Here is a 186,853-nt window from a genome sequence, read left to right on the forward strand (position 1 = left end):
GTAGCGAGGCTTTGGCATTGCTCTAAGTATGTGAGTGAACTTAGATGATCTGATCTGATCGTAGCTTTAAGCATTAGTTCCCTGATTTAGGAAACAAAGCCGATAAAGCCCCACGCGATTGACACGTGGGGCTCGGTGTTTCAGCTCAGCGTTGAGCGATTAACTCAGATTACCGTCAATATCCAACTGCTTAAGCTGAGCCTTTCTTAATATTGCGGCTTTCTGACTGTACGTTTCGGTACATTTTGGAAAGCTGCTTATTGTTAGCGCGTTGCTCTGCAAGAGAAGCGCCGTTTCTTGCTTGCTCTCTCAGTAGCTTTTGATAGTTAGTAAATCGTCTTTCAGACAGTTCACCACTCTCAATGGCAGCCCTTATCTTGCATCCCGGCTCTGATTCATGATGACAATCAGAGAAGCGGCAGTGCATTGCTAACTCTTCGACGTCTGAAAAAGTTTCACTCACGCCTTCAGCGCAGTCTGCAAGTTGTAGCTCTCGCATTCCTGGAGTGTCGAGAAGCAAGCCACCTGATGCGAGCAAGTGGAGTGATCGTGATGTGGTTGTATGACGACCTTTACTGTCGTCTTCACGAATACCACCAGTTGCCTGCGATGCTTCACCTAGCAATGAGTTAACCAAAGTCGACTTACCCACACCAGAAGAGCCCATTAGCGCGACGGTCTTGCCGATTTTACACCAAGGTGAAAGTACTTGGGTTGAGTCTTGAGCTAGGCTGTTGACCGCTTCGATCATCAGCATTGGGTCTAGGCTTTGTACTTGCTGTACTTTGTCTTGGTAGTCGTCACACAAGTCTTTCTTGGTGAGTACGATAACGGCTTCAACTTGCGCTTCATTAGCGAGAGCGAGATAACGCTCGATGCGGCTTAGGTTAAAGTCGTTATTTAACGACACCACGATAAAAACCGTGTCGATATTGGCTGAAATATATTGTTCAGCTACGCGACTGCCAGCAGCTTTACGGCGGAAGAGCGATTGACGGTCTAGTAAGCGGTCGAATTGCAGATCAGAGTTCAAAATCACCCAGTCGCCAACGGTCATTGCCGGTTGGTTTTGGTGGATGGGTAGAACAATTTCACCTTGCTCTGACGCTAATGTATAGCCACTACGGTGATGTGCGACGATACGAGCAATGACGGAGTGGTCATAGTCTTCGAGTGTCAGTTGTTGTTGGAATACAGGTTGCCATCCAAGTTGTTGAAGTGACATTGGATGAGAAAATGCGTTTTGTGAATTCATGTCTATTTACCCAGACGTGCGAGCTTTCTTTTCTTATGAGAGCATTAACGTCTTGTAAGATCTCAGGTTGTTGATGAGATCGAAAAGCGTTAGTCATATCAAAAAGCGTCGAGACGTCAAAAATGTTTTGTGCTTGGGTCGAATTCAAATAGATAGGACCCCGGATTTAGTCATGCGTTGTTGGGCATGCAGGTATTGATCACTTATGATCAACAGTAAACCGGGTAAAAGTGTGCGGTCGTCAATGGATGACGATAAGTTGGTAGATCGGTGTTTAAGTTTGATTAACCAAACAAATTAACGCGTTACTTTTACTGCCAGTTTTAGTGTGTTCATTACAATCATCTTCTATTCTCCTTGGTTTATTGATGTGTTCAGGCTTTGAATAAAAAGCGCGCTCAGTTTAACAAAAAGCCACGATGGCGAGAAGTCATCGTGGCTTAATTTATTTCATTGATTATGAATCCGATTAGTGATGATCGTGATTCATCTTTTTCATGCCGCTCATTACTTTCTTAACCGGCGCGTCAAAGGTTTGCGTTTCACCGTTAGCGAAAGTCAGAGTCATTTCGATCTGCTCACCTTCTTTTAGACCATCTTTTAGGTCGAACAACATGATGTGTAGGCTACCTGGCTTTAGTACCGCTTCACCATTTGCAGGGATTGTGATTTGTTGAGCTTGGCGCATCTTCATTACGTCGCCGTCAACGATAACATCATGAAGTTCTACCTTTCCTGCTGCTGGCGTTGTCGCAGAAACAATAGCGCGATCTTTATCGCTGTGGTTCATCAGAGTCGTGAATACCGCGCTGTTCACTGCTGAAGGCGGTGTTGCACGAGCGTACGCGTCATGAACCATAATGTCGCTATTAGCGTGAGCAAGGGGAGTGAGCAATAAGCCTGCTAGAGCAAGTGCTTTTAACTTCATGTTGTTGTCCTTAATTTTTATGTTTTGGTCTGGGACCTGACTTTTTTGTTCGAACTTTATTGGTTAAGTTCTTTATTTTTACGTTTTACTGCGTCAATTGGTTGATGGCCTCAACAATCGGCGCTGGCGTTAACGTATGCGGCACTTTGGTAATCAAGGTACCGTCGGGCTTTAAAAAATAAAAATATGAGCTGTGGTCAAGGGTGTATTCCAACTCTGAACCTTCCAGCTTGGTCTTTCTGAAAATAACACCGTAGTTGTGTGCAAGCGTGGTTGTCACATCCAAAGGACCACTTAATCCTTCCATCATTGGGTGGAAGTATTGTGCGTATTCGTATGAGGCCTCTGCTGCATCACGCTCAGGGTCGAGAGAGACAAACATCGGGCGAATCTTGGCTTTTGCTTCATCAGAGACTTGGTTAAGTGCTCCGGCCAACATAGCCAAAGAAGTGGGGCACACATCTGGGCAGCGTGTGAAACCGAAGTAAACGATACGAATTCTGTCATCGGTTTGGTCAAAGATTTCCGTTGGTTGGTTGTCTTTGCCGAAAAGAGTCGTTGCGGAGAACTCTTGTTTTGCAGCGTGTTGTTCTTGAACTTCGTTTTGCCCATCAAGATAGCTTTTGACACCAAAGCCAAGTACAAAAGCGACAACCAATGCTAACGACCAATTTCTACTCATCTTGCCATCCTTATTGCAGGTTTTACGGTTTCAACACCATCGGTGAGCTCACCAAGCCAAGTCATGTGATCCATGGTACACACGGGTAAAATGACATCACCTTCATAGATGTTGTTACCAGTATTTTTTAATTGGAAACGTGCTGAGCCCATTTCCATCTCTAAACCGGTCAGCGATAGCATCAAGGTTTCAGAGGCCGCGCCTTCCCACACCACTTTGATTTTTGTTGGGACTAGAGGTTGAGCTGTTTCATGCTCAAGGGTCATAGCAACGCTGTCTTGCTCACACCATGTTGTTGAAAGCATGCAGTAGTCATCTAAGTTGACGTCAGGAGAGTGGCTCTCTACTACCGATTTAAATTGCTCGACTGCCTGTGGTCCATAAAAGCCAGCGACCAGCGCAATACCGAGCGCAGCAACCTTTAATGCTGGGTGCATGTCGTGTTCTCATTTGATTTTATAAGAACGGCGATGGTATCACACCACTCAATACGTGCTTGTATCAAAAAGCAATTTTGTGCGTATGGTAGAACTAAAAAAGCGAAGCCATTGGCTTCGCTTTTGTCTGTTTAATAGATATGTGAGCTTAGTATTTCTAAGTTCTATCCATTCTGAACATGTTCCAGAAATACGTTGAATGATTAGTCAGCGTTACGCTCTGCGAACTTCTCCAGGCCTAAAACCAATGCAATCGCAGCAAACATCATCACAATCGCCATGACCAACTGAGAAGGCTGAGAGGTTACCGCTTCAAAATCAAACGGTGATAGGTTTTCTTGAATCAGAGGAACTTGTTCACCTTTTGAGTTTGTGCGCCAGCTGATGGTCTCTTTCCAAGGCCAGATCTTAGGCAGCGTACCGATCATCAAACCGGTTAAGAATACCAATGTGAAGTCGCGGAATGAACGCAATAGCCAAGACAGTACATGTGAGAAAGTCAGCAGTCCGATCACACAGCCCGCAAGGAATAGCGCAAGTACATCGACTTGAAATGATTTAACGGCGCCAAGCACGGGGCCATACATGCCAATCAGGAGCAGAATAAAGCTGCCTGAAATACCGGGTAAAATCATCGCGCAGATAGCAATCGCACCCGCAATCAATACGTTGATGCTGGTTGGTTCCATTTGCAGCGGTTTAAGCACGGTAATGCTATAAGCGAAAGCAACGCCAAGCAGCAAAAACACGAATCGAATCATATCGCGCTTCTCTACTTGCTTAAGAATATGGAAAACCGATACTAAGATCAGGCCAAAGAAGAAAGACCACAGTGGAACGGGGTGGGTGACTAATAACCAAGAAATCAGTTTTGCAAATGTCGCAATACTTGTGAATACGCCTGCGAACAGTGAAATCAGGAAGAAACCATTGATGTGGTTAAACGCGGCTTTGAAGCCTTCGCGTTTCCATAAGCCAAGTACGCTAGGGTTAATCCTGCGAATGCTTTCTAGCAGCGTATCGTAGATACCAGTGATGAATGCGATGGTTCCGCCCGACACGCCAGGAACAACGTCTGCTGCGCCCATTGCCATGCCTTTGAAAAAAGTACTTAAGTAGTTCATTGCTTCATAGAGTTGAGGGTGATTTTGTGCAGTATACAAACTTTAGTGTAAAAAAAGTATGAATATGCCATTGGGGAGGGGCTTTTATTGCTCTCTTAATTGTAAGGCAATAAGTTGAAGTGAACATTTGCCTTACATTTAAAATACAACCACTTAGTAATTTGTCATTAAGAACAGAGATGAAACTGATCTCTTATCAATATTGCATCTTGGTTGCATTATGCAAATGCACTTTGCAATTCGCATGACAAATTCATGGTTTTTATGCGATGCAGGGCTTATAAAACGCCGAATTAAAGTTGGCACGCTAACTGCATTATATACATTGACCCTTCTTAAGCCGAGGGTCACCTAGCCAACTGACGTTGTTAGTGAACTTATGATTTGTTCACAAATATATAGAGCCAATCGCGATTATTGCGGTTGGCTATTTTTTTGCCTGTCGTTTGGTGATTGTCTTTTTTCTTTTCCAGTTCCTACATTTTTAAGCTCTAAACTTCAGATGAAAAAAAAGCCAGCCACCATTGGTGACTAGCTTAAGCTTTTCTCGAATCAATCTCGAATCCGTTTTAGTAACCCATCAACTGCAGCAAGTTCTCTGCTGTGCTGATTGCTTCTTTGCGGTTAGCAATGTTCAGCTTTTGATAAAGGTTACGGATGTGAGTTTTGATCGTGGTCCCCGCTACATCGAGCTCTTGAGCTATCTGCTCATTACTGAACCCTGAATAGATAAGACCAAGTACCTGCCATTCACGCTGGGTGAGTGGGCTAGTGCGCACAAGCTCAGGAATATTCGGGTGATTAACCAAGTTCTCAACAAAGTCTTCATCGAAGTGAACCGAGCGGCTGCGTTGAGTGGTTGAGATATCTTTCATGATCTGTTGAGCGCGATGGCGTTCTAAGTCACCTAAGCCTGGCTTGTTGCTCAATTTATCCAAGATATGCCCGATAGTTCCACCGTCGACCAAGAAGTTACCAACCATACCGGTTTGGTTGGTCATATGAAGCGCTTCTTCAAGTAGCACGCGCGCGCTGTCTTCATCGTTAATTTGTGTACGCAACACCGCTTCAACGATCAAGTTTCGGTTGGTGTCTGTAATCAGATGTGAACGCTGCGCTTCACTCTTAAGGAAAGTCAGTGCTTCTTCCGCATCTTCATACTGCTCAAGGATGATGTGAGAACGTACGATGTTTCTCCATTGAAGCTGACAGAAGTGGTTACTCGCCGATTCAGGTCGAACCGCCACGCTTAGCCAATCACGGATTGCCTCTTTATTGCCTTTTACTTGCCAAAAAAGAATCAAAGACAAAGAAGCATTTGCCGTCCAATCCACGTGGTAAGTTGATTGACGTAGCAGGTGTTGAATTTGGTCGATAAACTTCGACGCTTTATCAATCTCGCCGCGGCTCAATGAAATACGAGCCAGCATTGAGTAACTGTGTAGGTGTTTACTTGGTGAGTGGTGACCAAGGATATCTAAGCCCTTGTAGCAACACTCTTCCGCTTCATCTAGTCGGTTCCAGCACCAGAAGATCTGAGCGCGAACACGCAGCAAAAATTCATGTAGAGGCACGTATTGCAGCTGGTGCTCTTCAATTAATTTGAATGCGCTGTCTTGTAGCTCAAACGCAGCTTGAACATAACCTTGAGCAATCAAGATTTCGCTTTGTTGCAGAATCGCCCACAGCGCCTGATGGTAAACTTGATACTGGCGAGCAAGCTTCTCTGTTTGCTGCATCATAGGTAGCGCACGGCTCAGGTTGCCCATCACGTGATTCACTTCACCTACAACAGAGGTTGCGACAATGCGGCTACGATAAACGGTGGTGTTCAGCTGGCTTAACGAAAGCTCAGCCAATTCCAATGCTTTCTCAGGCTCATTGCTGTTAATGGCAACTTGGGCGCGCAAGGCGTTGTATTGGCCTTGCTGCTGAGTATCAAGTTCAATGTTTCGAGCTTGATATTGAGTCTCAGCCTCTTCCAACAAAGTCCCCACTTGATCATACCGGTGCTGACTTTGTGCCAGCCAAGCGCGCAGCATTGATAGCTTCGGCTCACTGTATAGTTGATCCGTAGTCAGTTGCTTGATCGCCATCTCTAGAGATGAAAGTTCGCCTTGGTTGAACATCGGCCAACCGTGCTCCGTCAAAATTTGAATGATCAGCTCTGGATCTTCAGCACGTTGTGCATGTCGCAGTGCTTGATGAGGCGTTTTCTGTTTGATCCACGCTTTCGCGGCACTTCGGTGCAACTCGGCTTCTTGCTGTGGAATTCGAGCTTGGCGCTCGTGGGCAAGAAATTCGCCGAATAGATTGTGGAATCGGTACCAGTTCTTCTCGCCTTCAAGCGGGTAGATGAATAAGCCAAATCGGTTGAGTGATTCGATCATACCTAACGCATCTTCACGCTGTGTAAGTGCACACACAAGCTCATCGTTGAAGTGATCAAGCACAGAACATTGCATCAAGAACTGTCGGGTTTCTTTGTCTAGCAGGTCGAATACTTCTTCAACCAAGTAGTCCCAAAGATGGGCGTGGTTAAAGTGAGAGAATGACTCTGCGGACTGTGCAAGAGTGCGTTTTTGGTGTTGTGCTTGTAGCGCGATAAGTTGTAGTGCAGAAGGCCAACCTTCTACATAACTACAAATGCTATCTGCCGTCGTGTCATCAATGCCGTCGGCTACGCGTTGGTTGAAAAAGCGTGTGGTTTCTTCGGTATCAAACGCCAACGAGTCATTACCTAATTCGATCATTAAGTCACGAACGCGCAGGTTTGCTGTACCAAGTGGTGGCGTACCACGACTGGTGACAACCAACGTTAGGTTATCGGGCATGTGTTTGAGGAAGAAGCGCATGGCTTCGTGGATGTCGTCATTGTTGACCAAGTGATAGTCATCCAACACCAGAAAACACTCGTGATGGAATTCCGACATCTCGGCAAATACTTCACTTAATAAAGAATGCAGCGATGAAAACTGTCGTTTTTCTGCCAGCTTTTGGGCATTCGGACAGGCATTTTGAGTCGCTTTATTAAGTGATTGAAGTAGGTAGTTGATAAAGCGGAAGGCATCGTTGTCGCTATCATCAATGCTGTACCAACCCACATTGGGTTTATCTACCAACCATTGTGCAGCCATGGTGGTTTTGCCGTAGCCCGCTGGAGAGCGGAACAACACAAGCTTATAGCAATCTGCATTGTGAAGCAGATCGAGAACCCTAGGTCGTAGGATTGCATTATGTAAGCGGCCGGGACGAGTCAGTTTCGAAGGGATCCACATATCGAAGTTTTACACCTATTCCGTGGCTATGTTCTGGAATATCCCAATCTATCGTTGAGTGCACTCCAATGACATCAGCCTAATTACTTAAGTCTTTACTCATATTACGTGAAGCCAAACGTTACCGACTACGATCCTCCTCAGAAACCTTGCACTCCTGCATGTTTTTGGGTGTCTACGCCCTTTATTTGAGACTTTGCTCACGTTGCGGGTTGGTTTGTGAATGTGACTTCGTTCATCCCTACACGGGAATCTATGCAAAAGATGAGAGTTGGAAATTATTTTCGTGATCTGAATATCAGATTTGACAATGACTTTAATCTGGTTAAATAAAAGTCACATCAATTGAAGTTAAGTTATCGAACGGGAGCTTGTGATCTTAGTCACTCCAAGTTTTTGTTCTCAGTCAGAACATGAGAGTCAGATCACTAACCCTAAGTCGGTACGCCCCCTACGCCCTCCCATCTACTCCTAGTCAGTTGCATTAGCGGGAGGATGTTTAGTTTATGGTGACCATGCACGATATGTCACAGATGAATTAGAACTATTAAAAGCGAGATTTCTGAAATGAAACCAACTCAGCAAAAAACTTTCGATAAAGTGTCATTCCAAGAGAGTGTTAAGAAACATTTATCTGCAACCTACGCAACAACCGTTGAAACAGCAGACAGCCGTTCATGGTATCTAGCAATGGGTCGTGCTCTTGCAGAGCTAACGACTTTTGACCTGCTAGAAACTGAAAATGATGAAAAAATTAAGAACGCTAAGAGCGTTAACTACCTATCACTAGAGTTTTTGATTGGTCGTCTAACAGGTAACAACCTGATCAGCATGGGTCTTTACGAACAGATCACTCATGCAATGGAAGAGCTAGGTCAAAACCTAACTGACCTTCTAGAAGAAGAACGCGACCCATCACTAGGTAATGGTGGTCTTGGTCGTCTAGCTGCTTGTTTCATGGATTCTTGTGCCGCTCAAGAATACCCAACAGTAGGCTACGGTCTTCACTACGAGTACGGTCTATTCAAACAATCTTTCCAAGACGGTCGTCAACAAGAAGCACCTGACGCATGGCGTGGTGTTGAAGGTTACCCATGGGAAGTAGCTCGTCCAGAACTAGCACAACACATTGGTTTTTACGGTCATGTAGACGTTGAATTCGTTGACGGTAAAGAAGTTCGTACTTGGGTTCCAGGTATGGAAGTAAAAGCAATGCCTTGGGATCTACCTATCGTAGGTTACGAATCAAACACGGTTTACCCGCTGCGTCTTTGGGAATGTCAGGCAATCGCACCATTCTCGCTAGCAAGCTTTAACAACGGTGATTACTTCGAAGCGCAACACTCGCTAATCGATGCAGGTAACATCACTAAAGTTCTTTACCCGAACGACAACCACGAGAAAGGTAAGACTCTGCGTCTAATGCAGCAGTACTTCCATTCAGCAGCATCGGTTCGCGATATTCTACGTCGCCACGAAGCAGCAGGTTTCTCTCTAGAAGATCTGCCTAAGCAAGAAACGATTCAGCTGAACGATACACACCCAACGATCGCGATTCCTGAGCTAATGCGCATCCTGATTGACGAGAAAGGTCTATCTTGGGATCAAGCATGGGAAATCAGTGCTCACACGTTCGCTTACACGAACCACACACTACTTCCAGAAGCGCTAGAGACTTGGTCTGAATCTTTAATCAATCGTCTTCTTCCACGTCACATGGAAATCATCTTTGAAATCAACCACCGCTTCATGCAAGAAGTTCGCAAGATGTGGCCTGGTGATGGTGAGAAGCAAGCGAAGCTTTCTATCATCCAAGAAGGTTTCCACCGTATGGTTCGCATGGCAAACCTATGTGTGATTGGTTCTTACAAAGTAAACGGTGTAGCTGCGCTTCACTCTCAACTGGTTAAGAAAGACTTGTTCCCTGAATTCAACGAAATCTTCCCAGGTAAACTGACTAACGTAACGAACGGCATCACGCCACGTCGTTGGTTGAAGTTCTGTAACCCAGGTCTATCTGCGCTAATCACGGGTAAGATCGGCACTGAATGGCCAGCAAAACTTGAGCAGCTAGAAGGCATCGCTAAGTTTGCAACAGACGCGAAATTCCAAAAAGAATTCATGGCTGTTAAGAAAGAAAACAAACAGCGCCTAGCTGATTGGGTTCAAGAGAACATGGGTATCGAGCTAGATACTAACGCTATCTTTGACGTTCAAATCAAACGTCTTCACGAATACAAACGTCAGCACCTAGATTTGCTACACATTCTATCTCTGTACCACCGTATTCTTAACGAACCTGGTTTCGAGTGTGAGCCACGCGTATGTTTCTTCGCAGCGAAAGCAGCACCGGGTTACCACCTAGCGAAAGAGATCATCTTCGCGGTTAACAAGATTGCAGAGAAGATCAACAACGACCCTCGCATCGGTAACAAACTGAAAGTGGTATTCATTCCTGACTACCGTGTAAGCATGGCTGAAATCATCATCCCTGCAGCAGACGTTTCTCAGCAAATCTCACTAGCGGGTAAAGAAGCATCTGGTACGGGCAACATGAAGATGGCTCTAAACGGCGCGCTAACTATCGGTACGATGGATGGTGCAAACGTTGAGATTCGTGAAGAAGTGGGTGATGAAAACATCTACATCTTCGGCCTAGACGTTGATGGTGTTCAAGCTCTGAAAGCTCAAGGCTACAACCCATACGACTACTACAATGCAGACCCACTACTGAAAGCATCTCTAGACCTACTGACTGGCGATGAGTTCACTCCAGGTCAACCAGGCCTTCTACGTGCAACGTTTGATAGCCTGCTAGACGGTGGTGACCCTTACCTATGTCTTGCTGACTTCGCATCTTACGTGAAAGCGCACGAAGACATGGGCACGCAATACAAAGACCAAGCAGGTTGGGCTAAGAAAGCAATTCTTAACACAGCATTGGTTGGTAAGTTCACATCAGACCGCTCTATCCGCGACTACGTGAACAACATCTGGAAACTTGAAGCGGTTAACCGTTAATACTTCCAAAGTAGCCAAGGCAGTTTCTGCCTTGGCTCAATTAGCTTGTGAGCAAACGAAAGGCTTAAAGGTTTCGTTTATAAACAAGCTGCTTACAAACCGATTGTCACAAGCTAATTGATTAGTAAAAATTAAATTAACAACCCTACAAAATAGAAAGCGTCAGAACGTTTTCGGAGAGAGCGATGAAAGAACAGACCGTATTAAAACAAGTCGCAGAAATGGCAAACATTGCCGACAGTTACGTTAGTGCGTGGGGCGATGAAGCACAAGTATCAGACGAGACGATCACGTCTCTATTGGCTTCGTTGGGCTACGATACAAGCAGCGATGATGCACTGCTTAAGTCAGCAGAAAGAAAACACAAAAAAGATGTACTAGACCCAGTTCTTGTCTTGCGTGACGGTGAGCCAGTAGAAGTGGCGCTTAATCTAGGTGTAAGTGCTCGTGAAAGTGAGTTCAGCTGGCGCTTAGAAACCGAGCAAGGAGAGGTACTTGAAGGCTATCTTCAATCTCAAGTCATTCGTGACGAGCGTGCCGAGGGTGGCCCTTTAGTGTTTGCATTGCCAAGTGATTTGGCATGGGGTTATCACAAGCTCATTGTGAGCCGTAAGCGCCGTAAGAAGCCTTACGAGATGACACTGATTATTACGCCAAAAGCGTGTTTCAAGCAGTCACCAATCGAGCAAGGCAAAAAGCTTTGGGGACCCAGTGTTCAACTTTATACCCTAAGAACTCAGCATAACTGGGGTATTGGTGATTTCGGAGACCTAAAACAGCTTGTTGCGGATATCGCTTCTCGTGGTGGTGACTTCGTTGGTCTAAACCCAATTCACTCATTGTTCCCTGCGAACCCTGAAGGTGCGAGCCCATATAGCCCATCTTCTCGTCGCTGGTTGAACATCTTATACATTGATGTGAGTTCAGTTCCTGAATTTGCACTAAGTGCAGAAGCACAACAAACAGTCGGCAGCGCAGAGTTCCAACAGCGTCTACAAAAAGCGCGTGAAGCACACTGGGTAAACTACACCGAAGTGTCTGAGCTTAAGATGAGCATCTTGCCTCTGCTATTCGCAGAATTTAAGACTCGTCATCTAGACAAAAACAGCGACCGTGCACAAGCGTTCTTAGCCTTCGTAGAAGAGGGTGGCGATAGCCTGATGCATCAAGCGGCGTTTGATGCTCTACATGGTGAACTGCATGCAGAAGATTCTGGCATGTGGGGATGGCCGGTATTCCCTGAGAAGTACCGTACATTCGACAGCCCAGCGACACAGAAATACATCAAAGAGAACTTAGAAAACGTTCATCTGTACATGTACCTGCAATGGCTAGCAGATTGCCAGATCAACGATGCACAGTCTCTTGCAGAAGAGAAGGGCATGGCTGTTGGCCTGTACCGTGACTTAGCGGTAGGTGTTGCAGATTCAGGCAGCGAGACTTGGGCTGACGAAGGCAACCTAGTGATGGATGCGAGCATTGGTGCTCCACCTGATATTCTTGGTCCTTTGGGTCAGAACTGGGGTCTACCTCCGTTAAACCCAGAAGTGCTTCAAGAAACAAGCTACGACGCTTACATCAAGCTACTTCGTGCGAACATGAAGCACTGTGGTGCACTGCGTATCGACCACGTTTTAGGTCTACTGCGCTTGTGGTGGATTCCAAAGGGTGAGAACGCAACTAAGGGCGCGTACATCTACTACCCAGTACAAGATATGCTGTCTATTCTGGCGCTTGAATCTCACCGTTACCAATGTAGCGTTATCGGTGAAGATTTAGGAACGGTACCGGATGAGATTGTCGACATCCTTGCAGATGCTGGCGTGCACTCTTACAAAGTGTTCTTCTTCGAAACATCAGAAGATGACGGTGGTTTCATCTCACCAAAACACTACGCATCACAATCGATGGCGGCACTGTGTACTCACGATATGCCAACGCTTCGTGGCTTCTGGCACTGTGATGACCTGAAAATGGGCCAAGAGATTGGCTTATACCCAGATGCAGAACAATTAGAAACCTTGTTCGATGACCGCCTAGAGTGCAAGCAAGGTATCTTAGATTCAGTAGCATGGCATGGTTTCCTACCAGAAGGTGTGGGCCGCGATGCGAGCCAAGTACCGATGGACTCTTACCTTGCTGAGGCACTTCAACTGCACGTAGCGGCTGGTGGTTCAACACTACTGAGCGTTCAGCTAGAAGATTGGCTAGAGATGGACAAGCCAGTAAACATTCCTGGCACGGTTGATGAATACCCTAACTGGCGTCGTAAACTATCAATGAACTTGGACGAAATATTTGCTCACGAAGGCGTTAATCGTATCGCTTCTAAGCTGACTGACGTTCGAGAAAAAGCCGGTAAGTAATGACGTGAGTGACTTGAAATTAGGTGGTTTTTTGCTTACGCCGTACGAAACTACAACCTCGGTCACTCAATAATGAATGCTCATCTGGTAGAATAAACCGTCGTTATATTGCCCGCACTAATAGCGGGCATTTTTGTATTATGTTTTTTGGATGTTTGGTTAGGGAGAAACGTTTTGGAACTAAGTTCGATTTCAAAGCAAAAACAAATATATACCCAACTATCACAGGCTTGTTTCACAGACCCATTCGCGTTTTTAGGGCCATACCTACCTTCTGAGCAAGGTGCATTACGTGTGTGGATTCCTGGGGCAGATAAAGTCGAGTTGATTGTTGGAAAGGAACCTCGTATTGAGTTAGCGCGAGAGGGTGAAAGTGGTTTCATTCTTAAGCAAGAGAGAGACTTACGTTTTACTCACTATAAGCTTGCGGTTGATTGGGCTGGCGTAGAACAGATCATCGATGATCCTTACCAGTACCACGATCTGTACGCGAGTTATGAAGATCTTCATACACCGAAAGATATGTATCATCACATGGGGGCTCAGTTTATTACGCTAGAGCGTGATGGACAGACGATTTCAGGTACGCGTTTCTTGGTGTACGCACCGCATGCAACTGCGGTAAGCTTGGTGGGTAACTTCAACGCTTGGGATGGTCGCCGCCACCCAATGCAACGCCTAGATTACGGTATGTGGGGCTTATTCATTCCTGAACTGGAAGAAGGCGCTCAATACAAGTTTGAATTAAAAGGACCAAATGGCGAAGGCTTACCACACAAATCTGACCCATGGGGTTTCTACTCTGAGCAATACCCATCGTTCTCATCTGTAACTTACGATCACGCTCGTTACCAGTGGCAAGATACTCAATGGCAAAATCGCCCGGTAACGCAAAAGCGCAAAGAAGCGCTTTCGTTCTATGAATTGCATGCAGGTTCTTGGAAGCGTAACGCTGAAGGTGAATTCTTAAATTATCGCGAGCTTGCGGCAGAGCTGATCCCATATCTAACGGATCTTGGCTACACGCACGTTGAACTAATGCCAGTTTCAGAACATCCATTCTACGGTTCTTGGGGCTATCAGCCTGTAGGTCTATTTGCACCGACTAGCCGTTTTGGCTCTCCAGATGATTTCAAATACTTCGTCGATCAATGTCACCAAGCGGGTCTTGGCGTTGTTCTGGACTGGGTTCCTGCTCACTTCCCAAGTGATGATCACGGCCTAGCAAACTTCGATGGTACGCCATTATTCCATGATCCAGATCCACGTCGTGGTTGGCATCAAGATTGGAACTCGTACATTTACGATTTAGGCAAAGAGCATGTTCGTCGTTTCTTAGTTTCTAATGCACTGTACTGGTTCGAGCAATTCCACATTGATGGCATCCGTGTTGATGCGGTTGCTTCGATGTTGTACCTCGACTATTCGCGTAGCCATGACCAATGGATCCCGAATGCGGATGGCGGCAACGAAAACTACGACGCTATCGCAACCCTTAAGTGGATGAACGAAGAAGTGTATAAACACTTTCCGAATGCGATGACGATTGCTGAAGAATCAACGGCTTTCCCTGGTGTTTCAGCACCGACTTTTATGGGCGGCTTAGGCTTTGGCTTTAAGTGGAACATGGGTTGGATGCACGACAGCTTGTCTTACATTCAAGAAGACCCAATCAACCGTAAATATCACCACGATACGATTACCTTCCCACTGGTTTACGCACACAGTGAGAATTATGTATTGTCTCTGTCTCACGATGAGGTGGTTTACGGTAAAGGTTCTATCCACAACAAGATGCCTGGTGATGAATGGCAGCAAACGGCAAACCTACGTGCTTATATGGGTTACATGTATGCGCAACCAGGTAAGAAGCTGAACTTCATGGGTGCAGAATTTGGTCAGACGGCTGAATGGAACCATGACGACCAGCTGCAATGGTTTTTGCTGGATTACGAGCGTCATCAAGGTGTTCAGCGTTTAACGAAAGACCTGAACAATCTGTACCGCTCTGAAGCTGCAATGCACGATCTTGATTTTGATCCGAAAGGCTTTGAATGGCGTCTACAGGACTCTGCTGAAGCGAGCATTCTTGCGCACGAGCGCATCAGTGAATCTGGTGAGCGAGTATTGATAGTGTCTAACTTTACGCCAGTGCCTCACGAGCATTTCCGCTTAGGTGTTCCTGCAAAAGGTGAATACGCATTGTTGTTGAATACAGACTCTGTCGACTATGCAGGCAGCGGTTTTGAAGTGAAGCAGACTGCTGAGATTGAATCTGTAGAGAGCGAAGGGCTAGACACATCGATTGAGCTGCGTTTGCCGCCGTTATCGACCGTTTTTTACAAGCTAAATTAGGTCTATAAGTTGAGCAGGTCATCGCTGCTCACTTTTCTGAAAGTCTAAAAAAGGGAACCCTAGGGTTCCCTTTTTCTATTTCAGTAAGCTGGTTAGCGTTACTTGAAGTTGGTGAGATAGAACATTGAGCGTCCGACTACCATTTCAAGGATTCGAACTGAGTCGTTGCCTAAACTGTCCAACATCTTTTCACGAAATTCGCCGTTCGAGCTGAGGTTAAATTGCTCAGGGTTCTTTATTTGCGAAGCATGGAAAAACATCAATTTAATCACGTATCGAAACTGCTCATTATCTAGAGCGGCTTGCCAAGATTGGATAAAAAGCGCTTCCGATGAAAAGTCTAGACCGTCTATAACGATCGATAGCATGTGTTCGTGAAGTACTGAACGAATAGCGCGGGTCGACGGATAATAGCCCTGAAGCGTCGTTAAACTAATGCCAATCTCTTGAGCAATCCTTGCATAAGTTAGTGCTTCATGTCCTTCAGCCAGAAAAAGGTTTAGTACGATCTCATCGTAGTTTTTTTGATTTTCTAGTTTTTGTACTTGAGTAATTCGAGCCATTACAAATCTCTACTGATTGTAACATTCTGTAAACGAGTATATTAAGAGCCTATGAATTAAATCTCAAACTCCAAGGGTAAATAACTGGTCAATTTATCGTTAAATATAGTCAGTATTGTGTCATTGGTTCAATTATCAATTAGATTTTGGCATAAACAAAAACACCGCCCTATTGAGCGGTGTGTTATTTAAAGTCTTTGTTTATCAATGCTAATTCAGATGACTAGAACGGATACCAAAATAACTGCGGCTCTAGAATGCGTTTCGCAATGGCTAACACCACGATAAAAGCGATGACACCTAAACAAACAAAGTCGATACGTTTCAAAGGTGCATAGCTATACCAAATGCGAGCTTTGTGTCGGCCAAAACCTCGTAACGTCATTGCGTTAGAGATCTCGTCTGCTCGGTCCAAGCTAGAGAAAATGAGCGGGCCTAGAACCTTAGCCACATTTTTGATTCGAGTAATTAGAGGCGCTTTCTTTGAGAGCTCTACACCACGAGCCTGTTGAGCATGCATGATATTGATGAAGTCTTTCTTAACTTCTGGCAAGTAACGCAGTGTTAAGCTGACCGCATAGGCGATCTTGTAAGGAACACCGATACGGTTGAGGCTAGCTGCAAACTCAGTCGGATGCGTTGTGAAGACAAAAATCAACGCTATCGGGAACATGCTCATGTATTTGAGCGTCACAGTAACCAAGTAAAACAGAGTCTCTTGGCTCAACGAGTAGTTACCCGGCAATGTCAGCAATAAGGTTTTGCTGCCGATGAGCTCAGTACCTTGCTGTGGAGCCAGCAGATACATGAACAAAGCATTTAGGCTCAATACACTCGCCGTACCCAATAACAGAGGCTTATATACGCGTACAGGCACATTGGTCAGCTTTAGCAGGTATAAACCAGTCACAATAAGCAGTGCAATCAATCTTAGGTCGAACGTAGTTAAGACCACGGTTACCCAAGCTAAGAAGAGCGCAAATTTGGTGATGCCGTTAAGTGCATGAAGCGGTGATTTTGTATCAATGTAATTGATGCCGAATTTTACTTTTGATACGTTCATTGAGCGCTTCTCTCGTAGTCGATGAAGTACTGCATAAACGCATTGGTGTCGTCGATTTTCATCATAGTCGCGAGTTCATAAATGCTGGTGGTACAAAGATTTGCGCGTTCTAACAGCGATGGCTGACTGAATACTTCCGTCATCGCGGCATTGGCAATCAGCTTGCTGTCAGCAATGACAATTGAGCGTGTGGTGTACTCTAGAACAAGGTGCATGTCGTGTGAAATGATCACGACGGTGATACCTAACTCGCGGTTAAGCTTTTGGATAAACGCCAGCATTGAGGTGTAGTTGCGGTAATCTTGACCCGCTGTTGGTTCATCCAAGATCAGAAGCTCTGGCTCCAATACTAAGATAGAAGCGATCGTTACGCGTTTTTTCTGACCGTAGCTTAGCGCTTCGATTGGCCAGTGGCGGAACTTGCTCAAGCCACACAGCTCAAGAACGTTTTCCACCTTCTCTTTGATTTCCTGCTCTGCAACCCCACGATTACGCAGACCGAATGCAACTTCATCAAAAATCATATGATGAGAGATCATATGATTTGGGTTCTGCATCACGACACCGACTTTCTGGCTTCTTTCAAAGATAGAAAGCTCAGATAGGTCTTCACCATTTAGATAGGAAGAGCCTGAATCGGCATCGATCACACCCATGATGAGTTTAGTGATGGTAGATTTGCCTGAACCGTTTTTGCCTAAGATTGAAACGAACTCACCCTTACCAATCTTAAAGCTGACATCTTCGAGAGCGTTCTTTTCACCATCGTAAGAGTAAGTCAGGCCGTGGACCTCAAGCAAAGGTTGGTACTGCTTCTCAGCAACTGGAGTCGGGCGCTCTGCAAACCAAGCCTGAACCGCAGGGCGGAATCTTTTGTAATCGAGAGCTTTGAGGTTTGATAGCTTATCTTCACTGGTCAAAGGTGCTTTCGCTGCCTTCAGAGCAGATAAATAAAGTGGTTCACGAATACCGTGTGTTTCAAGCAGTTCAGAAGCTAAGATTTCATCGGGTGTCATGTCCGCGACAATTTCACCGCTCTCCATCAAGATCACTCGATCGATATCGCGATGTAGTACATCTTCAAGGCGATGCTCGATGATGACTATAGTCTTGTTGGTTTCTTTATGAAGTTGGTCGATGATTTCGATAGTCGCTTTACCCGTTTTCGGGTCAAGGCTAGCCAAAGGTTCATCAAACAACAGGATGTCAACGTCATCAACTAAGATGCCCGCTAATGACACGCGTTGTTTCTGGCCGCCGGATAAATCATGTGGCGAGCGATCAAGCATATCTGCTAAGTCGACCATTTTTGCTGTCGACTTAACCAGAGGGTACATATCAATGTTCGACACTAACTGATTTTCCAGTGCGAATGCGATGTCTTCGCCAATACTCAAACCGACAAATTGGCTATCAGTATCTTGTAATACTGTGCCAACCTGCTCGGTATAGTCGTGCATAGAAAAATCAGAAATGTTCTTACCGTTGATCTCTAGAGAGCCAGTCACCTCACCTTTGATAGCATGAGGAATCAGACCGTTAAGGCATTGACCTAGGGTAGATTTACCACTACCGCTTGGTCCAATAATGACGATTTTCTCTCCTTTCTCTATCCTTAGATTGATATTTTTTAGCGTCGGTTTATCCAGCGACTCATATCTAAAAGAGAAGTTCGAAAATGCTATAGTCATTATCGCTTATGCCTCAGTCAGGTTACGGCTTTGTTTGTTGCGTTTAGCGACTGATTTTAGGATCAGTAAGCCAACAACAGCGATCAGAACGGTGTTACCCGCAGCAATGATAGAGAGTTGAGTGAAGACTTTAGTAAACGGTTCTGCATAAAGGATGGTATCTAGGAATGCAGAGCAGCCGTAACCAACCACATTACCGGCAAGGGCAAGTACCACAAACAGCGCGAAGTCCTTCATAGGCAACTCACCTTGCTGAAGGCGGTTCTTGGTCAACATCGGGAATAAGCCGATAACCATGCCTACGATACCTGAGCCTAAAACCCAAGTTAACCACACACCCCAGCCTGCGAACAGATCCGTTACCCAGTGACCGATAAAGCCAACTAAGAAGCCAACAATAGGGCCGAACAAAACAGAAAACAGTGCTAGAACTGCCATTGCTGGTTTCAATGTCGTGTTAGCAAACACTGGGACACCAAACATAGGTAAACCACCAATGCCGTACAGTGCCGCGCCAATGGCGATAACGACCACTGTTTTAGCTGAAAAGTTCATAGATAACCTCGAATTCTGAAAAATAAAGCAAAATAAAGAATAAATATTCGCCATTATTAATATGCGTCTCAATGAGAACGTTTTTTGGGCAAATATAAAAAATAAGGCGCGCATTATACAGTAGAACCCTTCCATAAGGGAAGGTAAGTGTCTAGATGTCTAAAATTCCATCTGAACACCTAAATATCGTGTAAAAAGCGTAATTTTACGGTTAATCCAGCAACAAAAAAGCCAGAGCGAGTCTGACTTTTTCATTCGTCTTAACAATGTGTTAAGCGGGTTCGTCACATATCTACGACCGTTTAGTGGTCTAGGTATAGTTAGTGGTCTAGATATAGATAGTTTTGCCAACTCTTCATGCGAATAAGGACCTTGCGCATGATTGAAACGTGGGTGAAGCTGTCAGAATAAACGGCAACTTCAACCGCGGTACCCATAGGTAAATGGTAGTCAGACAGGTCATCAGTGATGCTCAATTTAACAAACACACGACCACTAGTACGCAACGCATCAGTACCTAGAAGCGCGCCTCTAGCTTGGAATTGGCTCTCACCAATAGCTGGAATCACTTCATCCATACGTCCTTTAAATATTTTTCCTGGCAATGCTCTAAACAGGAACTCAGCTTCGTAACCCGGTTGTAGGCGTTGTAAGGAGTTCTGTCTAAATGCAGCGGTATAGAACTGAGCTTCAGTGTGAACAAACGTCATCACGGGAGCTAAAGGAAGTGGTACTGCCATTACACCTGGGCGCAATGCTAGCTGCGTAACGTATCCGTCAGTGGGAGCTCGAACCACGGTTTGCTCTAAATCAAACTGAGCTTTACGCAATTCAGCCAGTAAGCTTAAAACGGCTGTATTCTCGCCACCAATTTCAGAGTCTAAGGCGATTTTTGCCTGTTCTAGATTAGCATCTGCCACTTTCACGGCGGCTTCTGATGCCTTGTAAGCTTGTCTGCGAGTATCCAATTGCTGCTCGGTAAAAGCGCCACTGTCGTAACCGCGCTTGTAACGAGAAAACTCACGTTGAGCTTTATCTCTTTCCGCGATGGCTTTGATTTTTGCAGCCTCTGCTTCAACCACTTCAGATTCCATTCCAAGCGCACCTTGGCTTGCTTCTTTTACCTTAGCTTCTAACCTTGCGACTTCAGCTTCGAATGGAACTGGGTCGATTTTGAAAAGAATATCCCCTTGCTTCAGTGGTTTGTTTGCTTCTACAGGCACTTCGATAACTTTACCCCTAACGCCTGAAACGACTGGCGTTGTTGAGTAAACTTGGTTACCGATTTGTGTAAATGGATGGTTGTAGTTCATTAGTAGAATTAGGGTACCTACTATGATCACACCTCCAAGTACGGCAGTAGGTACTGTCCATTTATTTAGCGGTATATTGAACACCTTGAAAATGGTGATACAAAGTGCCGCATAGGTCATTATCAGCAGTAAATCCATTACTTAGCCTCCTGATCTTGAACGTTGTTTGTCTCTTTCTCTGGACTGCTTTGTTCAGCACCTGCTTGCTTGAGCTGTGCGATTTCTTCCTGAAGAGTACTCACTTGATCGATGAGAATATCGACGCGATGATGAATATCGTGTTGTTCTTCTTCTAATTTAGCGAAGCCCCAACCACGATCTTTGCGCCATAATGTTGCCCAAATCCAAAGAAATGGCCAAATAGTATGTAAAGTGAATAGGCTAACCCAGCCTGAGACGTGAATAGCATCTTGATGAGGGTGATTGCGTTCTTTCGCAATTTCATAGGGAATATCGTGAATAACGATGATGCCGTAAAAGATTACTAATGCTACGAAAATAAGTAAGCCGAGCGCAAAGTAGTCTAAAAACATAACAGATCCTTGTAATGTTAGATATTAGTTATAAATATACTACGCTATCATCCAAGTAATTGTTATAAAAATGATTTACCGAGTTGAAAATAATGTGTTGTCGCTTCTAATGCGAATAAAAGCATTGATGAATCTTATAAAATCTCATCGCGTTTGAAGAGGCTATTTCGGCTTTCTGGTTGGTATTTCAGCTGAAATGATGACAGCTACGATTCTAAATGACGTGCATAACCACAAGGGATAAATACGGATGTATATAGGTGAATTGGCGGCCATTGGCGCTGCAATTGTGTGGGCATGTGCGACATGGATCTATGGGCAATTTGGACATCGCTTCTCTGCGATGCAATTGAACATTGTTAAGGGTGTAGTGGCGTCAGGGATGATGTTGCTGGTGATGCCTCTTATTCCGATGCCGGAGTTTGAACTGAGTACCAACCATTTTCTGATATTGGCAATTTCAGGTGTGATTGGCATTGCGATTGGAGATAGCGCCTATTTTGCGGCGTTGAAAAGAATCGGTGCCAATAAGACGCTGTTACTGGAATCTTTAGCCCCGCCTCTTTCTGGTGTGCTGGCATTAATGTTCCTGGGCGCTGTATTGACAGTGCAAAGTTGGCTCGGTGTCGTGATTACAACACTAGCGGTGACCTTCGTTGTCTTCCAGCCATCAAAATCGGCGAGCGGTGAATCGAATAACAAAGCGCAGTGGGGTGGCATTGGTTATGGGCTTGTGGCGAGTGTCTGTCAGGCATCTGGTGTGGTGATTTCTCATTACGCGTTAGTGGCGGGTGATATTCCACCATTGTTAGGTGCTTTGATTCGCCTGACGATTGGCGTGTTTGCTGTGATGCTGATTATCCCTTTCGTTGAAAAGAAGCCGTATTCATCGATAAAAAGAGATTTATGGGAAATGACCAAGCTCGATAAACTGTGGTTATTAGGAGCAATCTTTGTCGGGACGTTTCTCGCTCTATGGCTTCAACAAGTGGCGTTGAAGAATGCTAACCCTGCGATTGCACAAACGTTGATAGCGACCAGCCCGGTCTTTATTTTGGTGATTTATGCGCTGAAAGGGGAGAAGGTGTCAAAGCAAAGTATCATAGGCACACTTGCCGCCCTTGCTGGTATTTCTCTGTTCTTTTATCAATAAGCAGTTGGCCTAAGCTACAGAGCTATATCCCACTACTCTGTACACACTTGATTACGGCCGTTGGCTTTAGCTCGGTATAGCGCTTTATCCGCACGGTAGAAGGTGCGTTGAGTATTCTCTCCGTCACGATGCAAAGTGATACCAATACTCACGGTCAAACCGCGCTCCCCAAGTATTTCATGCCATCCAAATTGGAAGATGCGCTCTCGATAATTTTCAGAGTGCATTTCTGCCTTCGGAAGATCAGTGTTCTCTAGAATGACGAGGAACTCTTCTCCACCAAATCTGACACATGACGCGCCTCTAAACTTAAAGTATGAACGTAGCTCTTGAGACACACTAACAATCGCTTTATCGCCCACTAAGTGACTCAGTTCATCATTGATAGACTTGAAGTGGTCAATATCAATAACCATCAGCGCGAAAGAGGTATCGTGCAGCAGCATGTCTTTCAGTTTCACATCTAACCAGCGACGGTTGTGTAACCCTGTCAATGGATCGGTGAATACGTCTTGTTGAAGCTGAGCAACCGCATTCTTGTGTTGTTCCGTTGTCTCTTTCAGCTCTTTGTTTTCTTGTTCAGAGAGAATGAGTTTGAGTTGTAATTCAAAACGGGACAGGCGGCGTAGTTGGCTTGCACCGAGTTCACTGATCGGGATCTGCTTCATCAGATCGGTTTCAATTCGGTAGCCTTTTTTCTCATAGCTTAGCGCTTCTTGAAAACGCCCTTGATTCATACACACATCACTCAGCGAATCGTAGAATCGTTTTGCAAGTACTGGCGATGAGTAGGCTTTCACGCGTTTGTCTGTGCTCGACAAAATCATGCTCGCGTAGTCTTGCTTGCCGGTTGCACTTAGGCAATGTGAGAGCTCTAGACGAGTCATGGTCGCGAGCCAGCTTGCTTGAGTGCTGTTGGCTGGGTATTGAACCTTGGACAGACAGCGTAGCGCTTCATGGTATTTTTTCTTAGCGCGCAGAACTTTCGCTTGGTAAAGCAATATTTGGGCTGTGAGCAACTTGTCACTCACCAAAATACTCAGTTCTTCGCACTCATTCAGTAAATCGCTGGCTGCTGTAATGCGATTGAGTAGAAGTAGGCTTGCTACCATATGCAGCTTGAATTTGAGACGAAGTGAGCGACTGCTTATCGCATGGTCTATGCTGCTGATTTTTTGGTAGTAACGAAGTGCTCTGTTGTGATCGCCATAGGAATCACACAGGTTGCCCATGCCTAAAATAGCTAATACATACTCATCGATATGACCGTGTTCAACCGCGATAGTCGACGAACTGACGAATTCATTGAGTGCTGAGGTGTAATCACCAGTTTCAACTAAGCGGTCACTTAAACTGGTTTTGACTGTCAGAATATCTTCGATATCGGCAGGAAGGTGGAGCAGATCGAGTGCTCGTCTCAACTCTTCGATACTGGTTTGATTTTGTTGTAACTCGGCACGGTATTCAGAGCTAATGATATAGCAGTGCGCTTGCTCTGTTTGCGTTGTCGAAACGTGCTGACGAATGTGGTTCCAGAAGATGATCGCTTCTTCACCTGATACTGATGAAGGGTCTAAACCGGCGTCTGTGATCTTGCTTAATAGAGTTTCCATTATTCTATTACCTCAGCATCGTCTTCTTCGAGTTGTTCAAGCGTGAACGGGAACGTCAAAATATCATTGAGGCTGACGCTTGGTTTCGAACCTTTTAATCCTTTTCTATGCCATGGATAGATATCGAGCATGGTGCTGAGAGTTTGGAAGGTTTGCTCTGCGGCTTCGCCTTTTTCGGAAAGCATAAGGGCCACACGTTCAGAACTTAGTCTTGCAATGAAGTCATTCTGGTTACATAAAGCATGAGCAATCTCGGTGCAAACATCTAAGTAATCAGTATCGACATGATGGAACATAATGATGCTGTGGTTCGAGCGTTTAAGCTCTGTCTTGAACAGCACCAACTTTTCCCACCAAAAGGTTTCAGAGACAACGTAAGAGAGGTGCTTTTCAGGATCGTACTCGTGCTGGCCGCGAATACGGTTAATCAGTTTTCGTGCTCTCTGTTCAAGCTGGCGTTTTGAACTGCGCGCTTTATCTAACCCAACACGTGTCGTTTGCTCTTTGAGCATGCCGATAGAATATTGACGGTACTTTTTAAAGGCGACGAGCGCGGCTTGGAAGTCTTGGTTTTCTTCCGCTACCAAAGATTGTTGGTAACAGATTTGGCTTAGCAACTCCCCATTATCGAACTCGTTTGCGGATTGCTCAGCGAGCCTCAGTAATTCCGCCGCTTGTTCTGGTCTTTTTCTCAGGAGCTCCAATCTAGCTCGGCTGATGTATGAGTGCGCCTTCATCCAAACTAGGTTGTGTTTAACTGCCAGATTGTGCGCTTTGGCCGTGGCGCGCTCCGCGTCATCTAAGCGTTCAAGACCAAGTAGGGCAAGGCCTCGAAAGTCCCATACCTCTGCATGCCAAGTGTTATCTTTATGGTCTTTTAATGCTTCTTCTGCACCGTCCAATACCGACAGCATTTCAACATAGTTGTTGAGCAGGTAGTAATCCCACGCAAGCAGTATTCTGGCTTTACCCTCTAACCAACCAATGCGGCTGTTGTTAGCAACTTTAACGGCAAGCTGGTGGGTAGAACGTGCAAGTTTATATTCGTGGGTCATCCGCCAAATATTGCCAAGGCCAATGAGGCATTCAATTTGAATTTCGACTTCATCAACCAACGCGGACTGCTCTAAAGCATTGATCCAGAACTGTTGGGCGGAATAGTACTTGGCTTGTCCCCAGAACTGGAGCGCGTGTAAATGGAGGATTTCGGGCAGAAAAAGATCGGTATCTAATCGGCTTTGGCGCTTGTAGGCTTCCTTGATGTATTTTAAACCTTTTTGGTAATCCATCAGGTTCCAGCTACATCTTGCCATTAACATTAATGACTGGATGGCACCCTCTTCAAACAGAACTTGCTCTGATCGGACTAGGCACTGTTGGGCAATCTCTAGGATCACCGATGGCTCAGAGTCGACTCGAGTTTTGAGTTTTTCTAATTCTGTTTCAAGAAGGTACTGATTTTTGTCCAAGACTTACATCCATGATTATCGAACATATTGATAACACAATCATTATAAGAGTGTAATTTGAGATAAGCACCAATTATCTTTCGTAGAGCGTCAAAGGAACATCGATCTTTTCTAATTATGGGTGTTACCTCATGTTGTCGCTTTAAAATCAATGAGTTCCCGAATAATTACCTAGAGGCTTTGTTGCTATGAAAGTAGTTGCTTTAGAGTTAATGGCAGCTCCGCTACGCCTAAGCGTTGTGCTGCCGTGAGCCCTTGCTTATCTTGGTAGCACAGATTGTGCCAAGCTCTAAATATGTCGAGCAATGGAAGAATGCCCCCAGGACGAAGCTTACGTCTGGGCTCATTAATAAAGCTATCAAATAACAACTGAAAGCGCTGTTGATAGAACTTAGTTTGTTGAATTGAGGCTGTGTTAAACCACTGTTTTGGTTCTGGATTGTTACCGGTTAGGTAGCAGATACCTTTCTGGTTATCACCCTGATTGGCAATAGCCCAGCGATCTCGCCACCAACTCATGTGAACGATGTCGATCTTTTCAAAACTTTGGTCGTCTTGCCAGCCTGAATCTTCTTCGACATACATGAGGTCAATATTTTGACTCTGAATGCGCGGCAAACATACACTTAAAGCGGCAGATCTTAGTAATGGATCTTGTGGCATATAGATGGCGACATGCTTGTCTTCGTTACACATATCCAACACATGTAAGAAGTGAGCATAAGAGGTATAAGGCGGTCGAATGAGAGCGCCTTTTGAAGGGTAACTAAATGTGGTGAGGTTACCCATAGGGTCCTCAACGTTACCTCTCGCAAGAATCACTTGGTACTGCTGTTCAATGCGCTCTTTTAGTTTGTCAGAGGGCTGAGGCAGTTCGAGATTTGCTTCTGAAGAGTGCTCTTTGGATACAAATCGTGCCACATCATCATAAGGGTTATGGTCGACGTTTCCTGATGGTTCTTCATTTTGAGAGTAGTTAACGTGTTGGCAAAGTATATAGCCAGAATGCGCCTCGCCCGTCGCTATCCACACCACACCGTTGTTACTTTGTGGTTGCAGACGCTGGTAGTGAGATGCGAACTCGTAATCTTTCGCATGGTTAACCCATCGTGCATCGATCATCGCTAATTTACGACGACAACGGCTCGCGATATGGTCAACATGATCATAGAAAGTCTTTGGGTTGATCTCTAATTTTCGGCAGATTTCACGTACGGAATAGCCCATGAACAGTAAGCCCATGAGGTTCTCTTGAAATTGGAGTTTTTTATTGGATCCAGACCATTTATCAACGAAGGTTGTTTGGCAGTCTTTGCATCGATAACGCTGCCTGTCGCCACTGTAGCCGAAGGCATGATAAAGATGTTTATGGGTATGAACCGATAAGCCGAAGTTATCGCAATCATCATTACGACAAGCAGGGAGCCCGTCGCTGTGAAGTTGTCTTAAGCGATGAAGTTCGCTTAACACTTCACGATTGTTAAGTAAGGGGGGGAAAGCTCCACATTCACGACAAACCATCGCTGGACGCTTAGGGTTCGCGTGTTGCAAAACATACCGTTTTGCATCGCTCAAGCCAAAGTTGTCACACGCCAATGTTTTACAAAAGTTGAGTTGCAAACCATCCGCATCTTTTGGCAGCTTGTCGTTAGACACGATCTCCCCCTCGGGATTATTTGAGCAGCCAAGCGAGCCTGGCTGCGGGGTAACGCTTTTCAATGTATCTTTTATCAAATCGTTAGATGTTGATTGCTGTCTCTAGAGCAACTTTCATCATGTCGTTGAAAGACTTTTGACGCTCTTCAGAACTTAGTTTTTCACCACGGATGATGTGGTCAGATACTGTTAGGATAGTTAGTGCTTTAGCACCAAGGTCTGCAGCAACGCCGTAGATACCAGCCGCTTCCATATCAACACCTAGGATGCCTAGCTTTTCCATTTTTTCGAAAAGGTCAGCTTCTGGAGTGTAGAAAAGGTCTGCAGAGAATACGTTACCAACTTTAACTGGAACTTCTTGTGCACGAGCTTGGTTTACTGCTTCTTCTAGAAGACCGAAATCAGCGATAGCAGCGAAGTCGTGGTTGTTGAAACGAATGCGGTTTACTTTTGAGTCAGTAGATGCACCCATGCCGATAACAACGTCCATTAGTTTAACGTCGTCACGTACCGCGCCACAGCTACCTACACGAATAACGTTTTTCACGCCGAACTCAGCGATTAGCTCGTGTACGTAGATGCAGCATGATGGGATACCCATACCGTGGCCCATTACAGAAACTTTCTTACCTTTGTAAGTGCCTGTGTAGCCAAACATGTTGCGAACGTCACAAACTTGCTTCACGTCATCAAGGAATGTTTCTGCAATGTATTTTGCGCGAAGCGGGTCGCCCGGCATAAGTACTGTTTCTGCGAAATCACCAGCTTGAGCATTAATATGAGGTGTAGCCATGGTCGTTCTCCAAAGTTTAAACGGTAATTATAGGAACAGGATTTAATCAATTACCGATTCTGTTGAATTGAATTCGTTTTGTTGAGGCAATATTAGCGAGTTAGAACGTGGATCCATGAGACTTTAGTCACAAAACAGGTCTGCCATTATAGTTTTATTAATATTGATAACTAAATCTGTTGAAAGCGTAAAGGCAATCGATTTTGTATGGGTTAATTGCAAGCGAATGAGAGGAAAAGGCCCACACATAAACTTGTTGTCTATCAGTTTCGAGACAACAATACGTTGTAGAGACGTTTGATCAGAGATAATCTAAACTTTGATAAAAGACAAACCAAGGATTTGTATGTCGCATTGCGCTAACTCGACGCCTTTGCCGTCAATGAAAACACGACTTCACAGGGCGGTGTCGCTTGTTGTAAGAACTACTTTGCTTGCCAGCGGGATAGCTTCATCGTGGGTGTCTGCTGCAACCTTTGAATTGCCACCAACGGAAAGCCGCATTGTGGGCAGAATCCAGCAGCATGAAGTGGCGGCGGGCGAAACCTTGGCCATCATTGCCAAGCAATACGATATTGGTTTTCTCTCTTTAATGGCAGCCAACAAAGGGGTGGATCCTTTTCTTCCCGCGGAAGGCTATGTGTTAAGCATTCCAAGCCGCTTGATTTTGCCTGACACCCCAAGAAAGGGGATTGTCATCAATCTTGCTGAGTTAAGGTTGTATTACTTTGAGCCTGAGAAAAATCAGGTGCATGTTTTCCCTGTCGGCATCGGTCGAGTGGGGCGTGATACTCCCGAGATGATCACCAAGATAAGCCAAAAAAGACCGAATCCAACATGGACGCCACCAAATTCAATCCGCAACGAGTATCTTGAAAAGGGCATTGAATTACCGAGAGTGGTTCCTGCCGGGCCGGAAAATCCATTGGGAGAGTACGCTTTGAGGCTTGCTTATGGCGCTGGCGACTATTTGATCCATGGTACAAACAAAGATTTCGGGATAGGTTTACGAGTTAGCTCTGGTTGTATCCGAATGGAACCTAAAGACATTGAGTGGCTGTTTGAGCAAGTGAACCGTGGTGAACAGGTCACCATTATCAATGAGCCGATTAAGGTGTCATTAGAGCCTGATAGAAGTGTGTTTGTAGAAGCGCACGAGCCATTAACTCGAAGTGATGGTTCAAAGAAATCATTACAGATCCCTGTGGAACTAAAATGGTGGCTTGAAGACGCAGAACTGCCAAATTCAAAGGCGAAAGCGGTTATCTTTGCTCAAAACGGCGTACCTGTAGAGATAGCACCACCTGTGATTGAGTTTTAATTCGATTGCCTCTTCTGCAACAAGGGGCGGTTTTATCTTGTTTACTCGCATTAGTGTCACCCAAAAAAAGCACCACATCCGATAAGAAGTGGTGCTGTCTATATACTGCTTTTTGCGACTTATTTAATCTACAGCTTAATCGCGATTAGATCTCAAACTACTTAGTGTAAGACTCAGCGATGTTGTCGATACGGTCGTTAGCACGGTCCGCTTCTTCTTTCGCTGCCATTGCGGCTGCTTCTGCTTCTTGAGCCTTCATTTCTGCGGCTGCTTTGTCACTCTTAAGTGCTTCAACTTCGCTTGTTAGTTGAGCGACTTGGTTAGTTAGTTGATCCATTTCTGACACTGCAGCTTCTTCTGGCTCTGAAGAACAACCGGCTAAAATGAAAACTGATGCTGCAGCTGCGATTAACGTCTTATTCATAAGAACTCCTTGCTTATTTATCATCAAAAGATGCGCTATACATTCTTTATCATATAGTCGCTTCATTAATGATTGTAGCGACTAATTTTTTAACTGCAAAAACAATAACTAAAGAAATTGCTAAATTTTTGAGTTAATTAGCTAAGTATCACGTTGTGTCTCATTTATGAGATGAAGGATTTAGAGACGACTTGAAGGTGTTTTTGGAGAGCTATCCCTTTGCTAGCAATGCATACGTTGTTCTAGCTAAAGATAGATAAAGGGATAAATTTACTGTGATCTCTATCCTTATAAAGTACTTTCGCGGTATCATGTCACGTTAAATTAATTTTATTCAATACCATCATGACTGGAGAGTCCTTTGCACTTTAAAGATTTAGGCTTAGATAACCGCTTACTGAAGAACTTAAAACATTACGACTTCAAGAAGGCGACAGAGATCCAATCAAAAGCGATCCCTGTTGCTATTGCTGGTAAGGATCTATTGGCTTCATCAAAAACGGGATCAGGAAAAACATTGGCGTTTGTGTTGCCAATGATACATAAAGCATTAAAAACAAAAGCGTTTTCTGCTAAAGATCCTCGTGGTGTAATTTTGGCTCCTACTCGTGAGCTAGCGAAGCAAGTTTACGGCGAACTGCGTAGCATGCTTGGTGGTCTGTCTTATGAAGCGGCGCTTATCTTAGGTGGTGAGAACTTTAACGACCAAGTTAAAGCACTGCGTAAGTACCCTCGTTTTATCGTTGCGACTCCAGGCCGTCTTGCTGACCACCTAGAACATCGTTCATTGTTCCTAGATGGTGTTGAAACGCTAATCCTTGATGAAGCGGACCGTATGCTTGATCTGGGTTTCGCTCCAGAACTTCGTCGCATTGCCAATGCAGCTAAACACCGTCGTCGTCAAACGTTGATGTTCTCTGCAACGTTAGATCACGCTGAAGTAAATGGCATTGCAAATGAAATGCTAGACGCACCTAAGCGTATCTCTGTTGGTGTTTCTAACGAGCAACACTTAGATATCACACAGAAATTCTACTTATGTGATCACCTAGATCACAAAGAAGCGATTTTAGACCGTGTACTGGAAGAAGCTGAATACCGTCAGGTAATGATCTTCACAGCAACACGCGCTGATACTGACCGTTTAACAGATAAGTTGAACGAGAAGAAGCTTAAAGCGGTAGCACTGAGTGGTAACCTAAACCAAACGCAACGTAATGCTATTATGAGCCAGTTCGAGCGTGCGGTTTACAAGATCTTGGTAACTACCGATGTTGCTTCACGTGGTATTGATATTCCAAACGTGAGCCACGTTATCAACTTTGATATGCCTAAGCATACGGAAGAGTACGTGCACCGTGTAGGTCGTACTGGCCGTGCGGGTAACAAAGGCGATGCGATTTCTTTGGTTGGTCCAAAAGACTGGGACAGCTTCAAGCGTGTTGAGCTTTACCTTCAACAAGATCTTACTTTCTCTGTGCTTGAAGGCCTAAAAGGTAAGTTCAAAGGTATTAAACCTCGTAAACCTGCGTTTGCTAAAGGCGGTCCTGCTAAGAAGAAGACCAACACTCAAGCGAAGAAAACGCCGAAGAAACCAGTTAAGCGCGATAAGAGCTTCCACCAAAATGTGGCAGTGGGTGATACCGTGTTTATCCCTAAGAAGAAAGTCGCACCAAAAGTGGACGACGAGTAATCACCAGCCAGTTTTAAAGCGTTTGCTAGTAAAACTGACATAAATAAAAACCGCCAATATTAGGCGGTTTTTTTGTATCTCGACCTTGGCTCAGCCATTACTTTTCGATATTTAGTTAGAAATTGAACGTCGAGAACGAATACGCCAAGATGTGGTCGGCAATGTATTTATGAGTAGCTGTAGTTGGGTGTGTCACGCCCCAAAATACATAACTGTCTGAACCATAGGTGGCACAGTCATTGGTTAAGCTGTGGCTTCGCAAGTAGTCCGCGGCTGAGCTTCGATTGATATTAAGACAAGCATCACTCGCGTTTCGAAAGCCATGTTGTTCTGGGTTATCGGTAATGCTGGCGAACAACGCACTTGCATCGAACAACACCACGTTTTTCCCCATACCTTGGTAATACTCGGCTTGAGCTTTGATGAACTGGTTGAATTCTAAGATCTTGCCACGAACTTTTATTATCTCTTGTTCGGTAGAGTATTTGAATTGAGGGGCTTTGGTTGCATCGGGTAAGGTGAACAGCAGGATATTGTTCGCACCAGATTCTGTTAAGCGGATCAGCGCGCTGCTAAAGTCAGCCTTTACATCGGCGACTTCTCGGTTGTAATTCATGAAGTCATTGAGGCCAAACTCTAAAGTAAACAGTGAGTTTTCCGGACGATAGTTTTTGGCGACTTTCATGTAGGTCAGATAAGAGGTGACTTGATCATAAACACCAGTCAATGCCACGTATTGGTTGGTACCTGCGGCGCCACCCACAGCCCAGTTATACAGAGGGACATCTTTCGCTTTTGCTAAATACTCCGTCCAGACTAAACCATTCGAAAAGTGCCCTAAAAACCACGAATCTGCGTTCGGAAAAACCCATTGTGAGCCATTAAATAGATTACCAGTGTCGGACAGGCTATCACCAAAGGTGACAATACGATTGATGCTACTGGCTTGAAAAGCGTTGTCGTTGGTCCAGATTGAGTGGTTGTAAGAGAAGCGATTATCTGCGGCAAAGTAGGTGATGTCAGCGGCGTCATGTTGGATGTCGAGCGTCTGTTCGCAACGCTGTTTGATTTCAGATTGAGGCGCATCACTGTAGAACATGTTTTTGAAAGAAACAGAAGACCACCAATATCCGTTGATCGTGTAGTAATCACCACTCTCTTTCTTTGCCCACTTCCAGTCGGTGGCTGGGGAATCATGAGAGGCATCGGTTCGATACCAACATCTAACATATGAATAGGTCTCTGAGCCTTGTGCACTGAGTACTTGTGCAGATGTAATCGATTCAGGTGTTGGTATTGAGTCTTCAGCGGCATAAGCGCCAAAAGGCAGGGCTAACGTGAGTATTAAAGCCGTATTTTTCATCACTGTATTCTCTTTTATATTTAGATGAGCCAAACAGAAACGCTGTTGCTTGATAAGTGGATAAGTGGATAAGTAAATAACTGGTACGACCTATATCTAAAATCAATAATTAGCGTCAATACATTCAGGGTTGTGGTGTGTCGTTAATGGAATAAGCATCAAGTTATCAACGAGTTTTGGTTGAAAAATACCTGTTTCCAAACGGTTATTTGTCGAATAATTTTGGTTTATTGAGAATGTTGAATTGATATTTGAGTCGGGATATTGAAAGAACAATCTCATCAACCTTAGTTAAATGTTAATTTAATCAATTGCTTATGTTTTTTTCTCCTGATTCTGTTTGCCTGATGTTCATCGCACCTGTTTAATTCAAGTTCGCCATCACAAATATGAAGTCGTTACTTTCTGTTTTATAAAATCATCATCTACGGTTCTTTTACTCATCAGAGGTCTAATCTGTTTAAGGAAAGAGCATTGAAAAAGATATTAATTTGGACGATAGCCTGCCTATCCAGTTTTGGTGTATATGCCGGAACGAGCGCATCAGCATTAGAAGCCAGCGGATACACTGAAACGAAATACCCCATTATGTTGGTACATGGTCTGTTTGGTTTCGATACATTAGCGGGCGTTGACTATTTCTATGGCGTACCTGAATCCCTAACCAAAGATGGCGCGAACGTATATGTCGCTCAGGTCTCTGCAACCAACAGTTCAGAGGTCCGTGGTGAACAGTTACTCAGCCAAGTTGAAACGCTGTTAGCTGCAACAGGAGCAAGTAAGGTGAATCTGGTTGGTCATAGCCACGGTGGGCCTACGGCTCGTTATGTTGCGTCAGTTCGACCTGATCTTGTTGCTTCAGTGACCAGTATTGGCGGTGTGCATAAAGGTTCTAAGGTCGCTGATCTCGTTCGAGGGAACGTATCTGAAGGCTCTGTCACAGAAGGTATCGCGGTTAAATTAGCAGGTGGATTAACGACACTGATTAACCTTTTATCTGGTGGAACGGATCTCGACCAAGACGGCCTCGCTTCTCTTGAAGCATTGACCACAGAAGGCTCGCTAGCCTTCAACCAGTTTTACCCTGAGGGCGTTCCGACGTCTGAGTGTGGCGATGGTGAGTGGCAAGCAAGTAACGGCGTTTATTACTATTCATGGACAGGGTCTTCCACTTTTACCAACCTTCTTGATCCTACCGACGGAGCGATGACAATCCTAGGCTTAGCCTTCAACGAACCTAATGATGGCTTAGTAGGAGCATGCAGCGCGCATTTGGGCAAAGTGATTGGTGATGATTACAAAATGAACCACCTAGATGAGATTAATGGGTTATTGGGAATTCACCACTTGTTTGAGACAGATCCTGTAACACTATATCGTCAGCATGCCAATCGATTGAAGTTGGCTGGCTTGTAGTCTGCAAAGCCGTTTAATAAGAAAACAAGGGAAGTATGATGAAAAAGACCGCCATTTTGTCGATAACCACGATAGCCCTGATGAGCACAGCGGCGGTCTTTTTATATCTAAATAATCAAGATACACATACTGACGACGAACAACGCGTCTCCTCATTGAAAGTCACCTCTCAGCAAGATACCGACATCGATAACGCATCAGCAAAAGACATGATGGAATATTTCGTGTCAGGTAATACAGAATTAACCCTTGAAGGTATTCGAGACAACGTGGCGAAACACCACGAACAATCATCAACAACCGTGGTTGATGAAGCACTGTTTGCCAAATATCTTGAGTATAAGTCGGCACTGACATCGTTGGACGTGCAGTTCGGTACCACATCCATTTCCGCTGATGATCTACGTGCACTCAATCAAGCGCTCCTTGACCTCCAAGCTCAGTTTTTCAGTGAGAGCGAGATAAGTATTCTGTTTACGCACGACAACAGAATGAGAGAAATCGCCTTAGAAAAGTTACTTCTGAAACAGGAGGGATTAGAGGATGAAGAATACCAACAAAGACTCGAATCCTATCTATCTGAGCAACCTGATTATGTTCAGTCGAGTCACCAGAATCAGGTGTTACTCCAACAGCTCTCTAGCTCTGAAGGTCTCGATGAACAGGGTAAATACTTAAAGAGAAGCGAACTTGTCGGTGAAGAAGCAACCCAGAGACTTGAAGCACTTGATAAACAAAGAGCGGCCTTTGAAGACTCGTTAGAGGTCTACTTCGCAGAACGAAATGATGTCTTGAAAGATTCATTCCTATCAAAAACCGAACAACAAGAGAAGATTGCGCAACTTAGGACTGAACATTTCCTACCAGAACAGCTTAGAAGGGTAGAAGCGATTGAAAGAATTCGAGCGGCTGAATCTCGTCAGTAGTGTCTAAAAGCGAAAAACCAGCCATGATGGCTGGCTTTTTGTTTATCGGCGAGTTCTAAAGAGCATACAGCCTGAATCTGTTTGCCTTGAACTTCGTACCTTGAAGCCTATACCTTAAAGTAATCCAACTGCTGCTTCTGTTGTTCTGCTAGGTTAGAAAGCTCGTGGCTTGCTGCAGCGGCTTGAGTAATGCCGGTAACGTTTTGGCTTACTAGGCTGTAGATGTTTGAGATGTTACGGTTGATGTCTGAGGTTACTTGGCTTTGCTCTTCGGCGGCAGAGGCAACCTGAGTGTTAATCTCAGTCATGTCCGTTACCGAGTTAGCAATGCCTGAAAGCGCCGCGCTTACTTCACCTGCAAGAGTTTGGTTGTGTTCCAGCATAGATAATGAGCTGCTCATGCTTTCATTCGCGTTACCGGATTGAACCTGCAAACCTTCTATGATGGTTTGGATCTCTTTGGTTGAATCTTGTGTACGTGCCGCTAGCATTCGAACTTCATCAGCAACCACTGCGAAACCACGACCGCTTTCACCTGCACGAGCGGCTTCGATTGCTGCGTTAAGCGCCAGCAGGTTAGTTTGTTCAGAGATACTTTGAATCACCTCAATCACTTTACCAATCTGTTCAGAGTGCTCTTTTAGCGTGCCCACAACATTTGCAGCTTCGCTTAGCTGAATCGCCATCTGTTCGTTAGCTTTGTTGCTTTCATTAAACAAGCTCATGCTGTGTGTCGCCATTTCGTCAGCTTGCTTAGACGCTGAGTCGGCTTGTACTGCGTTCTCATTAACGTGTGCTGCTGTGCTTTCTAATTGGTTTACAGCAGAAGCAACTTGTTCTACTTCTTGCTTTTCTTGGTCTGAATTAACGCTCGATTGTGTCATTACTGCTGCTAGCTCTGTCGACGCAGAAGCCACTTCGATACTGATTCGAGACAGCGAGCTTACCGTGTCACGCAGCTGTTCAACAGACTGGTTTACGTCTTGCGCTAGGCGTGAGATTTCGTTGTCGCCATACTCTTCTGCTTTAACTAACAAGTTACCTTTTGCCACTTCGCGCATGGTTGCTTGAATATTGCTGATCGGCTTAACAATGATGCCAGCCAGCGTCCAACTGATAATTAGAGCTACAGATAGGATCACTAGAAGCGCAATGGTTGCGGTATCGAGTGTGCTGGTGTGTTGCTGACCATTGATGTCGACTTCTTGAGTCGCAAGCAGATTCAACTTTTTAGAAAGCGTGTTGATCGCTTGCACCATGTCATTACCCGCGTGTCGGTATTGGTCGATTGCGATCTGGTAGCGGTTTTCAAAATCTGAAGAGAGTGATGTATCGCCGTGTTTCGCTCTTAATAGAGGAAGCATGGTGGTGCGAGAAAAGTCGACATAGTGATTCATCGCTTTGTTCATCGCGGCCACTTCATCTTGCATGCCTGGCACTGTGTCTAATGAATTCAGTAGGCGAGTATTTTGGTCGCGTTTTTGGTTTAGTGTTTCAACCAGTGTTTTTACGTCATCAGCATTGAATAGACTGTAAATCGCTTTGATGCGCATGCCATAGCTGTTGTCGACGATTTCGCTTAGTTCTTCTTTATGTAAGATTAATTGGTCGGTCGCTACTGATACATCTTTGAATGCACTTTCTAGCTTTTCACTACCGATAATGACACCGGCTAAAAGTAAAACGACGGAAAATAGTACGGGTATAAGAATTTGTATTTTGATTGATAAGCCACTGAGAAGTTGGCGCATGTAATGTCCTTCTTGAATAAAACAAATAGATGAGAATTATTATTATTATTAGAATTAGTTGGCGATTCTAACTAATGAGACTGACAATTCAATCAGTAAAGGCTTTGATTTCGTTATATGCGATAGGTATTTGATATAGATGGTTGTTTATTGTTCTAAATGGCGATAAAGGTGGATCTTTTTATCCATCGTGTTAGGGCTAATTGATTGATAAATAGAGAAATATATTGGTTAGTATTCGATATAAATAGGGAAGGAAATCTAGCTTTTTGGTGCTCAAACGATGGTGAGACCTGCATTCACTAACTGCATCTGATGGGGACGCGACTATCAATTCATCGAGTAGGAGAGAAATTAGCCATTAATTTGTAGTTGTCATATAGGCTTCAATTAAGTGAAACACAACTGTCACATTCGGATTCTAAAGTAGGCCTCGTTCAAGCAAAACATTACGGCAATAACGCCACTAAAGGAAATTTGTGATGAAAAAGACAGTTATCGGTGCAATCGCACTACTAGGCGCTCTAACAGTGAATACAGCTTCAGCTAAAGAAACTATCTCTGTAGTTGGCTCTAACAGTGCTTCTCCACTGGTTGAAGTTTTTGCAGAAACCTACATGAATAAAGGCGAACCAGTGTTCATCGAAATTCAAGCACCAGGTTCTTCTGCAGGCATCAAAGCAGCAAAAAATGGAAGTGCTGACCTTGGTATCTCTTCTCGTGACCTAAAAGAAGAAGAGAAAACAGCTGACCTGAAAGAGCTAGTTATCGCTCGTGACGGTATCGCAGTTGTTGTTAACCCGAACAACGAAGTATCTGCTCTTACTGCTGAGCAAATCACTTCAATCTACAAAGGCGACATCACTAACTGGAAAGATGTTGGCGGCGCTGATAAACCAATCGTAGCAATCACTCGTGATACTGCATCAGGTACACGTGGTGCATTCGAAGACATCATGAAGCTTAAGAAGAAGATTGGCGATAAGAAAGTATCGGCTATCTCTCAACGTGCACAAGTTGCAAACGGTAACGGCGCACTTAAAGTTTCTGTAGCAAGCAACCCATACGCTATCGGCTTTATCTCTCTAGGTACAGTTGACGAATCTGTTCAAGCTCTAACTATCGACGGCGCTGCTGCGACTGTAGACAACGTTAAGAACGGTTCTTACAAAGTTGCTCGTCCATTCCTAGTTCTTTACAAAGCAGGCGCTCCAACAGCTGAAACTCAACAATTCCTAGATTGGATGGTTGCAGATGAAGCTCAAGCTATCGCTGGTAAGAAAGGCTACATCACAGTTAACTAATCTTAACTGACTCAATCTTAATTATTGCTCAGCCTGCTTTAGGCTGAGCCTTTTCTTTCAACTTTGTTTATTTCGAGCTCTTATTGAGCCACAAAGTTTGAGATTTTATATATGACCATCGCAAATAGTGAAAAGCTTATGAATACTGAAGCGACTCAAATCAACAAGCCAAGTCTACGTGCTAAGAAGCGCATCGACTGGAGAGAAAGAATCTTCCACGGCTTGTTCTTATCGAGTGCTGTAATCGGCATCGTATCACTAGCCGTTATCGCTTACTTTATCGTTGCAGAGAGTATCCCTGCATTCCAAGAGGCCGGTGTTTCTGGCATCGTTCTGGGTGTTGACTGGTTACCTCCAGCTCTATTCGGTGTTGCAACCATGATTGTTGCATCGATTGTTTCGACACTTGGAGCTGTAGTTGTTGGTGTGCCAGTTGGTGTATTAACCGCTATTTTTATTGCTGAGATTGCTCCAAAGCGTCTTGCAGATATTATTCGACCAGCAGTTGAGCTTCTAGCGGGTATCCCGTCGGTAGTTTACGGCTTCTTCGGTCTAGTAATTATCGTTCCAATGATTCAAAACGTTTTCCAAGTACCAGCGGGTAACACTATCCTGGCGGGTATCATTGTTCTGGGTATCATGATTCTTCCTACCGTTATCACGGTTTCTGAAACTTCGATTCGTGCGGTACCTCGTACATACAAAGAAGGTTCACTTGCACTGGGTGCTTCGAAAATCTACACGATTTTTAAGCTACTCGTTCCTGCTGCACGTTCAGGCATTATGACTGGTGTGATTTTGGGTATCGGCCGCGCACTTGGCGAAACGATGGCAATCATCATGGTTATGGGTAACGCGCCAGCAATGCCAGAAGGCATTTTGGACTCTGCTCGTACGCTAACAGCAAACATTGCAATTGAAATGTCTTACGCAAGTGGCGTTCACGCTAACGCACTGTACGCAACAGGTGTTGTACTTCTAGTGTTCATCATGATGTTAAATGGTGCTCTACTTTATCTTAACCGTGAAAAAGCGAAGTAGGCGAGGATAAGTAATATGGATCGCGTAAAACTAAAACAAGCACGTCAAATCAAAGATAACATCCTAAAAGGTTTTATCTGGGCAGCTGCAGCTGTAACCGTTGGTTTCTTATTCTGGATTATTTGGTACATCCTATCGAACGGTCTGCAATACGTAGATTGGAACTTCATCACTGACGATTACACTCGTACTGGTGAAGAACGTGGTATTTTCCCAATGATCATTGCCACGATCTACATGGTAATCGCATCGATTGCGGTAGCCGCGCCACTGGGCATCATGACGGCGATATACTTAACTGAATATGCGAAAGTAGGTAGCCGATTGGTGAAAGTGATTCGATTCTGTACTGAGTCGTTAGCTGGTATCCCATCGATCATCTTTGGTCTGTTCGGTATGACCTTCTTTGTTTCGATTCTTGGTCTTGGCTTCTCGATTCTGTCGGGTGCACTAACGCTAAGTATCCTGATTCTTCCTGTAATCATTCGTACTACAGAAGAAGCATTGATGGCAGTGCCACAAACTTACCGCGAAGGCTCATACGGCCTTGGCGCTTCAAAAATCTACACTATCTGGCGTTTGATCTTACCAAGCGCAATGCCAGGTATCTTAACTTCGGTCATTCTTAGTATTGGTCGTGTAATTGGCGAATCAGCACCTGTATTTTTAACAGCAGGTATGGTGGCACGTGTTCCTGAGTCGGTATTCGATTCTGGCCGTACACTAACGGTTCACCTATATAAGCTGACAACAGAGCTATTTACTATCGATGAATGGAACCAAGCCTACGGCACGGCGACAGTCCTAATCGTACTGGTTCTCTTGATCAACATGGTTACAAAACTGATTGCGAGACGCTTCAACACGGCAACTTACTAAGCTCATTAGCTGGCTCATAAATAAAGCGAGCCCCCGTGATAAAGAAAGCACCAAGTTAGACACGAATTTAAGAATTTAGAGATTACGAACATGAATAAATTTGATATTGAGAACCTAGATCTGTTTTACGGCGACAACCAAGCGCTTAAATCTATCAACCTGCCAATTCCAACTCGCCAGGTTACTGCTCTGATTGGCCCGTCTGGCTGTGGTAAATCAACACTATTGCGTTGTTTGAACCGCATGAATGACCTAATTGAAGGCGTTACGATTAAGGGTAAGCTGGATATGGATGGCACTGACATCTACGGTAATATCGATGTCGCTGACCTACGTATCCGCGTAGGCATGGTATTCCAAAAGCCAAACCCGTTCCCAATGAGCATCTACGAGAACGTGGCATACGGCCTACGTGCTCAAGGTATCAAAGACAAAAAACACATCGATGAAGTGGTTGAGCGCTCGCTACGCAGTGCTGCACTGTGGGATGAAGTAAAAGACCGTCTTAAAGCGCATGCATTTGGTCTGTCTGGTGGTCAACAACAGCGTCTATGTATCGCACGTACCATTGCAATGGAACCAGATGTAATCCTGATGGATGAACCAACATCGGCTCTAGACCCAATCGCGACACACAAGATTGAAGAATTGATGGAAGATCTGAAGAAAGACTTCACTATCGTTATCGTAACGCACTCAATGCAGCAAGCGCGTCGTATCTCAGACCGCACGGCTTTCTTCCTAATGGGAGAGCTTGTAGAGCATAACGAAACCAGCGTTATCTTCAGTGAACCAAAAGATGATCGTACTAAAGGTTACGTAAACGGTGACTTCGGTTAATCGACGATTTACGTGTGGTATTTAAGCGATTAGATACCTTTACACACTAACTGAAACGCAGGTTAGATAATCGAATAGAACAACAGAATTATCACTATAACTATAAGCGATGGAAGTTTTGCCCCACTATAGGTGGGGCTTTTTTATGTGTCTAAAAAATCCCCAATGTCGATGTGATTTTGGGCAGAGAATCCCATTTTTGTCGTCCTTCTCATGCTTGTGATAATGTTAAAGGTGAAACTGTGACCCGCTTAACATCTCATTTTTACTTACATTGATTGCATATCAAGCCTTCTGTATTTTTGCTTTATTCTTAATCGCCAATGGAAGGAAGCTGTGCCTGTTAAAGCCTTTGCAAAACAAATATCTGCGACACGCGACCATCGTCTGTTGGCTGAGTCTCTTTTTGACTATCTGGTTAAGGTACTTACTCCAAAAGGGATAGGAATATTTGCTGAACCGACGCCGGAGAGCGACGCATTACCGCTTTTTTCTTATGGCGACCTAACCTCATTGGCGAGCTACCCCTCTACATTTTGGCCGTGGGTCTCACAGTTTGATACCGCAGACGGGGTTTTGCCAATGGCTATCAACACCTGCAAGTGGGAACACATGAAAGTGCTTGGTGGGGAGTCGTTTATCATGATGCTCGACAACGCACCTGCCTCCAGAACTTATTTAATTGTTCAAAATTGCAATGCTGAGAAGGTTAATCAAACCTTTGACCAAGATCTTGATGTGTTACAGCTCGCGGCTGCCCGTTGGCAATGTATTCGTGCCGAAAAGAACGCGGCGCTAGAAATCAAACACAGAGACACACGTGAAGCTCAATACTTAGATGAGATAAAGTTACGTGAGCTGTTTGTAGAGAACATGAAGCTGGTTCATCAGGTCGCGCTTGAGCTTTCTAACCCTGAGTCACTCGATGCTTTGTATAAAGCATCGGTTGAGGCTGTGCGAGACAGGTTAGGGTTTGATCGTGCGATCTTCATGTTGCTTGATATGAAAAAGCGTTGTTTCAGCGGCACTTATGGCACTGACGAAGCGGGTAAAACCAACAGTGAACACCACACTCAATACGATTTGCACCAACTTGAAGCGGAATACATTGAAGCGCTGTCTGATAACCATACTAATCTAGTCATCATCGATAATGCGCCCCTGTATACAGAAGGTAAGGTGGTCGGGCAGGGGTGGAATGGCATGCTTATCTTGCGTGAAGGCGACAAACCTGTCGGCTGGATCGCCATGGATAACTACATTCATCGCTCACCGATTACTAACTATCAAAAGCAGATGCTTGAGTCTTTTGGCTCTTTGCTTTCTCAAATCTATATTCGCAAGCGCCAAGAGCAGAACATACGTATGTTGCACTCGAGTATGGTTGAGCTGTCTCGATGCGATAGCGTCAGTGAAGTCTGTAAGTCCGCGGTTAGTTTTGCGATTCAACATCTAGGTATCGATCGACTGGCTGTTTTCCTAACAGACAAAAAGTGCAGTTACATGCAAGGTACTTGGGGCACTGACATCAAAGGCGATATTGTCGATGAGTCCTATTATCGCTCTGAGCTGGTGGAACGTGACATTGTAGCCGCAGCTCGTGCTTGCCCTAATCAAGTTGCCTTTGAAGAATCAGTTCCTATCTATCACGATTTCAATATTGTGGGAGTCGGTTGGACGGCAATGACCATGCTCACCACCAATACGGGTGAGCCGATTGCGTTTATCGCTGCTGATAACCTATTAACTCGCAGTCCTTTAACCTCACAGCTTCGTGAGGTAATACGTATCTTTGCTTCGAGCCTTGCTGAGGTGCTGCAAAGAACCATGGCTCAAGAAGAACTGAAAAAGCTCAATGAAACATTGGAGCAAGAAGTCAGTAAGCGTACCCAAGAGCTAGAGTTGGCGAATGAGCAATTGGATATCATTTCTAAGCTAGATCCTCTTACGCGCCTTGGAAACCGCCGTATGTTGTCGCAGGTTCTAGAAGACTTGAACGGTGACGATCAAGGTGCCTTTGCCTTACAGAATGAAATTACATTTGGCTTGATTCTTGTCGACCTCGACCACTTTGGTTTGTACAACAGTGTCTATGGTCATACTGAAGGGGATGCGGCTCTGAGGACGGTAGGTGAGATACTGAATGCCCATGTTCACAATGATAAAGAAACCTTCTGCCGGATTGGCGGAGAGGAGTTTATGTTGTTGATGATTGGCACGAATCACTCAGAGACAAAGCAACGTGCAGAGTCGATTAGAAAATGCATTGAAGAGGCAAAAATCCTGCATTGTGAAAGTAGTACCAGCCCATATTTAACGGCATCCGTTGGCTATGCCTCGATAACGTCTGACCAGCATCAGTTCGATTTTGATTTGTTGTATGGCAAGGCAGATAAAGCCTTGTATCAAGCCAAAGACTCGGGGCGAAATCGAATTGTTTCTGCCTTAAAACGTAAAAAAGTCACAGCCTCTCTTTCTTAAAATAAAGGCCGTTGATCTCAAGATGATCAACGGCCTTTGTGTTTTACTGTTCTTGATGAACAGCGTCGACTAAAGATTTTCTAGCGAACTATTATGCTTTTTACTCGCAACTCTCTTGGGCTTCTTCACCGTTTTGATTGCCAGCTCAGGGCTCCATGTTTGGGCTGGTGAACCGGCTTCACCATAAAGGCTTTGGTTTAGCTTGGTGAGTTCGGCTTCAACGGTTTGTAACGTCTCATCACTTAGATCTGTATTTTCGGATTTCCATTGCTCAAATAAGGTTCTGGTCATCACGCCATCTTTCGTTCTTAGAGCTTCAATAAGCGCTTCTGCGGTATCTGATTGACGTTCAACAGTGTGTGTTGGTTTTGTCGTTACACCGCGGCGTGACCAGAAGTAGAATGCCAATGCTGAGCTGATTAGCCACAAAGCTGCAAATAGGGCGGTGAGATAAGGCCAGATCCCTGGGCTATCCACAGTAACAACCGTCGGGCTTACTTGTTGGGCGGGCGTAGCAGTAACTGGTGGAGTGCTTGACGCTGCGCGATCACTTGCTTTTACCGCTAACTCTAGCCCCTGCGCTTTGCTGGTTTGTTCTGATTGCAAATCGGTGTTAAACCAAGCTTGAGACACATCAGGAAGCGAGATGTTTCCTGCCTCTTTCGGAATCAAGACTTGCTTGTAAACAACGACAGAATCACCTGACTGAGTTGTGCCAAATTGCGGCTTCTCTTCATAAACACGTACCGAAATAGGGTAGGTGATATTCAGTTTTGGCAGCTGGTGTTGCGTTAAGTTGCTAGCCGTCATCGTGATGGTACGAGTTAACGAATCACCCGCTTCCATTTCAATGGTTTGGTTGTCGCCTTCTAAACCATTACTATTTCCCAGTTGATTGCCTTGGCTATCTGACCATTGTTGAATCAGTTTGAAGTTTGATGTTGGTAACCACTCACCTTGGTAGCCTTTTGGTACGTCCTTCACAGTTACATCTAAGATTTCAACGGGCGTGTCGAGCTGGAACAGACGCGTTGTACTGGAGTTGTTGGTTGAGTAAACAACGGCTCCATTCAGCTTCGGTCCATTCAGCTTAAACTGTCCGGCCTTTTGTGAAGAGATACGGAAAGACTGTTGAACTACCGTCACCTCTTGTCCATTGAGAACATCTTGAAATTGCTTCGATTCACCAATAGGTTCCACATCTAAGCCCGGCGAGCTCGGTGGCGCAATTTTAGGATCTTGCAGCCTTCTTGGGTCAGCTTTGATGATGAGTTTTACATCAAGCTCAGCCACTTCTTCTGGGTACAGCGAGTTCTTGCTGAGATTAAGCTGGAACTCTGCCATATCATGTTGAGTTGGAGCGGCTTTGTTAATTGCAACATTGATGGTGATAGGCTTGGTTTTTGCCCCTTCAATATCAAAACTCGGGATTTGCAACTTACCCAAACGCAGTGGAGCAAGGCTAATGTTCCATTCACTTGATACCGAACGGCTGCCATTGACGATTCGCATCGAAGACCCAAAGTTTGGTGTGCCAACATAGAAATCCTGCTGGAGCGCTGTTAGATCTAGAGCATCAGAGGAGACCTTTTCATCGGTTGCAACTCTAAGAAGGAACACTTCATCTTTGGTGACACTGTTATGTGAAACGCTCGCCACGGCGTTTGCAGCCAATACTGAGAAGGACGAGAAAGCTCCCAACAACAATGTTAGGAGTACGGATAAAAATGGCTTGTTTAAAAATCGCATGGTTACCACTTTTTGTTCTGGTTGTTAGGAGCACTTTTTTGTCGTGCTTGTAAAATCATTTGCGCTTTAAGCAGTTGGCTCGGGTCACGGGCGCTTTCTACTTGCTCAAGTTTTCGCATGTCAGGGTCGCTCGACAGAGGTTGATCTGAGGTTTGTGCTACAGCTTGCTGACTACTTTGCTCACCATCTTCTTTTGAAGCTTGTTGTGCGCTAGCACTTTGAGGTGTAGCGCCTTCTTGGTCACTCTGTTTCGGCTGATCACTGTTACTTTGTTGCGTGGCTTGCTTGTCGTCTTGTTTAGACTTTTCAGAGTCAGAGTGATTTTCAGGTTGGCCTTGAGATGAGTTTTGGTCTTGGCTACCGCGTTGATCTTGGTTACTGCTTTGATCTTGCGACTTGCCATTGTCAGCGGAGCTTTGTTGTTGATCCTGAGAGCTTTGCGAAGAATCATTTTGCTGACCTTGCTGACCTTGCTGACCTTGCTGACCTTGCTGACCTTGCTGACCTTGCTGATTTTGGTCTTTCTGGTCTTTGGAGTCAGAATCGCCTTGCTGTTGCTGTTGCTGTTGCTGTTGCTGTTGCTGTTGCTGTTGCTGTTGCTTCTGAGCCTGTTCGACAATCTCTAGGTTCTTCTTCGCATAAGCATGTTCAGGGTTGCTTTCAAGAATACGTTGATACTCTTGGATCGCTTGGTCGTACTTACCTTGTTGGGCTTGAGCGTTAGCAAGGTTGTAGCGAGCATCTTCACTAGAAAGCTCTTGCAGCGTCTGCTCTGCGGCTTCGAAATCACCGGCTTTGTATTGAGCAATGCCTTTCCACTCTTGTTGGGTGAACTGTTCAGCAGCTTGTTGGAAGTCCTCGTCCTGATACAGCTGATAGCCTACTTGATCATTGGTTTTCCACGGGTTCGCAAACGCAGTATTTGGTTGGCTAAAAGAGATAACTCCAGCTAAGGCACACCAAATAACCCCTTTCCTGAATAATCCAAGTGCCGGAAGTAATAGCAAAGGCAGTAACCAGAAACCGTTGTTCACTCTGGTGTTGAGTGAGTTCTTGGTCTTGGTTACTTCCGATGTTGTTGCAACGCGGTCGAGGTAGCTCGCGATGTGTTCAACATCTGAGTTATCAAATTGAACTTCAGTGAACGTGCCACCAGAGCTGCGTGTAAGCTCGCGCATGTTCTTCAAGTTGGTTCTTGCCACCACGGTTTGTCCTGAGTCGCTTTGCAGCATCGACCCCGTAGGTAACGAGATTGGCGCACCGTTTTCACTCCCTACAGCTAGAATCGACAATGTCCAATCGTTGCCAGAGAGTAGGGAGTCGATCTGCTTCTGCTCTTGGTCATCGATGTCATCAGCAATCAATACCAAATCACCTTGATAGATCTTCGCGCGAGTCATCATATCAATCGCAAGCTTAACGGCTGATGCGGCATCACCACCTTGATAAGGCATGATATCTGGCGATAGGTTAGGCACTAGGTTTTTGATGGTGTTGATGTCTGACGTTAGCGGGCTAATGGTGTAAGCATCCCCAGCATACGCCACCATGCCTGTTAGCCCTTCTTTCCACAATGAAAGCAGATCCAGAGCCTTGTATCGCGCTTGAGTTAAGCGATTCGGCTTAATGTCGGTGGCATACATAGACATCGACATATCCATGATCACAACTCGTGCCTGCGTTTTTTCAAAGCTCGGCTGTTCGTTTTTCTCGAAGCTTGGTCCAGCTAATGCAATAACGCCGACCAGCCACCAAATTCCGAAGTAAGTACTGCGATTTTTCGATGGCTTACTCGATTCTGGTGCCAAGTATCGCGCGATGTGTGACGCGAGTAATCCTTGCTTAGATTGTGTCTTGCTCAGCCACCAAATAGCGGGCAGCACGACAAGCGCCAAGAACCAATATGGGTAGATAAAAGTAAAGTTAGACATTGTTTCTCCTAATGGCTAACAGCATAAATGCGAAGAACATTGCCGCCGACAGTGGCCATACAAACCACTCTTGTTGCGGTCGCCAGATCTTAGTGGCGTTCGTCACGGGCTCTAACTGGTTAATGGTGTCGTAAATCGTCGCTAACTCTTTGCTGTCACGCGCTCGGAAGTACTGACCGCCGGTGCGTTTGGCAATTTCTATTAGTGTACGTTCATCCAAGTCTTGAGCAGTATTGACTTTGCGCGTCATGAAGAACTCTTTGACCATCATCTCGCCTGCACCGACACCCACGGTGTAAATCGTTGCGTCGTATTTCTTTGCAATATCCGCCGCTTCTAATGGGTCTAATACCCCGGCGGTATTACTGCCGTCGCTGAGTAGAATCATTACACGTTGGGGCGCATCGCTATCGACAAAGGTTTTGGTGGCAAGACCAATACCATCACCAATCGCTGTTTGAGTACCAATCAGCTTTAACACCGCTTGATTGAGCTGTTGTGAAAGCGTATCTCTATCTAGCGTAAGCGGGGTCTGCAAGTAGGCGTGATCAGCAAATAGTACCAATCCGACTCGGTCGCCTTTTCGTCGCTCAATAAAGTCACTCAATACGCGTTTCACCGCCGACAAGCGGTCGATGTATTCGCCATTGAACTGCATGTCTTCTTGGCTCATCGAATAGGAGAGGTCGACAACTAACATTAAATCACGATGCTTCGGCTGAAACTCCACCGGTTCGCCATACCATACAGGGCGTGCGCTCGCCGTAACCAGCAGAAGCCAGATAATCACGGACAACGCCTTTGGTAAGCGACTGCTCGGTGTTTTGGTATTGCTGTCTTCTGGCAGAAATGGAAGCCTTAGGGCATTGCTCGATTCTGACTTTGGTGAGAACAAGTAAACGAGCAACGGCAGTGGCGCGATGAAGAACATCCACCACCAAACGAACTCGATGTTTAGCAAGTCCCTGCTTAGAAACATAGTGCTTAGAAAATCACTCATAACGACCTCGCTTTGGAGGAAGTGCTTTGCGAAGCCAAGTTTCGCAATCATTAACCAATTGCTGTTGAGCCTTTTTCTGTTCGTCGTTCATTAGGGCTACATCTTGATAGAGCGCTTGTTGCCACTGGGATTGTTTTGCTACAAATAACGGCTTCGCCAATTGCGCATCTAAGAACTTCAACCAATCATCACCAGACAAACCTGCAATTTTTTCACGAGGGAAATAGCTCAGTGCTGCTTGACGAAGGATGCGTTGTGCTTTGCTCGGAGACAAACCATCTTGGGACTGACTATTGCTAAAGTAAGACAGTGCTTCTTGCTTCGCCTGTTGATTGTTTTTTCTACGTTTTAGAATGAAAAACACCAAAGCAATCAGGGCAATGGCTGTGATAACCACTGCCCACCAACCCCACGCCAAAGGCCACCAAGTCGGTGCATCTGGCGCAATAACCGGACTTAAATCTAAGGGCTGTTTCATGACTGAGCTCCTGATATCTGGCTCATGAGTGACTGCGCACTCGACAGCGAGCTATAAGGTATCGCGAGAGATAACCCCATCTGTTGCAGCTGCTGTTTCTTAAGCGAAAAAGCATGGTTAAGCTTTTGCTTTTCTTTATTAGAAGAGAAATTAAACCATTGAGTTTTGCTGCCATCGGTGACCTGTTTAGAGCCTTTATAGGTGGTTTCACCTTGCTCTAGCGGGTCGTAGAAATGCACAAGACGTACTCTGTTGTGTCGGCGAATTTGACTGATAAGTGAGTAGTCACTTTCTTGGTAACGCACAAAGTCACTGAGCATAATAATATCGCTTCCTTTAGGGCAAAGCTGGTGCAGAGATTTCAGCCCATGCTCTAAGGTTGTGTCATTATGATTGTCGTGATGAGTCAGCGCTGCATTATTGATTTCTATGACTTTTTGCAAAATACGCAGTGGAGCATGGTTGCTTGCACTTGGCTTAATCTCAATGACCTCTTTGCCAGTATCGATCACCGCGCCAATTCGATCTTTTTGAGCCACAGTAAGCCAGCACAGTTGGCTAGCAAAGTGTGCAAGTTGAACCGATTTCAGCAACAAGGTTGAGCCGAAAATCATACTGCTTGATAGATCCAAGAATAAAATGACAGGCTGTTCTCGTTCTTCAGAGAAAAGTTTGGTATGCGCTTTGCCCGTTCTGGCTGTTACACGCCAATCAATGCTGCGAATGTCATCTCCCGCTTGATATTGACGAACTTCAGAGAAATTCATCCCGCGACCTTTACGGTTGCTCTCGTGTTGGCCGTTAAGCTGTGACCAAAGGCTCTTGGCGGGAGGCAACCAGCGAACAGACTGCGCTTTGTATTGCAGAAGTTCGTCCAGGTTTAACGTGACACCGTCACTATGGTTGGGTAGTTGATTATTCATGCGCGTATCCCTATGCGCTGCCAACCAATGAAATAAGGTGTGCGATCACTTGGTTTGCGGTGACACCTTCAGCTTGTGCGTGGTAGCTGCGCAGTAGACGGTGGCGTAACACAGGGAATGCCATCGCTTGAACGTCTTGTGGCGTGACGTAATCTCGTCCTGCAAGCCAAGCGTGAGCGCGGGCACAACGGTCTAACGCAATGGTTGCACGCGGGCTGACACCCATGTCTAACCATTGATCAAGTTGGTCACTGTATTGCTTAGGTTGGCGAGTCGCCATAACCAGTCTGATGATGTACTGCTCAATGGTGTCTGCCATGTGAATGTTGAGCACTTCTTGGCGCGCTTCAAAGATCGTTTGCTGAGATATCTGTTGTGGCTGAGCTGATTCGTTACCTTGAGCCTCACCACGGTTGAGTCGTAAGATCTCAAGCTCGCTTTCCATATCTGGGTATTCAACCTCTAGGTGAAGCAAGAATCGGTCTAACTGAGCTTCCGGTAGCGGGTAAGTCCCTTCTTGTTCAATTGGGTTCTGTGTTGCCATTACCAAGAACAACTCAGGCAGCGCATAGGTTTTTCGACCGGCAGTTACTTGTTTCTCTGCCATTGCTTCCAGCATTGCCGCTTGAACTTTCGCCGGAGCTCGGTTGATCTCATCCGCTAGAATCAGCGAGTTGAAAATCGGGCCTGATTGGAAAGTGAACTCCCCAGTCTCAGGACGGAAGATGTCGGTACCCGTCAAATCAGCAGGTAACAGATCGGGAGTGAATTGAATGCGGTGGAAGTGACCCTCAACACAATCAGCCAATGATTTTACTGCGCGAGTTTTTGCTAAGCCGGGAGGTCCTTCAACGAGGATATGACCATCCGCTAAAAGGGCGATCATCAGTTGCTTAACGAGCTCTTTTTGACCAATGATTTGAGACTCTAGATAGTTTTGAAGGACTTCGAAATTTGTTTTGTGCATTTTGGACTCTCTGGGTATCCATTTGATTTTTATTTTGAGTATTGGTCACTGATTTCGAGGAAAAAGTTCCAGTACATTTGCGTAATTTATTTTTTCAAAATTGGAAATATTTACAAGTGGTTAGCTAAAAAAATCGTTAGGTTGTGATTATTACTATATCAATTGGTTTTTATATACAAAAGCTCGGCGGTGGGGAGTGGTTTGAGTTCGGTTGGGTCTCAGGGGGTGAGAACTAAAATTGACTCTCGACAATGCGGTATTTGCTTAGTTAATTCATGCTCAAGGTGAATATTTCTAATTGTTACATCATATTTGCAGTTTTTTGAGAAGAAAGTCTCTAGTTTTATTGGTTGTGGCCGATACATCACTCAGATTGTGCATTGCTTGTTGGAGTGCACTAAAAAAGTCCTGTTCAGGGTATACCAATAACGAGCGATTCTTTTTAAAGGTCCAAATATGTTTAAAACTAACTCTCTGAGTATCAAGCAAAAAGTTGTACTTGGAATTACCTTTGCGGTTCTTGCATCGACAGTGATTGTCGGCGCAATGGCACAACAACAAGCAAGAGATGTATTAAGTCATCGATTGATCGATATTGAACTTCCAGGAATGCTAGAGCGAATCAATGGTGAAATTGACCGAGAAGTCTCTCAGCTATTACTAGCGGCGGAGCAAATTGCTTCAAATGAATTTATTTCTGATGCTATCGAATCGACCGAGCGCGATGCCGCGCTAGAGAATAAGCTGGTTAAACAACTGAACAATGTTCGCAACCAATATCAGTTGAACGATGCCTCGGTAGCGAACCGTCAAACAGCTTACTACTGGAATCAAGATGGTTTCTTACGTCAGCTAAACCAACAACAAGATGGTTGGTTCTTTGGCTTTACGCAATCTGGACAGCCGACCATGGTGAGCATGTTCCAAGAAGCGAATGGCGAAGTGAAGATGTTTGCTAACTATCAGCAGCCTTCTGGTTTGGCGATGTCTGGTCTATCAAAATCGATGGATGACATGGTTAACTTACTCAATGGCTTTAAGATTGAAAATACAGGCTTCGTATTCTTAACCGATAGCCAAGGTGATGTTCAAATTCACCGTGAGCGTTCTCGCAGTGACTCTTCACTTCAACAACTTTACGGTCCTCAAGCAAGCCAACTACTGAACAAGTCGGGTTTTAACCTGATTACCACTGAAAGCCAAGGCCAAGAGCTGTTCGTGGCGAGCTTGTATGTGTCTTCAATGGACTGGTTTGTTATTGGTGTCGTTCCGACTGGTGAAGTGTTTGCAGAGTTAGATGCGACAGCGCAGAAGATGCTGATCATGACTGCGGTTGTGGCATTAGTGTTTATCCTAATGGGCGTAGTTCTGGCGAACAGCATTACTCAACCGATCAAGCTTTTGGCTAAGCGTTTCGGCGACTTAGGTGAAGGCGACGGTGACCTTGCACAGCGTATCGAAGTGAAAGGCAACGATGAAATTGCACAGCTTTCAAAAGGCTTCAACGGATTCATTGAAAAGATTCACGAGTCGATGAAAGAGGTGTGTTCGACAAGCCAAGCGCTTCAAGTGGCTGCAGAGAGTGTTTCGAATAAAGCTCACATCACCCACGACAACAGCCAAGAACAGCGCGACCAAACGCTTCAAGTGGTGGCTGCAATTAACCAAATGGGTATGACCATCAGCGAGATTGCATCGAACGCGGCAACCGCAGCAGAAACGGCAACTCAAGCTTCAGGCAATACGGAAGTAGGCCGCTCTGTGGTGAACAAAGCAAAAGACGCGATCAGTCGTTTGGCGCAAGATATTGAAAGCACGGGTCAGGTAGTAGAGCAACTGGCTTCTACAACTCAAGACATCGGTTCTATTCTGGGTGTTATTCGTGATATTTCAGAGCAAACTAACTTACTCGCATTAAACGCTGCAATTGAAGCCGCCCGTGCTGGTGAGCAAGGTCGTGGTTTTGCGGTTGTAGCGGATGAAGTACGTAACCTAGCAAGCCGTACCGCAGATTCAACGGAAGAGATTCAAAAGATGATCAACCAACTGCAAAGCGATGCTAAAGATGCGGTAACGGCAATGAGTGCGGGTAAGGTGATTACCCTTGAAGGTGTATCGGCTTCGGATGAAGCGGTAGACGTGCTGAGTGGCATTTCAGACCGTATCGTTGATATCACAGACCGTAACACTCAAGTGGCAACGGCAACGGAAGAGCAATCAACCGTAGTTCACACCATCAACCAGAACATTGAAGAGATTAACGCAATCAACGAAGTGACAACGGGCACGGCTGAGCAACTTGCTGAAGCGAGCCAAGAGCTTCGTGATCTATCGTCTCGTCTAGATAAGATGGTTGGTTCATTTAAGCTTTAATTCTTTCAAGCTGTAACATGACTTAGAAAGGGATATAGACGAAGAGCTGGGGTCATTTCATCGTTAATCCGGCTCTTTTTATTAGTACGCTAATTTGCCTCTAACTGCCTTTAGCTTGATCTGGTTTCGGGCTTTGCTTTTAATCACCCTAGCATCATAGGGCGTAAATGAGTAAAATCTCGTTAGGTTTAATATTTAGGTAAGTATCATGAGCGATTTTGAAAAAGAACTAGAGCAGATGACTCAAGAGATGGGCGATGAGCCTGAGGTGAAACTGCCATCACTTGAAGAGCAAAAAGCAATTGTTGCTGAGTTCAAGCGACTAGAGGCGGAAGGCAAACTGACTCCTGAAGTGTTAGAGAAGCATTTTGGCCAGTTCAACAAACAGAATGATACGCCAATTCACTAAGTTGATTTAGACAGGTTTCATGTCTGAAAGAAGTGATATTAGCGGTTGGGTTCATAGCCTAACTAACAGATAAAGGTCTAGCGCTTGCTAGACCTTTTTTATTGCCGCTAGCGAAAGACCGAGTGGCTGACTCATGAACTATTCAATGTAAGTGAAACTCGTATCCAACACATAAAAATATCCAGCACATAAAAAAATCCCCCTTACTGAGTAAGAGGGATTCGATATGGGCAAGTTATATCCTAAAAGGCTAAGCGATTAGTCTGTGCCGTATTCTTTGTACAAACGACGACATGCGCGGCCATCGCTGTGGAACAGGTGACAACGGTGCGCTGGAATACCAATCGCCAACTTGTCACCTGATTCGATTTTCAACGTGTCTGGCTGGCGATAGATAACATCAGCATCGGCACTTTCAAGGTTTAGGTAAACCTGAGTTTCGTTACCTAGTTTCTCTACCATCATCACGTCAGCTTCAATCGTCGCGTCACCTGATTCAGCAGACATCAAGTGTTCAGGGCGAATACCCAGAGACATACGATCGCCAGCATTGACAGTCGTCCCGTCAACAGGGATCCAGAAAGTCATGCCATTAGAAAGTTGTACCAATACGCGTTCTGCTTCAGCTTGTTCAATGTGTACCGACATGAAGTTCATCTTCGGTGAGCCAATAAAGCCAGCAACGAAACGGTTTTGAGGGTAGTGGTAAAGGTCAAGCGGCTTACCGACTTGAGATACATAACCACCATCCAGAACAACGATCTTATCCGCCATTGTCATCGCTTCCACTTGGTCGTGGGTAACGTAGATCATGGTACAACCCAGTTGACGCTGTAGCTTGGTGATTTGCGAACGCATTTGAACACGTAGCGCGGCATCTAGGTTTGATAAAGGCTCATCAAGTAGGAATACGTTTGGTTGAGAAACCAGAGTACGACCAATCGCAACACGTTGACGTTGACCACCAGAAAGCGCTTTAGGTTGGCGCTCAAGAAGGTGACCAAGCTGAAGGATTTCTGCAGCATGTTCAACGCGTTTGTCGATCTCAGCTTTATTTGCGTTTGCTAGCTTAAGACCGAAAGACATGTTGTCGTATAGGTTAAGGTGAGGGTAAAGCGCATAAGACTGGAATACCATACCTACGCCACGCTTTGACGGTTCAACGTCATTCATGCGTTGGTCGCCAATGTACAAATCACCAGACGTAATGTCTTCTAGACCTGCGATACAACGTAATAGCGTCGATTTACCACAACCTGATGGTCCAACGAATACTACGAATTCACCTTCGTTGATGTCTAAGGTTACGTCCTTAGAAATCTGTACATCACCATATGATTTATAAACGTTTTTTAACGTGACACTCGCCATCTAGCTTGTCCTCGATCGATCAAATTTTAAGTTTTACTGCTTATCATTATAAGAAATTTTTGGGTCAGCAGTAACTGTAGGAATTGGTAAGTATTGAGTGAGTAAGAAAAAAGTGGGTGAGACTTGGCTTCTTTAACCAAGCCCACCCGTCATAGCCAAACTGATGCCCATTTCCCCCACATCCAGCTAAACCTCCCCCGTGATTCAATCACAGATTTAGCTCGATGCTAATATAAGACACCAGCGGGCAGTGAAGCCAACTAAATGAATAATGCGTCAACGCATAACACTTGCCGGTAAAGGGTTCTTACTATCCACTCTTGGATGAATGCAGTTTCGGTGAATTGGCGTAAGGGTACATCCTCCTAATGGAAAATTAACTAGGGGGAGTAGGAGGGGAGGAGTAGATAAATGGGGTTATTAATAATTGGCGATCCAGTTCAAATAAATCCACCGCGTAACGGTGATGTTGATCACGATGAGTATACGTTTTGTGATTGCAGTCTCTAATCTGACCGGATGGCGATCACGAATTTAAGCCATAATAGCTAGGGCGTAGTGGCTAGGATGATGAGCTAGGGTCTGTTTTCTCAGATCATAACCTCCGAAAACTGGCTCGTCTTGGTAGATGTGCCCTACGTATAAATATAAAAAGGATATTCACATGAAAAACGCTCTAAGCGCTGTAGCTCTAGGTACAATAGTTGCTCTGGGTTCTTTTGGTGCAAATGCTGCTATCGAAGAAGGACAACTAACAATCTGGGTAGGTGGTGACAAAGCTTATGAAGGCATGGCTGAAGTAGGTAAACGCTTCGAAGAAGATACTGGTGTTAAAGTAACCGTCGCTTTCCCTGACAAGCTAGAAGAAAAATTCCCTCAAGTAGCAGCAGCTGGCGATGGCCCAGACATGATCTTCTACGCACATGACCGTTTTGGCGGCTATGCAGAAGCGGGACTTCTTGTTGATATCAAACCTTCTAAAGAAACTAAAGAAGGTATCGTAGACTTCGCATGGGACGCTGTTTCATACGAAGGTAAAACAATCGCATACCCTGTTGCTGTTGAGTCAGTTTCGCTAATTTACAACAAAGCGCTTGTTCCTAACCCACCTAAGTCTTGGGAAGAAATCCCAGCACTTGATGCTGAACTTAAAAAAGACGGCAAGAAAGCGATCATGTGGCCTCTACGTGGCGGCGCTTACTTCACATGGCCTTTACTTGCAGCTGACGGCGGTTACGCATTCAAACAGACTGCAGAAGGTTACGACATTAAAGATGCGGGCGTAGCGACTGACGGTGTTCAGAAGTCTCTAGGTTTCATCGAGAAGATGGTACAAGACAAAGTTATCTCTGCAGACATGGATTACTCAGTAGCTGAGTCTGAATTCGTTGCAGGTAACGTTGCAATGACAATCAACGGCCCTTGGGGTTGGGAAAACATCAAGAAAGCTGGCGTAGATTACGGCGTAACAACTTTACCTAAGTTCAACGGTAAAGCGTCTAAACCTTTCGTTGGTGTATGGGCAGGTGGTATCAGCACTGCGTCTCCAAACCGCGACCTAGCTGTTGAGTTCATGGAAAACTACCTACTAACAGATGAAGGTATGAAGAGCCTGAACGACGACAAGCCACTAGGCGCTGTTGCTCTTAACTCTTTCCAACGTCAACTAGACAGCGATACTCGTATTGCAGCAACAATGGACAACGCGATGAACGGTGAAATCATGCCTAACATCCCTCAGTTCACAACATTCTGGTACAGCATGGAAGAAGCGATCGGCAACGTAGTTGACGGCCGTCAATCAGTAGACCAAGCACTAAAAGCTGCTGAAGGTCGTATGGTTAAGTAACACCCAGGCACTACCTTTTAAGGAGAGGGTAACCTCTCCTTACTTTTCTATTTTTTATCTATATCGCTAGCAGGTTCCTCTATGCAGTCAGTTCAAGGTACAGATGCTATCCCAGCACCATCAAGCCTTCCAGGCAGTAAAAGCGTCTTCATTAAATGGGGGTTGCTTGGTAGCGTTGGCTTAATAAACGGCTACGCTACAATTCTAATGTATTCTCGCGGTGAGCTCGCTTTTGCGCTGCTTACAGTGATCTTAACGGCTTTGGCACTTTACATTTTTGGTAGTAAAAAAACTTACGCCCACCGTTATATTTACCCAGGTATTGCCGGAATGATCTTGTTCATTCTTTTCCCATTGGCATACACCGTAGGGCTTGCGTTTACTAACTACAGCGCGAAAAACCAACTTTCTCTAGAGCGTACTCAAACCGTTCTTTTAGACCGTTCTTTCCAAAGCGGTGAGAGCTACCCATTTACTTTGTACAAGACAGATGACGGTCACCAGATCGTTGTAAAAGATGGCGATCAACTGTTAGCGACTGACGTATTTTCTCTAGACAATATGACAGAAACAGAGATGGACCTATCTGTTATTGAGTCTGCGCAAGGTGAAAAAGAGAAGATCAAAGCGATCATTCAAAACCGAGCAGCAATCAGTGGTGTTGATTTCAATCTACCTGACGGTGGTGACATCCGCATGAGTGGCTTACGTAAGTTTGCTTCTGTTGCTCCGCTTTACACGCTACAAGACGATGAAGAAACGTTAATCAACAATGAAACGGGTGAAGTTCTCAAGCCAAATATGGATGTGGGTTTCTACCAGCCTGTTGATGCAAATGGTGAGTTTACGGGTAATACCATCTCTCCAGGTTTCGTGGTTAGCATTGGTACGCATAACTTTGAGCGTGTATGGAAAGATGACGGCATTAAAGAACCGTTTATCAGCATCTTTATTTGGACGGTTATCTTCTCGGTATGTACCGTAGCGTTCACGCTAGTTATCGGCCTTGTATTGGCTAACATCGTGCAATGGGAAGAGTTGAAAGGTCGTTCTATTTATCGTGTTCTACTGATTCTGCCTTACGCCGTACCCGCGTTTATCTCGATTCTTATCTTTAAGGGTCTATTCAACCAAAGCTTTGGTGAGATCAACATGGTGCTCGAGAATATCTTCGGCTTAAGCCCGAACTGGTTCTCAGACCCTATCTTAGCGAAAACCATGGTGTTGATGGTTAACACATGGCTAGGTTTCCCTTACATGATGATTCTATGTATGGGTCTGCTTAAAGCGATTCCTGATGATTTATACGAAGCGTCAGCAATCGATGGTGCGAACTTCCTTGATAACTTCAAGCGCATTACGTTCCCATTGATGATTAAACCGCTTACACCGCTATTGATTGCAGCGTTTGCCTTTAACTTCAACAACTTCGTAATGATTCAACTATTGACGAACGGTGGCCCGAACATGATTGGTACTTCTGAGCCAGCGGGTTACACAGACTTGCTTGTAAGCTACACGTACCGAATTGCATTCGAAGGCGGCGGCGGTCAAGACTTCGGTCTAGCAAGTGCTATCGCAACGCTTATCTTCCTATTGGTTGGTGCACTAGCGTTACTAAACCTTCGTTTCACTAAACTGTCTCAAGATTAAGGAGCACGACAATGGCTATGGTACAAGGTAAAGGCCTTAAATACCGAGTGTGGGCAACGCATGCAGTGTTGTGGTGCTTCTTGGCAATGATTATCTTCCCACTACTGATGATCATCGCGATCTCGTTCCGTGAAGGTAACTTCGCAACCGGTAGTTTGATTCCAGATAACCCATCATTGGAACACTGGAAGTTAGCATTGGGTATGTCAGTAACGAACGCAGATGGCTCGGTAACGTCACCTCCGTTCCCTGTGCTAACTTGGTTATGGAACTCAGTGAAGGTTGCAGGTATCACATCGATTCTGATTGTGACACTGTCTACGACATCGGCTTACGCGTTCGCTCGTATGCGCTTTAAAGGTAAGAACACAATCCTGAAAGCGATGATGATTTTCCAAATGTTCCCAGCAGTATTGGCTCTAGTAGCAATCTACGCGCTGTTTGACAAACTTGGTCAATACATTCCGTTCTTAGGCTTGAACACACACGGTGGTCTAATCTTCTCTTACCTTGGTGGTATTGCACTGCACGTATGGACGATTAAGGGTTACTTTGAAACGATTGATAACTCTCTGGAAGAGGCAGCAGCCCTTGATGGTGCAACGCCTTGGCAAGCATTCAGACTGGTTCTACTACCGCTGTCTGTACCAATCCTAGCGGTTGTGTTTATCCTATCTTTCATCGCGACAGTGGGTGAGGTGCCAGTAGCGTCTATCCTACTTACAGATGTGAACTCTTACACGCTAGCAGTAGGTATGCAGCAGTACCTATACCCTCAGAACTACCTATGGGGTGACTTTGCGGCAGCGGCTGTACTATCAGCACTTCCGATTACTATCGTGTTCTTACTTGCTCAACGTTGGTTAGTTGGTGGTTTGACGGCAGGTGGTGTAAAAGGATAAGCTGTACTCTATAAGAAAGAAAAAGAGCGACCGTTAGGTCGCTCTATATTGGCATTTTTATTACATCATTTGGTTTGGCCGCCGATCAGTAATAAAAATAACCCTCAGGTTACGCATAGCTGGCTACTAATCAGGTTCCTTACGCTATTAATGATTAGTGGTTTTTGTAACTCTAACCCAGGTATTTACTTGGGTTTTTTTATGCCTGCTACTTTTTGTTTTTTGTGTCAGCGTTACTCGTTAACTATCGCGCTCATATCTACTTTAAAACCCAAAGTTTCGAGTTACTTCTCTCCTAAATACCGACCACTTCATTTTGGTTACTTGTAGAAATGAACTAGTCTCACAAATCAGACACTCAGTATAAGTGGCTGTTGTACTATTGATATGTTGTGAATATTCCAATGCGTGATACTTCAATGATTTGTATGCAACAAAACCTGAAATTGCACTGAAAATGTATGGGTAAGCGAGAGGTAGTTACAGAATATTCAAGTGACATTCATGAGGGTTATGGAGGTAGGTTTATTTATGCTTCTGGTTTTTGGTGGGACTTAGAAGTTAGAACTCTTTACTAGAAGGAGCACAACCTAAGTGTTGCAACAACACATAGATACTTTCTTGATCGAGTGCCACGCGACGAAATAGATCGGCAAATGTCGGATCTCCACCGAAACACGTTTGGATATAGTGGTTGATTTCATTGCTGTCGTAGCCTTCGACGTACAAAGTTCTAACCCATTGGTACTCAACAGCCTTTAAATTGTTCAGTGTAGACTCGCTAAGAGTGGGGCGTATGACGCTCAAGAGTGGCTCCAAGAAATTCAAATGCATCTATTATGATTGGCGGTATTTAATCAGAGCAAAATGACGACTTTATTACAGTCAAAATAAATCAGTGAACAAGTGCCGATTCATTTCAACCTTTGGCTGGGTATCACGCTCTTATCGTCTGTATTGGGTGTGCAGCGGATTTGGCTGTGTAGAGCACGAAGGTATCAAATAGATCAATGCCAAGCAGGCGCTTGGCATTGTAATAAGGTTTTGTAGGGGGAGGGCAGCTGGTGGACCTTACTTAAGGTACTTCACGTGAGCTTCCATCTCTTCACCAATCTGTTTTCGCATGTTCATTAGGCGAATAGCCGAATCTCGTAATTCGATGTCTTCTGGCGTCTCTGGTATCCACTCTGGCACTTTAGTCGGATTACCATTCTCATCGACAGCGACCATAATAACGATACAGTGAGTTGTTAGGCGGTTATTGAGCTCTTTAGGGTCGCTTGCTTGCACGTCGATAGCGATATGCATTGAAGATGAACCTGTGTAAATGACCTTTGCACTTACTTCCACAAGGTTGCCTACATGAATTGGGGCAACGAATCGAATTCCGCCTGCATAGGCTGTTATACAGTATTTACCGCTCCAACCTGCGGAACAAGCGTAGGCTGCTAAATCGATCCACTTCATTGCTGCACCACCATGAACTTTACCACCAAAGTTCACATCCCCGGGTTCAGCTAAAAAACGCAGAGTAACGTCTCGTTTACCATCTTGTCGGCTATTGCTACTGCTCATCTATCTTCCTTCATTATTATTTTGCTGCGTAACATGCTTGTTACTTGCTAATAACAATATACTTAAGATGACATAAGTTAAAGCGGATAATCTCATGGTTAAGACTATTTTTTTCAAACAGATGATCAGTTGATGAATATTGGTGCTTAAAGGCGTATCAGGCGAATGGCAAACATGGATGAAGTGATATCAAGCAAGAGAATAGAAATACTGATTAAGTCACTAGATAGGTCGATTGCAAAAAAAACACCTAGCGTAATGCTAGGTGTTTCTAAGCCGTGTGGTACTCATGTCGGTACTTTTTTGTGTTAGCCAACCAACCGCTGTTGATTTGGTTTAGTTAAAGTGGCTGTATCTCAGATACCACTAAAGTGGTAGTGATTATTGTTTTCTTATCAGCTCACTTTTACTGTTTTAAAAAGTATAGATCCTTCGCGTAGATATTTCCTTTCGGATTATTGTTTGGGAAGCCTTTTAGTGTATTTCGCACTAATCGTGTGTGATTGTAATGATATAAAGGTATAACTGCTGAAGAATAGTTGAGTAACGACTCATCGTGCTGATATAAAGTAAAGCGTTTAGACTAATCTTCCGTTTTACTCGCTTGCTGTAAGGGCTCATCATAGTATGGATTACAGTAGCCACTCTCATTTGCTGTGTGAAACGTGAGTTTGAATTTTTACCCTAATGTGAGCGTTGGGTAATGCGTTTAGCTTTGTTGAGGGAGAGGAGCCTCAAGCCTTGGTTTTCTTCTGATTTGAGCAAGGATGACACCTGAAATCACCATCACACCACCAATGATGTGGAACTGGTTAATCTCTTCGCCAAGCCATGTCGCGGCTAATACGATCGCTACAACCGGAAGCAAGTTCATGAACATCGCGCTTGAGTCAGCACCAATGGTGTCAATCGCTTTCACCCACATCCAAGGCGCTAAAATCGAAGCGGCAACCGCTGCGTAAGCTATCAATGGGAGCGCTTGTTGCGGTGGTAAAAGTTGTTCGCTGGTAAGCCAAAGTGGCGTAAGCATCGCGACAGCAAACAGACCCTGAATGTATATCACCACCCAGCTACTGATTGGCATTTTCCAGCGTTTCAGTAGTACACAGTACGAAGCATAAACAAAGGCTGCAATTAGCATATAGCCATCGCCTTGAGTCAATTCTTGATGCATGAAGAATAACGGATCGCCTTTACCTAACATCAGGGCTAAGCCTGACAGCGACAATACACCACCCACAATACTCAAACTAGAAATCGACTTGTGCAGCAAAGGGACGCTTAAAAATACACTGATCAACGGGACTAAAGACGTGATCAATGCCATGTTGGAAGCGGTTGTGGTTAAGCCGGCGTAGTAACCTAGAGATTGATTCAATACCATGCCTAAAAAGCCGAGGAACGCTAATTTCGATAAGTTTGGCTTAATGACAGCCCACTGTTTCATCACTGGGCGAATACAGAAAGGCGTGAGAATTAACATCGCAAAAAACCAGCGGTAAAAACTCATTGCGCTAGGTTCTATGGTGCTTGCAGCAAGCTTGTTGACGATTGCATTGGCGCCCCAGATACAGACTGTAAAAAATGGTAATAGGTAATGCATGTGAATTCCGTGGCGAATGAGTTGGTGCGGCTAGTTTGACAGGTCGTTATACTTACAAGTATCTTTATAAAGACATTAAGCGCGATAGGAAGACAAGTTTGAAAAAACACTCCAGAAACCTTCATCCATCCTTATTAATTGATAAGGCACCATCCAACGTATTTATGAATTTTGAAGCGTTTCTTTCGAACACTGAAACCCGAGTTCATAGCCACTCATGGGGACAGGTTCAATTGATCAGTGGTGGTATATTAGAGATGGAAGCGGAAAGCACTCGATTTCTAGCGCCACCACATCTAGCGATTTGGGTACCGGCCGGGGTGATGCATTGCAGTTATAACCGTAAGCCTTTGGACTACTGTTCACTAAATATCGCCCCAGAACTCACGCAACACCTGCCAGATAAAACCAGCCTTATAAAGATCACGCCGATTGTGTCTTCTATTATCGATGATTTTCGCGATCGTGGGATCAATGTTGCGGAAACCGAGCAAGACCAAAGGCTCGTTCAGGTACTGCTTGACCAACTTGCGCAGCGTGAGGTTGAACACCACTTCTTGCCTTCAACCGATAATAAGTATCTAGCGCCTATATTGGCTTCTGTTGAAGAGAACCCAACCGATGAAGTGACGCTGAAAGATTGGGCTGAACGTGTCCACACCACGGAAAGAACCCTTTCTCGCCACTGCCAGACCGAGCTTGGAATGAGCTTTACCGAGTGGCGACTGCGAGTGCGCTACCTATACTCAATGGACTTGTTGAGAAACGGCCAATCGGTTAAAGAGGTCGCTCTTACATTGGGTTATAACCAAGCAAGCCCATTTATCACCATGTTCAAACGTTACGCGAACCAAACGCCAGAGCAGTATAAGAACCGTTTGTTGTAGCTCGGTCTTGTTGCCAAAAGAACGGATGTTTGCGCTAGTTAGTGCGTAGATAGACCACAAGTGAATAGATAGACCATAAGTGAATACGTGCAGTATGAGCTTATGGAATCGCCCCTAACAGCCCATATATTTCGCTCTGTTGTTCGGTGACATCCTCATAGTGTTGGTTCAATAGAGCACTGTTGCTGCCCACTTTGAACAGTATGTACGTTTCTCCGTCGACCTCGAACCAATTGAAGGTTCCATGCTGGTTATACGTGGTCATTGTTTTGTTTATCTTCATGAGATATACATTAGCAGCGCAAGACATGCAGACGTACATAAGCCAAAGAAAGAAAAGAAAAACCACGAGCCTAATACTGTTTTTTCTTTTCCTACCTCTTCATTACTTTGCTGCCAACCAAGTTCACGAACCTGATCCTTGGTAAGGTTTAAGTCTAGTTTCTCGATGTATCTGTTGAGTTCGTCATTGTGCACTGAGCTAAGCATGTTCTATCTCCTCTAACCATTTGATTGGTATTTTAGGGGAGCCCAGTGTTTGGTTAAATTAGATATTTTTCAACAGGCGTTAAGGTAAATAGAACATATGGAATAACAAAAAACCTCCGTGGTGGAGGTTTTGGTTGAAAGTGTTTTAGTTGATGGTTATCGCGATGTATTTGTTGTTAGATTCCACCTGTATTAATACACAATCTAATACCCAGTCAACTCCATATAGCCAGACCCAGAATGAGAACCTTTGATTTCAATTGGCCCTTCCCAATAAGGAACCGACAGCGGCATTTTGGCATTTGGATTGAGTGCCGAGACGGTCAGTTCGATCTGTTGAGTTGGAATCGAAACTTGCCACTTTGTTGGGTAGTCACTCACGTCGATTTTAGTTTGCTTGATGGCGGTTAAGCTGATGTCTTGCTGCTTAATCGTGATGCCGGAGCCATCTTGATTCATCAACTTCGCATGGGAATAACTGGCTTTGCCTGTTGTTGAGTTTCGAAGCTGAAATACCACCAAACTGGTTTCATCACTCAGCCTTAGCGCAAACCAATCCCAACCTTGTTGTGAGTCGAGTAAAAACTGAGAGCTCCACTCTCTGTCTATCCAACCTTTACCAGACACCTGATGCGTGATGCCATCAATGGTTACTTCGCCCGATACATCGATGAATGGTTGGCTGTAGTAATAGGAAGCCACTTTGCCATCGCTACTTTTAGTGCTGTAGCCTTGTTCGCCTTGCTTTTGATAAGGCGCGTTGTTGGTTAACTTAAGCGAGTATCCAAATTGACCCGAGTTAGCGACCAATGTAGCTGGGAACAGGTCATCGGTCGTCGACGTCCATTGCCAGTCATCAAGATAGACACGAAATGGTGAAGCGCTTACTCCTGCCAGTTCTGCTTGGTTACGTGACCACTTTTCATCGGCGTAGTGTTTGTCTTTAGTGGTGACAGCGCTGTGTGCCATGTAGATCTGCTGACTTTGCCACGTAGTTTCCTTGGTTCTATTGCTACGTTCCTGTGGTGCAGCCGCAAAGCGAAACTGTGTCCATTGCACGCCTAACGTATTGCCTTTTTCATCAATCAAGTTTGCGGTTAAATACCACCATTCATGACGAAAATCAGGGTGCGCTTGATGGTCGGCAGGGAAAGTGATGTCGATACCTTTTACTACCGGAGAAAATTGCGCTTGATCGATTGCCGTTTCATTCTCGGTTTGTGTTTCAGTACCGAGTATCGAACCCATATTTTGAGCTGATGGTTGAGTGGACTCCTCACACCCTAAAAGGAGTAAGATGCCAAGTGTGAGAACGAAAACTCTCATTGATCGATTCATCACAACACCTCACTTTGCAAGCTGGATACCACGGGTTTACTGACCAAACGCCACTGTGGGATCAAGGTCGCAATCACAGCCACTAAAATGGTGATGGTTGCGATGCTGAGTGCATCACTCCAATTCCATACGTAATTTAAGCTCCAACCAAAGGCGCGTAGGGTAACGATGTCCGTCAACACATAACCGACCATAGCGCCGAGTGGTAACGCGATAACCAGAGTGAAGGCGACCAGAACAACGATTTGCCCGACCACCATTGCCATCAATTTTTTCTGACTAACACCGAGTGCATACAGCCTTGCAATGGCGGCTTTACGTGCATCGAGCAACATGAAACAGGCGCAGAACAACCCAATCACCGCCACCATTAATGTGACACCATTAAGCGCCCGCGTGATGGCAAAAGTTTGTGAGAATATATCCAACGCGATCGATTTGATCTGTGCTTGATTGTAAAGCTGACCTGGGTGCAGATTGAGTTGTTGGCGTAGCTGTTCATATACCACTTGTGGGTCGCTAGAGACTTTGATTCCCAAGCTGGTGGGTAAGTCAGTAAATCCGCTTTCGATCCACAAATTAGGTGCAAGTAACACTTCGCCATTCGGTGAGCCGTAATCGTGGAAAATCGCCCCGACGATGAGCGCTTTGTCTTGGATCGCGTCGAGCTTGAGTCGGCTTCCAAGCGGCAAGCCGAGCTTCACTGCCGTAGGTTCGCTGATCGCCACGAATTCACCTTGGTAAAAGCGCGTCCAGAAATCATCAAGGTGGGATTGAAATACCATGGTTTGCTCAAGTGTGTCTTTGTCTTTGGTGCCGAGCAAAGTAGGTAAGCCCTGCAAGTTATCATCGACATAATATTGCTTATAAACGGTTTCAACATTTTCAAACTGCTCTAACGCACGTTCCACATTCGCGATTTCACTTTGGGCAGGGCTAACGTAAATATCGGCATGTAAGCGCTGTTCAAGCCATTGCTTTAACGTGGATTCAAAGCTGCCGACTAAGGTATTCATTCCGATATTGGCGGTGACAGCGAGAAGCAACGCCATCATGGCAAGGGAGAGAGGGGAAATAAGTTCACGTAGCTCAGCAAACAGATATTGTATTAACCCCGATTGGGTGCGTTTTTCGCTCCAGTTCGCTAGCACGCTTAGCGTTTTGGGCAGGTACAAAGGAATCGACACCACTAACACTCCGAGCCATGCTATGGTGAAGCGATGATGTTCGCTCAGCCATAACCCTGCTAACGCGACAATGGTTAATACTGACCCGATAACAAACAGCTGATTTTCGTTAGACGTTTCCGGCGCTTGATAGAAACCGCCATGGGAAGAGAGGGGTTGTCGCACTCGCTGTTTAAAGTGCTGCCAACACGCGACAAGCGTTGCGGCCAGCGTGAGTAGCAGTGCCTGCACTAACCATTGCCACTGCCATGTGCCGGGAAGCAGTGTTGCACCATAAAGTTGCTCAAGCGTTATCGCGACGGTTGGGTGTAGCCAATGGCTGAGTTGAATGCCGAGAATGGAACCAAGCGACGCGCCCATTGTGACTAAAAGAACCAGCTCGACTAGCAGAGCTGAAAATACGATGCTTGGCGCAATCCCGGCTTGTTGAATTTGCACCAACAGCCGATTACGTTTCAGCAAACTGTACTTCACGCCATTGTAAGCGATGAACAGGCCAACCAAAAACGCCAACAAACTCATGGCGGTGAGGTTGAGGTGAAAGCTATCGGTAATTGAACCGAGATCCGTGCTTTGGTTGTTGGAAATCCATTGCCCCTGTTTGCCGATAAGGCTTTGCCATTTATCCTGAGTATTGCTGTTCGTGTCGCTCTTAGTGTCAAAAATAGCGATGTAGCTCAGTTGCCCTTGCTTGTTAAGCAGTTGCTGAGCGAACCCAATATCCATCAACATTCGGCTACCGAGCTGCCATTCATCTGGCAATACCACGACTTTGGTGAGCACTTCATCCAAAGTGAGTGTGTCTACTTCGTCCAAACTCTGGTGCTGAGATTGGCTCATCATCACAATGGGTTCACCCGCTAAGAGTTGCGGCAAAGGTAAGGCGTTGTCGAACAGGGAAATGTTTGGTTCTTTGGTTTGAGTGTTGCTTTGTTCGTCGACGCGAGCGTGACGAGATCTTGAAGTGAGGGCGGCGATCAACTCACTGCCTTGAACTGACCAACGTCGACCTTGCTCGTCTCTTACTCGCCCTTCTATAACAGGCAGTGCTGCGCTTAATCCGCTTTGTCTTAAGCTGAAGTAGAGCGATTCCGACAAATAGTTTTGCCCTGCTGGTGGAATGATAAGGTTCTGCGCTTGGGCGCTAAGTTGCTCGGTCGATTCTGCATAACTGCGCTTGGCATTGAGGTTGATGGCTTGCACTGCGACAAACAAGGTGACCGCTAACACAATGCCTATCAGAATCGCTGCGGCTTGCAATGGTGATTGACGATAGTGTGCCGCGAATAGGTTCAGAGTCAGTTTGGTATGGGTGAGCTGGTTCTGAACGAAGCCAGTTTGCTTCATTGGATTACTCACAAAGTTGCTGCTCTTTGGTTTTGGTTCGATCTACGTTCTTTAAACAACCATCATCTAACACCAATTTTGTCTGCATAAAGCTGGTACATTCCGGGCTGTGCGTAACCAAAAGCACGGCAGTGTTGCCTTGTGTAGTGATTTCACTCAGCAGTTTCATAACCTCTAACCCTGCTTTGTGGTCGAGGTTGCCTGTGGGTTCGTCGGCAAGCAGTAGCTTAGGTTTATGGGCTAGCGCGCGCGCAATAGCGACTCGTTGTTGCTGACCGCCAGAGAGTGCAGATACGTGTCTTTCGAGTAGCTCACTGATGCCTAACGCTTCCACTAAGTAATCGCACCAGTCGCCCCATTTTTGTTGATTTAAATGGAGAGGGAAGGCGATGTTCTGTTTTACGTTGAGTGGGGTTAACAAGTTGAACTGTTGAAAGACAACGCCCAAATTTTGATGGCGGAATCGGCTCCACTGTGGATCTTTCCAATCTAATGAGTTCTCGCCATCGAGCCACAACTCACCACCAGATAGAGGTTCAAACCCCGCAATGATGTTCAGCAGAGTACTTTTCCCGCTACCACTCGCCCCTGTCAAAGCCACGCTTGCCCCTGTTGCCAAAGCGAAGTCGACATTTTCCAACACGCTATGAGTGTCTTTACCATCAACAAAGCTTTTGCTGGCATGTGTGAGTGTGACAATTGGGCTTTCCATTTCCTTTCCTTATAAACAAAACCTACCATCAAAAGGTGTCGTTACTTGTGGCAATTACTGAAGCGACAAGCTCTATAAAACTGTAGACAACAATTTGAAAAAGAAAGCGATTTATATCGAATAATTAATAACTTGTACTGCGAAAAGAGAGAAATAGATCAGTGTGAGGAGGAATACAGGTGTTTGTGGGAGCTTAGAGTCACCTCAGAGGCTTTCGAATTTATCGTCAGACGGTTCGTGACCACGTTTAAGTGCAATAAATCATGGTTTAACGTGTTAAAGGTTTTCTTTATGAAAGTGTGTTGGGGGAGGGGGATAGTGCTGTTTCTCTAACTTGTTAATGCCCCCAAGTTTCTTAGAGTATTAATTCTCTTGTTTTTACCCACTTTAGTTAGCCAAGTTCAACTAATCATTGTTTCATGTTTACTTGGTGGATTCTTATTACTGTCTCTGTGCAGACATTTCGTGTCCTCCCCTCTCCTGAGTTATACGCTTTGGTCTAAATAGGCAAGTATTCGCAATATCATTCAATCTATGTAAGTGGTGATTACAAGCTGTTCTAACAATTATAATTCCTTATTAATGAATGACTGTTTTTATAAGTTTCGGGCATTTGTGTTTAATAGTCCACAATATCAGTCACAAATCGGTCAATAACGGGCTTGATGGCGATTTCGTCACAGTTTTGCCATTTTTTCATTGGTAAATTAATAATCAAGCAAGCGGGAGACCATTATGAGAAGCCTACAAATTGTTGAACTAATAAATGATCAAAGAAGTGCAACCGTCGAAGAAATAGCAGAAGCCTTTAATGTTTCTGTGGAAACCATTCGTCGAGATTTAAAAAAGCTTGATGAATCGGGCGCACTTAAAAGAGTTCATGGTGGGGCTATTAGTGTTCAAGAAATTGATGAAGGTCTTTCTTTTCATGCGCGTTCTAAGGACTATATAGAAGAAAAGGAATTACTGGTAAGCAAAGCGTTAGATTATATTAAAGAAGAAATGGTAATAGGTTTAGACGCAAGTTCATCAAGTTGGTGTCTCGCTCGAGAGATTCCAAATATCAGTTGCACTATTATTACCAATTCTCTTCAGAATGTTATTGCCCTTGAAGGTAAAAGTAATATTAATGTAATTTGTACTGGTGGCAGTTATTCCGATAAGTACAGTAGTTTCTATGGTCCACTAGCAGTGGAGACACTGGCTAATATGTCTTTGGACGTCTGCTTCTTTTCCTGCGTTGGGTTTGATTATGACTCAGGAGTTTGGGATTCAAATGAATATAACTATCAAATAAAAAGAAGTTTTATCGATATATCTGATCAAGTTATTCTAATTGCCGATAAATCTAAATACAAAAAAAGAAGTCTTCTTAAAATATGTGATAACGAATCGGTAGATGTAGTAATAACTGATTTGTAATAACGTGAAACAAAATAAACTTTAAAATAAAAATAAATAATTTAATTAATAAATAAGGATATCTTATGAATGATACTCTCAATATAAGTTCGTCTGAAACACAGAGGAATAATAAAGTAGAGGTAATACCAAAGGAAATTAAATTTGCTTTTTGGCTACTATGTTGTTGTTTTGCCATGTGGGGTTTGGCAAATAACATGACTGATGTACTTATTGCACAGTTTCGAAAAGTATTTACTTTAACCGATATGCAATCCGGTTTGGTACAAACGGCTTTCTATGGCGCTTATTTTTGTTTGGCTCTTCCCGCTGCGCTTTTCATACAGCGATACAGTTATAAAGCCGGAGTGCTTTTGGGCCTTGGATTGTTTGCAACCGGCGCACTGCTATTTTATCCCGCCGCGCAAGCAATGGAATATTTACCTTTCTTGCTGGCATTATTTGTTCTAGCTGGCGGTCTCTCCATTCTAGAAACAAGTGCCAACCCATACATATTAGCGATGGGTCCTGAAGAAACCGCAACTCGACGTCTAAATATTGCTCAAGCTTGTAACCCTATTGGTTCGATCACTGGGGTGTTAATTGGCAAATTTTACATCTTATCGCAACTAAACCCTGCAACGGATAGTGAACGTGCGGCCATGGCTGCTGACGAACTAGCGAAAATTCAATCTGACGAACTGTACGCAGTAATGATGCCCTATATGGGCGTAGCAGTTGTTATTGCTTTAATTTGGCTATTGATTCTTAAAACTAAGATGCCGGCCGCAAAGGACACAAGTACTACCGGTGAGTCTACATTTGGTCAGGCGTACCGCCGTATTGTCAAGCGAAGCCACTTCACCAAAGGCGTGTTAGCTCAGTTTTTCTATGTCGGTGCGCAAATTGGTTGTTGGTCATGGACTATTCGTTACGTGATGCAAGAAGTCGGCGGTACAGAAGCAGAAGCATCAACATACCTACTGACATCTATTGTGATTTTCTCTGTCATGCGCTGGGTTTGTGTCGCGCTGATGAAACACATTGAACCACAAAAACTACTTGCTGCTTTGGCTGCGATCGCTGCGATTTTAGTCGCTGTAATCATGGTAGTGGGTGGGTTAGCAGGAGCTTATGCACTAGTCGGTGTGTCTGCATGTATGTCTCTGATGTTCCCGACTATTTTTGGGCTATCACTGAGAGATTTAGGGTCTGATTCAAAGTTTGGTGGAAGCTTCTTAATCATGGCAATCCTGGGTGGTGCACTGCTAACCGCCATCATGGGGCAAATCTCAGATGCAGCAGGCATTGGTGCCGCATTTGTTATCCCATTCATTGGCTTCGTTTACCTAGTGTACTACGGCGCAAAAGGTTACCAAGTTAAGTAAAGAATTATCCACAGGGGCAGCATTAACCTGCCCCCTGAATTAAAGAAATAATAAGGAACATCAATGATGTCACAGTTAGTTAAAATCGGTATTCGTCCTACCATCGACGGTCGTCAAATGGGTGTACGCGAATCTCTTGAAGATCAAACTATGGGAATGGCTCAGCGCGCAGCTCATTTTATTCAAGAGAATATTCGCCATGCTAGCGGAGAGAAAGTGGAGTGTGTCCTTGCCGACTCTTGTATTGGTGGTGTAGCAGAATCTGCTGCGACGGCTGACAAATTTAAACGTGAAAATGTGGGCCTTGTACTGACAGTAACACCGTGTTGGTGTTATGGCACAGAAACCATTGATATGGACCCGCATACACCAAAAGCCATCTGGGGTTTCAATGGTACTGAGCGTCCAGGTGCAGTATACCTAGCCGCCGCGATGGCAGGCCACTCACAAGTGGGTTTACCGGCATTCTCAATTTACGGCAAAGAAGTGCAAGACGCAGGAGACGAGTCAATCCCAAGTGACGTACAGGACAAGATTCTTCGCTTCTGCCGTGCAGGTTTAGCCGTCGCGTCAATGCGCGGTAAATCTTATCTCTCGATGGGCTCTGTATCTATGGGCATCGCGGGCTCTGTGGTTAACCCTGAGTTCTTCCAGAAGTATCTGGGCATGCGTAATGAATATGTCGATATGACAGAAATCAAACGCCGTTTGGATCGAGAAGTCTATGACAAGAAAGAGTTTGAACTGGCACGTGCTTGGGTACGAGACTGGTGTAAAGAAGGTAAAGATTATAACGGCACCCCTTTCACCGAAGAGCGTAAAGCAGAGGATTGGGATACCGTCATTAAGATGACCATGATCATGCGCGATTTGATGCAAGGCAACCCAAAACTTGCAGAGCTAGGCTTTGGTGAAGAATCGCTAGGACACAATGCTATTCTGGCTGGCTTCCAAGGTCAGCGTCATTGGACAGATCATTTGCCCAATGGCGATTTTTCAGAGGCCATCTTGAACTCCTCATTTGATTGGAACGGCATTCGTGAACCAATCTGTGTGGCAACAGAAAACGACGCGTTGAACGGCGTAAATATGATGTTTGGTAAGCTACTGACGGGTGAGGCTCAGGTTTTCCATGATGTTCGTACCTACTGGTCTGAAGATGCGGTAGAGCGTGTGACAGGGACCCGCCCAGATTCCGGTTTCTTGCACCTGGTTAACTCTGGCTCAGCAGCGCTCGATGGGGCAGGTAAAGCGAGAACAGCTGATGGTAAGCCGGCGATGAAACCGCACTGGGAACTGACACAAGCCGACGTTGAAGCGTCTCTAAATGCAACGAAATGGTGCCCAGCCATTGAAGAATACTTCCGTGGGGGCGGCTTCTCGTCTCAGTTCCTAACTGAAGGTGGTATGCCATTTACTATGCATCGAATCAACATTATCTCGGGTATTGGTCCAGTGCTGCAAATTGCTGAGGGGCACTCTATCGAACTGCCAGAAGATGTTCATAATACCCTAAATGAGCGCACTAACGCGACTTGGCCAACGACCTGGTTCGTCCCTCGCTTGACTGGCCAAGGCGCATTTAAATCGGTTTATGACGTTATGGCAAACTGGGGCGCTAACCACTGTGTTATCACTTCAGGCCACGTTGGCGGCGATTTAATCTCTCTCGCTGCAATGCTGCGTATTCCGGTATCGATGCATAACGTGGATAGCCAAGACATCTTTCGTCCGCATACTTGGTCTGCATTTGGTCAGGATGTTGAGGGACAGGACTATCGCGCTTGTCAGAACTTCGGCCCTATCTATAAGTAATTCAATAGGTAACTAATTTTGCCTGCCCCAACTTGGGGTAGGCCTTAAAGGGGTGAGTTATGTCGATTGCTATTATTCTTGATTGCGGAGCCACCAACGTCCGCTCTATTGCGATTAACCAGCAAGGTGAAATTGTTGCGTCGCACTATATTGCTAATGAAACGCTACAGAATGGCACTAAACATGTTTGGGATTTTCAACAGATTTGGAAAAAGCTTGTTGAGTGTTCAAAGCAGGTAACGGCTCAAATTAATTCGACGGATATTGTTGCCGTTTCTGTCACTACCTTTGGAGTGGACGGGGCGCCCTTCGATAAAGATGGAAAGCAGATCTATCCCATTATTTCTTGGAAATGTGCTCGTACCGCGCCTGTGATGAGCCAGATCTCGCAAGATATTGACCGCGATGAACTGTATTTGACCAACGGCATCGGGGATTATTCGTTCAATACCTTATTCAAGCTTAAGTGGTTGAAAGACAACGAACCAAAAGTCTATAGCAATATGGATAAGTGGGTGTTTATTTCGTCGATGTTGACACAAAAGCTGACGGGCGAATTAACAACCGATCGAACGATGGCTGGCACGTCGATGATGACGGACCTAGACAGCGGTGACTGGAATGAAGGGGTATTACAGTACCTAGAGCTGACGAAGGCGCACTTTCCTCCCATGGTTGAAGCGGGCGAAATAGTGGGTTGTTTAAAAGACGATGTCGCCTTCCTGCTTGGCATTCCAAACAGAGTTCCAGTGATTTCAGCAGGTCACGACACTCAGTTTGCTTTGTTCGGCTCTGGTGCCAAAGAGAATCAGTCTTTCTTAAGCTCAGGGACTTGGGAGATCTTGATGGCTCGTTCGCCACGTCCTCAGTTAAAACCTGACTATCTCAAAGAGGGCATGACAACAGAGCTTGATGCTAAAAATGATTTGTTTAACCCAGCAATCCAATGGCTCTCTAGTGCAGTAATGGAATGGGTCGCCAACACCTACTTTACGGATATTGCCGAGAGCAGCAGTAAATACGCGGTGATGGTTTCGGAAGGGGAAGCGGCCCCTATCGGTGCAAATGGCGTTAGGTTCGATCCATCCTTTTTACTTGGTGGTGACGGTAAAGGAAATGGTGCGATTACTGGCCTGTCCATTAATGCCACAAGGGGCGAGATATACCGCGCCGCTCTAGAAGGACTGGCCTTCAAACTCAAGAGCAGTCTGCACTATCTTTCCACGACTTGTCGCTTAAATACCGAGTGTTTAATGGTGGTGGGTGGTGGGTCTAAAAATAGACTGTGGAACCAAATAAGAGCTGACGTTGTTGGCATCCCTATCCATGTGGTTGAACAGCCTGAAGCCACAGTGACGGGGGCAGCGATGTATGCCTTTGCAGGGGCTGGGGTATTTATTGATGCCAATCATGCCCAAGAAAATATGAAGCCTGCTTACCAAGTCATCACCCCGTCTGAGAGCCGTGAACAATACGCCCAGTTATTGGAGGAAATACACAATGCTTAAAGGAATCCATCCGGCAATAAGCCCAGAACTGCTTGCCGTATTAAGTCGAATGGGGCATGGCGATGAAATTCTGTTTGCCGACGCCCATTTTCCTGCTGAGACGTTTGGATCGCATGTGGTGCTAAGAGCCGATGGCGTGAATATCGATACGCTGTTAGAGGGCACAATACCGCTATTTGAGCTCGACGTGTACTGCCAAAGCCCGCTGATCATGATGCAAGCAGTAGAGGGTGACCAGCTCGACCCAACAGTTGAATCGAAATACATGGCGGCAATCACAAAGACCACGAAAGACAAGCCTGCATTAGAACACATGGATCGTTTTGATTTTTACGACCGCGCCGAAAAATGCTTTGCAGTTGTACTGACGGGCGAAACCGCTAAATACGGAAACATCATTTTAAAGAAAGGCGTAACGCCAGCTTAAGGAAGTAATACGATGACAATAACAAGAAATGAACTAGCACAAGACATTATCGATACATGCTTAGAGATGACTAAGCTGGGATTAAACCAAGGCACCGCAGGTAATGTCTCGGTGCGCTATGAAGGTGGTTTATTGATCACTCCAACGGGTATTGAATATGAGAATCTGACACCGGAAAAGATCGTTTTTGTAAGCGAATCCGGAGAATTTGAGGAAGGCAAAATTCCATCAAGCGAATGGGCTTTCCACCTAACCTGCTACCAAGCGAGAGAGGATTGCCATGCCGTTGTTCACAACCACGCCATTAACGCGACAGCAGTGTCTATACTCAATCGTCCAATCCAGGCGATCCACTATATGGTTGCAGCATCGGGCGCGGCAGAAATACCTTGTGTACCTTATGCTACCTTTGGCTCTCCTAAGTTGGCTGATTATGTAGATGCTGGCATTCGTCAAAGTAAATCTATTCTTCTTCAACATCATGGCATGATCACCGTTGGTGAAAATCTGAAGAAAGCATTGTGGTTAGCACATGAAACCGAGGTATTGGCTGAGCTTTATCTCAAGTGTGCAGCGATTCAGCCAGACGTTCCAGTGCTTCCAAACCAAGAGATGGATCATGTACTCGATAAGTTCAAGACGTATGGATTGCGAGTTGAGAAGTAATTGATATCGGCCCGATCCGTCGGGCTCTTACCGTAAAGGAATGACTATGGTGTTTGCATTAAATTTACCAAAACTATCATTATCCGGCGTAGGTGCGGTGGCAGAATCTGTTGCAGTGTTGGACTGTCGACCCGTAAAAAAAGCAATGATAGTGACAGATAAAAACCTTATTGAATTGGGGATATTAGATTCTCTTTATTGTGCACTCGATGATAAAGGGTTTGATTATGTCACCTTTGATAAGGTCACCCCTAACCCGACCGTTAGTTTGGTTAATCAAGGTGCTGAGTTTTACCAACAGAGCGGGTGCGATTGTTTGATTGCGGTTGGTGGCGGTAGCCCTATTGATTGTGCGAAAGCGATTCGTATTGTCACATCAAATGAAGGCGAAATCACCGATTATAATGGGGTCGGCCTGGTTAAGAATAGCGGTGCGTTCTTTATTGCTATTAATACAACGGCGGGAACAGCGGCGGAGATGACGTCCAATTCGGTGATTACCGATGAGAAGAATCTCGTTAAGATGGTGATCGTCGACACCAAACAGATTCCAGATGTTGCGGTTAACGACCCATCATTGATGGTTGGTTTGCCTGCCTCTGTTACCGCTGCAACGGGTATGGATGCGCTGACCCATGCCATTGAGTCGGTTGTGACTCCTGGCGCCCATCGTTTAACACTTCCGACCGCACTCGAGGCGGTTAAGCTAATTGCCAAATGGCTGCCTATGGCAGTAAAGGATGGAGCGAACATAGAAGCTCGGTCGGCACTTGCTGATGCGCAATTTTTAGCGGGGATGTCGTTCAACTCAGCCGGATTAGGCGCGGTTCATGCGTTGTCACATCAGCCTTCGGCAACACACAACCTAGCGCATGGCGTTTGTAATGCTATCTTGCTGCCTGTGGTGAGCGCATTCAATGCTCAAACGATTCCAAGTGCGTTTAGAGAAGTAGCTGAAGCGATGGGTGGGGATACGTCTCAGTTAGACGACACTAATGCAGCCCTATTAGCGGTGGACCTGATTTGCACGTTGTCTCGTGAAGTGGGTATCCCTTCTGGGCTGGCTCATCTTGGGGTTAAGCATGCGGATATTGATGGTTGGGTTCAAAAAGCCATGGATGATGTTTGTATGGGAGGCAACCCAAGAACGTTGACCAGTGAAGACGTTTATCACCTTTACGAGTTGGCGTTATAGCAACCGAGTAGTGGTACTGTAGTGGCTGAGTGAATTTGGCCACTTGATTGGAGGTTTGCAATACTTGAAGTGATTCATAAATCACTAATTTAGGAAACTCGCTGAGAAGATTTTGTCCAACTATGAGTTGGCCTTTGCAGATCATTCATCCAATATTAACCGTTTTACTCAGTACAGATGTGGTGTTGGAAAATGGGAACAAAAACGACCTAACCACGCTCCAAGCGTTGTTAAGTCGTTATTGGTTGAGGTCAGGGGTTAATTGAGCGCTTCAATCAGAGTGATTTCGCGTTTGATTTGCTTACTCTCTTGCTCAGTCGCCTGCGCCAGTTTCTTTTCGCGTGTGGTTATGGCTGCTTGTTTGGCTTCGTCAGATTTGAACATCAGTTCTTTTACGTTGATAGAAGCGATGTTTGTGTAGCGGCCATCGTCACTGGTTGGGATTGATATGGTTTTATCATTAATCAATGATTTTACGATCTCACGCTGTTCATTGTAACGACTCTCTAAACCAGAAAGTGCCCATCGTTGTTGAGGCTTACCCTCATACTGGCCGTTCTTTTCTTCTTTAAGATACTTGATAGTCATGTTACGAATCGTGCCTGCTTCTTCTCCATACTCTGCTTCCGTATCAAAGAGTACAGGGAATGATTCACCTTCTAGCACGCCGCCTTTCTTGGTTAGATGACCCATTCGATAGCTATTCATACCAATACGGATCTCTGTTTGATCAGTAACCGGTGTGCCATCTGCAAACGCGAGGTTGGTGATGCGTGTACCTGCAGGCTGAGTGAGGTCGATGGTATAAGTCACGCCCGCGAAGAAGTCATTAGTTGAGTATTTTGAAGCTCTGCGTTCAGGGTTAAAGCTGTAGGTCACATCACCGGGTTGCACTGAGTTGAAGTAGCCCGCAGACCATTCCATGTAGGTTCTTAACTCTTTGCCTGTCATCTGGTAGACAGTGATTTCGCCACCTGCGTATTGGTAGTTGTACGCGATGTCTTTGGCTTTGATTGGGCCAACATCGAGCTCTGCATTGTCGTTGTCTATTTGAAGTGCAATGACATTGGCTTTGGGTGCATAGAAGAAGCTCGCTTCTTGGTATAGCGCACTGATGCCTGTGTCTTGAACGTGGACTTGAGGGATACCGCGGATTTCATTTTCAGGGACTAAATCAACGCCGGTAAGCTGAGCGACAGGTCTGTTCGCCATTTCTCGGAGTTGTTTGTGATAAGGCTGGTATAGCTCGTCCATATTCTGATCAGAATCTATACCTTTAATTTTATAGGTGAAGCTGTCTTTGTTGACGAGAGTGAATGTGCCATCGCGCTCTTCAAATTGAAGATCAATACGAGATAGGGCGCGGCCATATTTGTCGGGTTCAGTAATAATAACGCCATTTACAACGGCTTTATCGATGCGAGTGTGCATGTGGCCAGCGACGATGGCATCAAGCTCTGGGTTTGCATTGGCAATGTCGGTGACACCGGTGTCGGCAATGTCATTCTCGTTCTCAATTCCCATATGGGCAACCAATATGATGGCATCCACTTTATCATCAATCTCTTTGACGATTTTCTTCACTTCCAAGGTTGGATTAGTGAAAGTGACGCCTTCTAAACGGTTGGTACCTTGCGCAAAGACCTCCGTCATTGGGGTATCCATTCCGATCACGCCGATCTTAATGCTACCGCGTTCTAGGATGGTGTAACCAGGCAGGAATGGGTTTCCGTTTTTGTTCTTGATGTTGCCACCGAGAGACTGCCCTTTAAATTGGGTAACGGCCCTGTTGAGGGTTTTGAGGCCAAAGTCGAATTCGTGGTTACCTAAAACCCACACATCGTATTTCATGTGATTAAAGCCAAGCATCATTGGATCAACGGGCTCGTCTTTGAAGGTTTCTACGAAGTTGCCTTGGATGGTATCGCCAGCGTCGACAAGGATAATGTTAGATTGCTCTTTGCGGATCTCACCAACTTTGGTCGCGATTTGGCTCAAGCTACCACGAGTGTTGAGTTTATCTGCCGCGTAATCCCACGCCATAAAATGACCGTGGATATCTGAAGTACCCAGTATCGTGACATCGTGTATATCGCCATCAGCTGCAAAGGTGGGAAAGGCTAGAGAGAGTAGGATGGCGCTTGATAGTATGTGTCTTTTCATAATTATGTTCACATCGTGGTTTTAAGTATGACGCTACCATATAGAATCGAGGTTATCTTATGGGTGATCAGTATCATATTTCTAATGATATAACTAATTGATGTTTCAAATAAATGTGATTCATGACCATCTCGTAACCACTTAAGTTATGGAGAAATGCACCACAACTCTTCGCTATCTTTTCAATCTTCGATTTCTTTAATCAAACTTCCTAAGCGATGGTGTATTAACAAGCACGCTTGTAAGCTGTTGAACGTCTTGCCTGTTGAAATAAACAAGGTATATATCGTCCAACTCTCACTTACTGTGGCAGTAAGATGATCTTGCCCTCTAGGCGTGTGGTTTTCGATTCAATGAGATCAATCGCGGTTTGCACTTCATCGAATGGTAGATAGCGGTCAACGTCGAGCTGAATGTCGTTTGTGATGAAGTGATCTAGCATGGTCGTGAACTTATCACGGCGAACATCTTTACCTTCTGCTTCCTCCCAATAACGCAAGAAGAAGGTGCTGAAATCGATGTGTTGGTTTTTCGCGTACTCAAAGAAGCGTGGCTCGTAAAAATCCAACGACAGCGTCCCATAGTTGATAAAGCGCCCGTTGTTGCCAAGGGTGTGAACAAGATCGGTTCCGGGTGAGCCGCCAATCGCATCAAAGGCAACGGTTGGCATAGGCAAGCCTAATGCCTTAATTTGAGAAACTAGATCAGCGTTCGCATCTATCACCCAACAGGAAGTGGCAGGGTATTGTGTCTGCTGTGATGTAACGACAATGATGTTGAAGCCAAGTGATGCTGATAACTGGGAGAAGATCTTACCGATGGCTGAACTGCCCGCGTTGATGATCAACACATCCTCTTGGGTCAGCTTGGCTATTTCTGTCGTTAGCACCCATGCGGTTAGCGCATTAATGTACAACTGACAGGCGTAGCCATTGTCTAAATGTTGAGGAATTTGGAACAGATCATCTGGTGATACATCGACATAGTTCTGCCATGTTCCACTGGTTGCCACAAGCACTCGTTGATTCACTATAAACTCAGCACTGCTGGATTCTACAATCCTTCCTACCGCTTCAAATCCCGGTACTCTCGGCGGCTGATGGCTATGTTTGTATTGGCCCACACCATAAATCGACAACAGATCACTAGGGTTGATGTTAGTCGCTTCAATTTGTACGCGAACTTTATCTTTGTCTAGTACCCCTAAAGCGACATGTTCTAACTTGAGAGATTCTTTTGGCTGACCGAAACGGAACTGGCTAATTCGGGTATTTTGCTTAGTGTCAGTCATAGTTTGGGCACCTTTATGGATTATGAGTACTGCATCGATTTTAAGTGTAGCGTGTTCATAAATAATCTTGGGTCGGAAATGTTGCTCAACATGGCTGGTGTTGGCAGACAATCGTCATCAACGTAGTCGACATAGTCTGCCGCCGAATCAAAGATCAAAATATCCAAAGCCAAACGATCCAAGCCATATCGGCCTCGGTGGATCATGTCCGCTGAAAACACCAATAAGTCACCTGCGGCTAACGGTATCTGCTTACCACCAGAGATGTCATCGCTGCTCACTTTGCCGTTTTCTTCTTGGCGAACATTGTACTCTTCTTCGTTGTCCCAACGCTTGTGTGTGCCAGGGATAAGTTCCATACCTGGCTCATCAAAAATGGGCACTCGCAGATGCAATACCTGGGTTTCCATGATGACTTTCATTTGGTCATCAACGTCGTAATCGTATTGACAGTCACGATGCCAGAAGTCTTTTTGTTGCGGATTTACTGGGTTGAAGAACAGCTGTGTATTCATGAATGCTGGTTTGTTCGGAATCACCGCATCAACCACGTTCATCACTTGTTTCGAGCTGATGAAGTCGAAAAGCACGCTTCTATCGTCGGCGAGCAAATACTCGCTTCCCGTAATTAAAGACGAGTTAAATGCTTCTTCTTTATAGAATTCTTCGTTGTCTGCTTTCCATGATTCATGAAATTTCAGCACGACTTTTCTAAGCGATGCAATTTGAGCTTCATTGAAATAATTTCTGATAACAAAGTAACCATGTTCGTCGTAACGGTCACTTAATTGTTGGCTGTTTTCTACCACTGACTACCTTCGTTCATTCTTTGCTGTATAATAACTAAGGTCAACAGCCCTAGAGATTTCTTGGGCGCATAATGCCAGACAGTCGTCATTCAACCAAGTAACGAGTGCAGAAGCCTGTAGATTCAGTGATGCGATAAAACTCTATGGGGGCGAGTGTTACATGCCTATCCATATCATGGACTCATGCGATAAAAATCTCCGCATATGTGATCTACCCCCTTTTTTTATAAAATAAAAAGATTCACATGGTGAATGTTTTTGTGGTTTGCATGATTATTGACCATGTTGAAATTTGGTTGCGTATGGAAGATAGAAAATCATGGATGGTTTTTCGCTGGATATGAGAACACTTAATTTTATTATTATTTTGTTCTCTTTCATTTACTGTATTGGCTTGTTGTTATTTCAATTCACTCAACAGTCCATTAAAGGGCTTTCAATCTTTTCCATTTCAATATTTGTTATCGGAACTGGGCCGTTGATGTTGAGCCTAAGAGGGGAGTTCCCTGATTGGGTCACAGTTATTGGTGCCAATATGGTCATTGCGCTTGGTTTTCATCTCGCCTTGTATAGCTTATGTCTGTTTCGAGAATACTCTCTCAAATGCACCTACCTCAGTAGTCTAATGATGTTGGCTCTTTTGCCATGTTTTATTTACTTCACGTTCTATGAGCCTTCCATAAAGGCTCGAATTATCCTCATTAGTTTATATCTGGCTTTTGTGACTCTTTGCACTGCCTTTGCGGTATTAAAGGGCCGGCGTGATGACTTGACTCTAGGTATTCGGATGATGGCCTTGTCATTTACGATATATGGCGGGTTTATGTTTTTTCGAGTTGTGGTGACGCTATTTTCAACTGAGCTCCAGGATTTCATGGCGGCCACTCTCATTCATCAACTTGCCTTTTTAGTGAGCATCGTTCTTATTGTGTCGATGAGCTTTACAATGCTTTGGCTGATTAACGCAAGGTTGCTTAGTTCTATTCACGAGCTGTCCTACAGCGATCCTCTAACGGTACTGGGAAACCGCAGAGCATTAGATGAGATGGTTCCAGTTATCATGAAGCAGGCGGAAACTGCACCTGTTAGTGCCATTATGATGGATATTGATAATTTTAAGTCGATCAATGACCAACACGGACACATTGTAGGTGACCTCGTGATCAAGTCTTTTGCTGAAATGGTTCAAAGTGCGATAAAAACATCGCCTAAAGCCAGTGCGTTTCGTTTTGGCGGAGACGAGATAATGATTTTATTGCCTAATGTCGATTTCCAACAAGCTCAGGTTATTGCCTGCAAGTTACGATTGTCTATTTCAGAGGTATCAGCAGTACAAGAACATGAGATGTTTCTGACATCGAGTTTTGGTGTTGCTCAGCTTCACCCGCATGAGAGTTGGAATGGGTTTATTAGCCGAGCCGACAAAGCGTTATATCAAGCGAAAACAAACGGTCGCAATATGACTTCAATTTGTCCTAGTCATATTAACGAGCTCGTCACTGCCACATAACCAATACTGCTGCGATAGAAAGCAAGATGAGCGCAAGAATGTCTTTGCGCGCGATGCTTTGCCCTAACCAGAAATAGGATATCAACACCATGAAGATCACTTCGACTTGCCCGAGTGTCTTTACGTACGGCACGGCTTGAAGCGACATCGCGCTAAACCAACCCAGAGAACCGATAACACTCGCTAAGCTTGTCATGATGACTAGTTTCGACTTCTTGAATATCAGGCGCAGCGTGTCGCGTTCTCTGAAAAAGAGATACGTACAGATAATCACTGTCTGAAGGGAAATGACGAGGAACAGCACCCAAGCAGCGCTATGAGGGAAGGGCAACCCTATGCTCAAACTTGCTTCCCGTACCCAAAGAGACGTTAAAGCAAAGGCGGTGCTACACGCCATACCTAATAAGAACACTTTCGGGGACAAGCTTCGCCAGCCAGAAGCGCTACTCATGATTAGCACGCCTAAAGTACCAATAAGTACGCCGACCCAACCTGTTAGTGTCAAAGCAGTACCAAAAAACAATACGGATAGCACAGCAGATACGGGGGCTTCACACTTGGCTAAGCCTGCGCCTATCGCATAGTTTTCGAGCTTGAACAGCATCACCATTAAGCCGGTCGCGAGGATCTGCATGATGGCGGCAGCAACAATATAGAAAACAAACTCACCCGAAAAATCCGGTGCGGAGACTGGCTGCCATTGATAGAGGGTGTAGAGGTAAATAAGGGCGATTGGGCCAGCCCAAATAAAACGCGCCAACGTCACGCCAGCCACGCTCATGGTGCCACTTAATTTACTTTGAAAGGCATTGCGCCAAGATTGGCTAAAGGCAGCAAGGAGAGTAAAGGCTATCCAACTAAAAGACATGACGCGTCCATGTGTTATGTAATTTGCTGATTATATTAACAAATAAAACCAATATAAGAAGCGACTTGTTCTTTTAATAAGCAATAGTCAGTTGCGTGAATCGCTCGGTTTTGAAGAATATTCGGTCTTTAAAACTTGCGCTGTAAACCTTAACGGCTTCATTTACTTGTCACTCGACATCAATCGATTGTTTAGAAAATCGCTTCTTTTCTGTTCTTGAAGTAGAACAGCGCGCTGATCAAAACGAACAGTAAGGTGAAGTAATAGAAAAAAGAAGACAGTGAGGCCAAGAAGGCAAGGTTCTGTTCTATTTCTTGTTCGGTGTAGCCCTGAGACACCAACTTATAGTAGTAAGCGTACAAGATACCGATCAGACCGTATCCGAGGTTAAACATCAAACCTTTGAAACTAAGAACGGTGGCTCTGTTGTGTGATTCGGTTTTTTTATTCAGGTGGTAGCTGATGAAAATGTTCATCGTCATGATGATAAAGATTAATACTAGTGCCGGAATGACTCCGTAAATCGACCAACCTAAACTGATCCAGTAATAAGTCGCCATGCTTGCCAATCCCATAACCACAATGAAGGTTTTAGCCTCCATACTCTCTGCTAATCTTCGGCTTTGTCCTGCCAATATAATCTTAAGCAAGCTGATACCCGCACCAATAAAACCAAAGTAGATAATTGGAATATCAATGGCCAGATAGTATTGGCTGTTCATGGTTAGGAACATGCGTGAGGTGTGTTCGAATAGGCTGTAGTAGAGCAAGATGAACAGCACGTAAGGCGTAGCGAATACCCATTTACCTGCATCGATCGTCAATTTAAGACTTGAGATGGTGGTTGCCAATTTGGTTTGGTCGCTTGGCATCAGCTTTTTCTCTTCGCGCATATTAATCGCGGCATAGATAGCGATCATCGCTACAAATAGGGTGGCGAACACAGGAATACGCATCAGATCTTTGGTGCTTTCTGGTTCGGCTAGTCCAAGGAAATGAAAGATGTTCGTCATAAAATTCACGTCGTACATCGCCGCACCAATTAGTGTGACAAAGATACCGACCGTTGAGGCGACACGAAGCTGGATTTGCAGCACTCGAGGCCACAACTCTTCATTGCCTTGTTCTTTTAAGGTGTCGTAAGCCAATGCCTCGTCAGCACCGCTGGCCAGTGCCATCGCTAAGCCACTGAGAATCCGGTTAATCAGAAAAACAATGAACACCAAGTCTGGGTTTCCGGTTGGTACGAGCGCTATCATGGCGATCTCAACAAACATCACAATCGAAGACAGCACCACCAGTTTCTTACGGCCTAAGGTATCGGCGAATGCACCCGACGGTACTTCAGCAAGCACAATGGTGGCCGCCCAAACTACATTGAGCATCGCGAATTGAGACAGGGTTAACCCGTAATCTAAATAAAGTAGTGTGAATATAGGGTAGTAAAAACGCGCAAAGTAGCTGCTTCTAAACATCAAGAAGTAGCGGACATTGGGAATTTTAAGGATCTCTTTGAGCGTCATGATAATTTCAGTAATTTAGATAACACATTATTATGTATAACCCTTTTACTCTTTTAAATCATGGAATTGTTGCCAAATCCCTAAAATATCTGGTTTGGGTGATCTTCGAACTCATTGTTCATAGTGGGTTATAGGTTTCTCGTCTTCAAATCACTTTCCCCTATTCATTTAGTTTGTGGTGCCGTTTCACTTGTTCGACTGATTTTGGTGCAAGATCGAACTTCTACAACGTCGCTCTCGTATTTACATCTTATTGTATGATTTAATTATTGGTAATAACGATACGCAATGAATCCAATGTAATTGAGGAAGCGAGCATGATCTTAGAGTCATTCAGTCTGGAAGGTAAAGTAGCGATAGTGACGGGCTGTAACACGGGGCTTGGGCAAGGTATTGCATTAGGCCTAGCGGAAGCCGGTTGTAAGGTTGTCGGTGTTAACCGAACAGAGCCTGAAGAGACTATTGAGAAAATGAGTGCAGCAGGTCATTCGTTCCTAAACGTGAGTGCTGATCTTCTCGAGCAAGCGTGCATTCCAGGGGTTATAGAGCGCACTTTGGCTGAGTTTGGCCAAGTCGACATTCTCGTGAACAATGCAGGAATTATTCGCCGCCAAGATGCTATTGAGTTCTCAGAGCAAGATTGGGATGACGTAATGAACGTGAACACCAAGACGGTGTTCTTTATGTCTCAGGCTGTTGCAAAGCAATTTAAGGCTCAAGGTACTGGCGGAAAGATCATTAACATTGCATCGATGCTCTCATTCCAAGGTGGCATTCGAGTTCCTTCCTATACGGCTTCAAAAAGTGCTGTGATGGGCGTGACACGTGCGATGGCGAACGAATGGGCGCGCGATAATATCAACGTGAATGCGATAGCCCCCGGTTATATGGAAACTAACAATACTCAAGCTCTGCGTGAAGATGCTGAGCGTAATCAAGCGATTCTTGAGCGTATTCCGGCTGAACGTTGGGGTAAACCGCAAGATATCGCAGGTCCTTGTGTGTTCTTAGCATCATCAGCATCGGATTACATTAATGGCTATACCATTGCTGTTGACGGTGGTTGGTTAGCACGCTAATTAGTTTTTTATTCTAAATTTTGAGTTTGCAGCAATCTTGCAGGAGAAGATAAATGAAAATCGCTTTAATGATGGAAAACAGTCAAGCAGGCAAAAATGCTATGGTATCAGCTGAACTAGAGTCAGTTGCTGGTGGTTTTGGTCACGATGTCTTCAACCTAGGAATGACAGACGAGAACGATCACCACTTAACGTATATTCATCTAGGTATTATGGCGAGCATTCTGATTAACTCAAAGGCTGTTGACTTTGTTGTGACAGGATGTGGCACTGGCCAAGGTGCTTTGATGTCACTGAACCTGCATCCGGGGGTGGTTTGTGGTTACTGCCTAGAGCCATCAGATGCTTTCTTGTTTAACCAAATTAACAACGGTAATGCTCTCGCTCTCGCTTTTGCTAAAGGCTTTGGCTGGGCAGGTGAACTCAACATTCGTTATATCTTTGAAAAAGCGTTCACAGGCGAGCGTGGTAATGGGTATCCACTAGAGCGTGCAGAACCACAGCAACGTAATGCAGCAATTTTGAATGAAGTGAAAGCGGCGGTGGTAAAAGATAACTTTATTGATTCTCTGAGAGCCATCGACCAAGATCTAGTGAAAACAGCGGTTGGCAGCGAACGTTTCCAACAATGCTTCTTTGAGCATTGCCAAAACCAAGAAATCGCTGATTATGTTCGTTCACTTTTAGATTAATTAGAGCGTTTAGTTCTGATAGAGCCAGCCTTGTTCGGCTGGCTTTTTGATGAATAATTAAAGGAAAGTTGTGAGGCAGACAGTAATCAACTGGAAAAATGGCGATTCGTGTTTTCCTGAATTTACTCTTCATCTTCGGTTTCTTTGGGAGCATTCGACGCCCAGTCTTTTTCAAGCCAGTTATCGAGCACGTGTTGCAGCACTTTCAAAGAGGTTGGCTTCTCTAGGCGACCATCCATCAGTTTGCTGATCATATCTAACTCGTGTTGTCCTGATTCGCCAGACAAAGCAATGATTGGTGTTTGAGGTGAGCGTGCCTTGATGATTTGGCTTGCGTCAAAACCATTCATTACCGGCATTTGTACGTCCATTAAGATCAAATCGACCTTGTGTGTTTTGAACAGCTCGACGGCATTCTCACCGTTTTTGGCTTGCAAGCTATTTACACCAAGTCGACTCAGGTACATCTGAACAAGCGTGCGTTGCACTTCTTTATCATCGACGATAAGCACGGTTGGAGCCAAATGGTTCTCTGGGGTTAGCGTACTTGTTGGCTCTGAACTTTGCGTTTCCGCTTGGTTATCTGGCTTAACTTCTGCGTTGGGTTTGTTTTCAGTTGTGGTTTGATTACTTTTCCAATCATTGAAGTAAGGCGTACGAAGTGCGTCTGCTTTGGGTGCATTGGGTACTACCGGGAAGTACAGGTGGAACTCAGTAAACTCCCCAAGTTTAGAGTGGCACTCAACTCGGCCGCCAAATGAACGCATCACACGTTGGCAATAGCCAAGCCCTAGGCCGCTACCACCGCTTTTTTGGTAAGAGAAGAAGTCATCAAAGATCTTATGTGCAATGGCTTCGTCAATGCCAGGGCCGGTATCTCGGAATATCAGAACGTTCTCGTAAGGCCCTGTGTTGGTGCTGATCTCAATTTGGCTTTCTGGATAAGAATCAAAGTAATAGATTGCATTACGTATCAGGTTGAAAATAACGAAATTGAATAAGGTTTCATTGAGCTTTGCTACAAAATCAGCGTGTTGTGGTAAACGAATGCGTTCAATGATCTTTTCATTCTCAAAACCATAGTGGCTTACGGCTTGATCTACGGCTTTGTGGATAGAGGTCATGGCCACAGGGCCGTGTTCAGGCGTACTGTCACTGACTTCGCGCAGGATGATATCAATCAGTTGTCGCCCGCGTTGAATCGCCGCTTGGCCATTCTCAATATCCTTTAGGATTTGTTTAGCTGGGGCTTGGTTATCAATGTGCTGTTTTAACACCTCAAAATGCAGCTGCACTTGAGCCAGCGGGTTACGCATTTCGTGTGCGATAGAATTAGCAAGCGCGCGACTTTGGCGAATGCGTCTATCGGCTTCAATGGTGCTTTGTACACGAGTTAACAAGGTTTGCAGTGCAGAGATCTCTTCGTTAGAGAACATCTTATCGTTGCTCTTATGTGATGAGACCAATAAGTGCGTGACCGATTTCCCCTGACCAAACAGAGGCATCACCAAAGCGGTGTCGTTTGAGCTCATCTTGTCATATAGGGCTTTTATCGAGCGCTTGGCTGGTGCGGTGTAATCAAGCTCCTGAGACAGCTCATCGAACACTAAAACGGACTTGTTGGTAGACAGGTAATCTTCGTAGAAGGTTTCGTTGTAGTTGCTGTTCACCAGACGCAACTTGTCTTCGGGAATCTGCAATAGGCTACCTAATCGACGCATTGCATCATCAATCGACAGCTTGAAATCGTCTTCTAGTGAGAGGATCTGTTGTACTGGCGTTTTCTTGTTTCCGTAGACAAAGAACGAGGCGTAGTGGCTTACGCGCTTGTAGAGAACATGCCACGTGATGCCGATAATCGCGCAGATTGGGATAGCAACAAGCCATTGACTGTCGTCTGTCAGCGGGATAAATATCGCGCCAAAAGGGATCACCAAAATAGCACAAACCAACATCGCATTTAGGCTCATGTACGCCAGGTATTTCACGCTGTAGAAGCGCGAGGTCAGCAGGGCATAGCCAACGAACAACATTTCACTTATCGACAAAGCTGGTGGCAGCCAAGTGAGCGAGAAATCACGCAAGAAGTAGGTCATGCCTAGGTGGATCGTCGCAGTAGACAGCATGAAGACTAAAATGCCGGCGATCATATAGTTGGTTTTGGCTAAAGTTAGCTTGCTGCTGTTGGCGCGCATGGCCACCAGGTTGAGTAGTGTTAGCACTACAAAGCTAATCATCCCAATAAAGAAGTACGGCGTATGCGGGCCAAACTCAATCACGAACTGGCTTGGGCCTGCAATGGTGACGTGTTCAACGGTTAACCCCGGACTTAAATTGATAAAGAAGGAGTAGACGGTCAGGGTGACGAAAATGGCTTGCTGCCACACATGAACCTTACCATTACGTTGTTCAGCGGCGAGTTTGCACGAGAAGTAATAGGCAAAGGCAAACGCAAAGAACGAGGCGAGGTTGGCAAACTTTGCGGCGAACACGGCGGCCGAGGCCCCAAGTTCCGGTAATAAGTCGGTATGGAAATAAGCGTTACTGCTGATCCACGCAACAATGCAGATCGAATATGCGATGTAAGGGGCATGGTGTGTCCCTGCGATCACTTCGTTCTTCTGTTTCAGGCGATAGCAGTAATAGAACAACCACATGACAACCACAGCCACGGTTGCAAGCAGTGTGATTGCTTTTGCATAGATGATCGCCTCTAGGCCGAAATCAAACATGTTCATCCTTTTTCACCGAGCTAGTTTTTCCTGCCGAGCGCGACTTTTCTAATGACTTTCTGCTTTCTCGCACTGCGCGTTTGTAGCTTCGAAAATCGACATTATTGAACGCTTTTACCATCATCTCAAAATTCCAGAATCCACGATAAATTGTCGTGCCATCGTCATTTAATTCGCAATATCCAGAATGGAAGTATGCATTGGAATCAATGGTTTGATAAAACTGAAGCATGAAAGGTTGCTCGATAATAGTGAAGCCAATCTTATAGCCTATTTGGTGTAACACACTCATCAGCTCTTTTTGAGAAAGGTAGAGGAAATAGAGCTTTTGTTGGGTATTGCCACTGACTGTCAGACGTAACACCTCACACAGGGCATCTTTGTCGGACAATTGTAACTGGAATTGTTGGTCAAATTCTGGGAGAGAGTAACATTTTGACAGTGTAGGCGGTGTGAAAAGTTGTAACCCTGCGAGTTCATCGTAGCCGTAATTGGTTAAACAGTATTGCCATTGCTCATTGCTGAACGGCGGTGCGTAACTTAGCCAAGTGTCATTCTTAGACCAGTCTTGAATCAGCGCAGAGGAAACCAGTGTTGGAAAGGCTTCATCGACTGGATGCTTGAGCAGAATAAAATGCTTACCTGCCTGAGAAAGGTGTAATAAAGGCAGCATCTCAAACCATTTCTCGCCCTTGATGAACACCTCGAGATTGCTTAAAGCAATGGCATCGCTGATTGGCATTCCTTGTGGGTGACTCGGTGTTTGTACCAAAAGTGGCTCATGTTCTATCTGTTCGATGATCGCACCGTAATAAGCACTGTCATTGATAGGGAGGTCGACATGAGAAATGGAGCTTGGATTTAATGGAGATTTTGCTTTGATCGCAGCAATTTCACACTCACACCAGAAATCTAGCCAATGCATATAGCACTGCCCTACAGCCTGCTCTAGAAGAGCAATCTCTGCAGATAGTGTATTTGGATAGCGCAGAATCAGATCGCGGTAGTCCATCACCTCAAACAATACAGAGTAGCTTTTGTTTTGATGCTCTGGGAAAAGCAATTCTAACTGGCTTCTACGATATTCAGTCACGTTTTGAAAAAGCTCAGTGCGCTCATGTGGCTGATAAGTGTTGATGACGAGCTCTATCAGCGCTCGCTGTTTTATTTCGATAGACAGACTGCTAGCCAACAGTGAGCCTAAAGACGACGTTAATTTCATGTTTAACCTAGCCTAGGTTTATATAATTATTTTTATTTGATCTGCACTATCTATAGGACACTGATTTTAGGTATGTGTTTGAAGTTACGTTACTTTGAGAGAGCTAATCGTAACTTTACTTGTGTCCATGTTGTGAGAAGTAAGTTGCATAATCGGGTGAGATTTTACTACTTGCACCCACCCTTAACAATAAAGATTTTCCATATTTGAATGAATTCACAGATGAACAAAGTACATTATTATCAACAACTTGTCGGGCTGGATCACAGTTTTAAAATCAGACATGATTAAGCCGAGCATAAACTTTTGAATTTATAAAATAATCTCAAATATCTATTTTTTGAACCAATATCATAATCCAAATCAACATGAGCTCATCTTATTAATTACAGCGTGAATGTATTTGGTGTGAGATATGTAATTAACTGATTAATTATGTCTGTATTATTACTCGCTTATTCTCTCGCTACTCATTTTAATGATTTAAATATCAGGTGGATAAAAGCAGAGCTCCAGTGCTCGGCTTGTTTTCCTGACAATCTCCTGTGTTTATAGAGTAGTTACACCATAATCTCTGATGAAGTGATGACATTCGAGGTTTAAGCTTGCCTGCATATGAAACATTATTGCGAGTAATCCCTCGTAAATGATTGAGGTAGAGAGAATTTATGAAGAACGTACGATTAACATCATTACTTGGAACAGCAACCTTGTTTAGTGTCGTGGCGTTAGCTGGGTGTAGTCAGAAATCAGAGGTACCAACTCAACCGCAAGAGAATGCGAACCCCATCTGCAGCACTAAAAACCTGACGGGTGGTTGGTCGAAAAGTGAGATAACACCAGAAGCCAAGCAAGCTTTAAACGCAGTTCTTAGCCAAATGAACACTTCAGCTGATCTCAAGCAGATCTTGAGTGTTCGAACTCAGGTTGTCGCGGGTTTGAATTACGCTATTGAGTTTGAAATGGATAATGGTGAAGTGTGGAACACCATCGTTTACCGTTCTCTACAAGGTGACATCGAAATGACGCAACCTGCACAGAAAGGTCTTCTGTGCTCATAATCTAGATGTGCCAGTGTCTTGTGAGATAGGCTGATAGCAAATAAAAATGGCTCCGTGTTGGGAGCCATTTTTGTTTTTAAGAAGACTGATTTGTTGAACGTTTTCAGTCGGCCAACTCGGGCTCAGCTAACTCCTGAACACAAGCACGGCTGATGTCTTCATCAATGTAGGCCATACCGAGTTTATTGAGGTAGTCCATGCGATCAGCAGTGCGAAGCTCGATGTCGGGGCCTGCAATGTTATTGGCTTGATAAATTTCAGTGAGGTGAGACATGAATTGCTCGCCCACACTCATCATCAATAGACTCATTGCTCCTACGTCCGGTCTTACTTTGGGACGTTGCTTTTCAGATAAGTTTACCGCTAATACGATAGGCTGTTCTTCACCTTCGAAGCGAACGCCTCGCTCACGAACGGTTTGTTGAGCCCAGTAATATGCCAGTTCTTTGCTCTGGGTGAGAAACACTGGCTCAACCGATTCGGTGTAGTTGTTGCCGATGGTCGCCATAGTTTTTGAAGCTGCTTCGTTGAGCGCTTTGTCTCCAGAACGTTTTAAACCTTGGCCTTGAATAGAAGCCAATAAAGCTGAAGATGTGCCGTGATACCAAGTATCACCCGTCGCGAAACCATTCTCTGATAACAGTGTTTTTGCATCTTGTAGGTGTGTAGGTATTGAAGTCATAGGCACTCTCAACAAATAGGAATCTGAACAAATACGTATACAGTTAGCTTAAACAGAAGTTGTTCGGTTAACCGTGGTGTGGAACACAAATCTGAGGCTTTGAGATAAAGCTGGCAGTACAAGCTTTATCTCAAAGCCTTCCCCCGGATCTTACCTAAGTAAGAGAGAAGGACGGGGGAGGCTTTAGCGTTAGCGGTTAATCAAATTGATTAGACGTATTCGCTTCACCCGCGGCTTTTAGTGCATTCTCACCCGCGAAGTATTCTTTGTGATCATCACCGATGTCTGAACCAGACATGTTTTGGTGTTTAACACAAGCGATGCCTTGGCGTATCTCTTTGCGCTGAACATTTGCAACATAGCCCAGCATGCCTTGGTCACCGAAGTATTCTTTTGCAAGGTTGTCGGTTGACAGCGCTGCAGTGTGGTAAGTCGGTAGAGTAATCAAGTGATGGAAGATACCCGCTTCACGAGATGCATCCGCTTGGAATGTGCGAATCTTGTCATCAGCTCGTTTAGACAATTCAGTTTCGTCATATTCAGCACTCATTAGGCTAGCACGGTCGTAAGCTGAAACATCTTTACCTTCTGCTACCATCGCATCGTATGCTTGTTGGCGGAAGTTTAGCGTCCAGTTGAATGATGGAGAGTTGTTGTAAACCAGCTTCGCATTAGGGTGAACTTCACGTACGCCGTCCATCATCTCTTTGATTTGACCGATGTGTGGCTTCTCAGTCTCAATCCATAGTAGGTCAGCACCCGCGTTGATTGCTTCAATACAGTCGAATACACAACGGTCTTCACCAGTACCTTGGCGGAATTGGTATAAGCCTGAAGGTAGACGCTTAGGTCGAACTAGCTTGCCGTCACGGTTAAAGCAAACGTCGCCTTCTGCCATATCTGCAACATCGATCTCTTCAACATCTAGGTATGAGTTGTAGATATCACCTTGGTCGCCCGGCTCTTTCACTACTGCGATTTCTTTTGTTAGGCCAGCACCTTGAGAATCGGTACGAGCAACAATAACGCCGTTGTCGATGCCTAGTTCAAGGAAAGCGTAACGAAGTGCGCGAAGTTTTGCGTGGAAGTCAGCGTGTGGAACCGTTACTTTGCCGTCTTGGTGACCACATTGCTTCTCATCGGCAACTTGGTTTTCAATTTGTAGACAACATGCGCCTGCTTCAATCATCTGCTTAGCCATTAGGTAGGTAGCTTCTGCGTTACCAAAACCTGCATCGATATCGGCGATGATTGGCACCACGTGTGTTACGTGATTGTCGATTTTGTCTTGGATAAGGTCTTGTTGGTTAACGTCGCCCGCTTCACGTGCAGCGTCTAGCTCACGGAATAAACCACCCAGTTCACGTGCATCAGCTTGGCGCAGGAATGTGTATAGTTCTTCTACTAGGCCTGCAACCGATGTTTTCTCATGCATAGATTGGTCTGGAAGTGGACCAAAGTCTGAGCGAAGTGCTGCAACCATCCAGCCTGATAGGTATAGGTAGCGTCGGTCTGTCTTGCCATCAAAGTGCTTCTTAATAGAAATCAACTTTTGTTGGCCGATAAAACCATGCCAGCAGCCTAAAGACTGAGTGTATTGAGAACTGTCTTTATCGTAAGCCTCCATATCCGCACGCATGATATCTGCCGTGTATTGCGCGATATCTAGACCTGTTTTGAATTTGTTTTGAGCTCGCATACGAGCAGCAGATTCAGCATTGATTGCATCCCATGGAGCACCTGCAGCGCTTTTTGCAACTTCTATCATTTCGATATCTTGTGTAATTTGCGACATAACTATTCCTTAGTTTCACGTGGGGTATGGTTGCCAAATTGGCTTGGATTAAAACTTTGCTATGGACAAAGAATAATCACTCATGTGATAATTTTGTTAATTTATAGTTACTATATTCGGTATTTTTCTTATGAATATTGCTCGTATAGACCTTAATTTGCTTGTGTATTTAGACATGTTGCTACGTGAAAGAAACGTTACACGAGCAGCAAATCAATTGGGTATTACTCAACCAGCCATGAGTAATGGCCTTCGCCGATTGCGTGATCTGTTTGAAGACCCGCTATTAGTGAGAACAAGTGAAGGGATGATACCGACCGAACGCGCGCACAAGTTGCAGCCACTGATTCGAAACATCTTGGCGAATGTAGAGAAGACACTGCAGCCGACCACAGAGTTTAATGCAGAAGACAGTGAACGCGTGTTTCGTATCATGGCGAGTGACTATGCAGAGTCGACCATTATTCAGCCGCTATTAAAAAAACTGAGCGAGATAGCACCGAAAATACGACTGGATATAATGACGCCAAGTGATGTGAGCTATCAGGATGTAGAGCAAGGTACCGTTGATATAATTATCAACCGATTTGACGATATTCCTCAGTCGTTTCATCAGATGAGCCTTTGGCACGACGGGTTTTCTTGTCTATTTAGTTGTGACAACCCGATAGCCGACAACTTCGATATTTTGTCCTATTTAAAGGCGCAACATATCTGGGTAAGTAAGACAGGTATGGGAACGGGGGTGGGGATAAATCCAAGTGAAGCACAAAAGCTCGGTTGGATAGATGAAGCACTTATTCGTATCGGAAAAACACGTAATATTACGGTGTTTACTCGACATTACCTATCAGCCATTCTCTTCGCTCAACAGAAGAATCTGATCCTGACCATTCCAACCAAAGCCGCGCAATTGCAGCGAAATAATCCAAGGCTGTTGATCAAACCCGCGCCATTTGCGATTGAACCGTTTGAAGTGAAAATGGCGTGGAGTCCATTATTGCAAACCAATCCAGACCACCAGTGGATGCGTCGCTTGATTAAAAGTGTCGCCAATGAAATCGAAAGTGGTGTGACGGAATAACACAGTTTGTAGAGTATTTTTTATATGAATATCCAATATAACGGGCATAAATTAGCTAAATTCATGTCCGTTAAGTAAGTTTAAGTCAGTAAAGTAAATTTAAGCTAGTAACGTAAATTTGAGCTAGACACGAAAATTTATTGAGTAGCCATCAGTTAGTTTGAGAGAGAGTTTATGAGCAGTCGCATTCAACAGGGAAGCTTGAACATTGATAGCACCCTCTACCAATTAATTAATGAGCAGGTGATTCCTGGAACAGGCATTGTCGCTGAAAACTTTTGGCAATCATTTGCAACCATCCTTGAAGATCTGGCTCCAAAGAACCGCGCATTGCTTATCAAGCGTGACGATCTTCAACATCAAATTGACGTTTGGCACCAAGAGCGCGCTGGGCAAACGCTAGATCCTATTGAGTACAAACAGTTCTTACAGCAGATCGGCTATTTGGTTTCTGAAGGCGATGACTTTCAAGTGACGACAGCGAGCGTAGAGCCTGAGATCGCAACACAAGCAGGGCCGCAGCTTGTGGTTCCAATCATGAACGCCCGCTTTGCACTTAACGCAGCCAATGCGCGTTGGGGCAGCCTATATGATGCGCTCTACGGCACCGATGTGATCAGCGAAAGTGACGGCGCAGAAAAGGGCGGAAGCTTTAACCCTGTGCGTGGTGCTAAAGTCGTGACTTATGCTCGTGAGTTTCTTGATGACGCAGCGCCATTAAACGGCGTTTCTCATAAAGACGTCACCAAATACAGCATCAGTAACGCTAGCATCGGCAATAAGTTGATAGCGACACTGGATAACGGTGAAGAAGTCACTCTCATTGATAGCGACCAGTTTATTGGCTATCAAGGTGATGCAAGTTCCCCTTCATGCATTCTTCTTAAACACAATAATCTGCACATCGAAATTCAAATTGACCCGAGCGCGCCGATTGGTAGCGTTGATGTGGCGGGTATTAAAGATGTGTTAGTCGAAGCTGCCTTAACGACCATTATGGATTGCGAAGACTCGGTTGCTGCGGTTGACGGTGAAGACAAAGCACTGGCTTACCGTAACTGGCTAGGTTTGATGAAAGGTGATCTGCAAGAATCACTAGAGAAAAACGGTAAAACCATCGTTCGTAGTTTGAATCCAGATCGCCAATACACCAGCGTGACGGGCGGTGAGATCTCGCTGAAAGGCCGCAGCATGTTATTTATACGTAACGTGGGCCACCTAATGACTAACCCTGCGATCATTGACGCCGAAGGCAATGAAGTGCCTGAAGGTATTATGGATGGCATGATCACCTCGCTAATCGCAATGCATGATTTGAAAGGCAATAGCGCTTACCAAAACTCGACCGCAAACAGCATCAATATTGTAAAACCTAAGATGCATGGCCCTGAAGAAGTGGCGTTTACCAATGAACTGTTTGGCCGCATTGAAGATGCATTAGGTTTAGACCGCTACACCATCAAAGTTGGCATTATGGACGAAGAGCGTCGTACTTCGGTCAACCTGAAAGAATGTATTCGAGCGGCTAAAGATCGTGTTGTGTTCATCAACACCGGTTTCTTAGACCGAACCGGTGATGAGATTCACACGAGTATGGAAGCGGGACCATTTGCGCCTAAAACACAGCTGAAAACCATGACTTGGATTGGCGCATACGAAGATCAGAACGTTGATCTTGGCTTAGCTTGTGGCCTGCAAGGTAAAGCTCAAATCGGTAAAGGTATGTGGCCAGAGCCAGACAATATGGCGAAGATGATGGACGCGAAAATCGGACATCCTCAAGCGGGCGCAAATACCGCTTGGGTTCCTTCTCCAACTGCCGCGACTTTGCATGCTCTGCACTATCACAAGGTGAGTGTACCAAGTCGTCAGAAAGAGCTTCGTGAGCGAATGAGAGCGAACGTTGATGATATTCTGACTATTCCGCTATTAGGTAATCAAAAGCTGACAGCTCAAGATATCCAAAACGAATTGGACAACAATACGCAAGGTATTCTTGGTTATGTAGTGCGTTGGATTGACCAAGGCGTCGGGTGTTCTAAGGTGCCAGATATTAACGATGTCGGTTTGATGGAAGACCGAGCTACGCTGCGTATTTCGAGCCAACATATTGCGAACTGGTTACGTCACGGCATTTGCGAGGAAGCTCAGGTAATGAAAACCATGAAGCGCATGGCCGCAGTGGTGGATGAGCAAAACGCTGGCGACCAGAGCTACCGTAACATGGCGCCTGACTTTGAAAACAGCATTGCATTTTCAGCGGCGTGTCAGTTGGTATTCGAAGGCTGTGCTCAGCCGAGCGGTTACACCGAGCCAGTACTGCACGCGATGCGTCTAAAACTGAAAGCACAGGAATAGCGAAGCAACCGAATAACAAAAATAGAGAATGTAAAATACTAAAAAAAGAAACCCCCCTTTAACCGAGCCCAAGGTGCCGCGCTTTTATAGCGCGGCTTTTTTTTGATTCATTTTTGTGAAGGGAAAGGTGGAAAGTGGGTCAGGTTAGTGATCACTAAGACTTAATTATTTCCGAGCCCTAATCACTGCCAGAACTTAGTTACTACCAACCTTATTTTCCGCCAAAGCAAAGATACTTAATGTCCATGTACTCATCGATGCCTTCTTTCGCACCTTCACGGCCAATACCTGATTGTTTCACGCCACCGAAAGGCGCGACTTCGGTTGAGATCAGGCCATCATTAATACCCACCATACCGTACTCAAGTGCCTCTGCGATGTTCCATACTCGATGAATGTTCTGACTGTAGAAGTACGACGCTAATCCATAAATGGTATCGTTGGCCATCTCGATAAGCTCTTCGTCCGTGTCGAATTTCATCACAGGCGCGACTGGGCCAAAGATCTCTTGTTGAACGATGTCCATGCTGTGTTTTACATCTTTAAGAACAACAGGCTGAATGAAAAGCCCATTAAGCTCCTGAGTTGGCGTGACAGGCGCAGCACCTTGTTCAATCGCTCGGTTTATCAAAGCTTGGATGTTGTTCTTCGCATTCAGGCTGACAACAGGTCCAATCGTGACACCCTCATCTAAACCGTTACCAATCTTAAGCTGCTGAACCGCTTGATCGAATTTAGCCACAAACTCATCGTACACTTTACTGTGAACGTAGAATCGGTTTGCACAGACACATGTTTGACCTGCATTACGGAACTTCGACGCCATTGCGCCTTGAACGGCCGCGTCGATGTCAGCATCGTCAAACACAATAAAAGGTGCATTGCCACCAAGCTCCATAGAGGTGCGTTTGATGCCTTTTGCAGCTTGAGCCATCAAAATGCTGCCCACACGGGTCGACCCAGTGAAAGAGATTTTTTTGATCAACGGATGCGAAGTGAATAGGTTGCCCACTTGTTCAGGGCTTTCACCAAGAACGACTTGAAGTAGATCCTTAGGGATACCCGCTTGATAAGCCAGTTCAACCACAGCAAACGCAGAAAGCGGTGTCTCATCCGAAGGTTTCACGACAAAGCTACAACCCGCAGCTAAGGCAGGAGCCGCTTTACGAGTGATCATTGCAATCGGGAAGTTCCATGGCGTAATCGCACATGCGACACCAATAGGCTGCTTGATGGTCACCAAGCGTTTGCCAGCGACTGTGCTAGGAATGGAATCACCATAAGTGCGCTTTGCTTCTTCTGCAAACCACTCAATGAAGCTCGCGCCATACACCACTTCGCCTGTCGCTTCGGCTAACGGCTTGCCCTGTTCCATTGTCATGATTCGAGCAAGGTCATCCTTGTTTTCGAGGATCAACTGGTGCCAGCGATGAAGTAGTGCAGCACGAGATTTAGCAGGGATTTTTGCCCACTCTTTCTGCGCTACATGAGCTCGTTCGATCGCGCTCGCTAACTCTGTTTTTGATGATACCGGTGCGTGCCCGATGAGTTCACCCGTTGCTGGATTGGTCACGGCAACCGCGTTATTCGCTTCTGTCACCATAAAAGAGAGTAAGCGCTGGTTATTAATTTCTAGCATGTGATTCCTTCTTGATGATTACTTAACACGTGTTGGTGCTGTTATTGAGTTGATGTCTATGCAGTGCTGATGATTCGCTTTAGCCTGCCAAGGTTATTCTTGCGCCCAGTTGTCTGCTTCTATCTTCGCTAATGCTTTTGCTGCTTTTTGAAGTGCGGGCAAGAATTTTATTGCTTCGTCCGGTTTCACTCGAATCACAGGTGCTTGTATCGCTAGGCCTAGGTTTGATTGACCTGTTGGTGAGGGTATCAGCACAGCGATACAGACTAAGCCTGGCAAAAACTCTTCATCATCAATAGCAAAACCTTGGATTTTCGCTTCTTCGATGTCTTTCTCTAGAGTCGAATAGTCGGTAATCGTGTTCACGGTGTATTGAGTCAGCGGCACGTTTTCAATTAATCGTCTGCGCTGCGACTTAGACATGTGTGCTAAAAACAGTTTGCCGGTAGCCGAGCAGTGCACGGGAACGCGAGAGCCGGGGTGCAGGTGAAAGCGAAGGGGGGCTTCAGTTTCGGCACGATCGAGATAGATGATTTCGCCACTTGAAAGAGCGGTCAGGTTACAACTCTCACCGACTTCTGCTCTCAGGTTCTCAAGGATAGTGCGTCGCGCGCTGTGCATGGTGCTATTCAAAAGTAGGTTTTCGGCAAGTTTTCTGAGTCGAATACCTGAGCTGTAGTGCTTTTCGTCGCCATCTCTTTGAATGATGCCCGCCGCTTCTAACTGTTGAAGCATTCGGTGCAGCGTGGGTTTTGGCAATCCGGTCTCTTCGACTAAACCTTGCAGAGAAATAAACTCGTCTTTTTGCGCTATCACCTCTAATAGTGCAAAAAGTCGGAGGGTCGGTGTATCCCCTTGAACTTGCGGTGTTTCTGTTTGCATACAGTGATTCATCCTTGCGATATGTCTATGCCTAAGAGTGTACATACCAAATCATTATTCTTCAATTATCTGAATAAAATTTGACCTTTTTTGTTATTCCAATAATATAAATATAAATTATGGAACAATTAATCTCAATAAATGGAATTTAAAGATGAAGGCGATTGAACGGATTATTGATAAAGCTCATTTAGATCGTAAGCGCGTTGTTTTGAGTGAAGCGGAGGACCCGCGAGTGCTAGCTGCTGCAAGAATAGCAATCGACAAACAGCTCGCTCACATCACACTTGTGGGCGATGAATCGGCGATCATCGCTGCTGCAGAACTTCACCACATTAACCTCGCTGGCATTCATATTGTTTCTCCACAGGCGTCGTCACTCAAAGAAGTGCTCGCTGAGCGGCTGTATACATTAAGGAAAGCTAAAGGCATGACTTATGATGACGCCCTAGAGCTGGTTCAAGATCCACTTGTTTTTGCCAATTTGATGGTAAGGGAAGGACTGGTAGACGGCACAGTTAATGGCGCGGTTTATACCACGTCTGATGTGGTGCGAGCTGCGCTGCAGATTATCGGCCCTGCACCGGACAGCGAATTGGTGTCGAGTTTCTTCTTGATGATGCTGTGTGAGCCTTTCCATAATCTTAAAGGCGGTATGATTTTCAGCGATTGTGGTTTGGTGATTAACCCCACTGAAACCGAGCTGGCATCGATTGCCGTGGCCGCATCAAACAGTGCTCAAACGCTACTGATGGAAGAGCCTAAAGTAGCGATGCTGTCGTTTTCGACCAACGGGAGTGCCAAACACGAATCGGTCGATAAGGTTCGTAATGCTGCTCAACTCGTGAAACAACGTTGTCCCGGAATCGCCGTCGATCAGGACGTTCAACTCGATGCGGCGATTGTCACTGAAATAGCGGCGAAAAAGTTGCCTGATTCAGAGGTCAAAGGTCAATCTAACGTGTTGATATTTCCTAACTTAGAAGCCGGTAATATCGGTTATAAGCTTGCGGAAAGGCTAGGTGGGGCTGTTGCGATTGGCCCGTTGCTGCAAGGGCTGAATCAACCAGCGAATGACTTGTCCAGAGGCTGTAGTGCCGAAGATATCTTTAATGTCATTGCCGTTACCGCGGTACAAGCGCAGCAAGGGAAAGCATCTGACTCTAAGGCTGACTCTGAAGCTGATGTTGAAGAAAGAGAAGAGTCGGAGTTTGAATTCCGGTATTAACACTCGTTGCTTAAACTAATGCGGAATCTTGCACTCATATTTACCCCCAAATAACCTAATTAGGATAGCTAATGGAGTTACCTGTTTTACTCGCCATTCTTGCCACCATTGCGGTAGGTACTTATTTCCAAACTGTCACTGGATTTGGTCTCGGTATCATTGTGATTGGGCTAACGGTCAGCCTTAATTTGGTATCCCTACCCGTTATAGCCGCTGTGGTCAGTATTGTGACCTTGTTCAATTGCTTGGTGGCGTTGATGGGTAAGCCACTGCTTGGGGAACTCAAGATTCTGGTGGTGTTAGTCATCGGTATTATTCCCGGCGTATCGATGGGCGTGTACTTGCTGGACGCGTTGAGCGAGTCGGCAACCCAAATCCTACGAGGGCTATTGGGTGCCATGGTGTTGTTCGCTGGTTTGAGCTTTATGTTTAAACCTAAAACTAGAACGGTCCGTTCGACAACCGTATCTTTCCTTGTCTCAGGATTTAGCTCTGGGTTAGCGGGGGGATTATTTGGGATGGCAGGTCCACCGATTGTTTATCATCTCTATCGGCAACCTTTTTCGCTCGATCTGGTGCGAAGCACACTGCTGATGGTTTTCGCTTGTACGTCGATGTCCCGTACGGTCAATGTCTATGCGGCGGGCGACATGGAACAGAGCATATTGTGGTTATCCGCTATTGCTGTTCCTCTGGTGGCGCTTGTCACAATGTTTGCTCGGCGTTTCCCACCGCCGTTGTCTAATGATCAACTCAGAAAGCTGGTGTTTACGGTGTTAATGCTGATAGGCGGATATTTGATGGCTGTCTCTGCATGGTCGTTGTTTGGCTCCTCGTAAAACCATTCTCGACAAAGGAGGCTAGTGATTCGCTAGCCTAAGCTTCCCTGTTTAAACACGCTTTAGCATCTCAAATATGCTCCTAGATAGCCCAAACAAGCAGCTCTCTTGTACATCTAGCGTGATGTTGCTCCGATAGTACGGGCTCAAATCCACTCCCATTCCCACACCATGAATCTCAATACCGTTTTTGGTCGACTCACGTTCAATCACCTGTTTGAGATGGTTATCTAAATAGAACTGATCGTTGGCGGTACTGGTAGCGGTATCCATCGGGCAGCCGTCTGAGAACACAATCAAAACCTTTCGCTGGGCGGTGTGCTGCTGCAATCGATGACTCGCGAACTGAACCGCTTCGCCATCAATCCCTTCTTTAAAGATGTCGGCTTTACGAAGACTCGCAATGCCAAGTCGAGAACGTCTCCAATGGGTATCAAAATCCTTAAACACGATGTGCCGAACTTCGTTTAAGCGGCCCGGGTGCTTTGGTTGGCCTTGTTTAAGCCACTGCCGATAGACCTTGCCACCGTTCCAGTTATTGGTCGTAAAGCCAATAATCTCAAATGGGATATGAGCCAATCCTACAGATTTGAGAATCGTATCCATCAACAAACTTAACTTGTGACTGTGCTTTTGCATTGAGCCAGAGCAGTCCATCAAAAATGTGATGGCACATTGATGAGATGTACCGATGTCAGGTTGATAAAAGACAGTGCTATCCAATGGCGATGTGACGAGCTTGGTGATGGTGGTGGCGTTAACAATGCCTTCTTCTAAATGGTCCTGACGTCGGTTCCTCTGTGGTGTGGCAACAAAGCTAGTAAGCATAGCGGCTAAACGGCGAGTGTTTACTTGTCTCGCCATGATGTCATCGGTTAGCTTTTGTCTCAGTTCGAGTAATAGGGCACGCCTGACGAGTTTGTCTGCGGCGATGACTTGATCAAATTCTGAATTAAAGACCTGATAATTGGCGCCCGACAACTCGAATACCTTGCTACTGCCTGTGATGTCGGTATCGACGTCTTGATCTTGAATGTCACCATCAACAATCAAGGCAAGCTGCGCAAGGATCTTGATGTCTTCTTCAACGGTTGGTGTGGGTGAGTTATCACTTTCCTGTTCTTGAATGATTAACTCTTGTGCAAGGGCTGCAAGCTCATTGGCGCTGTGTGCAAACTGTTCTTGGTCTGTTCTATGTTGCTTTAAGCGTTTAAAGCTGTGACCGAAGGTAGGCACGATGCCGGCGCGAGTCGATTCAATGGTCTCAGCAATGGGTTCCGAAACCGGAACACCGGTTAAGCGGGTGTGGATGACTTGCATCAGAGTAAACAGCAACATGCCTATTCGTGATTCGGTGAAGCCATTCTGATGATATTGGTCGCTCCAATACGCAAAGTTGAACTGAATGCTGGTGGTAACGCCTTTTAGATAAGATGGAACTTGCGATTCAATTCGCACCTGCTCGCAGAAGTCATATAACAGACGTTCGACCTCGTTTTTCGGTCGCAATGAGTAGTGAAGATCAGCATCTGAAAGCAAGAGTCGTAATGCCGATGAATCGATCTTGCCTTGCATCGAAAGCTTACTGTTTTTCAGCTCGTGGCGAGATACAAAGGTGAGATCGTTGGTGTGGGCAGACTGGTAATAACAGGGCTTATTGCCTTTATAGAGCCGTTCTCCCCGATAGTTCAGATCGAGTTCACCACTGATTGCTCTGGCGACAGACACACCAATATCGAGGATCTTTTTCTGCTGAGAAGAAATATTGGCCATGGTTTACGACTCCGAGTGCGAATAGTTTTGAGTATGCGTTTCCAAGGCTTCACCAAAGCAACGGAAATAGTATTCGCTAACCAGTTCTTTCTCTTCGTCTTCACAGCGATTTAAGAATGACAACCTAAATGCGGTGGCTACATCATCGAATATTTGGATGTTTTCAGCCCAAGTGAGCACCGTTCGCGGAGACATCACCGTTGAAAGGTCGCCAGCCCGAAACCCGTTGCGCGTTAACCCTGCCGTTGCGATCATTTTCTCGACCAGTTGTCGGCCACTTTCATTATTCAGCTCTGGAAGCTTAGATAACACGATTTTGGTTTCATGTTGTGGGTCTAAATAGTTGAGCGTAGCGATGATGTTCCATCTATCTAACTGACTGTGGTTAAGCACTTGAGTACCCGAATACAAACCTGAGAAGTTACCCAAGCCAAGCGTGTTGCAGGTAGCAAACAGGCGGAAAGAAGGGTGAGGCGTGATCACTCGGTTTTGTTCTAAAGAGGTGTATTTTCCGTCTTGCTCTAATAGCTGTTGAATCACAAACATCACGTCAGGACGACCAGCGTCGTACTCATCTAACACCAGTGCGATGGGTTGTTGAATGCTCTGAGGAAGAATGCCTTCCTTAAACTCAGTCACCTGCATTCCGTCTTTAATGACGATGCTGTCTTTACCTATGAAATCCAAGCGACTTAGGTGTCCGTCTAGGTTGATCCGCAAGCATGGCCAGTTCAATCTCGCGGCAATTTGCTCAATGTGAGACGACTTGCCCGTTCCGTGTGTGCCTTGAATCAGTGTGCGACGATTGGAGGTGAACCCTGCCAATATCGCTAGCGTCACTTCAGGGTCAAAACAGTAGTTAGGATCGACTTTCGGCACATATTCGCCCGCATGTTCAAATGCCATCACGGTTAGATTGCTGTCGATCCCAAAGCGTTCTCTCACACTTACCGGTTGCGTTGGTATCAATTCCGCCTCTTTCATCATATTTCCCTCTATATAGCTCATCACTTGTCGCTGCTATCGCGATATGACATCGATTATTAACAGCTCCTCTTAAGTTAATGGCACTTTTTGTACGAAAAACTACCAATAATGTGATCCAGTTTTATTAATTGGAATGAATTGTTCCAATTTAATATAAAAAGTTGACGCGCAAAAATTCTACTACTAAGGTGAAAATGAATTCGAAAAAGAGACAATTCATTCCGAAAAATGAAATTTTGGTTAACTCAAGGAGAATGGAAGAATGAGCGAGCAAGAAAAACGTACGGTTGTTTCCGGCACAGTAACAATGACACCATCAGAAGCGTTCGTTGAAACTATGGTTGCTAATGATGTTACCGACATGTTCGGCATCATGGGGTCAGCATTTATGGACGCAATGGATATCTTTGCTCCTGCTGGCATTCGATTGGTCCCAGTGGTACACGAGCAAGGTGCTGCTCACATGGCAGATGGTTACTCTCGTGTATCTGGTCGTCATGGCGTAGTTATCGGGCAAAATGGCCCGGGTATTAGTAACTGTGTGACTGCGATTGCAGCGGCGTTCTGGGCACATAGCCCGGTCGTAATTGTGACGCCTGAGACAGGCACCAAAACAATGGGCTTAGGTGGTTTCCAAGAGTGTAACCAGCTTCCAATGTTCCAAGAGTTTACTAAGTATCAAGGACATGTAACGCACCCAGACCGTATGGCGGAATACACAGGCCGATGTTTTGACCGCGCAATGAGCGAAATGGGTCCGACTCAGCTGAACATCCCACGTGACTACTTCTACGGTGAAATTCAAATTGAGATCCCTAAACCCGCGCGTTTAGATCGTGGTCCAGGTGGTGAGAAATCTCTAAATGAAGCGGCAGACCTGATTGCTGAAGCGAAATTCCCAGTCATCATTTCTGGTGGCGGCGTGGTAATGGCAGATGCAGTTCAAGAGTGTGCAGCGTTGGCGGAAAGACTAGGAGCCCCAGTAGTTAACAGCTACCTACACAATGACTCTTTCCCTGCTAGTCACCCATTATGGTGTGGTCCTTTAGGCTACCAAGGTTCGAAAGCAGCAATGAAACTGATGGCTCAAGCGGATGTGGTTATCGCTTTGGGTACACGTCTCGGTCCATTTGGTACCTTGCCCCAACATGGCATGGACTACTGGCCGAAGAATGCGAAAATCATTCAGATTGATGCAGACAACAAGATGCTGGGTCTGGTTAAGAAGATTTCGGTTGGTATCTGTGGTGATGCGAAAGCAGCTGCGGTTGCTCTATCTGAAAGGTTGGAAGGCCGCGCACTGTTGTGTGATGACAACAAAGGCGCTCGCCAAGATACCGTCGCTACAGAAAAAGCACTTTGGGAAAAAGAGCTTGATGAGTGGACACACGAACGTGATTCTTTCAGCTTAGATATGATTGAGGAAAACTCACACGAGACTCCGTTCTCTGGTGGTGAATACCTACACCCACGCCAAGTACTGCGTGAGCTAGAAAAAGCGATGCCAGAAGATGTAATGGTCTCGACGGATATCGGTAACATCAACTCAGTGGCAAACAGCTACTTACGCTTTGAAAAACCACGTAGCTTCTTTGCTGCAATGAGTTTCGGTAACTGTGGTTACGCATTCCCGACCATCATTGGTGCGAAAGCAGCGGCACCTCATCGTCCCGCTATTTCTTATGCTGGCGATGGTGCGTGGGGCATGAGCTTGATGGAAACCATGACATGTGTTCGCCATAACATTCCAGTGACAGCCGTGGTATTCCACAACCGTCAATGGGGTGCAGAGAAGAAGAACCAAGTCGACTTCTACAACCGACGCTTTGTTGCGGGTGAACTTGAAAACCAAAGCTTTGCAGAAATCGCAAGAGCTATGGGCGCTGAAGGTATCACGGTTGATAAGCTAGAAGACGTAGGTTCAACCTTGCAAAAAGCCATCGACATGCAGATGAACGAAGGCAAAACAACCATCATTGAAATCATGTGTACTCAGGAATTGGGTGACCCGTTCCGCCGAGATGCACTATCAACACCAGTTCGTTTCCTAGATAAATACAAAGATTACGTATAAGTCATAGGAAGTTTGTCCGGCCACGGTATTTTCGAGAGTGTTAGAGAAAGTGCAATCGAGAATGTGGTCGGGCAATATTAACGGGTATTGGCAATGTACTTAAGTGAATACCGGCAACCCGTATTTCAATAATCCTTAGTCAAACGTTAGAACATGAATTAAATGACTGTTGTACATATAAGTGGTTTTAGTTATATAAACTTTGTCGTTCCTTATTAATCGACCCTTAGCTAATTGCTCATTAGTTAATGGTTTTATAACTGTTAGTTATTGATGAGGATATATGGCCATTGATAAAGACATATACCTATTGTCATTTTTAAAATCATTCGTAACGATACTGATTAACCATGATAGTTAATTTTTAATTGTAATAAATTTAAATTAAGTGACCTATTACATGCATGCTGTGAACAATAAACGTTATATAAGCTCACTCGAAGAGCTGTATAAAATAATTGATTCATTAATGAATGAATGCAGTGACCAACGTGGTTTGATGTATAACGTGTGTGATTATGAAAATAATAATCTAATGCCAAGTTTAGGCCGTTCCAATCGTAAGAACATACGCCGTGTCGAACAAGAGTTGCTTTCAACAGTGAGAGTTTACGGTGGTCACTCGCTGAGTTCTAACGACATAAATGACTGGTTATTGATGTGTTTAGCCAAAAAGCAGGGCTTTCCCACCCGTTTACTGGAATGGACCGATAACCTGTTAAATGCGCTTTGGTCGGTGTGTCACAGCCAAAGTAAAGACTGCATAAACATAATTAAAGCTATTGATTATCAGCGGGTTAGTGTTTTTAGCTCGCCGTGTAATATCAACAAAACTAAGATATTTAATGTGGCGGATTGCGATCAGCAAGAGCCGCGCAAGGACAAGTGGTATTCCATTCACCCATTTAAGGAAGGTGGCAATGATGCCATTCAGCCTCTGTACGATGAGAAAGAATATTCAAACGGTCTAGTGTCCGTTCATATTCTTCCATCAGTAAAAGTAAACCTGATAAAGGAGTTAATATCCATGAACGTTTTAAATGAACCGACTGATTATATCGAAGAGAAGCTAACCGATATAAAAAATGAAGCCCATATAGATAACAATCAAGTTATTAATAAAGGTGAGGGGAATATTGAATTACAAGTGAATACCCATAACCGTAAACTTGAGCAGTATGGCCGAAAGTACCATCAAGATTTTGACTTCGACTAAAGTCTAATATTTCTAATTATTTTATTTAGACCTCGTATAAATCTAGTGAGTGACTGTGTAAATAAAATTAGAACACTAATTAATTTATAAAAAGATGAAATCTGTGAGCTTAAAGATTGTTTATAAAGTAACTCGAAGTTAGAGTGGCGAAGCTTGTTATCAAGTTGTTAAATTTCACAGATCTAGTTTAAACACTCTAATAAAAAAGTGGCGCAAAGCTACTGAAATTTAAACCAATAACGAAAACATAAAGGATTCTGGAATATGAATATGCAAACCAATGCAGCGACATTCGTGCTGGAAAACCAAGTCGACACCGCCTTTTTACAGTCTTTTAGTGATGCATGGAATAACCATGATATTGAAGCGCTAATGTCGTTTATGACCGAAGACTGTGTCTTCCACACCGTGGCAGGAGAAGGCGTACTTGGAAACACTATCGAAGGGTACGAAGCCGTTCGCAATAGCTTTGAATTGGTTTGGCAGAACTTTCCAGATGCAGCCTGGAGCGACCCTGTCCACTTTGTGTGTGGTGACCGCGCAGTAAGCGAATCAACGTTCTCTGCGACTAACCCTGATGGCACTGTCATCGAAGCTCGTATGGTTGATGTGTTTACCCTGAAAGAGGGAAAAATCAGCGTAAAAAATGCCTTCCGTAAAACACGACCTCTTTTGACTCCCAGCAATACTCCCAAGAGTTAGACACGAAACCAAAATCAGTCCACGTGTTATGACTAGGAGAGTCGAATTATGAGTTTAGTAATGGAACAACCGGCAGCCGATGTGCCGCCAAAGGTGACAAGCACCCAAGCACAAGAAAGTACCCAAGCAAAAGAAAGATACGATCCAAAATACGATCCACTTAAAGATAAAAGCCCAGGTCACGGTAAGGAATACGCCCCGACTTATTGGGTAGATACCGCAGGCGCGCCACCTGAAGATGATGGCCCAATTACGTCAGATATGGATGTCGATGTGGCGATAATCGGCTCAGGCTACACAGGCCTAAGTACCGCGATACACCTTGCTGAAATGTACGGCATTAAAGCGATTGTGATTGAAGCTAACCGCATGAGTTGGGGCTGCAGTACCCGAAATGGTGGTCAGGCTCAGTGTGCGTCAGGACGTTTGAAGCGTTCTCAGTGGATTGAACGCTGGGGACTAGAAACCGCGCTAAAAATGCACCGCGAATGCGTCGATGGTATGAACACCTTTAAGTCTCTGATCAAAGACATTGATTGTGACCCTCAGCCGGGCGGCCACTTATACGTTGCCCATCGTCCCAAAGTGATGGCAACACTTGAAAAAGAAGCCAAGTTGCTGCGTGACACGTTCGATTACGATGCGCAGATCTTAGATGCGGAAACCGTAAAACGAGATTACGTTGGTGACCAAGAAGCGGCAGGCGCAATGCATGAACCAGAAGGCATTGGTATTCATGCAGGGAAATTGGCGTTTGGCTATCTAAGAAAGGCGAGAGCACTCGGTGTAAAAGTGCATCCAGCTAGCCCTGTTATGGGTTGGGAAACACGCAACGGTGTGCATTACCTAAAAACGCCCGGCGGTGTTGTGAAGGCACGTTCTGTTGGGGTTTGTACCGGTGGATACACTAGCCAAGGTTTGCATTCAGAGCTTAAGAATCGCTTGTTGCCGGTACTTTCTAATTCGATGGTGACGCGTCCGCTAACTCAAGACGAAATTGCCGCGTGTAACTTCAAAACCAATCAGGTGATTACTGATACCCGAATCCTGCGTCATTACTACCGTTTGTTACCCGATAACCGAGTGCAGATAGGTACACGCAGTGCCATCAGTGGCAAGAACGCACCTGAAAAGAAATACGAAGACATGTTGAGAGCGGATTTAACCCGAAAATTCCCGTCTCTCGATCAGATCAAAATCGATTATTCATGGTGGGGGTGGGTGGATGTTAGCCACGATATGATGCCAAGAATCTATCAGCCGAATCCAAAGCAATCCATCTTCTACGCACTAGGGTATGGCGGCAATGGTGTGATGTATTCCGCTCAAGCAGGCAAGCGCCTTGCCCAGTGGATCGCAGGTGAAGGTCATAAGCTTGACTTGCCAATATTTGAATCAAAACTTCCGTTCCCCAACGTGAGGGAAGTGGTGGAATCTGAGATGTTTGCACCATTTCGAAGAGTAGGGCAGCGGTTCCTTTATCAGTGGTATTCGTTAAAGGATGAAAGGCTGTAACTACCCGAACATTGTTTCCAAAATAGGGAAATAGAATTACGACCAGGAAAGTTGTACCAGGTCACCTTGTGAGCAAAGTACAGGCAGGACGTCTGTATGATAGGAAAGGTTAAGACTATGAAATTGATTAAAAATAAAATTATTGCTGGTGTCACAATTGTAGCAACAGCGATGCTATCTCATACCGCGGCAGCAGCAAATTTTAAAATGGCTATCGGCGATGCTGCTGGTGGTACGCAGTGGGAATTAGCGACATCATTTTCTGAATTGATGGAGCAAAAAACAAACGGTAAAGTCAAAATCGACCTGTTCCCGAATGGTCAATTGGGCAATGAGCAAGACACCGTGAACGACGCGGCAATCGGCCTTCTCGACTTCTCTGTATTGGCGATCAACAACGTGACGCCTTTCTCTCCAACGGTTGGTCTATTGACCATGCCTTACGTCATTCAAAGTGCAGAAGAAGCGGTGCTATTAACTCAAGGCCAAGTAGGTCAAGACCTTGTCGATAACACGATTCGTGATGCAGGTGTTCGCATCGTAGGTTGGGCTTATTCTGGTTTTAGGGTTCTGACTAACTCGAAAAAAGCCGTAGCTTCGCCAGCAGACCTAAAAGGGTTAGTGATCCGCGTCCCTCGTAACGAAATTATGATTGCTTCGTACCAAGCATGGGGTGTAAACCCAACACCAATGGCATGGTCTGAGACCTTTACGGGCCTACAACAAGGCGTGGTTGATGGTCAAGATAACCCATACATCACTGTTCATGCGATGAAGTTCAACGAAGTACAAAAGTACGTAACAAATCTGCGTTACATCTTCTCACTTGAGCCGTTAATCGTCAGTGAAACGGTCTTCCAACAACAGACACCTGAGATGCAAAAGATCATTCTTGAAGCGGGTCAGGAAGCAACAGAACACAGCTTTGCTTATCTAGAGAATACTGAAAACAAGATCCGTGAAGAGCTACAAGCAAAAGGCATGGTATTCACAGACCCAGCAGACAATGAGAAAGAGTGGATCAGCAAGGTAACGAAATCAGTTTGGCCTAAGTTCTATTCAAGTATTGGTGGCAAAGACAAGCTAGACGACGTTCTTGAGTTACTAGGTAGAAAGTAACGATTAGATACGCCCTATCTGCTGTTCTACGCTACTTAATCACCTAGCGACAGAACAGTGAGATAGGGCATTTACATGGCTTTACTCGTTGATCTGTTTAGTACCTGATCTGCTCAGTACCGCGAGCGACTGGTTGTCATGTGGAAATCAACATTGGAGGTTATATGTCAGTCGCTAAAACTATAAAAAAGCATCTTAACAACATCGAGGAATATACCTGTTGTCTGTTGCTAGCAAGCTTTGTCTTATTACTGTTCACACAAATCCTTACTCGTCAGCTTTTCGATTACTCCATACCTTGGGGTGATGAAGTCGCGACTTACATGTTCGTTTGGTTTGCTTATCTAGGCGCAGTTGTGGCGGCCAAAATGTCGGCACATAACCGAGTCAGTTTTCACTTCAAGTTCTTCCCTCCGATTGTTCAGACCGTCTGTGAAACCATCGCTGACTTCTTATGGTTGCTGTTCAACGGTTACTTTGTCTATCTCAGTTACGATTTCGTGTTCAACAAAATGAACCTGTTCTGGAAATCTCAAACGACAGGCATCCCAATGAAGTACTTCTATATGATTTTGCCTATCGCGTTTTCGTTGATGATGATTCGAATTATCTGGAACAACTATGAGCGTTTGTTCAAAGGCGCTAAGAACGAAGATCCAGAAGTCAAAGAACTGCGAAAAATGACGGCACAAAAGTCATCACAGTAGTCGTCACAGAGAATAGCCGTAATAGAGAGATGTAATAATGGAATCCTATTTAACTCTAATTTTATTTGGTGGCTTCTTAACCCTGTTAATTCTGGGTGCACCAATCACAGTATCACTGGCCGGCGCTTCAATGGCGGCCTATATGTTGCTCGACAAAAATCCCATTGCGTTAGTACAAATCGCGTTTACTTCGGTGGGTAACTTCCCATTAATGGCGCTGCCGGCCTTTGTTCTTGCCGGTGCATTGATGGAGGCGGCGGGTATCTCCAAACGGTTGGTGGATATAGCCGAGAGTTTAGCCGGCCCTGTGACGGGTGGCCTTGGCGCTGCAACGGTAATGGCCTGTCTTTTCTTTGGAGCTATATCAGGTTCAGGCCCAGCCACGACCGCTGCGGTTGGTATGTTGATGGTACCAGCAATGGTTAAGCGAGATTACGATAAGAGCTACGCCTCTGCGGTGACTGCCGCTTCAGGGGGATTGGGTATCATTATCCCGCCATCCATTCCGCTAGTTATTTTCGGCATCTCCGCTATGGGATTAATGGCACCGCCAGAGGCCATTGCTCAACACGGACAGTTTGCCTCTTTATCTATTCCAAAACTGTTTGTTGCTGGGGTTGTGCCGGGTTTCATTATGGCGTCGACGCTAGTGGTCACTAACTACTTTATTGCTAAACGTGAAGGTTACAAAGGGCTGACTGAAAACTGGTCATTTGGCGAAGTAAGACACTCTTTACGTCGTGGTATTTGGTCGATACTGGCTCCGTTTTTGATTCTCGGGGGCATCTACAGCGGTATGTTCACACCAACAGAGTCGGCGGTTGTGGCTATCTTCTATTCACTGTTTGTTGGGGTGTTTATTCACCGAGAGTTATCGTTCAAAAGCACGATTAAATCATTGTCGACAACGACATGGATCACTGGACGTGTGTTGCTGATTCTATTCGCGGCAACGGTATTTGGTCGCTTGTTAATCGAACAAAAAATTCCAGTAGTGGTGGCGGAGTCACTGTTAGGGTTCACTGACAATATGTACATGGTGTGGGCACTGACTATTGTGTTACTGCTTTTCGTTGGCATGTTCATGGAAACGTTAGCCGCGATCATGATTATCGTGCCAGTGCTGTTGCCAATCATGTACATGCTCGGCGCGGATCCTACCCACGTAGGTATTGTGGTGGTGTGTACGCTCTCGATAGGATTTGCTACGCCGCCACTCGGTGAAAATATCTTTGTCGCCTCAGGGATAGGCGGAGCCACGGTCGAACAGATCACCGCGAAGATACATCCCTTTGTGCTTGCATCCGTCATTGGCGTGTTCGTTATCGCTTTCTTCCCACAAATTACGCTTTGGCTACCGTCCTTAGTAGGCTATTAGGAGAAGTCACTATGAATATATCAAGAATTATCCTTATTGGTTGTGCCGTATTTGCAGTGATCAGTGGCATTGGACTACGTGCCGAACATTCAGAAACAGCAAAAGAAAACGAGCCAGTTAATGTGCTCGATATTTCAGAGCCACATGTCGTCAGCGATGCTGAAAGAAGAGCCAAAACCCTGCTTGCTAAAGCGGTTGTCCATGTACAAAAGGATGGCGATGAGAGTGTCAAAGACTTCATGAGTGATGCCGAATATATAGACGGTGAGCTCTATGTGTTTGCTCTTGGTATTGATGGCCAATTCCTTGCCAGTGGAGGCTCTTCAATGGTGTTGGTGGGCGACAGTGTTTTGGATACTCAAGACGTTTACGGTAATCCCTTTTTCCGTGAAATGATCACTAAGGCTGTGCACAACGGGTTTGGCGAAGTTCAGTACCATTGGACTAATCCGACTGACCGCATGGGCGAGCCTAAAACCACTTTCTTTGAACGTGTGGGTGATGTGATTGTTGCCGTGGGGTATTACCCAGAACGCTCTAGTGCAACAGAAGCTAAGCGATTATTGGCGAGAGCGATGGCCGCGATAGTGGAATCAGAGCAGGACAGTCTCACCGAGTTCAATGATACCGAAGGCAGCTTTGTTGAGGGAGACTTGTATGTGTTCGTGATGGATATGAGCTCTGGAAAGCTGCTCGCGCATGGTGTATCCCCTGAGCTTGTTGGGCGTTCACACAACGAAATCCTAAGCCCTGACGATAAGCCAATTCTCACTGAGATGTTAAACCTAGCCAAAGAAAATGGCCGAGGCGTTTATACCTATCAATGGTTAAACCCGCTGTCGAGCAAAGTGGAAACCAAGCACACTTACTATCGAGTGATCGACAATAAGCTGGTTGGTGTTGGTTATTACACAAATTCAAACAACACGTAAAAGTGTTTCTACTGAGCCCCCAACCCAGTTAGATAAAGGGCTAGGGCCTCAAAATACCGGTTCGTGTAAAAAAGCAATTTAGTAAAATTAACACTGTGAAATTTTTGTTGTGAAATTGTTTCTAAAATACAAGTAGTATGAAATACATGGAAGCAACACAGTAAAGAACAATTTTGAAAAGGGTCAATCAGGATTTTTGACCTACATGAAATTCAAAGCCGTAAGAGGGAAAGACTATGAATATGCTGACACTAGACAGAACAGAACTTCACAGAAACCATTCAACATTTATTGCTGAAGCTGTCTTTGCCGTAGAAATGGTGAAAGCAGACAAGCAGCTCGAAAAACAAAAAATGGCGAAACAGTTGCTTGATACTCTATTTCCTCTTGAGGCTGGTTCACACGAAGACGCAGTGAGCTATGAGATTGACTACCGACATGTTCAGGTTTACTTCAAAAATGGCGAACATACTGGCCTAAAACGAGCGAAGCACTTTGTTGCTTTCACCGGCGATAAGTCTAAGCCTTCAGCAATCCTATTTCGTGATGAAAGCGGTACACACGTTGAAGTGACAATCGGTGCTCGTAAAGGCACTGGCTACTTAGAATTGGTTGATATTCAAGATATCCAGTTAGAGACATGCACCACGTTTGGCCAAACTGAGGCGAGCCGTTCTTCTGGCATCCGTCACTGGGTGAGCTTAGTGAAAGGCGATGAAAGCGGTCGACCGAACGCTTCAAGTGAAGATAAAGAGTTTACGGCAAAAAATGGCGAAGACTACAACCTAGGTTTTTGCTTCGCGATCTAATGTGCTGTCCTTGAAATGTACTGTCTTTGAAATGTACAGTGCTGCTCTGCTAGACGTAGCACTGACATTTGAATACTGATTTCTCTTTTACCTTTGGTAATTTCCCCGCCCCTATAGCGGGGCTTTTTTGTTAGAGCTATAAATAAATTAGGCTGTTGTTGATTTTATCTTTAGAAAGTTTGAATGAGATTTTACGGTGCGTTATTTTAATTTAAAGCACTGTATTTAAAGATTTTTATTTGTTTATTTTATTCTGTTTTTATTGGCTTAACTATCACTATTGACGGTGGTTTGGGTGACTATTGAGCTAAAACTCAGTCAAAATGCTTTGAGCTGTGCTATAATCCGCGCCTTGGGATTGAGCCAATAAGTCCATTTGTCACCAATCATTGTGATTTTTATCGCCTTTTTATTTAGGTGGTGCGGCGAGCCAATCAAGTAGTAATTGGATATGGAGAGCGTCCTTATATTCGTTGATTCGGATATGCGAACATCATAATTTATGAGTTTTAAATCAAAAAAATACAGTATTGATTCTACTGACTATCAAGTTGGTCAAGACAACGTCAGTAAATGGGGCATGGATGTCCATAACACAGTCTTCGTAGCCTCAGTAGGCTTATCCCTTCTCTTCATCATCACTCTTCTTGCTCTTCCTCCTGCAGATGCTAAAGCTGCAATTGATTCTATTAAGGGTGCTGTTCTATCAAAGTTTGACTTCCTGTTTATGTGGGGAGCTAACATCATGCTAGCGTTTGCTGTTGTTCTTGCTTTTTCACCGTTGGGTAAAATCCGTTTAGGTGGCGAAGACGCGACGGCGGACTATTCAATGTCATCTTGGATTGCGATGTTATTCGCAGCAGGTATGGGTATTGGACTTATCTTCTGGGGTGTTGCAGAGCCAACTGCGTTCTTCACTAACTGGTTCGGAACGCCATTAGACGCAGAACCTTTCACAGCCGCTGGTCGTGAACTGGCGCTAGGCGCAACCGTATTCCACTGGGGTTTTCATGCATGGGCTATCTATGGCATGACGGCGCTTTGTCTGGCGTACTTTGTTTATAACAAAGGCTTACCGCTATCAATGCGTTCTGTGTTTTACCCAATTCTGGGTGAGCGTGTGTGGGGCAAAACTGGTGATGTAATCGATGTACTAACCGTACTGGTTACTCTGTTTGGCCTTGCGACTTCATTGGGCTTAGGTGGTACACAAGCAGCAAGTGGTATTAGCCACGTGTTCGGCTTGGAAAACAACATCTTCCTTCAGCAATCTATCATCGTTCTGATCATGGGCTTGGCGATCATCTCTGTACTACGTGGTATGGACGGTGGTGTTAAGTTCCTAAGTAACCTGAACATGGTTATTGCATTCATATTCCTTGGTCTTATCGCTGTATTGAATTTCACAACTGTGCTTGATTCAATGGTAACGGCGGCAACGGGCTATGTGAAAAATATCGTAGCTTTGAGCCAAAGTGCGGGTCGTGAAGACACAACATGGCTGCATGGTTGGACTGTGTTCTACTGGGCATGGTGGGTAGCGTATGCACCTTTCTTCGGTATGTTCGTAGCGCGTATTTCTAAAGGCCGTACGGTTCGTGAATTCCTACTTTGCGTATTGATTATCCCAACATTGGTGACTTCAGCTTGGATGTCTATCTTCGGTGGCGTAGCTATCGAGCAAGTGATTAATCAGGTGGGGCAACTTGGCCTCGACCAAGGCATTACAGATGTATCTCTAAGCTTGTTTTACATGCTAGATGCTTACTCGTTCGGTAGCATTCTGTCTGTTCTCGCAGTCGCGCTGATCATTGTGTTCTTCGTTACAACGTTGGACTCAGGTTCTATCGTTATCGATGGCATGACGGCGGGTGGTAAATTAGAAGTGCCAGTGAAACAGAAAGTCGTTTGGGCGGTTATCTCAGGTGCTATCGCGATGGTGATGCTGTGGATTGGTGGTACTCAATCAATCCAAGCTCTGCAATCTATTACGATTATTGCAGCACTGCCGTTTACGATCATTCTTTTGATTGGTTGTGTGAGCTTGTTGAAAGGCCTACTGACAGAAGTCGGTAAAGGGCAAGAAACGGTTACTCCGGCCACTAAGTAAGTACCTCTAGATAGGAACTTACTCTAATCAGCAGATTCAAAGCTCCCTTGCACCGCGTGCAAGGGAGCTTTTTTATGCCGTAGAAGACATCAGCGAAAGAGAAACAAAAAAGAGCCACAAGTGAGTAGTCATTTGTGGCTCTTTTAGTTCTTGGCTCTTAGTTATTAGTCTAGGTGCCCGGTTCTAGCTATGAGCGGGTTTACGCTTACGCGTTCAATTCGTGCTGAATAACGTAATCCAAAGCACCAACAACAGCAGCAACTTGAGCATCGTTACACTCTTCGTCTGTTACTTTGTCACTGTCTGGGTAAACCTCTGTGGTTGTACCGTACTTACAGTCAGTCACGCCGCCACATAAGCCAAGCTTCTTCATTGGGTAGTTGATCACGCCGTGTTGAGTGACGTCTGAACCAATGATCTTGCCTTCGTCATCCGCAGGCGCAATGTGGGTTACTTTTTCAACTGAAGCGATGACAGCAGCTTGGAATTCAGGTTGTGGGTTTTCAGTATCGCCAACAGTGTAGAAACCGTCTGGGATCATACCTTCGATGTACTCAATGCCATCACGAGCTGCGAGTGCAGGTCGGAATTCAGTTTCATCAGAGTCAGTCGTCTCATGCAGGTCAACGTGAACCAATACTTCTGGCAGAGACGCTACTAGAGCTCGTAGGTTTGCTGATTCTTCTGCTGGCGTACCGTCGTAGAAAGAGCGGTTTGGATCAACAGCATTTGGATTCCAGCGGTTGATCACTTCGTAGCCCCAAGGGCTCACACAAGGTGCGACAACAATGTTGAAGTGCGTCGTGTATTTTTCTGCTTGAGTCGCAGCGAATTTGATCGCGCCATGCACGCCACTGGTTTCGTAACCGTGAACACCACCTGTCACCAGAATCGTCGGCTTTGACTCGTCCCAGTTTTTGCTCTTGATAGCGAAGAGTGGGAAGCGAGCTTCGTCGTAGCTCAGTGCGCCGTATTGTTCGATGTCAAAGCGGTCTGCAAGTGCTTTAATCTTTGGTACAACTTCTTGCTGGTATTCACGCTTAACCGTTCGTTGAGCTAACCATGCTTCACGTTCTGCTTGTTGCCATTTTTGCCCTGGCTTACCAATCGGGTAGGTAGATTCACTTTTCATCAATACTTTTTCTTTTATGTTCGTGAAAGATTAAGACAGATTATTCCTGTCTAACAGAGACAGCAATAGAAAACACAACTTGTGACTTTATTTTTTACAGACTCATAGCTTTGATGAGTGAATTGATGGTGTTACATTTTATTGATGGTTCAATTCTTTATAAAGAGACAACAAAATGGCTGGAGCAAGTTTACTAACACTGTTAGATGACATTGCAACCGTGTTGGATGATGTCGCATTGATGTCTAAGGTAGCCGCTAAAAAAACCGCAGGCGTATTAGGTGACGATTTAGCCCTTAACGCCCAGCAGGTATCCGGTGTTTCTGCTGAAAGAGAAATCCCAGTGGTATGGGCGGTCGCAAAAGGCTCATTTAAAAACAAGCTGATTTTGGTTCCGGCAGCACTATTGATCAGTGCATTCATTCCTTGGTTGATCATGCCACTACTGGTGATTGGTGGTCTGTTTCTTTGTTTTGAAGGGGCAGAGAAAATCTTAGAAAAGCTTTTTCCTCATGCTCATCAACACGAAGAGAAAGATGAGGAAAGCAGCTCGGGTGAATCTGTTGAAGAGTATGAGAAGCGAAAGGTCTCAGGCGCAATTCGTACGGACTTCATCTTATCTGCGGAAATCATTGTGATAGCTCTGGGTACCGTAACGGGTACAAGTATCGTGACTCAGATTCTTGTGGTGAGTTTGATAGCGGTTGTGATGACGATTGGTGTTTATGGCTTAGTGGCAGGGATCGTTAAGCTGGATGATTTAGGTTTCTATCTCCAACGCACATCAAATGGGAGTGCCATTAAAACCCGATTGGGTAATGGGTTAGTCGCATTTGCACCAAAGCTAATGAAGATGCTTGCGGTTGTCGGCACGGCTGCGATGTTCTTGGTTGGCGGCGGTATTGTGGTACACAACGTTCCAGCAATTCATCACTTAATTGAACCGATTATTATGGACTTCAGTGGACATACGATTGCGACTGCGGTGGTACCAACGCTATTAAATGGTGTGATTGGGGTTTTATCTGGATTGATTGTCGTTGCTATTTGGACTGCTATCGGAAAAATTCGCGGTAAGTAATCGTTAAATTACTGCTGGGAATAAGACAGTCTTTTATCGAAACAAAAAAGGGTCACCATAATTACTATGGTGACCCTTTTCGCTAAATGGAGGGTGTTTATTTAACAGCCCAAGTGCTTATTTTACAGACCAAGCAATCGCCTCGCCGCCACGGATTGGCACAACGATGTCTGAACCGAAAGGCATCGTTTCAGCAACATTCCACTCTTCTTTAACGAGCGTAATTGTATCTGAGTTACGTGGCATGCCGTAGAAGTCTGGGCCATTGTGGCTCGCGAATGCTTCTAGGTTCTCAATCTTGCCTTCTAAATCGAATACTTCAGCGTACAGTTCAACCGCAGCGTGCGCTGTGTAAGAACCTGCACAACCACACGCTGACTCTTTTGCACCTTTAGCGTGTGGTGCAGAGTCTGTACCCAAGAAGAACTTCTTGCTACCGCTTGTTGCTGCTTCAATAAGTGCTAACTGGTGTGTGTTGCGCTTAAGGATAGGTAGGCAGTAGAAATGTGGCTTAATGCCGCCAACCAACATGTGGTTGCGGTTATAAAGCAAGTGGTGAGCAGTAATGGTTGCCGCTACGTTCTCGTTAGCGTTCTTAACGAAAGTCGCAGCATTTGCCGTCGTGATGTGCTCTAGAACGATCTTCAGGTTAGGGAAGTCGTTAACAATCGGTGCTAGAACTGTGTCTAGGAACTCTTTTTCACGGTCAAAGATATCAACATCGTGAGCCGTTACTTCACCGTGTACCAGCAGCAACATACCCACTTCTTGCATTGCTTCGAGTACGTGGTAAATCTTTTGAGCTGAAGTTACACCTGAATCAGAGTTAGTCGTCGCGCCAGCAGGGTATAGCTTCGCTGCTACAACAGCGCCAGATTCTTTCGCTTTACGAATTTCATCAGGTGTTGTGTTGTCTGTCAGGTAAAGTGCCATTAGAGGCTGGAATTGTTCACTTGGCTGCTCTGCCATGATGCGTTCACGGTAAGCAAGAGCCATTTCGGTATCGGTTACCGGTGGGATGGTATTTGGCATGATTAACGCTCGACCATTGTAACGGCTGATATCGCGAACTGTATCTTTTAATACTTCGCCATCGCGTAGATGAACGTGCCAGTCGTCAGGACGAGTAATCGTAAGTTGTGTCATTGAAGGCTCCCACCATTTGAAGTGTTATGTAGTTGGAGCCTAAACTCAGCGAAATCTGTGAAAGCAATCGCTTACGTTTAGGCGACAGGATGATAGTGGAAAAGTACTTTCATTTCATCCTATTTTTAACTCTTCATGGCTAGGAGCTTGTTTTTATGGATATTTTATTCGGTATCTATTTGTTAATAAGGGTTAGCGGGTGGCTACCCACAGACCATGGATCATTCCTGGAACCCAGAAGAAGAAAGTAAGAATGATATTAATCACCAAATCTTTCCCGGCGCCGCGAGCGAAGAACACGCCAACAGGCGGAAGCAGTACACATAAGATGATAATGACGAGTTTGTTCATGATAAATCCTTTTTATTCAATGAAAGTTCAATGCGGTAAACGTGTTCATATTATAGAACGTCTCGAGAGTGTTACTGCATTGCTGCCTTAATGTATCAAGATAGAAAGCTAAACATCTCAAGATACTAGCCTAGTATCAAGTGTTTAATGCCTACCAGTTTATCTATTTATAACCAAATGCTTATAATCAGTATTCCCATCAAGATATACATTTAATCATTTGAAGTTTGGCCGTGATTTTATGACTAGGCATTTCCAAGAGTCAATTTTGCATATTTGCTAAACATATCCAGTTGCAAAAAGATAACATCGCAATCGAATGTAGAATTCGTATGCTACAAGGTTAAATTTTAAAAAGGTCAAACGATATGTTAGATGTGTTGTCAAAGAAGGCTAATTTGTTACAGGTAGCTTTAATCTTGGCTGTTTCAGGTTGTAATGGTGATTCAGGAGTTGGTTCTACTTCGAGCCCAGATAGCCCAGATAGGCCAGCTCAATCGAACGTACTTTACTCCGTTCAAGATACCATGCAGCACACTAAACCTCGTGAAACTTTTTATGTTGATCTCTCCAACAATATGGAAAGTTCTGATGGGACACCTGTTGCTCTGCTGAATGTTGAATCCCTTAATTCTGACTATCATTGCGATGTGGTTTCTAACGACCAAAATGGTTTTTATATTAAAGCAACGCAAGTAAACCTATGTGACTACCGATTTCGTGTTGGATCCTCTGTGTCAAGAATGTCAACAGCGATATCTTATGATGGCTATAGTGAGGCTACAGCTCGAATCGCTATAGCTGAAAACAGTGAACAATTAATACCCATATCATCTGCAACTTCAACTGGAACACCCATTTCGGTGAACGTGAAGGACGAGTTAGCAAATTTGGGGTACGAGGTCGACACGAGTCGCTATACACTTAGTATGACGCTAACTTTGCCTAATAGCGATTCAACGCTTTCATCAGCAGTATCTGATCCCGCGAATAACGTTATAGAGTATACTCCAGGTGCTGGACTTGAATCTGGAGTTGAGAGGGTTTTATATAGCTATAGTGATGGAGTAAATGTTCTTAGTGGTAGCCTGGATATTGCAGTTTCAACAACAGTAAATGGTGCTCCAATAGCTAACTCTACATATATACAGACATTTACCGATCCTGATACCTTAAAAATAGTGTCAGAAGTTCCATACGGGAAAACGGTCACAATTGACGTTTTGAGTCTCATTTCTGATCCTAATGGTGATTCATTACAATTAATTGATGTCTATGCTTACGATGCTGATGTTGCCATTATAGAAGATGCTAACTTAGATGGTAATCTGTTCAATGACACTATTTTCACGTTTACTACTTCTAATTCTGGCTATCACAATATCACTTACGTTGTCTCTGATAACAAAGGAGGCTTTGCCACCGGGATAATAAAGTTAAAATCCGAAGACTTATACCCGATAATTGTTTTTAATGAAGGCAATGTATATCAATCTGTTACTCCACCTTTAACTATGGAGCAGGCAGAAACTGCGAGTATTGAATTCGAAATAATAGGAACAGGAGATGGCACCAATGCCGTCGATAATGTAACAACCGTAGCGCATTCGAAAGGTGTTGCTGAAGCAATTTGTACTGCAAGAGGTGCTTTTTTACCGAATCAAGTAGATTTGCAAGAACTTTATGCTTGGAAGCCTGATGGTCAAATATTTACAGACTATAGATATCCAAATGACAAACCGTATTGGACTAGTGACCAGGTTGATGAAACTACCACAACACTAGTCAATCTATTTGATGGTTCAGTCACTGCTAGTAATAATGAAGAGGTAAATTATGTTCTTTGTACTAATACTGAGTATATCCCAGAAATCACCCCAGTATCTATCAGTTTAAATGGTGTGACTTCGATTCAACGTGACTTAGAGCTAGATAAACATGAATTATATCAGGCGACTATAACTAACTCAATTGGCCAAATGGAACAAGTTCCAGCCGAATATGTCAATTGGACAGTAACTGAGTTGAACATTAGTACCTTTGATGAACATACAGGTATCTTGACAGCGTATTCTACCGCAAATACTGAACCTCAATTTAATGTTAATATTGAAGCTTGCTATGACTCATTTTGTGATAACTTGAACGTTACTTTACTCGCACCTTTGGGTATAACTTCATATGAAGGAAGTGAATTTCTTCCGTTGTTAACGAGAGAACAAGTACTCCGCTATAGTGATAATAATACTTCGATTTTTGCTCCGAATGATACTGCCGATTATACGTATTCGTTACTCAACAGTTATGGGTATAACGCAGATGACGCGAACTTTATAGAGTCTGGATATGATAGCAGCCAGACTCAATATTACTGCTCATCAATAAACTTCGATGGTGGTGGGTGGAAAGAATTTGACTCGTCAACTATTGCACTTCGGTTTGCTAGCGCTTGGAATGCAGACCCTGCATATAAAGCCATACCTTCAGGTCGTATATATTCACATTTCGGTTACCTAGATGAGTTTTGGTTCCGAGGAAATGGTTTGCTCTATAAGTTTTACATTAATAATTACGCGGAACCAACCAGTGAAAACGGTGGTATCACGTATTATAGAGGTCCTGAAGATACTCCTGAGGCCGACTTTAATTACTTTGGTAGCCAAGTACACGTTTTTTTATCATGCTATAGATGATAGTTATGAGTCTGTCTCCCTTTAAAGTAGGTTGAAAATCTTTAGTAAGCCAGTAGCGATGTTACTGGCATTTTTAATGCGAATTATTTACGTGTTATTGTCATGTTGATATTTATTAATTAATAACCGCAAGGTAAATTCTCCGTCTCACTCTATTTCCCCAACTAAAGACATCACTTGTAAATTAAACGCTAGATTATAATAACTTAGGTTACGATTTAGGTAGTTTAACTTGTGATGGTCATAATTAATATTATATAAAGCAATATAATAAAATAGTTATGATGCTCATTTTTATAACTCAGATAGTCACCAGCGTTACCCCTTCTCATATCCAATTGAAACACCTTTCTCAAAGTTTGATAATGGTTATTATGATATCCAATTTAGTGTAACTGAAAGTATTTATTGTACAGATCTTATTCCCTAGATAAATGAACTAGTCGGCGATATATCGACTAGGCATATTTAATTATAAATAATTCCAACGTGCTAACCTAAAACGTAGTTATTTTAATATTATATACCCGTTGTTTAGCAAGAGGCTAACGCAATGCTTATATTATATTAAAGGAAATAAAATGAAAAAATTAACACTCATTACATTATTGTCTGCAATTGCTGTTGTTCCGGCTTTTGCTGCACCTGGCGATACCTCTGTTGGTTCTGCAGTATTCAGCGGCTTTGTTCCTGGTTTTGTATCCAACGGTGACATCATTGTTACTGGTGCGGGCGGTAGTGAAGACTCTGCTTCTTTTGTTGGTACGTTACAGGTGAACGCTGACGGTACGTTCACAACGACTAAACCAGTTGTTTTGGAAGCGCATGACTACACGGGGGCTGTGCTTGGGGCTTTAACTCCAGCTAACTGGACGGTATCACAAGTAAATGTGCTTCCAGCTTCAATGGGTGAAGTACAGCCTAACATTGTCGTTGGCGATAACCTTTCAGCGACGGAACTTACTGCAGCTGACTACTTAGCTTCAACTCAACTTTCAGCAGGCGATACGATTCAACTGTATGTTGCTAACGATACAGCACACTCAACTCCAGATGATATTGCTGGTTCAGAAGTTATCGTTAACGTTGATATGATTGCAACTTTGCCATAAGAAAAAATCTCATTATTTGATAGGCACTTAATTAATTAAGTGCCTTGTTTTTCGAGGCTGATGAAAATGAATATCTATATAAATTATTTCTTTCTATTATTGCTTGTTATTTTTAGTTTCAATAGCTTTGGCTATGAAAGCTATTCATTTCCAGTAAATACACAAATAAATAGAGCGAATTTGTATGACTATTCTATAAGTGTAGATTTATCTGATGAGTTTATTGCACTGAAGTATGATAGTGAGAACGAAACCTTTCTAAATGGGCGTTTTTATTCTTATATTAGAACTAATATACCAACAAGCACTGGGGATTCGTTTGAATACAGTTATAACATATCAGAGTTCACTTCTAAATGTGTTCTCAACGATAGCGGTGAGACTATGTATGATGATTTTGTCGATCTCTATATCGATAGAAAACATTACTCTGATATTTTAGATATACCAAACTTTGAATTTAATAATATTAAAAATACTGAATATGAAAACTCTACCAATGAATTTGAATTAGTGACAAATAAAAATATACCGAGTGATGAGCCATTAGATTGCAATGGTCGTATTACGTTCAATGTGGAGCTTCAACTATAATGTTTATTAGACTTTGGTTTGGTTTAAACTTAATTATCATATTTTTCTTGGCCATAATATATAGTTCAAAATCCGTCGCAAATATTCCAGATGGATTTGAAGATATGTTTGAAGAGAAGTTGATAAGAATGCCACTAATTCTCTCGGCTGATAACAACAAATTATTCTATTCGGAAGCTTTCATCTCGGGTGATGAAGTAAGAATTCCCACTTCACAAAAACAACTTGTAGCACAAGCATTGGCGAATGAACTTGGTATTGAGAAAGATGTTAGCGATGCGATGGCAACAACACTGGTAAATGGGGTTGAATCGAGCCTAGATTGTAAAGGTTATCGAAGTGAATGTGGTCTACTACCTGATTTATATGATTTTGTTTATGTGCCAGATAGCCAATCATTGATTATTCATGTTAACTCACAATTCTTAACTGAGATAATAGAAGAGTCAGAAATAAAATTTGTAAAAGAAGAGATCGATCAAAACGCGATCATTATGTCACATGGTTTGAATCTATCTGGTTCTTATAGCGACAACACTGATTATACATCGTCTTATTCTTATCAACATGAAAATTATGCAGGTTTTGGCAAGTATGGCTATTTGCATAATGATCTAAACTTTAGTGAGGTCAATGGTTTCAGTTCGGATGACTCATCGTATAACTATGTTGGTGGTAATACTCGTTTCTCTGTCGGGTATAAATACCAAGAACGCTCTTGGAATAGTACTCAGTTTTTAGAAAATGGCAGCAAAACTTCTGGTTACATGTTGTCGATTGGATCGACGAGAGAGCTAGTAAAAAAATCATCTCCTAATTCTAGACGAGTATATTTGAACATTTCAAGAGCTGGTCGACTAGAAATTAATGATGATAGAGGCCGTGTTCTATTAAGTCGTAATGTGGATGCAGGGCAAGAATACTTTGACTATAACGAGCTACCATCTGGTACTTATACTGCGACAATTCGAATATTTGATGGCAGTGAAGAGTTTTACACAGAAGATAGGTTGATAGTCAATACAAGCTCTTCGTCGATTAAAACCGGCGAACTAGATTATCATATTACAGCCGGTTATTTATCAAGAGACCTGACGAATACGGGACTAGAGGACGATTTTGACCAGAAATCCATCAACTTTGCTTATGATAATTATGAAAGTCCAATGTTCACCAATGGGAAATTGAGCTATCAAGTTACGGATTTTTTTGCACTGGGTGCAGGTTCGTTTATTACAGGGGAAGATAATTATAATTATGTTGGTGGTCACTTATCTTTAGGGGAAGTGTCCAGAATATCGGCAGTAACAGGATTATTTGACGATGGATCTAGTTTTTATAATTTTGATGTGGGGATTTATAACTTAAGTGTATCTTACACAAAATTTGATAGTGAAAATGATAATAGTATTGGAGATATTAGTTTGTCTCAACTTTTATTCAGTAACTCGAACTATACATCATTATCAGTAAATTACAACAAGTACTTAACGAGAAATATATCATCATATATATCGGGTATATTAACAAAAAACCAATATAAAGATTTTAGTAATGGTTATAATAATGAATCAGAAAGTTGGTCTGCAAGAAGTGGCGTGCAGATATCATCATTACCACTTGACTCAAAGGTGAACTTAGAGTTATCAGCAAGTGAATCGAGCGATATAAATTATGGTGTTATGGCCTCAATAATTATTCCAATAGGCCAGGAAAACACATACACACATAGTACACAAGCACAAATAGATGATAGTGGTGATGTTGCGCTATCGCATAGAGATACAGTCTCAAGCAGTCTAATTAACAGAAACAATCTAAATGTATCAAGCTCTGCGGGACTTTATTATCAAGATTCTACTGAAGACCAAAGCAGTGCCGATTTATCATTGTCTGCAAATTATAAGAATAAACATATTGACTCAAACTCTTATGCCTATATCAATTCAAGTAGTAATACAAGTGTTTCTGCATATATTGGTACAAGTAATATCATAACTTCTCAAGGAATAGAGTTTACGAGTGAAAAGTCATCTTCTTATTTTATTTCGAATAATGATACAGGGGAACTGTCTTCGGATGGAAAATTCTTGGCGGTAGTTAACTCCGAGCAGAATGGAAAACAAAGCAATGCTTATGTTAGTGGAGATGCTTTGACGGTATATCCATTAAAAGAGTTCTATGAATATGAATTCAAGCTTGATACGGAAGCCTCTGATTTTTACAACAATGGTGAGTCTTATACGTCGGCTACTAGTTATCCAGGAACTGTTATCCGTTTGGATACGTCGTTGTCTGAGTTGAAATCATTTATATCGACGTTTAGTGATATAAATGGAAATCCAATTGACGGAGTTGAATGTATCGGTGGAGGTTGTGTTTCTACTGACAAGCTTGTTGAAGGTGTGTATCAATTTAAGGTGAAAGATAAACAACCTTACAAAATTATATCTAAGGAAAACCAATGTGTAATACCGGAGTTATCATCGGTTAATAATTTGAATTTAGGTAATAACTTCTGTATGCCATCATTCGAAGAAAATAGTGAAGGTTATCAGATAGCCCTAGTTGATGGTGTTTATTATTACTACTTAGGGCAATACAAGGATAGTAATATTGTATTGAACTATCAGAACAAACTGAACAACTCAGGTGTTGAAATTATAAACAAAAAGCTTGGCGGTTATTTGTATATATTTGCTAAGTCTCCTGAGCAACTAACTACGGCAAACAAACTGTATGTTGATGAACTCATTAATTATGCAGTTCATATGGAGATGACGCCATATGCTTATAACTAACATAGAGAAAATTATGCAACGTGTAATATTTACTTCGATACTATTAATGACGACCTCTTTTAGCCATGCATTTAGCATAGATAAAATGCTTCTTATAGCTGGAGAAGATGGTAATGGAGTTTTTACTCTGACTAGTTCGAAAACTGAACCTGAATATATAAAAGGTAACGTTAGCCAAGTAAAGGTTGAAAACGGAGAGTTAGAAAAGGTAGAGCTAACAAAAGATAATTTACCTTTATGGGATCTTGCGCTATTACCCAATAAACTGATATTAAATCCGGGGGAAAGACGTCGTGTATCAGTAAAGAATTTATGTCAGGTTAATTGTGATGATTTAGAGAAGGACAAAGTTTATCAAGTGACTTTCATGCCTAGCGTTATCGATGGAGATAAAAAAGAAAGTATAATTGGTATTAATTATGGTTATGCTCCTTATTATATTGTACCTGCAAAAAATACTAATGTTGACTACAAAGTTAAATATAACGGTTCAGAAGTTTATGTGGAAAATAATGGTAACACATTTTTCTACATACAGTTTGATAACTGTAAACCGAATTCTGTTAGTAACAAATGTAAACAAACTAATACAATACTATCTGGTCGAAAGAAAACCATAAAATTAGCAGAAGGCCTGCAAAATGTCGATTCGTTATCCGTTAAGGTAGCCAACCATGATTACAGTTATAACAAAAATATCACTATTAAAAAGAAATAGCCTAATTAGTATAGCGCTATTATTCACGGCTTTAGATAGTAGCCATGCTGCAGATGTATACGGAACGATTACAGCAAACAACTCTGTGGTTTGGAACAATGCGGCGCCAAATAGTTATTTCGGTAGTGAAGCTATATCTCCATCTGCATGGACGATAGCGCAAGAGCAACCAACGGCAGAGTGGTATCCCGCAACGATGGATAACCAACCCGTTAATAACGTTAGCTTTGTTAATCATTCTACAGGCGAAAGTTTTAACACCAGCCTGGAGTTGTTAGGCGTTGAGTACAATTTGGGTAGCTCGGCTAGTTATTTCACATCAAAAGACTACGGGTCAAATGTGGGAATGGGAGTTGCCAATGAGTGTGCAGCTACAAATATAAGTGGTTCGAGTGCGAAAGTGGGCCAAGAGTCGACTTTGTGTGTGTCGCGAATGGGTTACACAGCAACAAGCCGAATAGAGCCTTTTAAGTTTTATCGACCTGCTTTCGCTTTGCCTAATATCAGTAATGATGTGTTCGCAGCCCCTGTTGGATCTGGAACTTTTACGGCATCAATTAACCTTTCACCCACTTACTTTTTTACAAGTCAAACCGGTACGATGACTTATACCAGAGTGCCGGAGACGTTAATTATCACGATTGATTATCAAGCTGCGATCCTTGAATCATTAACGGTACTTGGAGACGGGAATATTGAACCCCAGTATGATACTGCAACAAAAAGGATCTCTGGTACAACGAGGTATGATGTTAGCTTGTTAGGGACTTTACCTACAGGCGTTATTATGACATTTAGCCCTACGTCAGGTGACTATGAGCTTACAAATATTGATAACTCGCTAGAAAAGATACCCTACACAATCACGTGTGCCATTGGCTGCGAAAGCCCTGACAAGGTGATTGTCCAAGACGGAGTACTTAATACCGCATCTTTTCCTGATTCAGAAGTGATTACAGTGAATGGAGAAGGTAGTAACAAAGTTGATGTAGCATACGATGTTAGTTTTGATGTCGATGGAAATGCACTCAGTTCAGGTAATTACCAAGGGTCGTTTAATGTTGTTTATGAGGTGAACCTGTGAACCGACTAATTAATAATATTTTTTTTATGTTTCTAGTACTAACCAGCGGTGCAGCGGTTGCTGAGAAGCCAACTGCTCATATTTTGGGGGTAGGGGCAAACTATGGCTATAATTTTGATGGAGATATGTTTGAGAATTCTCAATCTATTTATTTTCTCTACCAATATAACCGACTTCAATTGAATCTAGGTATCAAACATTATAAATTATTAGATGATTCTGAGTACATACCTGATTTAGGTTTGCTTTATAGTATACATGATGGAGAAGAAATTGATTTAAAGGTTGGAGTCGGATTTGAAGATAAATATCCAACAATAGAGTACCTTGCTGAGTATGCTTTGAATGAATATTTCGGTGCGAGTATCGCACTTAATCAAACGTTGAATGATGATTTTGGGCAAAATCAACGAGAAGCCGTGGTTGGATTATCTTATTATTTCAATGACAGCAAGCGTAAGATTGAGTCTGACCAAGTTGAACCTCGCCCTTCGTCACTTGAAATTACGAAAGCTCCGGATTGCACATCTGACCCAACTGATACGGACTGTGACTTCGATACTATGTCTAACAGTATATCCGAAGTTGCTGTTAAGCCGACATTACCTTATGTCGTACAAGAAGGTGATTGGTTATATGAACTACGTAGAAAGTTCGGCTTCGATTTAGAAGAGATCATTGAGAGTAATGATATTGAAAATCCTGATTTGATCATTCCTGGCCAAGTATTAGAATAAGCTCTTACCGGTAACCTGATCAATATTAAAGTATTACTAGACCTATTTCTTATAAGGTATGGTGATGCTTTTTTTTGCACTCGATTAAATCTGTCTAACTATTCATCTATGATCTTACATAGCTTACGTTGATGTGAATAATCAAGTGTTGCCAAGAATCATGGTTTACATACCAGATCTTAGGTTCAGGTATTAAATATTACGAAGTTAGATAAAATTTAATTCTCTTAATGTAAAACCATTAAACTACTATGAAGACTTGCAAGATATGTATTAGCGTTTTACTCTTCGGTCTCTCCCTAAGGTTTAACTGCCATCAAATAGCTAACCAGCGCATAATATGTATAAGTCTGGTGAATTGATGTGGTTGTATCCATGCTATATCATGATTATTATGAATGGACTTTTCTGAACAAATTAATGTTTACAAATCTAATATCACGGATGCAAGAGTGGCTGGTAGGCATTAGACTTCTTTTTTCCTGCGAATAAGCTAAACTCTCATATGTAACCAATTACATTTGAGGTGTTTATGAAGTCGTTTGTCAATATTAAGGTCGTTTTATGTTCGTTTTTATTTTTTGCAACCTCAGCGATTGCTTCTATTAGTGCTGATGATGTCACGTTTTTAGGCCGAGTCGGTGGAGATATACGAGCAATTTATTCTGACAAAAGTCTAACGAATGTGGATGGCATGCAAAACACGAAAGCTGTAAGAGGCATGACTCAGAGCAGTTATGTAACATTACTAAACAATGAAGTAGATGATGTAATTGTTCGTGAGGTTGACATGTAGTCAAGCGAACATAGCATATTAGATTCTAACTTTTTACCATATGCTTTAATACTCAATCGCTTAATTACATAGTATATAGATTGTACTGATAATTTAAGTGGGAAAATAATGAGGTATATTGGTTCAATAATATCGAATACGAATGTCAAAACTGTAGAGCTGTGTTTTGAAAGATTGAAGCAAGCAGGAGTTCATCCATCAGAACTATCTTTCGATGGATTGGTACTCCTGTTAATGTGCGCGGAAAGAGACCGCTTAGCAACACTGAGAGCTAATTGAGCATGGGTTTGAACAGGTTTGACAGCCTGTAAGCAAGTTCAAGAACTCGGGTTGAGTAAATAGCTGGCTTGTTTTTATGTGCATTAAAGCTTTAGAATAATAGTGTTTACCAATTTTGATTGCACCGTTGGTTGATTTTTTCTCGTACGAAACAACAGAAAATCCCATTTTTTCGAGTACTTCTGCTGAGCTCTTTATAGCAACTGTTGTGTAGTAGTCGGTAATGTTAGCGTGTTTTGCTAGAAACCTGAATTCTCTATTTAATTGTAGACGAAAAGGTCGCTCGTACAGCGAATGCTGGCTCACCGCAAAATAAGCTAATTTTCGGCTTTTATTATAAGGAACGGTTTTTCTTAAATCTATTTCATTAATCGACTTTTGAGAAAGTGTTTCAATTTCGGAGATCATACCTTCTGTCGTGAATATAGTGCCTATGTTATGTCCTAATAGCTCCCCTGTGACGCTGTCGACATATTTATAGGCAATGAAACGTTTTTCATTGCAATAGTTTAAAAAATCGATTTTATAGAGTCCATGCTTAATATTCTCATCAGAGGTTTTCTCATGAAAAACAAGTACAGAATTTACAATCTCACTATCATTAGAATTTCCAATCGGACATTCACAAACAGGATTGTGTTCGATCATCGATGTTGACTGATAATTTGCTCTGGCGATCAAGTTATTTAAACTACGGTATTTCTCTTCCATCAGAGTATTGAATTGATCAACTCTATTTTTAGAACTAGGGTCTTGATGTTGTAAATGACTAACTTTAGATAGATAAGGCTCAAGATCGTTGGTAAATTCTCGCAAAACACGAATACTACGGCTAAGAGTTGGTTTAGTTGTTCCTCTTTCCCATCGACTAAGTGTAACGGTATCAATGTTCGATAGATCTCCTCCGAGTAAGTTGAGCTTTGTAGCTGCTTGACTTTGTGTTAGTTTATTCGCGATTCGATATTTTTTTAAGTATTCGCCAAACACAGTAATTTTCTCCAATCTTTTGCATAAGGCGAAGTATTATTATGTGTAGAAACTTAAGATGGTAGGCATCTTAATTTAAAGTCTGTTTGGCTATGCCTAATGATTTTTGATTGAGTATTGGTTATCCCACTGGGTTGTTTTTATGAGGGTTATTATTTCGGGTTGAGAAAGAAGTGTCGCTGTATCAATTTCGTATAAGCAATGTTCGAATGAGCGGTTGCCTAATTTAAAACCTCCTTTTTCTGACTCAATATCAAATGCTATTTTCTTAAATCCAAGTTGCTCTAAAATTTGTCCGATTTCAGGCCATGCACTAAAGAAATAATAACGTTGAACATTTGAATAGTGAATTAGGTTTATAAATTGAGAAACTAACATACATCGAAATATCTGGAAATTAGAAGAGTAACGATTATAATTACAAACCGATAACTTAGTCGAATTTTTATAACTGACAGATTTTGTCAGGTCGATATCAATGATTTTTGAATGAGTAACTTTGTCAAAATAGTCACTTTCGAATATAAAACTAATTGAGTGACCTACCAACTGCCCGCTTTCTGTTATAAATCTTTTTAAAATAGCTCGTTTGTTTTGTTGGTAGTCATATAGATTAATGTCGAAAAAACCCTTCGGTGTATGGATGGCTGTTTCGTAAAAGATTTTAAGGCTAGATAGTATCTTGTCATCATCTTTCAAAAGAAGTGGCATCTCAGTAATTAAAGTTGATTGTGGCTCTTGTGGCTCTTCATAACTTAATGATGAAAGCTTCGTTACCCTGTTATTAAAACGAAGTTGTTCAATCTCGTCTAGTAGCTTTGTTTCGTTTGGATTAGGTATTAATTCATAAAAGTCACTCAGGTCAACCTGTAAACAACGCAAGATTCTTAGGCATTTTGCAAGTGTTGGTTTGGTTTTTCCTCGTTCCCAACGACTGAGAGTTACCACGTCTACAGAGCGAAACTCTTCATTTGCAAGGTTTAACTTAACAGCAAGCTCACTCTGAGTAAGACCTAGTGAGACTCTCAATTCCTTTAAATAGTCACCAAACATACATTATCCCTAAGCGTAATTTGATCTAATTGAAGTATAGTCATCTATGATAGTTTATGGCATTTTTAATAACCTATCTAAACGTAACAGACTCGAGATTACCGTTTTGAAACGGCATTGTGTATTTGTACAGGAGTTCGTTTAACTACTTATGCAGTTTGTCTTCACGGTTAAGAAGTAGGCATGTAAAGCTACATATGATTTGTTCATGCTAATCCTTGCTAGTTATTGATCTGTAGTATGGATTAATCACAAAAAGAGGTTTGTTTATGAATACGAATATGTTGTCTGAAAATTTACAAGCCGAAGCACTTGTTGACGATGTTAATCAGGGATTGTTTTATCCTGTTTTTCAACCGATAACTAATGGCAATGGAACTGTCGGTGCTGAGGTTTTGTTACGTTGGGAAAAAGGGCACGATGTTGAATCGTCAATTCGCTGTCTGTTAGACTCTAAGAAGATTGCATGGTTTACTCAAATATTCTTGTTAAGAGTGTCCGAGGAATTATTGTCTCAGAAGAAAATGATTGATTTTCTGACTATTAATATCTCCCCTGATCACGTTTTAAGTTTCACTTTTCTACGTGATATTTCCCCAATTTGGCAAGCATGTAATAAGTTGGGTATAACCTTATGGATTGAGCTTACTGAGAATGAACAATACCCGGTTGGCATTGACGAGAAAAGGATGATGTCCCAGTTTGGAGTATGTCGTGGTCTTGGAATTAAAATCGCGATAGACGACTATGGCAGTGGTTATAACACTGGTGAAGCACTGATTAGGGTTGTTAAACCGAACATAGTGAAAATAGATCGGTCGTTAATGAGAAACCGGAGTGATAATTCGACCTTTTGGGAGCGTCTTAGATTTTTAGCTCGGAAGTATCAGATTGAATTGTTATCTGAAGGTATAGAAAACCATGAAGATTTACGTTTTGCACAATCGCAGGGCATAGATTATTTTCAGGGCTATCACTTAGGCAAACCTGGCTCATTGAGTCAATTGTCGAAACAAGGTGCAGCATATTGCTGATCTACTTAAAAATAGCGTGAATAAATTCGGGTTACTTTTAGTGTGTAAAGCATCATCGTTAGTTTCAAGAGTTTTAGGTTTGCCGGAACATAATGCCATTCTATTAGTTTAATCATGCCTACTTAGTATCAAGTGTTTAATGCCTGCCAGTTTATCTATTTATAACCATTTGTTAGCATTGGGACAAACAACAAAACATTGGAATCGTTATGTCGCAGTCACCTTTGGATCAAAAGGCTTTGGAGCAAGAGCTTTCAGGTCAACAGCCCTCCTTATCTCAAATTAATGTGTTTCCGGTTAAATCAGTAGGTGGGATTGCACTCTCTTCTGCTTGGGTCGAAAAACAGGGCCTTACCTTCGACAGACGTTTTATGTTGGCCTTGGCTGACGGCTCAATGGTGACGGCGCGTAAGTACCCTAAAATGGTCAATGTGTCTTCTAGCTTGCAGCCAGACGGTTTGATTTTTACTTACGAAGGCAAAGAACCGCTGCGCCTAAAATATGCAAACTTCAAGATGCAAGAAGCGCCTGCAACAGTGTGGAAAGATAGCTTCACTGCGTATACCACCAACGACGAGGCGGATGATTGGTTTAGCGATGTGCTTGGTGTTCGCGTAGAACTTCTGTTCTGTGGTGAGCAATCTAATCGTGTTCGAGAAAAGCTTGGTCAGAATGTCAGTTTCGCCGATGGTTACCCGATGTTAATCATCAGCCAAGCTTCGCTTGATGAGTTGAATCGCCGTAGTCCTGAAACGCATTCCATGGATCAGTTCCGCACCAATTTTGTCGTCTCAAACACTGAAGCGTTTGCTGAAGATGGTTGGAAGCGCATTCGAATTGGTGAGGTTGAATTCGAAGCGGTGAAGCCTTGTGAGCGCTGTATCCTAACGACAGTCGATGTTGAGAGCGGCGAATTCAGAGCAACAAAAGAGCCACTCAATACCTTTTCTACGTTCAGAGCCAATGAACGTGGTGGCGTTTTCTTTGGTCAGAACCTTGTGGCGAAAAATGAAGGTCTGGTGAAAGCGGGTGACGTTGTTGAGGTACTTGAAACCAAAGAGAAAGAACACTACGAAGACTCTTGGGTCGAGTCACTGCACTTAACTTGCGTCGAGCGTGAAGAGATCGCTCGCGACTTCACAACCTTTTGGCTAGAGCCAGCGAAAGAGAACAATTTATTACCAAGCTATCAGCCGGGGCAACATCTACCGATTGAAATGGTAATTAATGGCGAGAAAGTGTCTCGTCGTTACACGTTATCTTCTAGCCCTTCACGCGCAGGTCGTTTGGCGATTTCCGTGAAGCGAGTGGACGATGGTCAAATCTCAAACTGGCTCAATGATCACTTCCAAGTCGGTGACACGCTAGTTGCTCAGAATCCAGATGGCGCATTCTACTTAGAAGATAACCCAACACATCCATTACTGCTGTTATCAGCGGGAAGCGGCATCACCCCTATGTTGTCGATGCTTCGTTACTTAGCCGACCATGGTCAGATTGATGATGTGGTGTTCTATCACCAATGCAGCAGCGAAGAAGATATCCCTTATCAAGCTGAGATTGATAAGATCGCCAGTGAGCACGCGGGTCTTCGTGTGATCTATTCATTAAGCCAACCAACCAAAGAGTGGGATGGTTTGTCTGGGCGTCTAAGCGTGTCGCATGTCGCTAAAATTGAAGAGCTACACAAGCGTCAAGCGTTCGTGTGTGGCCCTGACGGCTTTATGGACAATGCCAAGAAACTACTGATTCAAATGGGGCTTAACCCTCAACATTATCATCAAGAAGCGTTTGGTGTTGCTCAGTCTACCGAAGAGGCGGTGAAGCAGCTGCAGTTAAGTGTGAACGGCTACCTGTTTGAAGGTAATAACCAATCAACCCTGCTAGAGCAAGCTGAGTCGGCGGGTGTGTCTATCGCTTCAAGTTGCCGTGCTGGTTTCTGTGGCGCTTGTAAAGTGACCCTTGAGTCAGGGCAAGTTCACCAACCGGATGTGCCTGCATTGCAAGAACATGAACGTAATATGGGTCAGATACTGGCGTGTTGTAGTGTGCCTCAAACTGATATCGAAGTTGTAGACTAACTCGGTAGGTCGGAAGGCCAGAAAGAAAAGCACATTGAATAGAAAAGGCCGGAAGTTCACTGAAATGAACTTCCGGCCTTTTTGATTCTAAGATTAATTCAAACAATTAATCGTAGATCGTTGGGATCGGTTGACGCTTGTGCTGTGTTGCTTTGTAGATGCCTACTAAGCGGTCTGACACGTCTTGAGGGACTTCTTTACCTTCAAGGAAATCATCGATTTGGTCGTAAGAAAGGTTCAATGCTGCTTCGTCGGCTTTCTGTGGATCAAGCTCTTCTAGGTCGGCAGTAGGCACTTTCTTAACCAATAGCTTTGGCGCACCTAGCGTTGCTGCAAGTTCACGAACTTGACGCTTGTTCAGGCCAAACAAAGGCGCTAAATCACATGCACCGTCACCGTGTTTGGTGTAGAAGCCAGTGATGTTTTCTGCTGAGTGGTCAGTACCAATCACAAGACCACCAACGTAACCCGCAATTTCGTATTGCGCGATCATGCGAGCGCGAGCTTTCACATTACCTTTAACAAAGTCGATTTTTGCTGAGTCTGTTGGTAGTAAACCTGTACCTTCAAGTGCAACGTGAGATGCTGCGTGAAGCCCATCAACACCCGCTTTGATGTTTACAGAAACAGATTGAGAAGGCTGGATGAAAGAGAGAGCAAGTTGTGCTTCATCTTCATCTTTTTGTTCGCCGTAAGGTAGGCGAACCGCAATGAATTGGTAGTCGTTGCTGCCAGAGTTTTCATTCAGGCTATCCACGGCCATTTGTGCCAAGCGGCCACAGGTCGTTGAGTCTACACCGCCACTGATACCAAGGATCAGAGACTTGCAGCCTGACTGCTGAAGTTTCGTTTTAATAAAGTCCACACGACGAGTCACTTCGAAGTGAGGGTCAATTGAAGGTAGTACGCGCATTTCGTCACGAATTAACTGTTCCATTCGTATTCCTTTCCTGCAAGCAAATTAAAAATCTAGTGTTATCATACCTAAATCATCCGATTTAAAAACCTCTTTGCACAAGCTTAGAAAGAGAAGGCAGTAATAAATAATGGAAAAAATAGCCATTTTCGGTAGTGCGTTTAATCCGCCGAGCTTAGGGCACAAAAGTGTGATTGATTCGTTGGCTCACTTTGACAAAATTCTACTTGTTCCAAGTATTGCCCATGCTTGGGGAAAAGAGATGCTAGACTTTGATACGAGATGTCAGTTAGTTAATGCATTTATCAGTGATCTTTCACTGGATCAAGTTGAGCTTTCGTTGATCGAAAAGAGCTTATTTACACCCGGCGAAAGCGTGACGACTTTTGCTGTACTCAGTGAACTGCAAAAGTTACATCGTGACGCTGAACTGACGTTTGTTATTGGCCCAGATAACTTCTTTAAGTTCTCATCTTTCTATAAATCAGATGAGATTACCGAGCAGTGGTCTGTAATGGCTTGCCCTGAAAAAGTGAAAATTCGCAGCACAGACATACGTAATGCACTGATAAGTGGAAGCGATGTTGCAAAACTGAGTACAAAGTCAGTTACAAAGATGTTGCAAGATAGTGGACTGTATCAGATAATGTGAGTTCACTAATCAAGAGGTCAGAGGACTATGCTAAAGAGCGCGATACCAGCGACGTTGATCATGGCAGCATGTAGTATGCCTGCGTATGCTGAGTGTGATTTTTTTAGCTTAGATTCAATCATGCTGACTTCTGATGAAGATGACAATTGTCTAGATTTCTCGACCAGCATTGAGTCTTTTGGCCAACGTATGATGGAAATCAGTGGGCTGAGCGATGATGAACCGGAAAGCACACCGGACTATTGGTCTGACTGGGTTCTTCAAACCAAAGACTCGCCATTGCTGACACAAAGCATTGAGTCAAACTATGTTGGCTTGGGTATGTGGTTTCCAGAAGACCTTGAAGATGAGCAGTATGATATGTCGACTGAAGAGTGGTTGATGAATCATGGTCTTCAACTCAGCATCGGTTTTGGCGAGAAAGTCGAAGGGCAGCCGCGTATGCGCTTTGATTATCGTTGGCACGACTCACGTGACGCCGACCTAATGATGCAGGTTGAGTTGCCATTTTAGACAGGCAGATACACAGATAGATTGCTATCTACGTCTAAATAGTAAGAATTAAAAAAGCCGCAAAAACTCAGTTTTTGCGGCTTTTTAGTATCTGGCTTGCGAGTTTTAATACCAGCACTCACTTTCCGCCAAGCTATAAATCTTCACCAAAAACAAGCATACACAGTTGCTCGAACTCTTCTTCTTTACCTGAGAACAGATCATCAATCACAAGTGAACGTTTTTGACCTGACTGCATGCGTTTCTTCGCTTCTCGCATCACCATCACCAGAGTGTGCTCTTGTGGCAGGTTTGAATCATCAATGTTCCATTGATTGAATCGCTGAGAAAGAGCACTTTCACAAAGCAGTGGTTTAAACGACAACACTTCTTGCTTTAATACAGAAAGCATATCTTTAAACGCTTGTTCCGTATTATTGGCATTGGAAGCGCGAGCTTTGGTTTGCTCTAGTTTTTCTAGTAGTGCCGAAGAGAGGTTGGTTTGCGTAATGTAACCCGCTTGTCTTGGGAATGAATCCGTCAAACGAACAGAAAAATCGACACGGTTAACCTGAGTGTTTGGAAAGTAGGTCAGTGACGTTAGGCAGTCGTGTGGAATCCAGACGCTTTGTCCTGGTTCAACGGCATACTCTTGTTTGCCTAACTTAATCAAAACCAAGCCATTTTGAACCGATACAAGGCTATGTTTAAGTACTTTCTTGCGTGGTGTGATCACCAAGTGTGAAAAGTAAGCCGATGTATATTCAATAGCGAAGTTCATAGATAGTACCTTAATTTTGGGGCGTCAAGATTACCGTTAATCTTAAAGAATGCCAACAATAACAGGGGATTTTCAATGTTTCTGGTCTGACCTTGTCAAAAGTATGGGCTCTGTAGCTGCGAGAAGTCAAAACAACGCGTAGAATGAGCCAGCTTTTTATTATATGAATTAAAAAATGACCTCTCCAACCGATCCATATGTTGATATTCGTCCTTACGGCGATGATGAAATTCCAGCGGCACTAAACCGTCTTATTAATGATGAAGAATTTATCAGTGCAATCTTGCATTACCGTTTTTCAAACCATGCGTCTTGGTTCAAAGCATTAATGAGCCCGATTTTGCGTGTGTACTTAAAAATGAAGTGGAGCAAGCTGACTAGCGTTGAATCCATTCAGATTGAAGTGAAAAAGTACTTACGCGACACGTTAGCGAAAACCACTAACGGTGTGACGTACACTGGTATCGAGTCACTGGATGCGAACCAAGCTTATCTGTTTGTATCAAACCATCGTGACATTGCTATGGATCCTGCGTTAGTAAATTACGCTCTGCATCAAAATAATCATCAGACTTGTCGTATCGCTATCGGAGACAACCTGTTGAAAAAGCCATGTGCGACTGAATTGATGCGTTTAAACAAGAGCTTCATCGTAAAGCGTTCTTTGAAAGGACCGCGTGAGATGATGAAAGCGCTAGGGCAGTTGTCTTCTTACATTAAGCACTCTCTAGAAACGGGCAACTCAATCTGGATCGCTCAAAAGGAAGGTCGTGCGAAAGACGGTAACGATTTTACTGAGCCAGCAATTTTGAAAATGTTCCACGTTGAAGGACGTAAGCAAAAAATTGCTTTCCCTGAATACGTGAAGTCATTGAAGATTGTTCCTGTGGCTATTTCTTACGAGAACGACCCATGTGACACGGCTAAAGCGATAGAGCTTTTCGAAAAAGACGTAAACGGCAGTTACGAAAAGGGTGAGTTTGAAGATATCGAAAGTATCATTCAAGGCATCATCGGTGATAAAGGACGCGTTCACGTTGGTTTCGGTCAGGTTATCGACCAAGATTTTGATACGCCTGAAGCGCTTGCTGAAGAGATCGATCGTCAGATCCACGATAACTACAAACTGTTCCCAGTAAACTTGCTGGCAGCAGAAAAAGAAGATGAGTCGATTACAGCGGCCGTTAAACAAGAGTTTGAAGCTAAACTGTCGAGTCTGCCACAAGGTGCGCGTCAGTATTTGATCGATAGCTACGCCAACCCAGTGAAGAACATTGGTTAACGAGCGTTAGTTAGCTTGCTAGTTGATTAGCAACTTGATTGAATTGAAAAAGGAGCCTTGGGCTCCTTTTTTTGTTTCTGAATCGCTACTTGCTGCTGCGATCGAGCACTAACGTATTAGAGCATTAGAGCATTAGCCTGAATTAGCGAGCGACTGCACCACCGAGATCTAGATTGGTTGGCCATTTGGTTACGGTGTTGCCGCCCAGATAGATGTTGCCTTTGACTGTCATGGTCTCGGGGAATGTTGTAATCCCAGAACCACCTATATAAAGGTCGCCGTCAATCACGATCCCGTTGGGTAACTCGGTTAAAGGAGTGCGGATCACGCTCAGATCGCCTTTTACTCTAAAGCCATTCGGTAGCCTTTCCAGTGGAGTGTCGGTGAGGTTGATAAAGCCGCCCACTCTTACACCTCTTGGCCAGCTCGTGATTTGGCTGCCAATCAAGTCGACGTAACCTTTTATCTTAACCCCGCTCGGGACTCGAGCGAGTTGGCTGTTAGAGCCTTTAAGGCTGCCGTTCACTTCTAACCCTTTGGGTAGGCGTGTGATCGCAGTATTCTCTATATTGAGATTACCATCTACCACCAAGCCAGTTGGAAGTGATCTATAAGGCTTATTTCGTAGATATAAGTTTCCGTAATTATCGAGATGGTTCAATATTTGATAGTGATCGAGTGGTTCAGCACTGACATTTGTTATGGTTAAGGAACCAATAATAAGTGCAATTATTCTGAGCATAACAGGCTTCTTATTACGATAGACGCTTACACTATAATGGAAAAATTAATCTCGCATAGTGTTTTACCCATTTGGCGGTAGATTAACGAGGAATGGAGCAAAGATGATAGGTAAATCAATGATTAGAGTAAATATACGAATTATTAAGGTCTTTCTGATAGCCGCTTCATTGTTTGGCTCAATGTCTGCGAGTGCCAATAAAGTAATTTCAACGCCCGGTAAAGCTGCGGTAGTGGTGACACAAGGCAGTCAACAGCAACGAGTTTGTTATTATGATGACAAGGCTTATAGTATTGGGGCAGTGTTAGAGGTAGGGGGCGTAGTGATTCAGTGCGCTGCAGAAAATGATTTTGAGCAAAATGGGTCACTGGCTTGGGTTCAATTAAAAAAAGACGAGTAATTCACTCGTCTTTTAATAAGCATATAAATGCTTATATTAACGCGCTAGAGAGCGAGTCTTAAGTTCAAAAATAATCTTCTCAGCGCTAACTTCAAATTTAAAGCGAGCGTGAAACTCTGTGCTTTCTTCAGTCATCTCTGATGCTTCGAACTCAACGTTGCTAGACACTTGTTTAGCAAGTTCAACATACTTAGCAAACTCAGCTTCAATCAGTGCTTTTGAGTTTCCGTAAACCGTTACTTCAGCAACATCGTCGCCTTCTTTAATGATGAACCCGATTTCGCCTGCACAGCCGCAAGCCTCACATACATCGTTGTTACCAATATCTTGGCTCATAAATAATCCTCTTACAAAGTCTGAGGTTATTCTAACGAGCAATTTGAACTGTATCTACAAAAATTAAAACCTTTGAACTAATTTATACTGGTATGCTATGTTGTTTGTTAAGGTGTTTGATGAATATCTATATTCGCGCCGCCAAATATGTATGTGATTTACCTCACGTTTTGTTGAAGAGGAATGTTATTAATATGTCAGAATATCATTCACTTAGTTGCGCCAGAAATGATTTTATAAGACTATCTATCGCTTGATAGGTATTTATACAATGAATTTTTCGTTGGGTATTTCATATTCTAAGTCGTTATTTAAAATTATCGACTTAGGATTGTAAGGTGATTTTCGAAGAATAATTAGACAAAGTGTCCAAAGAGGCATCACTGTAAAATTGTTCGTACATAGTATTTGTGTGAATTTAGTTATAAATACTTGCGAAAAAATACCTTGCTCACATAATGCTGATAACGATTTTCATTCTGACTTCATTTGATTGAGTTAGATGGATTTACAAAGAGAAGAGCCTGAATATGCCAAAGCGTAGTAAAGAAGATACAGAAATCACGATCCAGAAAATCATGGATGCCGTTGTAGACCAGCTACTAAGATTGGGTTACGACAAGATGTCATACACGACGTTGAGTCAACAAACGGGTGTTTCTCGTACAGGTATAAGTCATCACTTTCCAAAGAAAACGGATTTTACTGCTGCTCTAGACGGTCGTATTTTCAAGATGTTCATGGAACACATTGACTTCGAAAATGGCCTTGACGCATTTTCAGCTAGCTGGGTTGCAGCACTTGAAGACGCTGAGTTCCTAGCAATCTTACGTTTACTTTTCCATCATATCGTTACTGCTGAGAGCGCGCATGAGTTCGCTGCAAACGGTATTGATCGTCTATACAAGCTGACTGAAACTCAGTTTGGCGATACTAGCGGTAAAGAACTAGAGTGGCTGATTGGTAAATCATTGATTCGTATGAGCCAATAATCAGCACTCAATAAAAGAAGCTCCTACGGGGGCTTTTTTTGTGCTTGCAGTTTCACTTCTTGTACGTTTTTCTTTCAATCCCACATCGATGTCGCAGTCTTGTTGATTGATGCTGAATGATGTTATTTCCTTTCTTTTTATATGCTTACGCTCGCGGCTTGTTTACTCTTCAGTGTTAAAAGCTAAGTAACCCTAACGGGTAGTGTTCATTTCTAGAGCCTCAAATGCTCAAGGTGAGTCGTTTTGGTGCTTGCTGCTGTGGTTATTAATAAAATTGAGTTTAAGCCGAGATAGTGGCTGTGAGCCAATAAAAAGCCCCGAACAAATCGAGGCTTAGGATTACGTCATTGTTATCAAGAACGAATACTCAAAACGAGTCGCTCCTTAATCGGACTTATTGTGCGGGGTGAACCTGAGGGAAGCTCATGGTTGGGTGTTTTTCTACGATACTTTTGTAACCATACACATCTTCTATCATCGAAGGTTTCAGTGCATCCCAAGGCTTGCCATCACACACCAAATTGCCATCTTTCAATACCACCAATCGATCGGAATACTGCGCGGCTAAGTTGAGATCATGCAAAACCACGATAACCGCGGCATTGTGGTTATCGGCTAATTCTCTCGCAATCTTTAAGGTGTTGTGCTGGTGGGCAAGATCCAGTGCAGAGGTTGGTTCATCAAGCATCAAAATACATTGGTCACCAGAGTGGTGAAGCTGAGTTAACACTCGAGCCAAGTGCACTCGCTGCTTTTCACCGCCTGATAGCGAAGGATAAAGTCTTTCACTCAGGTGAGTCACATCAGCAACATCCATTTTTTGGCTAGCAATGCTGGTCAGCTTCTTGTTGGATTCTTGCAGAGGAATCCCACCAAGCTCGACAACTTCATGTGCCAAGAATGGGAAGGTCAATGTGCTGTGTTGAGGAAGCATAGCAAGGTGCTTCGCTAACTTTTGAGAAGGCCACTTGTCTTTACTGTGTCCAAAATACTGGATATCGCCGTTGCTTGATATCTCTTGGCACAAAGCTTTAAGCAGCGTGCTTTTACCTGCGCCATTTGGCCCAAGCAGTGTGGTTACCTTTGCCGCTTCAATCTCAATAGAAACGCCATCTAATATCACTTTACTGCCGAACTTCACTTCGATATCGGTCGCTTTTAAAGCTGAAGGAAACATTAAAGGATTCTCCCTTTCTGTTGAAATAGTAGATATAAGAAGAATGGGGCGCCGATAATCGCAGTGACAATACCAACAGGAAGTTCAGCCGGAGCAAGTACCACACGTGAGAACATGTCTGCGGCGGTTAGCAGTAGTGCGCCTAGTACCGCTGATAGTGGCAACAGAACTCGGTGGTCAGGGCCTGCTAACATACGACCTAAATGCGGGATAACCAATCCAATAAAACCAATCATGCCAGACAGGCTAACCGTGATACCAACGCCTGCAGCCGTCAGTAGAATCAGCTTTCGTTTCAGCTTTTGTACTGGGATACCAAGGTGTTGCGCTTCTGACTCGCCCAGTAATAGAGCATTTAGAGACATCGCTTGGCGGTAGAAAACAACAAACAAGCCAACGAGCGTGACAGCTGCCAGCAAAATTCCTGACCACTTAGCGCCCGCCAATGAACCCATCGACCACAATGAAAGATCGCGCAGCATTTGGTCATCAGCAATGAAATTCAAGAAGCCAATACCTGCGCCAGAGAGCGCACTGATCGCCACACCCGCCAACAACATGATGGTGACAGAGGTGCCGAATTTACCTGTACCCAGCTTATACACCAGCAGCGTGGTTAAAGCGCCGCCAAGAAAAGCGAACACAGGAACCGCAGCAAAGTTCATGAAAGCAGGGTATTGAAGCGATAGCTCAGAGAACAAAACGATAGCCAGTGCAGCACCTAATGCTGCGCCCGCAGACACACCTATGATGCCAGGTTCTGCAAGTGGGTTTCGAAACAAACCCTGCATCACTGCACCACACAAGGCGAGGATCGCACCAATCAGCATGCACAAGATGGTTCTAGGTAAGCGGATCTCTTGAATCACTAAGTTGATGTGAGGTGCTAAGTCATTGTTTGGTTTAATTAAGCTTGTGGCGCTGTCCGCTAAGCTAATGTTCATTGGCCCAACAGTGATCGAGTACAGCGCGACAAAAGCTAGGGTTGCACCTAGAGCTAACATCGACGTTTTCAGTGGGACGGAGCGTAACAACATAAAGGGCCTCAATATCTATCGCTAACTTCGACCTCCTTCAACAACAGCGTGAGTCAGTTGGTGAGGGAAGCGAATTAGCGATAGCAGAAATAGGGTGGTTGAGTTATAGCGGGTAGATAAGTGCGTTTAGACGCTTTGCTTCAGAGAGGCTTTCTAGGCCAAGCCCGCCAACCAAAGCACTGCCATTTACGGTAATGATTTGCTTGTTCATACCTGCAGGCGTTGCCGCTAGCATAGGCAGTGATTTCAGGATGGCATCTGCGCCGCCCATTTTTTGATAACTACGGCCGCTTACTAAAATGACATCAGGTTGCATCTCAACGAGTGATTCCATTGAAAGTGGCTTGTAAGACGTTAAGCTCTGAGCGGCAGGGTTGATACCGCCAGCTAACTCGATGATTGCGTTTGGTGATGTTTCACCGCCAGCAACGTTGGCAGGGCGACCTTCATGCAGCAACAGGAATAGAACTTTCTTCGCTTCGTTGCTTGGTACTTGGTTCGCTTTCAGTGCTGCGATCTTTTGATTCACATCGGTTTTCACTTGCTGCGAGTGAGCTTCGGTGTGGGTAATTTTTGCGATTTGGTCGATACGCTTTAATAACCCCTCAACGTTTGCTTCGGTATTGACGATCTCGACATCGACGCCTGCCGATTTTAATTGAGAGATAGCGTTGTCTGGTCCCATTTCATCCGAGCCAATCAATGTGGTTGGTTCTAGGGCAAGTAAGCCTTCCGCAGACAGGTTTCGGTGATAACCAATCTTTGGCAGGTTTTCTCCTTGAGGGAAGTGGCTGGTCACATCAATCGCGACTAACTGCTCTTCGGCACCTAATGCCAAAACCAATTCAGTAACGGCACTACCAGCACTGATGATTCGAGGTTGTTCAGCGTCGTTGGCCATTGCGGGTGCGCTAAGTGCCAGGCTGATTGCAGCTAATGAAAGAAGAGGTGTCTTGGTCTTTAATTTATTGAGCACGTTTAAGTTGTTCATAATAAGTTCTTTATATTTTCTTTTTGTATCGCGAAGATACTCAGTGAGCAGTCCGTTCGCATTGTGAGTTCGAATCGATAGAGAGGCTTAGTCTGCTTGTTTAGTTTTATCAACCAGAAGCCAAACCTCGTGAAAATTGAGTGTCGCTCTAGCCATCGTCCGTGAGCAATTGAGTCGCTGGTATTCCGTTTTCTTGAAGGAATGAAAGCAACTTCACTAGGTTCTCCACGTTAGCGGCTTTATCTGCGCCAATGATGATCGGTTTTTTATCCGTTGAACCAGTCTCTTCTAACAGCGCAATCTTGAAGTTTTCCCAGTCGATGTATTCTTGGCCGTTAATTGCCCAGTAGGGTTCGCGGTCTAAAATATTGACGCTAATTGAATCCTTGTGGACTTCAGAAACGTTTTTGACATCCGAGCTTGGCAGCTCAACTTCCAGTGACTCCAGCTTTACTGATGCCGTAAGCAATAGAAAAACCATCACGATAAAAATGATGTCGAGCAGCGGTGTTAAGTCTGGCGCTAGGCTCTGTGTGTGAGATGAGTGGGGCGTTTTAATCATGCTTGACTCACATCACCGATAGAGGTTTTGTTGATAGGCTTACCTTGAGTATCATCTGACTGATTGGTTTGAATCGACATGCCTTCTAACCACACATTCACATAGTTCAATGTATGCTCCAATTGAGCTAGCACTCGATCGGCCCATAGCCCGAGTAGCTGAGCACCAGAAATAGCTGGAAGCGCAATCATTAAACCTGCTGCTGTGGTTCGCATTGCTAATCCAAGACCATCTGCCAAATCATTAGGCGTGATGCTGCCTGTTGTCGCGGCAACGCCTTTAAACATCTCAATAAGACCAAGTACCGTACCAAGCAAGCCGATGAGTGGGCTGATCACGCCGATCAAACCAAGCAGTCTTAAACCTGCATGAAGCTGGTGGCGTTTTTCTTGTAGCCAGATCCCAGCAGCATCTTCACGTAGCCCTTTTGAGAAAGAGTGGTGAGCAAGCAACATTGACACGCCCTTGTACAGTAGCGGGCGTTTACCTGAAATCGACTGAGCAAGCGCTTCAATCTCTTTACTGTTGGTTGGTGAAATTTGGTTAAGCTCACGACGAATAGCACGTTTGCCCACACCAATGCTGAGCATGACTTGGAAGACACGTTCAGCGATGATCATTGCTGTTAATGCTGAACAGATAAGAAGAGGCCAAGTCATTAAGCCAAGTTGATCTTGTAAGTAACTGATTTGTTGCATGATTAATCCAACCTAAAACGAACAGGTATTTGTACTCGGTGAGCAATAGCTCGACCATTGACAGTGTGAGGTGAGAATTTCCATTGTTTAATGGCATCTAATGCGGCGTTATCGAGCATTAGCGCGCCTGATGAATTTACTAATGCTTGTTTAATTTGTTTGCCTTCAGCGTCTAGCCAGATCTCATACGTTGCGACACCCTCAACGCCACGGCGTCTTGCTTGGCGAGGGTAATTCGGTGGGGTAGGACGCGCAGAGAACGAAGGTTTAGTGACCAAAACCGGCTCTTGGTTTGATACGCCTTGATTTACTTCCTGAGGCTGGTTGGCAGACTCGTCCATATTCTTATCGACTTTCTTGTCGGCCAGTTTCTCTGGTTGAGTGGCTGGTTTTGGGCGTTCTTTCTTAACTACCTTTTTCTCAGTTACTGGTTTCTTTTGAACCGGCTTCTTCTCGACAACCTTTTGCTCAATCACTTTTTTCTCAACTTTCTTTGGTTGAGGTTTATTGGTGATCGCTTTTTTCTTTGGGGTTGGCTTAGCTTGCTTTGGCTCAACCGTTTTTGGTTCGGCTTGTGAGACGGTTTCTTTTATTGGCTCAGGTTTAACTGGCTCTGTGATTGTTTTTTGCTGAGCTTGTGAAGGAACGCTCTTAGGAGTGAAGTTGATCGATACCGTGTTCGATTGGCTACCTGCAGGCATCGCAAATACTTTGGATTCTTGAGCGACAAACAACAACGCGGCATGAATCACTAACGATGCACCGCCTGCAATAACATATCTAGGAACGTTCACAATCAATCCTTTACCAAATCAAAATTCTGTATCGGATTATTGCTTAGAATCTAAATAAGATCAATTATCAATTGCATTATCATTTGCGTGTATTTATGATTCTCTCAGTTTTTAGCGAATAGTCTTCCAGACTTTGCTATGTAAGTGTTTAGAGAGATTATATGAGTCTTAATATTTATAAATTTGACGAATCAATCTTGGGCGTTTCTAGCCCTGATCCGCTTCGTTTTGCGTTTGCGAAAAAGCATTCTGCACACGCCGGAGGAAGTTCAATTCCGGTCGACCCCAGTAAGAAGTTAGAACTCTTTGACGAACTGATGCTGAGTGAAGGGAAAAAACAGGATAAGCGTTGCTTGTATATCCACATTCCTTTCTGTCGTGTGCGTTGTACGTTTTGCAATTTCTTCCAAAATGCCGCAAGCCGTAAATTGGTGGATGAGTATTTCGATGCACTGATGGTCGAGCTAAAGCAGAAAGCCAAAACACCTTGGGCTCAGTCTGGACTATTTCACGCCGTCTATATTGGTGGCGGAACTCCCACCGATTTGTCGCCTCAACAAGTTGAGCAGCTGGGTAAAGCGATTCGTCAATATTTCCCACTAGCAAACGATGTTGAGATGACATTGGAAGGGCGCATCAATCGATTTGGTGACGAGATGTTTGATCGTGCGCTTGAAGGTGGCTTCAATCGTTTCTCGTTCGGTATTCAAAGTTTCAATACTCAGGTTCGACGTAGTGCTAAGCGCCTAGATGACCGAGAGGTTGTGCTAGAACGTATCAGTTCACTAAGCCGCACCGAGCAAGCGCCAATCGTTCTTGATCTGTTATACGGATTACCACACCAATCTATGGAAGTGTTCCAACAAGATTTAGAAGACTACATGTCTACTGGCGCACACGGCATTGACCTCTACCAACTGATTGTTGCGGGCAATGCACCTATGCTTAATCTTGTTGAGAAAGGAAAAATCCCACCGCCTGCGAATACGCCAGATAAGGCGAGCATGTATTTGGCGGGTGTGGAGTTCATGGCAAAAAATAAGGTCAAGCAACTGAGCGTAAACCACTGGACTCGTGATAACCGCGAACGCAGCATTTACAACAGCTTAGCGAAAACTTATGCCGAAGTTCTACCCATTGGTTGTGGCGCTGGTGGCAACATCGGCGGTCATGGTGTGATGCAGCATCGAACTATAGACAGCTACATGGAGTCTATAAAGCAAGGTCAATTACCTATTGCCATGATGACTAAGCAAAGCTCATTAGAGCCTATCTTCTCAACATTAAAGGCAGGTTTCGATTCTGGTGTTGTTAGAAGAAGTACGCTACCGAGATTTATGGGGCAAGATACGTTCGACTACCTCAAGCCTTTGTTCGCGCATTGGGAAAAGAACGGTTTAGTTGAGCTTTCGGAAGATTATCTGAGCCTGACTATTGCTGGCAGCTTTTGGGCGGTAAGCCTAGCGCAGAGTGTGATTCAAGTGCTTAACGCTGAATACCAAGCTATGCACCCAGCGCCTAAAGCGTCAGGTTCGGGCGTACACCCGCATGCAAGTTTGAAGCACGCTTAATATCGAATTTTTAGTTTATAACTTACTCGTTTATACGGAACATATTCAATGACAGATACAACATTAGAAATGACAGAAACTCTAGAACAACGCGTAGCTCGAATTTTAGAAGAAGAGCCAAAACTACTGCCAACAGCAATTGCTGAGAAGCTAGGTGTTTCAGAGGTTGAAGTGGTTGCTGCTTTTCCAAACGACATGGCGGTAATGCTAGATGGCAGCCGTGCTCAAGAGATTCTAGAAGGTTTAGTGGGTTGGGGCCCTGTGACCACTATCGTGCATTCATTTGGTTCTATCTTTGAAGTTAAAGCGCCATTCCCGAAAGGTAAGGTAGCGCGTGGTTACTACAACCTAATGGGCAAAGAGGGCGAGCTTCATGGTCACCTTAAACTTGATAACGTTAAACATATCGGTTTGGTGAGCAAGGCGTTCATGGGTCGTGAAAGTCATTACTTCGGCTTCTTCAGTGAAACCGGTGAGAACATTTTTAAGATTTACCTAGGCCGCAACGAAAAGCGTGAGCTTATTGCCGACCAAGTAGAACGCTTCAAAGCGCTAAAAGAACAAGCTTAAGTTCAATTTACAGTAAATAATCAGCAGCAATCTTACATAGGGTTGCCAACTGGCTTAAACAAGACATCAATGCTCGAGGATCGTTTAGTTCGCTAATGATCGCTCAACCTTGGGCAAAAATAATAAATCAGAGAAAGTGAAGAAAGGAATTACCCATGGAACAGCAAGTAAAACAAGAACGTCTACAAGGTCGCCTAGGTCCAGAAATTAAAGAGTTTCGCCAAGAGCGCCGTACCCTTCAACTTGCAACGGTTGATGAAGAAGGTCGCCCGAACGTAAGTTACGCACCTTTCGTTCAGAACCAAGAAGGTTACTTTGTTCTAATTTCTGATATTGCTCGTCATGCTCGCAACTTGAAAGCGAACCCTCAGGTCTCTTTGATGATGATTGAAGACGAAGAGAGCTCGAAGCAACTTTACGCACGTAAACGTTTAACGTTTGATGCTCAAGCAAGTGTTGTGGAGCGTGAAACGGAACTTTGGACTCAAGTGATTGGCCAGATGCAAGAGCGTTTTGGTGAAATCATTGATGGTTTGAGCCAACTTCAAGACTTCTCTCTGTTTAACCTTAAAGCTGAGAACGGCCTGTTCGTTAAAGGCTTTGGTCAGGCATACCAAGTGTCAGGCGACGATCTGGTGGATTTCGTTCACCTACAAGAAGGTCACAAAAAAGTATCTAACGAGTAATCTCGTTTAATCGATTTCTTTAGGAGCCCTCCAATGTGAGGGCTTTTTTATGTCTAAATCAAAGAGTTTGGTATATTGGCGTTTGATGACTATTTATATGTAAGGATCGGTACGTGAAACCAGTAAGTCGAGATTGGGACGAGTTCTGTTACCCGTTTATTTATGAAGACAGTCCTATCTGTGATTTTGAGATTTTGTCGGATGAACTTTGTTGCCGAGTTGGATTGGTGTTGTCTTTAGAGCTAGAGCCTCAGGTTCGCGAGATCCTGCAACGCCTGCAGCCGAACATCTATCATTTGAATGGTTCCGTACGTGGGAAGTTAGCGATTACTGAATCCGAACTGGTCGAGCTTAAGCAAGATTACCACCGCATCCGTGAGCAGTTAGAAGGTGGCTTCAAAGGGTTCGTATTACCGGGCGGGAATCGAGTATCGAGTGAGCTTCATTTGTGTCGTTGCCAGGCTAAGAAAGTGGTGCGAGCTTTGGTGAGCATTGAGCATCATGAAAGTAAAAAGTCACCGGATCCGATTCTTTTTAAATACGCTAACTTAGTTGCGAACACACTGTATGCATTGGCGTCTTTCACTAATCATGTCAATGAAGTAGAGGAAGTGGAATTCGTGAGTAAGAGCTATTCTATGCCCAAAAGCGCTACGCCGAAAAAGAGTGGCTAGCGATCAGCTCTATTCTTATTGATATTTGAAGAAATAAGAGACTTAGAAGCTAAACCATTGAGCATGATGCTGGTTTAGCTTCGTGAAGAGCCCTAAGCAGCCGTAGAGGCGTCGTTTAAGACCTTTGCGCCGCGTAGCATGGCTTCGATTAACTCACCCGCATTGAACTTTTCAAGCGCTTCATGGGCACCCACCTGATTCGCACGATCAACACAGATCTCACTGGACAGTGAGGTATGCAAAATACAGTAAGCATGACTCAATGCACTGTCGTTTTGTACTTCAAATGCAAGTTCGTACCCATCCAATCCCGGCATTTCAATGTCACTGACAAGAAGGTCAATCGCTTTACCCACGCTAGCTTGGCGTCGCATTAGGTCAATCGCATCCAAACCGTTATTACAGATGCTATAAGGAATGTTGATGCTGTCGAGAGCGTCAGATAGCTGCTTACGCGCAATCAAAGAGTCATCCACCAATAAGATGTTTAGTGCCTTGAGGCGCTCCCTTTCTACATCGGTCAGCATTGGAATATGCGCGTTCTCGTAATCTGGGTAGATCTTAGAGAGCAGTAGTTCGACATCGAGCATTTGCACGATACGATCTTCAAAACGAGTAATGCCCGTCACAAATACATTACGACCGACACTCGCAGGTGGTGATTCAATACTCTTCCAATCACATTCAATGATTTTATCGATTGAGCGAACTAAGAATGCTACGACCGTTCTTAAGCAGTCGGTCACGATGAGTACACAATCATTGTATTCAGCGGGAGTGATTGGGCGAAAGCCAATCGCTGCAGACATATCAATCACTGGAACCGTAAGGTCGCGAATGGTCACGGTGCCAATCACATGGTGGTGAGAGTAGGGAATTTGGGTCATCGGTTGAAAAGGCACGATTTCCCTGACTTTAAGCGTGCCAATCGCAAAACTTTGAGTGAGGGACAATTTGAACATCAACATTCCCTGTGACTGACTCGCTTTACTGATCGGTTTGGCCATAATTGGCTCCTATTTACTACACCCTTAATTTATAAAGAATAATTTAAAGGGAAATAGCAGTCGCGGCAAGTAACTCTACTGTTTTTAGGGGCTTTAAGGCGGTTGTTTTCGGTTATAGAGTGAAGAATGGTGTTTCTTGGGTTAAAATCACGCTAAATACTCGCTGTCGACGAATGCAAGTCGGCAAGCAGACAGCAACAAACTGAGAGTTATCATGGCAAGAACAGCAGCAGCGCTTCATATTTTGGTGAAGCACAAAGAACAAGCAGAAGACATCATCAAGCAGCTAAAAAAGGGCGCTAAATTTCAAACATTAGCGAAGAAACATTCAACCTGTCCATCTGGTAAAAAGGGCGGCGACCTAGGTGAGTTCAAAAAAGGTCAAATGGTGCCTCAGTTTGATAAGGTTTGTTTCTCTGGCGAGACGCTTGTACCACACCTTGTGAAAACAAAATTTGGCTGGCACGTCGTGAAGGTTCTTTACAGAACTTAGTTGTAAATATGTGTTAGATTGAATAAAAGGAGCGTATATACGCTCCTTTTTTGTGACTTTTGTGCGCGTTTTAAAGCACTACGGTTGAGTGTTCATCCCAGACGTTATGCGATAATTGGTGCTACGCCCTCAACCATCCACCGTGAGTAATTGGTAGGAGGAGGAGGGTTTTTAATGAGTAACTCATATAATAAATGCCATTCTTGAGGAAATTTATTGCAGCTTTGCCTTTTAGCCTTTGCCTTTTCTAAAAAGCTGTAAACGAGTTTGGTAGGAGAACAACATGGAGAGTTCAGCTATGTTAAGCAAACCAGCGACAGATGTCATATTGCATGCCTTTGACTGGTGCTACGCTGACGTAATGAAGAACGCCCCACAGATCCAAGAGTTGGGTTATAAATCTGTTTTAGTATCACCGGCGATGAAATCGCTGCGCGGCCCTAAAGGTTGCGATCGAAATTCTGGTACTCAATGGTGGCAACGCTATCAGCCCCAAGACTATCGTGTGATCGATAATCAGTTGGGTGACACACAAGATTTTAAAGCGATGGTCGACACGTTAAAGCGACATGGGCTTCGTACTTATGTGGATGTGGTGTTTAACCACATGGCCAACGAATCGGGTATCCGCGGTGATCTAACGTATCCCAATCAGCAAGACATGGCGTCTTATCAAAAAGATGCTGACTATTATGAATCCATACGTTTGTTTGGTGACCTTTCTGAGCCTCTTTTTGATGAGAACGACTTCGTGGAAGCGTTTGGTATCAAGAACTGGAAAGACACGTGGGAAGTGCAAAACGGGCGTATTACCGGTGGCGCGAGCGACCCTGGCCTGCCAACGCTGCTTGATAACGATAATGTGGTGGCACAGCAAAGAGCCTACCTAAAAGCACTGAAAGAGATTGGTGTGAAAGGGTTTCGCATTGACGCGGCAAAGCACATGACACTGGCACACCTACGCAAGGTGTGGACGGATGACATCTGCGAAGAAATGCACATCTTCGGTGAGATCATTACCGACGGCGGCGCGACAGAAGAAGAGTATGAGCTGTTCCTTGAGCCTTATCTTAAACACACTCGCTTAGGCGCTTACGATTTCCCGTTGTTCAACACCATCTTCAAAGCATTTGAAGAGCAGGGCAGCTTTAAGTCTTTGATTAACCCATACTGTTTTGGTCAGGCTCTGTCGAATATGCGAGCGATCACGTTTGCGGTCACTCATGATATTCCCAATAACGAGGTGTTTTTGGAGCATGTGATGGATGAAGTGGATGAGCGATTGGCTCATGCTTTCATTCTTGGTCGAGACGGCGGTGTGCCGCTTGTTTACAGTGAACTGAGCACCAGCGGTATTCTGGACAAGAGCGGTCAGCCTCGTTGGCTTAACGACTGGCAAGCGCCTTACATGAAAAGCATGATTCAATTCCATAACCATGTTCATGGCGAAGCGATGCGTGTGGTTGAAGCGAATGATGATTTGTTGGTGTTTGTCCGTGGCGATAAAGGCATTGTGGTGATCAACAAGTCGAAGCGAAGCAAAACAGCCTCATTAAATTGGACTGGTGCGGTAACCGATTTACTGTCGGATGATGTGTTTGAATGTGTTGGTAAGGATTTAACCATCAAGGTGGAATCGAACCAATGTATGATGTTAACGACGAATGAATTGAAGCCTGTCACGAGTTAACTTGGATAGACTAGAAAGAGAAGCCCCGCTTACTAGCAATCAGTAAGCGGGGCTTTTTATTTGAAGCTGTTTATTGGTTACTAAGCGGAGCGTTAGTTAAACAGACAGGCGATTAAACCGTAAACTTGTTCAATAGCTCGTCTTGTTGGCGAACATTGTCAGTTTGTACCTGCATTGCCGTGTTTGCTTCTTGAGCTGCGTTGGATACTTGTGTTGAAAGGTCTTTGATCTTAACTGTGTTGTTGTTGATCTCTTCCGCTACTAAGCTCTGCTCTTCTGCTGCTGAAGCAATCTGAATATTCATATCAGAGATACGCTGAATCGCGTCACGGATGCGGTCAAGTGAAGAGTTTGCTTGCTGAGCACGTTCAACGGCGTCAGTGGCTGTGTCTTTACTTTGGTTCATCGCGTTCGATACTGAGCTTGCACCCGCTTGGAGCTGCTCGATCATGTTGCGGATTTCAGTGGTCGATTCTTGAGTACGTTGTGCCAGAGTTCGAACTTCATCGGCAACGACTGCGAAGCCACGACCAGATTCACCAGCACGCGCCGCTTCAATCGCCGCATTCAACGCCAGTAGGTTAGTTTGGTCTGCAATATCGTTGATTACTTTGAGAATCGTTTCGATGTTGGCTGTTGCTGATTCCAGTACTTGTACTTCGGCAACCGCTTGGTCGATACGTGCTGAAAGGTTATCAATCGCTTGAGTGGTATCACTGACTACAGATGTACCGTCTAGCGTTGCTTCGTCAGCTTCACGAGCTGCTGCTGCTGCGCCTTGAGCATTGTTTGCAACTTCAGTTGCAGTAACCGCCATCTCGTTCATTGCAGTCGCTAACTGTTCAAGCTCTTCCAGTTGGGTATTCATCGCTTTCGCTGATTCGCCTGCACCTTTAACCGTGATTTCAGTACCACGCTTAATTTCAACACCAATCGCTTTCGATTGAATGATCTGATTTTGCAGGTTTTCAGTAAAGGTGTTGAAACCTTTCGCTAGGTCAGAGAACTCTTGGTCTGTGTTGGTATCTAGGCGCTTAGTTAAATCACCTTGACCGCTCGCCACATCTTGAATGGCTTGGTTAAGCGCATCCAGTGGACGCATTAACACACGAATCAGAACAGTCAGTGCAATGATGCTGAGAATAACTGCAATCAACGAGTAGATCATTGAGCTGTTCTTCAATTCTTCAACGGTTTGGAACGCGATCTCTTCATCGAGGATTGCACCTATATACCAATCTTCACTAGGGATGTGGGTGAAATTAACTAGGAACATTTTGCCGTCGACTTCAATTTCTTGAGAGCCTTCACGAATAGTCGCTTGTGGCATGTAGCTTGATAGCGTTTCACCGTTGTTTTTCGCATTTGGGTGAGCAATCGTGGTGCCGTCGGCTGTTACTAGGAACAGGTAACCCGCATCAAACAAGTTCACTTGGTTGACCAAGGTAGCAAGGTTCGTCAATTCTAGGTCGTAGAACATACCCGCAGTAAAGCGGCCGTTGTCTTTAACTGGAGTACCTACTGATATGATGACTTTCTTACTTGATGCATCCACATAAGGAGCGGTAACAACTAAACTGTTTTTGGATTTAGCATCAATGTACCAAGGACGAATTCGTGGGTCGTAGTCTGGACCGGCATCCCAACCATCATCATTTTCAATAACGAAACCGTTTGCTTCATAACCAAAACCAACCGCTAGGAAGCTGTTTTTAAGCTTTGGCTTTTCTAAGATTTCTTTAACGTAAGCGCGATCTTCAGGGTTGATCTCGATGACTTCAGTCGTCGATTGAGCCAACGCTTTCTTGGCGTTCATCTCCGATACGACGGTATTTTTCACGCCCGAGACCATCTCTTTCAGGCTCGCATTGACGTGGTTTTCTACTGCACTTCTTACAGTGTAAAGTTGTTGTATTGAAAGCAATGATACTGTCACTAGCAGCAAGGCTGATGATGCAGCAACCACCTTATGGCTAAATTTCATTGAGTTTTCCCCTTCTCACAGACTTTGCGAAGACTAAAGTTAATCGTATTTTTGTAATTATATATATCGACTAGATTGAAATTTACTTGAGTTTAATTTCACAAAATAGACTACAAAAATACAACAACCCACACAATGCAAAATTCACTTATTTACATATTTGCTACTTTTGTTATTTGGTTCAATGAGTTGAAGAATTGGTTTAATCGGAGTGTAAGAGCATTAAGAATGTATTAATTTAGCGTTTATGTGTGTTGTTTTCTATTCTCAGGCGAGAAGGAAGGTAAACAGATATGAAATTAAATGATATGCCAACTTTATATATTGGCTGTATAGGTGAATGTATTTTAAGCGGGTAGGGAATGTATTTATTGGCAATAAAAAGCCCCACAAAAGTGAGGCTTTATAAACTGAATCTTTATTGAGTTACATAAGTAGTATCTAATTTAGAATATTAGATGCGCTACACCAGCGATAACTGGAAGCGTAATTAACGTACGTAGAATAAAGATAATAAACAGTTCTAAGATGTTCACTGGAATCTTACTGCCTAGAAGTAGAGCGCCCACCTCAGACATGTAGATCAGCTGAGTTACCGACATTGCTGCAATAACAAAGCGAGTCATCTCGTTGTCGATAGAAGCCGCAAGGATTGCTGGGATAAACATGTCCGCAAAACCAACAACAATCGTTTCAGATGCTGCAACCGCTTCAGGAACACCAAGTAGCTCTAGGAATGGAATGAAAGGCTGACCTAGGATTGAGAACACAGACGTGTATTCCGCAATAACCAGTGCCATTGTACCTAAACCCATAACAACAGGCAGTACGCCAAATACCATATCTACGGCGTTACGAACGCCTTCGCCAAATACAGATTTAGCCGACTTTACTTGAGATGCTTTATTTACCGCTAGCTCAAGACCCCAAGAGAACGTTGAGTGACCTGCTGGGATCGCGTCAGCGTCTTTGTGCGGCTTGCTGCCATCAATGAAAGTATCTTTCTTCATGCTTAGTGGTGGAAGGCGAGGGATGATCACCGCTGCCACAATACCCGCTAAACAGATTGCTGCGTAGAAAGGTAGGAACAGGTGCTCTAGTTCTACCTGAGCAATAACCACAAGACTGAATGTGATAGATACTGCTGAGAAAGTCGTACCAACAACCGCAGCTTCACGCTGAGTGTAGAATTTCTTCTCGTACTGTTTGCTTGTAAGCAGGATACCAACACTGCCGTCACCCAACCAAGAAGCCATACAGTCAATAGCACTGCGGCCTGGTAGGTTGAAGATTGGACGCATGATTTTACTTAGTAGCGTGCCAAACAGCTCTAGTAGACCAAAGTTAAGTAGAAGCGGAAGTAGCAAACCAGCAAAGATGAATACTGAGAACAGTGTCGGAAGCAGGCCTTCTAGAACCAGACCACCAGTATTTTCTTCCCAAATAACCTCAGGGCCAACTTGGAAGAAAGCCATAACGGCTGCAGCACCACCAATTAAACGAACCAGCAACCACAGTGGAGATGGGTTGAAAAGGCCGTTTAAAAATGAATTTGATGTAATGAATGTAGGCTTAAAAATGGTGCTTAAAACTGAAGCTACAGACATGAAAGCAACGATCGCAGTGATGATAGGGACTAGATATTCACCGAAAACCGCTTGAATTGATTTGGCTAAGATAGCTACAGGGATGGTTAGATCACCTTGATAGCTGATTGGCGCCATGAAAAGGAATAAACCAATCAATGATGGGATTAAGAAAACCCAGAAACTGCCTTTAGATTTCTCTGTTTGAGCAGTATTCTTGTTGTTAGACATGTTATTGTTCTCGAATTTCTACACGTAAAAAAGCCACATCCTTGGCATTTTTATTCACTAAACGTCCGTATTTTCTCATTGGGTGCAAGATTACCCAGTATTAATATCGCTTGCAATACTATTCATCAAATATCGCTAAATATTCATACTGGTTATTCTGCAACGTATTAAGAGTTTAGAATAAAGTGTTGCGGATGTTACGTAGTTTGAGGTTATATTGCCAGATATTTATAAATTGACTGGGGTTTCAGTTCGATAGGTCAAGTATAACCAGTAGCTAAACGCAATAATGAAAGCAAAAGAGGCAGGGAAAGCCAATGCCAAGATTTCGAAGCGTTGGAACAGACAAGCGCCAATTAAGCCGCCAAACAGGAAGCCAACCACAATGAAAATTAGCAGTTTGGCTTTACGGCAGTCAAAAGGCATCCCCTTTAAGCGAGCGCCAATCATGATCCCAAGATCGGTAATGATCCCGCTCATGTGTGTTGTTCGAATGATTGCCCCGCTGTAAGTGGTGATCATCGCGTTCTGCAAACCACACGCGGCTGAAGCGAAATACTGACCTGAAGTATAGCCTTGCAACAGTGCCCACAGCGCCAAAAACAGCAATCCACCCTCAATACATAGTGCAACACCGTAACGGCGTCCTAACTTCAATGCTTGGTTTTCAATAAAGAACCCGCTGAACGCCGCACCTAACATGAAGCTCATGATCACCAATAGGAGGTGAACAGAAGCCGAGGTCGGTGTAAGCAGGCTACTGCCTAGCAAAGACATGGTGCCGGAGATATGGGAGATAGCTTGATGTTGGAAGCCAAGTAAGCCGATAGCATTAACACTGCCAGCAAGACCAGCTAACAAAAGGGCGCCGTATTCAACCCAGCGAGGTAACTTAGAAATCATGTGGTTCACCCTGGGTTAAATAGAGGAGCAAGATTATAACGCTAGACAAAAGATACGCTAGCGCTGTGAAGCGTTGATATTTGATCTTAGGCAACAGTATTGCAGTTTGTTATAATACTGTTGCTATATAAAGATAACGGTCAATAACGAGATAAAGATAACGCTCAATGACGAACTAGTTGTAATGGCTCATTTGGTGGTCGAACTTAACCCAACCGTGTTTGCGTTCTTCATAAACCGAAAAGCTCGGCAGTGGGAAGTCTTGCTCTTTAAATAATCCGAGCGGGACGATATAAAAATCAGCGGCGGCAACCGACTGCAAAAGCATGGTGGTGCCACACTTGGGACAAAACTGATAGGTGACTTCATTACCCGTATCGCTGATGCGTGAAAAAGAGGTCACTTCACCGCTGAGTGTAACTTGTTCTATTGGGAACCGAGCCTGAACGCCGAACACACTTCCGGTGCGTTTCTGACACTCATAGCAATGGCAGACAGATGTACGTTGAGGTTCACCTCGGCATACTAGGTTGACTGCTCCACAGCGGCATTCGCAACTTCTGATATTTCTATCTTTAATATGATTGATATCCATCCATGCTCCACTTCTGGTTAACCCTGTATTGATAATTATACTAAAGCCCTTTATGGTCTGCACAACTGGATGAAAACAAAAGAATATAATTGCCCATGAAAAAGAAAATCTTACCTATCCCTCTGATTCTACTGATTCCAATTGTCATGCTGGTTGTGGTGATAGTAGCGGGTATTTATCGCTTTAGCTTAAGTGATGAAGAGATCTTGGCGAAGTTTCCTTCTTCTCAAGTCAGTTATGACCCAGTCGTAGAAACCGTTTTTGATTTGAAGACGACCAATCCATGGACAATTAAAGTTCCTGAGACTAACGCCTACGCTTTTATCAATGAAGTTGATGAGCCTAGAGCCATCGCGTTTGGACGCTATGACTCAGGTGTTGAGCGCGGTGTGGTAACGGTAGACACCAATAATCTTTCAGCCGCCACGTTGGGCAAGGCGAGTTTCTTTGTCGCGCCGATGTGGATATCTAACCAAGGCAGCGGTGTTTTCTATTATCTAGGCCTGTTTAAGCATGACCAGCAACGAAGCCGTGTGGTGTTAGTCGACCAACTTTTACTGGGTGATCGTATACAAATTCAGACATTGGAGGTAGCTCAGCAGCCAGGTTCGCAATCACAGAATAAACTTACTGGGGAAGGTTTTATCGGCTTTACTCAGCATTCTGCGGAACAATCATTTGCAGAACCCCCTTCTGAAAAGGTGTTAATGAGTTTTTCTTTTGATACGCAATCAATTGGTAAGCAATAACGTTTTCGTGAATGTAAGGATCTGTTGTTTATGTGAGCCAAATTACATATTATCTTAGTTAGATGAATGAAATTTAGACACAGTTAGCTTTGTGTCCGCTTATTATTACAAATGGAGCTTGCGAATGATTAATAAACGTTTTTTTAAGACGAAAGATGAAGTTGAAGTGACCTTCGAGCTAGAAGCTCAGGAAGCGAACTCTGTATCTATCGTTGCTGACTTTCTTGATTGGAAAGCCACCCCAATGAAAAAACTGGCCAAAGGGAAGGTTTACAAGTTTAAAACTCGTCTACCTAAAGATGGCGAGTTTCAATTCCGCTACCTAGTTGATGACCAACAATGGGTGAACGATGCGAATGCTGACCGTTACATCCCAAATGAGTTTGGTGAAGACAACTGCTTAGTGTCGACGGTAAACGCATAATCTTTTCTTAAAACCAGCGACTAATTCGCTTCGTTTATTAATTATTCGAAACGGAATAACGTAAACCAATAGAAAGCAGAAACTAGCCGTTTCTGCTTTTTTATTTTTAAATTTAGCGGTTAATTTTATTTCTTATCTAGTGGCTCTTCATCTACGGCAACTCAATGACTTAGGCTAAGTTGGGAAGATTCACATCATATTATGACAATGCATTGATGATTTATGCGTTTGAAAAGCATATCCTATGCCTTTATATCGTAGAAAGACCTGTTTACCGTGTATTCAAAAATATTTCCCTCTCCGTTTGCTGAGCTTTCACCTGTAAAAAAAGTAGCTATTTTGGGACTGCCACTTATTGCTGCGATTGGTGTTGCTTTGCAATCGTCACAATCGGATCTGACGAAAACGATCGATCTTGATTTGCCCGACTCAACCGTTATTGAGTCAATTCTGTCACCATCTTCTGTTACCGTTATTGAGCCGCCGACATTTGAGTATCAAATTCAATCTGGCGATAACTTGAGTAGCATCTTCACTCAGCTTGGATTTTCTTACAAATCGATGATGAGCGTGATGGAAACCGATTTAAACTTCCTTGCGTTAGACACGCTTCGCCCAGGTAACACATTGCGTTTTTGGCGTGATGAAGCGACGGGCGACCTTTCCAAAATGGAACTTCAATTTAGTGTTGCAGATAAAGTGGTTTACCGACTGCTTGAAGATGGTACATACGAGTTTGAAGATATCTCTATTCCGGGCGAGTGGAAGCAAAAACCTTTAGTGGGTGATATTCAAGGCAGCTTCTCTATGTCGGCGAACAAGGTTGGCCTGAGCAGTCTTGAGATTGACCATATTGTGACTCTTCTTAAAGATAAGCTGAACTTTAGCCGAGACCTACGTGCTGGCGATCAGTTTGAAGTGCTTCAAAAAGCGCAATATGTTGATGGTGTTGCAACCGGAAAACGTGAAATTGAAGCAATTAAGATCATGAATCGTAACCGCGTTGTGTCAGCATACTTACACACCGACGGACAATATTACGATGCTAATGGCGATAGCCTTCAACGTGCTTTCCAACGTTACCCAGTGAGCAGTAGCTGGCGCCAAAGTTCTCAGTTTAACCCTAAGCGCTTACACCCTGTGACTGGCCGCATTTCACCGCACAACGGTACAGATTTCGCGACGCCAGTTGGTACGCCGGTTCAAGCAACGGGTGATGGCAAAGTGATTATGACGCGTAAGCACCCATATGCGGGTAACTACGTGGTCATTCAGCACGGCAGCACTTACAAAACGCGTTATCTACATTTGAGTAAGATCCTCGTTCGTAAAGGACAAACGGTATCTCGTGGACAGCGTATTGGTTTGTCTGGCAAAACTGGCCGAGTGACAGGTGCACACTTGCACTACGAACTGATTGAACGTGGTCGTCCTGTGAATGCAATGACAGCAAATATCCCGATGGCAGATTCTGTGCCTAAAAAGGAAAAAGCGACGTTTGTAGCAGCAAGAGATGAAGCCGACAAGCTATTGAAGGCAGCGTTAGAAACGCGCAATCTAGCAATGGTTAATAATGCTAGTAAGTAGCTAGCCATTAAACTGTTTTAAAGCCGCAAGAGCATCACAAAGCACAGTCAGTGTTAAGTGATGCTCTTGCGGCTTTTTAGTTCTCAATAGAAGGTTCGGTAAGGGTTTAAACTAAAGGCTCTGAGTGCGCGACATAGCTAACGATAGCTTCAGGTCGCATTGGAGGTGAGTAGAGGTAACCTTGGATCTTGTCACATCCCATCGCGTGCAGCTTTTCTAATTGCTCACGCTTCTCAACACCTTCCGCAACCAAAGATACATCGAGTCTATGGGCCAGTTGAACAATCAGCCATACTACGCTCTCTGAGGTCGAACTAGTTAACAAGTCTCGAATAAAGGTCGCATCAATTTTAATGCAATCGATAGGGTAGCTGTGGATGTAGTTCAAACTGGAGTAGCCTGTACCAAAGTCGTCGAGTGCAATCGTGAAGCCTTGTCCTCTCAGAAAGTTAAGCGCGGATTTTGTCTCTTGTGTTGGCGATAACAGAACGGTTTCGGTTAACTCGATAACAAACTCATTCGCCTTAAAATGGTGCTGTTCAATGGTTCGAGTCAGGTAGGATATATAACGTTTCGAATCAGTAAGCTCGTGCGCAGAGCAGTTGATTCCAAGTTTAACCTTGTAGCCCAAGCCTTGCTCTAGTGTGGTTTTAGCGCGGCACACCAATTCAATAATGCGTTCACCTAATTCGACAATCAGCCCTGACTCTTCTGCCACTTGAATAAACTCTACGGGTGAGATGTCTCCATGTCTGGCGGTTTTCCAGCGAGTCAGTACCTCGAAATATTCCCATTGCGTTTCACCTTGACCCACAATCGGCTGTACCACTACGTACATTCCATTGCTGTCGGGGATATAGCTTTGTGAAATTGGGTTTTCCAGCTCACTTCGTAGCGCTGCGACTAGCTCGGTTTTTCTTTGGTAACGAACTCTTAAGTGAGTGTCATAACATTGAATATGAGTATCTTGGCTGTGTTTACACTCTTTAAGCGCCAAGCTGGTATTGAAGATGATTTGCTCAACGTCTTTGTTGTCTCCATCCGAACTGGCAATACCGATGCTGACGTCGAAATCTATCTTGATATCAACGCTACTGTAGCCCTGCTTAATTTTGGCCAGTATTTGTTCGCACACGGCTATCGGATCAGAATGGTAGGTGATGAAGGCGAACTCGTTGCCAGCAGTCCGGAAAGTCAGGTTGCTTTCGGGTAAGGTTCTCCGCAAGGTTTCTGCGACAAATTGAAGTACTTTATCGCCAATATAATTACCGTGCATATCATTGATGGCTTTGAAGCTATTGATGTCGAGTAAAGCCAATGTAAACGGAGTGACGCTCTGTTGAGTAATCGACTCTAAGGTATCTGATAAACAGCTTCGGTTGAGTAACCCGGTTAGGCTGTCGTGTGACACCTCATAACTAAGCTGATTTACAAGTTGTTCGGAACGATCGTTAAACCACATTTCACGCAAGGTGTGGATGATGATGTCGGCGAACAATTGATGGTGCTTTACCACGTCTTGTTGCTGATCAGGGCTAAGAGGCGAGGTGAACGTTGAAAACAGCACGCCCATCACTTCGCCACTTTGAGTTCGAGTCGGGATCGCGATGGAGTTTTGTGAGGTGATTTCCTGCCTAAATGCCGATGTTGGCAATGACTGGACGATGTACTGAGCAAATGAGCAATCTGGGTGTCTTTGATTGACGGCTTGTTGGTAGATGTGACCATGGCGCGCATTGATTTTGTCATGCAATACATGATCAGAATGGGCGATCACCAAAGGAACGGTTTGGTCAGGGAAGTACTTCTTCTCAATGATGCTGGTGTATTGAGTATCAAAGGTCTGATGTAAAGTAAGCACAGCTGACTCTAAAAGGTCGATACCTTCCAATTTCAGCAAACGGCCAATGCGCTCTGTGTCTATCATGCTGTTGTGCGTATGTTGAGTCATAGCCACCACCCCTAGTTAACCAGATTCACTGTGTAAGCGGTATACGTATTATCTTGTATATGTGCGAACTTGTATAATCTATATGCGTCAGGTTTATTATTGGCCGTGTTGTATAACTTTTCAAATTAAAATGTGACTTATTTCACAGAGCTTGCGTGCTACGCTCTTTGTCTAGCCTGTCTTTCAGATGGTCCAAAAAGAGCTTGGTTCGCGTGTGCGAGTAGTCAAGCTTAGGGTAGTACGCGTAAACCATCACTTCGTCGGCGGTAATATTTGGTAATACTGGAACCAGTGTCCCTTGTTTAAGATCCTCTTTGATCATTGCTTTGATGGTTAACAGTACGCCCATTCCTCGCTTGGCGGCATGAAACAAAGCCTCAGGGTTGGTGGTAGCAAAGTTACCGTTCAAAGTGATGCGCTGTCCTTTAGTTAGCGTGACTTCACGAATAGGACGCTCTCCCCATATTAAGGAGTTGTGCTGCTCTAAGTCTTGCTCGTTGATGGGATAACCATGTTTAGCCAAGTAACTTGGTGCGGCATAAAAGCTAGCTTTGTGTTCGAACAGTGGTGTTTTCTTGAAGCTTAACGAGTTGAGTTGTTCCAGTTCACGACTGATCACCAGGTCCAAGCCAAGCTCAGGTAATTGACCTGGCGTGGTGGTGATAAGCTGTACTTTAATGTCTGGATACTTTTCTAAGAAGTCGTCCATGTATTGCACGAGAAACTTAGAACCAACAGCAATGGTTGCGCCTATCTTTAGTAGGCCCGCAGGCGTTTGGTTAACCGATCGGGTTTCATCAATAATCGATTGCCAATTATCGAGCTGATCCTTGGCTCGTAGATAAAAGAGAGCCCCCGCTTCGGTTTGGCTGATTGAGCGCGTGGTGCGCTTTAATAGTTGAGTGCCGATACGTTCTTCTAACCAGTTCACTCTTTTGCTGATCGCTGAGCTGGTGGTATTGAGTTTACGCGCTGCGCCATTGAAGCTGCCTTCTTCCACCACTTTTACATAACTTTTTACGTTAAGAATCCAATCCATATTATTTCCTGTTGGGACTTAATTAAATTCCAATTTAGCTAATTATCAATTATTGGTTTTGAATGTAAACTCATCTGATGAACAAATAACAAACGAATAGGGAATTTTTTGAGCCAATCGACCTTTAAAAAAACACCGCTACTCTTAGCCATGATGATCATAGCTACAGGGCAGGTAGGGGTGAGTATCTATTTACCATCATTGCCGCTAATTGCTTCAGACTTAAGTGTGACTCAGGTAGATGTACAGCTGCTCGTTACGCTGTTTCTTGTGGGTTTTGGCTTGTCTCAGCTATTTTATGGGCCGATGTCCGATGCCGTGGGGAGAAGACCTATCTTCTTGTTAGGTCAGGGTGTTTATTTGATTGGTACTGTTGTTTGTGTTGTGTTTTCTGACAATATGACGGCGCTAGAAGTTGGTCGCTTGCTACAAGGTTTAGGGGCGGGTAGTGCCTCGGTTCTTGGGCGAAGTGTGCTGCGCGACAGCTATGATGGCCTTCAACTGACCAAAGCACTGTCTTATATTTCGGTCACCGCTTCGATCATGCCGATTATTGCGCCCGTGTTTGGTGGTTGGATCTCATTCCACCTCGGTTGGCAGGCGGTGTTCCTGTTTGTTCTTGTGTATTTACTGGCGATATTCACTCTCGGCTATTTTGTTCTTCATGAAACTTTGCCATACGGGAAGAGCCGCTTTGAAGTCAGTCAAGTGGTCAAGAACTATGGCCGTTTGTTGACGAATCGCCAAGTGTTGACCAGTGCCAGTTACAACTGGATGAGCTACATGGCGAGTTTGGTATCGCTATCGTTGTTTCCATTCTTAATGCAAGAGCAATTGGGGCTGACCGCCGCTGAGTATGGTTCATTGATGATTGTCCCTTCGGCAGGCTTACTGATAGGTAGCGTCGCTTTAAACTTACTCAATCGTAGGTTTAGTACGCCCCAACTGATGAGCCTAGCTATTTTGATTATCTTGGCATCGGGAACTTGGCTTCTTACTCATGAGTTATCCATCTTTAACTTAGTTTGGGCGTTTACTTGGTTGGCGATAGCACAAGGCATCTCGTTCCCATTATCAATCAGCATGTTATTAGAACCTCATAAGAAACAAGCGGGAGCAGTGTCGGCATTGTCTGGTTCAATTCAGATGTGTTTAGCGGGTTTATTGGGTGGGTATCTTGTAGAGAGTTGGGTCACGACTCATCTTCAATTAGGCGTGTTCTACCTCATTATTGGTGCAGCCATGGGCGGAGTGCTTTGGTCTTCAACCAAAATGAACAAGAAAGGCGATACTGTTGAAGTGGAATATAGCTAAATGCCAAATTCACTATCGTTTAACGCACCATCGTTAATACGTTGTATTTGTGCTGATGGTTTTCTACAATGCTTCGGTCCATTGAATAGGTAAAAACAAAATGCAGCAAAATGAATTTGAAGTACTGGTAAAAGCTATCTGCGCACTAGATGGCCTGCCTCAAGCGCTTGAGCTATTGAAATCCAATGAGGATACAGAAGTCGCTGAGGCTGCTGCATCACTGACTGGTCAATTTGCACTTGCTGAAGTGGAAGGCGAAAAGCGTATTTACCACGTGACGCTTCAAGAAAATGAACAAGGCGAAGAGCAAGAGTACATCGAACATGTTATGAATGAAGGCGATGACTTAATCAAATTTGCAGCTTGGTTCTTTGAAACGATGTTTGAATTGAAGCAAAAAGACACATACCAAATTGCCGGTAAAACTTACAGACAGCCAAAGCGCAGCTAGGTTTCTCAGTAAAGCATTTTAGAAAGCAGCTCTATTGAGCTGCTTTTTTTATCAGTGTCTAAATCAATGTCTTGGGTTGTTATTAGGAATGGAGCATTAAGCTCAAACCAGAATTTAGGTTAACTCATTGATATACAAAAACAATGCTGATTAGCACAGAGACAAAATTAGGCTAATTGCAAATGGATGCTTAATATTGCATTAAAGTGTGATTTAGATCTTGTTTTTGGGCGTTTTAAGTGTAAAATCCGCGCTAAAGAAAGTTGATTATGTGCGGAGATAAGCATGAATTACGAACTAGGCCACGCATACCTTGGTCAAATGGCAGCAAAAAACATGATGCACGAAGCATTGTACGGCACTTCAAAGCCAAAGAAACCATCGTTCTTTAAGCGAATGATGAAGAAAATGGCTAAATAAGCATTTTCAAAAACGGAATTTTAAAAGGCCTTAAACTCGATGAAGTTTAAGGCCTTTTTCGTTTTAGCGATTGGTGAAAGTTATCGCTTTGTTTTGTTGTGGATGGACACAAAAAACACTAATTAAGCTTCTGACTAATGGCTTTTAATGAACTCAGCCAGCAGATTGATTGGATAAGTCGACCACATTATTAGGGATGCTATCTAAGCCATTCTCTTTCATCCACGCTTCTAAGTTATCGGCACCACCGATGTACTTACCATCAAGCCAGATCTGCGGGACGGTGACCGGTGTTTTCTCACCAATGTGTGCTTTTACCTCTGGAATCATACGGTACAAAGCGGCGCTATCTTTTACGACATCGTGGTATTGGTATTCAACACCCGCTTCATCCAACATTTTCTTTGCTTTAACACAGAATGGGCAGGTCGCCTTACCATAAACGATGTTGCCTTTTAAGCTGTCTCGTTTGGTCCACTCTTTGATCACGGATTGGATTAACACACCGCGATTCAGCGCTTCACCTTGGCTGACCACTTTGCCTTCAACAACAAGGATTGGAGCATGCCAAGAGCCTAGTTTTAGCGGCTCCCACCAGTGAGACAACCAATCTTTCACTTCCAGTTCGACATCGACATCGGCCAACTCATTCTCAAAAGTATCCTTCAGAATGTCTTTGGTAAGGGTACATTCTCCACATGGGATATTAACTTTAAATGGACCCCAACTGCCTGCCCAACGGTATAGTGTAATCTTGACTGGTTTCTTCATGGTTACGGCCTCGTTTGAATTCTCTTATCCATATAGAACGGACTGTCGAACTATTTATTTCACCAACCTTAAACTTTCTTCACTTTTGAAGGTTTTTTAGTTTCCCAGTGCGTTATAAATGCAACTGACGCAATAATAATAGCAGCCCCTAGCCATAAACGACCCGGTGGAACCCAACTAAATACAATCCAACCTGCTAAAACATTTAGCGGTAATTTGGCGTGGTCAAAAGGTTGCACAAACGAAGCATCAGCGACCGAGTAGGCTTTTACTATCGCCCATTGAGCGAGTGCCGTCATAACACCGATAACAATCAATATAGCCCAGATTGTACCGCTGCTTGGCGTTTGCCAATCTGGCGCAGCAAGCAGGATGTTAAATGGTGTGATTAATAGTAGAAGATAGACCACCATGGTTGAAGGACTGTCTTGCGAAGAGAGTTTTTTCACCATCAGTGAGTAGCATGCCCAGAAGAAAGCGGCACCGACTGGTAATAACGTTGCCCAGTTAAAATCTTCAGCCCACGGCTCTAGAATCACCATCGCACCCACGAAGCCTGCTAAGGTCGCGCCCCAGCGAGCAGCCCCAACTTTCTCTTTTAAGAAAAGCCCTGAACCAATGGTTGCAAACAATGGCGATGTCATGAGAAGGGCAATGCCTTGCCAAATTGGTACTGGGTAAGCCAGTGCCCATATCCAAAGTTGAATACCAATAACAGACAAGAAGACACGGAATACGTGCAATTTGAGGTTGTCGGTTTTTAGTGCGCGACGAATGCCCAGCGTTTTCAGATAAGGAAGAATAGCGAACAACGCGATGGCGTATTGAATGACGGCAACGGTGGTAGAAGTAAGTCCGAAATGAATGCTAGCAATTTGAGTTAGGCTGTTAATAACGGCAAAGGCTAGGCCTGCGGTTAGCATCCAGCTAGCGCCTTGGATCGGATGGTGTTGTGACATGATGCTTCTAATTATTTGATGTGGTACACCTATGATACGGATTTAGCACCACTTAACCAGAAAAAGCATTGATGAAGTCAGTCAGAATATTTGAATATGAAAAAAGGTTGAGCTATTGCCCAACCTTTTAGTCTGTATCTAAAGTCGATTTAGATTAGAAGTCGTAACGGATGCCCGCTTGTAGTTGGTCATCTTTATTGTCTCGCTGTTCAAACTTGTAACCAGCATATGTGCGAATGTGGCCGTTAAACTTGTACACCGCTTCAATAGCAAAGTTATTTGCTTCTTCGTCAGCCGCTTTATCGAACTCGCCGTAGTTGTATACGCCAATTAGTGATAGCTGTTTAGTTGCTTTGAAGATAGCTGAAAGCTCGTAGCCTGTGTAATCTTTATCTGCAACTGAAGCCATTGTGTATAGACCACCAACCGTAAACGCATCCATAGAAAATTGAGCTACAAGGTTGATTTGATCGTCATCGAAGTTACCATTCTTTTGAGAAACATAACCCGCACCAAGGTCAAAAGCGCCTAGGTTATACATAGCAGCAAGGCCAAAACTATCTGCATCTTTTTCATTTGCAGCGATGTAGTTAGCTTGTACCGTCAACGCGTCAAACTCGCCAGAGTAAAGGAAGTTATTCTCACGCTTATCTTTGTTGCCATCAACGGCATCAGCAGCATCTGCACCAAATGTTGCCATTGTATCTGTAATGTCAGTCAGCATTACCTGTGAAGAATCTTGCTTACCGTATGAGAACTCACCGAATTTGGTTCCTAAACCTGCGTAGTAGTAGCGATTGGTAAGAGATTCATTTTCAATTTTTACAGTATTGCCACTTCCGTCTTCGAACTCTGTTGTTGATGCGCTAGTGAACTCTGCTTCATACTTACCGAATCCATATAAACCATCAGAAAGTTCAGATTTACCTGAAATATTCACACGAGCTCGTGACTTGTCTTTGAAAGAACTGTCAGATGCGCTTTCGTTGTTGTCAGATACGTTGAAACGAGCCTCCGCACGACCGCCAATTTTAAGTTCTGTACCATCAGAGCTGTAAACTGTTGCTGCTAGAGAAGAACCTGAAACTAGTGCTGCTACCACTGCAGAAGCTAGAACTGCCTTTTTCATAATCACTTACCTTGTATTTTAAAATCCGTGAGCAATGTGCTCTCCGTTTCGATATGAAGCTAATTTAGAGCAGCTAAATTAAGCTTTCATTTCTATAAAATTACATTTTCGTGAATAGGGAACTTTTTAAGTGTTGATTTTATTGCACTTTCATTTCAATAGACTGAGTGGTTTGTGAATGGTTATATAACTTATCGGTTCTTAAGTGCAGACTTTCACAAGCTTTTATTTAGGGGAAGTGATGATGATATGCGTGAGTATTATGGGAAAGTCAGAGCTTGTTCATCTTATTAACTGTTTGTACTGATTAAGATATCCTCTATGATGCAAAAACTTAGAAGAGAATAGATTTTGCTCAACAAGATGGAGACGTTGGATGAAAACAGAGTACTTAGGCGATGTTTTACAAGGTAGGCAGGTTATTGGTTCCTTGAATGTTGAAGACCTACCCGTTGGAGAGCACCAGTTTTGGTTTCAAGTCACCAGTGATGGGCTAGGGCAACCCAAGAACATGCCGGTTTCTGTTTTCAAAGGCAGTCAAGCAGGTCCTAAGTTGATGATCACCGCTGGTATTCACGGTGATGAGCTCAACGGTGTGTTGGCTGCTCAGCAAATTATCAGAGACTTAGTCGGTAAAACTCTCAAAGGCACGGTCACGATAGTGCCTACTGTGAACTTGTCGGGTTTGCTTAACCACAGCCGCGATTTTATCTCTTCGGATCCGGGCTCTTGCCCTGCCAACCTTAATCGACTCTTTCCGGGTGATGCGAATGGCTTAGCGGCAGAGCGCTTTGTTGCGTCTTTGTGGGATCGCTTACTCAAACACAATGCGACATTCGCCGTTGACCTACATACCCAAACTCGTGGCGCGGTCTACCCACTTTATGTTTTTGCTGACTACCGAATTGAACAATGCCTTGAAATGGCAAGGTTGATGACGCCAGATTGTGTTCTCAATGATCCGGGCGACCCAGGTATTCTCGAAACGGTTTGGAATCGAAGTGGAATTCCTAGCATTACGGTGGAAGTGGGGATGGGTAAGTTTACTCAGCCTGATATGATTCAACGAGCCGTGGACGGTGTTTTTAATATGCTGTCTTACTACGAGATGCTTGATGGTGAAGAACCGTTTGAGGCAAAGCAGCTGCCAAGTATGGACTGGATAGAAGGCAACAACGTCGTGTCTATCCGCGCCGATATCGGTGGCTTTGTGCTGCCTCAGATCGAGCTTTTGCAAAGTGTCGAACAAGATTATCTGCTCGCCATCCAATATGATGCGTTCGGTAATGAATGTCGTCGTTATCACGCACCATCTTCTGGTCGTGTACTCAGCTATAACGTGGATGCATTAAGGGAGCCGGGCGCGCTTGTTTGTCGCTTGCTGAGTTAAGCAAAAAAAGACCGAGCAAGGTTCGGTCAAAGGACAGTTGTCTTGAGTTAACACGTCTTTGACTCATCGAGAGAACTGCTTTTAGCGTAGCGAGGGTAAATTAAGAATCTATTGCGAGATGGTGACACTTCGACTTTTTTTGTTTCAAAATCATGACTTCAAAACTGTCGTTTCAAAGTGTTCTATTGTTTCGAAGCAATGAAAAAGCCGACTGCGGGTTGCGCGAGTCGGCTTTTATTCACTTCTCTTTCGAGTCTTTATCTCTATCTACACTCGACTAAAAAGCGTCATCCACGATATCTTTAAGTCGGTCGTAAGGCACATACCCTGGTAAAACATTTCCGTTCATCATCATGGTTGGAGTGCCCGTTAAGCCGAGTGCACTGAACGTTTGATGGTTAGTGGTTAGAACCTGGTTTTGTTCTTGAGTTGTTTTTAGTTCCGCCTCTGTTCCCGTCTTCTTGGCAACGGCTTCTAGTGAGCTTTTCGAGTGAATACCGCTTTTCGCCATCAGCAATCTATCAACTTCAGGGAATGCTTCTGGGTTATCTTTCCATACTTTCATCGCGTATAGCGCTGCGTTGGTGTTTAGACCCGAAACCTGTTGCTGCTTAAATGATAGGTTGACATTGATGACCTTAATGTCGCTATTTTCAGAGGCCAGTTGAGTTAACCCTTTTTCTAAGCGCTTACAGAAAGGACAGTTGTAGTCGGTAAAATTAACGATGACCGATTTGCCATCTGGATTGCCAAGGATCGGGTGAGCGTCATTGTTGTACAACCAATCATGGCTTTCCGCTTGGGCTTTCTTCGCTTGCTCTTGACCTGCTACGTACTGCTCTAAACTGGTATGCAATCCAGAGATCGTCGATGGGTTTTCCTTCAGGAATTGATTAATTTCTTCAAGTTGTTGAGTTTGTTCTTTGTTTAATTCTGCGAAGGCATTAGTACTCATTAGTGAGCCTAAAATCAGTGCGCTTATCAGATGCTTTTTCATATTGTCTTTTCTCTAATTCGTGATAATCGTGAGCGCTTATTAGGTTGCGCTCACATTAATATTGTTTGTTAAACTGGCTGAGTTGGTTTATTCACTTAGCTTTGCTCTGTTTTTCTTTGTGAGCGAGTTAGGCAAAGTAGGTTCTTAACCACAGCCCTATAGGAGAAGTAACGCCTGTTGCGATACTGCTGATCTTTCCGTCTTTGATGATGACGATGCTTGGAGTGACATTAACGCCCCAACTTCTGCTGATTGCTCCAGAAAGATCATTGATAACAGGGAAGTCATACTCTTTTGCATCCAAGTAGCGCTGGACACGTTCGTCTGGACCAGACGATAGAGCGACCGAAACCACCTGATGGGAATCGCTGAAACTATTGACGGTTGGGCTTACAAATTTGCAGGCACCACACCATGTCGCCCAAAAATAGACAATGACTGGCTTACCATTTTTGCTTAGCTCGATAACATCAATATCTTCGCCTTGGAGCGATTGACCCACAATTGGAACCGCATCGCCCTGAGGCATACTTCTGCTGTGATAAAAGTCCATGGCAAATGAAACCACGCCAACGATCAATATCATTGAAACCAGCTCCTTTCCCCACTTCTTAAGACGACTTGGCTTTTTGGCCTCACCCTTTACTGCGTTGTCTGCAGTCGTGCTAGATTTCTCTTCATTGTTGGGAGTCTTCATCAGTTATCTCGCAGCATCGATGGCTTGAACGACAGTGTCACTGTTGAGAATGACAGGCAGTGGAATACCGCTTTTATAGCTCGGGCCGTAGACGATATTAAATGGCACACCAAATCGCCCATTACTTTGTAAGTATTGAGTGACACTTTCGCTTGGTGTTGTCCAATCACCTTTCATCAAAACAATGTCTTCTTGCTGTAGGTGGCTGTAGACAGGGTCTTGAAGGATGACGCCGATCTTGTTGGCTTTACAAGTGATACACCAATCAGCAGTTACATCAACAAACACCGTTTTGCCTTGATCAACGAGCTGAGGGATTTGCTTCGCATCCAGCTTTTGCCAAGCGAGATCGTCAACAATCGGAGTCGCCCAGTTATCAGCGGTGACACTACCTACGATCAATGCAGCACCAAACACCAAGGTTGTGGTTGCGACGATAGGAATAAGCACCTTGCGACCCAACTTACGGCCAATCCAAACCAATACTGAAATCACGATAAATAGCGACAGCAGGATAGTAGGGAATTTACCAATGAATGGACTCAGAAGGCTTGTTAGCCATAGGCTGGTAATGAACATCATTAAGCCAAACACCAGCTTAACTTTGAACATCCACGCCCCAGGTTTTGGAAGCAATTTGGTTAGGCTTGGGAATAGCGCAAAGATCAACCAAGGCGCACTCATGCCGATACCAAGCGCGATGAAGATAGCCCATAACTCTTGGTAACTTGCTCCAAGTGCATAAGCAACCGCAGTGCCAAGGAATGGCGCGCTACACGGCGTTGCTAACAGCGTTGCAAACATGCCTTGAACAAAGTGGCCTGAATGTGAGTCATCGCCTTTGGTTGCCATCCAAGTGTTTAAACCTGATGGTAGTCTGAATTCGAATAACCCAAGTAGATTAATCGAGAACAGCAAAGTGATGATCAGCATGAACCCGATAAACCAAACGTTTTGGAATTGGATTCCCCAACCAATCGCATTACCCCCCATTTTTAGAGCGGTCATACCTAGGGCTAACAACGCAAATGATGTAATGACACCTGAAGCAGAAGCTAAGAATGAGAGTCGGATATGACGATTAGATGCACCTTGGTTTTGAATGATACTGTTTAATTTCATTCCTAATACTGGCAAAACACATGGCATGATGTTGAGGATCAAACCACCAATTAAAGCGAAGCCTATCATCGCCAAAAAGCCGTTGTTGCTTGTTTGGTAAGCGATCGGTTCTGAGCCAACCTGGGCCGTCATCTCTTCGGCGAAATTAGTATCTGAAACAGTGACACTCACGGTACGGTCCGTTAAGTCGACTTCACCTATCCAGTTGCTCACATCAAATACGGCTGTCATCGTATTGCCGGTGATGTGGACGCTTGGTTGAGAGAAGAAGTCATCAATCACTTCTTGCCCGTCAATCAACACCATCGGCTTATCCCAGCCATCTTTACTTGTCAGCTGAGTAACCAGTTGCTGCTTGCTCTTGTCCCAAAATAGACCATTGACTGAAGTGCGGTTAGCTTCTCGTGGAGATTGGCTCATCCCTTGGTTGAACAAGAACATCGCTTCTTCATCGAGCGCTAAGGTTTGTGGGTCAATCGGCAGCTCGATATCGTAATCGGTTAACACACAGATATTGGTACACGACGGAAAGGTAAACGACGCCCTGAATATTGCAGGCTTTGTGTTGTCTTTCAGGGTTAACGTGACAGGAAAGCTGACGTGCTTTTTGTAACCTAACGTCATGACGTCAAGCTGCTCGTAATACTTAGGTATCGGCCAATGCCAATCTACTGACTCAATGTTTGTTGAACCAGACCAGTCCCAGCTTGGCGGAATGCCACCTTCGCCTGGGCTACGCCAATAGGTTTTCCAGTCGCCGTCGAGCACGACATCGAGCACGGTTTGGATCTTAGAGCCGTCATCCGACTGTTCACCCGTCGACATCATTCGCATTTTAACAGGCGGATGCTCAGGCACACTAAGCCAGCCCGTTGTCTGTGCCAAGGCGGTAAATGACGTCATAACCAAAAGGGCAGTGACTAAGGTTTTCGCGCATGTACGCATAGAGAATGCCAATGAATCGACAAACTTAGTTAGTAGTGTGTTGTACACAAATGTATCTCCAAAAAATAAATAAAAGGGTGTAGTAGCCCGGTTATTTACTCTCTAAATATACAGTGCTTTAGATGCAATCGGTGTTTTGTCGGTCGAGTAGAGCGATGATTGTCTCTAGATAATCTCGAGATGTGAGGAGGTAAGTTAAACGCAACAGCAATAATAAGTACGAATGGGATCAGCCAGCCGGTTTTTGGGGCGGCAAAGGTCAGCATTTTTGAACTTAGGCTGCATGAACTTGAATTGGGGGACGTTAACATTTTTGAGGCTTCTAAGCCGAAAACACTGGCGTATAGAGTGGCCATTTTTTCTGAAGAAGCGATGTCGGTTTGAGGGTTACTGGTTTCTGTATGAGTTTGTGCACCAACTAGGACTGATTGACCATTAGCGGATGCAGATAACGATACTTTCTTTACGGCCAGAGTGCTCGCCAGACAAGTTACGATAACCAGTCCGGAAAGGAAGAGCGCCCAAAGCGAATGCTTTTGTCGGCGGTTCTTTGTGGATAAGAAAAGTAGTGATGTGTTCAGCAAATTAGTCAGTAATCAAATCTGTTAGTCGTTAAAGCAAGCTCATTGAATTGTGGTTAGCTTAGATAAGTTCTCTTCGTGCCACAAGTCATAAAATGGTTAAAGTGAAACTATGTATAAACGCGGAAAACGGCAGGTACACGATAAACGACGCATAAACACCAATTCACGCGAATACGACCTTGAGTTCTAGCTAAAGTTCACAACAACTGAAAGTTATCGCTAATTATTCTGTATTGAGTGGTTTATTAACTATCAGGACGGGACAGGCGATACAAAAAAGCCCAACAGATCGTCAGTGAACGTGTTGGGCTTTAATCATTGGTGCTATTGGAAAGGCTTAGTGAGTCCGGCGAGGGCCGTTACGTACCAAGTCTTTACCGTTATCAAACACCTCTTTGGTGATCCAGCGAGCAAGCAGAACTTTATGGCTGCTATTGAATACAGCAACGAAGTGACGACCATCTGAATTATTGGTTGCCATGCCTACACCTTCAACGCCTTCAAGGCCTAAACCGCCAGCTTCCACTGAAATTAGGAATTGCTCTAGTTCTTCTAGAGACTCAATAATATCAAGTTCGTTGTTCATTTTTATGCTCTCTTGCTGTGAGCCAACATCGTATTTAGGGCGCTTTAGTGCTGTGCTCGAATGAAGATATTGGCTGTTGTTCTTTGTTGGATGCGTACTCTACAGGTCATAAGAGGGGATTGGAACTCTCAAATATTAGAAGCAGGCTGATAATTTGCGAATTTTTAACATAACATACGTTTAAATGCTTGTTATCCATATTCTTTTTACTACTATTTATAGGGTCAATTTAGACAGTGATAGGAATTAATATGATGAAGGTTTGGCGTTGTCTATTGTTAATGTTGGCGTTTGTCGCATTTGGAAGTTATGCGCAGAGCGTTGAGAAAATCGCAGAAGTACAAGATCAGTTAATGCTCGATCTAGCAACATTAGAAACGGCGCATGATGCTGAGAAGCCCTTTCTTGAAGATATCTTAAGGCGTAAGAATCAGGGCCTACGCGAAGAGATTTTTTCACAGCTATCGTCAGATAAAAAAGAGGGGCTGGATGTCACTCTTGCTCAGCAGGTCGAACTGCTACAAAAATTGCTGTCGTTGAATGAAACTAAAATCGTTTCAATGAGTAAAGAAAACCGTTCAGCTGAAGGTGACGCTAAAAAACGCCTTGAATTGCGTATTCAAAAACGAATCGGAATGATGGATGTCTATTATCAGCAGCTTGCTAAGACCTTAAATTGGTCGAAAGAGCGTGGTGTTGATGTTGCTGTTCCTGAAGGTGAGCTCAAAACGGCACTTGTTTCTCGTTCTCAATATCTTACTAATGCAATTCTATACACGGATACACAACGTCAAGATTTAGAACGCCGGTTATCTTATGTAAGTGAAGAAGAGAAAGCGACGATTAAAACTGAGCTTGAACGCTTCAGTGAGCGAACTAGCGTTATGGTCGCGAGCTTAGAAGAAACCATCACGCTAATGGAACCGTTTGGCGTGGATGTGACTTCGTACAAACGTGTTTTGCTAGCGACGACAGGTGACATTAACGCCGATGTGTTGGATGTTGATGTTGCACTGGAGCTGTTGGATGGTTGGCTTCGTTCGTTCAGTTCATGGGCTTTTGAAAATACCCCTTCTTTTATCGTTAAACTTGCTCTGTTTCTCGGTATTTTGTATGTAACTCGCCTTATTGCTAACGTGGCTCGCAAAACCGTTCGTAAGAGTGTTTCGCACTCTAAAATGGACTTCAGTGTATTGATGCAGGACTTCTTTGTATCCATCGCATCTAAAGCGGTCGTGTTTATTGGTTTGCTTATCGCACTGTCTCAAATAGGGATAGAGCTAGCACCTCTTCTTACTGGTTTCGGTGTAGCCGGTGTCATCATTGGTTTCGCATTGCAAGACACACTATCTAACTTTGCATCGGGTTTGATGATCTTGATCTACCGTCCTTATGACGTCGGTGACATGGTTAAAGTGGCAGGCGTGCAAGGCACGGTAAAAGACATGAGCTTAGTATCGACGACTGTTCAAACCATTGATAACCAACGCTTGGTGATCCCAAACAACAAGATTTGGGGTGACGTGATCAACAACATCACGGCAGAACGTGTAAGACGTGTTGATATGGTTTTCGGTATTGGTTATTCAGATGATATCGATAAAGCGAAAGCGGTATTGAACGACATCATTCTTGCACACCCTCTAGTGTTGAAAAAACCAGAGCATATGATCAAGCTTCATACCTTGAATACGTCTTCTGTTGATTTCGTAGTACGACCTTGGGTTAAGACTGATGACTATTGGGATGTGTACTGGGATGTAACGGAAACCGTGAAGAAACGCTTCGATGAAGAAGGCATCACGATTCCATTCCCTCAACGAGATGTACATATTTACAATCACGAAGAGAACTAAACGAAAGATCTAGTATGAAAAGCTATTACGAAAAAGCTAAGCATGGCTTAGAGCCATCATTCTTAATGTGATATCAAATGGACGCTGAACAAGCGTCCATTTTTATTGGCTGCCGCTTATGTTGAGCTTCATTCTTTTATGTCACTCAACCACCTTAGAATTACGTTATGATGGGGTAGGCTTAATCTGGAAAGTTGAAATCGAATGGACGATTCACAGCAAAAAACGAATACTAGAAATACAACGGTAAGAAAAGCGACGCGAATTGAAAGTGTTATGAACTCTGCGATGTGGCATTTAACTCAGAGAGACATGACGGAAAGCGAGTTAGTGGCGAAGCTCAAAGTGAAAACCGACAATCAAGAATGGATCGATGAAACGTTGAATACTTTGAAAGGCTTCGGGTATCTCAAGTCTGACCAAGTGTTTGCAGAACAATTCGTGGAACAAGCTTTCTCTGGTGAATTCGGTTCTCGATACATTGTCGAAAAACTGAAGAAGAAGGGGCTGACCGACTCAGTGATTTCTGATGCAATCCATAAAGTGTCGTTCGAAAAGTCTATTGATGAACAAACCATCTTGATAGACCGAATCAACCACTACTATTCAAGCTTTACCATGAGCCGTGAAAAGCTGGTTGCGACACTGCAAAAGCGTGGCTTTAGCTATCAACAAGTTAAGGTAGCGATTGACCAGCACCCACAAGCGCATCAACTGAAAAGTAACATTCAAATTAAGGCCGAGAAAGCCGACTTGGAAAAAGAGGTGCTCAAGTACGCTCGTAAAGGCAAGGGACTGACTGCCATTCAGCAAGAACTTAGACAACGACAAATCGACACAAGTGAACTGTCATCGCTCATCGACCGATTGATTAATGAAGAGCAGCTAGATTTCTATTCTTCGTGTTTAGAACAGTTGCAGAAGAAGCCTTATGACCTAAACGATCATAAAGAACGCTCTAAGGCTTACGCGATGCTAAGTCGAAAGGGGTTCTCTTCTGACGAGATCAAATTTGCATTGAGTGAAGATAACGAATAACTAAGCCGGAAAAATTTCCTATTGTAGTATGTTGGTTTGTCCTAAGTAACTATTGGACAAAAACGTTTTAGGTGTACTGCTCTAAACCGTTTCGTTCAGATTAGAAAAAGTCCTTGAAACCTTAAACGCTTGTTATGCGATTGGACACTTTTTCAGAGATCTAGCAAAGTAAAACTCTTTTGCACTTTCGATACTTTGCTTATTTACTGCTGCAACATCAGAGTAATTAAGGAAACTGTCTGGAGTATTAGCTGCAAACGCAAACTTAGGAGAGATAGGCATTAAAAAAAGATCATGATAGCTGTCCGCACATAAGAATTGACCTTTGCTTGCTTGGAGCAAGCCCCACTTTACATCTTTAAAGTCGAGCATGTGTTGGTCGATTCCAGATTGGATTAGATGCCCCGTCAATTGTCTCGCTGGAATTTCACCCTCTGAATTCACAAATCCTGCACGCTTAACCTCAATGATTTCCTGTTGCTCCTTAGTTAAACGAAGGCCGGGCACACCACTAAGTTTTGCGTTTGACAAACGATTTAGATGAGCCTGATGACGTAAACGCCATAAGACAAAATATTTAGATATTGCATGGTGGTTTCTTTCTTTTGAAATACCAAGGTTATCGATTTGCTCATGATAACCATGCTCAATATCTACCATGTAACCACGCTCAGCACGCTCATCCCAATTGCGCTTAGTACAAAATATTTTCGCTCGCTTGTTCCGAGGGAAGGTTAGAGAAGTTGACTTCTCAAATACTTCAACATTGTCGGTATGGTTATAAAATTTACCTATTGAATGCGCTGTATGAAAATGCTGTTCAATTGTAATTCCTAGTGGATTTCTCTTTCTAGGTCTTTCGTATTCCATGGTTCCCCCTTGAATCGCATAACGCTTTATAGACGGACTTTTTCCGTCTATGTTGCTGCTATTTGTTATGAAACTCAAATGTTATCAATCTGTTGTGTGAACTTGTGTATATTTACAGGGGTGAATTACGGAAAAACTCCGTATATGAGACTAAAGTACGGATTAGATTAACTTGGTCTTTTGATGTAATGGCTAGATCGTCCACTCATTTGGTCTGAGAAGCTTTGGGGCAAAAATGAGTTATGTCACTACTCATTTTTGCCTTTTTCATTAGCATTAAAACTCAATCTATCGACCGTATTGCCCAACAATGAATTTCTCAAACTCATCACACATCTGATGATTTGATTTGTCATTATTCGCCAACTCGGTAGCCCCATCAACGATCGATATCTTCGCATTCAAATCAGAGACTGGTGCACGTTCTCTTGTCGACAGTTGTTTGATTTTTTGCTCCTCAATCGCCCAAGCTTCCTCTGGCGATAAGTTACACTCGTCAGCAAGGTATTTGGCATTGAAACCTTCTCCAGTCAGGCTCTCTATCGTTCCATTGTGATTAACGCTATTGCCTTTATACCAATAGTGCTTAGCTAACAAAGGGCCGATCTCTGGGTTATCCGTTAAGTAGCCAAACTTATCAGTGAAATACGCACGAGTTTGATACACCGCCATATGAGCCAGCAGGTAGCCTTGATACGCGCAAGATGCTTCATCCGACAATAGATGCGGGATCGCCATTAATGGGCGAGGGCTACAAGCTAATCCAAGAATCGTTTTCTCACTGCTACGAGCCAGAGCAGTGATCTTTTCAGGTGTCAGATCTTCATCCGCCAATTCGTAAAGTGCTCGCTCGAAATACGGAACCACTAAAATGCTGCGCTCTTGATAAGCTCTGAAGGGCTGTTTGTTATCGATGATTGCTTTGATTAACTCGTCAGGTACTGCTTGGCCATCTGCATTAAGCGCGTATTGTTTGAGCCAATCGGCATCATTCAACAGGCTATCACAGAACATAGACTGAGTTTCCGCGTAAGCCATCGAGGTCGGTGCAAACTCTTGAGAGAAGCACGGCGCGTTCATTTTCACGTTGGCAAAGTGAGCAGCGTGACCACCTTCGTGGAACAAGGTGTTAATCCCATCATAACCACTGCCTACCTGATCGGGCTTAGCATTACTCGTGAAGTTGACTTGAGCCGCTACCCAAGTGTCTTGATCGTAGAAAGAAGGGATAGGGCCATGGCAGAAGCCATTAGGGTACTTACCTTTGCGATCAAGCAGATCCAATTTTAATGTCGCTTGAGAGTATTCGATGTTTAGGCGACCAAATGATTCGATCCAGCGTCGAAGTGACTTTGAGAATGGAACATAAGGATCAAGATCATTCATAACGTCACCTGCAAAAGAGTAGGTAAAGTTATGGGCTTGAAGTGCATTCTCGCTTTTCTGCTCAGCCAAATTGGCTAGGCTTTGCTGATGGCTATCACGCGTGCGTGCTTCGAAGTCATCCAGAATCGTAAACAGTTGTTCTGTCGTCATCTGTTCGGTTTTTACCACCGAGTAATCAAAGAAGGTTTTAAAACCCAGTGATTGAGCAAATTGGTTACGTTTTTTGATCAGTTCAATAAAGCCGTTAGCCAGCAGCCATTGCTCTAAATCTAATAGTGCTTGATGTGCAGAAAGCCTAACTTGTTCATTACCATTACTTCTAACGGCTGAACCTAAAACGGGCAGTGACCCTTCTGTTTCATCGCCTGTTTCATTTACGTAAGTCATCACGTGATTCTGTTTTTTCTCAAACAGTTCAGCCTCAAACTTTATGAGTTCGGCTTTAAGCTTCTGTGACTGTTCAGACTCAATAGCGTGAGATCTAAAGGTCGCTAACCAACCATTCAAGCCTGTCAGTGTACTCTCTTTTTCGAGGGGATCTTGAATTTCATCGATAACAGCGAGTTGCGTTTCGATAGCAGTAATCTGTTCGGCAGAGCTAAGAAATTCCGTCCACTGAGTCTGCGCGAGTGTCGAACCATCGTGGTCGTCACTGATCCCCATATATGTATCCCAAAAGAAGTCTTCTTTCGCTTTATGAGTCGCAAGATACTTTTGATTCAATTGGTTGAGATAGTTCGTTGCAGTCATGACATTCCTTGAAAATTAACCAGTAATTTCAACATTATGACACATTCATTGAATGTATTTTGTGATGATAGATATAACTGAATGCAAGTCACAGCCTATCGGTTTACTTTACAGCGTATTAGTGATAATTAATTAACTGTTAATGGTTTGTTGTTTGCTAGTATTAACTAAAGAGAGTGTGCTGATTTCTCCGGCTTTTTATTGAGTAAATTGATGTTCTCAAGGTCAGCGTTTTTGTAAGGAAGAGGTTTAGGATGGATCCTATTTTTTATATCGAAGTTGGTGGTGTTGTGTGGCAAGTATTCCCTGATGGGACTTGGCTTCAATTACCTGCTACGCAGCCAAAAGTTGAAGGCGTGCAAGTCGTCAGCATTGAACCTCAGAATTTACAAGAGGCTCAGCCCCTAACCGAACCACAAATCGCCGCAGTTGAACAACAGTTGGAAAAGGTGGTCACCGAACTCGTCAACAACATTGAAAGCGCACCTCAACAGCCTAACTCAGTAAATGATCAACCTAGTTCCAGCGCCTCTTTTATTGCTTATGTTCGTTCCACCTTAGATGAAACGCTCGCTGAGGCGGGTTTTGATACGCGTCCTGCAGAATATGCCGACGAAGATACAACCTCGAATGAGGGTAACCTTGATATTCTGTTACCTAGTGCACTATTAACCGTTGATATTTTGGATGGTGGAGACGGTTACGAAAATCAGTTTGAAGTACCAAGTGTCACGATTACGGGCACGGCAGTGGATGTTCGAGACGGGCGTACCGTTGTTCTGACCATCACTGATGTTAACGGAAACACAGTAACCACCACAGCCATCACAAGCGATGAAACGTATGTCGTCAATGGGGTCGACCTTTCTTCATTGGAAGAGGGTGATCTCCAAGTCGACGCTGTCATTGCTGATGATTTTGGCAATAGCATTACAGCTAACGATTCCACAATCAAAGACACATTAGCCAACATTGAGGTTGACTTCGATGGCTTTGGTGATGAGTTTTATAACAAGTTTGAAGTAGAGAATGGCGCATTAGTTGGTACTGTAGTCAATGTTGAAGATGGACAGACTATTTCAATAACGATTACAGACAGTAACGGCTTATCTGTGAGTTACTCAACGGTAGTCTCAGGAAATAGCTGGACGCTCGAAAACCAAGATTATTCCAATTTCGCCGAAGGTGAACTCACTGTTGTTGCAAGCACCATAGATATTGCCGGAAACCCTACCACAGCAACGGATACCATAGAAAAAGATACGATTGACCGGATTCTCGTTCGATTTGATGGATTTGGTGATAACTATTATAACGAAAATGAAGTTGGCAAAGGTGCTCTGATTGGAGCGATCTTCAATGTCGAAGACGGCCAAGCTATTGATATTAAGATTACAGATAGCAATGGTTTATCTGTTGACTATACCACAGTTGTTTCTGGTAATTTTTGGAGCCTGAAAGACCAAGATTATTCTGGCTTTGCCGAAGGTGAGTTGACGGTTGTTGCTAGCACGACTGATGTTGCAGGCAATACTATTTCTTCTACCGATACAATTATCAAAGACACGTTAGTGAACATTGGTGTTGATTTTTCTGCCTCTGATGATGAGTTTTATAACCAAGCTGAAGTCTCTAATGGAGCCTTGGTTGGTACTGTGGCAAATGTGGAAGATGGTCAAACTATATCCATTACGATCACCGATGTTAGTGGCAAATCGGTTGATTATTCCACGGTTGTGTCTGGAGGTACTTGGACTCTGACTGGCCAAGACTATTCAGGTTTTGCTGAAGGTGAGCTAACGGTTGAAGCAAGCGTTACGGACGTTGCGGGCAATACAGCAACATCTAGCGATACCATCGTCAAAGATACACTAGTTAGTATTGGCGTCGATTTCTCTGCATCGGATGATGAGTATTACAACTCAGCAGAAGTGAGCAATGGCGCATTGGTTGGAACGGTACTAAATGTTGAAGATGGGCAAACCATTTTCATTACTATTACGGATAGTGCTGGCACCTCGGTTGATTATTCCACGGTTGTGTCTGGTGGTACTTGGACTCTCACTGGTCAAGATTATTCAGCCTTTGCGGAAGGTACGCTAACGGTAGAAGCAAGCGTTACGGACGTTGCAGGCAATACCGCCACTTCTAGCGATACCATCGTCAAAGATACGTTGGCGGACATCAGTGTGGATTTTGATGGTTTTGGTGATGAGTATTACAACTCTGCCGAGGTCAGTAATGGCGCATTAGTTGGCACGGTGACCAATGTTGAAGATGGCCAAGAAGCTTCAATCACTATCACTGATGTTGATGGTAAATCAGAAAATTATACCGCGATAGTTTCTGGTGGTGAATGGACATTAGTCGGCCAAGACTATTCGGGTTTTGCAGAAGGTATCTTGACTGTAGAGGCTACAGTTAAGGACGTTGCAGGCAATACTGCTACTTCTAGCGATACTATCGTCAAAGATACGTTGGCGGACATCAGTGTGGATTTTGATGGTTTTGGTGATGAGTATTATAACTCTGCCGAGGTCAGTAATGGCGCATTGGTCGGCACGGTTACCAATGTTGAAGATGGTCAAGAAGTTACTATCACCATCACCGATGTTGATGGCAAGTCAGAAAATTATACCGCGACAGTCACTGGTGGCGAATGGACTCTCACAAGTCAAGATTATTCAGCCTTCGCTGAAGGCACTTTAACGGTAGAAGCCACGGTTACCGACATTGCGGGCAATACAGCGACCTCCAGTGACACAGTTGTCAAAGATACGTTGGCGGACATCAGTGTCAATTTCGATGGTTTTGGTGACGAGTATTATAACTCCGCCGAGGTCAGTAATGGCGCATTAGTTGGTACGGTGACCAATGTTGAAGATGGTCAAGAAGTTTCAATCACTATCACTGATGTTGATGGCAAATCAGAAAATTATACCGCGATAGTTTCTGGTGGTGAATGGACATTAGTCGGCCAAGACTATTCGGGTTTTGCAGAAGGCATTTTAACCGTTGAAGCAAGTGTCACGGACGTTGCAGGCAATATTGCTACTTCTAGCGATACCATCGTCAAAGATACGTTGGCGGACATCAGTGTGGATTTTG

The 186,853-nt window shown here is 44.1% G+C and carries 154 protein-coding genes and 1 pseudogene; 76 read left to right on the forward strand and 79 right to left on the reverse strand.

What is annotated here, in order from left to right:
- Positions 1–190: 190 nt before the first annotated feature.
- From rsgA to malT, 6 genes are all read right to left on the reverse strand, one after another.
- The gene (gene rsgA, locus AB6D93_RS08645; RefSeq protein ID WP_102332729.1) at positions 191–1,255 is read right to left on the reverse strand and encodes a ribosome small subunit-dependent GTPase A; all 1,065 of its coding nucleotides are present in this window, start codon (positions 1,253–1,255) and stop codon (positions 191–193) included.
- 469 nt (positions 1,256–1,724) lie between these two features.
- Complete coding sequence (locus AB6D93_RS08650) at positions 1,725–2,183, reverse strand: copper chaperone PCu(A)C (RefSeq protein WP_102332728.1); 459 nt, start codon at positions 2,181–2,183, stop codon at positions 1,725–1,727.
- 85 nt (positions 2,184–2,268) lie between these two features.
- Positions 2,269–2,865, reverse strand: a complete 597-nt coding sequence (locus AB6D93_RS08655; protein WP_065583787.1) for an SCO family protein — start codon at positions 2,863–2,865, stop codon at positions 2,269–2,271.
- Complete coding sequence (locus AB6D93_RS08660) at positions 2,862–3,302, reverse strand: hypothetical protein (protein ID WP_017064235.1); 441 nt, start codon at positions 3,300–3,302, stop codon at positions 2,862–2,864. Before AB6D93_RS08660 ends, AB6D93_RS08655 begins: the two co-directional genes overlap by 4 nt.
- A 203-nt stretch (positions 3,303–3,505) precedes the next feature.
- On the reverse strand, positions 3,506–4,426 hold the full coding sequence (locus AB6D93_RS08665) for a DUF368 domain-containing protein (RefSeq protein ID WP_017064236.1): 921 nt from the start codon (positions 4,424–4,426) through the stop codon (positions 3,506–3,508).
- 569 nt (positions 4,427–4,995) lie between these two features.
- The gene (gene malT, locus AB6D93_RS08670; RefSeq protein WP_102332727.1) at positions 4,996–7,704 is read right to left on the reverse strand and encodes an HTH-type transcriptional regulator MalT; all 2,709 of its coding nucleotides are present in this window, start codon (positions 7,702–7,704) and stop codon (positions 4,996–4,998) included.
- 567 nt (positions 7,705–8,271) lie between these two features.
- Here malT and AB6D93_RS08675 point away from each other — a divergent pair.
- The 3 genes from AB6D93_RS08675 (at position 8,272) to glgB (ending at position 15,446) form a co-directional block, all read left to right on the forward strand.
- Positions 8,272–10,725: a glycogen/starch/alpha-glucan phosphorylase gene (locus tag AB6D93_RS08675; protein WP_102332726.1), complete on the forward strand. Its 2,454-nt coding sequence runs from the start codon at positions 8,272–8,274 to the stop codon at positions 10,723–10,725.
- A gap of 185 nt (positions 10,726–10,910) precedes the next feature.
- Positions 10,911–13,091 carry a 4-alpha-glucanotransferase gene (gene malQ / locus AB6D93_RS08680; RefSeq protein WP_017067441.1) on the forward strand — a complete coding sequence of 727 codons (2,181 nt, stop codon included), beginning with the start codon at positions 10,911–10,913 and terminating at the stop codon, positions 13,089–13,091.
- Between the two features lie 174 nt (positions 13,092–13,265).
- Entirely contained in the window at positions 13,266–15,446 is a 2,181-nt protein-coding gene (glgB, locus tag AB6D93_RS08685) for a 1,4-alpha-glucan branching protein GlgB (protein WP_065583790.1), read from the forward strand.
- A 98-nt stretch (positions 15,447–15,544) separates the two neighbouring features.
- Here glgB and AB6D93_RS08690 read toward each other — a convergent pair whose 3' ends face one another.
- The 6 genes from AB6D93_RS08690 to AB6D93_RS08715 all read right to left on the reverse strand — a co-directional run bounded on the left by AB6D93_RS08690 (position 15,545) and on the right by AB6D93_RS08715 (position 21,164).
- Positions 15,545–16,009: a hypothetical protein gene (locus AB6D93_RS08690; protein WP_065583791.1), complete on the reverse strand. Its 465-nt coding sequence runs from the start codon at positions 16,007–16,009 to the stop codon at positions 15,545–15,547.
- A gap of 223 nt (positions 16,010–16,232) precedes the next feature.
- Positions 16,233–17,072: an energy-coupling factor transporter transmembrane protein EcfT gene (locus tag AB6D93_RS08695; protein ID WP_102332725.1), complete on the reverse strand. Its 840-nt coding sequence runs from the start codon at positions 17,070–17,072 to the stop codon at positions 16,233–16,235.
- Complete coding sequence (locus AB6D93_RS08700) at positions 17,069–18,763, reverse strand: ABC transporter ATP-binding protein (RefSeq protein ID WP_102332724.1); 1,695 nt, start codon at positions 18,761–18,763, stop codon at positions 17,069–17,071. Before AB6D93_RS08700 ends, AB6D93_RS08695 begins: the two co-directional genes overlap by 4 nt.
- Before the next feature lie 6 nt (positions 18,764–18,769).
- A complete protein-coding gene (locus AB6D93_RS08705; RefSeq protein ID WP_017066579.1) occupies positions 18,770–19,318 on the reverse strand; it encodes an ECF-type riboflavin transporter substrate-binding protein in 549 nt (182 codons plus the stop codon).
- Between the two features lie 320 nt (positions 19,319–19,638).
- Positions 19,639–20,769 (reverse strand): HlyD family secretion protein, encoded by a 1,131-nt coding sequence (locus AB6D93_RS08710; RefSeq protein ID WP_102332723.1) that lies wholly within the window; start codon positions 20,767–20,769, stop codon positions 19,639–19,641.
- Positions 20,769–21,164, reverse strand: coding sequence for a DUF3302 domain-containing protein (locus AB6D93_RS08715; protein ID WP_017064245.1), 396 nt, complete (start codon positions 21,162–21,164; stop codon positions 20,769–20,771). The genes AB6D93_RS08710 and AB6D93_RS08715 overlap by 1 nt, the downstream gene beginning before the upstream one ends.
- A gap of 250 nt (positions 21,165–21,414) precedes the next feature.
- On the opposite strand from AB6D93_RS08715, the gene AB6D93_RS08720 reads away from it, so the two are divergent.
- Positions 21,415–22,317: a DMT family transporter gene (locus AB6D93_RS08720; RefSeq protein ID WP_017061876.1), complete on the forward strand. Its 903-nt coding sequence runs from the start codon at positions 21,415–21,417 to the stop codon at positions 22,315–22,317.
- A 32-nt stretch (positions 22,318–22,349) separates the two neighbouring features.
- On the opposite strand, the gene AB6D93_RS08725 is transcribed toward AB6D93_RS08720, so the two are convergent.
- The 4 genes from AB6D93_RS08725 to deoD form a co-directional block, all read right to left on the reverse strand.
- Positions 22,350–23,930, reverse strand: a complete 1,581-nt coding sequence (locus tag AB6D93_RS08725; RefSeq protein WP_102332722.1) for a GGDEF domain-containing protein — start codon at positions 23,928–23,930, stop codon at positions 22,350–22,352.
- Positions 23,930–25,399 (reverse strand): hypothetical protein, encoded by a 1,470-nt coding sequence (locus tag AB6D93_RS08730; RefSeq protein WP_102332721.1) that lies wholly within the window; start codon positions 25,397–25,399, stop codon positions 23,930–23,932. The genes AB6D93_RS08725 and AB6D93_RS08730 overlap by 1 nt, the downstream gene beginning before the upstream one ends.
- A gap of 186 nt (positions 25,400–25,585) precedes the next feature.
- Positions 25,586–27,055, reverse strand: coding sequence for a lactate dehydrogenase (locus AB6D93_RS08735; protein ID WP_017064249.1), 1,470 nt, complete (start codon positions 27,053–27,055; stop codon positions 25,586–25,588).
- An 82-nt stretch (positions 27,056–27,137) separates the two neighbouring features.
- A complete protein-coding gene (gene deoD / locus AB6D93_RS08740; protein WP_017061880.1) occupies positions 27,138–27,848 on the reverse strand; it encodes a purine-nucleoside phosphorylase in 711 nt (236 codons plus the stop codon).
- A 346-nt stretch (positions 27,849–28,194) separates the two neighbouring features.
- On the opposite strand from deoD, the gene AB6D93_RS08745 reads away from it, so the two are divergent.
- Positions 28,195–29,169, forward strand: a complete 975-nt coding sequence (locus AB6D93_RS08745) for a L,D-transpeptidase family protein (RefSeq protein ID WP_029235850.1) — start codon at positions 28,195–28,197, stop codon at positions 29,167–29,169.
- 157 nt (positions 29,170–29,326) lie between these two features.
- Here the strand turns inward: AB6D93_RS08745 and AB6D93_RS08750 are convergent, their stop codons facing one another.
- On the reverse strand, positions 29,327–29,593 hold the full coding sequence (locus tag AB6D93_RS08750) for an Lpp/OprI family alanine-zipper lipoprotein (protein ID WP_017064250.1): 267 nt from the start codon (positions 29,591–29,593) through the stop codon (positions 29,327–29,329).
- A 361-nt stretch (positions 29,594–29,954) separates the two neighbouring features.
- Here AB6D93_RS08750 and AB6D93_RS08755 point away from each other — a divergent pair, with 361 nt between their 5' ends.
- Positions 29,955–31,286 (forward strand): DEAD/DEAH box helicase, encoded by a 1,332-nt coding sequence (locus tag AB6D93_RS08755; RefSeq protein WP_017061883.1) that lies wholly within the window; start codon positions 29,955–29,957, stop codon positions 31,284–31,286.
- A 115-nt stretch (positions 31,287–31,401) separates the two neighbouring features.
- Here the strand turns inward: AB6D93_RS08755 and AB6D93_RS08760 are convergent, their stop codons facing one another.
- Complete coding sequence (locus tag AB6D93_RS08760; protein WP_102332720.1) at positions 31,402–32,649, reverse strand: SGNH/GDSL hydrolase family protein; 1,248 nt, start codon at positions 32,647–32,649, stop codon at positions 31,402–31,404.
- Between the two features lie 474 nt (positions 32,650–33,123).
- Here AB6D93_RS08760 and AB6D93_RS08765 point away from each other — a divergent pair, with 474 nt between their 5' ends.
- Together AB6D93_RS08765 and AB6D93_RS08770 are read left to right on the forward strand one after the other, a co-directional pair.
- Positions 33,124–34,065, forward strand: coding sequence for a triacylglycerol lipase (locus AB6D93_RS08765; protein WP_050547032.1), 942 nt, complete (start codon positions 33,124–33,126; stop codon positions 34,063–34,065).
- 38 nt (positions 34,066–34,103) lie between these two features.
- Positions 34,104–34,991, forward strand: coding sequence for a lipase secretion chaperone (locus tag AB6D93_RS08770; RefSeq protein ID WP_102332719.1), 888 nt, complete (start codon positions 34,104–34,106; stop codon positions 34,989–34,991).
- Positions 34,992–35,098: 107 nt separating this feature from the next.
- On the opposite strand, the gene AB6D93_RS08775 is transcribed toward AB6D93_RS08770, so the two are convergent.
- Positions 35,099–36,742, reverse strand: a complete 1,644-nt coding sequence (locus tag AB6D93_RS08775; RefSeq protein ID WP_102332718.1) for a methyl-accepting chemotaxis protein — start codon at positions 36,740–36,742, stop codon at positions 35,099–35,101.
- Between the two features lie 482 nt (positions 36,743–37,224).
- Between AB6D93_RS08775 and AB6D93_RS08780 the strand changes: the two genes are divergently transcribed.
- From AB6D93_RS08780 to AB6D93_RS08800, 5 genes are all read left to right on the forward strand, one after another.
- Entirely contained in the window at positions 37,225–38,046 is an 822-nt protein-coding gene (locus tag AB6D93_RS08780) for a phosphate ABC transporter substrate-binding protein (RefSeq protein ID WP_017064254.1), read from the forward strand.
- A gap of 111 nt (positions 38,047–38,157) precedes the next feature.
- A complete protein-coding gene (pstC, locus tag AB6D93_RS08785; RefSeq protein WP_017064255.1) occupies positions 38,158–39,087 on the forward strand; it encodes a phosphate ABC transporter permease subunit PstC in 930 nt (309 codons plus the stop codon).
- 15 nt (positions 39,088–39,102) lie between these two features.
- Positions 39,103–39,966 carry a phosphate ABC transporter permease PstA gene (gene pstA, locus AB6D93_RS08790; protein ID WP_048661034.1) on the forward strand — a complete coding sequence of 288 codons (864 nt, stop codon included), beginning with the start codon at positions 39,103–39,105 and terminating at the stop codon, positions 39,964–39,966.
- 90 nt (positions 39,967–40,056) lie between these two features.
- Positions 40,057–40,806, forward strand: coding sequence for a phosphate ABC transporter ATP-binding protein PstB (gene pstB / locus AB6D93_RS08795; protein ID WP_004737715.1), 750 nt, complete (start codon positions 40,057–40,059; stop codon positions 40,804–40,806).
- A 336-nt stretch (positions 40,807–41,142) separates the two neighbouring features.
- Positions 41,143–43,287 carry a GGDEF domain-containing protein gene (locus AB6D93_RS08800; protein ID WP_017064257.1) on the forward strand — a complete coding sequence of 715 codons (2,145 nt, stop codon included), beginning with the start codon at positions 41,143–41,145 and terminating at the stop codon, positions 43,285–43,287.
- A 69-nt stretch (positions 43,288–43,356) separates the two neighbouring features.
- On the opposite strand, the gene AB6D93_RS08805 is transcribed toward AB6D93_RS08800, so the two are convergent.
- From AB6D93_RS08805 to AB6D93_RS08830, 6 genes are read right to left on the reverse strand one after another with little or no spacing between them, the layout of a single operon-like run.
- A complete protein-coding gene (locus AB6D93_RS08805; protein WP_102332717.1) occupies positions 43,357–45,036 on the reverse strand; it encodes a BatD family protein in 1,680 nt (559 codons plus the stop codon).
- Between the two features lie 2 nt (positions 45,037–45,038).
- Positions 45,039–46,967 carry a VWA domain-containing protein gene (locus AB6D93_RS08810; RefSeq protein ID WP_372139328.1) on the reverse strand — a complete coding sequence of 643 codons (1,929 nt, stop codon included), beginning with the start codon at positions 46,965–46,967 and terminating at the stop codon, positions 45,039–45,041.
- Positions 46,960–47,967: a VWA domain-containing protein gene (locus AB6D93_RS08815; protein WP_017065686.1), complete on the reverse strand. Its 1,008-nt coding sequence runs from the start codon at positions 47,965–47,967 to the stop codon at positions 46,960–46,962. Before AB6D93_RS08815 ends, AB6D93_RS08810 begins: the two co-directional genes overlap by 8 nt.
- On the reverse strand, positions 47,960–48,445 hold the full coding sequence (locus AB6D93_RS08820) for a DUF4381 domain-containing protein (RefSeq protein WP_102332715.1): 486 nt from the start codon (positions 48,443–48,445) through the stop codon (positions 47,960–47,962). Before AB6D93_RS08820 ends, AB6D93_RS08815 begins: the two co-directional genes overlap by 8 nt.
- Positions 48,442–49,368: a DUF58 domain-containing protein gene (locus tag AB6D93_RS08825; protein ID WP_017065688.1), complete on the reverse strand. Its 927-nt coding sequence runs from the start codon at positions 49,366–49,368 to the stop codon at positions 48,442–48,444. The genes AB6D93_RS08820 and AB6D93_RS08825 overlap by 4 nt, the downstream gene beginning before the upstream one ends.
- Positions 49,369–49,378: 10 nt before the next feature.
- The gene (locus AB6D93_RS08830) at positions 49,379–50,335 is read right to left on the reverse strand and encodes a MoxR family ATPase (RefSeq protein ID WP_017064262.1); all 957 of its coding nucleotides are present in this window, start codon (positions 50,333–50,335) and stop codon (positions 49,379–49,381) included.
- A 456-nt stretch (positions 50,336–50,791) separates the two neighbouring features.
- Here AB6D93_RS08830 and AB6D93_RS08835 point away from each other — a divergent pair, with 456 nt between their 5' ends.
- Together AB6D93_RS08835 and AB6D93_RS08840 are read left to right on the forward strand one after the other, a co-directional pair.
- A complete protein-coding gene (locus tag AB6D93_RS08835; RefSeq protein WP_102332714.1) occupies positions 50,792–52,708 on the forward strand; it encodes a methyl-accepting chemotaxis protein in 1,917 nt (638 codons plus the stop codon).
- A 208-nt stretch (positions 52,709–52,916) separates the two neighbouring features.
- Positions 52,917–53,117, forward strand: coding sequence for a hypothetical protein (locus tag AB6D93_RS08840; protein WP_010431457.1), 201 nt, complete (start codon positions 52,917–52,919; stop codon positions 53,115–53,117).
- 258 nt (positions 53,118–53,375) lie between these two features.
- Here the strand turns inward: AB6D93_RS08840 and malK are convergent, their stop codons facing one another.
- Complete coding sequence (malK, locus tag AB6D93_RS08845) at positions 53,376–54,488, reverse strand: maltose/maltodextrin ABC transporter ATP-binding protein MalK (RefSeq protein WP_017060047.1); 1,113 nt, start codon at positions 54,486–54,488, stop codon at positions 53,376–53,378.
- 664 nt (positions 54,489–55,152) lie between these two features.
- Here malK and malE point away from each other — a divergent pair.
- The 3 genes from malE (at position 55,153) to malG (ending at position 58,892) form a co-directional block, all read left to right on the forward strand.
- Positions 55,153–56,337, forward strand: coding sequence for a maltose/maltodextrin ABC transporter substrate-binding protein MalE (malE, locus tag AB6D93_RS08850; RefSeq protein ID WP_017060048.1), 1,185 nt, complete (start codon positions 55,153–55,155; stop codon positions 56,335–56,337).
- 81 nt (positions 56,338–56,418) lie between these two features.
- Positions 56,419–57,990, forward strand: coding sequence for a maltose ABC transporter permease MalF (gene malF, locus AB6D93_RS08855; RefSeq protein ID WP_017060049.1), 1,572 nt, complete (start codon positions 56,419–56,421; stop codon positions 57,988–57,990).
- Between the two features lie 11 nt (positions 57,991–58,001).
- The gene (gene malG, locus AB6D93_RS08860) at positions 58,002–58,892 is read left to right on the forward strand and encodes a maltose ABC transporter permease MalG (protein WP_017060050.1); all 891 of its coding nucleotides are present in this window, start codon (positions 58,002–58,004) and stop codon (positions 58,890–58,892) included.
- Positions 58,893–59,453: 561 nt separating this feature from the next.
- Here malG and AB6D93_RS08865 read toward each other — a convergent pair.
- From AB6D93_RS08865 to AB6D93_RS08880, 4 genes and pseudogenes are all read right to left on the reverse strand, one after another.
- Positions 59,454–59,726 carry a hypothetical protein gene (locus AB6D93_RS08865; protein WP_019822928.1) on the reverse strand — a complete coding sequence of 91 codons (273 nt, stop codon included), beginning with the start codon at positions 59,724–59,726 and terminating at the stop codon, positions 59,454–59,456.
- Between the two features lie 237 nt (positions 59,727–59,963).
- Positions 59,964–60,467 carry an acyl-CoA thioesterase gene (locus tag AB6D93_RS08870; RefSeq protein WP_019822926.1) on the reverse strand — a complete coding sequence of 168 codons (504 nt, stop codon included), beginning with the start codon at positions 60,465–60,467 and terminating at the stop codon, positions 59,964–59,966.
- 406 nt (positions 60,468–60,873) lie between these two features.
- Positions 60,874–61,128 (reverse strand): annotated as a pseudogene (locus AB6D93_RS08875) (peptide ABC transporter substrate-binding protein); the annotation flags it as partial.
- 48 nt (positions 61,129–61,176) lie between these two features.
- Positions 61,177–62,070: a DMT family transporter gene (locus AB6D93_RS08880; protein ID WP_017064264.1), complete on the reverse strand. Its 894-nt coding sequence runs from the start codon at positions 62,068–62,070 to the stop codon at positions 61,177–61,179.
- A gap of 98 nt (positions 62,071–62,168) precedes the next feature.
- Here AB6D93_RS08880 and AB6D93_RS08885 point away from each other — a divergent pair, with 98 nt between their 5' ends.
- Entirely contained in the window at positions 62,169–62,957 is a 789-nt protein-coding gene (locus tag AB6D93_RS08885; RefSeq protein WP_029235520.1) for a helix-turn-helix domain-containing protein, read from the forward strand.
- 100 nt (positions 62,958–63,057) lie between these two features.
- Here AB6D93_RS08885 and AB6D93_RS08890 read toward each other — a convergent pair whose 3' ends face one another.
- The 5 genes from AB6D93_RS08890 to AB6D93_RS08910 form a co-directional block, all read right to left on the reverse strand.
- Positions 63,058–63,240: a hypothetical protein gene (locus AB6D93_RS08890; RefSeq protein WP_017060054.1), complete on the reverse strand. Its 183-nt coding sequence runs from the start codon at positions 63,238–63,240 to the stop codon at positions 63,058–63,060.
- Positions 63,237–63,446 carry a hypothetical protein gene (locus AB6D93_RS08895; protein ID WP_048609786.1) on the reverse strand — a complete coding sequence of 70 codons (210 nt, stop codon included), beginning with the start codon at positions 63,444–63,446 and terminating at the stop codon, positions 63,237–63,239. Before AB6D93_RS08895 ends, AB6D93_RS08890 begins: the two co-directional genes overlap by 4 nt.
- Before the next feature lie 204 nt (positions 63,447–63,650).
- On the reverse strand, positions 63,651–64,784 hold the full coding sequence (locus tag AB6D93_RS08900; RefSeq protein ID WP_102332713.1) for a lipocalin-like domain-containing protein: 1,134 nt from the start codon (positions 64,782–64,784) through the stop codon (positions 63,651–63,653).
- Positions 64,784–67,318, reverse strand: a complete 2,535-nt coding sequence (locus tag AB6D93_RS08905) for an ABC transporter permease (RefSeq protein WP_102332712.1) — start codon at positions 67,316–67,318, stop codon at positions 64,784–64,786. The genes AB6D93_RS08900 and AB6D93_RS08905 overlap by 1 nt, the downstream gene beginning before the upstream one ends.
- A 4-nt stretch (positions 67,319–67,322) precedes the next feature.
- Complete coding sequence (locus AB6D93_RS08910) at positions 67,323–68,030, reverse strand: ABC transporter ATP-binding protein (RefSeq protein ID WP_102332711.1); 708 nt, start codon at positions 68,028–68,030, stop codon at positions 67,323–67,325.
- A gap of 735 nt (positions 68,031–68,765) precedes the next feature.
- Here AB6D93_RS08910 and AB6D93_RS08915 point away from each other — a divergent pair.
- The 7 genes from AB6D93_RS08915 (at position 68,766) to AB6D93_RS08945 (ending at position 76,430) form a co-directional block, all read left to right on the forward strand.
- Positions 68,766–69,452, forward strand: a complete 687-nt coding sequence (locus AB6D93_RS08915; protein WP_102332710.1) for a DeoR/GlpR family DNA-binding transcription regulator — start codon at positions 68,766–68,768, stop codon at positions 69,450–69,452.
- A gap of 197 nt (positions 69,453–69,649) precedes the next feature.
- On the forward strand, positions 69,650–70,819 hold the full coding sequence (gene fucP / locus AB6D93_RS08920; RefSeq protein WP_017059999.1) for an L-fucose:H+ symporter permease: 1,170 nt from the start codon (positions 69,650–69,652) through the stop codon (positions 70,817–70,819).
- Between the two features lie 66 nt (positions 70,820–70,885).
- The gene (locus AB6D93_RS08925) at positions 70,886–72,634 is read left to right on the forward strand and encodes an L-fucose isomerase (RefSeq protein WP_029236428.1); all 1,749 of its coding nucleotides are present in this window, start codon (positions 70,886–70,888) and stop codon (positions 72,632–72,634) included.
- 59 nt (positions 72,635–72,693) lie between these two features.
- Complete coding sequence (fucK, locus tag AB6D93_RS08930; protein WP_017059997.1) at positions 72,694–74,142, forward strand: L-fuculokinase; 1,449 nt, start codon at positions 72,694–72,696, stop codon at positions 74,140–74,142.
- Entirely contained in the window at positions 74,135–74,569 is a 435-nt protein-coding gene (gene fucU, locus AB6D93_RS08935) for an L-fucose mutarotase (RefSeq protein WP_017059996.1), read from the forward strand. Before fucK ends, fucU begins: the two co-directional genes overlap by 8 nt.
- Before the next feature lie 18 nt (positions 74,570–74,587).
- Positions 74,588–75,235 carry an L-fuculose-phosphate aldolase gene (locus AB6D93_RS08940; RefSeq protein ID WP_029236427.1) on the forward strand — a complete coding sequence of 216 codons (648 nt, stop codon included), beginning with the start codon at positions 74,588–74,590 and terminating at the stop codon, positions 75,233–75,235.
- A 46-nt stretch (positions 75,236–75,281) separates the two neighbouring features.
- Entirely contained in the window at positions 75,282–76,430 is a 1,149-nt protein-coding gene (locus tag AB6D93_RS08945; protein ID WP_017059994.1) for an iron-containing alcohol dehydrogenase, read from the forward strand.
- A gap of 258 nt (positions 76,431–76,688) precedes the next feature.
- Here AB6D93_RS08945 and AB6D93_RS08950 read toward each other — a convergent pair whose 3' ends face one another.
- The 3 genes from AB6D93_RS08950 to AB6D93_RS08960 form a co-directional block, all read right to left on the reverse strand.
- Entirely contained in the window at positions 76,689–78,593 is a 1,905-nt protein-coding gene (locus AB6D93_RS08950; protein ID WP_102332709.1) for a bifunctional UDP-sugar hydrolase/5'-nucleotidase, read from the reverse strand.
- Between the two features lie 301 nt (positions 78,594–78,894).
- Positions 78,895–79,884: a zinc-dependent alcohol dehydrogenase family protein gene (locus tag AB6D93_RS08955; RefSeq protein ID WP_017059992.1), complete on the reverse strand. Its 990-nt coding sequence runs from the start codon at positions 79,882–79,884 to the stop codon at positions 78,895–78,897.
- 20 nt (positions 79,885–79,904) lie between these two features.
- Positions 79,905–80,693: a phytanoyl-CoA dioxygenase family protein gene (locus AB6D93_RS08960; RefSeq protein ID WP_102332708.1), complete on the reverse strand. Its 789-nt coding sequence runs from the start codon at positions 80,691–80,693 to the stop codon at positions 79,905–79,907.
- Positions 80,694–81,012: 319 nt separating this feature from the next.
- On the opposite strand from AB6D93_RS08960, the gene AB6D93_RS08965 reads away from it, so the two are divergent.
- Positions 81,013–82,203, forward strand: a complete 1,191-nt coding sequence (locus AB6D93_RS08965; RefSeq protein ID WP_102332707.1) for a GGDEF domain-containing protein — start codon at positions 81,013–81,015, stop codon at positions 82,201–82,203.
- Here AB6D93_RS08965 and AB6D93_RS08970 read toward each other — a convergent pair.
- Together AB6D93_RS08970 and AB6D93_RS08975 are read right to left on the reverse strand one after the other, a co-directional pair.
- Entirely contained in the window at positions 82,190–83,071 is an 882-nt protein-coding gene (locus AB6D93_RS08970; protein WP_017064271.1) for a DMT family transporter, read from the reverse strand. The genes AB6D93_RS08965 and AB6D93_RS08970 overlap by 14 nt on opposite strands.
- Positions 83,072–83,262: 191 nt before the next feature.
- Entirely contained in the window at positions 83,263–84,594 is a 1,332-nt protein-coding gene (locus AB6D93_RS08975; RefSeq protein ID WP_017059988.1) for an MFS transporter, read from the reverse strand.
- Positions 84,595–84,911: 317 nt separating this feature from the next.
- On the opposite strand from AB6D93_RS08975, the gene kduD reads away from it, so the two are divergent.
- On the forward strand, positions 84,912–85,673 hold the full coding sequence (kduD, locus tag AB6D93_RS08980) for a 2-dehydro-3-deoxy-D-gluconate 5-dehydrogenase KduD (protein WP_017067926.1): 762 nt from the start codon (positions 84,912–84,914) through the stop codon (positions 85,671–85,673).
- A 53-nt stretch (positions 85,674–85,726) separates the two neighbouring features.
- A complete protein-coding gene (locus tag AB6D93_RS08985; protein WP_017067927.1) occupies positions 85,727–86,365 on the forward strand; it encodes an RpiB/LacA/LacB family sugar-phosphate isomerase in 639 nt (212 codons plus the stop codon).
- 122 nt (positions 86,366–86,487) lie between these two features.
- Here the strand turns inward: AB6D93_RS08985 and AB6D93_RS08990 are convergent, their stop codons facing one another.
- Together AB6D93_RS08990 and AB6D93_RS08995 are read right to left on the reverse strand one after the other, a co-directional pair.
- A complete protein-coding gene (locus AB6D93_RS08990) occupies positions 86,488–89,097 on the reverse strand; it encodes a hybrid sensor histidine kinase/response regulator (protein ID WP_102332706.1) in 2,610 nt (869 codons plus the stop codon).
- A complete protein-coding gene (locus AB6D93_RS08995; protein ID WP_102332705.1) occupies positions 89,090–90,319 on the reverse strand; it encodes an acyl-homoserine-lactone synthase in 1,230 nt (409 codons plus the stop codon). The genes AB6D93_RS08990 and AB6D93_RS08995 overlap by 8 nt, the downstream gene beginning before the upstream one ends.
- Before the next feature lie 668 nt (positions 90,320–90,987).
- On the opposite strand from AB6D93_RS08995, the gene AB6D93_RS09000 reads away from it, so the two are divergent.
- Complete coding sequence (locus tag AB6D93_RS09000; protein ID WP_017059983.1) at positions 90,988–91,380, forward strand: cystatin domain-containing protein; 393 nt, start codon at positions 90,988–90,990, stop codon at positions 91,378–91,380.
- A 103-nt stretch (positions 91,381–91,483) separates the two neighbouring features.
- On the opposite strand, the gene AB6D93_RS09005 is transcribed toward AB6D93_RS09000, so the two are convergent.
- Positions 91,484–92,062 (reverse strand): hypothetical protein, encoded by a 579-nt coding sequence (locus AB6D93_RS09005; RefSeq protein ID WP_102332704.1) that lies wholly within the window; start codon positions 92,060–92,062, stop codon positions 91,484–91,486.
- Positions 92,063–92,258: 196 nt separating this feature from the next.
- On the reverse strand, positions 92,259–93,857 hold the full coding sequence (locus AB6D93_RS09010) for an isocitrate lyase (protein WP_017059981.1): 1,599 nt from the start codon (positions 93,855–93,857) through the stop codon (positions 92,259–92,261).
- Positions 93,858–93,987: 130 nt separating this feature from the next.
- Between AB6D93_RS09010 and AB6D93_RS09015 the strand changes: the two genes are divergently transcribed.
- Both AB6D93_RS09015 and AB6D93_RS09020 read left to right on the forward strand, forming a co-directional pair.
- On the forward strand, positions 93,988–94,941 hold the full coding sequence (locus AB6D93_RS09015; protein ID WP_102332703.1) for a LysR family transcriptional regulator: 954 nt from the start codon (positions 93,988–93,990) through the stop codon (positions 94,939–94,941).
- A gap of 174 nt (positions 94,942–95,115) precedes the next feature.
- On the forward strand, positions 95,116–97,299 hold the full coding sequence (locus tag AB6D93_RS09020; protein WP_102332702.1) for a malate synthase G: 2,184 nt from the start codon (positions 95,116–95,118) through the stop codon (positions 97,297–97,299).
- Between the two features lie 211 nt (positions 97,300–97,510).
- Here AB6D93_RS09020 and AB6D93_RS09025 read toward each other — a convergent pair whose 3' ends face one another.
- Positions 97,511–98,938 carry an NAD-dependent succinate-semialdehyde dehydrogenase gene (locus AB6D93_RS09025; RefSeq protein ID WP_102332701.1) on the reverse strand — a complete coding sequence of 476 codons (1,428 nt, stop codon included), beginning with the start codon at positions 98,936–98,938 and terminating at the stop codon, positions 97,511–97,513.
- Between the two features lie 93 nt (positions 98,939–99,031).
- Entirely contained in the window at positions 99,032–99,820 is a 789-nt protein-coding gene (locus tag AB6D93_RS09030) for an IclR family transcriptional regulator (protein WP_017064281.1), read from the reverse strand.
- Positions 99,821–99,974: 154 nt separating this feature from the next.
- On the opposite strand from AB6D93_RS09030, the gene pta reads away from it, so the two are divergent.
- Positions 99,975–101,048: a phosphate acetyltransferase gene (gene pta / locus AB6D93_RS09035; RefSeq protein ID WP_102332700.1), complete on the forward strand. Its 1,074-nt coding sequence runs from the start codon at positions 99,975–99,977 to the stop codon at positions 101,046–101,048.
- 71 nt (positions 101,049–101,119) lie between these two features.
- Entirely contained in the window at positions 101,120–101,887 is a 768-nt protein-coding gene (locus AB6D93_RS09040; protein ID WP_017064283.1) for a sulfite exporter TauE/SafE family protein, read from the forward strand.
- 51 nt (positions 101,888–101,938) lie between these two features.
- Here the strand turns inward: AB6D93_RS09040 and AB6D93_RS09045 are convergent, their stop codons facing one another.
- A complete protein-coding gene (locus AB6D93_RS09045) occupies positions 101,939–103,660 on the reverse strand; it encodes a cobaltochelatase CobT-related protein (RefSeq protein WP_102332699.1) in 1,722 nt (573 codons plus the stop codon).
- A gap of 3 nt (positions 103,661–103,663) precedes the next feature.
- A complete protein-coding gene (locus AB6D93_RS09050) occupies positions 103,664–104,647 on the reverse strand; it encodes a MoxR family ATPase (RefSeq protein ID WP_054545776.1) in 984 nt (327 codons plus the stop codon).
- A 262-nt stretch (positions 104,648–104,909) separates the two neighbouring features.
- Here AB6D93_RS09050 and xsc point away from each other — a divergent pair, with 262 nt between their 5' ends.
- The 10 genes from xsc to AB6D93_RS09100 all read left to right on the forward strand — a co-directional run bounded on the left by xsc (position 104,910) and on the right by AB6D93_RS09100 (position 117,209).
- Positions 104,910–106,721: a sulfoacetaldehyde acetyltransferase gene (gene xsc / locus AB6D93_RS09055; RefSeq protein WP_102332698.1), complete on the forward strand. Its 1,812-nt coding sequence runs from the start codon at positions 104,910–104,912 to the stop codon at positions 106,719–106,721.
- A 400-nt stretch (positions 106,722–107,121) separates the two neighbouring features.
- A complete protein-coding gene (locus AB6D93_RS09060; protein WP_102332697.1) occupies positions 107,122–107,937 on the forward strand; it encodes an FRG domain-containing protein in 816 nt (271 codons plus the stop codon).
- Between the two features lie 264 nt (positions 107,938–108,201).
- Entirely contained in the window at positions 108,202–108,639 is a 438-nt protein-coding gene (locus AB6D93_RS09065) for a nuclear transport factor 2 family protein (protein WP_102332696.1), read from the forward strand.
- Positions 108,640–108,687: 48 nt separating this feature from the next.
- Positions 108,688–110,154, forward strand: coding sequence for an FAD-binding oxidoreductase (locus tag AB6D93_RS09070; RefSeq protein WP_102332695.1), 1,467 nt, complete (start codon positions 108,688–108,690; stop codon positions 110,152–110,154).
- A gap of 117 nt (positions 110,155–110,271) precedes the next feature.
- A complete protein-coding gene (locus AB6D93_RS09075; protein ID WP_102332694.1) occupies positions 110,272–111,273 on the forward strand; it encodes a TRAP transporter substrate-binding protein in 1,002 nt (333 codons plus the stop codon).
- Positions 111,274–111,437: 164 nt separating this feature from the next.
- Positions 111,438–111,980: a TRAP transporter small permease gene (locus AB6D93_RS09080; protein WP_004731905.1), complete on the forward strand. Its 543-nt coding sequence runs from the start codon at positions 111,438–111,440 to the stop codon at positions 111,978–111,980.
- 37 nt (positions 111,981–112,017) lie between these two features.
- Positions 112,018–113,358 (forward strand): TRAP transporter large permease, encoded by a 1,341-nt coding sequence (locus AB6D93_RS09085; protein WP_004731904.1) that lies wholly within the window; start codon positions 112,018–112,020, stop codon positions 113,356–113,358.
- Between the two features lie 11 nt (positions 113,359–113,369).
- Entirely contained in the window at positions 113,370–114,290 is a 921-nt protein-coding gene (locus AB6D93_RS09090; protein WP_017077366.1) for a cache domain-containing protein, read from the forward strand.
- Between the two features lie 236 nt (positions 114,291–114,526).
- On the forward strand, positions 114,527–115,099 hold the full coding sequence (locus AB6D93_RS09095) for a malate synthase (RefSeq protein WP_004731899.1): 573 nt from the start codon (positions 114,527–114,529) through the stop codon (positions 115,097–115,099).
- Between the two features lie 502 nt (positions 115,100–115,601).
- Positions 115,602–117,209 (forward strand): BCCT family transporter, encoded by a 1,608-nt coding sequence (locus tag AB6D93_RS09100; RefSeq protein ID WP_065584800.1) that lies wholly within the window; start codon positions 115,602–115,604, stop codon positions 117,207–117,209.
- Between the two features lie 205 nt (positions 117,210–117,414).
- Here the strand turns inward: AB6D93_RS09100 and AB6D93_RS09105 are convergent, their stop codons facing one another.
- Entirely contained in the window at positions 117,415–118,341 is a 927-nt protein-coding gene (locus tag AB6D93_RS09105; protein WP_102332693.1) for a M14 family metallocarboxypeptidase, read from the reverse strand.
- Between the two features lie 175 nt (positions 118,342–118,516).
- Here AB6D93_RS09105 and AB6D93_RS09110 point away from each other — a divergent pair, with 175 nt between their 5' ends.
- Positions 118,517–119,422 (forward strand): DUF808 domain-containing protein, encoded by a 906-nt coding sequence (locus AB6D93_RS09110; RefSeq protein WP_017059964.1) that lies wholly within the window; start codon positions 118,517–118,519, stop codon positions 119,420–119,422.
- A gap of 117 nt (positions 119,423–119,539) precedes the next feature.
- Here AB6D93_RS09110 and pyrC read toward each other — a convergent pair whose 3' ends face one another.
- Together pyrC and AB6D93_RS09120 are read right to left on the reverse strand one after the other, a co-directional pair.
- Entirely contained in the window at positions 119,540–120,568 is a 1,029-nt protein-coding gene (gene pyrC / locus AB6D93_RS09115) for a dihydroorotase (RefSeq protein ID WP_102332692.1), read from the reverse strand.
- Between the two features lie 192 nt (positions 120,569–120,760).
- The gene (locus AB6D93_RS09120) at positions 120,761–120,919 is read right to left on the reverse strand and encodes a YqaE/Pmp3 family membrane protein (protein ID WP_017059962.1); all 159 of its coding nucleotides are present in this window, start codon (positions 120,917–120,919) and stop codon (positions 120,761–120,763) included.
- A 368-nt stretch (positions 120,920–121,287) separates the two neighbouring features.
- On the opposite strand from AB6D93_RS09120, the gene AB6D93_RS09125 reads away from it, so the two are divergent.
- From AB6D93_RS09125 to AB6D93_RS09160, 8 genes are all read left to right on the forward strand, one after another.
- Complete coding sequence (locus AB6D93_RS09125) at positions 121,288–123,612, forward strand: adhesion domain-containing protein (RefSeq protein WP_102332691.1); 2,325 nt, start codon at positions 121,288–121,290, stop codon at positions 123,610–123,612.
- A gap of 581 nt (positions 123,613–124,193) precedes the next feature.
- Positions 124,194–124,724 (forward strand): hypothetical protein, encoded by a 531-nt coding sequence (locus AB6D93_RS09130; RefSeq protein WP_102332690.1) that lies wholly within the window; start codon positions 124,194–124,196, stop codon positions 124,722–124,724.
- A gap of 66 nt (positions 124,725–124,790) precedes the next feature.
- Positions 124,791–125,318, forward strand: coding sequence for a hypothetical protein (locus AB6D93_RS09135; RefSeq protein ID WP_240492705.1), 528 nt, complete (start codon positions 124,791–124,793; stop codon positions 125,316–125,318).
- Entirely contained in the window at positions 125,318–128,119 is a 2,802-nt protein-coding gene (locus AB6D93_RS09140) for a CS1-pili formation C-terminal domain-containing protein (protein ID WP_102332689.1), read from the forward strand. The genes AB6D93_RS09135 and AB6D93_RS09140 overlap by 1 nt, the downstream gene beginning before the upstream one ends.
- A 13-nt stretch (positions 128,120–128,132) precedes the next feature.
- The gene (locus AB6D93_RS09145; RefSeq protein ID WP_229648578.1) at positions 128,133–128,837 is read left to right on the forward strand and encodes a hypothetical protein; all 705 of its coding nucleotides are present in this window, start codon (positions 128,133–128,135) and stop codon (positions 128,835–128,837) included.
- A complete protein-coding gene (locus AB6D93_RS09150; protein WP_017059956.1) occupies positions 128,794–129,921 on the forward strand; it encodes a hypothetical protein in 1,128 nt (375 codons plus the stop codon). Before AB6D93_RS09145 ends, AB6D93_RS09150 begins: the two co-directional genes overlap by 44 nt.
- Positions 129,918–130,658 (forward strand): LysM peptidoglycan-binding domain-containing protein, encoded by a 741-nt coding sequence (locus AB6D93_RS09155; RefSeq protein ID WP_065584792.1) that lies wholly within the window; start codon positions 129,918–129,920, stop codon positions 130,656–130,658. Before AB6D93_RS09150 ends, AB6D93_RS09155 begins: the two co-directional genes overlap by 4 nt.
- A gap of 532 nt (positions 130,659–131,190) precedes the next feature.
- Positions 131,191–131,454 carry a hypothetical protein gene (locus AB6D93_RS09160; RefSeq protein ID WP_102332688.1) on the forward strand — a complete coding sequence of 88 codons (264 nt, stop codon included), beginning with the start codon at positions 131,191–131,193 and terminating at the stop codon, positions 131,452–131,454.
- A gap of 255 nt (positions 131,455–131,709) precedes the next feature.
- On the opposite strand, the gene AB6D93_RS09165 is transcribed toward AB6D93_RS09160, so the two are convergent.
- Both AB6D93_RS09165 and AB6D93_RS09170 read right to left on the reverse strand, forming a co-directional pair.
- A complete protein-coding gene (locus AB6D93_RS09165) occupies positions 131,710–132,720 on the reverse strand; it encodes a helix-turn-helix domain-containing protein (RefSeq protein ID WP_102332687.1) in 1,011 nt (336 codons plus the stop codon).
- Between the two features lie 96 nt (positions 132,721–132,816).
- On the reverse strand, positions 132,817–133,773 hold the full coding sequence (locus tag AB6D93_RS09170) for a helix-turn-helix domain-containing protein (protein WP_102332686.1): 957 nt from the start codon (positions 133,771–133,773) through the stop codon (positions 132,817–132,819).
- A 269-nt stretch (positions 133,774–134,042) separates the two neighbouring features.
- Here AB6D93_RS09170 and AB6D93_RS09175 point away from each other — a divergent pair, with 269 nt between their 5' ends.
- Both AB6D93_RS09175 and AB6D93_RS09180 read left to right on the forward strand, forming a co-directional pair.
- Positions 134,043–134,807 (forward strand): EAL domain-containing protein, encoded by a 765-nt coding sequence (locus AB6D93_RS09175; protein ID WP_102332685.1) that lies wholly within the window; start codon positions 134,043–134,045, stop codon positions 134,805–134,807.
- Positions 134,808–135,016: 209 nt separating this feature from the next.
- A complete protein-coding gene (locus AB6D93_RS09180; RefSeq protein WP_102332684.1) occupies positions 135,017–136,888 on the forward strand; it encodes a hybrid-cluster NAD(P)-dependent oxidoreductase in 1,872 nt (623 codons plus the stop codon).
- Between the two features lie 106 nt (positions 136,889–136,994).
- On the opposite strand, the gene nadE is transcribed toward AB6D93_RS09180, so the two are convergent.
- Positions 136,995–137,825 (reverse strand): ammonia-dependent NAD(+) synthetase, encoded by an 831-nt coding sequence (gene nadE, locus AB6D93_RS09185; RefSeq protein ID WP_102332683.1) that lies wholly within the window; start codon positions 137,823–137,825, stop codon positions 136,995–136,997.
- A 109-nt stretch (positions 137,826–137,934) separates the two neighbouring features.
- Between nadE and AB6D93_RS09190 the strand changes: the two genes are divergently transcribed.
- Together AB6D93_RS09190 and AB6D93_RS09195 are read left to right on the forward strand one after the other, a co-directional pair.
- On the forward strand, positions 137,935–138,456 hold the full coding sequence (locus AB6D93_RS09190) for a nicotinate-nicotinamide nucleotide adenylyltransferase (protein ID WP_017064305.1): 522 nt from the start codon (positions 137,935–137,937) through the stop codon (positions 138,454–138,456).
- Positions 138,457–138,483: 27 nt separating this feature from the next.
- On the forward strand, positions 138,484–138,969 hold the full coding sequence (locus AB6D93_RS09195) for a hypothetical protein (RefSeq protein ID WP_017064306.1): 486 nt from the start codon (positions 138,484–138,486) through the stop codon (positions 138,967–138,969).
- Positions 138,970–139,102: 133 nt separating this feature from the next.
- Here AB6D93_RS09195 and AB6D93_RS09200 read toward each other — a convergent pair whose 3' ends face one another.
- Entirely contained in the window at positions 139,103–139,729 is a 627-nt protein-coding gene (locus AB6D93_RS09200) for an AraC family transcriptional regulator (RefSeq protein ID WP_102332682.1), read from the reverse strand.
- A 175-nt stretch (positions 139,730–139,904) separates the two neighbouring features.
- Here AB6D93_RS09200 and AB6D93_RS09205 point away from each other — a divergent pair, with 175 nt between their 5' ends.
- A complete protein-coding gene (locus AB6D93_RS09205) occupies positions 139,905–141,011 on the forward strand; it encodes a 1-acyl-sn-glycerol-3-phosphate acyltransferase (protein WP_017062764.1) in 1,107 nt (368 codons plus the stop codon).
- 142 nt (positions 141,012–141,153) lie between these two features.
- Here AB6D93_RS09205 and AB6D93_RS09210 read toward each other — a convergent pair whose 3' ends face one another.
- Entirely contained in the window at positions 141,154–141,753 is a 600-nt protein-coding gene (locus AB6D93_RS09210; protein ID WP_065583700.1) for a hypothetical protein, read from the reverse strand.
- A gap of 103 nt (positions 141,754–141,856) precedes the next feature.
- Between AB6D93_RS09210 and AB6D93_RS09215 the strand changes: the two genes are divergently transcribed.
- A complete protein-coding gene (locus AB6D93_RS09215) occupies positions 141,857–142,153 on the forward strand; it encodes a YnjH family protein (protein WP_102332681.1) in 297 nt (98 codons plus the stop codon).
- A gap of 36 nt (positions 142,154–142,189) precedes the next feature.
- Here AB6D93_RS09215 and AB6D93_RS09220 read toward each other — a convergent pair whose 3' ends face one another.
- Positions 142,190–142,489, reverse strand: coding sequence for a YfcZ/YiiS family protein (locus AB6D93_RS09220; RefSeq protein WP_102332680.1), 300 nt, complete (start codon positions 142,487–142,489; stop codon positions 142,190–142,192).
- Between the two features lie 530 nt (positions 142,490–143,019).
- Here AB6D93_RS09220 and AB6D93_RS09225 point away from each other — a divergent pair.
- Positions 143,020–143,481, forward strand: coding sequence for a TetR/AcrR family transcriptional regulator (locus AB6D93_RS09225; protein WP_004731875.1), 462 nt, complete (start codon positions 143,020–143,022; stop codon positions 143,479–143,481).
- Between the two features lie 394 nt (positions 143,482–143,875).
- On the opposite strand, the gene AB6D93_RS09230 is transcribed toward AB6D93_RS09225, so the two are convergent.
- The 6 genes from AB6D93_RS09230 to AB6D93_RS09255 all read right to left on the reverse strand — a co-directional run bounded on the left by AB6D93_RS09230 (position 143,876) and on the right by AB6D93_RS09255 (position 148,740).
- Positions 143,876–144,658, reverse strand: coding sequence for a heme ABC transporter ATP-binding protein (locus AB6D93_RS09230; RefSeq protein ID WP_102332679.1), 783 nt, complete (start codon positions 144,656–144,658; stop codon positions 143,876–143,878).
- Entirely contained in the window at positions 144,658–145,695 is a 1,038-nt protein-coding gene (locus tag AB6D93_RS09235; RefSeq protein ID WP_017064312.1) for an iron ABC transporter permease, read from the reverse strand. Before AB6D93_RS09235 ends, AB6D93_RS09230 begins: the two co-directional genes overlap by 1 nt.
- Before the next feature lie 103 nt (positions 145,696–145,798).
- Positions 145,799–146,686, reverse strand: coding sequence for a hemin ABC transporter substrate-binding protein (locus tag AB6D93_RS09240; RefSeq protein ID WP_102332678.1), 888 nt, complete (start codon positions 146,684–146,686; stop codon positions 145,799–145,801).
- Positions 146,687–146,834: 148 nt separating this feature from the next.
- Positions 146,835–147,248 carry a biopolymer transporter ExbD gene (locus AB6D93_RS09245; RefSeq protein ID WP_017062756.1) on the reverse strand — a complete coding sequence of 138 codons (414 nt, stop codon included), beginning with the start codon at positions 147,246–147,248 and terminating at the stop codon, positions 146,835–146,837.
- Positions 147,245–147,946: a MotA/TolQ/ExbB proton channel family protein gene (locus tag AB6D93_RS09250; protein WP_017064315.1), complete on the reverse strand. Its 702-nt coding sequence runs from the start codon at positions 147,944–147,946 to the stop codon at positions 147,245–147,247. The genes AB6D93_RS09245 and AB6D93_RS09250 overlap by 4 nt, the downstream gene beginning before the upstream one ends.
- 2 nt (positions 147,947–147,948) lie before the next feature.
- The gene (locus AB6D93_RS09255) at positions 147,949–148,740 is read right to left on the reverse strand and encodes an energy transducer TonB (RefSeq protein ID WP_017062754.1); all 792 of its coding nucleotides are present in this window, start codon (positions 148,738–148,740) and stop codon (positions 147,949–147,951) included.
- A 161-nt stretch (positions 148,741–148,901) separates the two neighbouring features.
- Here AB6D93_RS09255 and hutW point away from each other — a divergent pair, with 161 nt between their 5' ends.
- The 4 genes from hutW (at position 148,902) to AB6D93_RS09275 (ending at position 152,241) form a co-directional block, all read left to right on the forward strand.
- Complete coding sequence (gene hutW / locus AB6D93_RS09260; protein ID WP_102332677.1) at positions 148,902–150,311, forward strand: heme anaerobic degradation radical SAM methyltransferase ChuW/HutW; 1,410 nt, start codon at positions 148,902–148,904, stop codon at positions 150,309–150,311.
- 48 nt (positions 150,312–150,359) lie between these two features.
- Positions 150,360–150,881, forward strand: a complete 522-nt coding sequence (hutX, locus tag AB6D93_RS09265; protein ID WP_048609727.1) for a heme utilization cystosolic carrier protein HutX — start codon at positions 150,360–150,362, stop codon at positions 150,879–150,881.
- 155 nt (positions 150,882–151,036) lie between these two features.
- Positions 151,037–151,567: a heme utilization protein HutZ gene (gene hutZ / locus AB6D93_RS09270; protein ID WP_004731858.1), complete on the forward strand. Its 531-nt coding sequence runs from the start codon at positions 151,037–151,039 to the stop codon at positions 151,565–151,567.
- 113 nt (positions 151,568–151,680) lie between these two features.
- The gene (locus AB6D93_RS09275; RefSeq protein WP_102332676.1) at positions 151,681–152,241 is read left to right on the forward strand and encodes an ATP:cob(I)alamin adenosyltransferase; all 561 of its coding nucleotides are present in this window, start codon (positions 151,681–151,683) and stop codon (positions 152,239–152,241) included.
- Between the two features lie 92 nt (positions 152,242–152,333).
- Here AB6D93_RS09275 and AB6D93_RS09280 read toward each other — a convergent pair whose 3' ends face one another.
- Positions 152,334–153,248 (reverse strand): chemotaxis protein, encoded by a 915-nt coding sequence (locus tag AB6D93_RS09280; RefSeq protein WP_017630084.1) that lies wholly within the window; start codon positions 153,246–153,248, stop codon positions 152,334–152,336.
- A 163-nt stretch (positions 153,249–153,411) separates the two neighbouring features.
- Here AB6D93_RS09280 and ppiC point away from each other — a divergent pair, with 163 nt between their 5' ends.
- Both ppiC and AB6D93_RS09290 read left to right on the forward strand, forming a co-directional pair.
- Positions 153,412–153,741, forward strand: coding sequence for a peptidylprolyl isomerase PpiC (ppiC, locus tag AB6D93_RS09285; RefSeq protein WP_276605708.1), 330 nt, complete (start codon positions 153,412–153,414; stop codon positions 153,739–153,741).
- A 283-nt stretch (positions 153,742–154,024) separates the two neighbouring features.
- Entirely contained in the window at positions 154,025–155,431 is a 1,407-nt protein-coding gene (locus AB6D93_RS09290) for an alpha-amylase family glycosyl hydrolase (RefSeq protein WP_102332674.1), read from the forward strand.
- Positions 155,432–155,543: 112 nt separating this feature from the next.
- On the opposite strand, the gene AB6D93_RS09295 is transcribed toward AB6D93_RS09290, so the two are convergent.
- From AB6D93_RS09295 to AB6D93_RS09310, 4 genes are all read right to left on the reverse strand, one after another.
- Positions 155,544–157,415, reverse strand: a complete 1,872-nt coding sequence (locus AB6D93_RS09295; RefSeq protein WP_102332673.1) for a methyl-accepting chemotaxis protein — start codon at positions 157,413–157,415, stop codon at positions 155,544–155,546.
- A gap of 446 nt (positions 157,416–157,861) precedes the next feature.
- Positions 157,862–159,232 carry a YjiH family protein gene (locus tag AB6D93_RS09300; RefSeq protein ID WP_017067418.1) on the reverse strand — a complete coding sequence of 457 codons (1,371 nt, stop codon included), beginning with the start codon at positions 159,230–159,232 and terminating at the stop codon, positions 157,862–157,864.
- 228 nt (positions 159,233–159,460) lie between these two features.
- Positions 159,461–160,135, reverse strand: coding sequence for a YoaK family protein (locus AB6D93_RS09305; RefSeq protein ID WP_102332672.1), 675 nt, complete (start codon positions 160,133–160,135; stop codon positions 159,461–159,463).
- Between the two features lie 175 nt (positions 160,136–160,310).
- Positions 160,311–160,793, reverse strand: a complete 483-nt coding sequence (locus tag AB6D93_RS09310; protein WP_170926836.1) for a GFA family protein — start codon at positions 160,791–160,793, stop codon at positions 160,311–160,313.
- Between the two features lie 32 nt (positions 160,794–160,825).
- Here AB6D93_RS09310 and AB6D93_RS09315 point away from each other — a divergent pair, with 32 nt between their 5' ends.
- The 3 genes from AB6D93_RS09315 (at position 160,826) to AB6D93_RS09325 (ending at position 163,490) form a co-directional block, all read left to right on the forward strand.
- A complete protein-coding gene (locus tag AB6D93_RS09315) occupies positions 160,826–161,479 on the forward strand; it encodes a hypothetical protein (protein WP_017064322.1) in 654 nt (217 codons plus the stop codon).
- Between the two features lie 124 nt (positions 161,480–161,603).
- Positions 161,604–161,903, forward strand: coding sequence for an isoamylase early set domain-containing protein (locus tag AB6D93_RS09320; RefSeq protein ID WP_009845720.1), 300 nt, complete (start codon positions 161,604–161,606; stop codon positions 161,901–161,903).
- Between the two features lie 276 nt (positions 161,904–162,179).
- A complete protein-coding gene (locus tag AB6D93_RS09325; protein ID WP_102332671.1) occupies positions 162,180–163,490 on the forward strand; it encodes a peptidoglycan DD-metalloendopeptidase family protein in 1,311 nt (436 codons plus the stop codon).
- Positions 163,491–163,596: 106 nt separating this feature from the next.
- Here the strand turns inward: AB6D93_RS09325 and AB6D93_RS09330 are convergent, their stop codons facing one another.
- Entirely contained in the window at positions 163,597–165,441 is a 1,845-nt protein-coding gene (locus AB6D93_RS09330; protein WP_065583705.1) for a bifunctional diguanylate cyclase/phosphodiesterase, read from the reverse strand.
- Between the two features lie 142 nt (positions 165,442–165,583).
- A complete protein-coding gene (locus AB6D93_RS09335) occupies positions 165,584–166,480 on the reverse strand; it encodes a LysR family transcriptional regulator (RefSeq protein WP_102332670.1) in 897 nt (298 codons plus the stop codon).
- A 108-nt stretch (positions 166,481–166,588) separates the two neighbouring features.
- Between AB6D93_RS09335 and AB6D93_RS09340 the strand changes: the two genes are divergently transcribed.
- From AB6D93_RS09340 to AB6D93_RS09350, 3 genes are all read left to right on the forward strand, one after another.
- The gene (locus AB6D93_RS09340; protein ID WP_102332669.1) at positions 166,589–167,794 is read left to right on the forward strand and encodes a multidrug effflux MFS transporter; all 1,206 of its coding nucleotides are present in this window, start codon (positions 166,589–166,591) and stop codon (positions 167,792–167,794) included.
- A 100-nt stretch (positions 167,795–167,894) separates the two neighbouring features.
- Positions 167,895–168,245, forward strand: coding sequence for a hypothetical protein (locus AB6D93_RS09345; RefSeq protein ID WP_017057980.1), 351 nt, complete (start codon positions 167,895–167,897; stop codon positions 168,243–168,245).
- Between the two features lie 285 nt (positions 168,246–168,530).
- Entirely contained in the window at positions 168,531–168,665 is a 135-nt protein-coding gene (locus tag AB6D93_RS09350) for a hypothetical protein (RefSeq protein ID WP_010431176.1), read from the forward strand.
- A gap of 153 nt (positions 168,666–168,818) precedes the next feature.
- On the opposite strand, the gene AB6D93_RS09355 is transcribed toward AB6D93_RS09350, so the two are convergent.
- The 3 genes from AB6D93_RS09355 to AB6D93_RS09365 form a co-directional block, all read right to left on the reverse strand.
- Positions 168,819–169,436, reverse strand: a complete 618-nt coding sequence (locus tag AB6D93_RS09355) for a glutaredoxin domain-containing protein (RefSeq protein WP_017062739.1) — start codon at positions 169,434–169,436, stop codon at positions 168,819–168,821.
- 68 nt (positions 169,437–169,504) lie between these two features.
- Complete coding sequence (locus tag AB6D93_RS09360; protein WP_017064329.1) at positions 169,505–170,395, reverse strand: DMT family transporter; 891 nt, start codon at positions 170,393–170,395, stop codon at positions 169,505–169,507.
- Positions 170,396–170,549: 154 nt separating this feature from the next.
- Positions 170,550–171,524: a porin gene (locus AB6D93_RS09365; protein ID WP_017064330.1), complete on the reverse strand. Its 975-nt coding sequence runs from the start codon at positions 171,522–171,524 to the stop codon at positions 170,550–170,552.
- Positions 171,525–171,900: 376 nt separating this feature from the next.
- Between AB6D93_RS09365 and AB6D93_RS09370 the strand changes: the two genes are divergently transcribed.
- Positions 171,901–172,914: a succinylglutamate desuccinylase/aspartoacylase family protein gene (locus tag AB6D93_RS09370; RefSeq protein ID WP_102332668.1), complete on the forward strand. Its 1,014-nt coding sequence runs from the start codon at positions 171,901–171,903 to the stop codon at positions 172,912–172,914.
- Between the two features lie 277 nt (positions 172,915–173,191).
- On the opposite strand, the gene AB6D93_RS09375 is transcribed toward AB6D93_RS09370, so the two are convergent.
- From AB6D93_RS09375 to AB6D93_RS09390, 4 genes are all read right to left on the reverse strand, one after another.
- Entirely contained in the window at positions 173,192–173,911 is a 720-nt protein-coding gene (locus tag AB6D93_RS09375) for a DsbA family protein (RefSeq protein ID WP_102332667.1), read from the reverse strand.
- Between the two features lie 127 nt (positions 173,912–174,038).
- Positions 174,039–174,608, reverse strand: coding sequence for a protein disulfide oxidoreductase (locus tag AB6D93_RS09380; RefSeq protein ID WP_102332666.1), 570 nt, complete (start codon positions 174,606–174,608; stop codon positions 174,039–174,041).
- Positions 174,609–174,611: 3 nt separating this feature from the next.
- Entirely contained in the window at positions 174,612–176,675 is a 2,064-nt protein-coding gene (locus tag AB6D93_RS09385) for a protein-disulfide reductase DsbD (protein WP_102332730.1), read from the reverse strand.
- 921 nt (positions 176,676–177,596) lie between these two features.
- Complete coding sequence (locus AB6D93_RS09390; RefSeq protein ID WP_017062732.1) at positions 177,597–177,845, reverse strand: hypothetical protein; 249 nt, start codon at positions 177,843–177,845, stop codon at positions 177,597–177,599.
- Between the two features lie 251 nt (positions 177,846–178,096).
- Between AB6D93_RS09390 and AB6D93_RS09395 the strand changes: the two genes are divergently transcribed.
- Both AB6D93_RS09395 and AB6D93_RS09400 read left to right on the forward strand, forming a co-directional pair.
- The gene (locus AB6D93_RS09395; RefSeq protein WP_017064335.1) at positions 178,097–179,701 is read left to right on the forward strand and encodes a mechanosensitive ion channel family protein; all 1,605 of its coding nucleotides are present in this window, start codon (positions 178,097–178,099) and stop codon (positions 179,699–179,701) included.
- Positions 179,702–179,905: 204 nt separating this feature from the next.
- Entirely contained in the window at positions 179,906–180,739 is an 834-nt protein-coding gene (locus AB6D93_RS09400) for a RecX family transcriptional regulator (protein WP_102321351.1), read from the forward strand.
- A gap of 132 nt (positions 180,740–180,871) precedes the next feature.
- Here AB6D93_RS09400 and AB6D93_RS09405 read toward each other — a convergent pair whose 3' ends face one another.
- Together AB6D93_RS09405 and AB6D93_RS09410 are read right to left on the reverse strand one after the other, a co-directional pair.
- A complete protein-coding gene (locus tag AB6D93_RS09405; protein ID WP_102332665.1) occupies positions 180,872–181,609 on the reverse strand; it encodes a hypothetical protein in 738 nt (245 codons plus the stop codon).
- Between the two features lie 288 nt (positions 181,610–181,897).
- Positions 181,898–183,745, reverse strand: coding sequence for a M3 family metallopeptidase (locus tag AB6D93_RS09410; RefSeq protein WP_102332664.1), 1,848 nt, complete (start codon positions 183,743–183,745; stop codon positions 181,898–181,900).
- 254 nt (positions 183,746–183,999) lie between these two features.
- On the opposite strand from AB6D93_RS09410, the gene AB6D93_RS09415 reads away from it, so the two are divergent.
- Positions 184,000–186,853, forward strand: a 2,854-nt coding sequence (locus tag AB6D93_RS09415; protein WP_372159164.1) for a beta strand repeat-containing protein, incomplete at its 3' end; no start/stop codon positions are given.

Source organism: Vibrio sp. 10N.247.310.23 (assembly GCF_041467155.1).
GTDB lineage: Bacteria > Pseudomonadota > Gammaproteobacteria > Enterobacterales > Vibrionaceae > Vibrio > Vibrio crassostreae_C.

What these genes read in the sequence shown, in the direction of transcription:
- AB6D93_RS09105 (WP_102332693.1), bottom strand. Translation starts at nt 118,341, where the DNA reads ATGAAAAGTGAATCTACCTACCCGATTGGTAAGCCAGGGCAAAAATGG.
- AB6D93_RS08710 (WP_102332723.1), bottom strand. Translation starts at nt 20,769, where the DNA reads ATGGATTTACTGCTGATAATGACCTATGCGGCACTTTGTATCACCATT.
- AB6D93_RS09050 (WP_054545776.1), bottom strand. Translation starts at nt 104,647, where the DNA reads ATGATGAAAGAGGCGGAATTGATACCAACGCAACCGGTAAGTGTGAGA.
- AB6D93_RS09090 (WP_017077366.1), top strand. Translation starts at nt 113,370, where the DNA reads ATGAATATATCAAGAATTATCCTTATTGGTTGTGCCGTATTTGCAGTG.
- AB6D93_RS09150 (WP_017059956.1), top strand. Translation starts at nt 128,794, where the DNA reads ATGATTACAGTTATAACAAAAATATCACTATTAAAAAGAAATAGCCTA.
- AB6D93_RS08675 (WP_102332726.1), top strand. Translation starts at nt 8,272, where the DNA reads ATGAAACCAACTCAGCAAAAAACTTTCGATAAAGTGTCATTCCAAGAG.
- AB6D93_RS09190 (WP_017064305.1), top strand. Translation starts at nt 137,935, where the DNA reads ATGGAAAAAATAGCCATTTTCGGTAGTGCGTTTAATCCGCCGAGCTTA.
- AB6D93_RS09230 (WP_102332679.1), bottom strand. Translation starts at nt 144,658, where the DNA reads ATGTTTCCTTCAGCTTTAAAAGCGACCGATATCGAAGTGAAGTTCGGC.
- AB6D93_RS08775 (WP_102332718.1), bottom strand. Translation starts at nt 36,742, where the DNA reads ATGCGCCAACTTCTCAGTGGCTTATCAATCAAAATACAAATTCTTATA.
- AB6D93_RS09200 (WP_102332682.1), bottom strand. Translation starts at nt 139,729, where the DNA reads ATGAACTTCGCTATTGAATATACATCGGCTTACTTTTCACACTTGGTG.
- AB6D93_RS09280 (WP_017630084.1), bottom strand. Translation starts at nt 153,248, where the DNA reads ATGGCCAAACCGATCAGTAAAGCGAGTCAGTCACAGGGAATGTTGATG.
- AB6D93_RS08995 (WP_102332705.1), bottom strand. Translation starts at nt 90,319, where the DNA reads ATGAAATTAACGTCGTCTTTAGGCTCACTGTTGGCTAGCAGTCTGTCT.
- AB6D93_RS09405 (WP_102332665.1), bottom strand. Translation starts at nt 181,609, where the DNA reads ATGGAATACGAAAGACCTAGAAAGAGAAATCCACTAGGAATTACAATT.
- fucK (WP_017059997.1), top strand. Translation starts at nt 72,694, where the DNA reads ATGTCGATTGCTATTATTCTTGATTGCGGAGCCACCAACGTCCGCTCT.
- AB6D93_RS08650 (WP_102332728.1), bottom strand. Translation starts at nt 2,183, where the DNA reads ATGAAGTTAAAAGCACTTGCTCTAGCAGGCTTATTGCTCACTCCCCTT.
- AB6D93_RS08725 (WP_102332722.1), bottom strand. Translation starts at nt 23,930, where the DNA reads ATGGAAACTCTATTAAGCAAGATCACAGACGCCGGTTTAGACCCTTCA.
- AB6D93_RS08835 (WP_102332714.1), top strand. Translation starts at nt 50,792, where the DNA reads ATGTTTAAAACTAACTCTCTGAGTATCAAGCAAAAAGTTGTACTTGGA.
- AB6D93_RS09020 (WP_102332702.1), top strand. Translation starts at nt 95,116, where the DNA reads ATGAGCAGTCGCATTCAACAGGGAAGCTTGAACATTGATAGCACCCTC.
- AB6D93_RS09365 (WP_017064330.1), bottom strand. Translation starts at nt 171,524, where the DNA reads ATGAAAAAGGCAGTTCTAGCTTCTGCAGTGGTAGCAGCACTAGTTTCA.
- AB6D93_RS08865 (WP_019822928.1), bottom strand. Translation starts at nt 59,726, where the DNA reads ATGCATTTGAATTTCTTGGAGCCACTCTTGAGCGTCATACGCCCCACT.
- rsgA (WP_102332729.1), bottom strand. Translation starts at nt 1,255, where the DNA reads ATGAATTCACAAAACGCATTTTCTCATCCAATGTCACTTCAACAACTT.
- AB6D93_RS09390 (WP_017062732.1), bottom strand. Translation starts at nt 177,845, where the DNA reads ATGAACAACGAACTTGATATTATTGAGTCTCTAGAAGAACTAGAGCAA.
- fucP (WP_017059999.1), top strand. Translation starts at nt 69,650, where the DNA reads ATGACTGATGTACTTATTGCACAGTTTCGAAAAGTATTTACTTTAACC.
- AB6D93_RS08910 (WP_102332711.1), bottom strand. Translation starts at nt 68,030, where the DNA reads ATGGAAAGCCCAATTGTCACACTCACACATGCCAGCAAAAGCTTTGTT.
- AB6D93_RS09085 (WP_004731904.1), top strand. Translation starts at nt 112,018, where the DNA reads ATGGAATCCTATTTAACTCTAATTTTATTTGGTGGCTTCTTAACCCTG.
- AB6D93_RS09355 (WP_017062739.1), bottom strand. Translation starts at nt 169,436, where the DNA reads ATGAAGAAACCAGTCAAGATTACACTATACCGTTGGGCAGGCAGTTGG.
- AB6D93_RS08700 (WP_102332724.1), bottom strand. Translation starts at nt 18,763, where the DNA reads ATGACTATAGCATTTTCGAACTTCTCTTTTAGATATGAGTCGCTGGAT.
- malT (WP_102332727.1), bottom strand. Translation starts at nt 7,704, where the DNA reads ATGTGGATCCCTTCGAAACTGACTCGTCCCGGCCGCTTACATAATGCA.
- AB6D93_RS09205 (WP_017062764.1), top strand. Translation starts at nt 139,905, where the DNA reads ATGACCTCTCCAACCGATCCATATGTTGATATTCGTCCTTACGGCGAT.
- fucU (WP_017059996.1), top strand. Translation starts at nt 74,135, where the DNA reads ATGCTTAAAGGAATCCATCCGGCAATAAGCCCAGAACTGCTTGCCGTA.
- AB6D93_RS09130 (WP_102332690.1), top strand. Translation starts at nt 124,194, where the DNA reads ATGAAAAAATTAACACTCATTACATTATTGTCTGCAATTGCTGTTGTT.
- malK (WP_017060047.1), bottom strand. Translation starts at nt 54,488, where the DNA reads ATGGCGAGTGTCACGTTAAAAAACGTTTATAAATCATATGGTGATGTA.
- AB6D93_RS08925 (WP_029236428.1), top strand. Translation starts at nt 70,886, where the DNA reads ATGTCACAGTTAGTTAAAATCGGTATTCGTCCTACCATCGACGGTCGT.
- AB6D93_RS09175 (WP_102332685.1), top strand. Translation starts at nt 134,043, where the DNA reads ATGAATACGAATATGTTGTCTGAAAATTTACAAGCCGAAGCACTTGTT.
- AB6D93_RS09075 (WP_102332694.1), top strand. Translation starts at nt 110,272, where the DNA reads ATGAAATTGATTAAAAATAAAATTATTGCTGGTGTCACAATTGTAGCA.
- AB6D93_RS08970 (WP_017064271.1), bottom strand. Translation starts at nt 83,071, where the DNA reads ATGTCTTTTAGTTGGATAGCCTTTACTCTCCTTGCTGCCTTTAGCCAA.
- AB6D93_RS09225 (WP_004731875.1), top strand. Translation starts at nt 143,020, where the DNA reads ATGCCAAAGCGTAGTAAAGAAGATACAGAAATCACGATCCAGAAAATC.
- AB6D93_RS09320 (WP_009845720.1), top strand. Translation starts at nt 161,604, where the DNA reads ATGATTAATAAACGTTTTTTTAAGACGAAAGATGAAGTTGAAGTGACC.
- AB6D93_RS08915 (WP_102332710.1), top strand. Translation starts at nt 68,766, where the DNA reads ATGAGAAGCCTACAAATTGTTGAACTAATAAATGATCAAAGAAGTGCA.
- AB6D93_RS09395 (WP_017064335.1), top strand. Translation starts at nt 178,097, where the DNA reads ATGATGAAGGTTTGGCGTTGTCTATTGTTAATGTTGGCGTTTGTCGCA.
- AB6D93_RS09305 (WP_102332672.1), bottom strand. Translation starts at nt 160,135, where the DNA reads ATGATTTCTAAGTTACCTCGCTGGGTTGAATACGGCGCCCTTTTGTTA.
- AB6D93_RS09360 (WP_017064329.1), bottom strand. Translation starts at nt 170,395, where the DNA reads ATGTCACAACACCATCCGATCCAAGGCGCTAGCTGGATGCTAACCGCA.
- AB6D93_RS08715 (WP_017064245.1), bottom strand. Translation starts at nt 21,164, where the DNA reads ATGTTTTTAGACTACTTTGCGCTCGGCTTACTTATTTTCGTAGCATTA.
- AB6D93_RS09065 (WP_102332696.1), top strand. Translation starts at nt 108,202, where the DNA reads ATGAATATGCAAACCAATGCAGCGACATTCGTGCTGGAAAACCAAGTC.
- AB6D93_RS08820 (WP_102332715.1), bottom strand. Translation starts at nt 48,445, where the DNA reads ATGAAACAGCCCTTAGATTTAAGTCCGGTTATTGCGCCAGATGCACCG.
- xsc (WP_102332698.1), top strand. Translation starts at nt 104,910, where the DNA reads ATGAGCGAGCAAGAAAAACGTACGGTTGTTTCCGGCACAGTAACAATG.
- AB6D93_RS09410 (WP_102332664.1), bottom strand. Translation starts at nt 183,745, where the DNA reads ATGACTGCAACGAACTATCTCAACCAATTGAATCAAAAGTATCTTGCG.
- AB6D93_RS08690 (WP_065583791.1), bottom strand. Translation starts at nt 16,009, where the DNA reads ATGGCTCGAATTACTCAAGTACAAAAACTAGAAAATCAAAAAAACTAC.
- AB6D93_RS09330 (WP_065583705.1), bottom strand. Translation starts at nt 165,441, where the DNA reads ATGACTCAACATACGCACAACAGCATGATAGACACAGAGCGCATTGGC.
- deoD (WP_017061880.1), bottom strand. Translation starts at nt 27,848, where the DNA reads ATGGCTACACCTCATATTAATGCTCAAGCTGGTGATTTCGCAGAAACA.
- AB6D93_RS08905 (WP_102332712.1), bottom strand. Translation starts at nt 67,318, where the DNA reads ATGAAGCAAACTGGCTTCGTTCAGAACCAGCTCACCCATACCAAACTG.
- AB6D93_RS09040 (WP_017064283.1), top strand. Translation starts at nt 101,120, where the DNA reads ATGGAGTTACCTGTTTTACTCGCCATTCTTGCCACCATTGCGGTAGGT.
- AB6D93_RS09125 (WP_102332691.1), top strand. Translation starts at nt 121,288, where the DNA reads ATGTTAGATGTGTTGTCAAAGAAGGCTAATTTGTTACAGGTAGCTTTA.
- AB6D93_RS09140 (WP_102332689.1), top strand. Translation starts at nt 125,318, where the DNA reads ATGTTTATTAGACTTTGGTTTGGTTTAAACTTAATTATCATATTTTTC.
- AB6D93_RS08990 (WP_102332706.1), bottom strand. Translation starts at nt 89,097, where the DNA reads ATGTTTGATTTCGGCCTAGAGGCGATCATCTATGCAAAAGCAATCACA.
- AB6D93_RS08750 (WP_017064250.1), bottom strand. Translation starts at nt 29,593, where the DNA reads ATGAATAAGACGTTAATCGCAGCTGCAGCATCAGTTTTCATTTTAGCC.
- AB6D93_RS08760 (WP_102332720.1), bottom strand. Translation starts at nt 32,649, where the DNA reads ATGAAAAATACGGCTTTAATACTCACGTTAGCCCTGCCTTTTGGCGCT.
- AB6D93_RS08965 (WP_102332707.1), top strand. Translation starts at nt 81,013, where the DNA reads ATGGATGGTTTTTCGCTGGATATGAGAACACTTAATTTTATTATTATT.
- hutZ (WP_004731858.1), top strand. Translation starts at nt 151,037, where the DNA reads ATGGAACAGCAAGTAAAACAAGAACGTCTACAAGGTCGCCTAGGTCCA.
- AB6D93_RS09030 (WP_017064281.1), bottom strand. Translation starts at nt 99,820, where the DNA reads ATGCAAACAGAAACACCGCAAGTTCAAGGGGATACACCGACCCTCCGA.
- AB6D93_RS08945 (WP_017059994.1), top strand. Translation starts at nt 75,282, where the DNA reads ATGGTGTTTGCATTAAATTTACCAAAACTATCATTATCCGGCGTAGGT.
- AB6D93_RS09370 (WP_102332668.1), top strand. Translation starts at nt 171,901, where the DNA reads ATGAAAACAGAGTACTTAGGCGATGTTTTACAAGGTAGGCAGGTTATT.
- AB6D93_RS08825 (WP_017065688.1), bottom strand. Translation starts at nt 49,368, where the DNA reads ATGAATAATCAACTACCCAACCATAGTGACGGTGTCACGTTAAACCTG.
- AB6D93_RS08880 (WP_017064264.1), bottom strand. Translation starts at nt 62,070, where the DNA reads ATGCATTACCTATTACCATTTTTTACAGTCTGTATCTGGGGCGCCAAT.
- AB6D93_RS09350 (WP_010431176.1), top strand. Translation starts at nt 168,531, where the DNA reads ATGAATTACGAACTAGGCCACGCATACCTTGGTCAAATGGCAGCAAAA.
- malE (WP_017060048.1), top strand. Translation starts at nt 55,153, where the DNA reads ATGAAAAACGCTCTAAGCGCTGTAGCTCTAGGTACAATAGTTGCTCTG.
- AB6D93_RS08890 (WP_017060054.1), bottom strand. Translation starts at nt 63,240, where the DNA reads ATGAAGATAAACAAAACAATGACCACGTATAACCAGCATGGAACCTTC.
- AB6D93_RS09245 (WP_017062756.1), bottom strand. Translation starts at nt 147,248, where the DNA reads ATGATTAAAACGCCCCACTCATCTCACACACAGAGCCTAGCGCCAGAC.
- AB6D93_RS08720 (WP_017061876.1), top strand. Translation starts at nt 21,415, where the DNA reads ATGTATATAGGTGAATTGGCGGCCATTGGCGCTGCAATTGTGTGGGCA.
- AB6D93_RS09220 (WP_102332680.1), bottom strand. Translation starts at nt 142,489, where the DNA reads ATGAGCCAAGATATTGGTAACAACGATGTATGTGAGGCTTGCGGCTGT.
- hutX (WP_048609727.1), top strand. Translation starts at nt 150,360, where the DNA reads ATGACAGATACAACATTAGAAATGACAGAAACTCTAGAACAACGCGTA.
- AB6D93_RS08705 (WP_017066579.1), bottom strand. Translation starts at nt 19,318, where the DNA reads ATGAACTTTTCAGCTAAAACAGTGGTCGTTATCGCCATTGGCGCGGCA.
- AB6D93_RS09235 (WP_017064312.1), bottom strand. Translation starts at nt 145,695, where the DNA reads ATGTTGTTACGCTCCGTCCCACTGAAAACGTCGATGTTAGCTCTAGGT.
- AB6D93_RS09180 (WP_102332684.1), top strand. Translation starts at nt 135,017, where the DNA reads ATGTCGCAGTCACCTTTGGATCAAAAGGCTTTGGAGCAAGAGCTTTCA.
- AB6D93_RS09345 (WP_017057980.1), top strand. Translation starts at nt 167,895, where the DNA reads ATGCAGCAAAATGAATTTGAAGTACTGGTAAAAGCTATCTGCGCACTA.
- AB6D93_RS08695 (WP_102332725.1), bottom strand. Translation starts at nt 17,072, where the DNA reads ATGAACGTATCAAAAGTAAAATTCGGCATCAATTACATTGATACAAAA.
- AB6D93_RS09145 (WP_229648578.1), top strand. Translation starts at nt 128,133, where the DNA reads ATGCAACGTGTAATATTTACTTCGATACTATTAATGACGACCTCTTTT.
- AB6D93_RS09070 (WP_102332695.1), top strand. Translation starts at nt 108,688, where the DNA reads ATGAGTTTAGTAATGGAACAACCGGCAGCCGATGTGCCGCCAAAGGTG.
- kduD (WP_017067926.1), top strand. Translation starts at nt 84,912, where the DNA reads ATGATCTTAGAGTCATTCAGTCTGGAAGGTAAAGTAGCGATAGTGACG.
- AB6D93_RS08985 (WP_017067927.1), top strand. Translation starts at nt 85,727, where the DNA reads ATGAAAATCGCTTTAATGATGGAAAACAGTCAAGCAGGCAAAAATGCT.
- AB6D93_RS09170 (WP_102332686.1), bottom strand. Translation starts at nt 133,773, where the DNA reads ATGTTTGGTGACTATTTAAAGGAATTGAGAGTCTCACTAGGTCTTACT.
- AB6D93_RS09385 (WP_102332730.1), bottom strand. Translation starts at nt 176,675, where the DNA reads ATGCGTACATGCGCGAAAACCTTAGTCACTGCCCTTTTGGTTATGACG.
- pta (WP_102332700.1), top strand. Translation starts at nt 99,975, where the DNA reads ATGAAGGCGATTGAACGGATTATTGATAAAGCTCATTTAGATCGTAAG.
- AB6D93_RS09300 (WP_017067418.1), bottom strand. Translation starts at nt 159,232, where the DNA reads ATGTCTAACAACAAGAATACTGCTCAAACAGAGAAATCTAAAGGCAGT.
- AB6D93_RS08780 (WP_017064254.1), top strand. Translation starts at nt 37,225, where the DNA reads ATGAAAAAGACAGTTATCGGTGCAATCGCACTACTAGGCGCTCTAACA.
- AB6D93_RS09315 (WP_017064322.1), top strand. Translation starts at nt 160,826, where the DNA reads ATGAAAAAGAAAATCTTACCTATCCCTCTGATTCTACTGATTCCAATT.
- malG (WP_017060050.1), top strand. Translation starts at nt 58,002, where the DNA reads ATGGCTATGGTACAAGGTAAAGGCCTTAAATACCGAGTGTGGGCAACG.
- AB6D93_RS09095 (WP_004731899.1), top strand. Translation starts at nt 114,527, where the DNA reads ATGAATATGCTGACACTAGACAGAACAGAACTTCACAGAAACCATTCA.
- AB6D93_RS08955 (WP_017059992.1), bottom strand. Translation starts at nt 79,884, where the DNA reads ATGACTGACACTAAGCAAAATACCCGAATTAGCCAGTTCCGTTTCGGT.
- AB6D93_RS09295 (WP_102332673.1), bottom strand. Translation starts at nt 157,415, where the DNA reads ATGAAATTTAGCCATAAGGTGGTTGCTGCATCATCAGCCTTGCTGCTA.
- AB6D93_RS09290 (WP_102332674.1), top strand. Translation starts at nt 154,025, where the DNA reads ATGGAGAGTTCAGCTATGTTAAGCAAACCAGCGACAGATGTCATATTG.
- AB6D93_RS09160 (WP_102332688.1), top strand. Translation starts at nt 131,191, where the DNA reads ATGAAGTCGTTTGTCAATATTAAGGTCGTTTTATGTTCGTTTTTATTT.
- AB6D93_RS08810 (WP_372139328.1), bottom strand. Translation starts at nt 46,967, where the DNA reads ATGTCTAACTTTACTTTTATCTACCCATATTGGTTCTTGGCGCTTGTC.
- AB6D93_RS08770 (WP_102332719.1), top strand. Translation starts at nt 34,104, where the DNA reads ATGAAAAAGACCGCCATTTTGTCGATAACCACGATAGCCCTGATGAGC.
- AB6D93_RS09240 (WP_102332678.1), bottom strand. Translation starts at nt 146,686, where the DNA reads ATGAACAACTTAAACGTGCTCAATAAATTAAAGACCAAGACACCTCTT.
- AB6D93_RS09400 (WP_102321351.1), top strand. Translation starts at nt 179,906, where the DNA reads ATGGACGATTCACAGCAAAAAACGAATACTAGAAATACAACGGTAAGA.
- AB6D93_RS09375 (WP_102332667.1), bottom strand. Translation starts at nt 173,911, where the DNA reads ATGAAAAAGCATCTGATAAGCGCACTGATTTTAGGCTCACTAATGAGT.
- nadE (WP_102332683.1), bottom strand. Translation starts at nt 137,825, where the DNA reads ATGGAACAGTTAATTCGTGACGAAATGCGCGTACTACCTTCAATTGAC.
- AB6D93_RS09250 (WP_017064315.1), bottom strand. Translation starts at nt 147,946, where the DNA reads ATGCAACAAATCAGTTACTTACAAGATCAACTTGGCTTAATGACTTGG.
- AB6D93_RS08895 (WP_048609786.1), bottom strand. Translation starts at nt 63,446, where the DNA reads ATGCTTAGCTCAGTGCACAATGACGAACTCAACAGATACATCGAGAAA.
- hutW (WP_102332677.1), top strand. Translation starts at nt 148,902, where the DNA reads ATGAGTCTTAATATTTATAAATTTGACGAATCAATCTTGGGCGTTTCT.
- AB6D93_RS08665 (WP_017064236.1), bottom strand. Translation starts at nt 4,426, where the DNA reads ATGAACTACTTAAGTACTTTTTTCAAAGGCATGGCAATGGGCGCAGCA.
- AB6D93_RS09135 (WP_240492705.1), top strand. Translation starts at nt 124,791, where the DNA reads ATGAATATCTATATAAATTATTTCTTTCTATTATTGCTTGTTATTTTT.
- AB6D93_RS08745 (WP_029235850.1), top strand. Translation starts at nt 28,195, where the DNA reads ATGTCGCATTGCGCTAACTCGACGCCTTTGCCGTCAATGAAAACACGA.
- AB6D93_RS08840 (WP_010431457.1), top strand. Translation starts at nt 52,917, where the DNA reads ATGAGCGATTTTGAAAAAGAACTAGAGCAGATGACTCAAGAGATGGGC.
- AB6D93_RS08815 (WP_017065686.1), bottom strand. Translation starts at nt 47,967, where the DNA reads ATGAGTGATTTTCTAAGCACTATGTTTCTAAGCAGGGACTTGCTAAAC.
- AB6D93_RS09210 (WP_065583700.1), bottom strand. Translation starts at nt 141,753, where the DNA reads ATGCTCAGAATAATTGCACTTATTATTGGTTCCTTAACCATAACAAAT.
- AB6D93_RS09335 (WP_102332670.1), bottom strand. Translation starts at nt 166,480, where the DNA reads ATGGATTGGATTCTTAACGTAAAAAGTTATGTAAAAGTGGTGGAAGAA.
- pyrC (WP_102332692.1), bottom strand. Translation starts at nt 120,568, where the DNA reads ATGACACAACTTACGATTACTCGTCCTGACGACTGGCACGTTCATCTA.
- AB6D93_RS08830 (WP_017064262.1), bottom strand. Translation starts at nt 50,335, where the DNA reads ATGCACAAAACAAATTTCGAAGTCCTTCAAAACTATCTAGAGTCTCAA.
- AB6D93_RS08805 (WP_102332717.1), bottom strand. Translation starts at nt 45,036, where the DNA reads ATGCGATTTTTAAACAAGCCATTTTTATCCGTACTCCTAACATTGTTG.
- AB6D93_RS09015 (WP_102332703.1), top strand. Translation starts at nt 93,988, where the DNA reads ATGAATATTGCTCGTATAGACCTTAATTTGCTTGTGTATTTAGACATG.
- AB6D93_RS09120 (WP_017059962.1), bottom strand. Translation starts at nt 120,919, where the DNA reads ATGAACAAACTCGTCATTATCATCTTATGTGTACTGCTTCCGCCTGTT.
- AB6D93_RS09110 (WP_017059964.1), top strand. Translation starts at nt 118,517, where the DNA reads ATGGCTGGAGCAAGTTTACTAACACTGTTAGATGACATTGCAACCGTG.
- AB6D93_RS09010 (WP_017059981.1), bottom strand. Translation starts at nt 93,857, where the DNA reads ATGTCGCAAATTACACAAGATATCGAAATGATAGAAGTTGCAAAAAGC.
- AB6D93_RS08870 (WP_019822926.1), bottom strand. Translation starts at nt 60,467, where the DNA reads ATGAGCAGTAGCAATAGCCGACAAGATGGTAAACGAGACGTTACTCTG.
- AB6D93_RS08655 (WP_065583787.1), bottom strand. Translation starts at nt 2,865, where the DNA reads ATGAGTAGAAATTGGTCGTTAGCATTGGTTGTCGCTTTTGTACTTGGC.
- AB6D93_RS09100 (WP_065584800.1), top strand. Translation starts at nt 115,602, where the DNA reads ATGAGTTTTAAATCAAAAAAATACAGTATTGATTCTACTGACTATCAA.
- AB6D93_RS09380 (WP_102332666.1), bottom strand. Translation starts at nt 174,608, where the DNA reads ATGAAGACTCCCAACAATGAAGAGAAATCTAGCACGACTGCAGACAAC.
- AB6D93_RS09025 (WP_102332701.1), bottom strand. Translation starts at nt 98,938, where the DNA reads ATGCTAGAAATTAATAACCAGCGCTTACTCTCTTTTATGGTGACAGAA.
- AB6D93_RS08975 (WP_017059988.1), bottom strand. Translation starts at nt 84,594, where the DNA reads ATGACGCTCAAAGAGATCCTTAAAATTCCCAATGTCCGCTACTTCTTG.
- AB6D93_RS09215 (WP_102332681.1), top strand. Translation starts at nt 141,857, where the DNA reads ATGATAGGTAAATCAATGATTAGAGTAAATATACGAATTATTAAGGTC.
- AB6D93_RS09045 (WP_102332699.1), bottom strand. Translation starts at nt 103,660, where the DNA reads ATGGCCAATATTTCTTCTCAGCAGAAAAAGATCCTCGATATTGGTGTG.
- AB6D93_RS09060 (WP_102332697.1), top strand. Translation starts at nt 107,122, where the DNA reads ATGCATGCTGTGAACAATAAACGTTATATAAGCTCACTCGAAGAGCTG.
- malQ (WP_017067441.1), top strand. Translation starts at nt 10,911, where the DNA reads ATGAAAGAACAGACCGTATTAAAACAAGTCGCAGAAATGGCAAACATT.
- AB6D93_RS09195 (WP_017064306.1), top strand. Translation starts at nt 138,484, where the DNA reads ATGCTAAAGAGCGCGATACCAGCGACGTTGATCATGGCAGCATGTAGT.
- malF (WP_017060049.1), top strand. Translation starts at nt 56,419, where the DNA reads ATGCAGTCAGTTCAAGGTACAGATGCTATCCCAGCACCATCAAGCCTT.
- AB6D93_RS08660 (WP_017064235.1), bottom strand. Translation starts at nt 3,302, where the DNA reads ATGCACCCAGCATTAAAGGTTGCTGCGCTCGGTATTGCGCTGGTCGCT.
- pstB (WP_004737715.1), top strand. Translation starts at nt 40,057, where the DNA reads ATGAATAAATTTGATATTGAGAACCTAGATCTGTTTTACGGCGACAAC.
- pstA (WP_048661034.1), top strand. Translation starts at nt 39,103, where the DNA reads ATGGATCGCGTAAAACTAAAACAAGCACGTCAAATCAAAGATAACATC.
- AB6D93_RS09005 (WP_102332704.1), bottom strand. Translation starts at nt 92,062, where the DNA reads ATGACTTCAATACCTACACACCTACAAGATGCAAAAACACTGTTATCA.
- AB6D93_RS08950 (WP_102332709.1), bottom strand. Translation starts at nt 78,593, where the DNA reads ATGAAAAGACACATACTATCAAGCGCCATCCTACTCTCTCTAGCCTTT.
- pstC (WP_017064255.1), top strand. Translation starts at nt 38,158, where the DNA reads ATGACCATCGCAAATAGTGAAAAGCTTATGAATACTGAAGCGACTCAA.
- AB6D93_RS09000 (WP_017059983.1), top strand. Translation starts at nt 90,988, where the DNA reads ATGAAGAACGTACGATTAACATCATTACTTGGAACAGCAACCTTGTTT.
- AB6D93_RS08900 (WP_102332713.1), bottom strand. Translation starts at nt 64,784, where the DNA reads ATGAATCGATCAATGAGAGTTTTCGTTCTCACACTTGGCATCTTACTC.
- AB6D93_RS09080 (WP_004731905.1), top strand. Translation starts at nt 111,438, where the DNA reads ATGTCAGTCGCTAAAACTATAAAAAAGCATCTTAACAACATCGAGGAA.